The following is a 230,686-nucleotide window of genomic DNA, read 5'->3' as shown; positions in this document are numbered from 1 at the left end:
GGTGTCGGGGCTTTGCGGTTGCGGCGCGGGCAGCTTCTTCACGCCGTTGCGCAATTCCATCGCGCCCGTCAGATAGAAGTTTCGCCACGGCGCCGACTCGGCCTGATAACCAAGCTGCTCGTAAGCGTCCGCAAGCAACTGCTTCGCCGCGACGTTTTGCGGGTCGGCGAATACCACATGATTCACTACTTCCGCGACCCATCGGTAGTCGCCCTTGTCATACGACGCGTGTGCCTTTCTCAGCACAGCCGCTGCGCCGCCCATGTATTCGACGTAGCGTTTTCCGCTGTCGGTGGGTTGCAGTCTGTGCAGATTAGCCGGCACACCGTCGAAGAACCCAAGGCGCAGGTTGTACTGCGCGACAGCGTCGTGATAGACCGTGCCGTAATAGCTTCGGCAGTACCAGTGCTTTGCGAGACTGTCGGGCAAACGGATCGCTTCGCCAATTTCGAGCGCCGTCATTCCCATGTTTGCCATCCGCAAGGTCTGATCGTGCAGGTAGCGATACATGTCGCGCTGTGCGCTCAGGAAAGGGACAATGCGCTCATTTCCCCACGTCGGCCAATAGTGCGACGCGAATAGCACCTGTGCGTCGCCACCGAACATCTCGATCGAAGTCTGCAGATACTTGGACCACAGCAGGCCATCTCGCACCTTTGCGCCGCGCAGCGTGTACAGGTTGTGCAACGTGTGCGTCGCGTCTTCCGCTGCACAAAATGCCTTGTACTTCGGCAGGTAGAACATGAACTCGGACGGCGCCTCCGATTCAGGCGCCATCAGAATGGTGAGGTCCACACCGTCGAGCGTCATCTTTTGCCCGGTCTTTTCGGCAAAGATCGACGGAAACGCCAGCGTGATGGTGCCGACCGACGTCGTCTTGCCAAGCCCGCCATCGACAATTCCTGTCGGGCTGCGCGGCAACAGCGAACCGTACATATAGCTCGCTCTGCGTCCCATCGCATTGCCTGCAATCACGTTCTCGCCGACGGCCGCCTCTGTGAAGCCAACGGGCGCAACGATCTTCACCTTGCCGGATTGAAGATCCTGATCGCTGACGAGACCGCGCACGCCGCCATAGTGATCGACGTGACTGTGCGTATAGATGACATGCGTGATCGGCTTGTCGCCGAGATGAGGAATGACGAGTTCTTTCCAGACCGTCGACGCGACCTCGGTCGTAATGAACGGATCGACGACGATATATCCCTTGTCGCCCCGAATGATGCTCATCACGGAGAGATCATAGCCGCGCACCTGCCAGATGCCGTCCACTACCGTGAAAAGCCCGTGATTCATGTTGAGCTTGGCATTGCGCCAGAGACTCGGGTTCACGGTCGGCGGCGAGTTGTTTTCCGGACCGCCGCTCACGAATGCAAATTGCTGAAGATTCCACGCGAGTATATCCCCTTGCCCCTTGATGATGACGGGTTCCGCAAGCGTGGCGACCAGCCCGCGTCGCGCGTCTTCGAAATCCTGTGCATCGGCGAAACTGAGGAAATCCGCGTATTGCTGGTTCAAGGCCAATGTCGATCGCGACGCCGGTTTCGCTGCTGAACCGGTCGACCCTGGGTCGCCCGTTTGCGCGAGCGCATCGCCTACCGTACCCGACAGGCCTGTCGCCATCCCCGCCACGGCGACGTTCTTTAGAAATGCCCGGCGTCCTTCGCCCTTTGTTGCATCATCCGATTGACTCATGGATTTTCTCTCCGGTTCTTCGAACGTGTATCTCTTCGATTGCCTGCGCGGCAGGCATGCGGCGTTTCAAGAGCCTTTCTTTCCCGTCGTAGCGCTGACGGTCCATCGAATGCGGTGATGAAAACTTCAGGTGATTGCCGGTCGGACTACGCTTCACGATCACCATGCCTGCGCTCACGTGTGCTTCGACACCCGAGGCCGAGGACTCATCGTGTTATAGCAAGTTTTTAGATGAGTTGTCCTTCATGATCCCCGCTGTCACGGACTGAGAAACGATCACTACGTATGTTGCAAAAATCGAAATACACATGCGTTGCCTGGATTTAGACTGGTCGCGATCGCCCAACAAGTGAGCATCGTGCACAAACATGAGAATTGTGGTGCGGCGATATTCACGTTCGATGCTAGACTGATTTGAGTTAGTGTTTAAGAAGCCAGCGTGGTCGCGCGTCAATGCAGTGAACCAGAAGAGGGGCGCAGATATGGAGACGCAAACCTTGTCCGAGCGGCAAGCGGCGGGCCGTGATGCCCGCCAGCATGCGAAGCGCTCGCTACACGCAATGATCGGCAATACGGAACGGGATCCTGTCCATTTGCTGAAAGAAAACAGCGCCGGCCGTGTCGACGCGTTGGTCCCTTTGCGATATGGCCGCATGTCCGTGTCGCCATTCACGTTCTATCGCGGCAGTGCGATCCTCCAGGCGCACGATCTGTCCAGCACCGCCAATACAGGCATCACATTTCCAGTCTGCGGTGACGCGCATCTGATGAACTTCGGCGGCTTCGCGACGCCCGAACGTCAACTGGTTTTCGATCTCAACGACTTCGACGAGGTCGCGCACGGCCCATGGGAATGGGACGTCAAACGGCTCGCGGCAAGTTTCGCCGTTGCGGGCGAACATATGGGCATCCATCGCGGATCGATCGAAGACATTGTCTCGACCGCTATCCACGAGTATCGGGAACGGATGCATCACTACGCGGAATGCAGCGCCCTCGAACTCTGGCACGACATCGTCACGTTCGAGCGAATGATGGATACGGCTGCCACGGCCGAAGGGCGCCAGATGATCAGCCGGGCGATGGAAAAAGCGGCTGGCCGCACCCATGAAAGCGTACTGGGCAAGATGGCGGCGCTGCATGATGGGCGTTGGATCATTCAGGATGCGCCGCCTGCGCTCTTCCATCCCGGCGGTCCCAACTCACTGCTGGGCAAGGACCAGAAGTGGTCCGATACGGACGAGTGGAAGGGCAAGCTCGCAAACGCATTCGATGCGTATCTGCAGACGCTGTCATCGGAGCGCCGTCAGCTGATCGGACAGTTCGAACTGCACGACATCGCGTTCAAGGTCGTAGGTGTGGGCAGCGTCGGCACGTTCTGCCTCGTCATGCTGATGGTCGACAGCCACGGCAAACCGCTCTTCCTGCAGGTCAAGGAGGCGCGTCAATCGGTGATAGCGCGCTTCTTCAAGGGCAACGATCCGGAACATCAGGGCGAACGTGTCGTGACAGGGCAGCGCCTGCTTCAGGCTGCGAGCGATTCGTTTCTCGGCTGGACGACAGGCCCCGCTGGCCGCCAGTTCTATTTCCGGCAACTGCGCGACATGAAGGTCTCGGCGGAAGTGGAACGCATGAGCGGCACGATTCTGCAAGGTTATGCGCGCATCTGCGGCTGGGCGCTCGCGCGCGCGCACGCAAAAGCCAGTGGGAAGGCGGTCGAAATCGCCGCGTATCTCGGCAGTGGCGACCGCTTCGCCGATGCGCTCGTTCAGTACGCGTTCGCTTATGCGGAACAGAACCAGAAAGACTACGACGCGTTCATGCGCGCGTGTCGCACAGGCAAACTCGAAGCACGCAGCGATGAGGACATGGCGGCTGACTTCCGCGTTTGACGGGTACGCAAGCGCCTGTTCTGTGCGGGAAACGCCATGAGCAAACTCATTCGCCTTCTGGCAGCGATGGTGTGCGTCATCCTGTCGATGCCTGCGGCAGAGCCATCATTCGCGGCATCGACGAACATCACGCCTGCCGCGCCGCTGCGCGTCGCGATTGCGCCCGTTGCGCCTTTCGTGCTGCCGCAATCGACGGAGCCGCAAGGGTTCAGCATCGATCTCTGGAAAGAAGTTGCGCGCCGCATGCACGTCGAATTCGCGTGGACGAAGATCCCGACGCAAGCAGGTCTGGTACCCGCCGTGCAGCATGGCGACGCAGACGTTGCGATCGCGGCGATCACGATGACACCGGAACGGGAAAAGCTTGCGGACTTCTCGCTGCCGTATTTCGACTCCGGCCTGCGGATCATGGTGCGAGCACAGAACGACAACGCCTTGATGTCGGCACTCCGGTCTGTTCCCTGGCTGGCTATCGTCGAGCTTGTGGGCGTTGCCGTCGTGATCGTGTTTCTGCTCGCCAATCTTGTCTGGCTGATCGAACGCAAGGACGATCCTCAATTTCAGAAGCCCTATTTCCGCGCGATCGGCGAGGGGCTGTGGGTGACGATGCTCATCATCGCGACAGGCGAGCATGGCGAGCGGCATACGGGCAGCCTATGGAAGCGCCTGCTCGTACCGGCGATGTGGCTGATCGGCGTGGTGCTGATCGCTCAACTCACCGCCACCGTCACATCCTCGCAAACTGTCGCGCGCCTGCAGTCCGACATTCGCGGACCCGATGACCTGCCCGGCAAATCGATCGGCACGGTCCCCGGCACCACGGCTGCCGAGTACCTTTCTCAACGCGGCCTGCCCTTCGTCAACATCAACAATGCCGCCGAGGGATTCCGGATGCTCACGCAAGGCGACGTTCAGGCGATCGTCTACGACGCGCCGACCCTCGAGTATTGGGCCGCGCGCGGCGGCAATGGCGTGCTGGCAGTGGTCGGGCCGACTTTCCGGCCCGAGAAATATGGCATTGCCGTCGCGAACGGCAGTCCGCTGCGCAAGTCGATCAACGAAGCGCTGCTCGGGATGTTCGAAGACGGCACCTACGAAGAGATCTATGGCAAATGGTTCCTGCCCGCGCGATAGATGTTCGAGGCCGAAGTGCAAGCTCCGCTCGTAATCGCGGCATCGGTCTTGCCAGAAGAACCTGATCGGCAAGGCAGCGATCTGATCGCATACCCTGCGCGGTCAGGTATCAATGCGCCGCTTCGCGCACGCGCGCAGCCGTCGACGCGAGATCGCGCCACGCAGGCTGACCCGGCGCATAACGCGCGCGAATGTAGCCGGCCAGCTCGGCGAGTTGCTGATCGTCGAAACTGTCCTTGAAGCCCGGCATGTAGCCAAGCCCTTCTGTCGCGGGCTGGTCGATGCCGTGCATCAACACGCGCAACAGATTGTCCGGGCTTGCCTGGCTTACGCTAGTGTTCAGCCCCATCAGCGGACGCACGCCGAAATGGCCCACGCCGCCCGATTCGCCGTGACAGACCGCGCAGGCGGCCTCGAACATACGCTGTCCGTTCTGAAAGCCCGCTGCCGTCAGCGCATCCGCACTCGCGCCTGCCGCACGTTGCGCCGCCGCGTGCGCGGCGACGGCGTCATCGACGGGCGGCGATAGCGACGTGATGTAATGCGCTATCGCGCGCACATCCGATTCGGGCAGGCTCGCGAGACCGGCGACAACGGGCGCCATCGGTCCCGCAGCCACGCCGTGCTCAGCCGAGAAACCGGTGCGCAGATAGCTGAACAGCGCGTCTTCCGTCCAAGGCACCGGCGCCGCGCGCGATGCAACGAGCGCGGGCGCATCCCAGCCTTCGGCGCTCCCGCCACCCAGATACGCAAAGCCGCCCTTCTCCGCGCCCAGCGCATTGCGCGGCGTATGACAGGCGCCGCAATGCCCCGCGCCGTCCACCAGATACTTGCCGCGATTCCACTGCGCCGACTGCTGCGGATCGGGCCGATAGTCGCTCTCGTCATGGAACATCCAGTTCCAGCCCGCAACGAGCCGCCGCTGGTTCAGCGGAAACGGCAGCTTCGTGTCGGGCGCGGCCTGCTTCACGGGCGGCTGCGTCATCAGATACGCGTATAACGCCATCATGTCGGACTCGCTGATGCGCGCAAACGCGGTGTACGGGAATGCGGGGTACAGATGCCGCCCGTCGCGTGCAATGCCTTTGCGCATCGCGCGCGCGAACGCTTCATACGACCACGCACCGATGCCCGTCTCGCGATCGGGCGTAATGTTGGTCGACCAGACCGTGCCGAACGGCGTGTCGAGCGCGAGGCCACCCGCGTTGACATGCCCGTTTGGCGCCGTGTGGCAGACGGCACAATCGCCCGCAATCGCGACCAGACGACCGCGTTCGAGCATCGCCGCGCTCCACATCGATGCATCGGGCCCGGCGCCAACCGGCAGCGGCGCAATCGCCGACGGCCCGGGCAGCATCGAACACGCGAGCCCGATCAGGCCGCCCGCCATGCCACCGATGCCACCGCCCGCGAGCCAGCGCCGCCAGCGCGAAGGCCGCCGCACTGCGGCGGGTGCTTCGAGCGCGACAGCGGGGCCCGCTTCAGCGAGTGCGCGGCGAATCTGTTCCGGATCGAACGGCGGCGCGCGAAAGCGCATGCCTGTTGCGTCGTGCAGTGCGTTGGCGATTGCCGCGGCGACAGGCGCTGCTGCCTGCTCGATGCGCTGGTCGTCGGATGCAGAGCGCGTTGTCGAATTCGACGCACGCTCGCTTTCCGCATCGACGAGATCGTGCGATACCGGCGTGGTCGCGCCCGCATCAAAACCCGTCTCGTCATGCGATGCGCGCGCGATCCGGCGCACACCCGTTGCGCGCGCAATCGCTTCTTCGATCTGCCACGCGGGCATGCCTTGCAGTGTCGCCGCGTCCGGCGTGCCCGCGCCCTGGCCCGCAACCACGCGGCGCACGGCGATATCGCCCGTCGTGCGGTTCACGTCGAGATCGACGACCCAGGCCGACCAGCTCATCGGTTGCCGCTCGGCGCGGGTCTGTTTGCTATCTGGGGAATAGTCGGGCAACGCGCCGTCAAATCCTGCTTCGTCGCGCGCCTGGCCATCTAACGCAAAGCCGCGCCCGCGCAGCCACGGCGATGCCGGCTCGTGCGCGGCGTTGGGCGCTGCGCCCCATGCCGCGCGTTCGCTGACCATACGAATGATTTCGCGTGCACCGGCGTCGCGCGTGGCATCGAGATGATCGAGCCGAAGCGCGACGGGATCGCGTCGCGCGTCGTGCGCCACTTCGTCGACGAACGACTCGCGCGCGAACGCATGCGCCTGCGCGGGAATCGCCTGGGGCGGCGCATCGACCGCTACGCTCGCCTGTGCGTGGCGATACAGCAGCGGCGGTAACGATGCTTGCACATCGGGCCAACGCGCGCTGGCCTCCGAACCACCAATGCGCGCGCGATAGTGCCACTTCGCCATCGTGCCGTCGGCAGCGACGCTGGCTTCGATTGCCAGTTGAGCATCGGCGTCGATACCGTCGGCGGGCCACGCATACAGTGCGCGACGACGCGCATTCGCGTCATCGTCGCCATCCGGCAAGACCACCGCATCTGACACGCCGTCGCCCTTCAGCCGCAACGCTTGCGGATCGTCCTCGCTCATTGCGGTCTCATTCCCCATCTTGCTGCTGCAGATACAGCGCCGCGCGCTTCACCGCCCGCACGATCTCCAGATGCGTGCCGCAGCGGCACAGATTGAAACGCAGTGCATCGCGAATCGCATCGTCGTCCGGCGACGGATTGCGGGCCAGCAGCGCAGTCGTGCTCATGATCATGCCGTTCAGACAATAGCCGCACTGCGCCGCCTGTTCGTCGATGAACGCGCGCTGCACAGGGTGCAACGCGTCGAGCGTGCCGAGTCCTTCCAGCGTCGTCACTTCGCGCGAACGCGCCGCCGCAACGGGCACCACACATGAACGCGTAGGCTGACCATCGACGAGCACCGTGCACGCGCCGCACTGCCCGAGCCCGCAGCCATACTTCGGGCCGTTCAGCTCGCAGTCATTGCGCAGGATGTAAAGCAGCGGCGTATCGGGCGTAGCGCCTTCGATGGTGTGCGTCTCGCCGTTCACATTGAGCGTGAGCGGCTGCGCATGGGAAGCGGAATGCAACATGGACTGACTCGTGGAGGATGAGCTTGAGCGGCGCGTGCCACGCGCTGACACACGCGCGCGACACGCCGCACAACACCTTATAACCCGCCGAAATTCCGCCTGCTTTCTGCCTTACGCGGTAGCGGCCTCTTTCGCGCTCGCTGCCTGTGGCGAAACGAGCGGCACGTTGAACACGTCGTACGCGAACACCCATGCCGGATCTTCGTTCGTACGCAGCCACGTGTTGTTGTGCGATACCAGTTGCACCTTCGACGCACGCGCCGCGCGATTGGCTTCATACAACGCGAATGCACCCGCGTAATCGGTCGCGCCGGTTTCGTCGAGACAGCGCGCGAGCATTGCAGCATCTTCGATCGCCATTGCCGCGCCTTGCGCCATGTGCGGTTTCATAGGGTGACACGCGTCGCCAAGCAGCACCAGACGGCCACGGCTCCACAGCGGCAGCGGATCGCGTTCGAGCAGCGGCCACTTGGTGATGGACGGCGACACGTCGATCAGGTTCTGCACATCGGGATGGAAACCTTCGAACGCCTCGCGCATTTCTTCGCGGCTGCTGTCCAGCATCGATACGCCCGCGGGCCACTCGGCTTGCGGCACGCCTGTCACGTAGTAATACTCGTCGCGCTTTTCGGTGACGTAATAGACCATCATGTGACGGTCTTCCGACCACCACTTCACGCACATATCGTACGGACGGTGGCCGAGCAGCGACGCGGGGAACACCGCGCGATGCGCGACATAGCCCGTATAACGCGGCGGTTCCGCGCCGAGCAGATGCTCGCGGATCTTCGAGTTCACGCCGTCCGCGCCGATCACGAGATCGGCCACTTCGACGCTGCCGTCCGCGAACGTGAGCCGCACGTCGCTACCCGTATCTTCGACCGATTCCAGAAACTTGCCGAAAGCGATCGTGCCCGGCGTGACGGCTTGCGTCATCAGCGCATGAAAGTCGCCGCGATGCACCGTGAGGTAGCTCGCGCCGTACGTTTTCAATGCGTAGTCGCCGAGCGGAATCTGCGAAATCGCTTCAGCCGTCTTCCAGTCGCGGCTGTACCAGTAGTCCGGATGCGAACCCATTTCGTTGAGCGCGTCTTCGCAACCGATGCGCCGCATGATCTTCATCACGTTCGGGCCGAGGTGAATGCCCGCGCCGAGACGCGAGAACGCGGGCGCCTGCTCATAGAGACGCACATCATGGCCGGCGCGTTGCAACAGGGCGGCGGCTGCCACACCGCCAAGGCCGGCGCCGATGATGGCGATACGGGGTTTGCTCATGGGTTCTCCAGGTGGTGCGCCCGCGCCGCAATGTGCTCTGTTTGCGCCGGCGGGCCGGGTTGAGTCGGATGTCATCGGATTGGAATGTAGCGTACACATTAGAAAATAAATCGGCAAGCACAATGTTTTCCGTGCAATCCCTTACCCATTTCCATGCATTATTGCCTGTATATGGTGCGAGACCATCACGGGAATTGTTTTCCCCCGTTGTGAATTTAAAATGTACACGCTAGACTTTGCTCAAATTCCGACGGCGCCTGCGAAGGCGGGTCTCGTCGCCGCCCAACTGCAATGGAGTGAGCGTCATGAGCAAGACTTACCGGATCGGACAGATCGTGCCGAGCTCGAACACCACGATGGAAACGGAAATCCCGGCGATGCTGCGTCTGCGCGAAGCCATCCGCCCCGAACGCTTCACGTTTCATTCGAGCCGCATGCGCATGAAGAAGGTCGTGAAGGAAGAACTTGCCGCGATGGACGCAGAGTCGGATCGCTGCGCGATCGAACTGTCGGATGCGCGTGTCGATGTGCTCGGCTACGCGTGTCTCGTTGCGATCATGGCGATGGGCCGCGGCTATCACCGCGTGTCGCAGGCGCGCCTGTCGAAGCACACGGCGGAAAACGGCGCCGCGGCGCCGGTGCTGACCAGCGCGGGCGCGCTGGTCGACGCGCTCAAGGTGATCGGCGCGAAGCGCATCGTGGTGGTTGCGCCGTACATGAAGCCGCTGACCGAACTCGTAGTCGATTACATCCGTCACGAAGGTTACGAAGTGCTCGACTATCGCGCGCTTGAAATCCCGGACAACCTCGAAGTCGGCCGTCACGATCCGTCCCGCCTGCCTGAGATAGTCAAGACACTGAACTACCAGGACGCCGACGCCATCGTGCTGTCCGCGTGCGTGCAGATGCCGTCGCTGCCCGCCGTCGCGAAGGTCGAAGCGATGACGGGCAAGCCCGTGATTACCGCTGCGATCGCCACGACTTACGCGATGCTGCGCGAACTGGATCTCGAACCGATCGTCCCCGGCGCGGGCGCGCTGCTGTCGGGCGCTTACTAAGTCTTGACGAGCCGCCTTCACCGACATTCATCGGAGCACTTCATGTCCAGCACTTTTCTCTACGGCGCGAACGTCGCCGCCAATGGTATCCGGCAGCACTATCTGCGCTACGGCGGCACGAGCGGCGAGCGCGGCGCACGCGCGGCCGTGATTGTGATTCCCGGCATCACGAGTCCTGCCATTACGTGGGGCTTCGTCGGTGAAGTGTTCGGCGCGAACTTCGATACGTACGTGATCGATGTGCGCGGGCGCGGGCTGTCGGAAGCATCGGCGACGCTCGATTACAGCCTCGACGCGCAAGCCGACGACGTCGCTGCGCTGGCGGCGGCGCTCGGTCTCGAACGATTCGCGCTGGTCGGCCATTCGATGGGCGCGCGCATCGCCGCGCGTGCCGCATTGCGCGCACCGCGTGGACTCGAATCCGTGGTGCTGGTCGATCCGCCCGTTTCGGGTCCAGGACGCCGCGAGTATCCGGGCAAGCTGCCCTGGTATGTCGATTCGATGGCGCTCGCGCGCAAAGGCACCGACGCAGAAGGCATGCGCGCGTTCTGCCCGACATGGACCGATGAAGAATTGCGCCTGCGCGCCGAGTGGCTGCACACGTGCGACGAGCGCGCGATCCTCGCATCGTACGAAGGCTTTCACACGGACGATTTCCACGCCGACGCCGCGCAACTGACAGTGCCGTCGCTGCTCATCACCGCCGAGCGCGGCGATGTGGTGCGGGACGAAGACGTCGCCGAGTTGCAACACGCAACGCCGACAATGCAGCACGTGCGCGTGCCAGACGCGGGCCACATGATTCCGTGGGACAACGCGGCCGGATTCTACGAAGCGTTCGGCACCTTCCTCGGCGCGCCTCTCACGCAAAAGACTGCCGATACGGCAACGGTCTGACACATTCACCGGAGAACACACGATGTCCATCAGCGACTATCAACTGATCGAAGCGTGGAAGGAAGTGCTCACGCTGTCGCGTCTCGAAGCGGGTCAAACGGTCACGATCCTGACGAGCGCTTCTACGCATCCGCAAACGCTCGCTTGCGCGCTGATCGCGACGCAATCGATGGGCGCAATCGTCAACCGGCTCGATCTGCCGCCCGTCAACGGCGACAAGGCTTTTAGCCGCGATTCGCTCGCGTATCTCGGCACCACGCCGCTCACGGGCAACCGCGCCGCCATCGCAGCATTGAAGGAAAGCGATCTCGTGCTGGATCTGATGACGCTGCTGTTCTCACCCGAACAACACGACATCCTGAAGTCGGGCACGAAAATCCTGCTCGCGGTCGAACCGCCCGAAGTGCTCGCGCGCCTCGTGCCGACCGTCAAGGACCGCGAGCGCGTGCTCGCCGCGACCAGGAAAATCGGTGCCGCGCGCGAGATGCGCGTGTCGTCGCCAGCGGGCACGGTGCTGGTCTGTCCGATGGGCGAATTCGGGCCGATCGCCGAATATGGTTTCGTCGATGAACCGGGCCGCTGGGATCACTGGCCGAGCGGCTTTGCGCTCACGTTCCCGAACGACCGCACCGCGCACGGCACGATCGTGATCGATCGCGGCGACATTCTGTTGCCGCAAAAGATCTACGTGAACGAGCCGATCGTGCTGACGGTGGAAGGCGGCTATGCGACGAAGATCGAAGGCGGCGTCGATGCGGCCTTGCTGCGCGACTACATGGAAACGTTCGACGACCCGGAAGGCTACGCGATCTCGCATATCGGCTGGGGTTTGCAGCCGCGCGCGCGCTGGTCGACGCTCGGTCTCTACGACCGCGAAGCAACGATTGGCATGGATGCGCGCGCATTCGAAGGCAACTTTCTGTTTTCGCTCGGACCGAACAACGAAGGCGGCGGCAGCCGCACCACCACCTGCCATATCGACATTCCGCTGCGCGGCTGCACTGTGAAGCTCGACGATGAAGTCGTCGTGCGCGACGGCCGCGTCGTCGCATGAAAGCGTGAGCGTATGAGCGCAACCCCGACACCGGATATCCACCATGACTGACCTCTCGCAACACGCCGAAGCCGCCGTCTATCAGCAACAGGGTTTTGGCACACCGCTGCCCGTGCACGGCAACATCGGTCTTCTGATCGTCGATCTCGTGGTCGGCTTCGCGGACCCGAACACGTTTGGCGGCGGCAATATCAAGGCCGCTATCGCGCGCACGCAGGAAGCGCTGGCGCTGGCACGCCGCAATGGCTGGCCGGTCGCGCACAGCCGTATCGTCTACGCGGCCGACGGCAGCGACGACAACGTGTTCTCGCTCAAGGTGCCGGGCATGGCCACGCTGACGGAGGACCATCCGAACAGCGCGATCGTGCCTGAACTGACGCCCGTGCAAGGCGAACTCGTCGTGCGCAAGACGGTTCCGTCCGCATTCTTCGGCACGCAGCTTGCGCCGTGGCTCACGCAGCGCGCGGTGCAGACGCTGCTGGTCGCGGGCGCCGTGACGAGCGGCTGCGTGCGCGCGAGCGTGGTCGATGCGATGTCGTACGGCTTCCGGCCGCTGGTGCTGTCCGATTGCGTCGGCGATCGCGCCATCGAGCCGCACAACGCCAATCTCTTCGACATGCAGCAAAAATACGCGGCTGTGATGCCGCTCGCGCAGGCCATCGCCGAGATTGAAGCGGCACGCCGCTGAACCCGCGCGCGATTGACGCGGTGAATTTGGCCGCTTAACGTGGGCCCGGTCGGCGCGCCGCATCAAGCATCGAGCGCCGCCGACCGGGACGGATGCTCCGTCCTCACTGGAATCCCTGCCGTGAACCGCTCCGAACTGCTGGCACGCGAAGGCTGTCTGACCATCGCGCGCCAACCCGCACCGCCCGTCAAACCCGCGCCCGGCCAGCCCGGCAGTCTTTCGTCGTTCGTACCCGAAGCGGCGGAAGTATTCGTCGCGATACTCGATGACGGCCGCATTCTCGCGTTCAACGGTCACGTCGATCTGGGCACGGGCATTCGCACATCGCTCGCGCAGATCGTTGCGGAAGAACTCGACGTGCCCGCCGCGCGCGTCGCGATGCAACTCGGCCACACGGCTGTCACGCCGAATCAGGGGCCCACTATTGCGAGCGCGTCGATCCAGATTTCGGCGACACCGTTGCGATGCGCCGCCGCGCAGGCGCGTCACACCTTGCTGCAACTTGCGGCGGAACACTTCGACACCGACGTCGAAACCCTCGCCACCGATAACGCCGAAGTCTTTCTCGCCGCCGCGCCCGACGCGCGCCGCGTGAGTTTCGCCGACCTCGTTGCCGGCAAGCGCATCACGCTCGATCTGGATCTGAAGGCGCGCGTCAAAGATCCGTCGGCATACCGCGTGATCGGCAAGTCAGCGCCGCGCGTGGACATACCCGCCAAGGCGACGGGCAAGCTCACGTTCGTGCATGACATGCGCGTGCCGGGCATGTTGCATGGGCGTGTCGTGCGGCCGCCGTATGCGGGGCTCGATAGCGGCGCATTCGTCGGCGGGTTGCTCGATAGCGTCGATCGTGACTCGGTAGCTCACGTGCCGGGCTTGCGTGCTGTCGTCGTGCAGGGCGATTTCATCGGCGTGGTATGCGAGCGCGAAGAACAGGCGATACGCGCCGCGCGCGAACTGCGCGTGACGTGGAAGCCGCTGCCCGAACTGCCCTCTCTCGACGATCCCGCAGCCGCCATCGCCGCCGCGCCCGCCACTCGCCGCCCACTGCTCGAAGAGGGCGATGTCGAGGCCGCACGGCGTGCACCCGATACGCTGACCATTTCGCGCACCTATGTGTGGCCGTATCAGATGCATGGTTCGATTGGACCGTCCTGCGCGCTCGCCGATTATCGCGAGCCGGGCGCGGGCCGCATCACGATCTGGTCCGGCACACAGAACCCCGTGTCGCTGCGCTACGACCTCGCAACGCTGGTCGCGCGCGACGAGGCAGACATCGACATCGTGCGGATGGAGGCGGCAGGCTGCTACGGCCGCAATTGTGCCGACGACGTCTGCGGCGACGCGCTGCTGCTCTCACGCGCGGTCGGTCGGCCAGTGCGTGTGCAGCTTTCCCGCGCCGACGAACATGCGTGGGAACCGAAAGGCACCGGACAGGTAGTCAACGTGACCGGCACCGCCACGCGCGATGGCCGCATGACGGGCTACGATTTCGTCACGCGTTATCCGTCGAACGATGCGCCGTTGCTGGCGTCGCTGTTGACGCGCGTCGTCGCCAGCGAGCCGCGCATCTTCGAAATGGGCGACCGCACGGCTGTGTCGCCATATGTGAGTGCGAATCGCCGTTTCGTCTGCGAGGATCTGGCGCCGATCGTGCGCGCCGCGTGGCTGCGCGGCGTGTCGGCGCTGCCGAACTCGTTCGCGCATGATTCCTTCGCCGACGAAATGGCCGCGCTCACAGGCGTCGACCCACTCGAATTCCGGCTGCGACATCTCGACGATTCACGCGCCGCCGAACTGCTCGAAGCCGTTGCGAAACGCGCAGGATGGAAACCGCGTGTTCCGCGCAATGCGCCTGTGAAAGGCTCGGAACGCTTCGTGCGCGGAAGAGGCGTTGCGTATGCGCGCTATGTGCATAGCCGCTTTCCAGGTTTCGGCGCCGCGTGGGCCGCGTGGGTGACGGAACTCGTCGTGGACCGCGTGACGGGTGAAATCCGCGTGGAACGCGTCACCATCGGCCAGGATACGGGCACGATGATCAACCCCGACGGCGTGCGTCATCAGATACACGGCAACGTCGTGCAGGTGCTGAGCCGCTCGCTGAAGGAGCGCGTGCGGTTCGCGCACGGCAAGGTAGCAAGTCGCGAATGGGGCAGCTATCCGATATTGACCTTCCCGGAACTGCCCGCTGTCGATGTCGTGCTGATGCCGCGTCAGGGCGAGCCGCCGCTGGGTGCAGGCGAATCGGCTTCGGTGCCGGGACCGGCCGCGCTCGCGAACGCGATTTACGACGCGACGGGCGTGCGCTTCTGCGCGCCGCCTTTCACGCCCGATACGATCCGCGCAGGGCTGCGCGAAGCGGGCGTGCTGCTCGACGCGCAGCACGCGCCACAGATCTGACACGTTAGGACGGCATTCACTCGCCGTCCGATTCCATCATCTTGCGCAGCAGGAACAGCAGCGCCACACGTTCGCCCGGATTGAGCGTGCCGTAGGTGCGCTCGGTGACCTGCTTCGCGAACGGCACCGTACGGTCGATCAACGCGATCCCGGCGGGCGTCGTGCGTACCAGCAGCTTGCGGCCGTCGCTCGGGTCCGGCAGGACTTCGATCAGCGCGCGCGCCTTCAGACGCTCGACCACGCCCCGAATGGTGGCCTGATCGATTGCGGTTGCCTTGACGATGTCGTTGAGCGAACAGCCCTGCGTTTCCTTGACTGCGCAGAGCGTGACGAATTGCGCGGCTGTGAGATCGGAATCGGGAATGGCTTCCTGAAAGATCGACACGTGACGCTGATAGGCGCGGCGCAGCAAATGGCCCACCTGATCGTGAAAGTCGTAAGAGTCCTTGGGAGACGGCATGAACGTGCGCCTGCGATTGGTGGGATGGCTGAAAAGAATGCAGTGTACACCCTCAACCTTGGCATGCGATATGCGAGCAGTGACGCGCCTTGCGCCAGATCATCGACGTCTAAGTAAATCCCCTTCGATGCCAGGTCGCGTGTGAATGCGGCGCTTATGAGGCTTTCGTTGCTTGTGCGCTCCTGTCGGCGCGACTTCCGTCGGTTCGACAGCGGCTGCAACGGCCTGTCGGGCGCGCTACCGGATGCTACGCAGTTCCAGTGACGACACTGCATATTTGAGCGCATACGCACAAATCATGTGCGCAACCAGCACCATCTGACGGCATTTTCCGAACGGCTTACGTATTGCCCAGAACGCTGCAGTGTATGAACTATTCGAGCCTTTCCAGCATGTTGTCTGCAAACCTCAATCCATCCGGAGACCAGGGTAATTTCGAGCGTATACGCTTATATTTTGACATGCTATACAGATGTCTGTGAGCGCTCGGTGTGTGCACGCATCGAACGGCAAACTTCAATTCGACCCATCCCAACAGGGAGTCATCATGTCCACCGTGCAATCCGGCAGCGCCGCTCTCTCTCCCGCCGCCACTCAACACGGCGAGCTATACCGCAAGGTCACGTTTCGCCTGATCACCATCTTTTGTCTGTGCTATTTCGCGGCCTATCTTGACCGCATCAACATCGGGCTTGCGAAGCTGCAGATGCTCGATGCACTCAAGTTCAGCGATACGATCTATGGCCTCGGCGCCGGTCTGTTCTTTGCCGGCTACATCCTGTTCGAAGTGCCGAGCAATCTCATCCTGCAGCGCGTGGGCGCCAAATTGTGGATCGCGCGCATCATGATTACGTGGGGCATCCTGTCGGGCGCGACGATGTTCGTGACGACGCCGATGCAGTTCTACGTCGTGCGCTTTTTGCTCGGTGTTGCGGAAGCGGGCTTTTTGCCGGGCGTGCTGCTTTATCTGACGCAGTGGTACCCCGACGCGCGGCGTGCGCGCATCGTTGCGCTGTTCATGGTTGGCTTGCCGCTGTCGAGCATGATCGGCAGCCCGATTTCCGGCTGGATCATGCGCTTCTTCGACGGCGCGCATGGTCTTGGCGGATGGCAGTGGCTGTTCCTGATTGAAGCGTTGCCGTCGATCGTGCTTGGCTTTGCGATTCTGCGCTGGCTGCCGAACAACATCGAATCGGCGAAGTGGCTCGATGCGAATGAAAAGCGCGTGCTGCGTGGGAACCTGGATGCCGATCCTGCTGGTAACAAGAGCCATGCGCTTGGCGCGGCATTTGTCGATCCGAAGGTGTGGGCGCTGGGTCTGATCGATCTGTGCGTACTGCTTGGACTTTACGCAGTGAGTTTCTGGCTGCCGTCGATTTTGCGCGATACCGGAGTGAAAGACGCTTACACGATTGGCTGGTTGATGGCGGTGCCGAATGCGGTTGCTGTGATTGGCACATTGTGGTGCGGGGCGAGTTCGGACCGGATGCGGGAGCGGCGCTGGCATATTGTCGTGCCTTTTTCTGTGGCTGCTGTTGCGCTGGCTATTGCGGCGGGGGGCACGCATGGGACGTTGACTACTGTGCTTCTGTTCTCGCTTGTTAATGCTGGGGCTGCTGCTGCGATGCCTGTTGTGTGGTCGCTGCCTTCTACTTTTCTTAAGGGCTCTGCGGCTGCAGGTGGGATTGCGTTTGCATGCTCGATTGCGAATCTTGGTGGGTTTGGGAGTACCTATTTCATCGGATGGCTGCGCGATACGTTTCATTCGCAAAGCGCCGGGCTTTATGGGTTTGCTGTTTGTATGATCGTGGGGTGTGGGTTGGCGTTGGCTTATCGTAAGGAGTTGGTTAATCGGTGATGGGGTTTGCTGTCTGCGACGCTTTGTTTGGTTTGCTTGTGTTGTCGCTGGCATCCGCGTTTTGTTATTGGTTTGCCTGGGTTGCCCCTGTGCGGGGCGGCACCTACTTTTCTTTGCCGCGGCAAAGAAAAGTAGGCAAAAGAAAGCCGCTGAACACCGCTAATTCTTGTTCCTGCCTGAGGGCCCCCAACGGGTCCTCCGCTTCAAACGGCAACCTGCTTTTCACTGCCCGTTGCCAACGCTTCGAATTGGCTCATCACCCGCTTCACACTCCCGCGTCACCACATGCGCGATCAAATCGCTCCCGTTCTATAGCGGCAAACTGTGTGTAGGCTTTCGCGGCCTATGCGCTTCACTCCGGACTGAAAAACACGATCGGTGTCGTAAGAGCGCTGAGGTGTGAAGCACTGCGACCGACACACAGTTTGCCACCTGGGCGGCGCAAACCACTCGCTGCCGTTTGCCGCGCTACGGGTGATTGAAGCGGGTGAGGCATCGATTCGAAGCGTTGGCAACGGGCTGTGAATGGCAGAACGCCGTGTGAAGCGGAGGAACTGTTGGGGGCCCTCAGGCGGAGGTCAAGAACGGGCGGTGTTAGCCCGCTTTCTTTGCTTACTTTCTTTGCGGCGGCAAAGAAAGTAAGTGCCGCCCCGCACAGGGGCAACGCCTGCGCCGCGTAGGCGCATCGCGGATGCCAACGACAAGAACAAAAACATAGCGCTGCGCGCATCAAAAAAAATCAGACCACCCCACCCCATTCCTCAACAAGAAAATCAACAAAAACCCTGATCTTCGGCGACGACAACTTAGCCCTCTCGAACAACAAATGCACAGGCGTCGCAGGCGGCGAAAAACTCCCGAGCACAATTTGCAAACGTCCCGCCTCGACATGCGAGGCAACCTGCCAGCCGGGCGCGCGCACCACACCTGCACCTTCGATCGCCGCCGACACCAGCGCATCGAGGCTATTCATCCACAATCGCCCCGTCACACTGACCCTCATGCGCGTCGCGCCAGACTGAAACCGCCAGTCAACAGGCCCCGGCGCATCCGAAAACACAAGGCAATCGTGCTCGCGCAAATCGTCGGGCTTGCGCGGTGTACCGCATCGCGTGAGATAGGACGGCGCGGCACACACCACCATCTGAACGTCATCGAGCTTGCGCGCCACAAGGCTGGAATCCGGCAACCTGCCGACACGCACGGCGAGATGCAACCCCTCCTCCACCAGATTGACCACACGATCAACCAGCAGCAGATCGACGGCAACTTCGGGATGCATCGCGAGAAAGCGCGGCAATAGCGGCGCCACCACAAGACGGCCGAGCAGATTCGGTGCGGCAATTCGCAGTCGCCCGGACAGCTTCCCGCGTCCCGCCGACAGCGCGCTGCCAAGCTCATCCACTTCGCCAAGAATCGCCTTGGCGCGGTCGTAGAGAATGCGCCCTTCGTCCGTCATCGCGAGATTGCGCGTGGTGCGCCGCAGCAGTTGCGCGCCGAACTGCGCTTCGAGCGCCGATATGTGCCGGCTGACCGACGTCAACGACATCGGAATCGCACGCGCGGCAGCAGACAGGCTTCCCGTTTCTACGACCCGCACGTAGACACTCATCGCTTCAAAGCGGTCCATAACTTGATTCTTCCGGATTAGGCAAGGCTGCTTGCCGTTTTAAAGGAATACCGGCGATTTCCGGAATAGTCTACATTCGTTGTCAACGGGACGACACAAGCGACGGGAACCTGTGCAGATGAAACGCTCGATCTACTGGTTGATGGCAGGCGCCGCTGGCATCGTGGTCGCGAACAACTACTACAACCAGCCGTTGCTGGCCGACTTCGCGCTCGCGTTCCACACCGGCGAACGAGAGGCTGGAACGGTGTCCGTGGCCGCGCAGACGGGCTACGCGCTCGGCCTGCTGCTGTTCGTGCCGCTCGGCGACAAGCTCGAACGACGCGCGATGCTGCGCACGCTGTTGTGCGTCGCCAGCCTGGCGCTGGTTGCGATCGCGCTGTCGCCGACACTGAACTGGCTCGTGGCGGCAAGCTTCGCGACGGGCCTCGCCAGTGTCGCGCCGCAGTTGCTCACGCCATTCGCGGCGCAGCTCGCCGGGCCACAGCAGCGCGGCGAAGCCGTCGGCATCGTCATGTTCGGCCTGCTATGCGGGATCCTGGTGTCGCGTTCGATTTCCGGATCCATCGCGCAGCATTTCGGCTGGCGCACCGTTTATTGGGTCGCGGCCGCTGCGATGCTCGTGACGGCTGCCGTCCTGTCGCGCGTGCTGCCGCCCGCGCAGCCCACCTACACGGGCACCTACCGCCGCCTGATGGGCTCGCTATGGACACTCATCCGCGAAGAACCGTTGATACGCCAGACATCGGCCATCGCGTCGCTTCAGTTCGCCGCATTCTCCGCGTTCTGGGCCACGCTCTCGTTCCATCTGCGCGCAATGGATCCGCATTACGGCAGCGAAGTCGCGGGCCTGTTCGGACTGGTCGGCGTCGTGGGCGCGCTTGCATCGACGGGCGCAGGCAAGCTGATCGACAGGCGCAATCCGCGGGTCGTCGTGCTTGCGAGCGGCGCGATCTTCGTCCTCGCCTTTGCGATTCTCGCGACCGCTGGCCACACCGTCGCGGGGCTCGTCGCGGGTGTGATCGTGCTCGATCTCGGTTTGCAGAGCGGGCATGTCGCCAACATGGCGCGCAACATGAGCATCAAGAGCGACGCGATGAGCCGCATCAATACCCTCTACATGACGATCCGCTTCGCGGGTGGCGCGCTCGGTTCGTCGCTGGGAATCTGGGCGTGGAGCGTGTGGCAATGGCCCGGCGTGTGCGCGGTCGGGCTCGCGCTCGGCTGCATGTCGCTGATGGTTCAGGTGCGGCCGCAACCGGCAGGCGAAGCGCAGCGGCAATGAGCCTGCTGCTCTCATCTAGCGGCGCGGCGGAATCCACCGCCATGTGAGCGCGACGATCAGCAGAAACACGACATAGGCAACCGCAAACATCCAGGCCGGGAAGTCGTAATAGAGCCACCCGCTCACCCAACGCTGGATGAAACCTTGCTCGACCGTACCACCCGTGCGCAATTGGTCTTCCAGCACGGTGAGCGGACATGGAATATCTAGCGCCGCGAGCAATGCGACGACGGCCATGGCCGCCAGATGCAGCACACGAAACGCGCGATTGCGCACCCAACCGTGCTTCAACGCGGTGCCGGCCCAGATCGCAATCAGTCCGCCGACGATAAACAGCACGATCAGCGCATGCAACACGAGCACCGCGTTGGCCAGCCAGATCATCTCGTCTCCCGCGCGCTTTCGCTTCCACCGGATTCGCGTAAAGCTATCCGGCAGGATACCGCGCATCCGATATTGGGCTGCGCAAGCGAAGCACCGTTGCGCGCCGCATCAAATCGTCGATCAAAAATACAGCGCTTTTCCATCACGTCAACGATGGACGCGTTTGTGTCCGCGTACGCAAATCAATCATCGGGTGCATTGTGCTAGCCTGATTCGTCATCATCCGAAGTGATCCAGCGAGGCGCACGATGGAACTGCGGCATCTGAGAATGTTTTGTGCGGTGGCCGATTGCGGCAGTTTTACCGCAGCGGCTGAGAAGATCCACAACGTTCAGTCGAACGTGACCATGCGCATCAAGGAACTCGAAGCCGAGTTGAATCAGCAATTGTTCATCCGGCAAAAAAATGGCGTGGTGCTGACGTCCGCCGGACAGATCTTTCTGGGCTACGCGCAACGCATCCTTCAGTTGACGGACGAAAGCCGCAACGCACTACTGGACAGTGCCTCGCCGCGCGGCGTGCTGCGTCTCGGATCGATGGAAACGACAGCCGCCATTCGCTTGCCGAAAGTGCTGGCGAAGTACCACGAGCGGTATCCGCAAGTGCAGTTGTCTTTGATGACGGGCACGACGAATGAATTGATCAAGGCCGTCGAATGTCATCGGCTGGATGGCGCATTTGTGGGCGGCTTTCATCAGAGCGCGTCGCTGCATCAGGAAGAAGTCTTTCAAGAAGAACTGGTGCTGGTGAGCGGCGCTGAATTCGAGTCGCTTTCCGCCCTCGCCCGGCAGATGTCGGGCCAGACGGTGCTTGCGTTCAGAACCGGCTGTTTTTATCGATCGACACTTGAGCACTGGTTTTATCAGGCGGGCATTGTTCCGGGACAGGTGATGGAACTGGGCACACTGGATGGCATCATGTCCTGCGTCGCGGCGGGAATGGGTATTACGTTGCTGCCGCGCTCGGTGGTGGAGAGTCATGCCGTACGCCACGATGTGCATTGTCATGCGCTGCCCGCCGAGTACGCGAACGTCAAGACGGTTTTCATCCGTAACAAGGATGCGATCGTGACCGCAGCATTGACCGCGATGATCGATCTTGCGCACGAACAGTTTGCGATGGATGGAGGTGTTCTGAGGTCATCGGCCGGGAGAATGATGGATGCGACCGTGGGTGCGTTTATGCGGCGTGAGGAGCGCGTTGAAACTTGTCGAGTTGGGTAGCGTTTTGCGATTCACGCGTGCCCGCGAAATAGCAAAGATCATACGATACCAGGCCTGGATCTCATCGTGCGCATGGTGAATGCGGGGTTGCACGCAGAGGAACACTCCCGCCCAGTGCTCTACTGGCAGCGCATGCTGCATGGCGGTTGAACCGCCGACTGTCAGCGTCTATCGTGCTCTGTACGACATCGAGCGGTTCCCTTTCCCCTGCACCCTGCAAAGCCATGCTGATCATCGACGACCTGCGCGCAGTCCCGCTCTTCTCGACTCTGCCCGATACCCAGCTCGAGCATCTCGCCAACACCTCGGCGGATCTGCAATTGCGCGCGGGTGAATACGCCGTGCACGAAGGCGGCGAGCGAGCGCTCTACGTGGTCCTTGCCGGCAAGATGGAAGTCGTCAAGATGTTCGACGGCGTCGAGCGCACGCTCGGATGGCGTGTGCCCGGCACCATCTTCGGAGAGGTTCCGCTTGCACTGAGCTGCCCGTTTCCGGGCGCCTACCGGGCCTCGGAACCGTCGCGCGTGATGCGCGTGGATGCGCAGCAGTATTACGCACTGGCAGCTGCAGCGCCGGAGGTGGCGCTGCGGATGGGCGCGCTCGCGCGCGAGCGCATCGGCGGATTGCAAGGACTCTCCGCCGAGCCGCCCAAGCCGCGCGTGCTCGTCGCTGGCAGCCGATGGGATCCGGCGTGCAGGGAACTGAACCAGTTCCTAGTGCGCAACCAGATCAGCGGCGACTGGATCACGCTGGACGCGCCTGATTTTGCAACCCGCTGGAATGGCACCTGTCCGTCTGCGCAAGAGTGCCCCACATTGCGTCTCGCCGACGGAACGCTGCTCTGCAAGCCTTCGACGCGCGAACTGGCCGAGCGGCTCGGACTCCAGACGAAGCCGCGCTACGACGACTACGACACATTGATCATCGGAGGCGGACCGGCCGGGCTCGCCGCCGCCGTCTATGGCGCGTCTGAGGGGCTGCGCACGATCGTCGTCGAACGCGAGGCACCGGGAGGGCAGGCAGGCACCTCGTCACGGATCGAAAACTATCTAGGCTTTCCAAGCGGCGTATCAGGCGATGAACTCGCAAACCGCGCTCTGCAGCAGGCGAAACGCCTAGGTGCAGAAATGCTGGTGACGCGTTCGGTGGAGCGGATCGATGTCGAATCGCGGCACGTTCATCTCGACGGCGGCGAGGTCGTTCGAACGCGCACGATCATCCTCGCTACCGGCGTCGCATGGCGGCGTCTCAAGGTCGAGGGCTTCGAGCGTCTGATCGGGAAAGGCATTTACTACGGCGCAGCGCGCAGCGAAGCGAGCGCCACGCATGGACTCGACGTGTACCTGATAGGCGGCGGGAATTCGGCCGGGCAGGCCGCGCTCTATTTCGCCAGTCACGCGCGCCTCGTCACCTTGCTCATTCGCGCGGACTCGCTGGAGAAAAGCATGTCGCGATATCTGACCGAGCAGATCGCGATGAAGTCCAATATCGAAGTCAGGCCGAATTCGGAAGTCGTCGGCGCATACGGCGATAGCAATCTGACGTCAATCGACATTCTCGACAACACCACCGCGTCAGTCAGCCGGCACGAATGCGGCGGCCTGTTCGTTTTCATCGGCGCGGATGCGGAAACGGACTGGCTCCCGGCAGAAGTGGCACGCGACAACCGGGGCTACGTTCTCACGGGCGACGATGTCGTCAAAGCCGGGCGCTGGTCGCACGATCGCGATCCGTACCTGCTCGAATCGAGTGTGCCGGGCATCTTTGCGTGTGGCGATGTACGGCTCAGCCCTGTCAAACGCGTGGCGTCCGCCGTGGGCGAGGGCAGCATGGCGGTCGCGTTCGTCCATCGGTATCTGCAGAATACGCAGCGATAGTGTTGCGAGTCATTTCTAGCGGTGCCGGTTTGATGAACGACCGCTTGAGGACATCAGCGTGTGGCGCGTCGGCGCGATGCTGCGAGCCGATCGCAATCTCGCCGGTTGGCAGTTGAAAATCGGCCCTTCCGCGTACGCCCCGTGCCATCTTTTCCGCCGATTCATAAGTGTTTGTCCGCCCCGGAAATTCGAATCGCGCGCCAGAGCGCCTAGAGTGAAAGAGCGCGCCGAGCGGCGGCAGCCACACTCAATCGATCCGGAGGTCTTATATGAGCCAATCACCGGCGGAAGGTCTGCCAATTCCGGCAGCAGCCGGCGAGGACTATGCGTCGCTCGCAAGCGAGATCGTCGACATCTTCTATAAGATTTACGGTACTCATCCGGGCTTTCGCGTCAATCACGCGAAAGGCATCGTTGCAGAAGGAAGCTTTGTCGCGACTTCTGCAGCGGCAGCATTGAGCCGCGCCGCACTCTTCGACGGCAACACGATTCCGTTCACCGTGCGCTTCTCGAACGACGGCGGCTTTCCCGCCATCCCGGATGGCGCGCCCGGCAACATCAAAGGTATGGCCGTCAAGTTCCATATGCCGGGCGGCGCCGAAGTCGACATCGTCATGCTGGCGGTAAAGACCTTCCCGATGGCGACGGGAGAAGGGTTTCGTGATCTGCTGAAGGCCATCAGCGAGAGTCCAGAGGATGCGCCCAAGCCGACCAGGCTCGATGAATTCGCCGCCAGCCACCCGACGGTTCCCGCGTCCTTCAATACCGCGGGCACGCCGGACAGTTTTGCGCACGAAGAATATCGCGGACTCAACGCCTTTATCTTCATCGACGAAGCCGGGCGCAGACAGCCGGTGCGGTACATCATGAGGCCGGAAGAAGTCGTGTATCTCACTGTCGATGAGGCCGCCGGCAAGCCGCTCGATTATCTGATCGACGACCTGCCGCAGCGCATCGCGAAGCAGCCGGTCATGTTCCATCTCACCGCCCAGCTTGCCGAACCCGGCGACCAGACCATCGACCCAAGCCAGCCTTGGCCACACGATCGTCATGTGGTGGACCTCGGGATACTGACGCTCCACAATGTTCTTGCCGACAGCCGCGAGGTTCAGAAGGATTTGCTGTTCCTCCCGACCAACCTGATCGATGGCATTGAGCTGTCGGATGACAGGATGCCCGCCATCAGGTCGGCGGTGTATGGCGTAGCTTTTGGCAGGCGCAACGGGTGATCGTACGGAGGGACCGTCGTGCTGCAACGATCCCTTGCTTCGGCGAAAACAGCGATGCGTCCAGGCATCAGCATGCATCGCGCTCCATCTCGAGTTCCGCCCGCAAACTGTCGACGTCGCGGTAAATGGAAGCGACCGCAAGCACACGTCCATCGCGCTTGTAGCGCACCACGCAGTCGCGTCCCGCAATGCTGCCGTCAACCGAGAGTTCGTCCCAGCTTTCCGCGTGCCCCACGTAGTTGATCGGCACATCGTAGTGCTGGCTCCAGAAGAACGGCACAGCGTCGAACTTCTCCTGTCCGCCAATCAGGTTCATCGCCGCCGTTTGTCCCTGCCGTTGCGCGACGACCCAATGCTCTGCGCGAATCGACGCGCCACTGTGCGGATCGGGCCAGCGAGCGATATCGCCAGCTGCAAAGATGCCCGGCACACTCGTTTGCAGATAGGCGTCCACCGTCACGCCACGGTCGATTGCGAGACCCGCCCGCTCGGCGAGTGTCAGACGTGGCCGCACACCGGCGCCGACCACTACCAGATCGGCCTCCACTCTGCCGCCCGACTTGAACGTTACATGCTGTGCATCGATCGCGCTGACCGTGTTCTCCAGATGGAAGACGACGCCGTGCTCCTCGTGCAACTGCCGCACAAAATCGCCCATCTCGGGTCCCAGCACGCGCTCCATCGGACGCCGGTCGGGCGCCACGACGTGTACTTCGAGTCCACGCGTGCGCAATGACGCCGCCGCCTCCAGGCCGATGAAACTGGCACCGATAACGACAACGCGCCGTGCATGCTCCGCGCGCGCGATGATGGCGCGACTGTCGGCAAGCGAGCGAAGAGTATGCACATGGGGCAGGTCCATGCCGGGAATCGGCAAGCGAACCGGTTCTGCGCCCGTCGCAAGTAACAGGCGATCGTAGGGCAGCTTGCTGCCGTTCGCGAGTTCCACTTCCTTCGCGGCTGTGTCTAGCCGCACGACGCCGGCGTTCAGCCGCAGATCGATGCGTTCATCTGCATAGAAAGCGTCGTCGCGAAGCGGCAGCCACTCTTCAGGCGCCGTGCCCGCGAGATAGTCTTTGGAGAGATTTGGCCGGTCGACGGGCGGTGCTGCGTCTTCGCTGAGCATCGTCAGACTGCCCGCATAGCCGAGCCGCCTCAGGCGCTCCGCAGCGGCGAAACCCGCAGCGCCCCCACCGACGATGACGATCTTCTGCGGCGCGCCGCCTGGCACAGACACGGAACTGGCAGCCGGAGTCAGTTTCTGCAGAACGAAAACCTTGTCGCCGCGAACCGCGGTGGACCAGCACGCGACGGGGCTCAGAGCCGGCGCTCGCACCGCTTCCCCGGTGCGCAGGCTGAAACACGCGTGATGCCATGGGCAACGCACCGTGTCGCCGACAATCAGTCCTTCTGCGAGGGGACCGTGATAGTGAGTACAGGCGGCGTCGATCGCGAGGAACTCGTCACCGACGCGCGCGATCATGACGGCTGCGTCGCCCACATGCCCTGCCAGCATGCCCGCCTCGACGAATGACTCGACAGGCACGCCCTGGGCGAGATCGGGACCATTTTCATTCGATGTGTCACTGCTCATGGCAATCTCCACGAGTGATTGACCCAGGTCGAAAGTGCGAGCGTTCACCCAGGTTGAATTATCGATGTTAGATCGTTAATCCGGGCGTGACATCGGAAGTGCCTCTACCGACTGCTGGAAAGACATCGTGAACTGAATCGATGCGGGACGTCACGGGCGCTGATTGGTTGCAACGTACTTCGCTTGTGCGATTACCTTTCCGTGCATCTGAAGCGCGACGACTGCCGCACCCGATGTATTCCCCACATCGAGTTGCAGAAGGTCACTTGCTTCAGGGCATTCCATTGCATGTCGTGCTCCGTGGAAATACCAGAACTGATCCGTTTCTCGACGCATCATTGCTTAAGCGTGTCTCTACGTATTCGCTTAGGTCTACGCCCAGACCAACGCTTTCGAAAATTATTTCGGACACCTCATTCGATTAGATCACCTGCCTTTTTCCAACGAGATTCGACCCCACGCTCGCGCAACGATTATCTTGCCCGCCGCGCCGCCCGGGCATGCCAGCACATCTCACGAAAATAATAACGAAAGCAATCGTAATAATTATGTATGTAATAGATGTAATAGGTCGGTAAGGAATATTTCTCGATCACGCAATATGACGATGATTCAATCCCGTTGCTTCATCACACATTGAAGTGAGCTTGCAATTCCACCAAAAAAAACCCAGCAACTCCACGTATAACGGAGCGCTGAGCGGCAATCTGGAGCCCTCGAGAAATGTCTTACAAGACAATATTACCCAGCGCTATCGCTGTAGCAGCGCTGTTGACCATCGCCGCGTGCGGCAGCAATTCGCACAACGGCTCGACGACATCGACCGCGCCGACCACGCCTGCTGTTTCCGCGCAGGATGCCCTGGCGACCGCGACGCCCATCAAGCACCTCGTTGTGATCTTCGGCGAGAACGTCTCCTTCGACCACTACTTCGCGACTTACCCGAGCGCGACGAACGTGGCGGGCGAACCGGCGTTCAGCGCAGCAGCAGGCACGCAGACGGATATCGCCACGCTCGTGAGCGCCGGACAGACGGGCGCGGCTAATCCGAACGCGCAGGCAACGTCGCCGAACATCGTCGCCGCGACGGTCAACGGTCAAACGACCACGCCGCCGACCCTCGGCGCCGCGCTGACCACGACCACGGCGCAACCGTTCCGCCTCGACCGTTCGCAGGCGAATACGAAGAGCCAGAACCACAGCTACGCGCCCGAACAGCTCGCCGATGACAACCTGAAGATGGACGCGTTCCCGCTCTTCACGTCGGCCAGCTCGATCATCGCGGGCAGCACGGGCCAGTTCGGCTCGTCGGCGCAGGTGCTCGGCTACTTCGACGGCAACACGGTCACCGCGTACTGGAACCTCGCGCAGAACTTCGCGATGAGCGACAACGCGTGGACCGACACGTTCGGCCCGTCGACGCCGGGTGCCATCGAAGTGATCTCGGGCCAGAACCAGGGCGTGACGGTCACGCCGAACCCGAAGAACCCGACTGTCACGACGAGCAACAATGCGATTCCTGACGGCCAGGGCAGCTTCACGATGATCGGCGACCTTGACCCGACCACCGACACCTGCACGGCATCAGCGCAAACCGCGACGTCGGGCCCGACGGGCATGATGAACGGCAAGAACATCGGAGACCTGCTCAACGCCTCGAACGTCACTTGGGGCGGCTTCATGGGCGGCTTCAACCTGCAGACGGTCAACGCGAACGGTACGACGGGCTGCCTGCGCTCGACGTGGTCGGACGTGCTTGGCAGCGCGCCGGCTGACTATGTCCAGCATCATGCGTGGTTCCAGTACTACACGTCGACGGCGAACCCGACGCACCAGCGTCCGACTTCGACGGCGATGATCGGCTTCACCGAGCCGACGCTGGACAACACGGCTACGCCTGTTCACCACCAGTACGACACCGACGACTTCTTCGCGGCTGTGCAGGCGGGCAACTTCCCGTCGGTCAGCTTCCTGAAGGCACCGGCTATCGGCGATGGCCACCCGGGCAATTCGGATCCGCTCGACGAGCAGGCATTCGTCGTGAAGGTCACGAACTTCCTGCAGCAACAGCCTGACTGGAAGAACACGCTTGTCGTGATCGCCTACGACGACTCCGACGGCTGGTACGACCACGTTGTGCCGACGATCAAAAACTCGTCGTTCGACACGTCGCTCGTCACCCACGTCGGGACGGCGACCTTCACGGGCGCTGACCAGTTGTCGGGTCAGGGCCAGTGCACGGGCACGGGCGCGACGCAGCCGGTCGGTATCAACGGCGGTGCGGTCAATGGCCGTTGCGGTCCGGGTACGCGGACGCCGTTCCTCGTGGTTTCGCCGTGGGCCAAACAGAACTTTGTTGACCACACGCAAATCACGCAGGCGTCGGTTGTCAGGTTCATCGAAGACAACTGGCTCAGTGGCAAGCGTCTCGGCGCAGGTTCGTTCGACGCCGCGGCGGGCGATATCCGCAGCATGTTGAACCTGACTGGCACGGGCAACAACCCGACCGTCTTCCTCGACCCGACTGTCGGCACGAAGCTGGCTGCTGCGCCGGCAACGAACTAAGCCGATGCGCGTCCCGTCCGTTCCCTTCATCACCGGCTCACGCCGGCGCAAATGAAGGCGGGACGCCAGAAAACTTGAAGTGGGTCGAGCCAGCACGGTGACGTGCTGGCTCGACGTCTTTTCCGGATTTATTTTTGCCATCATCGCCATGAGCTCTCCAAACCCTGCATTGCCGCCCTCACTGCCTGCCGGCAATTCCTCGCCCCCAGCGAGCGCCAAACGACAGGCTCTGCGCATACTCGGCTGGACCGCGGCCGCCATTGCGGCCGGCTGCGCGGCCTTTGTCGCCTATGCGGCGATCTATCCGGAGCGGATGCCTCTTGCGATTGGCACCATCGTTGAAGACGTCACGGGCGCGAATCCGCAGCCTGTCGTCCTGCACGTACCGCCGAGCCAACCGCTGAGCGCGGTCGCCCTGCTCGGCAAACAGATTTTCAACGACCCGTCGCTCTCGGCGTCGGGCAAACAGTCGTGCGCGTCGTGTCACAGCCCTGAGCATGCGTATGGGCCAGCGAATGACCTGTCGGTACAGCTGGGTGGTCCGCATATGACGGACGCCGGCTACCGGCCGCCGCCGTCGCTTGCTTACCTTTACCGTCAGGCTCCGTTCTCGATCGGTCCCGATCAGAACGACATGGACGCCGCGCCCGTCACGCTCGATCAACTGGCCACGGCGGCAAGCGGCACGCAACGCGCGGTGAAAACGGCAGGCGTGGCGCCCGCGGCGCCCGCGATGGTGCCGCAGGGCGGTCTGTTCTGGGACGGCCGCGCAAGCACGCTGCAGGATCAGGCGGTCGGCCCGATGCTGAATCCTGTCGAGATGGCGAACAAGAACTCCGACGAGGTCGTGCACAAGCTGCTGAACGCGAAGTATCTCGACCAGTTCAAACAGCTATTTGGAGACCGGATCATCAAGCAGCCGGATCTGCTCTTCGAAGAGGCGATGTTCGCAGTGGGACGGTATCAGTTCGAAGACCCGTCGTTCCATCGCTTCACGAGCAAATACGATTACTGGCTCCAGGGCAAGGCGCGTCTGACACAGGCGGAGTTGCGCGGCTTGCGCCTCTTCAATGACCCGGACAAAGCCAACTGCGCCGGATGCCACCTGAGCAAGCCGACGGCCGATCATTTGCCGCCGCTTTTCACCGACACGCAATACGAGGCACTCGGTGTACCGCGCAACCGTGATCTGGCCATCAATAAGGATAAGAACTTCTATGACATGGGCGTATGCGGCCCCTTCCGTGACGATGCAGCGACGCTTACGCAATATTGCGGGATGTTCCTGACGCCGACGCTGCGTAATGTCGCCACGCGACACACGTTCTTCCACAACGGCGTTTATCACGATCTCCAGCATGTGATGGATTTCTACAATCTGCGCAATACGAGCCCTGAGAAGATCTATCCGCTCGATGCAGCGGGCAAGCCAGAAAAGTACGACGATCTTCCGGCGAAGTATCACGCGAATATCGACGTCGCCGATGCGCCTTTTGATCGCAAACTCGGGGATAAACCTGCGATGACTGATGGCGAAATCAAGGACATCATCGCGTTTATGAATACGCTGACTGATGGTTACAAGCCGTAGCGTCTGCTAGCTTGCTGTCGATGAAGTCGCGCGCATCTTTTCGGGTGCGCGCGACGCTGTTTTTTTGACGTCTCTTCCTCTCGTCCGCGTGTGGACTCGATCCCTAATTCCCTTGCGTTACATCTGAGCTAAAGTTCGATCCCGTTGCGCCGTTAGACAGGTACGAATATCGCCTCAACCTCGCGCCACTCAGATGATGAAGCAAAGCATGTTTTCAGTCACTCACCTGCGGGTCCACACAGACGAACTCCTCGCTGCAGTACATGGCAGCAATGACATCGTCGTTATCGCTGAGAACGGTGCTCCGAAAGCCGTCTTGCAAGATATACAGGCTTTTCATTCTCTTAATCGCGCTGTCAGTCTTCTTGAGAGGATTGCGGTGGAACATGCGGTTGCTCTTGAGGATAAGCGTGTTGAAATTAATAGTGTTCTTGGGGAGTTGGCTGGGCCGCTTAGGTTGGGGCGTGGGTGAGGTTGGATGTCGTAGCGCCTTGTGATGAGGTTGTCGCGCACTTGTGACGTAAGTCATATGTGGCTCTATTCTGCGTCCGTTCAAGGAGCGTTCAGCTTGTGAGCGTTGGGGCACGCGCTCATTGGTGACGCGGTAGGTACAGCTTTGAACAGCCATATCTGTCAACGGAGTTCAGCATTAAATGCATGCCTCCGTCTGCTATCGGGCGGCTTCTTTGAATGAGTACGATCGGCGAGTTTGAGACGTTCGACACGCGGCTGTAAATCGTCGACAATCAGTGCGCAAACGCATAGACGTAGCTGTGTGTTCGATTCCTCAATTTGGCTACTCATCCGAAGTTTCAGGTGACATGGTCGCTTCCCTTTCCCGTGAAGAACTAATTGCTTGGGCTGCCGAGTCCGTTGCGTTCTACGGGCTCGATTTGTCAAGACTCAGTACAGTCTTGCTCGCTCAAGCGTATTCGTTCGAGATTAATAGAACCTTTTCGACGTTCGATCTTACTCAACCGATCAAAGTGCTCGAAGGGCTTAGTTCTTCAAGCGCGACAGGTCGCGAAGATCAATTTCAACATGCACCGCTGACCGGTCTCTATAAAAAGCATTTCACCAGCCCGAGGTTTCTCCCAAGGAATCTGCTTAACTTTCTGCGCAGTAAGGAAGGAGGGCGTCACTTCAACGAGGCGTGGGATACGGCTGCTCAAGCCAGTGGCTCCCAATATATTGATGATGCATTCACCAAGTACCTTTCCCATCATATGGTTGTTGACTCAATCGAGATCAAGAACTCGTCGAATAGAATGACGGGGGAATCGGTAGTGTTCCACAAGCATGAAGGGAAGAACTACTATCTGACATTCGGTCTGCATAGCGAGACGAATGATGAAATCTACAAGAGAATCGTTCTTGCATGTGAATTCGACAGCCTCCCATTCAAGCTATGAAGGGCCCCGCTTCGTGATGGGTGATCGCGAAGGTCCGCTTTCACGTTTGTCAATGGACCGCTCCGGGTCGTAACCACCGATTCGCAGAAGCCCACAGCGGTCGATAACCTTTATCATCGTCGAACGACAGGAGTACGACGATAAGCCGCCATATAAGTAAAGATTCACGAGCGTCAGCTAAGGCCGAGCTGAACACGGCCGAGAATCACTCCCCCTAACGCTTAACAAACCTAAGCGTCATCCGATCCGACTCCCCAATAGCCGCAAACCGCGCCCTATCCACATCACCGCCCTCATAAGTCGGCGGCAGCGACCACACACCGTGCGGATAGTCCTTCGTATCTTTCGGATTCGCATTAATCTCACTGCGAGCAACCAGAACGAATCCAGCCGCCTGCGCATGCTCGATGACAAACGCTTCAGTCACATAACCCGAATCGATCATCTGCTGCTCAGTCGTCCCCGGCCGCGCGCGATGCTCCTCGACGCCAAGTTCACCGCCGTGCTTTAACGCGCCGTAGAACGCGCGCAGGTTGGCATCGAGTTGCCCGTCCTTGATCCAGTTATGGATATTCCGAAACGTGAACACTCGATCGAATCTCTCATTCGCATCGAATCCATTGAACTGGCCCGCATGCAATGTACCGACAACGACATTCCCATAAACCGACGGATTGTCCGCGAGCTTGCGCCGATAAGCGATATCGGTGGCACTGTCTTCTGCAGCAAGATCAGCCGATGTACTCAGATATTGCGCCTCATAGAGTTGCCCAGTATTGCGCAAATAAGGCGCAAGAATGTCCGAATACCATCCGCCTCCCGGAGCAATCTCCAGTACCGCCTGCGTCCGGCTAAGGCCAAAGAACTGCAGCGTCTGTTCCGGATGACGATAGACGTCCCGCGCACGCGCCCGGTCGCTGCGCTGCGGGCCACTGATAGCGGCATCGAGTGACGTCGCGCTGACACCTTGCGACCCGGACTCACGCGATGAACTTTGCGAATTCAACGACGAAGACGCGCAGCCTGTCAGCATCAGCGTCAAGAAGGTGGCAGCGATCGCGACTGCGCGCGTCCGGTCAAGGCGAGTAGCGTACATGGAATCGATTAAGGGTCAAGAATCCGGATACGATACGCGTTTCTCGAACCCTCTGCTCCACGCGCGTCGCATCGATCACTCAGTCACGCTGTCCTGCAGATGATCCGCGAGATAGTCGATCAACGCCCTCACCCTGGACGGCAGGAACCGGTTAGGCGGATACAGCAACCAGACCGGTCCCATATAGGAACGCGCCTCGAATTCCCATCCGTCGAGAACCTGAACAAGTCGGCCTTCCCCCAGCGCTCGCGTAGCGGAGAAGTCGGGCAAGATCGCAATACCCAGATCCTGCAACGCGGCATCAAGACGTGCACCCGCATGATTCGCAACGTAGCGCCCTCTCACTTCGATCGACTGCGTTTCGGTACCGCGCCGGAAATGCCAGCGGTTGTCGTCGACCGTTTCTCCCAGGTACAGGCATTCGTGCCGAGCAAGATCGCGCGGCTCGTCCGGTGTGCCACGGGCCGCGAGATAAGCGGGCGATGCGCATAACAACCATCTCACCGCGCCCAGTTTGCGTGCCGCAAGGTTCAACGGCGGCGAACGGGTCAATCGAATCACAAGATCGACGTCGTCGCGCAGCGGGTCGATTTCACGGTCCGTGAAGACCAGTTGAATGTCGACGTCGGGCCAGTTGCGCAAAAATTCCGGAATCAGCGGATGGATAACGGATCTGGCGAACGCACCTGGTGCACTGACCGTGACCTTGCCGCGCGGCTCGCCGACCACTTGTCCAGCGACATCGATTGCACCCGATGCCGCGCCGACAATGTCGCGGCAATAGCGGTACACCTGCGTGCCCGAATCCGTCAGCCGGATGCTGCGAGTCGACCGCTCCAGCAGGCGCGTGCCGAGGGATTCCTCAAGGCGTTTGATCTGCCTGCTCACCGTCGACGGCGTGCTGCCCAGCTGGCGCGCAGCAACGGAAAAATTGCCCGCATCGACCACGCGGGCAAACGTCGCCATATCGGGCAACAGCGCGAAAAGCTCCACTGGATTCATTGTCGTGCTCGCATCGGCCGGGACATTTATGCATCCGTGACATAGAAGATGTTCCCCGAGACACGATTATAGTTTCGGGCGCAATACTCGACAATCTGGACTATCGAAACGTAAATTGCAGGTCCGCCATGTCGAAACAGAAACGCTTGCTCCTGATCTCCGACCTGATGCTGCTCGCCGTCGCGATGGTGTGGGGCACCAGCTATGGAGTCGTCAAAGTCGCACTTGCCTTCTATCCTGTCCTGGGCCTCCTCGCACTGCGCTTTGGGTTGACGTTTCTCGTACTGTCGCCGGCATTGCGCTCACTCCGGCATGTCAAGGCATCCGCGTTGGCCGGGACCATCGGCTGCGGCATGCTGCTGCTCGGCATCTTTCTGGCCGAGACGTTTGGAATCTCGCTGACGAGCGCATCGAACGCGGCCTTTCTCATCAGCTTGTGCGTCGTGCTCACGCCGCTCGTCGAATGGGTACTTCTGAAAAGAAGGCCGGTGCCTGTCGAATGGATGGCCGTCGTGCTGTCGCTGGCGGGTGCCGCATTGGTGAGCGGCGGCGTGTCGATTCCCACTGCGGGCGACGCACTGATTCTTCTGGCGGCGCTGTTGCGCGCATTCATGGTGTGCGTGACCAAACGCGTGATGCGCGACGCTGCGCTCGCTCCGTTGTCGGTGACGGCCGTCCAGGCGGGCACCGTCGCAGCAGGCAGCGCGATTGCCGCAGCAGTGTTTGCCTCCCAGCAATTGCGTGCGGTGCCTGCGCTGGCTGGGCATGAGACCTTCTGGATGAGCGTCGGTTACCTGGTCATCGCGTGCACGCTGTTCGCGTTCTTCGCGCAAAACTTTGCGGTCAAGCACAGTAGCCCGACGCGCGTCGCGTTACTGATGGGAAGCGAACCGGCGTTCGGCGCGCTGTTTGCGTACGCGTGGCTTGGCGAACACCTTTCGGTCTGGGGCTGGCTCGGCGGGATTCTTATGGTACTGGCCTCCGTGATCGCGACGGTACCTTGGCCGCGCAGTGCCAACACAACGGTCGAGTTGCATTCCACCGTCTCGAACGATGCCTGACGAACAGCGCACGCCAGAGCGCCAAGCCACGCGACGGCGGAGGCGCGTACCGGTTCAGACGGTTCGCAGCATCCCGCCATCGACGAAATAGGTCGCCCCGACGCTGTAGCTCGCACGCTCCGAGCAAAGAAACACGATGAAATCCGCCAGTTCCGCCGGCGTTCCGAAACGCCGGATGGGCGCGAATTCGTCGGCCACCTGCTGCAGATGACCTTCCCAGTCGCCGCCCGTATCCTGCGTGAGTTCTTTCGCGGTCTTGACCCAGTCGGGTGTCAGCACGAGGCCGGGATTAATCGTGTTCACGCGGATGTTGTCCTTGATCACCTCGTTGGCGAGATTCTTGGAAAACATCATCAGCGCGGCTTTGGTCACGTTGTAGATCGGCTCGTAACCGAGCGGCTGCACCGCGCAGATCGACGCGTTGTGCAGGATCGCGCCGCCGCCTCGCTGCTTCATCGACGGCACGAGACCGCGTGCGAGCCGCACGGCCGCCATCACGTGAAGATCCCAGTATGCCTGCCACTTCTCGTCGGGCGCTTCCATGATCGTCTCGTTACTGCCCGTGCCCGCATTATTGAAGAGGATGTCGGCGCCGTTGAACTGCTGGTTCGCCGCGCCGACGAGCGCGTCGACGCCCTCTGTCGTCGAGACATCGCACGCCACGGGCACGACACGGACGCCGTGCCGTGCCGAAATCTCCGCCGAGGCCTGTTCGAGCCGTTCACGTTGCCGCGCGCCCAGCACGAGATTCACGCCTTCGGCAGCGAACGCTTCCGCGACCGCCAGTCCAATGCCGACGCTTGCGCCCGTCAGGACCGCCACTTTTCCACGCAGTTTCAGATCCATTGCCCGTCTCCGTTCCACGTTGTGCATTGGCCTGACTATACCGGCTGACGGGCGGGTTCAGATAACCCGGTTCACGAAGCGCTCTTCTCCGCGGCGATCACGCTGGCCTCCAGGCGCGTGAACTCCGCGCTGCTCACCGTGCCATCGCCATCGCGGTCCATCAGTTTCAACAGCGATTGCGACGTTGAATCGCCGGGCGTACTCACCGCTTCGCTCACCGCGTGCAACCATTCGGCGTTCGACACTTTGCCGTCGTGATCGTTATCAAGCGTGCTGAAAAACTGATCAGCATCGGTTTTGCTTTCACCGAATTCGGCCAGCACCGTCTCGAAGTCCGATTGCGAAATGTATCCGCTGGGGTTTCCGTCCCTCCCTTCTATCGTGACCTGAGCGAACGGCATGCGGCTTTTCATGGCCGCTTCAAGCTGCTTGAAATACTCGACATCGCTCTCGCCGGGCGAGCGCGTCAACTTCGTTCCCGCCAGATTGACCATCGCGACGGACACGCCGTTGGCATGTAGCCCGGCGAGCGCCTGTGCATCCGGGCTGAAGCTCACCTGTGACGACGACTCTGATCCGGATGTTCCCTGCGGCGTTGCCGGCGTATCAGCGGCCGCAAATGCCGCGAAACTCGCATCCGTTCCGGTCGAACGTGCTGGCGGCGTAGCGGACTGCGGCTGAGTGATGGCTCGCTGATAGCCGATACTGGAAACTGACATGTGCGACTCCATGGTGATCCGGATGCCCAGCATCCGGGATTGAAGAATGTCGATGCCATGACACTGGCTGGTTCATAGCCAGCCAGGCTGTCCTGGAGACCGGACTATTTCAAATCCACTGCAAGGCCATTCTTCAGAATAGAGACTGAAAACGCCCCCAATCCTCACTGGAGTCGCGGCGATATCCGCCAAAGGCTTGTGCACACAGGCCGTTTCTTATCTGGCTTTAAACGATGCTTTTATTGGCCGTCGGGCAACGATCGGTTTTGATACTCGCGCTAAACGGCCTACCGGTTCAGGCGGGGATCAGGCCGCGTGTAAAGAATCAGAAACGCGCCAAGCAAACACATGCGTACGAGCGCCGGAAGGAAAATAGCGAGTGCCGCGAACGCAAACAATGCGAGCATGATCCAGGCCCTGATCCATTGCATCCTTCGACGGGCGAGCGTGGCTGTATCACTGGAGGGGTTCTGCCGGAAGCTCTCATACATCAGAACCATGTATGTGATTTCGACAAGCAGGAAAACTATTGCGTATGCCGTCAACGGCACACTCGCCACTCTGCTCGACGCGAGCCACGCAGTCGTGAACGGAATAAACGAGATCCAGAATAGATTGGCGAAGTTCGACCAGGCCAGCAAACCGGTGAGAGAAGCCGCATGTTTGAACACGTGATGGTGGTTCAACCACACGACGGCAATGAACGCATAACTGACCACGTAGCTGACCAGATCCGGCCAGAGTTCGAGCAAGGCGCTGCCGTCGTTGCGGGTGGGGATTTTCAGCGCCAACACCATGATGGTGATGATGACGGCGAAAATCCCGTCAGTGAGTGCGCTGAAACGGTCTAGGTTCTGATCCGGATCGCTCATGGGGCGCCACGTCCTGGAACTGGGTCAGTCCAACGTCGACGAAGACCGCGATGCCAGTCGCGAACAACGGATCAGCATCCGGCCTGCCTTCCCATCGGGAGTTTCCGATTATGCGCCTGAACGCGTTCGATGCATGGACAAGGACATGCATCGAACGGGTGCCGAGCGGCTGTAACGTAAAGCCTCACCCCATGAACTGCTGCCGCAGATAACCCGCCGTCTGGCTCCCCTGCGCACGCGCAACGTCTGCCGGTACGCCACTCGCCACAATCGTTCCGCCAGCATCTCCGGCGCCCGGTCCGATATCGATGACCCAGTCGCTTTGCGCAGCCACCCGCATGTCGTGCTCGACCACGATCACCGTATTGCCGGCATCGACGAGTCCTTGCAGTTGCACCAGCAACCGGTCGACATCCGCGGGGTGCAGCCCCGTGGTCGGTTCATCGAGTATGTAGAGCGTGTCGCCACGCTGCGCGCGTTGCAGTTCGGTCGCGAGCTTGATGCGTTGCGCTTCCCCGCCCGATAGCTCGGTAGCCGGCTGGCCAAGCCGCAGATAACCGAGCCCGATATCGCGTAGTGCGGTGAGCGCACGCATCACACCCGGTTCGCCCGCGAAGAAACTGCACGCGGCGTCGACGGTGAGGCCCAGTACCTCCGCAATGTTCTTGCCCTGCCACGTGATCTCCAGTGTCGAATCGTTATAACGCGTGCCGTGGCAAGTCGTGCACGGCGCATACACACTTGGCAGAAACAGCAGTTCGACGCTGACGAACCCTTCGCCTTCACAGGTCGGGCAACGGCCTTGCGCGACGTTGAACGAGAAACGCCCTGCGCTGTAGCGTCGCTTGCGGGCAGCGGGCGTATCCGCGAACAGCTTGCGCACGTGGTCGAACAGCCCCGTGTAGGTGGCGAGATTCGAACGCGGCGTTCGTCCAATCGGCTTCTGGTCGACGCGCACGAGTCGCCTGATCGCTTCCATTCCCTCGGCAATATGGCCGCTCGTCGGCACTTGCGCGATCGCGAGCAGCGGGTCCTGTTCGTCATCGTCGGGACTGTCGACGACTTTCCCCAGCCGGCTCGCGACCAGTTCCGGCAACGCCTGACTGACGAGGCTCGACTTGCCCGAACCGGATACACCCGTGACCGTCGTCAGACAGACTAGCGGGAAGGCAACGTCCAGCCCGTGCAGGTTGTTGCGCGTGATGCTGGCGAGCCGCAGCCAGCGCGCGGCACTGCGCGGCGTGCGATCGACCCGCGCAGGCGGCGCGAACAGATGCTGGCGCGTCTGCGATGCCTCGATGGTCGCGAGGCCCTCTGGCGGCCCGCTATACACGATGTGACCGCCCGCCTCGCCCGCAGCGGGGCCCACATCGACCAGCCAGTCGGCGCGTCGCATCGTGTGCATATCGTGTTCGACGACAAACAGCGAATTGCCGGCTTCCTTCAGCTTTTGCAGCGCGCTGAACAGCGCTTCGCCATCGGCGGGATGCAAGCCGGCCGATGGCTCGTCGAGCACATACACTACGCCGAACAGTTGCGACGACAACTGCGTGGCCAGTCTCAGCCGCTGCAATTCACCCGAAGACAACGTCGGCGTACTGCGGTCGAGCGCGAGGTAACCCAGGCCAAGGTCGATCAGCGTCGTCAGCCGCTCCAGCAACTCGGCCGCAATGCGCTGCGCGGCGAGGCGCTTCTCGTCGGAAAGGTTCGGTGTACGGCGCACGTCTGGCGATGCCTTGTGCGCTGAACCGCCCGCGGCGACGCGTTTATCGACGGCATCGCGCATCGCGCTCTTGCTGAGCACGCCGCCTTTGCCCGCGCCCTTGCCTGGCGTCGCTCGATCCGGTTTTGCCCATTCCCCGCGTGCGATTGGCTCGAGCAGCGCAGCGAGTCCAGCAAGCGGCAACTGCGACAGTTCGGCAATATCGAGTCCGGCAAACTTCACCGAGAGCGCTTCTTTCTTGAGCCGTTTGCCGTGACACTCCGGGCAGTCGCTGCCGATCATGTACTGCGACACGCGCTTTTTCATCAGTGCGCTTTGGGTGTTCGCGAAGGTATGCAGCACGTAGCGACGCGCGCCCGTGAACGTCCCCTGATAGCTCGGCTCGTCCTTGCGCTTGAGCGCGGCGCGCGTCTCTTTTGGTGTGAGGCCCGCATAGACGGGCACGGTTGGCTGCTCGTCCGTGAAGAGAATCCAGTCGCGGTCTTTCTTCGGCAGATCGCGCCAGGGGGTGTCGACGTCGTAGCCGAGCGTCACCAGGATATCGCGCAGATTCTGCCCATGCCACGCCGGCGGCCACGCGGCAATCGCGCGCTCGCGAATGGTCAGCGAGTCGTCGGGCACCATCGATTTCTCGGTAACCTCGTACACGCGCCCCAAGCCGTGGCACGCGGGACAGGCGCCTTGTACCGTATTTGGCGAGAAGTCCTCGGCGAACAGCATCGGCTGTTTCGCTGGATACGTACCCGTGCGCGAGTACAACATGCGCACGAGGCTCGACAGCGTGGTCACACTGCCCACCGACGAACGCGCGCCCGGTGTGCCCCGCTGCTGTTGCAGGGCGACGGCGGGCGGCAGGCCTTCGATCGCATCGACTTCAGGCACGCCAACCTGCTCGATCAAACGCCTCGCGTACGGCGCAACCGATTCGAAGTAACGTCGTTGCGCCTCCGCGTATAGCGTGCCGAACGCGAGCGATGATTTACCCGAACCCGAGACCCCTGTGAACACGACGAGCGCATCGCGCGGAATCTGTACATCGATGTTTTTCAGGTTGTGTTCGCGTGCGCCGCGCACACGCACGAAGCCGGTGAAGATGCCTGAGGGCGTGGGCGTCGAACGGGAATCGTTGCGGATGTCATCCATGTTGATCTGTCGTAAGGGCTGCGCGTGATGAGGTAGTCAAACCATGCCTGAAACGCGTCGATCATGCCACGCAGTCGAACGCGGCCGCATTGCATGAACACGAGATACAAAAAAAGCCGCTGTCCGTCAGGGCAGCGGCTTTGGTTGCTTCCTTTGGTTGCTTCGAATGTCAGGTCAGCGGCTTTCCTTTCGTGAAGGATAGTGCGCTACGACCCCATAGAAGCCTAGGTTTTCGTCCTTAATTGCTGTTTGCGGCAGGCGACTTCACGGTAGGCGTTGCCAACGTATTGTTGGTTTTGGGCGCCGGTGTCGAGCTATTGTTCGGGCCCGGCTGTTGCATGCCCTGTGCGCTCATGCCGCTCTCCATACCCGTGTTGCCTGGTGTGCCGTAGCCGCCATTCGTATCGTTCATCTGGTTGGTTGCCGGACTGGACGTGCTGCCATGGCTCGACCCGCCGCCACCGGCGGTGCCGCCCGTCGACTGTGCATAAGCGCCGCCCGACAGTGCGAGTGCGGCGACGGCTGCAATAAGTGCGCTGGTTGCCTTGTTCATGATCTGTCTCCTAAAAAGGGCTGGAAATATCGACGCAGACGATTGCCATCTGCTCGAACATGAATTCAGCAAACGCTGTGCCGCGCGCTTGCATCCGCGCCTGCACCCGATCTGCACATCTGTTTTGCATTAACAGGAACGACGATCTCCAAGCGCGCAAATCGGCTAGCCAGCCGCTCTCTCTCCGAGTTCGATCAATGCGTCCAGCGTCCGCTCATAGGCGCCTGTGTCGCCCGTTGCCGCCTGCATGATGAGCGCGCCTTGCAATCGCGCGACCCAGTCTTCCGCGAACGTCGCCGCGCGCCGCGAGGGCATGCCGCTCTCTTCGGCAAGCGAAGCGATTGCGCTGATCCACAGTTCGAAAGCGGAACGCAAGCCGTCCATCGCATCCGCCCTCACCGACGACGATGCGATCCGGCCCAGCACGCACAGCCTGCGGCCTCCCGAATACATCTGATTCAGCAGCGCGACGATCTTGCGGATGCGCGCTTTCAGCGACAACGAAGACTTTGCCACCTCGGCGATTTCGCTGTCGATCACGGCCGTAGCACGTTCGAGCACGGCCTGCGCCATCTGCAGCTTGCCGTCCGGGAAATGATGGTAAAGGCTGGATTTGCCCAGACCCGTCGCGCGCGAAACATCGCTGAGCGAGGCACCATCAAATCCGTGCTCCTGAAACACGGCAAACAGGCGATCGACTATCTCGTCCTTCGAAGCTGTTGTGGCGGGCATCACATACTCCAATTTATTGCACCGATCGTTCGGTGCAATTCATAAGTACGCAGTATAGCAGCTCAACAAAAAACTTGACGGATCTCGATATGCGAACTACTGTACCGATCGTTCGGTACAGTTTGATCTTCGACGTACCGGCATCTCTACCCAACCTGGAGGTTGTCATGTCTGTTACGCCCACGTACCAAACCGTCTCTGTCGCTGATCGTCGGACGGGTTCTCCGCTCAACGTCTTCTATCGGGACGCCGGGCACAAGGACGCACCAGCCGTGCTGTTGCTGCACGGGTTCCCCACATCGAGCCATCAGTATCGTGGACTGATCGCCCGGCTCGCCGACAAATACCGCGTGGTGGCGCCCGACCTGCCAGGCTTCGGCTTTTCCGATGCACCGGAAGCAGGCGCCTTCGGATATACGTTCGACCATCTCGCCGAGGTGATCGAAGGCTTCACGGACGCGATCGGGTTGAATCGCTATGCACTGTACGTGTTCGACTATGGCGCGCCCGTCGGCTTCCGTCTGGCTGCTTCGCGTCCGGAACGCGTGAGCGCGCTGATTACGCAAAACGGCAATGCCTACGAGGAAGGTCTCAGCGATGGATGGAATCCGATCCGCGCTTACTGGCAAGCGGCAACGGAAGAGAATCGCAACAACCTGCGTGCGTTCCTGAAGTCCGAAACGACCGCGTTCCAGTACACGCATGGCGAGTCGGATGCATCGCTGATCGCGCCCGAGTCCTATACGCTCGATCAACATTTCCTCGATCGCGCGGGCAACGCCGATATCCAGCTCGATCTGTTCGGCGACTACAAGTCCAATGTCGCGGCATATCCCCGCTTCCACGAATACTTCCGTACGCATCGCCCGCCGACGCTCGCCGTTTGGGGAAAGAACGATCCGTTCTTCCTGCCCGCTGGGGCTGAAGCTTTCCGTCGCGACATTCCGGACGCCGAGGTTCACTTTGTCGACGCAGGACACTTCCCGCTGGAGACGCATCTCGACGAAGTGGCCGGCATCATCCGCGCGTTCCTCGCGAGAACGCTGGATTCGGCGCAAGGCAAGGCGCTGTTTGGCGAGTTGACGGCGGCATCGGCGCCGGAAGCTGCAAAGGAACTGCTGGACGGCATGCAAGGCGTATTCGGCTTCGTGCCGAACCTGGGTTACGCGATCGCGGCTGAACCGTCAGTGCTGGGCGCGTACATCACGATGCTGCAATCGCTGGGCGCGAGTTCGCTCGATCCCATCGCACAGCAGGTTGCGTTGGCCGCAGCAAGCCGCGCGAATTCGGCTGATTACGGTATCGCTGTGCATTCGACGCTTGCGGCAAAGCTCGGTGCATCCGCCAATATCGTCGAAGCGCTTCGTAACGGTGGCAAGATCGAAGATGAGAAGCTGGAAGCGGTGCGACGCTTTGCAGCTGCCATCGCGACCAAGCGCACGCAGGTATCGGACAGCGACGTCAATGCACTGAAGGCGGCGGGCTTCGATCATCGAGCGATGGTTGCCATTGCGCTTGCGGCGGCCGCGAAGACGCTCGTGAACACGGTGGCCCACCTGTCGCACGCTGAAATCGACGAAGGTTTCCGCGCGGTGTAACTGCGTAGCAAAAAACAGGCGTCGGCCGGTTATCTGTCCGCACCCGGGCGACGCCTGAACGCAGTCGGGTCCATTCCGTGCATCGCGTGGAAAGCCTGCGAGAAATTGCTTCGACTCGAAAATCCCACCATCCGCGCAACCTCGGCGACAGGCAGCGCTGTCGTCGCCAGCAATTCCGCCGCTTTGCGTAGCCGGACGAGCTTCAACATGCTCATCGGCGGCTGGCCAAACGCCTTCATGAACTGCGCCGCAAACGCGGACCGGCTCATTCCCGCGATATCGGCCAGGCGCTCCACCGACAACGGCGACCCCGGCCGTTCGAAAATCGCTTCGAGCGCCGCTGCGAGCCGCTTGTCGGCAAAGCCCGCGGCCCATGGAAGTTCGGTGCCGGCGTTGTCGATTTGACGTCGCATCACCATGATCAGACATTGCTTGAGCAACGCCTCCACGAGCGCGCGCGAACCGAGCCCCGGCCGCGCGCATTCCGCGAGCAGCAACACGAACTGGTTCTTCAAGCCCGACTCGCCGTCGAACTGCGCGATCAGCGGTCGATGCATTGTGTTGAATGGATCGCTGCCGTGGTTCGTATCGAGCTGCAATTCGCCGCACGCGGTCGCGACGCCGGCTGAGCCATCGCCCGCCTGCACCGTCGGTACCGTTTCCCGGGACGGCCAATCTGTGAGACGTCCGTGGCGTGTCTCGTTCGCGGGCAACGACGTGCTGCTCTCTATCCGGTAAGCGGTCCCGGGCGGCAACAGCACGAAGCTATGCGAGGTCAGTGCGATCCGCTCCCCGCCTTGCGTCACCAGCGCGCCGCTTCCTTCCATGCAGTAGTGAAGACTCGCCGTCGCGCAGGCGTCGAACCGGGCGCTCCAGCCATCGCGTATGTCGCACAGCGTGAAGTTCGCCACGCCGATGTCGAGTGCAGCGAGAAAACGCTCGAGTACGGGAAGCTCAAAGATAGTGCCAGTAGCCATGGACGAATTCGCACCTGGTCGAGACCATTTGGAACATGGACCTCTCTACTATGACCACGTAGGCCATTGATTACTGGAGAATCCCATGTTCGATATGAAGCATCTTACCCGACTCAAGAAACTGGACGAAAACGCACCGGAAGCGATGAAAAGCTTCTGGGCATTTGATAAGGCAGTTTTCGAGGAAGGCGCATTGAGCGCGCAACAGAAGCAGCTGATTGCCGTCGCAGTCGCGTTGACGACGCAGTGTCCGTATTGCATTGAACTGCATACCAAAGCAGCACGCGACGCTGGCGCCAGCGAAGCACAACTGTCCGAAGCGGCACTCGTGGCAGCGGCTATCCGCGCAGGCGGCGCGATCACGCACGCTTCGCATCTGTTCCGCGGTTAAGGCTGAGCGGGAGTCCGTTCTGAAACGGACTCCCGCACGTTCAAGTTCGGATCGTGGATATCAGTGCGACGACACGTATTCGGACCTGGCAAACGCGGGCGGCAAAGAGAAAGTCTCGCGCATGCGCTTCGCCTCCGCCGCAGGCGTCAAACCAAAGAGACGTTTGAACTCCCGATTGAACTGCGACGTGCTGCTGTAGCCCACTGTGTGACATGCTGCTTCAGCCGTGATGCCCTGTCGCAACATGAGCAGTCGAGCCTGATGCAGGCGTGTCGATTTCACGTACTGCATCGGCGATGTCTGCGTGATGGCCTTGAAGTGTGCATGGAACGTCGGCACGCTCATCCCTGCGTCACTGGCGAGTTGCGCAACGTCGAGCGGCTGCGCATAGGTAGCGTGGATACGACGCAGCGCCTTGCCTATCTTGCCGAACTGCCCCTGCATCGCTAACGCTGCACGCATTGCATTGCCTTGCGCACCCGTCAGCACGCGGAAATACAGCTCACGTACCAGCGCCGGGCCGAGAATCGTGGCCTCGAGCGGCCTGCTCATCGCTTCGAGAAACCTCAATACCGACATCTGCAATGTGGCGTCCATCGGGCTCGACATCATGCTTTGCGGCGCATGCTCATCCAGCGGCACGCGCTGCCGGTCGATCTGCAGCATCAGTTCCGCGGCCACCTTGAAATCCAGATGCATGTAGATGGCCAGCAACGGGCGCTGCGGTGTCGCGTCGGTCTCCATCGTAAAGGGCACTGGCACGGCCACGGCGAGATAGTGCTGCTCGTCGTACACGTAGATCTGATCGCCGAAATAACCTCGCTTGCTTCCCTGGCAGACGATCACGATGCCGGGATCGTAAAGCACTGGCGTGCGCGATAGCGCGCGGTTCGAACGCAGAATCCGCACGTCCGGCAGCGCGGTCAGGTTGTATCCCTCGTCGGGCGCAAGCGCCTTCAATAGCGAAATCGTCTTTTGCCGATCGCCGCCCACCGTGGAGCGGCCGCCGTCGTTACCTTTCGCCACGATTCACCTGTGTCATAGGAATAGGCAATAAGAGAAGAGTTTAGGGTCTGATTTGCATCGTTGACGAAGAATATTATGCAGTCGTCCATTCTCTCTTGCGAGGTTTTCATGTCAACGGTCAAGACATTGCTCATCACTGGCGTCAGCAGCGGGTTTGGCCGCGCGCTGGCCATCGAGGCGCTCGCCGCCAACCATCGCGTGATCGGCACCGTGCGCAGCGAACAGGCGAAAGCGGCATTCCAAGCATTGGCGCCGGGCGCGGCCGTGGGGTACGTGCTCGACGTGACGGACTTTGAAGCTATCGATCGTGTCGTTGCAGGGATCGAGTCAACGGCAGGTCCGATCGACGTACTTATCAACAACGCCGGTTACGGTCACGAAGGTGTGATGGAAGAGTCACCGCTCGCCGAGATGCGTCGGCAGTTCGAGGTCAACGTGTTCGGCGCAGTCGCGATGATGAAGGCCGTGCTGCCTAGTATGCGCAAACGTCGGCGCGGCCACATTCTCAACATCACGTCGATGGGTGGATTTATCACGATGCCTGGCATTACGTATTACTGTGGCAGCAAGTTCGCGCTGGAAGGCATCTCGGAGGCGCTCAGCAAAGAGGTCAGGCCGTTTGGGATCCATGTGACGGCTGTCGCGCCCGGGTCGTTTCGGACCGACTGGGCCGGCCGGTCGATGGTCCGTACGCCGCGCTCGATTCCCGACTACGATCCTCTGTTCGATCCGATCAGAACTGCGCGGGAAGAGAAAAGCGGCAAGCAGCTAGGGGATCCGGTGAAGGCTGCGCGGGCAATGCTGGATGTTGTTGGGAGCGACGCTCCGCCGGTGCATTTGCTGCTTGGCAGCGATGCGTTGGGGCTTGTGCGGGAGAAGTTGTTGGGGATGGGGGTGGAGATGGATGCATGGGAGGAGGTTACGCGGTCGACAGATGGATAACCTTTGGTTTTAGTTTTGGTTTTGGTTTTGGTTTTGGTTTTGGTTTTGGTTTTGGTTTTGGTTTTGGTTTTGGTTTTAGTTTTGGTTTTGGTTTTGGTTTTGGTTTTGGTTTTGGTTTTGGTTTTGCTGGCATCCGCGTTTTGTCTTGCCCGCTTCACGCGTTGCCCCTGTGCGGGGCGGCACTTACTTTCTTTGCCGCCGCAAAGAAAGTAAGCAAAGAAAGCGGGCTAACACCGCCCGTACTTGACCTCCGCCTGAGGGCCCCCAACAGTTCCTCCGCTTCACACGGCGTTCTGCCATTCAATGCCAGTTGCCAACGCCTCGAATAGGCGCCTCACCCGCTTCAATCACCCGTAGCACAGCGAACGGCAGCGATTGGTTACGGCCGCCCAGGTGGCAAACTGTGTGTAGGTCGTAGTGCTGCAAACGGCAGCGCTCTTACGACACCGATCGTGCTTTTCAGTCCGGAGTGAAGCGCATACGGCGCGACAGCCGACACACAGTTTGCCGCTATAGAACGTGGGAGATTTGGTCGCGCGTGTGGTGACGCGGGAGTGTGAAGCGGAGGAACCGTTGGGGGCCCTCAGGCAGGAACAAGAACGGGCGGTGTTCAGCGGCTTTCTTTTGCCTACTTTTCTTTGCCGCGGCAAAGAAAAGTAGGTGCCGCCCCGCACAGGGGCAACGCGTGAAGCGGGCAAGACAAATCGCGGATGCCAGCGCAACAGCAACAGCAACAGCAACAGCAACAGCAACACCAACACCAACACCAAACGCTTGCGCAGCAAAAAAAGCCCCCAAGCACAAACCTCAAAAAAAAAACGGCGCCGCAGGCATTCAACCCACAGCGCCATCGCGCGGACCGACAACGAGCAACCACGACGAGAACACCTCGCCGCAGTCACCCCGCTGGCTTACATCGCTACGGTATCAGCCACTTCCTTGAAGTCTTCGATCTGATCGAAGTTCATGTACTGATAGATCTTGTCGCCGTTGGCGTTGAGCACGCCCATGTCGGCCATGTACTCTTCCTTGGTCGGGATCTTGCCCAGACGCGAGCAGATCGCAGCCAGTTCCGCCGAACCAAGATACACGTTCGTGTTCTTGCCCAGACGGTTCGGGAAGTTACGCGTGGACGTCGACATCACCGTCGCGCCTTCGCGCACCTGTGCCTGGTTACCCATGCACAGCGAGCAGCCCGGCATTTCGGTACGCGCACCTGCCGTGCCAAACACGCCGTAGTGGCCTTCTTCCGTCAGCTGCTTCTGGTCCATCTTGGTCGGCGGCGCCACCCACAGCTTGACGGGGATGTCGCGCTTGCCTTCCAGCAGCTTCGACGCCGCACGGAAGTGACCGATGTTGGTCATGCACGAACCAATGAACACTTCATCGATCTTCGCACCTGCCACGTCTGACAGCGTCTTCACGTCGTCCGGATCGTTCGGGCAAGCAACGATCGGCTCGTGGATGTCGGCCAGATCGATTTCGATCACAGCCGCGTACTCGGCGTCCGCATCCGGTTGCAGCAGTTGCGGGTCGGCCAGCCATGCTTCCATCGCCTTGATACGGCGCTGCAGGCTGCGCGGATCCTGGTAGCCCTGGGCGATCATCCACTTCAGCAGCGTGATGTTGCTGTTGAGGTACTCGATGATCGGTTCCTTGTTCAGGTGGACCGAGCAACCAGCGGCCGAGCGCTCAGCGGACGCATCCGACAGTTCGAACGCCTGCTCGACCTTCAGATCGGGCAGACCTTCGATTTCGAGAATGCGGCCCGAGAAAATGTTCTTCTTGCCTTGCTTGGCAACCGTCAGCGTGCCTTGCTTGATCGCGTACAGCGGAATCGCGTTGACGAGGTCGCGCAGCGTGACGCCCGGCTGCATCTTGCCCTTGAAGCGGACCAGCACCGACTCCGGCATATCCAGCGGCATCGTGCCCGTAGCAGCTGCAAAGGCGACCAGGCCCGAACCGGCCGGGAAGCTGATGCCGATCGGGAAACGCGTGTGCGAATCGCCGCCCGTGCCGACGGTGTCGGGCAGCAGCATGCGGTTCAGCCACGAGTGGATCACGCCGTCGCCCGGGCGCAGCGCAATGCCGCCACGGTTGCTGATGAAGTTCGGCAGCGTCTGGTGCGTCTTCACGTCCACCGGCTTCGGATATGCCGCCGTGTGGCAGAACGACTGCATCACGAGGTCGGCCGAGAAGCCGAGGCACGCGAGGTCCTTCAGTTCGTCGCGCGTCATCGGGCCAGTCGTGTCCTGCGAGCCAACCGAGGTCATCTTCGGTTCGCAGTACGTGCCCGGACGGACGCCCTGGCCTTCCGGCAGGCCACACGCGCGGCCGACCATCTTCTGCGCCAGCGAGAAGCCCTTGCCGCTGTCGGCAGGTTGCTGCGGCAGGCGGAACAGCGTCGACGGCGCCAGACCCAGCGCTTCACGCGCCTTGGCCGTCAGACCGCGGCCGATGATCAGCGGAATGCGGCCGCCAGCGCGCACTTCGTCGAACAGCACGTCGGACTTCACCTGGAATTCGGCGATCACGGCGCCGTTCTTCAGTGCCTTGCCTTCGTACGGGCGCAGTTCGACCACGTCGCCCATTTCCATCTGCGACACGTCGAGTTCGATCGGCAGCGCGCCGGCGTCTTCCATCGTGTTGTAGAAGATCGGGGCGATCTTGCTGCCCAGGCACACACCGCCGAAACGCTTGTTCGGGATGAAGGGGATGTCTTCGCCCGTGAACCACAGCACCGAATTGGTCGCCGACTTACGCGACGAGCCCGTGCCGACCACGTCGCCCACGTAGGCGACCAGATGGCCCTTTTCCTTCAGCGACTCGATGAACTTGACGGGACCGCGCTTGCCGTCTTCTTCCGGCGTGATGCCGGGACGCGCGTTCTTCAGCATGGCCAGCGCGTGCAGCGGGATGTCCGGGCGCGTGGTCGCGTCCGGAGCCGGCGACAGGTCGTCGGTGTTGGTTTCGCCCGTCACCTTGAAGACGGTGATGGTCAGGCTTTGCGGCACTTCCGGACGGCTCGTGAACCATTCGGCGTCGGCCCAGCTTTGCAGCACGGCGCGCGCGTTCGCGTTGCCCTTGTCCGCCAGTTCCTTGACGTCGTGGAACTGGTCGAACATCAGCAGGGTTTTCTTCAGTGCGTCGGCAGCCACGGTGCCCACTTCGGCGTCGGACAGCAGTTCGATCAGCGGCGCGATGTTGTAGCCGCCCAGCATCGTGCCGAGCAGTTCCGTCGCACGGGCACGCGAGATCAGCGCGCAGGCGGTCTCGCCCTTGGCCACGGCCGCGAGGAAGCCAGCCTTCACGCGAGCGGCTTCGTCCACGCCGGCGGGCACGCGGTTGGTGATCAGATCGACGAGCGTCTGTTCTTCGCCGGCGGGCGGATTGGTCAGCAGTTCCACCAGCTCGGCGGTCTGCTGGGCCGTCAGCGGCAGGGGAGGAATGCCGAGCGCGGCGCGCGCGGCTACATGAGCACGGAAGTTTTCAAGCATGGGAGACCTGCTGGTATTGCGTTTCAGGGGAGGGCTTTTCAGGCACGCCGAAGCTGTTCCTGGCACTGCTTTGAGCCCGATTTTAATTGGAATGGCCGGCAACGTCAAATGTCTTATGTCTTATATAAGAGTTGATGGGTACGGATGGTCGCGCGCCGCCGTCCCTGCTGACAACCCCGAAACATGCCGACCACATCTCACGATCGTTGAAATCGGGAAAATCCGTGCGTTTCCGATCTTCCGGTTCCCTGCCTGTCCCTACCGTACAAGCTCACCCACCATCCCGCACGTGTCGATTCATGCTCATTACAAAGCTAACGATGGACAACCCGAGCTCGCAAGGTACGCACAGGTACGCTCGCCCGTTCTTCGTCACCATTGCTCGCGTGTGCGCAACGCTATCCGTCTGCGCATACACGATCACCTGCGTCGCCGCGCAAAACCAGCCCGCGCCCACGCCAATCGCCGTCGAGACGCCTGCACAACCTTCATCAGCGGTTCTGACGGCGGGAAAGCAACTGACCGAGCTGGGCGCACCCGGCGTACCCGCCTGCTTCAGTTGCCACGGTGCGGGTGGAAAGGGCAACGGTGCGCACTTCCCTGCCATCGCGGGTCAGCCGGCTGACTACACGATCGCCCGGATCCATGCGTTCCAGGCGCGCGCGAAGGAACATACCCCGAAGCCCGGCACGATGAAGGCCGTCGCCGCCGCGCTCGACGAACAGCAGATCAACGAGGTCGCCGCGTACCTGTCAGTGACGAAGCGGTGAGCGCTCTCTCAAGGCGCCACGTGAAGGACGCTGCATGCTTGCGCCGCGAGAAGTTCTCCAACAACGAACGCGCCGCTATGCCAGTCAACCGCGAAGTGTGCGCGGACTAAACCGGCCCTGCTGGCCTGCGCGGCGTGCCGCGTCGATCAGCGCTGCACTGGCGGGTGTATCCGAACGGGCAAAGGCAAAAAACCGCGCGACGGGCAGCGCAGGCAGCCCCTCCTTGCTCCCCAGCACGCGCAAGCCTTCGGCCCGCTGACTATCGGCGATGACCGTCACCGCAAAGCCCGAACGCGCTGCCGACAGGCAGCCCGCCATGCTGCTGCTCTCGAACACCACGCGCCACGCCCGGCCCGACTTGTTCAGCGCCCCAATTGACGACTCGCGATAGATGCATGGATCAGGAAACACGGCCAGCGGCACTGGCTGCTCGAGATCCAGCGCCTGATCTTCGGCGAAGGCCCAGACGAGCGGTTCTTCCCACAACAGTTCGCCGCCTCTTCCCACACGGCTGCATTGCTTGCCGAACACGAGATCCAGACGACCGCGCTCCTGCTGGCGCAACAGGTCGGCCGTGATGCCGACTTTCAGGTCGATCGTCGCCTCGGGATGCCACTGACGAAAGCGCTGCAATACCTGAGGCAACCACGTGCCAGCAAAATCTTCCGACGCGCCGACCCGCAGCAGCCCGCGCAGCGGCGCGCCGCGCAGTTTCGCGCGTACCTCGCGTTCCAGATCCAGGATGTTGCGGCCGTAGGCGTACAAGGTCTCGCCCGCCTGAGTCAACTCCAGCCGGCGGGTGGTGCGTGCAAGCAGACTGACGCCGGCGATCTGCTCCAGGCGCTTGATATGTCCGCTCACGGCGGAAGGCGTGAGCGCCAGACGCTCGGCGGCCGTGGCAAAGCTGCCGCTATCGACGACTTCGAGAAAGGTGCGCAGCAACACGGTATCGAGCGGCGCTCCGTCTGCAGTGGGTGAAATATCCATCAGATTATTCGACACGAAACATCATCAATGAACGACGATTATTCACCAATCGGCACGAGACGTCGAGCTATCGTGGCACATCCCAGTTTGCACGAGGACAACCATGAGCACCTACCGTTATGCCGCCACCGGGCGGCTCGACATCGCCTATCTCGAGTGGAACCCGCAGGGTCCGCGCACCGCCGTGCTGTTGCATGGCTGGCCCGATAGCCCGCAGTGCTGGAAGCGCGTGGCACCCGTTCTGGCGGCATCGGGTTATCGCGTGCTCGCGCCGGCGCTGCGAGGCTTCGCGCCAACCCGCTTCAGAGACACGGCCACGCCTCGCAGCGGGCAACTGGCCGCGTTGGGCCGCGATCTGCTGGATTTCATCGACGTGCTGAAGCTGGAGCAGCCCGTATTGGTCGGACATGACTGGGGCGCACGCGCGGCGGCCAATGCGTGCGGCCTGCAAGAAGGCGTGGCATCGCATCTGGCGATGCTATCCGTGGGCTACGGCACCAATGCGCCGGACCAGCCGCTATCGCGGCAGCAGGCGCGCAACTACTGGTATCACTGGTTCATGGCCACGCCGCGCGGCGAGCACGTGGTGCGCAACGAGCGCGAAGCCTTCGCCCGGCAGATGTGGGATACCTGGGCGCCCGACGGCTGGTATGTCCAGGCGGACTTCGACGAAGCGGCGCAGGCATTCGAAGGCGACGATTGGGCCGAGATCGTGCTCCATTCGTATCGCCACCGCTGGGGCTTTGTCGATGGCGACCCTGCTTATGCCGAAGACGAGGCTCGGCTGAACCCCGCGCCGAGGCTAGCGGTGCCAACGCTGGTGCTGCACGGCGGAGACGACACCTGCAACCATCCGGACAGCTCCAAAGGTCGCGAGGCATGCTTCGTCGGGCGCTATGAGCGGAAGGTGCTCGACGGTGTGGGCCACTTCCCGCAGCGAGAAACGCCGCAGGCGGTCGCCGACGCTATCCTGCAGTTCTGTCGATAACACCGGGCGGGGTCATAGGCGCACAACGAGTCCTTTATAACGCCTCGCACCGCAACGCCTCCACGATCCCGGCGGCCGCCCGCGCCGCCACTTCGCAACCCAGCACGATATGCGCGTCGGCCGTATCTTCGATGAAGTCATGGCTGACGCCGCCAATGCTCGGCACGAACAGCATGCAGGCAGGAATGTGATGCCCGATCACCTGCGCGTCGTGCGATGCGCCGCTCGGCATGTGGACCCACTCGCCCGGCGCGACGGCTTCGGCCGCTCGTGCAATGTGCTCCTGCAACGCCGGATCCATCACGACGGGTTCCTCTGGACCATCGCACGCTATCAGTTCAGCGCGCACGGCGTGCTGCGCATTCCATTCGTCCACTAACGTAATGAGCGCGCGTTCCATCGCATGAAGCCGGCCGGCGTTGCCGTCGCGGAACTGCAGGAACATATCCGCCTTGCCCGGCACTACGCTGAACGAGCCGGGATCGAGATCGATCCGGCCGACGGTCCACACGGTATCCGCATCCGCCAGCTGAGCGAACGCACTGTCGATACGCGCGATGAACGCAACCAGCGCGGCACCCGCGTCGCGCCGGATCGCCATCGGCGTCGTGCCCGCGTGATTGCGCTGCCCGGTGAAGCGCACCTGAAACTCGCGGATGCCGACAATCGTCGTCACGACACCAATCGACTTTCCCGACGATTCGAGCCGCCCGCCCTGCTCGATATGCGGTTCGAGATACGCGCGTTGTCGCGCACGGTCGAGCGTCACGCGCGGGACATTCGAGAGGCCAGCCTGCGTGAGCGCATCACCCAGCACCAGGCCTTCACGATTTCGCGCGTGCTGTAACGACGTATCGATTGCTTCGCGTGTGAAACTGCGACTGCCGAGGAAGCTCGAAAACGTGCCTTCTTCGTCGATCCACGATGCGACGTCGACCGCGAAGTCGTGAGTGGCGACGCATTCGTCGAGCGCACGCGCGATTTCCAGGCCGTAGATCACGCCGAGCGCGCCATCGAGCCATCCGCCTGTCGGTTGCGTATCGGTGTGCGAGCCGATCACGAGCGCGGGACCTGACTTGCGCGAGCGCCCGAACACCGTGCCCACGCCATCGACAGTCGCATCGAGACCGGCATCCGTCATGCGCGCCGCGAGCCAGCGACGCGCTTCGATATCGACAGGAGAAAGCGAGAGGCGCACGACGCCCGTTCCGTTGGCGCCGAAACGCCGCAGCGTCTTGAGATCGTCGAGCAGGCGAACGGGATTGACACGCGGAAAGTCGTGCACGCGAGTTCTCCAAACATGAGTCAACGGACAAGATGCAATTCTCGCATCAACCGATGACCTCGCGCTGGACAATACCCTCGCGTGACGTTGATTGTGTGCTGCTATGTGGTCGACAACTTCGCTATCGCACCTTTATTCGGTGCGGCCTTCGCGGAACCCGCCGCATCGCTTTCCTTTTGAAGCGGCGTAACGGGTGCATGCGTTGGGAACATCACGTCGACAAGCCGTTCGACGAAGTAGAAGAACTTCTCCGAAGCATAGCCCGCGACAAACGCAATGCCCAATGGCGAGATATTTCCGTTGCCCTGTACGAGACCACTGAACAGCCCAATTGCTATGCCAACGATAATCGCGCACGTGACGTGCGATCGATATGCAATCTTCGAAGACTGAGGATGGTATTGGCAGGTTTCGCATTCGGTCTTGATCTTGCGCAGAATCGCCGCGCACGCGCCCAGCCACGAATAGATAACAGGCAGCACGAAGCCCGTCATTGCACCGACGAGTGAAAGAATGACATCGCGCCCGTATAGCGCCATTGCGCGAATGTCCTGATACGCGGCGATCTTGATCAAGCCATCCTGTATGACGCTTTCCGGCTGTGCCGGTACGTTGCTCGCATTGCTGCCATTGGTGGCAGGCTTTTCGATTGCACTCAATTCGAGCATCGGAATCTTGATTTCAAGGCTGTCACGGATCCGTTTCCTGTCGCACATCCAGTCCGAAGTGCGAGAGCCCGAAGCTGCATCGGCAGTAGCCGCGACTTTCGATGCAGACGGACTGCAATCGGGGTCACGCTCCGTATAACGATTGGTGACGGGCAGATTCAGGAAGCGACCGATCTGGCGTATGCGATGCACGTCGTTGAACAGCTGTCGGTTGTTGGTTGCAAAACGCTGCAAACTTTCCTTGATCTGCAGTGCCTGCTGGGAGTTGCTTAGCGTCTGCAATTCGGCTGCCTCCTTTTCTTCTGCGTCCAGCAACCTGCCTTCGTCGCTCGCCTGCACCTTCAAAACCCGCAATTCCCGGTCATTCTTCTGTTTGACCTGAACGATATTCGCGCCGTAGCTCACCAGCTGGTTATGCAGCACCATCGCGCCTTCATCATTTTTCTGGACTGTCTGCAGCACGTTTTCGGTCAGCTGGTTCACCACGAAGAACAGGCACGACAGCAAGACGACAACCAGCGTCAGAAAGACGGTCATCCATGTGTATATCCGCACCGTCCGCTGCGAGCCCAGTCTGGCGGGCGCGCCGACGTTATTGGCGACCACGGGCGCAATCGCGTGAGCAATACGGTCAGCCGCGGGATAAAACGCGGATTCGACGGCTGGCTCCCACGCGCGGCTGGCTTGCGCAGTGCGTGCCGCCGACAAGGCCTGCACGTCGTCCGGCGCGATGTCTTTGCCTGAGAACGCAGCGTGGGACATCATGTCATCGGCGCGTCGAAGATCTTCGGCAACCTGGATACTCGGGTAATGAACGAGTTTGGCAATGCGCGTGACAGCCGCGTGCAGCGCGATTTCAAGCGACTCCGAACCGCTGCGATGCCAGAACGCGTGACGCGCACGCCGTACGACGGCCAGATCGTCGGCATTGACGTCGATGCCAGCGCGCATCGCGCACGAAACCATATGTTCCGCTTCGGCGATCCTCGCCGCCAGGTCGCGCCGCAACAGCCAGCATTCGCCGGATTGCGCGTTGCTGGTGTACCCGTTTGCTGTCTGGTCGCTCATTCGACGCCTCCATCGCGTTTGGCAGCTTTCGCCGGACGGAAAGCAGAGAAGTCGCCGTGCGCAAGATGGACGGCGACCGATACCCCTTAAAAGCAGCGCTGACGCGTGCGGGCCATGTACGCGAGAAGCGTCTTTGTATTTTTAAAGACGTTCTGCCGGGTCATATTTAGAACACATTTGTGTTCCATCCCACACGCCATACCCAATCTCTGGATTAACTGTTTGTGGAGTAACGCCGAAAGTCATTTCGCCAAAGGCCGATTTATGAGCGCAACGAAAGACTGTTGTGTCCGATGCGCTGTACGAAATCCGCTTGAATACGCCTACATTGGCATGTACTGAAGCCATGTGGCCGGTCGGCGTATGCGCCGCGGCCGTTGTTCGAACACCTGAGGATCAATGCGGTAAGCCGCAGCATCCTCGCCAGGAGCAGGTATGAGCGAAGCAGATCAAATTGCAGTACGCGAACTGAGTCATTTCATCGACGGTCGACGCGTCCGTGGCGCGAGCGGATCGTTTGCCGAAGTATTCGATCCGGCGCTCGGGCGCGTAACGGCGCGTGTGCCCGTTGCGAGCGCCGCCGAAGTCGATGCCGCGGTCGCTGCCGCCAAAGCGGCATTTCCGGCATGGAGCGAAACACCACCGATCAAGCGCGCACGTTTGATGTTCAAATTCAAGGAACTGCTAGAGGCACATAGCGACGAACTCGCCGAACTCATTACGCGCGACCACGGCAAACTGTTTTCAGATGCGAAAGGCGAAGTCATGCGCGGCATCGAAATCGTCGAATTCGCGTGCGGCATTCCGAACCTGTTGAAAACCGAATTCACCGATCAGATCAGCGGTGGGATCGACAACTGGAATCTGCGTCAGCCCATCGGCGTGGCGGCCGGTGTCACGCCGTTCAACTTCCCGATGGTGGTGCCGTGCTGGATGTTCGTGATGGCAGCCGCGACGGGCAATACGTTCATCCTGAAGCCCTCCGAGCGCACGCCCTCCGCATCGATCCGGCTTGCCGAACTGTTTATCGAAGCGGGCTTTCCCAAAGGGGTATTCAACGTCCTGCATGGCAGCAAGGCCGTCGTCGACGCGTTGATGCAGCACCCCGACGTCGCTGCGATGTCGGCTGTCGCATCGACGCCCGTCGCCGAATACATCTACAGCGAGAGCGCGAAGCGCGGCAAGCGCGTGCAGGCGCTGGGCAGCGCAAAGAATCATCTTGTCGTCATGCCCGACGCCAATCTGGATCAGGCCGTGGACGCGCTGATCAACTCCGCATATGGGTCCGCTGGCGAGCGCTGCATGGCGACCTCGGTGGCGGTGGCGGTCGGAAGCATTGGCGACGAGCTGATCGATTGTCTCGCGCCGCGCGTGCGCGCGCTCAGGATCGGCGGCGGCATGGAGCCCGATCTGGACATGGGTCCGCTCATCAGCGCCGCGCATCGCACCAAGGTCACGGGCTATATCGAGGCGGGCGTCGCTGCGGGTGCCAAACTCGTCGTGGACGGCCGTGGCCATACCGTGCCGGGTCGCGAAACGGGCTTCTTTCTGGGCGGCACGCTGTTCGACGATGTGAAGCCTGACATGCGCATCTATCGGGAAGAGATTTTCGGGCCTGTTCTCTCCGTGGTTCGCGTGCCCGATCTTGCTAGCGCAATCGCACTCGTGAATGCACACGAACTGGGAAATTGCGTATCGCTCTATACATCCGATGGCAACGCGGCGCGCACGTTCTCCCGGCAGATTCAGATCGGCATGGTGGGCATCAACGTGCCAAGCCCTGTGCCGCCGGCATGGCATTCGTTCGGTGGCTGGAAGCGATCGCTATTCGGCGATCATCATGCGTACGGCGAGGAAGCCGTGCGTTTCTATACGCGCTACAAGAGCGTGATGCAGCGGTGGCCCGACAACATCGACAAAGGCGCGGAGTTTGCAATGCCTGTGGCGAAGTAAGAGCGAAGTAAGAAGCACGTCCTCGAGCAACGCCCGTTGCTCGAGCATTATTTTCATTTTCCAGAAAGAGGCGAGTCAGTGACATCCGTCACTGCCCGCCTTCATTGCCTCCTCACTCCTCAATCGCTGCGTGCAGGTATTTCTCCTGACGTGCCAGATGCATCGACTTGTATCCCGGCGCCGTCGATGCCGTTGCCTCGGGTCCGACGTAGCGCAGCGCCGCACGACCGTTCACGATATCCAGCAACGGCTCCATCACAAACGTCCAGGAACCCTGATTCTTCGACTCTTCCTGACACCACACCACGCTCTTCAGATTCGGATAACGTTCCAGCTCCGCACCAATCTGCTTTGCAGGGAACGGATACAACTGCTCGACACGAATCAGCGCGATATTCTCCTTACCGGATTTGCGCCGACGCTCCAGCAGTTCGTAATAGACCTTGCCCGAGCACAGGATCACCCGATCGACTTTCTCTGCCGCTTCCTTCGTGGGCGATTCCGCGAGAATCTCGCTAAAGCGCCCGTTGGCGAGTTCCTCGAGGCTGCTGACCGCCTCCGGGTGACGCAGCAGCGACTTCGGCGTCATCACGATGAGAGGAACACGATCGTGCAGCACCGCCTGCAGGCGCAGCAAATGGAAAATCTGCGCGGGCGTAGTCGGCTGGCAGACGCGCATATTGTCCTGCGCGCAAAGTTGCAGGTAGCGCTCGAGCCGCGCGGACGCGTGTTCCGGCCCTTCGCCTTCCTGGCCATGCGGAAGCAGCATCGTCACACCGCTGCGCTGTCCCCACTTCGCGGCGCCTGCAGACAGGAAGTTGTCGATCACCACTTGGGCGCCATTCGCGAAGTCGCCGAACTGCGCTTCCCACAGCACGAGTGAGTTTTGGCGGACAACCGAGTACCCGTATTCGAAGCCTAAAACTGCCGCCTCCGACAGAACCGAATTGGTGACCGAGAACCTGCCCTGATCGTCCGACACATGCTCCAGCGGGACATAGGTGCCTTCGGCGCGGCTCGCACGGTTCTGATCGTGCAGCACCGCGTGACGATGGCTGAACGTCCCGCGTTCGCTGTCCTGCCCGCTCAGGCGCACGTCGATACCAGCGGAGAGAAGCGACGCGAAGGCCATATGCTCGGCCATGCCCCAGTCGAGCGGACGCTTGCCTTCGGCCATCTCGCGGCGCGCAGACATCACTCTCCCGACAAGCGGATGCAGCGAATACTGCTGCGGAATGGTTGTGATCTTCGTAGCAAGCTTTTGCACGAGATCGGGCAAGGGTGGCGCGTAATAGATGCGGCCGACGTTTCCATCCAGCAGTTGCGGCCAGTTCACTTCATCGTTCTTCTGATCGGCAGGCTTTTTCTCTTCGACGGATTGCGCGGCGTCGAGGCGCTCACGATAGTCGTGAACATATCTGTCCACGTCTTCCGAAGTCAGAATCTGCTCATCGACGAGCTTCCTTGCGTACAGGGTCCGCACGCCCGGATGACCGGCAATAGAGCGATACATCAACGGTTGCGTGATAGTGGGCGTGTCCTGTTCCTGATGGCCGTGGCGGCGAAAGCAGATCAGATCGATGACGACACTCTTCTTGAATGTCGCGCGAAATTCGATCGCGAGACGCGTGGCGGCGATCACCGCTTCCGGGTCGTCGCCGTTCACGTGCAGGACGGGAGCCTCGATCATCTTCGCGATGTCGGTGCAATAGAACGATGAGCGCGTGTCTCGCGGGTCGGAGGTCGTAAAGCCAACCTGGTTGTTCACGACCACATGGATCGTGCCGCCCGTTCCGTAGCCACGCGTGTTCGACAGGTTCATCGTCTCCATGACGATGCCCTGCCCTGAAATCGCCGCGTCGCCGTGAATCTCAACCGGCAGCACCGCACTCGCTCCGAGGCCCAATACTTCGGCACGCGCGCGCGCGATGCCCTGAACGACCGGGTTCACAACTTCAAGGTGCGACGGATTAAACGCGAGCGTCACTTCCGCAGGCCCTGTTGCGGTGGGCAACAAGCCCGTAAAGCCCTTGTGATACTTGACGTCGCCAGCGGGGAGAAGATTCGCCGTCTTTCCCTCGAACTCGTCGAATAGCGCAGCGGGCGGCTTGCCGACAATGTTGACGAGTACGTTCAATCGTCCACGGTGCGCCATGCCGAGAATCGAGCTCTTGACGCCTTTCGTGGCGCCATATGCCACCAGTTCGTCCAGCAGCACGATAAGCGACTCGCCGCCTTCCAGCGAGAAACGTTTCTGCCCGACATAGCGGGCGTGCAGGTATTTTTCGAGTCCTTCTGCAGCCGTTAGCCGTTCGAGAATGTGCAGCTTGTCACCTTTGTCCAGTCTCGCTTTCGAACGCGATGACTCGAGATGCATCGGCCACCAGTTGCGCTGCTCCGGATCGGCCAGATGCATGAACTCGGCACCCAGTGTTCCGCAATAGGTCTCTTTGAGCGCCCGCAACAGATCGTCGAGCGTTGAAACCTGATCCGAAAAGTACGCGCCCGACATGCTGAACTTCGCGTTCATGTCCGCGTGCGACAGATCGTAGTAGCTCGGATTCAATTCCGGCACCGCCACGGGCGCAGTCCAGCGCAGCGGATCGAGATGCGCGTTACGCGTCCCAACCATCCGATAGGCCGAAATCAATGCCTGTACGGCAACCTGTTTGCGCGCGAAAACCAGTACATCGCGCTCCGAGCGCCCTGCTGTCTGCGTCTGCTTCGCCAGTTCGACGAAGCGGGACACAACTGGCCCGTGTGCCACATCGCCCGTATCCGATCCATCGACGGCCGGCATGTCCTGCAACGCGTCGAAGTAACCGCGCCATTCCTCCGACACCGTCGCCGGGTCCGCAAGATAGGTTTCGTATTGCTCTTCCACGTAAGGAGCGTTGCCTCCAAACAGGAATGAGCTCTTCCGGTTTCGCATCATCATGATGACTCTGTCCTCAGCCGGGCTCGCGCCCGATATCTGCCTCAAATCCGGCCGAGACAGCACCTGTTGCTGCCTTGGCCGAGCCAACGCTTTCACAGGTACACGAAGACAAAATCCAGCTGCGGACAAAGGCCGCATTCAGCGCCACTCTTTCCGCGTCGACTTGTGCAATGCCTCGTGGCTCCTGCCACCAGGTCCCTGTGCCCGCCAGGACCAGCGATCTCCTGACCGCCGATAAGAACAGTGTAGGTATTGCGTGTTGTCGCTGATACACCAGCTACGACGGTTCCGGGACATTCACGGTTTGTTTCTGGCCATCGACACAAAAGCGCCGAAATCTCGTGTATCTAAAGACGCGGACGATCTTCGGCGCAACGCTGCGACCACAACAGGATCTACGAGTAACGCTCGATAAAAGGACGAGGTGAGATGTCTCAGAACCAGTTTGCAAGCAGCAAGCACGAACTGTTTTTCCGCTTCATTCCTCTTCTGCGGGAGATCAGGGACATGACCGCGGGCCAACAGGTCGAGCACTGGCTGAATACGAAGTACGGTATGGAGAGCACGCTATATCGACACCTGTCGCGGCTGATTACCGAAGGCGTGCAGGAAGGTTGGGCGGCGGATGCCGAGGTCGCCGGTCCGCGGTATCGTCGTTCGCGACTAAGCGGACCTTGCGAAGACACGCTCTTTTTCAGCGTCACAGCCGTGTTGATGGACAGTACCGGAAATGACCAGAACAACCCTGAAGGCAGCCTTCGCGGCGATTACCACTTACACCCGTACGGTGAATTCAATCTGGTGGTGCCGCTGAACGCAGGCGCAGCGCTCGCGGGTCCGAACGGCTGGTGTCATGGCGGATGGACGGCACCCGCGCCCGGCAGTCACCACTTTCCTGAAGTGAAAGGCGGCGCTGTCATCACGCTAGCTTTCCTGCCCGCCGGGCGGATCGCGTTCTGCGCCAGGCCGGCGTAGCCGTAACCTCGATCGGGCACGCGATTGCTACGCATGCCCGATTACGTCTGCACCCGGTCGCCGATCTTCGCAATATCGTCGCAAAGCCATTCAGCCACTTCGCGGATCGCACTCTCATTGCGCGAGAAAAATACCCACTGTCCGACTTTTTGCGCCTTGATCAATCCCGCGCGCTCGAGCTGTGACAGATGACCCGATACCGTCGACTGCGACAGACCGCTGCGCGCGTGCATCATGCCCACTGAAACGGCGCGCAGCGCGGCGTACTCGGCTTCCGTGAAGTACTCGTCCGGATTGGCCAGCCACTGCAGTACCTTGCGGCGAAACGGATGCGCCAATGCGCGGATCGCTGTGTCAAAATCTTTCGTCTGCTCGTTCATGCTCGTTCACTCGAAAAACGGGTTCTACTTCACGCGACGTCCAGCACGTCGATCCGGCGGCCCATGAATGCGCGCACTGTCTCGAGCACCCCGGCGACATCGAGTCCATTCAGTTCGAGCAACCTGGAGCGGTCGCCGTGACGGATGAATTCATCGGGAAGTCCAAGACGCAGGACGGGCACGGCCAGCCCCTCAGCCGCGATCTGTTCTGCACATGCAGCGCCCGCGCCGCCTGCCACCATGCCTTCCTCGATCGTCACGATGACATCGTGTGCGCGCGCGACCGTCAACAGCAGGTCCTCATCGAGAGGCTTGGCGAAACGCATGTCGACCACCGTTGCGTCGATTTCCTGCGCGACTGCCATGGCGACCGACAGCAGCGGTCCAAATGCAAGGAACGCCACCCGCTGATCGCCACGACCATTCGATGACCGGCGGATGATGCCCTTGCCGAACGGAATGGTCTCGTTCGTATGCGTGACTGCTTCGGATCCTGTCGTCGCGCGCGGATAGCGCACGGCGCACGGACCCGGATAGGCGAGCGCGGTGTTCAGCATCAGATAGCACTCCCGTTCGTCGGACGGCGTCATCACGACCATGTTCGGAATACAACGGAGTGCCGCGATATCGAACGCACCGAGGTGCGTTGCGCCGTCGCCGCCAGCAATACCGGCACGATCCACCGCGAACAGCACGGGGAGTTCCTGTAAAGCGACGTCGTGAATCAACTGGTCGTAGCCCCGCTGAAGAAAGGTCGAATAGATCGCGACCACCGGCCTCATGCCTTCCGTTGCGAGGCCCGCCGCAACGGTGACCGCGTGCTGTTCTGCGATCCCCGCGTCGACATAGCGATCGGGAAAGCGCTGCTCGAATTCGACGAGACACGAACCCTCGCGCATGGCGGGCGTGATGCCGACGATGCGATCATCCGCTGCGGCGGATTCGCAAAGCCACTGGCCAAATACCTGGCTGTAGGTGCGCTTGCCGCCTGCGGACGCCGTCAACCCTTTCACCAGATCGAACGGACCCGGCCCGTGATAAGCAACGGGATCTTGCACCGCGCGGTCGTAACCACGCCCCTTTTGCGTCACGACATGGATGACATGTGGCCGGCTGCGCGTCTTTGCATCGCGCAGCACGGCGAGCAATGTAGGGATGTCGTGACCATCGACAGGTCCAATGTAGTCGAGACCCAGCGCTTCGAATAACGACAGCCTGTTTCCTGCTGAGCCAGCACCGCCGTTCAACGACTGAAGATGATCGTTCAGGCCGCCGACAGCGGGTGAAATTGACATGCCGTTGTCGTTCAGGATGATCGTCAACGGCAAGGCTTCACATGCGCCTGCGTGATTCAGCGCTTCATACGCCATGCCCGCCGACAGCGCGCCATCGCCGATGATGGCCACCGCACGCGCGCCACGATTGCGCAGCGCCAATGCCATGCCGACGGCCGCGGATATCGACGTGCCCGCGTGTCCCCCACCGAATGCATCGTAAGGCGACTCTTCGCGCGAGGGGAATCCGGCCATGCCGCCCACTTTGCGCACGCTTGCCATGCCCGCTTTGCGGCCCGTCAGGATCTTGTGCGGATAGCTCTGATGCCCGACATCCCACACCAGACGATCGTCTGGCGTATCGAATACGTAGTGAAGCGCGACCGTCAATTCGACCACACCGAGACCCGATGCGAAGTGCCCGCCCGTCGCCGATACGCTTTCGATGACGAACGCGCGGATTTCATCCGCGACACGCTGGAGTTCGTTCTCTCCGAGACCTCGCAAGGTTGATGGTGAATCGATGCTGTCCAGTAAGCTCATTACGTTTGAATCCTGATGTTCGACGGCGCAGTCGGGTCTACCCAGTGCGCGCTCCCCCAAATAGTAAGGTGTCGGCATAGCGAAGTTTGGCCAATGTTCGCCGACTCCAGGACAAGCTTCTCGCGCGAGTACTCGCATTTGCGCGCGGCACGATATCGAACCAACCTGGCCTGGATTGGCGGCACAAATCTATATTCTTATTCCCGATTGATGCCCTAATCGTCGGCGTCGCATTCCATTCACCTCTTGTATGCAGCATCGCAATGATTATCTGAACGACGGGCATGTCGATGGCTTCGTCACTTACCTGGCGGGTGTTTTGTCTGGTCGGATCCGCATCGATTTCCCAGTGGCGTTTCCGAGGAACAGACTGCCCCAGCACTACGAAACGCAGTGCCGCGGAACGGTGGAAAAAGAAGCGTCCGGCTCGGTGTATGTGATCGAAGCGCCGACCCTCGAGGCGCTTTTCGGCTATTACTGGTGGGACTACCGCTTCTACGAAGGGAACCGCAAAGAGGTCGATCGGGTCCGCGCCTGCGTCCAGGCTGCAATCGTCGAAGAAGACAGCAGCAACGGGGTCGAACGGGCGTACGCTGCCTGCTTCGAAGTCATGGACTGGGGCTTCGGACGCGGCACCCGCGCGAATGAAAGCAATATGCGATGGGCGACGGAGTTGGGTTCATCGCTGATTCAGGTGCTGCGAAATGGCCGCGACGCACTCTCATCCGACGCGCCCGACGTCTCCGTCTTCAGCCGCAACCCGGACTCATCCACGCGCTGGCCCAGGATGAACTCAGGCTGGACCAAGTACTACTCTTTTGCATTACCCGCACATGTGATCTATGACAGCCGCGTCGGCGCCGCGCTGTGCTATCTGGTCCGACGATATCTCGAAAGCCTCGAAGCCCACTGCCGCGTCGCCTCCGTTCCGGAGAGCCTCGCGTTTCGCTGGGCACCCGGACAGGGAGACAGAAACACACGTGACCCGTCGTACGGGCCATACAGATTCGCACGACTCTCGGGCGGTCCGTCTGGCTCGCGGGAATGGGCTCGCGTGAATATCCACGCGAACTGGATTCTTTCCGCGGCGATCGCACAGGCCGCCGCAACGTGGTGTGCGGGGCCCGAGGGTTTCAGGCGCGTCGAAGGCGCGCTCTTCATGCTTGGCTACGATCTGAGCCGCGCAGCAAACGCAAAGGCCCGGAGCAACACCGAGCCTTTGAATCTGTCGTTTGAATGGTAGAAAGCGGGCCGTTCGCTAGAACATATCCACGACTTTTTGTTGCCCTGCGCCCGCGCCATTCGCTTCGTTGCCACTCCGCGAAGGAATGAACGGCCCGGTGATCATGTTCGCGTAGCTCTGGCCCGGCCCCACCATTGGATAGACTTCCGCGTTCTGGTCGATCATCACTTCGAGAAAGGCTGGCCCGTCGAAATCGATGAATGCCTTGAGTTTTTCGTCGAGTTCGCTGATCGCATCGACGCGACACGCAAACTCGAATCCATCGGCGCGCGCCGCCATCACGAAGTCCTTGCGATGAAGCGCCTTGTCGCTCACGCACAAGCGCCCTTCGTAATAGAGATGCTGCCATTGCCGGATCATTCCGTCGCCCACGTTGTTGAGCAGCAGTACCTTGACGGGCGTGCCATATGTGCTCGCGGTCTCGAGTTCACCGGCATTCATGCGAATGCTGCCGTCGCCGTCAATATCGATCACGAGCGCATCCGGCCGAGCGAATTGGGCGCCGATCGCTGCGGGCAAACCGAAACCCATTGTCCCCATGCTGCCCGATGTCAGCAGATTTCTCGGCTCGACAAAGTCGAAGAACTGCGCGGCCCACATCTGATGCTGACCGACACCGGTGCTGATAATGGCCCGGCCGCCCGTTATTTCACTGAGCCGTTCGATCACGTATTGAGGCTGAATCGACGTGCTATTCCTGTCGTAGTTCATGCCATAGTTGCGCTTCAGGTCGATCACGTGTTCAAGCCACTCAGTGTGTGGCGCTACATGCGTTGCGTCGGCCATCAACGAGAGCAGCGCGTCCTTCGCATCGCCTATGTGCGTCCAGTGCGCGCGCTTGACCTTGTTGATTTCCGCCTCGTCGATGTCGATGTGCGCGACGTATCGAGCACGCGGAGCGAATGCCTCAGGCTTGCCGCCCGCCACGCGATCGTCGAAACGTGCGCCGACCGCAATCAGGAAATCGCAATCTTCGACTGCGTAGTTCGCGCAGGCGGCGCCGTGCATGCCCAGCATGCCGAGCGATAACGCGTGCTTCGCCGGTATCGCACCGAGGCCCATCAGCGTGGTCACGACAGGGATACTGTAGCGTTCGGCGAACTGGCGCAGTTCGGCCGCCGCACCTGCCGTGATCACGCCACCGCCGACATACAACAGCGGCTTTTTACTTTCAGCGAGCATGTCAAAGAACCCGGCGCGCTTGTCTTCGCCGAGATCAGCGCCTTTCGCGACCATCCGAAGACGGTCGGAGTAGCCGCGAAAGTGCAGCGTTCCGCGCCCCTCGTATGTCCCTATCCAGTTCTGGATATCCTTCGGCACATCGACGACGACCGGCCCAGGCCGTCCCGTACGCGCGATTTCGAAAGCGGTTCGCAGTGTCTGCTCGAGTTTTGCCGGATCGGTGACAAGAAAGACCTGCTTCGCGCACGCGGACATGATGTTGAACACGGGCGCTTCCTGAAACGCATCCGTGCCGATCACGGCACGCGGAACCTGGCCGCAGATCAGGACGACGGGAACGGAATCACCGTTACAGTCCGCGATAGGCGTCACTGCATTGGTCGCGCCGGGTCCCGACGTCACCATGAACACGCCGACCTTGCCGCTTGCGCGCGCGTATCCCGCAGCCATGAAGCCAGCCGCCTGCTCGTTGGCAGGCACGACGAGCTTGATCTGGCGTTCAGGATTGTTCTCATGCAGTTCGTTGAAGCGGAAAACGGCATCGTAAGTCGGCAGAATTGCGCCGCCGCTGTATCCGAACAGCGTATCGACGCCCTGTTCGCTCAGCACGCGCAGGATGATGTCGGCACCCGACATCGGCTCGCCGGCTTGCTCTGGTTTGTGGAAAACTTGTGTAGCGACGTTTGGGTTTCGGGTCATGGTTGTCTCGAATGGAAACGGGCGCGAGTCGATTCAGCTGCCCAATTCAAAGGCCAATATCCCTTCCAACTCGAGAACAGCGTATGTTCAGCACCAGTATGCGGATGATCGGCGTGACGGGTTCTCCGTGCATCGCCGGTTAGTCCAGCACGTTTGTAATGTGCGACTGGAAGAATTGCGAAGGCTTCGGCTTCATTCTGACAATCATTGCGCGCGCGCGAGTGCCGAAGAGGATCATTGACAGGCCAAGCTGTGAGTGTCTTCGGCCATCGCCAATCCGCCACAGCATGAATAGTTAGAAATCTGACTTTGCAGTTTCTGTCATCGTCAGAATCCATATCTGAAAACCTGGCATTCCGGAAAAAATGCATTTGAAATTTTCTGATTGCGACACAGTGATCGCGCGTTCTTACGATAAGCTGAACGACTGCACGTTGCGAGTCGTTGAAGTGGATGTGGATCACAGACAAATCGCAGGGCGTGCGTACAGTTAATGAAGGTCACGAAATGAAAGTCGCCGTTGTCATATTCGATGGTGTGCAAGCGTTGGACGTTGCAGGTCCGCTGGATGTGTTCGCCGAAGCCAATACCCTTCTCCCCGCGCATCAGCGATATGAGGTCTCCTTCGTGGGCCTCGAGGCAGGCATGGTGACGGCCTCCAACGGCATGCAGCTCGCCGTTCCCTATGGCTACGCAGACTTCGACTCGCAGTGCGATCTGCTGTTGGTCGCAGGCGGCCCGCAGTTGCCCGACTTTCAACCGCCCGCCCAGTTCCTGGACTGGTTAAGGCGCGAAGCAAACGGCGCGACCCGCTATGGCTCGGTATGCAATGGCGCATTCCTGCTCGCGCGCGCGGGTCTGCTCGATAGCCGCGACGTGACGACTCACTGGGCCGATGCGGGCCGTCTCGCCGACGACTTTCCCCAGGCCTGCGTACAGCCCGACAGGATTTTCATCCGCGACGGCCGCCTCTTCACTTCCGCGGGCGTCACTGCCGGCATCGATCTGTGTCTGTCGCTCGTGGCGGAAGACTGGGGACACGAACTGGCCGTGCGTGTCGCAAAACGGCTCGTCGTCTATATCCAGCGTGAAGGCGGGCAGTCGCAGTACAGCCCTTACGTCGGCGTACGCAAGGATGAAGATCCCATTATCGGCAAGGTGCAGCGTTACGTGATGGACCACATCACCGACGTGCTGTCGATCGAGCAACTCGCGAGCGCGGTTTCCGTCAGCCGGCGCACGTTCTCGCGCCTGTTCGCCAAGTACGCGAAGGTGACGCCGTCGGCGTTCGTCGAACAGGTTCGCGTCGATACGGCCAGAAAGCTACTCGAAGAAACCGATGCGCCGCTGAAGACCGTCGCGTTCAAGTGTGGTTTTCACAGCGCAACGCATATGCGCACAACCTTCGCCCGGCGGCTCAATGTCACGCCAAAACAGTATCGGCAGCGCTTTCGCGGTGTGGTGAGCGAGCATGCTCTGGAACTCGATGCGATTGGCGAATGAACGGTGTCCGGCACGTCATGGAGTTCCCGGAGTTTGCGCCCTGCGTCACACTCTCGCGTAGCCTGCCCCTCGGGGGCATTCGCACTTACGGCTCAACAAGTTATTAAAAGGCCTCGCAATCTACATGGCTCACGCTGATTCCCCCGAAGGTCTGCCGGATATTCTCGAACCCGGCCTTGCGGTGATATTTTCCGGGATCAATCCGGGACTGCGCGCGGCATCGACGGGGCATCACTTTGCGGGGCGGGGAAACCGATTCTGGCGAACGCTCCATCTTGCCGGCTTTACGCCTGAGCTATTAAGCCCCGAAGAGGGTCGTACGCTGCTTCAGTACAAGTGCGGTTTGACAACGGCCGTCGCGCGCCCAACGGCGCGGGCAGACGAGTTGTCCCGTGCGGAGATCAAGGCAGCAGCGTCTGAATTCGAGCATAAGATCGCGCACTACGCGCCGCGCTACGTTGCGTTCCTCGGCAAGATGGCCGTTGCCGAATTGATCGGCAAGCGCGACGTCGACTGGGGAGCGCAGTCCGTTACCTTCGGCGGCGCACGCATCTGGGTGCTGCCGAATCCCAGCGGGCTCAACCGCGCGTTCAGCCTCGACGCACTTGTTTCCGCGTATCGCGAACTTCGTCTCGCGATACACGAGGCCTAGCGGTTCGCCACATCCGCGATACCAGTGCCTGCCTGCGCCGTCGTTGGACCGTCCACGAATTGCAGGTGGATGTTTCTACGCAGACTCTCCGTAACGAATTCAACGAACGAACGGACTTTCATACTGGTGCCCTTGCGCTCGACGTGCAGCAGATTCACCGGAATCGATTCCGGCTCATAGGCAGCCAGGATGCGTTGCAGGCTGCCGTTAAGCACTTCGGGCGCCGCCTGGTATGAAAGCAATTGCGTGATGCCCACGCGGTCGACGGCCGCCATCACGGCTGCGGGCGCCAGATCGACAATCATCCGCGGTCGAACGCGAACAGGCAGCCGCAAACCGTTCTCGTAAAAGATCCATTCGAGCGGATTCGATACGCCAGTAAAGGACACGCAATGGTGGACGGCCAGTTGCCTCGGGTGAAGTGGCGCGTCATGCGCATCGAGATAAGCCGGTGCCGCGTAGGTGCGACGGCTCACGGAGCCCAACGGCACAGCGAAGACGGAAGAATCGCCGAGGTGACCAATGCGGATCGCGATGTCCACGCCTTCATCGATCAGACGCGTCGTACGGTCGACATAGACCACATTGACGGCGACGTCGGGATAGCTGTTCACGTAAGCGTTGACGAGCGGCGCGATGAAGCGTTGGCCGAACAGCACAGGCGCGGAAACGGTCAGTGTGCCCGCCGGTTTGGCTTGCTCGGCGGCGATATCCGCTTCCGCGTCCGCGATGGTGTCCAGCACCCTGCGACATGCATCCAGATAGCACACACCCGCGTCTGTGGGGCGGATCGAGCGGGTAGTCCGGGCGATCAGTTGCGCGCCCACCCGTGTTTCCAGTGAATGCAGCGCTCGCGAGACAGTCGGCGCCGACATGCCGAGCTTCTCGGATGCGCCCGTAAAGCTGCCTCGATCAACGATGGCGACGAACACCTCCATCTCCCGAAATTTGTCCATCCTGATTCCCAAACTTCAATTCATCTGCAGAGAGACCGGTTCGCCCATGATGCGATTGTGGAACGATCAGTCTCCCAATCTGGCCTCGCAACAGCGCAGGCGCGTGAGCTTCGCAATTCTATGTGGGATTGCTGGCATCGAAACGCGGTGCGCCGGATCTGGCCGCAAACGCACGCTGTTTGGCCCGATATCGATCGATACACCGCGTGAACATGAGAGCCTGCGGATGGCGCAATTCAGGCACTAAATGGCCTGCAAGGTGACGTATTCGCGCTTCTGCAGCCAGGGCTCATCTCCGACAATGAAGTGTGCACGACGTCTAACATTGGGAGCGAAAGATGTTCCGGCTAAGACTCACGTCTCTTCTGCTGAAGATCGGTGTGTTTCTCGCGGTAGGTGGGCCGCTGGCGGTGTCGGCAGGATGGCTCTCGGGCCGTGAAGCGATCGTCCGCTACGCTGCGATTGTCGCCTTCGTCGTACTGGCAGGCTTCATTGTGCTGTTTCGATCCGCGCGTAACGATGACGCGTGCTGAGTGAGGCCGGTTGCCAATGCCGCCGGCCGCACGCAGATTCAGGCTTCGAGAATCGCTACGTTGTAGTCTTCGTCATTGAAGGCGACGAAGAACTCTTCAGGCATCAACCACGAATCGACGCTCACCGTATTCGCACCGACGTTGACATCGACTGTCGCCTCGCCGTCGACGCTTTTCATTGCCCGTTCTATCCGGGAAATATCATCCGAATGAATCGTTTCTTTTACAGAGAATTTCATTTTCGCTCACCAATCAATAACAGTTAATCTGATAGCAACCGTCGAATTGATTTCGACACGATTTGATTCTATCCGGCACTTTCTTTTCCGTCGATACATCCCGTACAACTATGTGTTTCAGATTCGGAATGCTGACTGAGCCGCGGCACGTGGTTTCATGCGGTTTCGTCATAAGTAAGAAGTTTGCGCATTCACAAACGGATTCCACCTGAAGCGCAAAATTGAACCAATGGAAAAGGACAATTTCCATTTATCTATCTGAATCGCACGCAATGCTTAACTGGCCTGATTTTCGAATGAAATGGCCTAAAACCTCACATGCGGTGACTTTAAGAACCCCTATCTGACTCCTAGAATGAGTGACGTCATCGCGCGGTGAAAGCCGCGGTGAATCCTGGTTAACTAACCGAGTAAATGTCCGCGGGACAAATACGAGGCCTTTGACCTGGAACACCTGAGGTCTCCGTCAGCGTTCATCGTCTGAAGGTTCATCCCAGATGCGATGCGTTGTTGAGGACCTTTTGGCGAGCGCACTTTTATGACGACTGTGAATCAATCGACGACTGAAACACCCGGGCCGGGTGTCGCGCCGTCTTCTTCCGCTGCATTGCCTGCACCGGAAGCGCAGCCACCCGTGCAGCAACCGCCTGCGCAGGCGTCGCTGTCGTCGCGCGTCGCCATCGGGCTGGTGGGGATGCTGTTCGCGTCGCTGCTGGCGATCGTCAACGAGCAGGTCACGGCCATCGCGATGAACGACATTCGCGGCGCGCTCTCCATCGGACATGACGACGGAAGCTGGCTCACGGTGCTGTTCGAAGCGGCCAACGTGGCCACGATGATCATTGCGCCATGGTTCGGCATCACCTTCACATTAAAGCGGTTCACCATCGCCGCCGTGATCGCTACGATGGTGTTCGGCTTCCTGTGTCCCTTTGCACCGAACGTGGTCACGTTCTACGTGTTGCGCGTGCTTCAGGGCGTCGCTGGCGGCTGTCTGCCGCCCATGCTGATCATCGTCGCGTTGCGCTATCTGCCGCCCAAAATCAAGCTATACGGGCTTGCCGGTTACGCGCTTACTGCAACCTTCGGGCCGTCCGTCGGTACGCCGCTCGCCGCGCTCTGGACGGAATACGTGAGCTGGAAAATGGCGTTCTGGCAGATCGTGCCGTTCGGGCTGATCAGCTGCGCGTTGATCCAGTACGGCCTGCCGGAAGATCCCGTCAAGCTCGAACGGTTCCGCTCTTTCAACTGGGTCGGTCTGATCACCGGCGTTCCCGCTGTCGCGATGCTCGTGATGGGCCTGCTGCAGGGCGACCGGCTCGACTGGCTGAACTCGACGTTCATCTGCGTGATGCTGTTCGGCGGGACGCTTCTTTTCGTGATGTTTCTGATCAACGAGTGGTACGCCGAGGTTCCGTTCTTCAAGCTTCAATTGCTGTATCGCCGGAATTTCTCGCATGGTCTTTCCACGCTTGTCGGCGCAGTGATGCTGCTGGTCGGCGTGTCGGCGATCCCCGCGCAGTTTCTCGCGAAGATTCACACATACAGACCGCTGCAAACGGCGCCGCTGTCGTTGCTGGTGGCAATCCCTCTGCTGATTACGCTTCCTCTGACGGCCGCTTTGCTGAATACACGCCGTGTCGATTCGCGCTGGATCATGGCGTTCGGACTTTCGCTGGTTGCCACGACGTGTTTCCTCGGCAGCTTCATGACGTCCGAGTGGATCCGCGAGAACTTTTACTGGTTGCAGTCGTTGCAGATCATCGCGCAGCCGATGGTGATCGTCGCGATCCTGATGGGCGTGACAACGGGCTTGCCGCCGACAGAAGGCCCTTTCGCTTCCGCCATGTTCAACTCGATCAAATCGTTTTCCACCGTGGCAGCGACCGCGTTGATCGACGGCCTGGGCACGACGCGTGAACATTTCCATTCGAGCATGCTGGTCGATCAGCTGGGCAACCACGCACTGATCACCAGTCAGAGCATCGACGCAGCGCACACTATTGGCGAGCTCGCTCATCGCATTCACGAACAGGCCGTGGTGCTCACGTCCGCCGACCTCTATCGCGTGATGGCCGTCATCGCCATCACCGTTCTTCTTCTCATTCCAGTGCTGCCAGTGCGTATCTATCCGCCGTGGAGCACGACGCCGCCTTCCACCCGCTAATCATCGATTCATATGTCATCCGTCACACGAATTTCCCCCAAACTGATTCGCGTCGCCGCGGTTGTGGTCGTGCTGGGCGTCGCTGCCTGGGGCTGCATCAAGCTCTTTAGCAATCCGGGCACCGAAACCACGAATGACGCCTACGTCACCGCCGATTTCACACTCGTTGCGCCGCGCATTGCCGGACAGATTTCAGAAGTACTCGTCGAAGACAACCAGCAGGTGAAGGCGGGCCAACTGATGGTGCGCATCGACGACCGCGACTTCCAGGCCGCGCTCGCCAGTGCGCAAGCCGACGTGACGGCAGCCAAAGCGTCCGTCGCGAACTTCGATGCCGAGATTGCGCGGCATCCCTCGCTGGTCGATCAGGCGCGCGCCACGCTGCGTTCCGACGACGCTTCCATTGCATTTGCACGCGCGAATGCGGCGCGCTATCAGAATCTGTCGGACGCTGGCGCGGGGACGACACAGGAACAGCAGCACGCCGCCAGCACGCTCGCCGAGCAACTCGCGCAGCAGGCGCACGACCGCGCAGCGCTGTCCGCGACCGAGCAGAATCTCGACGTGCTGCGCACACAGCGCGACAAGGCTGCGGGCGCGCTCGCGCGTGCCGAAGCGGCGCTGCAGCAGGCCAGGCTGAACCTCTCGTACACGGAGATTCACGCACCCGTCGACGGGAAGGTGGGCAGGCGTTCCGTGCGGGTCGGCGCCTTCGTCACGCCCGGCGTGTCGCTGCTCGCGATCGTGCCGCTGTCGGACGCGTATGTCGTCGCGAACTTCCAGGAAAACCAGATCACCAACATGCGGCCCGGCGAGCGCGTGCGCATCACCGTCGACAGCTTTCCGGGCGTGGTGATCCATGGCCACATCGACAGTCTGGCACCTGCCACGGGCGTGAGCTTCGCGCCGATCGCGCCGGACAACGCGACGGGCAACTTCACCAAGGTCGTGCAGCGCGTGCCCATCAAGATCACGATCGATCCGGGCCAGCAGGCGGCATCCGAACTGAGCGTGGGACTGTCGGTCGAGGCGGAGGTCGCCGTCAGCAAGCGTAGCGACGCGACGTTTGCCGGGGTGGACCAGAAATGAATGTGCGCGAGTTTTCCATCCGTACGCCCGCGCTGGCGGTAATGCTTTGCTTCGCGCTCAGCGGCTGTCTGGTCGGTCCCAATTTCGAGCGCCCGACGTCGGCAACGCCGGACGTGTTCAATCGCACGCAGTCCGCACAGGCGCCGAGCAAAGCCGCTGAGTCCGAATTCAATCCCGAGTGGTGGACGCTCTTCAACGATCCCACGCTGAACGCGCTCGAACAGCAGCTCGCCGATGCGAACCTCGACGTTGCCGCCGCCTCTGCCCGCCTGCGTCAAAGCCGTGCCGAGCAACGCGTTGCTGGTGCCGCCGAGTATCCGACCCTGACGGGCGCCGCTTCGTATAACCGCGAGCGCGGCAGCGAGAACGGCATCCTGTCGCTGCTCGGCGTCACCCCGACCAGTCAGCAACCGCTCTCCGCTTCGGGCAGCGCACCGCTCGGCGTAACGGCCATGCCGGGCTCGAAGGGTTCGCCCGCCTACGATCTCTACCAGTTCGGCTTTGACGCATCGTGGGAAGTGGACATCTGGGGCCGCGTTCGACGCAGCGTCGAGGCCGCGTCCGCGCTGAGCGATGCAACGTACGAAGAACGCAACTCCGTGCTGCTGTCCGCGCGAGCCGAACTCGCGCGCGACTATATCCAGTTGCGCGACACGCAGGCGTTGCTGCAGATCGCCCAGCAGAACCTCGAGATTGCCCGCGACGCAACGAAGCTCACAAAAACGCGCGTACGCGAAGGCGTCACGACCGATCTCGACGTGGCCAATGCGTCGGCACAGGAAGCGACGATCGAAAGCCTGATTCCGACGCTCGAATCGCGCAGCGCAACGACCATCAATGCGATCGGCGTATTGCTCGGCGAGGAGCCGGGCGCGCTGAAAAAGACGCTCGACGAGGCACACGATGTACCCGGGCTTCCGCAACAGGTACCGATCGGATTTCCGTCGGAACTGTTGCAGCGCAGGCCCGACATCAGAAAGGCCGAGGCACAACTCCATGCGGCGACGGCGGCGATCGGCATGGCGAAAGCCGACTTCTATCCACGCATTTCGCTCAACGGCAGCGCTGGATTTCAGAGCCTCCAGTTATCGAATCTCGCTGACTGGGCATCCGGACAGTTTGTGGTTGGACCTTCTATCACGCTGCCGATCTTCGAAGGCGGCCGCCTGAAGGGCACGCTCCAGTTACGCGAAGCGCAACAGCAGGAAGCGGCCATCGTCTACAAACATACCGTGCTGCAGGCGTGGCGCGAAGTGGACGATGCGCTGATCGTCTATGACGCCGAACAGCGGCGGCACGAACGTCTTGAAGAAGTCGTGAAGCTGAATCTGCGTGCGCTTTCGATTGCGCGTCAGCGCTACAAGGCAGGGGCCGTCGATTTTCTCGACGTGCTCAATGTGCAAAAGCAGTTGCTCGACGCGCAGAGCAATCTCGAGCAGAGCAAGGCCGACGCGGCCGCCAATCTCATCACCTTGTGCAAGGTACTCGGCGGGGGATGGGAGACGTCGTTCGGCAATGCACAGGCTCGGCGCTGACGGCGCGGCGCCACTTTCTTCTTCTATCCCTTTTCTTAAGCGCCGTGGACATGCTTCTGCGGCAAGTCGGCCCTGGAGAGCATTATGAAATTGTTTGTTCGCAACTTCCTCATCGTAGCGGCGCTTGCTGCCCCCCCTTTGTCGCAGGCTCAGGAAAGCAGCCAGCCCGCGCAAACGCAACAGAACGATGCAACGTCATCGAGCTACGGCGGCGCCACGGCCGGAAAACAACAAGCTGGAGCGCAGCAGAAATCGGGCGGTCTTTTTCATCGTCAAGGCAACAGCACGTCGAGCAATAATTGCTCGGGGCCCGTCAGCTATTGCAGCATCTTTTTCGGCAGCTGATTACAGGCGGTTGATTGCAGACAGATAAGCCGTCGGAAACCCGGAACACCCGAACCCTACAATAAGCTTGCGATCGACCGTGACTGGAAGTAAAGTGACCGCTCGACAAATCAGCACATGAGGTGACGGATGTTCAAATTCCTGGCGTTGTGTGTGGCCCTGGGCGTGTCCGGCGCGGCGTTCGCCAAAGCCGATTGCACCGCGCATCCGAAGAGCGAGTGGATGAAAGAATCGGACGCGCGCGCCAAGCTCGAAGCAGAGGGCTACAAGATCAAGAAGTTCAAGGTCGACGGCAACTGCTATGAGATCTATGGCCATAACAAGGAAGGCAAGAAGGTCGAGATCTACTACGACACCAAGACGCTCGATGTCGTGAAGTCCGAGATCGACTGACGCCGGCGCGCACGATGCCCGTCAAGACGTGGGACCTGTGCGTGCGCTTCACGCATTGGACCGTTGCCGGCATCGTCGCGTGGAATCTGTTCGGACCTACCGATCAGACACATCGGGTGCTTGGATATGTCGCTGCCGGGCTGGTTGCGTGGCGCATCGTATGGGGGTTCATCGGCACGCAATACGCGCGCTTCTCCGCGTGGTGGCCGACACGCTCGCATCTGAACGACTATGTGCGCTCGCTGGCTGCACGCCGGCCGCTGCATCACTGGTCGCACAATCCCCTCGGTGGCCTGATGGCGATCGCGCTCTGGCTGCTGATTCTCGCGCTGGCGGTGAGCGGCTGGCTGATGCGCCTCGATGCGTTCTGGGGCGAAGACTGGCCGCATGATCTTCACACGCTGTTATCAACAGCACTTGAAGTCTGCGTGTGCATCCATATCGTCGCGGCCGTCGTGATGAGCTTCTGGACGCGCGACAACCTGATCGTCGCAATGCTGACCGGCTTCAAACGCGATCCCGGCGACAAGCGCTGACGTCCGTCCTCACGACTTCACCGGTTTTGCCTCTTTACCGCCTATCCAAGGCGCAGTAGTGCCCCACGTATTCCACTTCGCGCGCAAAACCTGCGAGCGGCCTCACCCGCTCGCCGCAAGATCCGTATTCGTCGACGCGCTGCCTGAGCGCTAGTCGCGGACCGCCGCGCAATTTGTAATTTTTGAAATGTGCAGTTACCAACTGCATAAGTTATTTCATCGGCACCTGCATAAGATGGACTCCATGAACCCGTCCAACGGAAAACGGAGAGCATCATGAAACGCGCGGCACTCGTCTTGTTGTTAATCGGTAGCTTGTCGGTGGCACAACAGGCATCGGCACACGGGCGCGGTGGCTGGGGCCATGGCGGCGGAGATGGCGGCGCTATCGTCGGCGCGCTCATTGGAGGCGCTGTGCTCGGCGCGCTTGTGACTTCGGTTGCCAATGCCCAGCCTGCCTACGCGCAGCCGGTGTATCAGCAACCCGTTTATGCGCAACCTGTTTATGCGCAGCCTTATGCGCAACCGCCAGCAGGCGCCTGCTACGACAGCTATCAACGCGCCTATGTGCCCTGTCAGGGTGGCTACGGATATTGATCGTGGATCAAGCCGACGGGCGGGCGATCAATCGACAGACGTAACTCCGCCCCCCACCTCACCCGCAGGCGCATTGACCACACGTCTGACGTTGATTATGCGCCGCATCGCGCGCTGCAATGGCTTGTCGACATAGCGATAGACGAGGCAACCCACCACTGAGGCCACCGCGATTGCGAGGATCACTCCTCCTGTCGAACGTACATCGAAGCCGTGCACGACTTTGGGAAGGAGCTTGCGCATGCCTTCGACGACAAACGGATGGCTGAGGTAGGTCGCATAGCTCGCATCGCCGAGATACAGCAATGCGCGTATCAGCGCGCTGTCTACCACGAGGCTCTCGAGACTCAGCGTGCTGATCAGCAACACTGCCGTCGGCAGGCCGTTTCCCACGATCGGAGAAACGTTCGGCCAGACCAGTTCGATCCAGGTCATCAGCACGTACATCGCGACGGCCCCGATCGCCGCCAGCGCGACGGGGATGCGTACGCCGTGCCTCCACGCGTACCAGACGGCAAAGCCCAACGGAAATTCCAGCATGCGGTCGTACGCAAGGACTGCGATGATGGCCTGGTTCGAATGCACGAGATTCGCCATCAGGAACAAACCGGCGAGCAGCAGCGTGACCGCCACGAGTACGAACGCGCGATGTCGCCGGCACCACCACAGTGCAAGCGCCGAAGCCGCGTAGAACAACATTTCGTAGTTAAGCGTCCAGCCCACGAACAGCAACGGGAATATGTGGCCGCTCTCTTTCCTGTATGGAATAAAGAAGAGCGACTTCATCAACTCACCGACATCGGCGACCGTCGAATTGAAGAGATCGGGCCTGAGAAGCACGCCGAAGAACACCAGCAATGTCGCGAGCCAATAGAGCGGCACGATCCGGACAAGGCGGCTTACGACGAAGTCACGCACGCCGACCGTGTTGGCCTCGAGCGCGAGTGCGATCACAAAGCCACTCAGCACGAAGAAGATGTCCACGCGGAACTGACCAAACACCGTACCGCCCTGTATGAGGACGTGGTGCACAACGACAGTCGTCGCTGTCACAGCGCGAAGTATCCTTATTGAATTCAGCTTGCGCATCGCTCACCCATCGATGAGTACACCATACGTGGTCGTCCCTACGCGTCAGGAGACGCTCTGTATGGTCACGGCAGTCACAAAATCGCGGAGGGCATCATGTCTTTACGAAGTCGTGCATCGCTGCCTGCGTGAAACTCCGTCAAGCAAAACACTGCGCGCAAAAGCCACCCATGCGATCCATCTACACGGTCGCTTTCTTGCCTTGAACAGGAGTTTGTAATCGTAGACGGCGGTATTCCACCCGAAGCGTCGAATTCGGTCTTGCGATCGCGGTACGGCGAGCCTGAACATGGAGCGAATCGATTTCACAGCAACGTCCATGTCCAGAGGATGAAGCGGCAGATCAACCGCGAATAGTGGTACAAACGTTCCACTTTTTACCGATGATAGGTATCGCTCGCAGGTGTTACTGTTCGGCGCCGTACAGACGCTCGACAGGGAGCCGACGTTCGCCGCCCGATAGCTGTGCTCGCAACAGATGAAATTTTTGTAGGCTAATGCGACGAACAAGAGGGTCGGCGGCATCCTGCGCGCGGATAACGCCGACTTTCATACATGTTCGTGGAAAATGGAGGGAGAAAGACGCACGCCCGACTCGCTACATGCATCGATACGTGCCAAGGCACCTTGCAGTGAGTCAGCGACGAGGAAAGATTTCGAAAGCAAATTCACGCATCCATACCTGCGGCTCTCGCAACCAGACTGCACCAGATCGATAAATGTCAGGCACAAGTAAGCAGACGATATTCGTTCCGTCGATCCCGCAATTTACGAGCCGAAGTACTCGGGCTTCACGGCCAATCTCCATGTAACCGTCAGACTACGCATATCGCAACCTCGCCTGCCCGACCCACTCCTCTGCGTCGGTCCCCAGCCCTTTCACCAGCTCCTCAACCCGTGCCGCCGCCGACACCACCCGATCGATCTTCCCAACGCCCTGCCCCGCATACAGCGACAGCTTTTGCGCCATCTTCGGCTTGTCGATCACGCGCGCGCCGCCGCCGATAAAACGCAGCAGGTTCCACTTGTCGCGATTTGGAATCACGCGGTGCGGCGTACCGTATCTCCAGCCGAATGAATAGCCGGTGCGGTATTCGGTATCGTCGACGGTCGCATCGACAATCTTCTGCTTATAGAGCGGATGCGCATTCGATTCCTCACACGCAACGAAAGCCGTACCGCACAGCACGCCGCCCGCGCCCATGTTCATCACGGTGCGGACATCGTCGCGATTCGTAATACCGCCTGCCGCGAGCACCGGACGCCCGCCAGCGACAGCGATCAGCGAAGGCAACAGCGAGAGCAGCCCGATCGTCCCGCGATTCAGATGCCCGCCACTCTCGCTGCCTTGCGCGGTGATGATATCCGCGCCAGCTTCGATAGCCCGGCGCGCGAGTTCGACTGAACCGACCTGAACCATCACCACCATGCCCGCATCTTTTGCGCGCGAAATCATCTGCGGATAGTGCTCCGCATAGAACAGCGACAGCATGGTCGGTTTCTCTTGCAGCACCACCTGAAACTGCGCCTCGAACACATCCGGTCCGCCAAACGACGGCACCAGATTGACGCCGAATGGTTTGTCCGTGAGTTCCTTCGTTTCCCTGATCCACCGACGCAACGCAAGCGGCGGCAGGCGCAATCCGCCCACCGTTCCCATCCCGCCTGCATTGGCAACGGCCGCCACGAGCTTCGGACCCGAGATCGCCGCCATGCCAGCGAGAAAGATCGGATACTGCACGCCGCAAAGTTTCGTCACGGCGTTGCCAACAAACTCATCATTCGCTCTTTTCATGATTAAAGCTCCACGCGTTTTCCAAGCATGCGTTTCAAGGCATCGTTCTTCAGCACGAAATGGTTCTTGCAGGCGCCAAAGATATGCAGCGCCAAACCCAGCAGAAATGGCGTTGCGCCGATCTTGAAGAGGGCGTCGAAGACTTGCGCGGCCTGCGCGTTCGGCTGCATCGGCGAAGGAATGATCCAGCCGCCAGGCAGTTCCACGAGTTGCCCCGCAGCCGACTTCGCCAGCCATGCAGCAACGGGCAGCAGCACCATTGCGAGCGCGAGCGCAGTGGCAACCGAGCGGCTCACGATCACCTCGATGGGATTCGGCGTGCCGACGGGCAGCGGATGCCACGACGTCACACGCGCCCAGAAGCGATACACCGAAACCGGAAACAGGATCGTGCCGAGCAGATTCAGTACCCGCGTTAGCGCGACATCAGGTTCCGCAAAGCGCGCAATCTCGATGCCGATAATCGAGAGCACGAGTAACGCGACGATCCAGTGCAACACGATTGTCACGGGCGAAAAACCCAATCCGTTATCGCGCCATTGAAAGCGGCCGCGTGCTTGCTTGCCGTGAGATTCAGGATCGTGCATGGATGACACAGGCAGATTCGACATTTTCATTTCCTTGCAAATGCAGCAGTGCTTCAATGACTCGCAGCGTGCGAAGAACCGATACCCGTTTGCGCGCGAACGAATTGCTCGTCGAATTGCTCGCGTTCGCTCGCCGCGCGTGCGCCCTGATCGGTGACCGAACCAACCCATGTGAAGAAGAAAGCGATCGTCATCGAAATGATGGCGGGATAGTCGTACGGGAAAACCGGCGTTGCATGTCCGAGTACCTTTACCCACACAGCCGGCGACAGCACGACCAGACCGACCGCACTCACAAGCCCCGCGATGCCACCCATCAACGCGCCGCGCGTGGTCAGGCCTTTCCAGTAGATCGCGAGTGTGAGAATCGGAAAATTCACCGATGCAGCGACACTGAATGTCAACGCCACCAGAAACGCGACGTTCTGATCCTTGAACACGATGCCAAGCAGAATCGCGACGCAGGCAATTGCAATCGATGCAATTCTCGACACACGCTTTTCCTTCGCGTGATCCGCGCGATTGCGCTTGATCACCATTGCGTAGAGGTCGTGCGAGATCGCTGATGTGCCTGCCATCGTGAGTCCCGCGACGACGGCGAGGATCGTTGCAAATGCGACGGCGGACAGGAAACCCAGCACGAGATCGCCGCCCATCGCCTTCGCCAGATGCATGACAGGCATGTTGCCGCCGCCAATCAGCTTGCCGCCGAGTACGCCGCCTTCGTAGAACGCAGGGTTGCGACCCACGATCACAATGGCAGCTGTGCCGAGCACCATGACGATCAGGAAGAAGTAGCCGATAAATCCCGTCGCGACGAACACGGATTTGCGCGCCGCTTTCGCATCGGGCACGGTGAAGAAGCGCATCAGGATATGCGGCAGACCCGACGTGCCGAACACCAGTCCAACCGACAACGACAGCATCGCAAACGGATCGGCGACGAGCTTGCTGGGCAGCATGATGCCGGCACCGCTCTTGTGCGTCGCGATGGCCTGCGCGAACATACTGTCGATCGAAAAACCGAAATGGCTCAACGCGAGTACTGCAAGCAACGTCGCACCGAACAGCATCAGGACGGCCTTGATGATCTGCACCCAGGTTGTCGCGACCATACCGCCGAAGGTCACGTACACCGCCATCAATGCACCGACCACGACGACCGCGTAGTTGTATTGCAGGCCGAACAGCAACTGGATCAACTGGCCCGCACCTACCATCTGCACAACGAGATAGAAGCACACTACCGTCAGCGAGCCGAATGCCATCAGCGTGCGGATTCTCTGCTGATCGAGCCGGAACGACGCAATGTCTGCAATCGTCACCTGCCCCAGATTCCGGATGCGCTCGGCAAACAGAAACATCAGCAGCGGCCACGCAACGAAGAAACTCACTGCGTACAGCATGCCGTCATAGCCGTTGAAGAAGATCATGCTCGTCACGCCGAGCAACGCAGCCGCCGACATATAGTCGCCCGCCAATGCGAGTCCGTTCTGAAAACCGGAAATGCCGCCGCCCGCGTTATAGAAGTCCTTCATCGATTTCGTCTTCGACGCGGCCCAATACGTGATGCCCAGTGTCGCCACCACGAACGCGAGAAACATCGCAATCGCCGTTATGTTGAGCGGCTGTTTCTGGACCTTTTCCAGCGTCGCCGCTGCGGCCATTGCGTCGCACGCAACACACGCGGCAAGCGCGCCGCCAATCAGTGTGACGAGTCGTTTCATTGCGCATCTCCCGCCAGAATGCGACTGGTGAGTTCATCGAATTCGCCGTTTGCACGACGGATATAGATGCCCGTGAGAATCCATGTTCCGACAATCAGTGCGACGCCCAATGGCCAGCCAATAGTCATGACACTGCCCGGATACAGCTTCATCGCCAGTACTTTTGGCGCAAGGCCTGCAACCAGTACAAACGCGTAATAAGGCAGCAATGTGCCTAACGTGAGCAATACGACAAGCCTGCGTCGCCGCGCGACAAGCCGTGCGAATGCCGGTGACAACCGGACGTTGTGATGTGCAGTCGTTTGGTCCACGACGTCTCCTATGTTTCGTTTCGATGTGGGCGCGTATCGCGTCTGCCCGATGCGTTCTTCTGTTTTTCCAACGATAGGAGCGTCAATTTTTCAAGTAAAATGATGATTGGTGATGCGTACCATCATCGCGAGTGAAATTGAGTGTTTTCGCTTTCGGTTGCTGTCCGTCTCTATTGACGCCGTGTATCAAGTGTTGTTAGCGGCGCTGTATTTTTCTCCTCGACGCTTGTCCTTAATCTGGCGTCACTGGAGGAACATCATGGACATGCCAATCGCTTTTCCCGAACCTCAAACTGAACGCGCGCCGTTCCCATTGCAAGGCCACCGCGGTTACGACCGCCTCTTTCAGCGCGACGCACTCACCGTCGGCCTGATCCTGCCGCTCGAAACCCACGCGGCGTCGCCTCATCCCACCATGGCCACGCATCTGCAGATGGCGCAACGCGCCGAGCAGGCAGGCGTCGCCGCCTTATGGGCACGCGACATTCCGTTCTACGATCCGCAATACGGCGACTCCGGGCAGATCTTCGAGCCGCTGATCTACATCGGACATCTCGCCACCGCAACCGGGCGCATCACACTCGGCACAACAGGCATCGTGCTGCCGATGCGCGATCCGCTGATCCTCGCCAAGCAGGTGAATTCGCTCGACAGGCTGACGGACGGACGCATCGTGATAGGGATGTCGTCGGGCGACCGGCCTTCCGAGTACCCGGTGTTCGGCATCGACTTCGAGAGCCGTGGCGAACGTTTCCGCGACGCCTACGAGGTCTATCGCAGCGTGAGCGAGCAGAACTTTCCGCGCTTCGAATCGCAGCGCTTCGGGCGCGGTGACGGCTCGCTGACCATGCTGCCGAAGCCGCTGTTCGGCCGCGTGCCGACCATCGCGGTTGGCCGCTCGCAGCAGACGCCGGACTGGATCGCGAACAATATGGACGGCTATCTGGGCTTCGTGCCGGAGCCGTCACGCCTTCAATCGTTCGCCGATGAATGGAGGGAAACGAATCGTCAGACAAACCCCGAAAGCGCCGCCAAACCGCTGGCGTTCGGCGGGTTTCTCTATCTGCATCCACAGCGGGACTATCCGTTCAGGCGTATCGGAGGCGGCTTTGCGATCGGCAGCCGGGCGCTGCGCGATTTTCTCGAACAGGCCCGCGAGCAAGGCGTGTCGCATGTCGCGTTGAACCCTCGTGTGACGCCGCGCGACTATCGGCAGATACTGGATGAGTTGCATCAGGACGTATTGCCGCATTTCCCGCCGCACGAATAGCCCCGCTCGCTTCATTCGTATCGACGCCCGCGCATGGCAGCTTGTCATGCGCGGGCGCGTTGCATTTTGCGCGTGCCGCAGAAGTCTTGTTCAAAACGGGCACCACAGCATTTCATACACGGCACCAACGGCCTCGTCCCTCAACGCGAATCGCACATGTATTTAAACGCCCACGCAAGCATGCGCCGCATTTGTTCCTGTCGATCACAACTGTTTGTCCACTCCGGGTGTACGCAACCACGCCGATGAAGCCTAGATTTACGACCTAACGGCACTGTCAATTCCGACGCAAGCCGAACAAACGTTTCGAGGTCAATCATGAGCAATTCGCAAAAGGTCGCTATCGTTACTGGTGCATCGCAAGGCATCGGCGCTGAGATCGTCAAGGGTTTCCGTGAGCGCGGCTATCGCGTTGTCGCAGTCGCACGCTCGATCAAGCCGTCGGACGATCCGAACGTCATCGCGGTCGCAGGCGACGTGGGCGATCGCGAAGTAGCGAAGCGCGCCGTGTCGGAAGCCGTGACCCGCTTCGGCCGCGTCGACACGCTGATCAACAACGCCGGCATCTTCATCGCCAAGCCCTTCACGCAGTACACGGACGAAGACTACGCCGCCGTGCTGAATGTGAACGTGAATGGCTTCTTCCACATCACGCAACTCGCCATCGCCGAGATGGAAAAGAACAAGAGCGGCCACGTGCTGCAGATCACGACGAGCCTCGTCGATCACGCTATCGCCGGTGTGCCGTCGGTGCTCGCGTCGCTGACCAAGGGCGGCCTGAATGCCGCAACGAAGTCGCTGGCAATCGAATACGCGAAGACGGGTATCCGCGCGAACGCCGTGTCGCCCGGCATCATCAAGTCGCCGATGCACGCACCGGAAACGCACGAAGCGCTGGGCTCGCTGCACCCGGTCGGCCATATGGGTGAAATGAGCGACATCGTCAACGCCGTGCTGTACCTCGACTCCGCACCGTTCGTCACGGGCGAAATCCTGCACGTCGACGGCGGCCAGAGCGCAGGCCACTAAGCCTTCACCGGATACGCAACGAGGCGCCGCGCGATACGAGATCGGCGCCTGTCCCACACCACACTACGGAGATTCTGATGCCTATCGTGACCATTCAGGTGACGCGTGAAGGGAACAAGACCGGCACGAGCGCAGTGACGCCCGAAGAAAAGGCGGAACTCATCAAGGGAACCAGCGAATTGCTGTTGAAGGTTCTGAACAAGCCGCTGGAAGCGACCTTCGTCGTCATCCAGGAAGTGGAGAAGGAAAACTGGGGATGGGGCGGTTTGCCTGTCGATGAATATCGCCGGCAGAAAGCAGAGCAGAAGTAATCATGCTGTAACGACTGCGCGGAGCGTCTGGCCTTGCTCCGCGCCCGCATCTCTCAACGCACTTCACAGTTCGCGTCTAGCCTTGCCGCGCCGCAAATCGAGAATGCTGCTCACCGATTCCTCGCGGCGCCCCGGCAATATTTCAATCCGCGCACCCGCCTGAATATGCCCCGGCTGCAGGACGCTCAGATACACGCCCGCAAATCCGCTCTGATACATGTGCTTGACGGCCTTCTTATAGCCCATCGCGGCATTGAGCTTGAAACACGGACTGCGCGGCGCTTCCACCCTTAGCCTGACCTGATCGATGACGAGCGTATCGCCGATCCACAGGTCCGTCTCCAGCAGGCCCTGCGTCGTCAGATTCTCGCCGAGCGAGCCGAAGATCAATGGCATGCCGGCATCGGGTGCATCGGCTTCGATGCGCCGCTGACGCCACCACTCGTAGTGCTCCATCGGATACAGATAAACGGCCTTGTCGAGGCCGCCGTGGACGCTCAGATCCGCCTGCTCGTCGCCATCCAGACCGAGCCTTTTCACTTCGACGACGGCACCTTCGCTCGCGCCGCTCACCGGGCGCTTGCGGATCGCCGACTCGACGCTCAGACCTTCTGACGCCAGCCCGACGTCGAGCGGCTGGACCACGCCGATGTTGATCGAAAGCAGCCTTGCGCTGCTGCCCATTTGTGCGTGCGTTGTCGGTTCGTCCATCGGGTGGCCATTGCTTCGTCGATCAGTCAGATCTGTCTATGGTACGCGTCAACGCGCGAACTGCTGCAAGCGGCGGATCGTTTCGTCGAGTTCCGACTCGAGTTGCGCGACCAGTTCCGCTGCCGGCAGCGAGCGCGCCAGTGCCGCGGCCTGGCCCGCCCACTGCGCGCCGAAGCCGAATTCGCCTTGCGCCCTCGCAGCGGCGTGCAGTGCCTTTCCGGCGTCGTACGTGACGGGATAGTCGGGTGTGGTCGGGCGATCGGCAGCACGGCCCAGTTCAGTGAAGCGGTTCACCATGCTGCGCGCCTGACGGCCCGAGATCGCCGAGGTCATCGTGGTGTGCAGCGCGGACTCGCCGAGAATCGCGCGGCGATAACCTTCGTCGATCGATGTTTCGGGGCACGGCACGAACGCCGTGCCGAGTTGCGCGGCCTGCGCGCCGAGCGCGAGCGCCGCGGCAATGCCCGCGCCGTCCATGATGCCGCCCGCAGCGATCACGGGCAGATCGAACTTCTCCACGAAAAGGCGCGTCAGCGCGAACGTGCCGATGCCTTCATCGAAGGCTTGCGTGTCGAACATACCGCGATGCCCGCCCGCTTCGATACCCTGCGCGACGATCGCATCGACGCCCGCATCGACCACCTTCTGCGCTTCGTCCAGACTGGTCGCCGATGCCAGCAGCGTAATGCCCGCGTCTTTCAGCGCCTTGATGACCTGTTGCGACGGCAGCCCGAAATGGAAGCTCACAATAGCGGGCTTCTCTTCGAGAAACACATCGAGCATGGCCTTGTCTTCGACAAAGCTCGTGTAGATTTCGCCGAGTTTTTCAGGCGCGCTTGCGCCGTACTTCGCGAACTGCGGCGCAAGCCACGACAACCATTGCTGTTCGACCTGCGCATTGGCCGTCGCGGGCTCGTGGCAGAACACGTTGATGTTGAACGGCGCGCCCGTCAGCGCGCGCGTGTCGCGGATCGTCTTGCGCGCCGCGTCGGCCTTCATCGCGCCGACGCCGAGCGAGCCGAGCCCGCCGGCATTGGATACCGCCGCGGCGAGCGCCGGCGTGCTGACGCCCGCCATCGGCGCCTGAATGATCGGCTTGCTGATGCCCAGCAGGCTCAGGAGCGGCTTGCCTTCGGAACGAGTGCTCATGTCATGTCCTCTTCGAAACGGTTCGCGCATGCCGACAGGCCCGCAACCGGAAGCCGGGCGACGGTGAGAAGCCGCCTTGCTCCCGTTGCAAACGCTCTCGCCATGCTATCTGTAACTCCGATCATCTTTTTCAGCAGACGCTGAGTCAACCGTTACGCAGGCAATTCACTCTTGAGTGCCGGGAACAGATACGCCGCTTCAACCGGGCAGCGGCTCGTTCGCGAAGGCGTTCAGTTCGCGCACGAGGCTCGACGCCGCGAGACGCACCAGTTCGCCGCCCTTTTCCGGCGATGCCTGCGCCGGGTCCGAGCCCATGCGGCCGTCCGGGTAGCGCGCGCGGAAATCGAGCGATTCGCGGATCGGGCCGGACGGCGCGATCTTCGGCGAATAGTCGGCGGATTTGATCGAGTCGGGGAACGCCCATTGCGTGATCGCGATTTCAGATGGCGTGGCGTGGACGCCGTGCCCTTCGGGGAACTGCTTGCGCGCCAGTTCGCCGACGCCTTCCAGATCCCACCAGTTGCTCAGTTTCATCGCGAAGCCGGCGCGGCGTTTGGCGAAGCTTGCCTGGACATAGACCTCGGAGAATGCAGCTTCGATCGACGCGATGTTGCCGCCGTGGCCATTCAGGAACAGGATCTTCTCGAAGCCGTGCGCGGCCAGCGAGTGAATCCAGTCGCCGATTGCAGCGATGAACGTCGACGGACGCAGCGAGATGGTGCCGGGAAAACCGAGGTGATGCTGCGCCATGCCGATGTTGAAGGTGGGCGCGACGAGGATATCCGCCTTCTTTTCCGCTTCACGCGCGATGATCTCCGGGCATAGCCAGTCGGTGCCCAGCAGACCCGTCGGACCATGCTGCTCGTTCGAGCCGATCGGCACGACGATCGCGCGGCTTCGCTTCAGGTATTGCTCGATCTCGGCCCAGGTCGAAAGATGTAAAAGCATTGAAACTCCTGTTTTTCTGCCTCGCGCAGCACGCAGCGTGGCGCGTCGGTTGTGGGGAAATCAAGGGCTGCCACTTCGCCATCGGGCAGCGGCAGCCGATCCGCACAAGCGTACAGGCAAACGGACGTGCCGACCAACAGCAACCAGGTTCACGACTCGTTGTCCGCAAGGCAACGATTTTTCGCGTCCCAACTGTTGGTCAACGGGCATGAATCCGGCCCATCCATTCCACATGGGAAAAATACCGCGCTCACGTACAGCGGTGCGGCGTCAGCGATATATCGGTCGTACGCGATCCTATCGCACAGGATTGACATCCCGGATAGTCTGCGTATTATTCAGCTCACGCGCTTTAATCGCATGCGATATATATCGCACCCCACTTCCAGTCAGGAGACGAGATTGACGACCACGACCGCCCACGCCAAAGCCGACGTACAAACCGGCAAGCCGCCCGTCAGGCAGCTTCGCGTCGAATCCTATACGAACGGCATCATCGGCCCGAGCCAGACGATGCTCGGACCGCTCGCCGACGGCGGCAAGCTGATCGCCGGCACGCCGCCGGGCTGCTGGGGTCCGATGATCACGCCCGCGTTCCAGGGCGGCCATGAAGTCACGCAGCCGGTTGCCATCGAAGGCGCGGAAGTCGGCGACGCCGTCGCGCTGAAAATCGAGCGGATGCGCGTGACTTCGCACGCCACGTCGTCTGGCGTGATGCAGTTCGTCGAAGGGCGATACCACGGCGATCCGTTCGTCGCGAAGTTCTGCTCGTCGTGCGGCACCGAGCATCCGGCCAGCCACGTCGAAGGCATCGGCCCGGAAGCGATTCGCTGCGATCATTGCGGCGCCGAAGTCAGCGCGTTCCAGTTCAAGCATGGCTACATCATCGTGCTCGATCAGGAAAACGGCGTGAGCCTCACGGTCGATCAGGAAGTCGGCAACCGGCTCGCAGGGAAGGCGTCGGCGATGTCCGCGCTGCCCGAGCAGGCTGCGCAGCATTCGATTCTCTCGCTCGCGCGCGCCGACATGCCCGGCCTCGCCGCGCATATGCGGCCGTTCCTCGGCAACATCGGCACGACGCCCGCGCGCGATCTGCCCGACTCGCACAACTGCGCGGACTTCGGCCAGTATCTTGTCGGCGCGCCGCACCGCTTCAACATGACGACGGAAGAGTTGCATGCCGCGAAGACCGACGGACACATGGACACGAACTCGGTGCGCGAAGGCTGCATCCTGATCTGCCCGGTGAAGGTGCCGGGCGCTGGCGTCTATCTCGGCGACATGCACGCGCAGCAGGGCAATGGCGAAATCGCGGGGCATGCAACGGATGTATCGGGTGAAACCGAACTGAGCGTCGAGGTCATCAAGAACCTGGCGATCGAAGGGCCGATCCTGCTGCAAAACCTCGACGACCTGCCGCCGATGGCGCGTCCTATGAGCGCCGAACAGCGCAAGAAGGTGGCCGAACTCGGCGCGCGCTGGGGCCAGCATCACATTGAAGAGAATGGGCCGGTGACGTTCATCGGCAGCGGCATCAATCTCAACGAAGCGACCACGAACGGCCTGCGCCGCGCCGCCGATGTCACGGGTCTGAGCTACGAGGAAGTGCTCAATCGCGCGACGATCGCCGGTTCGATCGAGATCAGCCGCCTGCCCGGCACGGTGCGCGTGACCATTCTTTGCCCGCTCGATATTCTCGATCGCATCGGCATCGGGCACCTTGTCCGCGAGAAGTATCAGTTGGGTTGAGACCTGCTATCCTCTGCGGACACGCGGCGCGGCCTTGTGCGCCGCGCTTTCGCCAGACATGCCTTTACGGCGCGCTGAGCGAACGACATCCGCAGATCACGGGCACGCCATGCAGCGTCAATTCGAAGACCTCCTCCTCGGCAGTATCGAACTGTTCTGCCTCGCCGCCGAACTGGAAAGCTTCACGGTCGCCGCGACGGCTGCGGGCGTCACGCCCGCCGCTGTGAGCCGTTCGGTTGCGCGCCTGGAAGAACGGCTCGGCGTGCGGCTCTTCGTGCGGACCACGCGGCAGATCAGGCTGACGGATGCGGGGCGCCGTTACTTCGAGCAATGCCGTCAGGCGCTCGCTCAACTCGCCGATGCCGAACGCGAAGCGACCGGGCAACAAAGCACGCCGTCGGGCGTGCTGCGCATCAGCATGCCGACTCCATACAGTCACTATCGCGTGCTGCCGTTGCTCGCGGAGTTTCGCGCACGTTATCCCGAAGTCACCGTCGAAACGCATCTGAGCAACCGCAACATCGATTTCGCCGACGAAGGCTTCGACCTCGCGATTCGCGGCCGCGCGCCGGACGACTCGGGCCTGATCGCGCGCAAGCTCGAAGATGCCGAACTCGTGGTGGTTGGGTCGCCTGCTTATCTGAAGTCGGCGGGCAAGCTCGAAACGCCTGACGATCTGATCAACCACGAGTGCATCCAGTTCGCGCTGCCGAGCACGGGCCGCAACATTCCGTGGATATTCAGGCAGGACGACGAAGACATCGAAATGATGACGCGCGGCGGCAACAGCACATCCGGCGACGTGCTCGCGGGCGCCACGCTTGCGCGGCATGATGCGGGGCTTTTTCAGACGTACCGCTTCGTCGTGGAGCGAGACCTGAAGGACGGCACGCTGCGCGAAGTGCTCACGGCCTATGGCGGCCGTACGCGGCCCTTCGTGCTGCTGTATCCTCATGCGCGGCATCTGTCTTCACGCGTGCGCGCGTTCGTCGACTTTCTCGTCGAGAAGCTCAGGGTTTAACCGGCTCTCACTCCGCTCGAATCTCTTCTTTCACATTCATGCTGCCGAACGTCGATTCGATAGTCGCCCGTCTGCGGCTCAAGCAACTGCGTCTGCTGATCGCGCTCGATGAGCACGGCTCGCTGCATCGCGCCGCCGATCAGATGGCGTTGACGCAGCCCGGCGCGACCAAGGCGCTGCGCGAGATCGAAGCAACCTTCGGCGCAACGCTTTTCACGCGCTCGCAGCAAGGCATCCAGCCGAACGAACTCGGGCGCTGCGTGATCCGTTACGCGCGGCTGATTCATATGGACGTCGCGCATCTGCGTGAAGAGATGGAAGGCATCCTGCAAGGCTCGGGCGGGCGGCTTGCGGTCGGCGCGATTACGGGTGCAGTGTCGGGCGTGCTGGTGGACGCATTGACGCGTCTGCGCGAACGGCAACCGACCTTGACCGTGGAAGTGGTCGAAGACACCAGCGCGCGGCTGCTCACGCTGCTCGATCAGGGTCGGCTCGATCTCGCGGTCTGCCGCACGACCGTTGCGCAGCAGCCCGATCATTACGACTACGTCGAACTGAGCGACGAGCCGCTGGCGATCGTCGCGAGCCCGCTGCACCGGCTGGCCAAAGCACGCAAGGTAAAGCTTGCCGATCTCGCGCTAAGCCGCTGGATCGTGTATCCGAGCATCATGCCGCTGCGCGGCCTGTTCGAGCGCGAATTCAAGGAAGCGGGATTGTCCGTGCCGCCGCATCCCATCGAAACGGCCTCGACGATGACCACCGTGCTCATGTTGCAGCGCGACCCGACGCTCGTTTCGCTGATGCCGCGCGACATGGCCGCGTTGCTCGCGGAACACGGCCTGGCAAAGCCGCTCGCAATCGACGTGCGCTCGCGCACCGAACCATACGGCATAGTCACGCGGCGCGGCTCCGTGCTGTCGCCCGCGGCGCGGCTGATGATCGACGAGTTGACCTGAAGCGCGACGTCGGCATCGCCTTGCGTTGGCGCCGTTGCGTGACTAATATCGATTCATGGCGGTGGATTGGCGCATCATGCGCGAACGACACACCGCGACCCAAACCGGCAGCCGCCGCAGATGAAATCGTACGTCGCACTGCTCGCAGTCTGGATGGCCGCGTTCGGCGCAGCCGGAGTGTATTCGGCTCAAACGGACCGCCCGGTCATCATTGCGCTCGCCAATCCCTCTTCCGAACTCGACCCGACGCTCGACGATGCCGATCATCACGACCGGCACCGGACAGGCACGCCATCGCCCGCGATCATTCATGGTCCGTCGTATCTTTCCGCGCTGCGCGAGTACGACGTGCGAGCGCTGCCGCACCGGTTCTCTTACGGCTCACCGACAGGATTCAAGCTGAACAGCCACGGCGACTGAGCCGCGCGTTCCTTCAACGCACGACCGACGTATGGTTGTCGATCTGCTGCAGCGACACGCCGACTACGTGCTCGTGCCAGACGCCGCATTGCGCGACCACGGGGATCCACGACTGCCGGTTGCGCACGCGTGCAAACGCACGCATCGATACCGTCGATTCGACCGTCTGCGAACCATTGCTGCCGTCGAAGAGACCGCCGTCTTCGTTGACCCTGGCGTTCAGCACGCGACGATCCGGCGCGAGGAACATGTCATAGCGTGAGGTAGTGTGGATCCAGCGATCCAGTTCTGCGATGCAGTTGATGACGGCGGGGCGCACGTGAAGACGCGCGAGATAGGCGTAGTCATCGGGGACGTCGGCTTGCGACTGTGAGAAGGCGCTTGTGCAGAACCACGCGAGGGTGATGATGCCCAAAAGGGCTGTGATGCTTTTCATGACGGAGTGGTGCCTGGAAGTGCAGATTTATTGCAATGCGTTCAAGGCGGGGGAGTATAACTCCTTCGTCGTTTAGTTTTGGTTTGGTTTTGGTTTGGTTTTGGTGTTGGTGTTGGTTTGGTTTGGTTTGGTTTGCTTGGGCTTTTGATGGCATCCGCGATTTGTCTTGCCCGCTTCACGCGTCGCCCCTGTGCGGGGCAGCACTTACTTTCTTTGCCGCCGCAAAGAAAGTAAGCAAAGAAAGCGGGCTAACACCGCCCGTTCTTGACCTCCGCATGAGGGCCCCCAACAGGTCCTCCACTTCACACGGCGTTCTGCCATTCAATGCCCGTTGCCAACGCTTCGAATGCGCGCCTCACCCACTTCAGTCACCCGTAACATAGCTAGCGGCAGCGAATCGCTTGCGCCGCCTAGGTGGCAAACTGTGTGTAGGTCGCAGTGCTTCACACCTCAGCGCTCCTACGACACCGATCGTGTTTTTTAGTCCGGAGTGGTGCGCATACGTCGCGAAAGCCTACACACAGTTTGCCGCCATAGAACGTGGGCAAGTTGATCGCGCGTGTGGCGACGGGGGAGCATGAAGCGGGTGAGGCGCTCAATAGGAGCGTTGGCAACGGGCAGCGAAAGGCAGGTTGCCGTTTGAAGTGGAGGACCCGTTGGGGGCCCTCAGGCGGGAACAAGGATTGGCGGTGTTCAGCGGCTTTCTTTTGCCTACTTTTCTTTGCCGCGGCAAAGAAAAGTAGGTGCCGCCCCGCACAGGGGCAACGCATGAACAAGGCAAAACATCACGCGGATGCCAACAAAAACAAAAGCAAACCAAACCAACTGCGACAAACTGTCGCAAATCAAAACTCAACGAGCGCGAAATCTCCCTTCCCGACATCACACAGCGGGCACCGCCAATCCTCCGGCACATCGGCCCAGCGCGTGCCGGGCGCAATACCTTCTTCTGGCAAGCCGGCCGCTTCGTCATACACCCAGCCACAAATCACGCAAACCCACTGCTTGAAATCGTCGGCAGAGACTGGCGCCTGAACGGCATCATTCGACTCCACTGCCGGCCCGGCTTCGGCGCTACCCGCACCCTTGTCCAGCGACACAACCAGCGGCGCCGGCCGCTCATCCGCTGGCGCATCGAGATAGCGTTGCAACGCCTGATACAACTCGACGGCTTCGTTGTGGTTCAGGTCGATCCAGTAAGGATCGCCCGCGCCGTCGTTGAGTCGATCGGGCGAAAACTGGAATTCAACGGCAGTGGCTTTCTTGTACATGTGAAGTGACAGATGAACGAGCGCAGGCTGCTAGCGCCCACCGCGCAGGTAACGGGACCGCTCTGCGCTCAGAAAAAGTGACGCAGCAGTGCGCTGAACAGCGCGGCGGCAACGCCGATCAGACCGAGGGTTTCGAGGAGCGTCAGCGAACGGCGAGTGTTGGCACGATTGGGTGTCGACATGGGCTTGGAACAGAATGATTTGACGGTTGGACCGCGACGTTTCGTCCGGTCCGCAAAAAACACGAGCCCGGATTTTAAACGCTCATTCGTTCAGCAGCTTTCTTTTCGCTGTCAGCTTGCGCGGATCGAGGTGTTGCATCCGGGAAGATTGACTTGCAATTCGAATGCACATTATCGCCCGTGCGAAGCTCGTCATTAACGCCTCGTGGTTGATAGAGTCTTTCGGGTTGGAGATTGCCGGGAGCAAATTATTGGTGTGTGCGCCGCGCCGCTGAGCGTCGTTCGACGCCTGTTTGCGCGCGCAAGCGTGGCTCGCGCGCCGCGAAATCCGACGCGCCATCAGGAAGGAAACAACTGAAATACCGCAACTGCGCTACCGGGTCCCGGTCACCGGCGCGCAATCACCCCGGCTCTGGCAATTGCTTTGCCGCTTCGCTTCCTGCGCATCGCCGCCCGTGATGCGCACGCGATCTTCCGCGCGGTAATACTCGGCGTTCTGATCGACCTTGGCATACGAGGCCACGGGCGCAGCCAGCGCGGCAAAACCCGCGAGAGCAACAACAAACGCAAGGGTCTTCATTATTCACTCCTTGTTCGATCGTTGCGGCTGCAAGCGACTTGCATGCGACCGCAAGCGAGGCACGGTCGTTTGCAAACGTCGATGGCGACATGCAGCGGATTCGTCAGGCGTTTGCTTTCAATGCATGACCCGGCCTCATCAAAAAGCATAGTCGCTGCTTTGCGTGGGTGTTAGTTTTGGTGAGGCGTAGCGAACACTCACACCGTCTTCGCCTTGCTCATCGGCGTCAACACCTGCACCAGCCCGTCCGTATCCTTGACGATCAGCGCCATCACCAGATCGACGCCTGGCCCGAGCACCGCATGAGCGTCATCCACGCGTTCGTTGATCCGCTTGAGCAGCGGGTCGAGCGTGTCGCGTGCTTCCTGCAATTTCGGTTTGTTCAATGGCATCGAACCGACTGCATCGGCGAGCAGCGACAACGCGCGTGGCACGGCCGACCACGCCGGATCCAGATGCGGCGTTTCGCCATCCCTGCACGTGTGCGCCAGCGCCTGGCCGAACACGAGCACATCGCGATGCAGGCGGCTCAGAAACGGCGGCACCTTGTCGATCGCATCGGAGCTGTCGCGCAGGATCGGCACGAACACATGCTCGCGTCCGGCTTCCTGCAACGCTTCGGCGAGCGCCGCCTGCGCCGCGAGGCTGCTCTGTTCGAGCCGCGCCATCTGTGCATCGTCGCGCGAGAAGGCGAGCTTGTGCTCGATCATCTGCGCCAGCGCTACCAGACAATCGCGCGCGGTCCGATGCGCGATCTTCAACGCGCGGTTCGGCCACAGCACGGTCGCGACGAACGCAGCCGCCGCGCCGATCAGGATCTCCGCCACGCGATGCAACGGGCGCACGAACGCCGACCCGTCGTCGCCGGGCACGAGCACCACGATCACCAGCGTCACACACGCGAGCCGCAGGCCCGGGCGCGTGGCCGCGAGCGCCGCCAGCGGCAGCAGCGCGATCGAGAACACCACCAGCGGTTCGACACCGTGATCCATCACGACAAGCCCGATCCCACCCACAATCCCGCCGATACACGCGCCGATGATCTGGTCGCGCGCAGTCGTGAGAGCCTGCGTCAGACTCGGTTGCGTGACGACGATCATCGTCGTGATGAGCGCCCAGTAGCCTTCGGGCAACCCGGCCAGCCGCGCGGCGCCATAGCTGAGCAGGCAACCTGTCAGCGTGCGCCCGAAACGGCGCGCCTCGGGTGCGCGCATCAGGTTTGTAAGCCAGTCTTGCTGTTGAACGGTCATTCGCGTGTTTCCATCAAAACGCATGCATTACGGGTGAATCGGGCGGAATTTCGGCCCTTCGGGGAACATGCGCTGCTCTCGTGACTCCCTCTATCCGAAAGCCTTCGATAAGGAGCGTCATGCCGATGCAGCAAGTTCATGTCCGCCGCATTCTCTCGCGCATTCTCACGATCTCCCTCTGTGCCTCCGCGCTGCTCGTCGCGTATGTGCAACCCGCCAACGCGCAAACATCGGCTATCAGCGCCGCTTCGAGCAGCGCCAGCGCCACCACATCGCCCGTCGTGCCCGTGCCGCCCTCGGAACTCTACGGCGCGTTGTATCGCGATGTCGAACTTGCGCATCTGTACCCGGACAGCAAGACTTTCGCCGACATGGTGCCGAACGCGCCGCCGCAACAGATCGTCGCGGATTACGCCAGGCAGAAGAACGATCCGCAGTTCGCGCTGAAATCGTTCGTCGAGCAGCATTTCACGTTGCCCGCGCGCGAAACGAAAAACTACGTGTCCGACCCGAACCAGAGCGTCACGGCGCACATCGACACGCTCTGGTCGGTGCTTCGACGCGACCCTGACGCCACCGCGAGCCCGTGGTCGTCGCTGCTGCCGCTGCCTTATCCGTATATCGTGCCCGGCGACCGCTTCGACGAAATCTACTACTGGGACTCGTATTTCATCATGCTCGGCTTGCGGCAAAGCGGCCGCGAAGAATTGCTGAAGAACGAACTCGACAACTTCGCGACCCTGATCGACCGCTATGGCCATATTCCCAACGGCAACCGCACGTATTACCTGAGCCGCTCGCAGCCGCCGTTCTTCGCGCAGATGGTACGGCTCGCGGCCGAGCGCGAAGGCGATCAGGTGTATCTGCGCTATCTGCCGCAACTGCGCAAAGAATACGCGTACTGGATGGACGGCCACGACAAGATCGCGGCCGGCAGCGCGTATCGGCATCTCGTGCGCCTGCCCGACGGCACCTTGCTCAACCGCTACTGGGACGAACGCGCGACGCCGCGCGACGAATCGTACGGGGAAGACGTCGCCACCGCGCAGGCGACACCGCAGCGCAACGCGGAAGACCTGTGGCGCAACCTGCGCGCGGGCGGCGAAACCGGCTGGGACTTCAGTTCGCGCTGGTTCGCCGACGGCAAGACGCTCGCGACGATCGAAGTCACGTCGATCATTCCCGTCGATCTCAACAGCCTGCTCGTCGATCTCGAACGCACGCTGGCGAAGGCGTATCGCGTGCAGGGCGACGCGTCGCGTGCGGAGAATCTCGAGCAGCACGCCGCCGCGCGCGCGGACGCGATTCGCCGCGTGCTGTGGGATCCGCAGATGAACGCATTCGGTGATTACGATTTCATTGCGCATCGGCTCACACAGCGGCTCAGCGCGGCGACGGTGTATCCGCTGTATGCGGGCATCGCGACGAAGGCGCAGGCCGCCGCCGTCGCAGCGACGATCCGCGCACGCCTGCTGCGTCCCGGTGGACTCGCGACCACTACCGTGCGCACTGGCCAGCAATGGGACGAGCCGAACGGCTGGGCGCCGCTGCAATATCTCGCCATCACCGGCTTGCGGCGCTACGGTCACGCGGACCTCGCGCAGCAGATCGCGACGCGCTGGATCGCCACGAATGTCGCGTACTACCAGCACACGGGCAAACTGGTCGAGAAATACGACGTCGACGCCAGGGCGGGCACGACGGCAGCGGGCGGCGGCGAGTATCCGTTGCAGGACGGTTTCGGCTGGACCAACGGCGTGCTGCGCACGCTGATGGCGATGTATCCGGACGCGGCCGGTCCGTCGACGCGCCCAGTGGATGTACCGTCAGGCGCGGCGGGTGTATCCGAAGCCGCGTCCGCTGCTGCTGCCGCGCCGAAAACGACGCACAGGCTGCGCGCGACGCCGGCGCCCGCCTCGTCGCCCGCACCTTGACGCAATCCCGCCGGCGCTTTGCCAATCTGCACGGCGGCCCGCGCGCCGTCTAACTGCTTGTTACGAAACTCGCACACATGTTGCACCTTGGGCCGAAGTGCTTGCGTACACTGCGCTCACAGTCACCAGCGCGACCAGTCCGATTCGATCGCACGACGCTATTGAAATCGGGCGCGCTGGCACAACATCGCTTCGATCAAAACAAACGGATATCAGCATGACCGCTTTCGGGAAAGCCACCTTCACCGCAGCAGCACTCTTTCTGGCCGTCAGCGGGACGGCGCATGCGGCAGGTTGCATCAAGGGCGCCGTGGTCGGCGGCGTCGCGGGACACTACGCGGGGCATCACGCCGTGGTCGGCGCGGTGGGCGGCTGTATCGTCGGCCGGCATCTGGCGAAAAAGCACGCCGAAGAACAGGCCGCGCAACGCCAGGAACCGCACGCGCAGTATCAGTAACATGCGCAAGCCTCGCGATTTAAGTCTGTCTTAATTGTCTCGGCTCAATATTCGCTCGCAGGCTTGTCGTTGAACCCCTGTCGACGGAAGCAGACGCGGTAGCGCCCACTTCCGTTCCACGCAACACCGTTATCCCCTGTCGTGCCGCCAGAGCATCGGCGGCACCTTTTTCCTGCGTTTTACACGGCCAACGGCCTCGCGGGAAACGAAGAGAAGAGGTACATCACCATGTCGCACAAGTCGAAGGCCCGCAAGCAGCACCGTCCCACTCCCGCCATGTCGCCGCTGCTGCGCGCGCTGACGTTCAGCCGTGCCGCGCACGAGCCGATCACGCGGGCCATGCTGCTGCAGGGCTACGCGAGCCTCGATGCATTCCGCCGCGGCCAGGGCTCGCGCGAGCTGTTCACGACGCTCGGCCGGCAACTGCTGGTCGCCGAAGAACTCAGCCGCATCGGCCATCTGCCCGAGGCGATTGACGATATCGCCGAAGCGCAGATCGCGATGACCGACATCGACGCCGCTGAAAAAGCCGACGGAAAATGGACGGTCGAAGGCGACAACTACGCGTGGCTGACCATCGCGCTCGATACGTTCGACCGCCAGCTCGCGGTTGCATCGCTGGAAGATATTGCGAAGGCCGAAGCGCGGATGATCGAAGGCCTGATGCGCACCGAGCACGATCTCACGCACGCTGTCGCGGCCTGAGCCTGATCCGCAGCAGTCAAAGCTTCAGCAACTCGGCCTGCATCCAGTCGTGCACCTGATGGCTGAGTTCCTGAGGTGAGCGCTCGACAGGTGAGAGTGTCGGGCCGATCACGACGCGGATATGTCCCGCGCCCGTCGGCCAGCCTTTGGCGGGCCACACCTTGCCCGCGTTGTGCACCACCGGCACGATCAGCGAGCCCGTCGCACAAGCCAGCCGTACGCCGCCCGACGTGAGCTTGACGGGCGCGCCATGCGGCACCCGCGTGCCTTCCGGAAAGATCACGACCACATCGCCTTTCGCGAGGCGCTCGGCTGCTTCGCGCGTGACGGCGACGTGCGCCTGGCGCGGCGAGCCGCGATCCAGACTCACCATGTCCAGTCCCTTCAGCACCCAGCCGAAGAACGGAATGCGCAGCAAATCCTGCTTGAACACGAAGCTGATACGGCGCGGAAAGAGCGCGAGGAACGCGAGCGTTTCCCAGGTCGATTCGTGACGGCACAGGATGATCGACGGTTCCTGCGGCAAATGCTCGAGTCCGTCGATCGAGCAGCGGATGCCGAATACCGCGCGCATCACCGCGACGAGCGCGCGGCACCAGAGCGCCGCGAGCCTATAGCGCGCCGACCGGCTGACGAATGGATACAGCAGCAGCATGACCGTGGACCAGATCGTCCCGCTACCCAGCAGATAGATGATGAAAAGCCATTTGTTGAGTACAGCGCGCATGGTGTGGGGCATCGGCGGAAAGTGAGAAGGCGCAAGCCAAACCCAGATACTACCGGCGATGAAATAATCGCATCCGGCAAAACTGCAATGCAGCACGACCGGCGCCTGGCCAGCACCAAAAGAAAACGCCGGCCTGGGCCGGCGTTCATGCTGTAGTTTTGAAGGCCCAGGTCGCCTGACGGCGCCGGAAGGCTAGACCTTCGGCAAAGGTCTGCGCCGCGTGGCGCTTGTGCTTTGCCGACCGTTCAACCTTTCGCCTGTTTCGGATTATCGCGTTACGCGCAAACTTCCCCCGTGCGCAAGCACAGTATCACCGACAGACGCGCGCCCCTATGTGGCCCAGCGAACATTCAGACAAAAGACGTCTCGCCGCTGCCAGTTAAGACAGGCTCGGCTGCGGATCAGCCATGGAAAGGGCGCGCAGGTCCGCCGCCGGAACCGGCCGGCCGAGCAAAAAGCCTTGCAGCGCATTACAGCCCAGGCGCGTCAGAAACTCCTTTTGCGTCGCCGTCTCGACGCCTTCCGCGACGATCTCGATCCCCAGCGTATGCCCGAGCGCGACCACGGATGACACGATCGCCGCATCCTCCGCGTCATGCGCAAGCTCGCGCACAAAGCCGCGGTCGATCTTCAGTTCGCTCGCGGGCAGGCGCTTCAGGTACATCAGGCTCGAATAGCCGGTGCCGAAATCGTCGATCGAAATGCGCACGCCCATGTCGTGCAGGGCCTGCAGAATGCGCAGACTCGCGTCGACGTCGCGCATCGCTGCCGACTCGGTCACTTCGATCGTCAGATTGCGCGGATCGACGCGATGCCGCGCGAGGGTGTCGCGCACCAGCGCGGTCAGCTGCGGGTGGCCGAACTGCACGGGCGACAGGTTGACGGCAACGTTCCAGTCGCACGCGCCCGAATCGCGCCATTCGCGGATCTGGCGGCACGCTTCGTCGAGCACCCATTCGCCGATCGGCACGATCAGCCCCGTCTTCTCGGCAAGCGGAATGAATTCGTCGGGACCGATCAGGCCGCGCTTCGGGTGCGCCCAGCGCACCAGCGCCTCGACACCCGTGATCGGCCCATCGGGCGCGGCGAACTGCGGCTGATAGTGCAGCACCAGCTGCTTGCGCTCGATAGCCGCACGCAAGTCGTGCGTCAGCTGCAACTGGCCCTGCATGTTCTCGTTCATCGACGCGTCGAAGAAGCAATACGCGTTGCGGCCCAGCGACTTCGCGTGATACATCGCCGCGTCGGCGTGGGTCAGCGCATCGTGGCCGTCGGCGCCGTCGGCGGGACACATCGCAATGCCGATGCTGGTCGAAATGCGCAGATCGTGGCCGTTCACTTCGAACGGCGCGCTAATTGCCGCCAGCAAACGGCCCGCGACGACGCTCGCGCCCGCGTGGCCTTCGTCGGGCACGAGCAGCACGAACTCGTCGCCGCCCACGCGCGCGACGGTATCGCGCGCGCGCATGGCCGACGCGAGGCGCTCCGCCACCTGCACGAGCAACTGGTCGCCGACATGGTGGCCGTAAGCGTCGTTGACGACCTTGAAGCCGTCGAGGTCCATGAACATCAGCGCAAACTGGCCGCCGTCCGTGCGCACTTGCGCCAGCGCGCCTTCGAGCCGGCCTTCGAGCAGCACACGGTTCGGCAGCTTGGTCAGCGCGTCGTGCAACGCGAGATAGCCGAGTTCCTGATTGGCCTGTGCGAGGGATTGGGTCAGCGCTGCGTTTTCGGCTTCGAGCCGCAGTTCCTCCAGCACGGATATCGACAACGCGACGGCCGTCACGCTGAGCGTCACGATGATGATGGCGACCGCGACCCATGCGCTGTTCACGCCGTCCGTCGCCGCCGCGCATACGGTGCCGGGCGGAAAGGCCGCAGCCGACATCCCCGTGTAGTGCATGCCGACGATCGCGAGTCCCATCACGATCGCGGCGCCGGCGCGAAGCGGCCGCATGCGGCGCGAGTTGTGGCGCAGGCTGAACGCCGTTTTCAGCGCGACGCCCGAAGCGGCGATGGCAATGGCAATCGACAGCGCGAAGAGCGGCACGTCATAGACGATGCCCGGCTCCATGCGCATCGCGGCCATGCCCGTGTAGTGCATGCCCGCCACGCCGAGACCCATCAGGACCGCGCCACACGCGAGACGTCCCGCGGGCAGTTCGTCCTGACAGACGAGCCACAACGCGAATGCCGACGACGCAACCGCGATCGACAGCGAAAACAGCGTGACGATGGGATCGAAGCCGATGCGGATCGGCAGATTGAACGCGAGCATGCCGATGAAGTGCATCGACCAGATGCCGAGCCCCATGGCGAACGCGCCGCCCGTGAGCCACCAGCGCGCGGCGCGGCCCGTCGCTGTCGTGATGCGGCCGGCCATTTCAAGCGACGTGTACGCGGCCAGCACCGCGACAAGGAGCGAGAACAACACGAGAAGACTGTTGTAGCTGCCCTGTAGCATATGAGCCCCTCAGAATGTTCACCTCTGGCGCTTGCCGGACTTTGCTGAGTGAAGGCGTCCGTTATCTGCGGAAAGAGGCAGGTGAAGTACGCTTTATCGACAGCCGAAAGCAAATGTTAAGTGTGAAATGTCAATTTCCGAGGTTCTGCTCGGTTTTACGATTGCGCCCGGGGGTGCCCGACTGGATCGGCGTCGATATTCCGTGTAGGGCGCAGGCTTTCTTGCATTCAGGCGGCGCGCTAGTCGGCCATCACGAGTATGCGCACCTTGCTGTTCAGTGACGGCATAAGGAAATCCGATATACGGCCAGCGCGGACGTCGAACAGCAGTTGTTCGAGCTTGTCGAGCAGCGACGGACCTTGACTGAGTGCATAGGCGCCGGCGCTCGCGCCTTCCATCTCTTTCATGAGTGAGCGCCGCGCGCGCATGATGCGCTCGACGGCGCTGGCTCTCGATACGAAAAACTCTTCCACGAAGACCGAATCCTTTTCGTCGCGTTCTAAGTGTTCACTGCATTCGCGCCGCAGTGCAGCGGATGGTGACAGACGCGCGCATCGCGCGGACCGACGTGAAAGAAGCCGTTAGGAAGCGTAACGCGAACGCTTGAATCCATCGAAGGTGGATCGTCCTTCTGATTGCCGGCGCGCAATTCTCACGCTTCGGCAGCGGCGAAATCTGAATCCGGAACTTCCAGATTGTGGCGGGCAGGTAGTGGAATTACGCTTCGCTCAAACGTTTGCCAGCATCGGAATTCGCTCTCGTATCGGACAGGAGACATCATGCTTTCGGCTTTGGTTGAGACGGTTGGGGCGCTGGGGATTCTTGCTAGTGTTGTCGCGAAGGTCGCCGAGTTGAGGAAGGGGTATTTGCGGTGCAAGAAGGTGAAGGGTGGTGAGCGTCGCTCAGGGAGGTCGTAGGTTTGGATTGTTGGGGGGTGTTTGTCTGCGACGCTGGTTCGGTCTGCTTTTGTTTTCGCGGGCATCCGCGTGATGTTTTGCCTTGTTCATGCGTTGCCCCTGTGCGGGGTGGCATTCGCTTTTGGTTTGTCTCGCGACGCTGGGGTGGTTTGCTTTTGTTTTCGCTGGCATCCGCGTTTTGTCTTGCCTGCTTCAAGCGTCGCCCCTGTGCGGGGCGGCACCTACTTTTCTTTGCCGCGGCAAAGAAAAGTAGGCAAAAGAAAGCCGCTGAACACCGCTAATTCTTGTGCCTGCCTGAGGGCCCCCAACGGGTCCTCTCCTTCATACGGCAACCTCTCAGTCACCGCCCGTTGCCAGCGCTCTTATTGAGTGCCTCACCCGCCTCATGCTCCTGCGTCACTGCACGCGTTGTCGAATTGGACACGTTCTATAGCGGCAAACTGTGTGTCGGCTATCGCGGCCTATGCGCTTCACTCCGGACTGAAAAGCACGATCGGTGTCGTAAGAGCGCTGAGGAGTGGAGCACTACGACCGACACACAGTTTGCCACCTGGGCGGCGCAAACCACTCGCTGCCGTTTGCCGCGCTACGGGTGATTGAAGCGGGTGAGGCATCGATTCGAAGCGTTGGCAACGGGCAGTGAATGGCAGAACGCCGTGTGAAGCGGAGGAACTGTTGGGGGCCCTCAGGCGGAGGTCAAGAACGGGCGGTGTTAGCCCGCTTTCTTTGCTTACTTTCTTTGCGGCGGCAAAGAAAGTAAGTGCCGCCCCGCACAGGGGCAACGCGTGAACTACGAAAACATCACGCGGATGCCCGCGACAACAAAAGCAAACCAAACCCAGCGTCGCAAGACAAAAACCAAAACCCAAACCAAAACCAAAACCAAAACCCAAAAAAAATCCCCTCCGAAGAGGGGCCGACAACCTTCATCAAATTTTCCCCGCGATAAGACCTATAAAAAAAATCGCAGCAAGCCTGACCCTCAGGCCAACCTGATAGCGGCGGGATCAGCCGTCAAATACCCGACTGCCGCGCCGAATCGATCCTTGTAATTCGCCCGCACGAGCGGATCGAGCGTCGTCTGCACCTTCGCGTGCAAACTGGTCCAATCACCCGCATGCTGAAAATTGCTCATGATGTAAGTCCAGCCATTGATTTCGTCGACAGCATGCAGCCCCGTCGATTCAGCCCCCGCCGGGCACGACAAAATGCGCGACAAAGTCTTCGTGTCGACGTTGTACGCCCACAGAAAATTATTGACGTGCATGCCGCTGTCTTCACCGATAAACAGTGTGCGCAGTTTCTCCGAGAACTTCAGGTTGTCGGGATTCGCAATCTTCTCGGGGTTCGCAGTGTTGCCGAGGCTGTCGGCCGCCGCGAGATCTTCACCGACCAGCGCGGCAGGCGCGCTCATGTCAACAGGCACCCACTCACTGTTGATCGCCGCGCCGCCCAGGTCGCTCTGCCCGCCCTTCATGTTCAGCGCGTACACCGCGCCCGACGAAATGCCCTTGTCGAGCGCAATGTCGGTCGAATGCGCGTTGCCGCGCACCATCGACGCCGTGATCTGCGACATCGCTGAATACAGGATCTTGTCCTTCGCGTTGACCGTCGTCCCTTCGAGCTTCGTGAAACCCATGCTCGCGCCCTTCAGCGCGGCATAGCGGTGCGTCTCCAGAAACGCAGCCGCTTTCTCCATGCCCGGCTTGATGTAGACCCAGTTGAACTTGCCGCCGAAATGAATCTTCGTGTACTTCGGATCAGTCGGCGGCGTGGACTCGTTCGTGACGATATCCATGATGTCGGCGTTCGTCAGCGAGTTGGCAAGCGCTTCGATTTCGTCGCTGGTTGCGTGGCCGAGATTCAGCCATGTCAGCGTCGCAGCGCCCGCGCCCGCCGACGATGTTTGCGCCCACTTCGCCACATACAACGTCCCCGCCGACAGGTCCGCTTCCTTGTCGGCGACGAACATGAACAGGCCGCCATTGGTCGCGTCGTCGCCCATCAGCACGGTGCGCCTGTCGGGCATCACCTGGATCAGCTCGTGGGAAATACGGCCGAGGCAGTAGTGCTTCTTCGCCGTGCCCGTGCCGTCCGGGTTCACGGTGATTTCCGGCAGATGTCCGTAGTGGTACGGATTCGCCGCCGTCGTGCTGCCGTACAGATTCTGGCTGTAGGCCTGAAACTGCGTGTTGGTCGCGATCGTCGCGGCATCCGGCTCGTACTCTTCGCTCGACAGATGCGTATTCCACGGCGACAGGCTCGCGCCGCACGTGATCCACAGACCATGCGCGCCCGATGTGTCGACATTCGCGTAGCTGACCAGCGTGAGCTTGCCCGTCGCCGGGTCCTGATCGAGCGTGAGCACGGCAATCGGCGACGGCAGCTTGCCGTACATGTCGGCCACCGTCTGGTCGCGCGTCGTGTATTCGAACTGCACCACGGCGAACACGGGGTTGCCCTTCACGCCTTTCACCGTCGGCTTGTCGAGGCGTATCAGCGAAGTACCGTCCGGGCAGTCGGAGAAGAACTGGCGTTCCTTGCCCGCCACCGACCGGTCGACGATCGGCTGATTGTTGATGTCGAAATACCCGCCCGCGACGATCGCGCCGCCCGTCGTGTTCGGCACCGAATCGCCCGTGACGAAGAACGGCTGATACGCGAGCTTGTAAGCGCGGCTGCTGCCATCGGCGAACTGTGCGGTCATCGTCGAGGCGACCGTCGTCGTTGACATCGCGGCGGGATCGGCCAGCGACGGCGCAGCCATGCCGCCGAACGACGCCGCCGTGAACGCGGCCGCCACAGGTGTGCTTGCCGGCTGATTGCTGGTGCCGCCACACGCCGCGAGCAGCGACGCGGCCGCCGCGCTGCCGAGCGGCAGCATCGGCGCGCCAGCGATGATCTTGAGGGCCTTGCGGCGTGAATAGTCGAGTGGCTGCGCCATGTTCTGGTGATCCATTGTTGGGGAGGGGTGGGTTGGCTAGAAAATCAGCCCACGCCGTGGATCAGTTCGTCCATGGCGCGCCGTGATGACGCGCTAATTTAATGAATGATTATGAAATACTTTTCACAGTGTTTTGTAATATTTGATTTGGCTTCGAAAAAACCTCAGACACGCCCGGCGACGGGAATTAGCGCACCCGTGATGCACTGCGCTTCCTTCGACAGCAGAAACGCGATCACCGCGCCGATCTGCTCCGGCGTCACCCAGCGCGAAAAATCGGCGTCGTGCATGTCGGCGCGATTCTGCGGCGTATCGATGATGCTCGGCAAAATCGCGTTGACGGTTGTGCCCTTGTCCTTGAGTTCTTCGGCAAGCGCTTCCGTCAAACGCATCACGCCCGCTTTCGACGCCGCGTAAGCGCCCATTCCCATGCCCGCCTTCAGACCCGCCATTGCGCCGATATTGACGATGCGTCCGCCCACGCTCTTCGTCAAAGGGCGCAGCGCCGCTTTCGATGCATTGAGCGCCGTCTTCACGTTCACATCGAACATGCGCTCCCAGGTGTCGGCGCTGCCGTCGGCGACGGTCTCCCAGCTAAAGCCGCCCGCAATATTCACCAGCCCATTCAGGCCGCCGAGCTGACTCACGATCGAATCGACCGCACGTTGCGCGGCGTCGCGCTCCGCGAGATCGACACCGCCCACGACACACGCCTGAGCAAGCGACGCAGGCAGGTCCGCAGGCGCCCTGCCTCTGCCGATCAACGCGACCTTCGCGCCTCGCGCGGCCAGCACTTGCGCTGTCACGAGACCGAGATTGCCGAAGGCGCCCGTAATGGCGACGATGGTTCCATCCAGATTGTTCATGAAGTACGCGCTCCCAACGCTAGTCGATGCCTGTCGATAACGCACGCCCCGTCACGTTGTTATTCACGACGCTGGGCGCGCACTCGACGACAGTGTTGTCGGTAGGTTCGCTCGCGTCAATCGACGTAATCGCGATGTCGTCGTCGCCGTTAGCAGGACGCACGGCAAAGCTTGGCGGACGTGCGGCAAAGTGCGTACCGCACGCACGACAAAACTGGACGATCGGACAAAGAGCCGCGACGCAAAGGCAAGGGTGTTTGAGAGGCGTTGCCGCATAGTGGTTCTCGAGACGGCATCGAGCACCATGAAGCATCTGTTGCAGCAGGTACGTTCTAACGACGTCAGGCAGCAAGGTCTTGTGAAGTCAGGGTGTGCAGCCTTTTCTATTGCCGTAGCGGGACGCGACGCGTCGTTCGCGATCGGCCACGAAAACTCGCGACCACCCTTGCGTAACAGGAGGCCTCGTCATGCATCATCTGCCCGACACGCCACAGCGCTTCACCAGCGACGTTTCCCCTGCTCTATTGCTTGCGCAACTGCAAGACGATCCGCTCGTGCGTGAGAGCATCGCACTGTTGCCGCCTGTGTTGCTGATCGCGCTGCTGCATGTGCAGGCGCATGTCGGATGGGACGCATGCTTCGCAGTCGTGCGGCAGTTGAACAATGATCACGGCAGGCATATGCGCGAACTCAGCACTGCGCTGTCGCTGTTGAGATCGCTGCGCGGTACGCGGATACTCGATCCGCTCGTATGGCATGCCGTAGCGCGCCGCCTGTTGCACGCGATTGCGGACGAACTGCACGCCATGCATTCGATGCCTGCACAAGCGCCGCGACGACGCATCTCGACGGGTATTGCGCGTGACGGACTGAACCGGCGCAAGCATGCGCTGCAAACGCTGCGTCATGGCATGCAGACACTGGAACTCTGGCGTTACTGGCTCGCTGCGAGAACCTCGGCGCCGTTGACATGGCTATGACGTTTTCTCCACGCTGCGGGCGGCTGTCCGAACTCGCGCCTGAATGCGCGATGGAACGCCGATTCCGATTCGTAGCCCACCTCTTCGGCAATTGCTGCAATCGCCTTGCTGCTGTACGACAGTTCCTGCGAAGCAACGATCAGCCGCCAGCGTGCGAGGTATTGCATCGGCGGTTGCCCTAGAAGATCGCTGAAGCGGGCGGCAAACGCGGAGCGTGAGAGACCGACTTTTCGCGCGAGTTCGTCGACGGTCCAGTTGTAGGCGGGCTGCGCGTGCAGGATCGACAGCGCGCGGCCGACGAAGCGGTCCTTCACGCCCGCGAGCCAGTTCTTGCGGTCCGCGGGCAAGTCGTCGATGCAGCGCCGCACGGCCCACACGAACAGCAGTTCCGACAAACGCGAGAGCACGATGGCGCTGCCTGCGCGGCGTTGCGCCGCTTCCGCGGCGGCATAACGCAGCGACGCCTCGATCCATGCGGACTGCGGATCATTGCGTACATCGACCTTGAAAAGACGCGGCAGCGAACCGAGTACCGGGTTGCTCAGCGCGTCGTCACATGCGAGAAAGCCGCACAGGATGCGCGTCGGCGGCCCGCCGCCGCCGTACGTGAGGTTCAACACTTCGCCCGGCATGGTCGCCAGTTGCGTTTCGAGCAGCGGCCCGGCGGGAACGGGTTCGACATCGAGCGCGCTTGCCATGATGTGCGCCTCGCCTTGCGGCACGACGAGCAGTTCGCCCGCATGCACGCAGATGGCGGGATCGTGGGAATCGGGCAGGCGTGCCCAGCACGTGCCTTCCGTGACCAGATGATAGGAAACGACGCGGTCCGATCTCGGCAGATACGAGAGGCACAGCGCCTGATCGGCCTGGCCGATCAACGACCACGGCGCCGTCAATTCAGCGTGAAGATAAACCGCGCCGCCCAGGCGCACGACGCGCAGCACGTCGGAGACCGCATCCATGAAGCACCGTCCTTCATTTTCGGCAATTTGCTAAAAGACGGTACATGTACCGTGTTTTGCAAGTTCATCGAAAGGATACTCTCGCTGTGCGGAAGCGTCGCGCGCATTGCACAACGCACGCGTCGGCGTGCGCATGTGCGTGCATTCATCAGAAGTTGTGACGCAGGCCGATCATTGCTGCCGTCGTGCTGACGCCCGGCGCAACAGGCTGACCATAGACGATGGTCTGGTTCATCGTGCCCGTGTTGTTGACGTGGCCGACCTGTCCGTACACAGCCGTGCGTTTGGACAGACTGTATTCGGCGCCGACCGCAAATTCCGTCGAATGGTTGTCCGAGTGGTTCGCGTCTTTCAGGTAGTAGATGCCCGAGGTCACGCGCAGCGCCGGAGAAATGATGTAGCCAAGCCCGAACGAGTACATGTCGAAGTCGGCCTGATTGCTGTGCGCCGGATTTTTCCCCTTGCCGTACGACGCGGAAATAAGGAAGTCATGAAACGTGTACTTCGCGCCGAAGTAGAAAAACCGGTTGTTGTTCAGGCCCGTCAACGGCGCGCCGGGCGCGGGATTCGCATCGTGCCCGTTGTAGTACGCGGCAGCGAGATTGAGACCATAGTTCGAATACTTGAGCACCGCCGATTCGCGCGTGCCGCCCTGGAATTCGCCCGGCACGCCGCCCGGCGCATATTCGAGTGCGAGCGACACGCCCGCGAAGGTCGGCGTCTGATACACGAGCGCATTGCTGTCGTACAGCGCGCCGATCGGACCGTTGGTGCTCGTGCCCGCCCAGCCTGCCGCCTGATTGACGCCGAGCCACGCCGTCAGAATGCTGCCGAAGTATTGCGCGTTGCGCACATCGGTTTCGGCCATCGCGTAGATCATCGGTACGATCTGGCGGCCCGCGTTGAACGTGCCGATCGGTCCCGACACGCCCACGGTCGCAAACTGGTTGAACATCGCGGTGACGCCCGGCGTGTCGCTGAGTCCCGACTTCCCCGTGCCGCTATCGAACGAACCCTGCAACTTGAAGTTGACGCGATAACCGCCGCCGATATCTTCGCTGCCCTTCATGCCCCAGACGCTCGAATAGATGCCGCCGTCCTTGAAGCGATAGATCTTGCCGAGATTCTTCGCGTTCGGCGCGAACGACGCCGCCGCCGTGCTCTGATACAGCATCCCCGAGTCGACGACGCCATACAGCGTCACCGACGACGTCTGCGCATGCGCCACGCTCACGCAGCCAAGAAGCGCAGCCGCGCCAACCAGTTTCGAGTTCATCAAGTCTCCGTCTATTGTGGTGAGCCCGGCCGCTTCAAGGCGCGCCGGGATAATGCAGATGCATCATTCGAACTGCTGGCGCAGCAGCTTCTTGTCGATCTTTCCGACGCTCGTCTTCGGTATGCCGGCGACGAAAATCACCCGCTCGGCTTCGGGCACCGCATAGCGGCTGATCCTTTTCGCGTCGGCGAGACTGAGCAGATGCGCGCGCACGTCATCTGCGTCGAGCGTCGCATGTGGACGCAATACGATCAGCGCCTTCGGTCGTTCGCCCCAGCGTTCGTCCTTCACGCCGATCACGGCGCTTTCTTCCACGCCATGCAGCTCGTTGATGAGCGCTTCGATCTCGATCGACGACACCCACTCGCCGCCCGTCTTGATCACGTCCTTGATCCGGTCGACGATCTGCACGTAGCCATCCGGCGTCATCACCGCGACGTCCTGCGTATGCAGATAACCGCCTTCCCACAGCGCTTCGGAGGCTTCAGGTTTGTTGTGATAACCCGGCGTCAGATACGGCGAGCGCAACACGATCTCGCCCTGCGCGCGTCCGTCGCGCGGCACGTCGTTCATCTGCGCATCGACGACGCGCAGTTCGACCATCGGCACCGGCCGGCCCGTCATGCAACGTCTGCGCACCGCTTCGTCGATGCCAACCGATGCCGCGTCGGGCACACCTTGCGACAGCGCGGCAACGGGGCCCGTCTCGGACATGCCATAGCCTGCGAACACATCGATACCCTGTTCCAGCGCTGCGCGACACAGCGCCGGCGACAACGCCGAACCGCCGATGATCATCGTCCAGCCCGACAGGTCATGCGCTTCACGCGCGGCTGCATCGAGCAGCATTTGCAGAACGGTCGGCACGCAATGCGAGAACGTGACGCGCTCCGTGCGCTTGAGATGCAGCAACGTGTCGGGCAGATAGCGGCCGGGCAGCACGATCTTCAGGCCGAGCATCACGGCGATATACGGCATGCCCCACGCAAGCACATGGAACATCGGCGTGATCGGCATGTAGACATCGTCGCGATGCAGGCGCTGGCCGGAACATGGCGAGCACAGCGTCGTCGCCGTCGCGAGTGCGTGCAGCACGATCTGCCGGTGGCTGTAGCACACGCCCTTCGGGTCGCCCGTCGTGCCTGTCGTATAGAAAATCGCAGCACGCGTGTTCTCGTCGAAATCTTCGAAGGTGAAGTCTGCGGACATCGACGACACGAGTTGCTCGTAATCGCCCGCAACGGGAAACGATGTACACGGTTTCGCTTCGTCGTCGCTTGCAACGATCACTTCGCGCACATGCTTCAGTTCGCCGCGAATCGCTTCGAGCACAGGCAAAAAATCGCTATTGACGATCAGCACTTCCGCACCCGCGTCATTCAGCGTGTAGGCGATCTGCTGCGCGGAAATGCGCACGTTCACGGTGAAGATCGTCGCGCCCATCATCGGGATCGCGAAGTAGCTTTCCAGATAGCGATGCGTGTCCCAGTCCATCACCGCGACCGTCGATCCCGCGCGCACATCGAGCGATGCGAGCGCATTGGCAAGCTGGCCGACGCGCCGCCGGAAATCGGCAAACGTGTAGCGCAGCGCGCCGCGATACGTGATTTCCTGATCGGCGCGCACCGTCAGTGAATGGATGAGCAACTGCTTGACGAGCAGCGGATACGCGTACGCAGCGGCAGCGGTGGTCATCAAAGGATCGGGCGTTCCCGTTTCTCGCACGAATGGCTCCCGTTGGTGGAAGTCGGCGCCACCCGGTTGGGCGGCGTGATGAAAGCGAGAGTACGAAACGCAGCGCAAGCCCACCCCCCCAGGCCGGAGGGGGCGGGTTCTGGAGAATAGAACGGGTGTCTGGAAATTTGCCGTAGCGCGCCGGGCGACGCGCCCTGGCTGAGAACAACTATTGAGCGCCTTCCAGCAGGCCCAGAATGAGTGCGCGACGCACGGCATGCTTGCGCGAACTGGCGTCGAGCTTGCCGAAGAGGTTCTTTAGATGCCACTTCACGGTTTCTTCCCCGACCGACATCGCCAGCGCAATTTCCTTGTTCGACAGATTGCGCCCGAGCAGTTCGAGTATTTCGCGCTCCTTCGGCGTCAGCACGACGCTCGGCACCGCGCGCGGAGCGCCGGATGCTGCACGCGCCGGCATCGGCACGACGCGCGGCGCGGGCATCGGCTGAACGTCCTGGCCCGCATTCGCCTCTTCTTCGCTAACGCGCCGCATCCAGTCGGCGATCGCGGGATGCGCGTCGGCGAGCGTGCGCGTCAGGCTGAACGTCTTCGCCAGATTCATCGCTTCGAGCAGCAAGGGCCGGCCTTGCGCGCCCGTCTGCTCCATCGCGAACGCCTGCAGCACCATGATTTCGATCCGATACCGGCCCAGCTTCATCGCATTGGCCTGTTCGAGCGCGACGGCGAGCGCATCGAGCGATTGCGGCCAGCGCCGCGCGGCAAGGGCCGCATACGCTTGCGACAGCGCCTGCAGCATCGCGACATGCCGTTGCCACAACGGTCCGTGATGCGGCGCGTCCTGCGCGACGATTTCGTCGATACGCTGCACGAGCGCATCGCACGTTTGCGCGCGATAGCGCCCCGCGTGCATGCGCACCTGCTCCGCGAGACTCGCGACGCACAGACGCGGCATGCGGCGGCCAACGCCCATTGCATGCAACGCTTCCAGCAGATCGAGCGCACGATGCTCGACGCCCTGCACCGCCGCAATCTGCGCCGCCGTGCGATACGCGAGCATCACCATTTCGGGCGTCCCGCCGTGCTCCAGCACGTCGAGCCGGTTCGCAAGTAGCGACGCGGCCTGTTCGATGCGGTCGGTTTCATAGCACAGCGCCGCGCACATCGCGGCGAACATGCAGGTCAGCGGATGACGCCGGCCGAGATCTGCCTCCGCGCTCGCGAGCGCAGGCATTAGCACGGATTCCGCGAGACTCAATTGCCCTTCCAGCAGATAGCTGAAGCCCGTCGTGTGATCGCCCCAACGGATCACGTAGCCCACGCCCGGCGCGTTTTCGTGACGCGGCGCGCGTTGCTGCTGAACGCGCCGCGCCTGCGCCGGCTCGCCTTGCAGCAGCGCAAGCGCCGAGCGGCGGTTGGCATGAATCTGCGCGAGCCAGGATGCGGCGGACGGCACGGTGTCGAGCCACGGCTCGAACAGCGTCACGAAACGGTCGATTTCATCGGCGTAATAGGCGGCCGCGCTGAGGATCATCGCGCATTCATAGCGCAATTCAGGCGCCGCTTCGGGATCGGCAAGCACATGTTCGACCTGGCGCCCGGCTTCTTCATGCCGCTCGCCGAGCGCGAGCACCCACGCGGCGGCGAGGCGCAGACGCGGCCTGCGCTCCAGTTCCGCTTCGGGCAGCAATTCGAGCCAGTCGCGCACCGCCGAGAGACTGCCTGCCTTGACGGCGTCGTACAGGCATCGTTCGGCGAGATCGTAGGCGGCCTGATGCTGTCCCGCCGCATGCGCATGGCGCGCGGCCTCGTCGAGCATGCCGTGCGCGGCGAGCCACGCCGATGCGCGCGCGTGCAGCGCCGCGCGTTCGGCATCGGGCAACGACGCGAGCCGACTTCGGAGCACGTCGCGCACCAGCACGTGCAGACGACACCACGCGCTGTCTTCGCTCGCGATGAACACAGGCGTGTCGCGCACGAGGCGCGCCAGCCGTTCGGGCGCTCCGCTATCGCCCGTCAACGCTTCGCACAATTGCGGATGCAGCCGGTCGACGACGCTGATGCGCGTCAGGAAGGCATCGTCATCGGCAGACAGTTTCGCGATCAGCGCCACGACGAGATGATCGCGCAAGCCGCCGTGATCCGCCGATAACGCCTGCGCCGCGCGGCGCGGATCGTCGGCACGCGCCATCGCCGCGAGCGCGAGTTGCAAGCCCAGCGGCCATCCATCGGACAATTCGAACAGCCGCGCGCAGACATCGGCTTCGACACGCGCACCGAAACGCTCGCCGATCAGCGCAATCGCCTCATCGAGCCTGAAGCGCAGCAGTTCAGGGCCGATGAGTTCACCGGCGCCGTACGCGAGCAGGTCGCCTGCGGCTTCATCGAGACCACGCCGCGCCGCCACCGCCACGCGCAGGTTTTGCGGCGCGTTGTGCAGCAGATACGCCAGCGCGGCCAGCCCTGCTTCGGGCAGACGCTCGGCCTCATCGACGATCAGCACGACGTCGAGCGAAAGCTGCGCGACTTCCGCGAGCCACGCGGTAATGCCCTCCAGTTCGCGCGACGGCGACGTCGTACCGTTCAGCACGAACCGCCCGAACGTCGGCCGCGCGCAGCCCGCGCGCACCGCGTGCACGAGGCCGAGCAGAAGACGCTGCGCGTCGTCGCGCTCATCGACCGACAACCACGCGACCGCCGCGCCGCGCGCCAGATGCTCGCGCCGCCATTGCGCCAGCAGCGAAGTCTTGCCGTACCCCGCAGGCGCCTGAACCAGCGCGATCTGCAGATTGCGCAGCCGCGCTTCATCGGCGCCCAGCCGTGCACGCGCCAGCAGATGCTGCGGCGCACGCGGCGCAATCGTCTTCAGGATCAGTTCGGTGGCGGCGTCGTCGGCGCCGTTGCGGGTCGTTGCCATCGGGGCCATGTGGGTGGGAACAGGAAACAGCTTACGCGAGCGCGGTCCGTGCGGCAAAACCGGGACGGATCGATGCGACGCAACACGCGATGTGCCTCGCCCCCCCCTCTTGATGAGTGGGGCCGCGTCCCCCCACCCTCACTACGATAGCCTTCATCAGACGTTGCGAGCGAGGCCGCATCATGAATTTCACGTCGATGGCGGCAACCGTCAATCGGTATCAGGCAGGGTAGCGCACACCATGTATCGTCATTTTCTCGTGCCGGCAGGCGGCACCGATGCCGCCATCGAGGCAGTCGGCCACGCGCTCGAATTCGCCAGGTCGATCGGTGCGCGTGTCACCTTTTTCGGCGCGTGCGGCCTGCCCGGTCATGCGCACGGTGCGGCATGGTCGACCAGCCGCGCTGCGGAATGGCTCGCCAAGGCCGAAGCGGCTGCCCGCGCACATGGTGTGCCGTGCGGCTGTGTATCTATCGATGCCGCGCCGACAGCCGATCGCACGCTTCAGGCGCTTGTCTCGATGGCGCGCACGCAGGGTTGCGACCTGCTGTGCGTCCCGGCGGATGCGCACTGGCTCGTGCGCCGCCCGGACGCCAGCGACGCGCTGGCGTCATGCGGCATGCCCGTGCTGATGTGCATGGCACAACGGCACCGCACGGCAGACCGCGTGATCGGCAAGCTGCTCGACGGACATCGGGCGACCGGCGCAGAACTTCATGCGCTGATGAGCCACACACGCGCAGCATCGCGCGGCGCGTCACCCGATGCCGACACCATGCGTGCGGCCACCAACGCGTTGCGCAACGTCCTGGCATTGCGCGAGCGGCCCGGACGCGACGACTGCATGTTTTCGATGCTGCGCGAACGCACGTCCACGCTCGACGCTGAACTCGCCGAACTCGAACGCCAGTATCAGCAGGAGATTCGCCTGCTCGTTGCATTGATCGACAGCGCCAGCGCCGTCGCAGCGAGCCAACTTTCGGCGGCGCGCTTCGACGAGCAGCTCCAGGCTTGCGCCCAGTTCATCTGGGAATGCATGGGGCGCGAAGAAGGCGTCGTCCTGCCCGCCGCGCGCCGCTATCTCAGCGACGCCGACTGGCGCGACATCGACGCGGCACTCGGTATTGCCGTGACACCGACTAACCTTGAACACACGAGTCGCGAGCAAGACAGCTCGCGCGCATGACAGGAGACACGCATGCCAGACGCAGTCCGCTTCTATGAGACCGGCTCGCCGGAAGTCCTTCGCTGGGAAAAGGTCGTGCGCAGCGAGCCCGGTCCGGGCGAAGTGCGCGTACGTCACGCGGCCGTCGGTCTGAATTTCGCCGACATCTATTTCCGCACGGGGCTGTATCCGGCAAAGCTGCCTTCTGGCATCGGCATGGAAGGCGCGGGTGTGGTGGAAGCCGTCGGCGAGAACGTCGCGGGTTTCAGGCCGGGTGACCGCGTGACCTATACGGGCAGTCCGCTGGGCGCCTACGCGACGGAACGCGTGCTGCCCGCTGCGTGCCTGATTCGCCTGCCCGACGAGATTCCGTTCCAGACAGCGGCGGCGATGACAATGCGCGGCCTCACGTCCGCGTATCTGATGCGGCGCATCTACGCGTGGCAACCCGGCGATACGTTCCTGCTGCACGCGGCGGCGGGCGGCGTCGGTCTGATCGTGTGCCAGTGGGCGAAGCTGCTCGGGCTGAACGTGATCGGCACCGTGTCGACAGAAGAAAAGGCCGAGATTGCGCGGGCGCACGGTTGCGACCACATCATCTACTATCGACGTGAAGACGTCGCGAAACGCGTGCGCGAACTGACCAACGGCGTGGGCGTGCCTGTGGTGATCGACAGCGTCGGCAAGGACACGCTGACGGCATCGCTCGATTCGCTGAAGCGGCGCGGCTTGCTCGTGGGCGTCGGCACCTCGTCGGGTGCGTTTCCGCCCATCGACGCGATGCAGCTTGCTATCAAAGGCTCGCTTTTCTTTACGCGCCCGGCGCTCGCCGACTACATCGCCGATCCGGTGGAAAAGGCGGAACTCGCGGGCGAACTGTTCGGACATGTTGCATCGGGCCGCATCAGGATCGAGATCAACCAGCGCTACGAACTCAGCGACGCCGTGCAGGCGCACCGCGATCTCGAAGCGGGCAAGACCACCGGTTCGTCGATATTCGTCGTTCAGGGAGACTGACATGCGAGTCGAACAGCTGACCTGTTCCATTGGCGCCGAACTGACGGGCGTCAACCTCGCCGACGCCATTCACGACGACGGCCTGTTCGCGGAAATTCGCGCCTCGCTGCTGCAGCACCGCGTTCTGTTCCTGCGCGGACAGGAGATCACGCGCGCCGAGCATGTCGCGTTTGCGCGGCGTTTCGGCGAGCTGGAGGATCATCCTATCGCTGGCAGCGACCCCGAGCATCCCGGTCTCGTGCGCATCTACAAGACGCCCGACCAGCCGAACGACCGCTACGAGAACGCATGGCACACCGACGCGACCTGGCGCGATGCGCCGCCGTTCGGTTGCGTGCTGCGCTGCGTGGAGTGCCCGCCCGTCGGCGGCGACACGATGTGGGCGAACATGGTGTTCGCCTATGAGAACCTGCCCGAGCACATCAAGACGCAGATCGCCGATCTGCGCGCGCGTCACAGCATCGAAGCCAGCTTCGGCGCCGCGATGCCGATCGAAAAGCGTCTCGCGCTGAAGGCGCAATACCCGGACGCCGAGCATCCCGTGGTCCGTACGCATCCGGAAACGGGCGAGAAAGTGCTGTTCGTCAACGCGTTCACGACGCACTTCACCAACTTTCACACGCCGTCGCGCGTGCGCTTCGGACAGGACGCCAACCCCGGTGCGAGCCTGCTGCTCAGCTATCTGCTGAGCCAGGCGTATGTGCCTGAATACCAGGTGCGCTGGCGCTGGCAGAAGAACAGCATCGCGATCTGGGACAACCGCAGCACGCAGCACTACGCCGTCATGGACTACCCGCCGAGCCACCGGAAGATGGAACGCGCAGGCATCGTCGGCGACGTGCCTTTTTAGGCCGCGACGCGGTCTATCCGACGCAGTATCAAACGCAGCACAAACGCCCGCCATCGGCGGGCGGCTCAAACACGCCTATATCTGGAGGACGACAATGCAATTTCTCGACGACTCGCTGCACCCCGAGCATCAGGACAAGGTGGTCATCACCGTCGCGCCGTATGGCCCCGAATGGATGCCCGCGGATTTCCCCGAAGACATTCCCGTGACGATGGACGAGCAGATCCAGAAAGCCGTCGACTGCTACAACGCTGGCGCCACCGTGCTGCATCTGCATGTGCGCGAGCTGGACGGCAAGGGTTCGAAGCGGCTGTCGAAGTTCAATGAACTGATTGCCGGCGTGCGCGCCGCCGTGCCCGACATGATCATCCAGGTGGGCGGCTCGATCTCGTTCGCACCGGAGAACGACGGCCAGGCGGCCAAGTGGCTCTCCGACGACACGCGCCACATGCTCGCGGATCTCGACCCGAAGCCCGATCAGGTGACGGTCGCGATCAACACCACGCAGATGAACATCATGGAGCTGCTGTATCCGGAATACCTCAAGGGCACGTCGCTCGCGAATCCGGCGTTTCAGGCAGCGTATAGCGAAATGACGGTGCCCGCCGGTCCGGCATGGGTCGAAGAGCATCTGCGCCGTCTGCAGGCGTCGGGCATCCAGCCGCATTTCCAGCTGACGGGGATGCATGCGCTCGAAACGCTCGAACGCCTGGTGCGCAAGGGCGTCTACACGGGGCCGTTGAACCTGACGTGGATCGGCATCGGCGGCGGCTTTGACGGTCCGAATCCGTTCAACTTCTTCAACTTCATTCATCGCGCGCCCAACGGCTGCACGCTCACGGCCGAATCGCTGCTGAAGAACGTGCTGCCGTTCAATACGATGGCGCTGGCGATGGGTCTGCATGCGCGCTGCGGCATCGAAGATACGATCATCGATCAGCACGGCAATCGCATGACGTCGGTACAGCAGATCGAGCAGACGGTGCGTATCGCGCGCGAACTGGGCCGCGAGATTGCGTCGGGGAAAGAGGCGCGCGGCATCTACCGGATCGGCGTCCAGTACCGTGACGCGGACGAAACGCTGGCGGCGAACGGCATGGCGCCGAATCGCAAGCAGGGTCAGAAGAACCTTCCGCTGGCCGCGTGAAGTGTGAAGCCGTGTGCAGCCGCAGGCCGCGGCTGAGAAGACGCTGTAATCGGCGTCCAATGTAGTCGAACCATTCCGAGGGCAAGGCCGGCGTCGTGCCGACGCACGGCCCGTATCGAAAGACGGCCCCGCGCGCCGCTGGTGCGCGCGAGGCGCCGCGAAGCCCGCAAACGGAGGAGACAATCTTGCATATCCATCACGTCGATCTCGACACGCATGACGCCGCAGTTCCGCGCGCCCGTTCGCACGCGTATGCGTGGATCGTTTTTGCACTGACGTTCGGGCTGCTGCTGTCGGACTATATGTCGCGGCAGGTGCTCAACGCGGTTTTCCCGTTGCTGAAAACCGCGTGGGGACTCAGCGATACACAGCTCGGCTCGCTGAGCGGCATCGTCGCGCTGATGGTCGGCGTGCTGACCGTGCCGCTTTCCATGCTGGCCGACCGCTGGGGCCGCGTGAGAAGCATCGTCGCGATGGCGGCATTGTGGAGCGCTGCGACGCTCGGCTGTGCGATCGCGACCAACTACGGCGAAATGCTCGTGGCGCGCGCGCTGGTCGGTGTCGGCGAGGCGGCTTATGGCAGCGTGGGCATCGCGCTGATCCTCAGCATCTTTCCCGCGCATCTGCGCTCGACTCTGACTGGCGCGTTCATGGCGGGCGGCGCGTTCGGCTCCGTGTTCGGCATGGCGCTCGGCGGTGTGGTCGCCGTGCATCTGGGCTGGCGCTGGTCGTTCGGCGCAATGGCGTGCTTCGGCATCGTGCTGGTGTTCGTCTATATGAGCGTCGTCTCCGAAAAGCGAATTGCCGCGCAACGTCATGACGGCGCAGTTGCGTCGAGAGCGAACAAGGGCGCGCGCACGAGTTTCCGCGCCACGTTGCATGGACTTTTCTCGACGGTGTCGGTGGTGTGTGCATATGTCGGCAGCGCGTTGCAGCTCTTCATCATGGCAGCCGTGGTTGCATGGATGCCGAGCTTTCTGAACCGCTACTACGGCATGCCTGCGGACAAGGCGGCTGTATCGGCAGCGGCGTTTCTGCTGCTGGGCGGCGTCGGGATGATCGTGTGCGGCGTCGTGACCGACCGCGTCAGCAAGACGCGCCCCGAACGCAAGTGGCTCACGGCGATCGTCTACTGCGTGATGTCGCTCGTGCTGCTCGGCATCGGCTTCCATTTGCCGGCTGGGCCGCTTCAACTCGCGATGCTCGGTGCGGGAATCTTCGTCGTCGCGGGCACGTCGGGTCCGGCGGGCGCGATGGTAGCCAATCTGACGCCACCCGCAATTCACGCCCCGGCGTTCGCGACCTTGACGCTCGTGAACAACCTGCTGGGCATGGCGCCCGGACCGCTCGTGACCGGTTATCTTGCGGACCGCATCGGCTTGCCGGGCGCGCTGCAAATCGTGCCGCTCGCGGCGGCGCTCGCCACCGTCATGTTCATGATCGGCAAGCGCCATTACGAACGCGGTCTGCGACGGGTCGACACTCCGCCCGCAGCCGCTATTGCAACCGAGTAAGCCTTAACGAGCGATGCAAACAATGACTGATTCGACGATACCCACCGTGTTGATCGTGCCGGGACTGCGCGATCACGTAGAAGAACATTGGCAGACGCTGCTGCAACGCGCGCTGCCGAACGCGCGCACCGTTGCGCCGCTGGAACACGACAAGCTCAGCCGCGCCGCGCGCGTCGACGCGCTCGATGCAGCAATGAGGCAGATCGACGGTCCCGTCGTGCTGGTCGCGCATAGCGCGGGCGTGATGATTACCGTGCATTGGGCGCAGCAGCATCGGCGGCCGGTCATGGGCGCGTTGCTCGCCGCACCCGCCGATCTCGAAACGCCGCTGCCCGCAGGCTATCCGACGCAGGACGCGTTGCGCGACAACGGCTGGCTGCCGATACCGCGCGCTCGCCTGCCGTTTCCGAGCATCGTCGCTGCGAGCACGAACGATCCGCTCGGTCGCTTCGAGCGCGTCGCTGAGATGGCGCAAGCGTGGGGAAGCCGGCTCGTCGACGTCGGCGCGGTCGGCCATCTGAATCCCGCGTCGGGTTACGGCGAATGGCCGCGTGCTGCCGGGTTTGTTGCCGAGCTGAGCCGGCAACCGGCACACACAGCGGACTGCTAGATGGATTCAATGGAGATAGACGCGTCGCTCGAACGCAAGGTGTGCAACGCCGATGATCTTGCGCCGGGTCAGCGGAAAATCGTGTTCATCGATGGACGGGTCATCACGCTCTTCAACATAAGCGGTCAATTGCGTGCAATCGACGATGCCTGTCCGCACAACGGCGCGTCGCTGTTTGCAGGGCGTATCGAAGAAAACGTGCTGCGATGTCCCGCGCATGGTCTTGCGTTCGATCTGCTCACGGGTTGCTCGCCTGCCAGCCGCGACCTTTGTCTGAAGACGTTTCCGGTCCGTCAGGTTGAAAACGACATCGTCGTCGCGCTGCCGGACGGACACATTCAGGGACACATTCAGGGCTAAGCGTGACATAAGCTTCGCCCGGTACGATAGTGCGGACCGTTTCCATCAGGGCGCGAAGCCCGCCACGATCTCCGCATGAATACACTCGAAGCGTTCAATCAGGCGCTCTTCCTGATGATCGATGCGACGCCCGCGACGCCGCGCTGGCAAATCGGCATTGCGTCATTCATCGCCGATTACGTCATCTATCTCGTGCCACTGGTGCTCGCCGCACTCTGGCTTACAGGCAACCGCCACGCGCGCGCGACCGCGCTGCGCGCATGCTGCGTCACGCTGGTCGCGCTCGGATTCAACCAGTTGATCGGTCTTGTGTGGCTGCATCCGCGGCCATTCATGATCGGGCTCGGTCACACGTTCATCGAACACGCGCCGGATTCATCGTTCCCTAGCGATCACGGCACAGTGTTCGCGTGCATCACGCTTGCTTTGCTGATGCTGCGCATGCGCGGGTGGGGCATGCTGATGCTCATTACAGGCCTCGCCGTCGCATGGGCGCGCGTGTTCGTCGGCGTGCATTTTCCGTTCGATATGGTCGGTGCCGTTCTCGTGGCCTGTGTCGCGTATGTCGCTGCTGCACCGCTGTGGTCGCTCACAGGCGACGAACTGACGGACCTGCTGATCGCGCTGTATCGCAAGGTGCTGGCGTGGCCGATTGCGCGTGGATGGCTTGCGCAATGACAACGCTTCAACGCAAACCTGCCGCGAGCCGCTGACGCTCGCGCAGCACACCGTGTATCTGCCCGACGACAGCGGCGCCTTCCCCGACGGCAGCCGCCACGCGTTTGGTCGAACCCGAGCGCACGTCGCCGATCGCAAACACGCCGGGCACGCTCGTTTCGAGCGTGAGATCGACATCTTCGTAGCCGTCGTGCACGGACGATCCCGTTCGGATGAAGCCCTTGTCGTCCGTTTCGACGTTGCAGCCCTTCAGCCAGTCGGTGTTCGGGTCCGCGCCCGTGAAGAGGAACAGATGCTTCACGTCGAACGACACTGCGCCTTGCGGGGATTTGCAATGGACGGCCGTCAACCCGCTGTCGTCGCCTGCAAGTGAGACGACTTCTGTGCGTCGATGCAGCGTGATGTTCGGCAAGCGCGCGATACGGTCGATCAGATAGCGCGACATGCTCGATTCGAGCCCATCGCCGCGCACCAGCAGATGCACATGGTTCGCTTGCGACGCCAGATACACGACGCCCTGTCCTGCCGAATTGCCGCCGCCGACCAGCACGACATCGAGCGCACGGCATAGCTTCGCTTCGACAGGCGACGAGCCGAAGAACACACCGTGGCCCGTGAGCCTTTCGAGCCCTTCGATGGCGGGCTTCCGGTACGCCGCGCCCGATGCGATCACAACCGTATGCGATGCGATCCGCCTGCCGTCGTCGAGCTCGATTTCGATCGGCGTGCGGTCGCAGTGCAACGCGCGCACGCGCGTCGGAATGGAAATGTGCACGCCGAATTTTTGCGCCTGCACGAACGCGCGGCCCGTTAGCGCCTGACCGGAAATGCCAGTCGGAAAGCCGAGATAGTTTTCGATGCGCGCGCTCGCGCTTGCCTGTCCGCCCGGCCCGCGGCTGTCGAACACGGCCACCGACAGACCTTCCGACGCCGCATAAACAGCCGACGCCAGCCCCGCCGGCCCCGCGCCGACGATCACGACGTCATACACATGTAGCGGATCGAACTCCGGCAGCCAGCCCAGATGCGCGGCAACCAGATTCTCGTCGGGCGCGCGCAGCACGGTGCCGTCGGGGCAGATCACGATGGGAAAATCCGCCTTGCACGCGGAAATGCGCTCGAGCAGCGCAACGGTCTCGGGCTCGTTGTTCGCGTCGATGAGCGTGTACGGATACGCGTTGCGCCGAAGCAGGCCTTGCAGCGAGATCATGTTCGCGTCGGTCGTGTCGCCCACCAGCACCGGGCCGCTGCCGCTTTCGATCAGACCGACGCGCCGCAGAATCAGCGCGCGCATGAGCTTTTCGCCTAGCTCGGCTTCCGCAACGAGCAGATTGCGCAGACGTGCCGGCTGCACGACGAGTCCCGTCGTGTCTTCGAGCGCGTGACCGTCGCCCAGACACGGATGTCCATACAGTTGCGCGATTTCGCCCAGAAAATGCCCGGCATGCTGCTCGGTCACGCGATGCAGCTTGCCCACGGCATCGCGGCGCGCGACACGCACGAGCCCGCTCAGAATGACGATCAGGCCGGGGCTCGGCTTGCCCATCGTGAATACCGCTTCGCCCGCCTTCCATGTCGCCTCGAAAGCAAACGGCCGCATGCGTTCGATCTCCCGCGCCGACAGCGACGGGAACATCTGATGGATGCGGCTGGATAGCGGCGAAAAGGCTGCGTCCGACTCGATCGAGTCGATTTCTTCCGCGCTGTGGTGCGAGACGATATTCGCCGCGTCGCCGAGGCGGTATCGGCCGAACAGGGAGCGTGCGCTATCCGCAAGTCTTGCTTGCGGGTCGTCCGTTGCGTCGTTCGATGAACCGTCGTCGCTGCCCATGATCGCGCCTTTGTACAAGCACTCGGGAAAAGGCCCGTGCTTCGCGATCGATTGGCCGAAGGTTAGGAAGCCTCCAGCGGCGTGCGACGCGTGGCCATCGTCAGATTAGCCACGGTTTTGGCGGATGGCAAATGAGGTCGAAAGAAGAAACCGCGACAGGCGTCCCGTCATTTGACGGCGCGTGTCGCGGTCGTTTGATTCAGATAACTGCGCTGGCGGCCAGCCAGCGCCTGATGCATTAGTGATGTTCGAACACCGGCACCGAGTACGTGCTGGGCGAGAACGACGCGCGTTGGCCCGCTTGCGATGCGCCGTCTGCTACACCGCCGACGCCGCTGTTGTCGCCGTTAGCAGCCGCCACCTTGGCTTCCGCTGCCTGAATGTTGGCGGGGTATTGCGTGTCGTTGCTGTTCGACGGTACGTAACCCGCTTTTTCCAGCTGCACCAGCTCGGCGCGGACTTGAGCACGGGTCACGGGCTGGCTGGATTGAGCGAATGACATGGCGGGAACAGCGAGGACAGCAGCAATTGCGACAGCCTTGATGAGCGATTTCATGATCATTACCTCCAGGATTCGTTTTTCGGATGCTTCGAACTGTTTTGTTCGTTGCGTTGAAAACAGTTTAGGACTGGCGCCCTTTGGGATAAACATCCGATCAACCAACTCACAGTTTCAGGAAACGTTATAAATCGCTCGAAATTGGTGCGTGATGCGAGTTGAATCGTCCGCAAAACGTGCTGCAATAGAACGCAGAACGGACAGGAGACGAGATGAACCACCCGCCCCAAACCACTACGCCGCGCTTCTCATCCATCGATGCGCAAGCGCTGCCGTGGACACCTTCGGCGTGCGCCGCCGGTGTTCAGATCAAGAATCTCGGCAAGGCGAACGGACGCGCGATGCAACTCGTGCGCTTCGAAGCGGGGACGGTGTTTCCGATGCATCGGCATACGGGCCCCGAGTTCATCTATATGCTCGAAGGCGAGGCCATTCAGCACGGTCAGCGTCTGTTGCCTGGCTGGGCAGGCATAGCCGAAACAGGCACCGTCGAAGACGGATTCAGAAGCGATACCGGCTGCGTGTTTCTGTTGATCTACGATCTCGCGCAGCGTTTCTGCTAGATGTGCATCGCGTCGAAACACAAGCTACAGACGCTTACAAAGTCGCTGCAGTGACGCGTACACCGACGTGATTCGAGCGGCGTTATTGCAGGCACACACTCACGTGGAGCCTGCAATGAACACCAACGTCACGAACAGCATCGCGCAACGCAGCCGTATTCATCCCTTGATCGCAGGCGCGGCTGTGTCCGTGATACTTGCGAGTGCCACCGGCGTTGCGGCGATGACGGGCATCCTGCCTCTCTCGCATGCGGGCACCTCGACCAGCGAGCAGACCGCGCCTGTCGTGGCGCAGCCTGCAAGCGCGCCAGCCGTCGCGACACAGCAGACCGGCGCAGTCCAGCAAGCCACTGCTACGCCGCCAGCTACACAGTCCGTCGCGCAGCCTGCTACACAGCCAGCTACACAGCCTGTCGCGCAGCAAACGCAACCCGCAGCGCCGCGGCCCGTGCATCACACACCGAAGCCACGCGTCGCGCCTGCTCCGCACTACGCGAACGGCGAATACTCGCAAGCGCCCGTGCGTCAGGTCGCCGCCGATCCCTACGCGGGCGAAGTCGTTGCCATCAACCCCGTGCAAACGTCGGAGCCGACGACAGGTCTCGGCGCCGTCGGTGGCGCGGTTGCAGGCGGTCTGATCGGCAATCAGTTCGGCGGCGGACGCGGGCGCATTCTGACCACGGTCGTGGGCGCTGTCGGTGGCGGTCTGGCGGGCAACGGTATCGAGCACGCCGTGCGCAAGCAGACCAGCTACCAGGTGCAGGTTCGCATGCAGGACGGCAGCTATCGCAACTTCACTTACGCGACCCAACCGCAGGTGCAGGTCGGACAGCGCGTGCGTGTATCGGGCGATACGCTCACGGCTTCGTAACCGTGTCGTCGCCCGTGTGTAGCGCAGTTACCTGGCGTTACACACGCAACACGACGGATGCAACATGAGAACGACTGCATTCCTACAATGCGCGTCACTCGCCATCGGATGGCATTCACCAGCGCACGCGCTGAACGGAGCAATACGTTGAAACGCCTGACACTCATCTGCGCAGCCGGCCTCGTCGCCGCGAGCGCCTCCACCGCGGCGCTCGCTCATGTCGACGTCGGCGTGAGCCTCGGCATCCCAGCACCCGTCTATGTGGAGCCTGCGCCCGCTGTCGTGTACGCACCGCCACCACCTGCCGTCTATGCGCCCGCACCCGTCTATTACGGCGACGGATATGGTTATGGCTATCGCGACGATCGGGGCTGGCACGATCACGGCCGCCATCGCGGCTGGCATCATCGTCATCACGACGATGACGACGATTGATGCCAATGTGTGTCGTCACTGTCGAAATACCCTGCAAATGACGTAAAAACCAAATAAAGCATTGCCACGCAACCAGGCTCCATGGTAGAAGCACGTCGCAAAGTTTTGTCGACAGGAGCACGCGGTGAAGAGATCCGCTGAAAACAAGCTACAGGTGGTTGCAGTGCGGGTGGAACCGGCGATCGAGCGTCGGCTGAGGCTGTTGGCCGAAGTGACGGGGCGTAAGCAGTCGTTCTTTCTGCAGCAGATGATCGAAAACGGCATCGCCGCGATGGAAGAGTCGTGGCTGCCGCCCGCCGTACTCGAGCAGGTGCGCGACGGCACGCTGCCAGCGCGCGAGCCGGAGCGTATCAGCGAGCCTGACCTCTTCAGCGATCTGTTTGCCGATCAGGGCAACTAGTCCTGCCGGCATTCGCGCGTGTCGAATACATCGTTGATCGCTGCAACGAGCGCTTCCTTGAGACGCGGGTCCGACGCCAGATGACCGGCGTCGACGAAGCGGCCGTGCACGGCGGGAACCGCGCGCATCAAGCGATGCAGATTGTCCGGCGGACAAACAGGATCGCGCGACCCATGCACCGCATGTATCGCGACGCCCGATGCGGCGGCATGTTTCGCCAACGCCATCAAACGACGCTCGCCTAACCAGCAGCCGTGCGCGAGATAGTGGGCCTGGATGCGGTATTTCGCTGTCGTCGCGTTATCGCGCTTCGTTACCGTTTGCCTGCGCGTGGTACTCGAATGCGTCAGGATCGCGTTTTCATACGAACGCCACGCGGCAGCCACGGCATCGGCGCGGCCGCGTGTTCGCGATTGCATCGAGTGCATGCAAGCCGCTGACAGCGACGACGCCCGCTCGCAATTCGCCGCATGCATCAACCTGCGCCACGCGAGCGGCGCACGGACGCTCGACGTCACGAACAAACGTCGCACTTCACGCCCAGACGTCAGAAAGAGTCCGCGCAACACGACGCCGCTAACGGATGCGGGACACGTACCCGCATAAGCCAGCGCAAGCGCCGCGCCCCACGATCCACCGACAACACCCCAACGCGCGATCCCCAGTTGCACGCGTATCGCTTCGAGATCACGAATCAGACGATGCGTGTCATTGTGGCGAAGACTTCCGCGCGGCTTCGATGCGCCTGTGCCTCGCTGATCCACCATCACGACACGAAAGCGCGTGAGATCGAACAGTCGTAACGCGCCAGGCTGACTGCCGCTTCCCGGTCCGCCGTGCAGCACGACAACAGGCGCACCGCTGGAATCGCCATGCACGCTGCAGGCGACCGTATGGCCGTCGCGCGTAATCGTTCGATGCTTCGTGTCGGATGAACTCATGTCGGCGCTTTCTCGGGTCATGCGGTCATGCGCAAGTCATCCGGTTTCGCGGCGACGCACGCACGTTCGGAAGAATCAATCTTCGCACGCCCAACTCTAGCCGGCCCTTCCAGTTATCCCGCCCTTTCATCTGCCTGACAACGCCGAATGGCGCGCGTCTTGCTTTTTGATACCGCGATGCCTGCACGTCGACGGGCACGATACAGGAGGAGACGATGCGCGAAGACGCGAAGGCAATGGGATCGCTGACCGGTCGAGAGAGTGGCTGGCTCACGCCGTCGATCCAGAAAGCGCACGAGCGGTCGGAAACGTTCGGGCTGAACGCAACCATGCGTCCCGACTACGACGTGCTCACGCATGGCGAATTGCGCATGAAGCTGGAACAGAACCGCGTGCTGTGCGCGCACGCCACGCCGGTGATGGAAACGCTGCGCGAGCAGATCGCCAATACGCAGAGCATGATCGTGCTCACCGACGCGCAAGGGCTGATCCTTCATTCGATCGGCGACGACGATTTCCTGCAGCGCGCCGAGAAAGTCGCGCTCAAGGCCGGCGCGAACTGGGCCGAGGAACGGCAAGGCACGAATGCGATCGGCACGGCCATCGCCGAACGCAGCGCGACTGTCGTGCATGGCGATCAGCACTATCTCGCCGCCAACCGTTTCCTGACCTGTTCGAGCGTGCCGATTCTCGATCCGTATGGCGATCTGGTCGGCGTGCTCGACGTGACGGGCGATCATCGCAGTTATCACCAGCACACGATGGCGCTCGCGAAGATGTCCGTGCAGATGATCGAAAACCATCTGTTCACGAACACGTTCCGCAACACGCTGCAAATCGCCTTTCACGGCCGGCCCGAGTTTCTCGGCACGCTGATGGAAGGCATCATGGCCTTCACCTGCGACGGGCGCTTTCTGTCCGCCAATCGCAGCGCGCAGTTCCAGGTCGGGCTGCCGCTCGCGGCGATGCGCGCACATACGCTGTCGTCGCTGTTCGGGTTGACCACGCCACAACTGATCGAACGTCTGCGCGCAAGCCAGGGTCATCACATCACGCTCGATCTGAACAACGGCACGGTCGTCTGCGCAAACGTCGAGTTCCGCCGGCCGACGCTCGGCAGCGAAGCGCCCTGGCCCGTCGATACCGCCGCCGCTTACGAGCGCCCTGTCGCCGCACGCGTACAGCCCGTCAAGACTGTGTCACAGGGCAACGCGCCGTCACGCCTGGACTGTCTCGACACCGGCGATCCGCAGGTTTCCGCCGTCGTCGCGAAGGTGCGAAAAGTAATCGGCAAGGACATCCCGATCCTGATCACAGGCGAAACGGGCACCGGCAAGGAACTGCTCGCGCAGGCCATCCACAACGATTCGCCGCGCCGCGCGGGTCCGTTCGTCGCGGTCAATTGCGCATCGATCCCCGAAAATCTGATCGAGTCGGAACTGTTCGGCTACGAGGAAGGCGCCTTTACGGGTGCGCGGCGCAAGGGCTCGATCGGCAAGCTGCTGCAGGCCAACGGCGGCACGCTGTTTCTCGACGAAATCGGTGACATGCCGTATCCGTTGCAGGTGCGGTTGCTGCGCGTGCTGCAGGAACGCGTCGTCGATCCGCTCGGCTCCAGCAAATCGGTTCCCGTCGATATCGCGATCATCTGCGCGACGCACCGCAATCTGCGCGAAATGATCGTGCAGAACCGGTTCCGCGAAGACCTGTATTACCGGTTGAACGGCCTCGTCGTCAAACTGCCGCCTTTGCGCGAGCGCAGCGATCTCGCCGCCGTGATCGAGAAAATGATCCAGCTGATGCCGCCCGACGAAATCGCGGGCGCGCCGCTCAGCGTCTGCGACGAAGTGAAAGCGCTGTTCGAGCAGTGCGCATGGCCGGGCAATTTCCGGCAACTCGGCAATCTGCTGCGCACGGCCGCCGCGATGGTCGACGACGACGGGCAAATCCGGCGCGAGCATCTGCCCGAAGATTTCTTCGACGATCTGCGCACCCGCCCGGCGCCGTCTGCGCAGGCGGCAAGCGATCCGTTGCCGCTGCATGGCGCGCGGCTGCAAGACGTGCAGGCCTCGGCGATTGCAGCGGCCGTCGCGCGGCATAACGGCAATGTGTCGGCGGCGGCACGCGCGCTCGGCATTTCGCGCAACACGGTCTATCGGAAGATGCCGTCGCTGTGTGCCGCCGACCCGCGCGCCGACGAACCGAACGACGACTAGCACGACCGTCCGCTGTTGCACGTTGTTGAGTTTTGCAACACCTGTGCGCCGAATCTGGACAGCGTGTTCACTGCGAAGCTTTCGCAAATCGCGCCAACGCTCCTCCGGCACGGAGCTTGCGTCGAACGGCCCCGACCGCAGTTCGATTGCGGTTCTTCGTCAAACCCATCCAGGAGACAACCATGCAGTGGACTTCACCCGCGTACACGGATCTGCGTTTCGGTTTTGAAATCACGATGTATATCGCAACCCGCTGACGTCGCATCGCGTGTCGTTCACGAATGCCGTGCCGGCTTCGTGAACGACGCCTGACGTTACCGAAGGTCATCGAAGAAGAGACTCTATCGCCATGATTCCGACGCCTGCGAACGCCGGTGCGAGCGAGCGCCCGAGGTTACGCGAACTGTTCCGGCTGCAATGGGAGCCTGTCCAGGACGCATACGTGCTGCTGTATCCCGAAGGCATGGTCAAACTCAACCCGAGTGCCGGCGAAATACTGTCTCGCTGCGACGGCACGCACGAACTCGACGACATCATCGACGAACTGGAAACGCTCTTCAACTCGTCGGGTCTCGCGACAGACGTGTATCAGTTCATCGATCATGCACGCCAGCGCGGGTGGGTCGATTGACACACATGCGCAACGACGGATGAACCTGAGGATAGGCTCATGTCCGACTTCATGATGTTTCTGATCGTAGGTGGCGCGCTCGGCGGGATGGCGCTGCTGTGCGTCGTCATGTGGATACTGCTGCTTCACAAGTCGCACACCGAATGGCGGCTTGCCGACGACAATTATCGTTTCATGTCGTCGGATACGAACGAGACGCCCGCGAATAGTCCATCGCAATCGACGCCGTAGCAGGCGGAAACACACGCCACATGCCGTCGCGGTGTCGGAAGAAGTGAATCGCGATATCGCCTTCAGGACGATGCACGTGGACACGCACATGACAGCGGCGCCCGCTGCTGTCGCATCCAAATCTGGCAAAGCTCACTCTGGACGGCGGCATATGCGCCAGCCATCGCTCGACCATCGCCCGCAAACTGTTCATCACATGGCACTCGCTGTTTGACGCTCTGCGTTGTGCGAGAAACATGCCATTGAATGCGTGGCGCTCGACACAGTCGCGCTGTCACATACGGCAACAGGCGAACTGTCCACTGCTCCACGATGCAACAGGCCGCGCAACGCTTTGCGATGCGTGATCGCGCATCGTCTTCGCGCCTCGACATGCCACGCGCCGATTCACAAGGATAACCAGGCAATGGCATGCGACTTGCCTTTACGACCGCGCAGCCGACAAGCGCATCAACGACGTTCTGCTCAAAGGCATCGCAGCGATAACTCACCCCACAAACCATCTCAGATGGGACAGGAGACAACGATGAAGACAAGTCCGGCTTCGGCCACGCGGCTCGCGATGCTCGTCGCGGGCGTGGTGGCGGCAATCAGTCTGAAGCCCGCAACGGTAGCCGCCGCGGCCGACTATCCCGCCGTGACGTACGAGCGGCTCACGTCGGCGCAAAGCGATCCAGGCTGGCTCACGTATTACCGCACGTACAACGGCCAGGCGCATTCGCCGCTCAAGCAGATCGACACGTCGAACGTGAAGAACCTGAAGCAGACGTGGGCCTACAAGTTTCCCGCCGATCTCCAGCAAGGCTTCGAAGCGACGCCCATCATCAATGGCCGCTTCCTCTACGTGACGACGCCGAAAGACAACGTCTACGCATTCGACGCCGCTACCGGCAAGCAGTTGTGGAAATTCGAACCGAAGCTCGGCGCGGAAGCCTTCAAGAACGCCTGCTGCGATGTCGTGAACCGGGGCGTCGCGCTGTATGGGAAGAACGTCTATGTCGCGATGCTCAATGGCGAAGTGGCCGCCCTCGACGCGCAAACGGGTGCGCTCGTCTGGAAGAAGCAGATGTTCGAGCCGGGCACGGGCTACGCATTTTCGCTCGCGCCGCTGGCGCTCGACGGCTCGCTGGTAGTGGGCAGTTCGGGCGGCGAATACGGTGCGCGCGGGTTTATCGCGGCGCTCGATCCCGCGAACGGCAACGTGCAATGGAAGCGCTACACCGTGCCCGGCGCGAAAGAGCCCGGTGGCGACACGTGGCCCGACGGCACGCAGGAACATGGTGGCGCGCCCGCGTGGCTGACGGGCACGTATGACCCCGAGAGCAAGACGCTTTATTGGGGCGTCGGCAATCCGGGGCCGTGGCTCGCCGATCTTCGTCCCGGCGACAACCTCTATTCCGATTCGCTGCTCGCGCTCGATCCGAAAACGGGCAACCTCAAATGGCACTACCAGTACACGCGTCACGACACGTGGGACTACGACGGGGTCAACACGCCCGTGCTCGCCAACATCAAGTACGACGGCAAGGACTATGACGCGATCATCCACGCGGATCGCAACGGCTATTTCCACGCGATCGACCGCAGCAACGGCAAGCTGATCTATGCGCGCCCGTTCGTGAAGGCGACCTCGGTAACGGGCTACACGGCCGACGGCAAATCCATCCAGGACGAATCGAAGTATCCGAAAACCGGCACGACGATCGAAACCTGCCCGAGCTTCCTCGGCGGCAAGAACTGGTGGTCGGTTTCGTACGACGCGGACAAGCACATCGCGATCATCCCGACGCTGCATGCGTGCATGTCGCTGTCCGGCAAATCGGTGACGTACATGGAAGGCTTGCCGTATCTCGGCGAAGGCTTCGAGATCAAGCCGGAACCCGGCAGCAAGGGATATGGCGAGTTGCAGGCCATCGACGTGAACACCGGCAAGAAGCTCTGGAGCCACTGGAGCAAGCTGCCGTGGAACGGCGGCGTCGCGACCACGGCGAGCGGCCTCGCGTTCAGCGGCTCGCTCGACGGCCACCTGTACGCATTCGACGTCACGAGCGGCAAGGTACTGTGGGAAAGCCCGAAGCTCGCGAGCGGCATCATCGCGCAGCCCTCGGTGTTCGAGATCGACGGCAAGGAATACGTCGCGGTGCTGGCGGGCTACGGCGGCGCGAACCCCATCTGGGGCGGACCGATGGCAAAGGCCGCCGACAAGGTGCCGCGCGGCGGAACGCTGTATGTGTTCGCGCTCAACCACTCGTGATCTTTCCGGACGTCCAGACATGAACCACTCTCTCAACCGTATTCCGGCAGCGGGCGCGCTCGCTGCCTGTCTCGCGCTCACGCCGATTCATTCGATGGCCGCCGTAAAGATCTGCACGTTTCCCGGCAGTCCGTCTGCCGCACTGGATCAAGCCGTCGCACGCGAAGCTTTTGCGCAGGCAGGCATTGCCGCGACGCTCGTCAAACATGGCATCGGTGATGGCGACGACGACGGTGTGTCGCTCAGGGAACTCGACAAGACGCTTGCGCGCGAATGCGACGTGATCGCAGGTTTCCCGCGCTCCACAGTCGCCGACGACTCGACCAGCAAGCTGCAGTTTTCGCGCGGCTATCTGCACGCGGGCTACGTGAGCATCGAAGCGCCCGACGCCAATCCGCAAGGCGCGGCGAAAAACCGGGTTGCGGCAACGTACGCGAGCCCTGCACAGCTGATCGCCGTGCAGCAGCCGAGCGTCACGCTCGATCTGGAAAACACCTCAGCAGCGACCGTCGAAGCCGTCGCGAAAGGCCAGGCACAGCGCGCGATTGTCTGGTATCCGGCTGTGGTTGCGTATGGGCTTGCACATCCGCAGCGGCATTTCGCAGTGTCCGCCGCGCGCTCGCCGTATGCGAACTGGCAACTCGTGTTCGCATTCGGACCGCGCACGGCGTCGATGCGCGAACGGGTCGACGCAGCGCTCGACAAGCTGTCTGCTAACGGACGGCTCGCCGCATTGACGCACGACTGGGCGATGCCCGCGCATGCGCTCGATACCGCCGCCGGCGACGATGCCGCGCGGTATCGAGACGGTCCGTCGGCGTCACGCGCGTTGGCAACACGCGCATTGCTGGCGGCAGCGAATGCGGACAGCGCGGGCGGCTTCGTGAAGGTCGCCGCCGATGCGACATCCGCGCCCACGTTCGATCAGGCGCAAGCGACGCACGGCAAGATGCTCTATTCGTCAGCATGCGCAAAATGCCACGGCGCGCAGTTGCAGGGCGTGACGGCGCCCGCGCTGCAAGGTCCGGCGTTCGCGCCTGCATCGAATGCGCATCTGACGATTGGCGGCATATTCACCTACATGTCGACCAACATGCCCGCCGACAAGCCCGGCAAGATGAAGGATCAGGATTACGCGGACATCATGGCGTTCCTGCTTTATTCGAACGGCTATCACGCAACCGGGCCGAAAATGACAGCCGACAACGCGCGCACCTCGACGACGCCGCTCAACGCGGGCAAATGAAGTCTGTATGACAGAAGCTGTGGGCAGGCGTGGCTAAAAAAGCGCGCCGCGCCCACGCATTGATGCATCGAACGAAACAACCGCACCGATAGAATCGGAGAACGTGTGGCGCGATGCATGTAATTGTTCACAGCAGATCAGTCGCCTGCACGTCTCGCCTCCCCGGCACTCAACCGACTCGTCGTATCAAAGCCAACTCGCGCTCATCGCTTTACGCAACCGCTTCTTAACATCTCTTTCCTCGCACGACTTCACGCGTATTGTCTGCAGGCAGCGCTGACTATTTGCATCACAGTGCACAGGGATGTTCTAACATCATATTGAGTCGACGCCACATTCCCGCATAAGCACTTACCGGTTGCCATCAGTCACAGGCAGTCCATTGGTTCGGACACCTGTCATCCTGCCTGAAGGAGCGGCCATGTTCTCGTTCAACCCGCGACGTGCCTGGGCGCTTTGCGTCTGGCTGTTTGTCGCGCTTACGTTGCGAGCGGGCGTCGCGCTCGCTCAAGATCCGCAGCCCGCGCCAGCTCAGCCGTTCAAGCCCGAAGAAATCGAGGCGCTCGTGGCGCCCGTTGCGCTGTATCCGGATTCGGTGCTGTCGCAGGTCCTGATGGCGTCGACGTATCCGCTCGAAATCGTGCACGCGGCGCGCTGGGTCAAGGCCAACCCGAACGTCAAGGGCGACGCGGCCGTGAAGGCTGTCCAGGATCAGCCGTGGGATGTCAGCGTGAAATCGCTGGTGGCGTTTCCGCAGATCCTCGAGCCGATGAACGACAAGCTCGACTGGACACAAAAACTCGGCGACGCATTTCTGTCGCAGCAAAAGGACGTGTTCGCCGCAGTGCAGCGGCTGCGGGCTCGCGCGAAGGAATCGGGCAACCTCAAATCCAACGAACAGCAGAACGTGGTGGTCGAGCAGGCGCCCGCGGGCGGACAGACCATCGTGAAGATCGAGCCGGCCAATCCGCAGGTAATCTACGTTCCCGCCTACAACCCGACCGTCGTGTATGGCGCGTGGAGCTATCCGGCCTACCCGCCGACCTACTGGCCGCCGTACCCGGCCTACTATCCGGGCGCCGCGCTGGCGACGGGCTTCGCGTGGGGCATCGGGCTCGCCGCCGCCGGCGCGATCTTCAGCAACTGCAACTGGGGCGGCGGCGACGTCAACATCAACGTCAACAAGGCGGCGAATATCGATCGCAACTTCGATCGCACCAAGGTTGAAGGCGGGCGCTGGCAGCATGACGGCAGCCATCGACAGGGCGTCGCGTATCGCGACAACGCCACGCGCGAAAAGTACTCGCGCAACGTGCCGGGCGCCGAAGGACGCTCCGAATTCCGCGGCCGCGATTCGGCCGGAGGTGCGGGCGGGCGCGCCAATACGGCGGACCGCGCCAATCCGGGCGATCGCGCCTCGGTTGCGGACCGGACGAATACCGGCAATCGGGCGGGAGCGGCGGACCGGTCGAACGCTGGCAATCGCGCGGGAGCCGCTGACCGTTCGAGTGTCGGCGATCGCGGCGGCGCGCCGAACCGCGCGGGGACCAGCGACTTCACGCGCGCCAGCGAGCGCGTCGGTGGCGCGGGCGGCGGCGGTGTCAGTTCGGGGCGCGACAACGCGTTTCAGGGCGTTGGTGCGGGCAATGCAACGCAACGCAGCTTTGATCGGGGAAGCTCCAGCATGCAGGGCTCGGGCTTCAATCGCCCGAGCGGCGGCGGCATGCGCGGGGGCGGTGGCGGGCGCGGACGGCGCTAGGGGAGACAGGCATGAAATCATCGTCAGGATTTCGTTCAGGACAGACGATGGCGGGCGCATTGCGCGACGCCACCATCGCGTGCGCGCTGTGTCTTGCGAGCGTCGCTGCTGCGCATGCGCAGCAAAACTTCAAGTCGCCTGAAGCGGCGATGAATGCGCTGGGCGAGGCCGTCGCCGACAACGAGGAATCGACGCTGCAGTCTCTGTTCGGCCGCGATTTCCGCGACCTGATTCCGCCTGCGGGCGCCGAAGTGCGCAGCCGCTTTATCGACGAATGGGGCAAGTCGCACACGATCCAGGAGAAGGACGGCACCCACGCACATATCGCCGTGGGTGGCGACGGCTGGACCTTTCCGATTCCGCTCGTGAAGAGCGCGGCTGGATGGCACTTCGATATCCGCGCGGGCGCCGAGGAAATGCGAGTGCGCCGCATCGGACGCAACGAGCTGGCGGTGATCCAGACGATGCTCGCCATTTACGACGCCCAGCGCGAATACGCGCTCACCGATCACGACGGCGACGGGTTGCTGTCGTATGCGTCGAAGCTGTCGAGTTCGCCCGGAAAACAGGATGGCCTTTACTGGCCGACGCAGGCGGACGCACCGCCGAGTCCGCTCGGCCCCGCGTTCATCCAGGCCAGCGCGCGAAACACCGCTGACACCGGCTACCACGGCTATCACTACAAGCTGCTCACGTCGCAGGGTTCTCACGCGCCCGGCGGCGCCTACGACTATCTCGCTCACGGCAAGCTGTTCGGCGGCTTTGCCGTGATAGCGTGGCCCGCGCGGTACGGCGACACGGGCATCAAGAGCTTCATGGTGAGCCACGCCGGCCAGGTCTATGAACGCGATCTCGGTCCCGACGGCGCCGCGAAAGCGAAGGCGATGACATCGTTCGATCCCGGACCAGGTTGGGCGAAGGTGCAGCCCTGATGCGCGATGGCACGGAGAGGCAACATGAGACGCTGCGCCTCTGTTTTCGCGACGCTGATAATGGCATCGACGGCCGCGACACTGGTCAGCGCCGCGATACGCTACGAGCCGGATTCTGCGCCACCACCCGCCGCATCGGAGGCGATGGCGGGCGTGACGGAATCCCAACAGGCCGATCTCGAGCAGCTTCTGCAGAGGCACGGCATCGATCCCGGCTCGAACAAGGCGCGCATCATCCTCGCATGGGTGGAGAAGATTCAGCGCGACCCCGTCATCGCGTCTGACGCGCACAGAGCACAGCGCGTCGGACAGATTTTTCTCGACCCGAGGGCGCGCGAAGAATTCATGTCGAACGGCATCGCGCATCTCACGCCCGCGGACCGGCTTCAGTACGTGAAGCTGTTGACCCGTTTCCTCGACGAACTCGTCCCCGTCAACTGCTTCGGCCTCGACGACATGCGCGCGGTGATGAATCGCGTTTCGCTACGCGACATGTCCGATGCGGACGTCGACCAGTATTTCGGCCTGCTCTACAAGGTGCTCGTCAACGATACGTCGAGTGCGCCCGTCCCCACGCCGACGCCGCAGCAAACCGCCATGGCCGAGCGGCAGCTCACGCGGACATTGATCACCGAACTTCGTGGCGACGAGGCGAGCATCGAGCGCTTTGCTTACTACGCATCCAATCCGACGCTCGCCACGCCGTCGGACGTGTGCTGGACGACGCGAGTGACCTTGCACGCGATCATCGCCATGCCCGATCCCGATCGCGATGTCGTGCTGCTCAGGACAATGGCGCCGCGCAAGGCGCAAGACGTGTTGCCGGCAAGACGTCTTGGCTCGCCAGCGACTGCAATTCCGCCGACGCCGTCCTCTGGCACTGTTCGCGCGCCCTAGTGCGGCGGCGTCGACTTCTTCCGCCGGATTCCGCTGTTCAAACGTTGCCTCTCGTGCGAGGCGCGGCCAACTGGTATCTTTGGGTCAGCTACCAATTTTTGAGCCGTCGTATGAAACCATTGAAACCGACCCGGGCGCAGCGATGCGCGTAGGCAAGCCCGTCAAGGCGCTGCCGCAACCGCTGTGCGACTATTGCGGCGCGAAAGCCGTGCTCGCGCGCGCAGGCGACGAAAGCTATCCATATCGTGACGATCACGGACCCGTCTGGGTGTGCGCGCCGTGTCAGGCGTGGATCGGCATTCACGCGCGCAGCACGCGTAACGTACCACTCGGCCGGCTCGCCGACGCCGCGTTGCGCGACGCGAAAAGCCGTCTGCACGACGCGCTCGAACCGCTCGTCGCGGGCAAGGTGCGGCGCGACGGCGTCAACGCTTTCGAGGCACGCTCGAAGGCGATCCGCTGGGTCTCGACCGAACTGGGCTTCGACCCGCTGCCCAATTCGATTCACATGCTGTCGCCCGAGCAGTGCGAGCAGGCGCTTCGCTATGTCGAGGCGTTCATGGCGGCGCGACGCAACGGCTGAACCGCGCAGCGCGCATCAGTCGCGCGGCCAGACGCCCGAACTGCCGCGGCGGTGGCTGTCGACGAGATGTGTATCGACGATACCGGTCGCTTCCATCAGCGCATGCATCGTCGTCGGGCCGACGAATACGAAGCCGAGCTTGCGCAGCGCCTTGCTCAATGCGATGGATTCAACGGACGTGGTCGGAATCTCGGCGATGGTGCGAGGCGCGGGCGTCGTGTGCGGCTGGAACGACCAGATCAGCGCAACGAGGCCGCCGTCTGCGCGCAAGCGGACCGTTGCGGCCGCATTGGCAATGGTCGCAAGAATCTTCGCGCGATTGCGGACGATGCGCTCATCGCTCATCAGGCGTTCGATATCCTTCTCGCCAAACGCTGCGACGACGTCGGGATCGAAGTTCGCAAATGCCTCTCGAAACGCATCGCGCTTGCGCAAGATCGTCGCCCACGACAATCCCGACTGAAACGCCTCCAGGCTCAAACGCTCGAACAGGCCGCGCTCGTCGCGCACCGGCATGCCCCATTCGGTGTCGTAGTAATGCTTGAGTAGCGGATCGACGGCGGCCCACGGCGGACGCGCGAGACCATCGGCGCCGATTATCGCGTCAAGCGGTTGCGGCTTCTTCGGGCGCGCGGCTTTCTTTGCGGCGGCAGGCGTCTTTTTCGCGGCGGGCTTCGGGGTGGAAGTTGTTTTCTTCATCGTCTGGGCCCGCATAGGGCGTGGCTTCTGAGGCGCGGTTATTGTCGTCTTACGCGCAGGCCGTTCGCAAGCGCTGGCGAATGATTCAGCAAATGCATCAATGCATGCCCGCATCTGATCAATCACGGCGTGCGTGCATGCATGTAAAGCGCCTTGGCGCGCGCAGTGCAAGCATCGGGACATTTGCGTATGCTTGTGCGTATCCACAGTGCCCATATATACGAGTGCCCGTCACCGGCAGCGCTGGAAAACGGGCCGGCAGACTTGTGCGGCAAGCGTCATCGCCTGCCGCGCCTATCAAGGAGAGATTCACTTATGTCCGCGTACGAAAAAACACCGGAAGCATTGGCCCGACTGACACCCGAACAGCGTCACGTGACGCAGGAAAGCGGGACGGAACGCCCCTTCTACAACGAGTTCTGGGACAGCAAGGAAGCCGGCCTGTATGTCGACGTCGTCTCGGGCGAGCCGCTTTTCACGTCGCTGGACAAATTCGACAGCGGTTGCGGCTGGCCGAGCTTCACGAAGCCGCTCGAGGACGAACACGTCGTCGAACTGCGCGACATGACCCACGGCATGATCCGCACCGAAGTGCGCTCCAAACATGGCGACAGCCACCTCGGTCACGTGTTTCCGGATGGTCCGCGCGAGACAGGCGGCCTGCGGTACTGCATCAACTCGGCGTCGCTGCGCTTCATTCCCGTGTCCAAACTGGAAGCCGAAGGTTACGGGCAATACAGCAGTCTTTTCGAAGTCGCGAAGAAATAACGTGGATCGCTTCTGACGATATCGAACGCGCTAGCCCGCAACGGGCAGCGCTTCGATCACATCGCCGATTCCGATTTCGCCGCCTTTCACGACGCGCGCGGTAATACCGCCGAAACCGCGCACCGCGTTGTAGCCACCCTCGCCCAGCACTTCTTCCATCCGCGAACACGGGTGACATTCACCCGTCGTTTGCAGCACGGCGCCGCCGATGCGGAATTGGCGGTCTTTCAACGCCATCAGGTTGATGCCTTCCGTCACGATGTTGCGGCGCAAGTCGAGCGCGGCGACATCGTTGCGTCCCAGGTGACTGGCGATGCTGCGCAGGCTCTCCGCCTGGATCAGCGTCACCTGCCGCGCGCCCGAGCGGGTCGTGTAGTGATCGCCGGCAAGACCGTTGTCGGCGTCGATCTGCGCCGTCTCGACCGCCGACATCGCGACTTTTCGTCGCGGCCTCACGCCGATCCAGACAACCTTGCCGGGATGAATCGGACCGTTGATGAGCCGCGCGAGCGGCGACTTGGGGTTGAGCGGCATGGGCGTCCTGCTGGTGCGCGAGAAGTTGATGTGGGCCGGCTGATTGCAGCGTCGGACGGGTTTCGGCGGCGGCCGTCTTTATACTATCGCCCATCTGACAACAGGAACCGGAAATGAAACGAGCAGTAGTCGCGGCGACGCTCGCCGTCTGCCTCGCGCAACCGTCGATGCCGGCGTTCGCGCAGACGGTCGCCGACCAGTGCTTCGCGATCGGCGATATCGCGGGCCAGGTGGCGTCCTGGCGCCGTCACAAGAAGACCAGACAGCAGGCGTTGACGCAGGCGCAGACGTATTACAAGGATGCGTCGGATCGCCAGGCGGTCGAGGCCGTGATCGACCGGATCTACACGGGCGATCCGATGACGCCGGATCAGGCCGAGATGCTGTTCACGCGCGAATGCGCGCAGCAGAAAAAGGCAACGTCAACGCAATAGGAGCGTGTGTGTCCTGCTATCCGAAATGCAGGCGCACGAGCGCGAAAAGCTGCGAGCTCGCATAGAGCAGCAAGCCGATGCATCCGCCGACGAGCGTCCCGTTGATCCGGATGTATTGCAGGTCTTTGCCGATGTTCAACTCGATCTGCTGCGACATGTCGCGCGAATCCCAGTTCTTGACTGTGTCGCTGATGTGGCGCGTCAGGTAACCTGCAAAATCCGGCGCCATTGCGCGCGCCGCTTCTTCCATATGATCGTTCAGCGAGCGGCGCAGCGATTCGTCCTGCGCAAGTTCACGGCCGATCCATCGCCCCATCGCGGCCACTTTCGCGTGCAGCACGGAATCGTCGCGTTCGAGATCGCGCCGCAGCCAGTCGCGTAGCTGGGCCCACAAATCCTTCACGTATAGCGCGAGATTTTCGCTTTCCTTGACGTAGCGTTTGATCTCCTCGCCCTTCTCCAGGAACGCGGGATCGGACTTCAGCTTGACGATCAGACGCGCGGCCGCTTCGTCGAATTTGTGGCGCAGCTTGTGGTCGCGATCTTCGCTCACGCGCAGCAACATGTTGTTCACCGTATCCGCGACGACTTTCGCGGCGCTCTCGCCAAGCCATTCGGACGGCATGAGCTTTTCGAAGGTCGGATATTCGCGCTTGAACCAGTCGACGATCTGCTCGGCGATGAACGTGCGCACGCCCGGCTCGCGCAGCAAGGCCATCAGATGTTCGATGCCTTCGTCGAGCAGTTCCTGATGGCGGCCGTCGCGCGTCAAGGTGTCGAGGACGGCACCCGTTGCTTTCGACAGATCGATCTTGTCGAGCATCGCGTCCAGCGCGTCCTTGATGAAGGTCTGGATGCGCGCGTCGTCGAGCAGTTCGAGGATGCCGCCCGTCAGCTTGACCACATAACCGCCGAGTCGCTGCGTGTTCGCTTCGACGCACAACCAGTTCGTGATGCTTTGCGCGGGATCGTGCTTGCGGATCAGGCCGACAATCGACGTTTCGTCCAGAAACTTTTCTCGCACGAAAAGGGCGAGGTTATCGGCGATCTTGTCCTTGTTCTGCGGAATGATTGCAGTATGCGCGGCGATGCCGGGAATCGGCACGCGGCGGAACAGCGCGACGACGGCGAACCAGTCGGCAAGCGCGCCGACCATCGCGGCCTCCGCAATAGCCTTGATGCCGTCGACCCACATGCTTCGCTGCATGAAGGCCGTCGCGATGAAAACGCCCGTGGCGATCAGCAGCAGCAACGTCGCGCGGCGCTTGGATCGTTTGAGTTCGGCTTCCTTGTTCATCGGGTAGGTGTGTGTCGGTTCGATTTGCGTTCAGGATGCACGAGGTATTCCCGCGGGTCGTTTCGGACGATTCGCCCGCGCGGTTCCGGCTCACGCGAACAATACGGGGGCGATGTTCCGCGAGCAACCCGGCGACGTCTGTCGTCTTGACGCTCGATTGACCAGCGTGCTCTACTGGACTTCATCCTGAACTGGGTCGACGCCCATGCCAACCTGCCCGCACCGGCTAGGTGGGTCGCGAAAGCAGAACAACCAGACAGGCGATGCGTCGATCCTCCCTCGCTGGAGGATTTTTGTTTTCTGAATCACGGATTCCGCGCGCGACGATCGAGGCTTATCTGGAGACGCACTATCAGGTCCACGGTTCCATGCCTGTCGCGCTGAAGATTGGCGAGGCCAATACGACGCTCGCCGCGATTCACGAAATGAACGGCGTGCAGAGTAGCGCGTTCGTTACGGCATGCAATCCGTTCAGCGAGTTGCTCGATGACGCCACCAATAGTGACCGGCAGCGGATGCTGGCCGGTGAGCTTATGCAGAGTGGATGGAGATTCATCGACGGCACGGGTGAGCATCCCTCCAATGACTGGCCCGGCGAAGCGAGCTTTCTTGTGCTGGGTGTTTCACTCGAAGAGGCTACGGCGCTTGGCGTGGGGTTCGGACAGAACGCGGTTGTCTGGTCCGGAATCGACGCAGTGCCTCAGTTGGTGCTACTGCGGTAGCTTTTTGCTGGCCTTTTGGAGTTTCCGTGCTTCGTGGCCGTCAAATAGGCGCGCCAAACGTATCAACTACGACAAGCCACGTATCAAATGCTACAAGTTGGACGTTTTCGATTAGAAAATCACCGAAAGCCGTATTTGGCGCGAAATATCTCACACGAAGCGTATTGAGGCGTGAAACATTCGGGGCTTGATGGTGTAACTCATTGCATTATAAAGGTTTATTGGAGCGCGCGGTTTTCTTAAGGTTGTTTCACGGATTCGGTCGCAAGTGGTTGCCGGGAAATGCTTTTTGATCTCTCGGGCTGATTTGGGGCCGTTTTAACAGCTTTGGTGGCGTTGGTGGACGCTAGAGGTCTCGCAGGCTCTCCGATCGCGCGAGACGGCAGGTAAACGCGATTGCGGGCGTTTGGGTCGGGAGCGGTGTGTTGAGTGGTGTTGAGGTGCTGCGGCGGCTTTTATTCATTGATCAGCATTGCTTACTTATTTATGAGACAACGGACTGGCAGGCGCGGGTAGTACTTTGGCGACGCTGTTGCTCCGGCTTTTGCGATCGGTGGGTTTGAATGATGTTCCCGCTCGCCCTCTCCGGCTCAAAGAGGCCGGCGATATCACTATCGACACCAGATTCGCTGGGATGATCTGAGGCGGAGATTTATGTGCATCGAGCGCCGTCGTTGGCACCACCACGTTCCAATCTAGGGCTGCAGAAGACGGGCGACTGTGCTTGGTGACGACTGCTATTGTTGAGAGTCCCTGCTGAGATTGAATTCGACGCTTTGGCTGTTGGGCAATCAAGATCGCCAGTTTCCCGTCTGCAATGGCACGCTGGAACGGCAAGCGTGAGCCTGTTGGTCGCCGGAGCTTCGACGAATCCCTGTTCCGGACCAGGCTGCCCCGAGTGGCCGTTCGATGAGAGTTGTCACGCTTCCATGCTCCAACGCCTGCCGCCCGAAATTTCGACCCCTGCTTCAGCGATGTCGGAATCGTTGCGCACGTGCCTCGGAACTGGCGTTATCGGACTGACAACCTTCTTTGCGAGCCGTGTTGTGCAGGTCGCTTCGCACGCAACTACTGCCGAGACGTGGCGATCTCCCAATCGATAAAATGCGTCTTAGCCACCATCCGGGCGTCACCCCGCCGACGAAAGTAGTCGCTTGGGGTGCCGGCGCATTGCATCCGCCTTCTCCGTGGCGCATCAACCGTGTATCTAGTAAATCCCGTTGGCGGGCGATCGCTTGGTGTTGTGAAGCTGACGCCGCAGAGTCGCGCGCACCTTAGTGCTGACACTGGACGCCAGCGCATGTTCACGTTGGGGACGCACGCGCACTGATTCGGAAACAGGGAAACGAACACCCGCCGACGAGCGGTTTTCAGTGTTAATCGGCGGGAATTTTGAGTCGCCAGGGAGCCGACTCGAAACTGGCAATGACGGGTTCGCAGGTTTCAATGAGCACTTCCCGTCGGCGTCAATGTCACCAACACTGTCGCCGACGTTTGGCCTTGATGCCCTCGACGGAGCATGACCGCCGGCGCAAGGACGACGCAGTTCGACCACCGCGTTCGTACGGGTCAACATGTCCGCCCTTTCGATACACGATACGGTTAATACGCGTCGCGGCAACATTGCTGCACAGACGACGCTCGCTAGACGGGCGCGATTCCTAACTCACGAGTTCACGAGCCCCTCGTCGCTCATTGTGTTGCGAATCGCACTGGTTTCATGAGCTCCAGCCGTCAACTACATATGACGTGTCAGCGGTGTCTCCCTACGCTGCTTGCAAACGCGAGACCGTAGATCGACCGTACCGCACCTCGCCGCGCCGCGCCGGGCGGTGGTTGCTTGTCGTCGATGAGTTTGGCGGTGTTGCACCGAAATGACGTAGCACAAGAATCTCGACTACGCGGGGTGGCCAATCATTTGAACTGCACCCGCAGTGCGACAGCTACAGAGGAGACGGGGTCGAGTATCCCGCCGCTGACCACGCGCGGCGCCGCTCACGCTGCTACGCTATGACAAGCTATTTACCGTAAATACCCAGTGCCCGTTCTATGACGCCGCGCCATCAACTCGGAGCGAGTGGCCTATTTACCGTAAATAGGTAGGCCCGTACTCGGACGGCCGGTCATAAACGATCTGAAACGCCAATGTGGCTTTCCTCCGGAAAACGCCCTGCACTTACAAACTTGGCAGGCATATTTCGCCGATCACGGAGTACCACCCATCGTCACAGAGCCGAGGGTCTGCCGCAAGGAACACAAAACACCTTCACTACCGTCGCTAGTGTCTCTCGTGCCGACTCGGCTGCCGACTGTCCCGCGTCCAAAAAACAGGCGCCTATTTACGGTAAATACCCCGTCCGAGAATCGGACTAAACATTCATGCGCAGCGGATCTTGAAACGCGCCCCCAAACCATCGCACGGCTATATCGACACTCCGAAAGTGCGGCACGGCACGCGAACCCCGGACCGCACGCAATGCGGTCAACCGACACACCCCGGCAAAACCACAAAAAAAAACGGCGTCGTTTAGAACGACGCCGCAGCAAACAAACTATCAGCTAACAAACAATCAAACAGACCTCACCGAGATCCGACGAGAAGCCCGCTACCGTTAATCCCCCGTCGACTGCACGTCGTCAAGAAACCCAGTAACCAACTGCCGCAATTCTTCGATGCGATCCTGCGGCACCCCACTCGCGCGCAGACGAATCACCAGCAGATCACCCTTCCGCTCGATCCCAACCTCTTCTTCCTTCCGGGCAGGCGCCGCAGGACGTCCCGCCCCCAACAGAGCAGCCAGAACCTCCGGCGCAGTACGCGAGGCATCTTCCGCAAGTTCAGTCGCTCGCTGAACAATCTCGTCCTCGGCCTTCTTGAGCGCAACCGACAACTTCCGCGCAGCCTGGAACTGAATATCGTGCGGCGACGGAAACGCGCCGATGACTTCCGCCGGAAGCTCCGCCACCAGAAGCGCACTCGAAATATTCCCTTGCGACAAGCCACACGCCTTCGCCATCGCATTCTGCGAAGGCCACAGATTATCGTCGAGCGCGCGCTTGTACCAAACGCCCTGCTCCCACGGACTCAGATTTTTCCGCGCCCGGTTCTCCTGATCCATCTGGACGAACTGACCCTGCTCCGTGATTTCGCGATCGACGATCGCATTCACCGGAAGCTCGAGTTCCAGACACGCGCGGTGACGGCGATGCCCGAACACGATTTCGTAGCCATCGCCATCGCTCGCAGGCCGCACTTTGATCGGCTGCGTATTGCCGCCCGCCTCCGCGATCAGCAGCTTGAGCTCAGCAAAACTCTCGTCGCCGAAGTCCTGACGGTTTGCCCATTTCGACGCATGGATGGTCTTCGGATCGAGTGCGCGAATTGGTACAGCGCCGTCGTATTCCGCGAGTTGAGCTTCCAGCTGCGAAACCCGGTCCGAACTTTCGCGCATCGCGCTACGAAACGCGAGCATCTGGCCGGGCGCGGTGCGCGGCGACGCAGGACGCCCCGCCTCCTGCGCCGGCGCTGGAACCATCAGGTCGCCCGTTTTCTTTGCAAGCCGGTCTTTGATCGACATTTATCGCTCCCCCTTATTCTGATTTTGCCCAAAACGCCACGATGGATTGCTCGACGATTTCCGTCACGCGGTCGTATGCTTCGCGCGCGCGGCGGTAGGTCTTTGCGTTCCCGTCGTAGCGTGAGATGTCATACACGGTGCCGAATTCCGCGGAGCTTGCTGCCGTCACCGCCGTCTTCGGAATCTCGACGGGCAAAACCTTTTCGGCATACGTCGCGGAAATCCATTCCCGCACGACGCCCGCTGCCGCATCCGCCGGATCGACACGCGAAAGCAGCACATGGATGAACTCGAACGATTTGTCCGTATTCGTTTCCGCCGTGAGATTCGACGCGAGATCGCTGAACAGCGTCCAGAATTGCGCCGAGCTCGCGAAGTCGAGCGCGTTCGGCGGGGTAGGAACAATCAGGCCGTCTGCAGCCATGAATGCGTTCACGGTGCCGTAGCTCAATGCGGGTGGCGTGTCGATGATGATGACGTCGTAGTTGCTACGCGCCTGATCGAGGCTCGTGTTCAGCACGTTCCAGAACTCGAAGTCCGGCTCTTTCATCTGCCGGCTCGGCAAAATGAATTCGACGTTGAAGAGCGACGACGACGCGGGCACGAGGTCGATGCCGTCCCAGTAGGTTTCGCGGATCGCGTATTCGATGCTGGTTTGATCGCCCGTCGCCAGCGCGGTGATCGTCGAATCTTCGTCGACCTCGGTGTCCGGAAGAATGCCGAACAGGGTAGTCAACGAGCCTTGCGGATCGGTGTCGATCACCAGCACGCGATGCCCGCGCAAACTCAAGCCTTGTGCGAGCGTCATCGCCGTCGTCGTCTTGCTCACGCCACCCTTGAAGTTACCAATTGCGACCGTCATCGCCGGCGCGCTGTCCGGACGCAGCGCATTGCCGCGATAAGCGCGAACCCACTCGCGCGCTTCCGGCAAAGAGAATTCACGCCGCGAACCCGTCGCGTTGACGGTGCCCGGCGGCAGGTCGCCTTTGGAGGTGCGATAGGTAATCTGGCTCTTGTCGACTTCACACAGCGCAGCAAGCTGTGAAGCGTTGAAAACAGGGGGGATTTTGCGGGCGTTCGGGGCCAGCATGCGGCCGCGTACCTGTGAAACGATGTCAGTCGCGCGTGCGGCCTGATCGACGATATCTTGAATAGTAATGTTCATTAGCTGATCCGCAAGAGACGATGCAGTCAGCTTATATCAGATGGCTCCACATAAAGCCATAAATTCAACGGAAAACCGCGTTTTTTATAAATTCCGTTGCAACGCAAATTCCTGGTGATTCTCAGAAAGCCACGTGTCGAACTTTTCCACGTCGAATTCAGGACGAACACGATTTCTGAGCCACGAAGCGAAGTTCACGCGCCCAACCGAGCCCGAAAACAGGCCCGGGCTGTCGGGACGGAACTCGCGGGCGTACTTTGCGCCGTCGCCGTCGACGAACTGACGCGCGAATGAACGCTTCTCGTCCGGTGTCAGCGCCTTGACGGCTGCCGCGCACTGGAGACGATCGAAGTCGATCCGCAATTCCTGCAGACGCGCGTCCTGATTGCGCGAGCGGGCTGCTGCTGCCTGCTTCTGAGCCTTTTCGCGTTTGTCCTTTTCGTATTCAGGCTCAGAAACATCTGCCTTGTTCTCAATCAGCGTGCGGATAAAGCCTGCGGTCGAGCGCTTGATCTGACCTTTGCGGTCTTTCTCTTCCGCCAGTTGGACCACGAGGCGCGCCCGCTCTTCATCTTCGATAACGAAGCTGAGTGCCAGTTTGTCCCCAATGCCATGCGCGCGAAGTTTCCGATAAATCTCGCTGTCGCGGACATGTGCGAACTCGTCCTCCGTCTCAGGCGTAAGAAGCGACTGCTGTGCGCCTTGCCGGATCAGAAACTTTACGCCCGTCACGGATCGACCCAGGCGCTGGTACTCGACGTCGACGTTAATGTCTGAGACGTCGTTGATTTCCTTGACGGCCTTCTGAATCACCTTGCTGTTCAGCCGGCGAAAATCGTCGTAGTACTCCTGGGTTGCGCCCAGCAGTTTCCGCAGGACGGGCAGTTCGATCCAGCCGGTTGATCCAACCTTTTGAAAACGCAGACAATTTTCGTACAGCGTCAGTGCGTGCGATTTCGAGAATTTACGCTGGACGCCGAGGTTGACGGTGGCGTAAATGGACGGATCAAAGAGCTTTTCGGCCAGCGCCTCGTCGTAACGGTACGAGCAAACGCCCGCGCGGATTTCCGCAAACGACAGGATAGGCATCACGCTCCATCGCTCGCGGCCGTCGTCCATCACGTTGAACTCGACAGCCGTCGTGGCAAGCTGGCGGAGCGCTTCGCGCAGCTTTTCGGTGTTTTCGCTTTCAGTCCAGCCGAGCACGAGCATGAGCGTCCGCACCGGTAGACGGTGAGTTCTCGTGGTCAGGAGGTTGTCGTACGAATGCAGCAGCAGCACATTGGATAGCTTCCGCTCGAGCAGCGACAGTTCTCCGCTCGTATGGATGGCTGCCACGTGCTTTTTGACGCTTTCGGTACGAACCTCATTCGGCAAAGATCTGGGCATGCCGGCGATTGTGCGCTAAATGACCCCAGTATGCAATCACCGTCTGGGACATCTGATTCGCACGAAAAAGCGAAATGTCCCACTTCACCTTGCTCTTCGAGACTTATCAACAACGCGTCGAGCAGATTCACCACAGACGGGGACACTTCCACCGCATTTGGGGGCGCGAAACGCCCCACACGGGGACGTTTACCTGGAAATTACACCCCAGACAGGGACGATTCCCACCCCAAACGGAGACGTTTACCCCGGGAGAGCCTTATAGAATAAGGACTTCAGATGTGTAAACGCTGTAAACGTTGTTTACCAAACGGTATACAAACCTCAATACACCCCATACGGGGACAATCGCGACGTTGTGTTGTTGTTTTCTTCGAGAAATTTGACCTTTCGAAGCAACGCCAACGCAGCGCATCCTCCTGATTAAAATCTCGAAGCGTTAGAAGGATTCGCAGCTAACTCTCTGAACGGAAAACGCAAATTGGCGATGGCCGCGTACGCATTAACTTTCAACTGATGTATTTATCGTAAATAAGGGCCGTGTCCCGAGCGATCGCTGTGCTCTAAACGCCCCACTTGGGGACAAACACGCGTTCTATCGGCAGACGCTCACATCTGCCGCCCCAACTGGGGACATCGACTGTTTCAACGCTGAAATCCCCGCGAACTGGGGCTTTGAGAGGCTCAAGCGAAGCGCAAAGTCCACAAATGGCCGGTCGCGGGGCATTTCGGTCACCCTAGATGGGGACATTCAAGCTCAGGCAAATCCTTCGCCCGCCGTATCCTAAAAGCCGGCACCCCATGTGGGGACATCGAGCGCACCACAACGCTTATTTACGATAAATAGCGGCGCAGCGACCTGGCCAGACGGCAAATCAGCGGCCCTATACGCCGCATCGCCTTAATGCAGAAGGACTGCATCGCCGAATCACGCACAAACAGAAGGCTCGCAGACCCGCAGAAAGGGCGCTGACAAGCCCTCCAGCCCCCTGGCAAACATGGAATAACCACGGAATAACTCAGGATACCCAGGGAAATCAACCCGAACAGCACGCACAACGTAGGAGCAAACGCGCCGAGGCCTCTGCCAAAAGGCGCGCCCCGAACGTGGTCACACAAGCGTGCCGCTTCTAGAACTGGTAATTAATAGACACGTCGCAAACGCCATTCGTCTTCGTCTGCGTGATCGGACTGTTCGCCGCGCTACCCAAAAGCCGCTTGAGCGCGCCGTCCGCCGTTACGAACCAGTGCTTGTTGACGAACCAGATCATCGTGACGCCAAACCCGGCCGACTTCAGCCCCGCACTCGCGTCGTACTGCGAGTATCGCGACGCAGCCGCCTGCGACGCGTTCACGCCGAACCAGCTATTCATATACTTCGAGTCGGCAAACGTCACCGACGGCCCGGCAAACCAGAAGAAGCTCTCCGAGCTGCCCGGCAGTGGCATATACGCCCCGATATCCGCGACCCATCCATTGGAGCCACCGAAGCTGCGCGTCACCGCGCCGCGAAACACCAGCGGAAACTCTTTGGAGATCACATATTCTCCAGCCAGCTTCATTTCGGGCGCGGGATTGATATTGCCCATGCCATCGAGCCGGGTCGGATCGTCGTGCGCACGTCGGCCGAGGTCGTAGACAGCGGCGATGCTGACGCGCCAGTTCGGGCCTTGCAGCACATTGACGCCGAGGCCTTCACCCGTCGACAGAAACGCGAGGTCTTTATAGCGGATGTCGGTGCTCGGCCCGACCAGCGTGTGATAACGGTCGGAGCCGTCATAGCGCGGCTCGAACGTCGAGCCGATGCCGATCCGTGCTTCCCAGTCCGGGCGGTTCGGTTGAAAGAGCTTTTCGAGCGGGATACCTGCTGAGTACTGCCATTCGCCAAGAGGTGAGGGTGTTTGCGCCAGGGCGGCGGATGCGCCGCACATAAGATAAGCAAGGCTGGCGTAGACGGGTAGCTTTGTCATTGTCGACGAATGTCTGGGTTACGAAACGCGGACGCGGCTCGTTGCGGCCACACCGGACGTTTTCAGGTTGGGTCAATCCGGCGGGATAGCAGCAAACGACATACCCGGCATCTGCCACCTTCACTGCGCCAGCATGTGCGGACAGCCGCACATCAGCCCCACCTGATTCCGCCTATCCGCACAAGCAACCACCCAGCGTCATCTGCTGCTATTCGTTAAATTCAATAAAAACAGACACTTAGATTCGATCCATAGCGTGCCCAAAACTGGCACCCGTGTTGCGAAAGGGATGCGCCGCATCGAGCGGCATTCGATAAAACCCAAGGAGACGACATGGATCCCAGCTATACGGAAGCCGACGCGCGCGCCACTCAAACCCAACCATCCGCGACAAGAACTTCCGCACCCGCCTCCGGCGAACGCCTCCGACGCCTCAAGTCGATCTTCTCCGGCTCGGCAGGCAACCTGATCGAGTGGTACGACTGGTACGTTTATTCGGCCTTTGCGCTGTACTTCGCGCGCTCGTTCTTTCCCGCAGGAAATCAGACGGCCCAGCTGCTCAATACGGCCGCCGTGTTCGCGGTCGGCTTTCTTGCGCGGCCCATCGGCGGCTGGCTGATGGGCATTTATGCCGATCGCCACGGCCGACGTTCCGCGCTGCTGGTGTCGGTCGTACTGATGTGTTTCGGTTCGCTCATCATTGCCCTGTGCCCGGGTTACGACGTCATCGGCGTAGCCGCGCCCGCCTTGCTGGTCGTCGCGCGCCTGCTGCAGGGCCTGAGCGTGGGCGGGGAGTACGGCACGTCGGCGACCTACCTCAGCGAAGTCGCGACGTCGAAAGACCGGGGCTTCTACTCGAGCTTCCAGTATGTGACGCTGATCGCCGGCCAGCTGCTCGCGCTGGCGCTGCTCGTGGTCCTGCAGCAATTCCTGCTGACCACGCAGCAACTCGAAAGCTGGGGATGGCGCATTCCGTTCTTCATCGGCGCCGTCGCCGCGCTTGCCGCAATGCGCCTGCGCGCGTCGATGGAGGAAACGGGCGAATTCGAGAAGGCCAAAGACAAGAAGGACAGGCGCGGCACGCTCGCTGAACTGCGCAAGCATCCGCGCGCCGTGCTGACCGTCGTCGGACTGACGATGGGTGGCACGATCGCCTTCTACACCTACTCGATCTACATGCAGAAGTTCCTCGTGAACACAGTCGGCATGAGCAAGCACGACGCGACGCTGGTATCGGCGGCTTCGCTGTTCCTGTTTGCGATCCTTCAGCCGGTAATCGGATCGATCTCCGACCGCATTGGACGGCGGCCCGTACTGATCGCATTCGGTGTGCTCGGCACGCTGTTCACGGTGCCTATCATGACCGCCATCAGCCAGACGCACGACGCGTGGGTCGCGTTCTTCCTGATCATGGCTGCGCTCGTGATCGTGTCCGGCTATACGTCGATCAACGCAGTCGTAAAGGCGGAACTGTTCCCGGCGGAAATTCGTGCTTTGGGCGTCGGATTTCCTTATGCTTTGACCGTATCCGTTTTTGGCGGCACTGCTGAATACCTTGCGCTCTGGCTCAAGCAGGCAGGACACGAGCCGCTTTTCTACTGGTACGTCACGGGTGCGATCTTCTGCTCGTTGGTGGTGTATCTCTGCATGCGGGATACGGGCAAGCACTCGCTCATCAAGGACTGATTGTTTGCCTCGAAGCGCCGGGGCGTCAGTCTTTACGGGGACACGGCATCATGAAAGCGCATCGTCTGAGGCGGATCCGTCATGTGGCGACCGCGATAGCGGTCATCGCGTGCTGCGTTGCGGCGGCCGGAATTGCCTATGCGGTCGCGCTGCATTCCTACACGCGCGCTCACGCAAACGAAGTCACGCAGCGCGCGTCCCTCTACGCCCTGACGCTCGAATCGCAGCTGGCCCGCTACGAGTCGCTGCCGCGCATCGCTGCGCTCGACCCCGTAATAGCGCGTCTGCTCGCAAAACCCGACGACCGCGATCTGCAGCAGGCGGCGAATGCCTATCTGAAAGCGGTGCAGACCAATGCCGACCTGGCGGCCGCCTACGTGATGGACACAAAAGGGAAAACGCTGGCAGCGAGCAACTGGGATGAAACGGGCAGCTTCGTTGGCTTCGATTACGCGTTTCGTCCGTATTTCATCGACGCGATGAAAAGCGGAACGGGGCGCTTCTACGGCGTGGGCAACACGACGAAGAAGGCGGGCTATTTCCTGGCGGTGCCTGTTCGCAATGGCTCGGGCGCAGGCGCGCCCGTGGTCGGTGTCGTCGCAATCAAGGCTTCGCTGGAGCATTATGAGAATGCGTTGGGGAAGGGCGGCGATATCGTCTTGCTGGTCGATCAGGATAACGTCGTGTTCCTCTCTTCAGTGCCCGATTGGCGTTACCGTCCGCTGGCTCCGCTCCGCGACACGGCGCGGAGCGCGTTCCAGCAGACGCAACAATATGGCGATGCGACGCTCAACGCGCTCTCGATGTCTTCCGCGCAGCCTTCCGCAGGCGAACGGCCCGACAAGCTGTATGTCGCGCCACCGGGACAACGCGCCAGGTGGTACCACGTGCACTACCGGCCCGTCGGGCCGCTCGGATGGAAGGTTGCCATCCTGACCGATCACACCGAAGACGAACGCAGCGCGATGTTCGCGGCCATCAGCGCAGGTGCGGCGACCGCACTCGTCTTTGCGCTGATCGCCGCCGCGCGGCTGCGCAACAGCCGCGACAGGGAACGGCAACGTGCACGCGCGGCATTGCAGCTCGTGCAGCGCGAGCTCGAGCAACGTATTACCGAGCGCACGGCGGATTTGACGCGTGCGAACGCCGCGCTGGAGGAAAAGGTCGATGCCCTCGACGACGCGCGCCGCATCCTGCGCGACACACGCGATACCGCAATCCAGGCGGGCAAACTGGCCGCGCTCGGACAAATGGCGGCCGGCATCACGCACGAGTTGAATCAACCGCTGGCGGCCATCATGACGCTCTCGAGCAACGCGATCCGGATGACCGAACTCGACCGTCCGGAAGATCTGATGCGCAACCTGACGCTCATCAACGAACTGGCCGCGCGGATGGGCAAGATCATTTCGCATGTCAAAGCGTTTGCCCGACATGACGTCACGAGCAGGGAACCCGTATCGATCGCTGAGTCGCTGCAGCAGGCGCTTGCGCTGGTCGAACTGCATCGCAAGGCGGCGGGCGTCACCGTGCGCGTTACGTCGACACAAGATGCTGCCATCGTGCTCGCCAGCCCGATCCGGATCGAGCAGGTTCTGGTCAATCTGCTGACCAACGCAATCGATGCAAGCGCGGCCGCTGCGACGCGCCGCGAAGTGCTCGTCATGACGGAAGTCGTCGATACGCTGGTGCGCATCAGTATTGCCGATAGCGGTGCCGGCATTGCGCCACTCGCGATGCCGCGACTGTTCGAACCGTTCTACACGACCAAGCCGTCCGGAAAAGGATTGGGCTTGGGTCTTGCCATCTCACAGGCCATCGTCGATGAATTCGGTGGCCGTCTCGAAGCGAAAAACAGCAGCGACCCGGAGACAGGACTGGGCGGCGCCGTGTTCATCGTCGAGTTGCAACGCGTCACAGAAGAGGTCGTTACGAAACCATGAACTCGCCCGATAACTTTGCCGGCATGCTGGTCTATGTCGTTGAGGACGACCCCGTCGTGCGGCTCGGCTGCTCGCAGGCTTTGTCGCTGGAAGGCATTGCCGTGCGCGAATTCGACGATGCCGAAAGCGCGTTCGCCGCGCTCCGGCCGACACCGCCCGCCGTGATCGTGAGCGACGTCCGCTTGCCGGGAATAGACGGCCTCACGCTGCTGGATAGCATCAAGGCACGCCCAGACGGCGCCGACATTCCGGTCATCCTGACCACAGGGCATGGCGATGTCGCGATGGCCGTCGGCGCGATGCGGGCCGGCGCTTATGACTTTATCGAAAAGCCGTTTCACTCCGAGCGTCTAGTCGATACCGTGCGGCGGGCGATGGAACATCGCAAGCTCGTCGTCGAGAACCGGAGCCTGCGCGCACAACTAAGCGGCGAACGAACGTTGCTGGGCCGCTCTGCGCCGATGCAGCGCGTGCACGGATTGATCGACGCGATCGGACCCACGGGCGCTGATGTATTGATCGTCGGCGAAACGGGTACAGGGAAAGAAGTACTGGCGCGAGCGCTCCACGCAGCGAGCCGCCGCAGCGGGCCGTTCGTTGCGCTGAACTGCGCGGCCTTGCCTGAAGCCGTGTTCGAAAGCGAGATATTCGGTCACGAGCCGGGCGCTTTTACAGGCGCGCAGCAAAGAAGAATCGGCAAGTTCGAATACGCGAATGGCGGAACGCTCTTTCTCGACGAACTCGAAACGATGCCGCTCGCGTTGCAGGCCAAACTGCTGCGCGCGCTTCAGGAACGCTACATCGAAAGGCTTGGAAGCAACACGTCCGTGGCTGTCGATGTGCGCGTCATCGCGGCCGTCAAACAGGACTTGAAGCAGCTTTCCGATCAGGGCCATTTCCGCGCCGATCTGTACTATCGGCTCAACGTCGTTTCGATTGAACTGCCGGCGCTCCGACAACGCGCCGACGATATCCCCGAACTGTTTGCGCACTTCATGCGCGCGGCGTGCGCGCGATACGGCAAACCCGAGCCTGCGTGGACATCGGAGGACATGATGCGCTGGCAACTGCACGACTGGCCCGGCAACGTTCGCGAACTGAAGAACGTGGCGGAGCGCTTCTCGCTGGGCCTCGACGATGGCTTGCCACAGCCGCCGGCCGGCGCCGACTCGCTTGCATCGCGAATGGTGCGCGCGGAGCGCACGTATATCGAAGACGCGCTACGCAATGCAGGCGGCCAGGTGATCAAAGCTGCCGAACAACTCGGCTTACCGCGCAAAACACTCTACGACAAGATTACGCGCCACGGCATCGACCCGAACGCGTTCCGCCAGACTCCGCATTCGTGAAGGCGTTGCTGAATCCGGCGCGCGACAGATGTTCCGTTCAGGACGATGGTCGTCTAACAACGTCTAAAAAACGCCTGAAAATGCGTAACAACATTTGTTGTATGAAATTTAATCTTATGCGAAATCGTTGACGCGAACTTGCGCTCTGGTTTAGCTTTCTGCTGTCAGTGACTTTCCAGATCGTAAAGACGCCGAAGCGAACTTCAGATGAAAGCCGCAATTCAGGAAAACCAATGAACAAGTTCGTGGACATGGCGACCTTCGTGTCCGTTGTCGACGCATCGAGCTTTTCCGAAGCGGCACGCAGACTCGGTACGACCAAATCGATCGTTAGTACGCGCATCCGGCAACTGGAACGACGGCTAGGTTGCGCATTGCTGGAACGCGACCGGCCCTTGCGCGTGACATTAGCTGGCGGCGTGTTCTACGAAAGCGCATCGCGCGTGCTGCACGATGTGAGGCTCGCGGAAGAATCGGTGCAGGACGCGCAGTGCAGCTTGCGCGGGCCGTTGCGGATCAGTGTTCCGCTCGCATTGCTGGCGCGCTATCTCGGCCCGATCCTGTCCGCGTTTGCGGACCGGCACGCGGAACTGCAACTCGATATCGACACGCAAGACAGGGCCATCAGCATGCAGGACGGCCAGTATGACGTGATGATTCACACAGGCGAATTGCCGGACTCCAGTCTCGTCGCGCGGACCATCACGACGTATCACAGTCTGATTTGCGCGAGTCCCGCCTATCTTGATCGCTACGATATCCCAAGGCATCCGCGCGATCTGGCGAATCACTTCGGCGTCAATTACTACAACCGCGAACCGAACGGCATGTGGAGTCTTCTCGTCGACGGCAAGAGGCAATCGTTTCGCGTCAGGACGCGCCTGCGCGCCGACTCCGAACATATGCTGCTGGAAGGCGCGCGAGCCGGTCTGGGCCTTGCCATATTGCCGACCTTCATCGCGGGCGACTTTCTTCTTTCCGGCGATCTGATCGCCGTGCTCCAGGACTACGCACCGCAAGGCGGGCAACTTTCCGTGGTGTATCGAAAGGCCGTGCGAACGCCTCCAAAAATCAACGCGCTCATCGAATTTCTGAGCGCACATATCGGCGATCCCGCTAACTGGGATGCGCCGTTGATCAGCGCAGGCGTCGTAGCGAGCCAGGCCGTGTCATACAAGGCGGCGAGCGGATCGTTCAACGCATCCGCGCTCTGACACGTCTCGTCAAACATCCCGTCTCTGTCGTCGAGCAACTCCGCGGGCGCAAGCGCGCCTGTCAGTTAGCGCGTTCGGTCAAAGCGAACTTCAGGTTCGACGTCTCTTATCTTTCTCTTCGTATGCACACCACTTAATCTCTGGAGCGTGCAGGGTCGAAGCGCAATCCCGATTCGACCGCAATTTGCGGTGCTTTCGTGATGTGGATCATGGCAAGCCAATCTTTGACAGGTGAGCATCCTCTCAGTGGGAGAAATCCATGCATAACAATGAACGCCTGATTGCGCGCGGTACGCATCTTTTGCTGATCGTGCTGTTTGCAGCGTGCCTCGCGATACCTCTATCGGCAGCAGCACAAACCCTGCCATTTTCAACCGACCCGCAGGTTCTCGCGCGGCAAAGAGATGTCTACGACGTCGTCGATCGCTATCAGAACGCACTCAATACAAAGGATACCGATGCGATCGTGAGCCTGTTCGCAGAAGACAGCGTTGCCGAGTGGAACGACAAGGTCACGTATGCGACCCGCCAGCAAAAGATAGACGGGTATAACGCGCTATTCAAAAGCGTGAATTTTTCAACGAAGTTTGCCTACGACGCGATCGACGTCTACGGCGACATGGCCATCGTGCGTACGCATCATCATGTCGGCGCGTCGTACGTCGAAAGAGGCAGGAAGGTTGCCGATCACAATCGCGAACTGTTCGTGCTGAGGCAGACGGGGACCCAATGGAAAATCATTCTCTACATGTTCAATAGAGACCCCAAACAGGGCGAAGGCTGAAACCCGGCATAAAGACGAAACATCACAACGACAACAACGTGGGCTGTCAAGCTCCGTGCTCGCAGCGGAACGCCGAGCCCGGTTCCGGAGAACAGCCCCGAAGGAGGCAGTCATGCCGACAATGACGGCAGCCGTCATTCATACACCGGGCGGCCCGGAGGCGTTAAGGCTGGAAGAACGTGAGATTCCCGTGCCAAGGTTTGGCCAGGTGCTCATTCGCGTCAAGGCATTCGGGCTAAACCGTTCCGAACTGTTCACACGGCGTGGGCTTTCACCGGAAGTGAGTTTCCCGCGTGTGCCGGGTATCGAAGCAGTGGGGATAGTCGAAGATGCACCGGGCGGAGAATTCCATAACGGCGATGTCGTGGCGACCGCGATGGGCGGCATGGGACGTCAGTTCGATGGCGGCTATGCGGAGTACACCTGTGTGCCGGCAAGCCAGGTACAGAGGATCAATGCAACCCTGCCGTGGGTAAAACTCGGCGCGTTACCTGAGATGTTGCAAACCGCGTGGGGATCACTGTTCAGGGCACTCGATCTGGAACACGGCGATCGCCTGCTGATTCGCGGCGGGACGACTTCCGTCGGGCTCGCGGCCGCAGCGCTTGCAAAGCATACGGGCGCATTCGTGATCGCCACGACGCGCAACCGCTTCAAGACTTCGTTCCTGCTGGAGAGCGGCGTGAAAGAGGTCGTGGTCGATGGCGGCAGCATTGCCGGTGAAGTCAATGCGCTATTGGGCGGCGGTGTCGACAAGGTGCTCGATCTGGTCGGAGCCACAACATTGAAAGATTCGTTGCGTTGCGCGCGGCCCAACGGCGTGGTGTGTATGTCGGGCATCGTGGGCAACGCGTGGACCTTCGACCATTTCGATCCGCTCGAAGCCATTCCGAGCACGGTGAGGCTGACGGTTTACAACGGCGGATCAAAGGAATTCGTCACGACACCGTTTGCGCGGCTGATCCGTCTGATCGAGCGGGGACAGTTGCGGATCCATGTCGGCAAGGTGTTTCGTCTGGAGGAGATCGTTCAGGCGCATCACTGCATGGAGCGCAACGAAGCGAATGGCAAGATCGTCATATTGACCTGACGTGTCTGTGAGGCCCGCCGCGCGGGATCCTGCAATTGCATTACTTGCGCCCGACGATTTCACTCAATGAAATTGTCCGGGCCGCGTGAACAGTTAATTCATCCGCCGCCGCTTTATCCAGGCACGGGACATTTGTACAGTGCAGGCTCGGATCTCTGACTTCAACGGCAGAAGCGCAACGATGGACTATCTGCAGTCACTCAGAATGTTTGTAAAGGTCGCCGAGCTTGGCAGTTTCACGGGCGCGGCGGATCAGATGAAAGTATCCAGCGCCGTCGCAACGCGCAGCGTGGCATCGCTGGAAGAGCGCCTCGACGCGCGTCTCCTGCAACGCACGACACGCAGCGTCACGCTGACGGAAGCAGGGCGGCTGTTCCTGGATCGCGTGCGGGCGATTGTCGACGATATCGACGATGTCGAAGGCGGGCTGCTCGCCGCGACGGGTGCGCCGTCGGGCACCTTGCGCATTGCCGTGCAAGGCAGTCTCGGCGCAGGTTATCTAGCGAAGCTGTTGAAGGCTTACACGGCGCGCTATCCGCTCGTCGTGCCGCAGGTGATGTATGCGGACGGTCCCATCAATCTGGTCGAAGGGCGCTTCGATGCCGCGTTGACGAGCGACACCTATCCGCATCCCGGTTCCGTGGTGGCGCGCGTGTTCGCCCGACTGCCGATGATGCTCGTCGCTTCGCCGCGCTATGCGATGGCGGAGCGCGGCGATACGCAACTGACGGAAATCGACGGGCTCGTCATGCTCTCGCACGATGACGGCACGATGAGCGCCGAGCACGATCCCGTGCGTCGATGGCTCGATGCGCACGCATTGCAGGCGACGCATATCCGCGCAAACAACAGCGGCATGCTGCGGCGTATGGCAATCGAAGGAATGGGTGTTGCGCTGCTGCCCGCCGCGCTCGTCGAAGAAGATCTGAGCGACCGCGCGCTCGTGCAGGTGATGTCCGACGCGCCGTTGCCCCTGATGGGGTTATCGGTTGCGTATGCGAGCCGCCGTAATCTTGCACCCAACGTGCGCGCCCTGGTCGATTTTCTCGTCGAGCAGTCTAACTACGACCGTTTGCCTCTCACGCTCATGCGCGCAGACGCGGCGCTCGTGGCGGGCGACCAGACCGCCATCGTCTAGGCATGCGATGACGCGGGCTGCGCGCTTTGCCGCGGCTCGACTCGCGTTCCGCTTGTCCACACGCTGACGCCACGCGGATCGATTGCGAAGCGCGCGGCGCCGCGCTGCGGATCGGCATCGTCGCACGCGATATCGAAGCGCATGCCGCCAATATCCGCGACCGCATAAGGCTCGCCGTGCCTCAATTCGACGGAATCGATGGTGCCGGAATATGCGCCGTCCGCTGCGAGCGCAACAGACGATGGCGCGACACGCCACATCACGCGTTGGCCCGCGGCGATAGTTCGATTCGACGTTTCGATCGACAGTCCCGACGCAGTTTCGATCACACCCGCTGCGCGCATCGTTCCTTCGCCGACGTTATGCAGGCCGAGCAGCGCGGCGACCCGTAACGACGCAGGCTGCCGGAATACGTGCTCGACTGCGCCCGCCTGCAGCACGCGCCCGCGCTCGATGACGAGCACTTCATCCGCGAGCAGTGCGGCCTCGTCGGGGTCATGCGTGACGACCACGGTGACCGCCGAAATCTCCCGCTGCAGCGCGCGCAATGCCTGTTGCAGACGCCGGCGCCGTGGCGTATCCAGCGCGGAGAACGGCTCGTCGAACAACAGAAGCTGGCTGTGCCGCGAAAGTGCGCGCGCCAGCGCAACGCGCTGCCGCTGACCGAACGACAGTTGCCGTGGCAAGCGGTCCATCAGCGCAGACAGCCCGAGATGTTCGGCCCAGTAGCGTGCGCTTGCGGCGTCGGCATCGACGGGAAACGAAAGTTGGCGTGCCAGCGTCATGTGCGGAAACAGCCCGTAATCCTGCGGCACATAGCCGATGTGGCGCTGCTCGGGCGGCAACGTATCCAGTTGTGTTTCGCCGAAACGGACGAAGCCCGCTTCATTGCGCTCCAGCCCCGCAACCAGCTTCAACGCGAGCGACTTGCCGGAACCCGACGGACCGATGATCGCGAGCCGCCGTGTCGAAGGTGTCCATTCGATGTCGAGATCGAACGCGCCAAGATGACGCTTAAGCGCGAACGCGAGACGTGGATTCGGCAGGGCAGGGCGTGAGAGTTCCTGCGACGGTTGATCCGATGCATCGCCGTTGTCGATCACGTCCAGCAGGCCGGGCCGTCCATCGCGCCACGCAACCGAGAGCGCCGCGCACAACACGGCGATGACGAGCGTCGGCAGCAGCAACGGCATCATCGCGGGCAAGCCCTGCCCGCCGAACACCACATACGTATAAACAGGCAGCGAATACGGGTGATACGCGACCATCACTGTCGCGCCGAATTCGCCGAACGCGCGCAGCCACGCGAGCACCAGGCCGGCGCGAATCGACGGCCAGGCGATCGGCAGCATCACGCGGAAAAAGCGGCTTGCCGCGCGATGTCCGAGCGTGGCGGCGACGTCTTCGTAGACGGGATCGATCGCGGCGAACGCCGAGCGTGCCGCGACGATCAGAAACGGCGCGGCCACGAAGGTTTCGGCGAGCACGATGCCCGCAAACGAATCCGTGAGCGCGCCGTTGGTCAATTGACCGAGCCAGCTATACGGCCCAAGTAGAAACAACAGCAGAATGCCGCTCGTGAGCGGTGGCAGCGCCAGCGGCAACTGCACGATAAAGCCGAGCAGCGCCATGCCGCGCGACGTCGAACGCGACAGCCAGTAACCGAGCGGCACGCCACCGATTAGAATGACAATCGATGCGACGCTCGCGCTGCCCGCCGATACCGCAACAGCCGACCACGTGCCGCGCCAGTCGACGCCCGACCACGCGGCCTTGTCGATCTGCGGAATGCTCGCGATAAACGGCGCGCACAGATAGACGGCGAGCAGGCAGGCAAGCCATAGCAGCGGCCGCGCGGTCTGGCGTGTCATTGCGCGGCGTCGATCACGGCTTGCACGGACGACGGCACCGCCTGCGCGTTGCCCGTCACGGTCGGCTTCACGATATCGACGCCATGCTGCTTCAGCAACGCACGGCCCGACTCGCTCAACAGGAAGTTGACGAAGCGCGCAGCGCCCGCCTGATTCGGCGCGTCATTGAGAATGGTCAGCGTATAGCTGGCCTTCGCCTGAAGCTCGGGCGCGGGGCGAATTGCCGGAATCTTCAGATCGGAAGTTTCCGTCGAATAGAAGAAGCCAGCATCGAGTTGACCCGACTGCAACCGGCCAACCAGCGTCTCTTCGGGCAGCACCTGCGCCGGGTTCTCCGGATCGCCAAGCGTCTTCTCGACGAGGTCAGGCTGTTTGTAGAGCGCAGCGGCCTTCGTCATCATCTCGACCGTGAACGCGCCCTTCGGATCGAGCTTCGGATCGGTGCGGCCCACGCGGATGCCCGGTTCCTGCAGCACTTCATCCCAGCGCTTCTTCCTGAAGTCGGCGGCGAAGCGACTTTGCGGGTTGTAGCCGATCATCAGCGGCGATTCGGCGAAGTTCACGTACCACGAGACGTGATCGCCATTCGCCGCGCCCATCAGGCCCGGATTGACCTTCGGGCTCGCGCTGATGAACACGTCGCCGCGCCGCAGCTTGCCCTTGATCTGATTGGCGATCAGGTTCGAGCCCGCCGCATAGCCCTGAAAATGCAGGCCTGTTTCCTTTTCGAAAGCCGGGCCGACACTGCGCTCCATCAGATTCACCAGCGAGCCGGCGTATAGCACCTCGACCTTGCCTTCATCGGCGGACGCTGCGCCCGTGAAAAGAAGGCCCGTCAACACGATTCCCGACAACAACAGCTTGCGCATTACATTTTCCCCGTTGCGTTATGAACGGCCATATATTACGACGAGCGTGCCTGAGGTTGCAGTCGACACAACACGCGACACGGCGAATTCGCACGCTGCGAGCGCGCGAATTTTTGTCAGCCGTTGTCAGTCGCTGTCAGTCGATTGTCAGTTCGTTGCGTTCGCATCCGTCAACGCGGCGCGGTTCCAGTCGCCGCCGAGCGCTTTCAGCAGTTGCACGCTTGCGTCGACACGTCGCGCGTCGATCTGCTCGGCCGTGCGCTCATTGGATAGCGCAATGGTTTGCGCGGTGACGACATCGAGATAGTTGACGGCGCCTGCCTGATAGCGGTTGGTCGTCAGTTTCAGCGAAAGATCGGCGGCCGAGACCGCGCGTTGCTGGCTGTCCGCCTCGCTTGCGAGCGTATCGAGCGACGACAGCTGGTCTTCGACCTGCTGAAACGCAACCAGCACCGTCTGCCGGTAATCCGCGACCGTGCCGTCATACTGCGCGGTCGCGCCTTTCAGCGCCGCGGTGCGGCGTCCGCCGTCGAACAGCGTGCCCGCGAGTTGCGAACCAAGCGACCAGAACAGACTCGACGCAGTGAGCCACGGCGCAAAGAAACTGCTTTCGAGACCCGCCGATGCCGACAAGGTGAGATCCGGATAGAACGCCGCGCGCGCCTGGCCGATCTGCGCATTCGCGGCCGCCACGCGCCGCTCGGCGGCGGCAATGTCGGGACGGCGCTCCAGCAATTGCGAAGGAACGCCCGTCGGAATCTGCGGCAGCGCGATGGTCTCCACTTTCGACGGCAACGAAAACGACGAAGCCGGCTGGCCGATCAGCGTCGCGATCGCATGCTGAAGCTGTGCGCGCTGCACGTCGATATCGCTGTCCTGCGTGCGCGTGCTTTCGAGTTGCGTTTGAGCCTGCGCGACCGCCGACGCATCGATCGCGCCGTCCTTCAGTTGCTGCTGCACGATGCCCAGCGCGGCGGTGTACGCCTTGACGCTATCGTCGAGCAGCTTCTTTTGACGGTCGAGCGAGCGCAGATCGAAATAGTCGGTCGCGAGATCCGCAGAGACGGCGAGGCGCACCGATTGCAGATCGGCTTCGCTGGCTTGCGCATTGTCGCGGGCATTCACGGTCGCATCCTTCACGCGGCCGAACAGATCGGGTTCCCAACTCGCCGCAACGCCTGCCGAAAAGTCCGGCACGGTATGTCCTGCCAGGCCCTTATGAACGACGTTTTGCGACGTGCGAAAGCGCTGCGCCGCTGTCCCCGCCGTTACGGTGGGCGCGTAGCCGGCGCGCTGATAGTCGACCATCGCGCGCGCGGCTTGCAGCTGCGCAACGGCCATTTGCACGGTCTGGTTCGACACATCGACCTGGGCTTCGAGACGGTTTAGTTCCTCGTCGCCATAGAGTGTCCACCACGGGCCGCGCGGCTGCGCATCGGCGGGTGCGGCGATCGTCCAGCCTGCCGATGCTTGCGGCGCGCTCGCGAAATGATCGGGCACAGCCGTTTGCGGCTGCGAATAGTGCGGCAAGGTCGAACACGCCGTCAGCGCACCAGCAATGGCGACCACAAGCGACTTGCGAACCAGCGACATACGAAGATTGTTCATGATGAGCGTCGCCTTGTGCTTAACCCTGCTTGGCGGGCATCGCCGGTTTCGTCGATGTGACGCGCACCGTTTCGCCGCTGCTGATTGCATCGCCGGGATTGTTGATCACGCGGTCGGTGGCATCGAGGCCCGTCGCGACTTCGACGTAGGTGCCGAAATCGCGGCCGATGGTCACGGTCTTCAGTTGCACCTTGCTGTCCTTGTCGACCACCGCGACGGTCACGCCGTCGGGCCGGAACAGCAGCGCGCTGACGGGCACTTCGAGTGCGGGATGGGCAGTGACCAGCGCAAGATGAACCTGCGCATACGCGCCGGGCAGCAACGAGCCGTCGTGATTATCGACATCGACCTCGACGCGCAACGTGCGGCTCACCGGATCGATGGCGTCGGCGCTGCGCGCGACGGTCGCATCGAACTGACGCCCCGGATACTGCTGCGTCGTCAGATAGACCTTCGTGCCGGGCGCGATGCCCTGCGCGTCGTTCTGCGGCACTTCGACATAGACGCGCAGCCGGTCGGTCTGCTCGATATGGAAGAGTTCGCCGCCATTGGCCGCGATGCCGGGCGAGCCGCCCGCCGTCACCAGCGCGCCGACGTCGACCTTACGCGCGGTGATCACGCCGTTGAACGGCGCCGTCACCTTCTCGTATGACACCAGTTCGGTAAGCCGCGCCACGTTCGCTTGCGCGGCCTGCCATGCGGCGAGCTTCGCTGCGCTGTCGCTGGTTTTCGCGTTGGCGTCCTGTTGCGAAACGGACTGCGTTTGCAGCATGGTTTGCCAGCGCTGCGCAGTGCTGTCCGCAAAACTGTAGTTGGCTTTCGCGTTGGCTTCGTCGGCGCGCGCCTGGCGCAATTGCGCGTCGAGTTCGGGCGTCTGGATATCGGCGAGCGTCTGTCCCGCTGTGACCTTCGCGCCGATATCCGTGTACCAGTGCTGGATGTAGCCGCTCGTGCGCGCGTAGATCGATGCATCGGCAAACGGCATCACGTTGCCCGGCAACAGCAGTTCCTGCGATGCAGGCGCGCGCGTCGGCGTCAACGCGTCGACGCTCAGATAGCGCTGCGCCTCGACCTGCTGTGTGAGGGCAGTGCTCGCATGCAGCCGCGGCACGATGCCAATGGCAAGCAACGCGGCAGCGACGGCCGCGAGCGCGACGGGCAGCACGAAGCGTCGCTTGCGAGGCAAAGGTGCGCCGTTGGATAGCGCGAGATCGGTGCGGGTCGACGGTTCCTGACCCGACGGCACATTGGGCAGATTGGGCGTGGTCATGGCAAGTCCTTAATTAGCGTGTGTGATCACGTCGGCGTTAGCGGCGTCGGCGGTACGTTTGGCGCGGCGTTTCGCGAGCCACGCGTGCACCATGCCGAACACCACGGGCACGAACATCAGCGTCGACACCGTGCCGATCGCAAGACCGCCGATCACCGCGCGTCCGAGCGGCGCGTTCTGTTCGCCGCCGTCGCCGAGACCGAGCGCCATCGGCAGCATGCCGATCAGCATCGCGAGTGCTGTCATCAGCACCGGGCGGAAGCGGTTGAAGCCTGCATCGAGCGCGGCGGCGAGCGGCTCCATGCCTCCCGCGAGCGATTCGCGTGCCGTGTTGATGACGAGAATGCTGTTCGCGGTCGCAATGCCGATGCACAGAATCGTGCCCGTCAACGCGGGGACGCTGAGCGTCGTGTGCGTGGCGAACAGCATCCAAGCGATGCCCGCCAGCGAGCCCGGCAAGCCGCTGACAATGATCAGCGGATCGAGCCACGACTGGAAGTTGACGACCATCAGCAGATAGACGAGCGCAATCGCGAACACGAGACCGGTACCGAGGCCGAAGAACGATTCGTTCATCGACTGCACCTGGCCGCGCATCACGATCGACGAGCCGGGCGGCAACTGTGCGCGCGCCGCATCGACCAGTTTCGTCACGTCGGAGGCGACGCCGCCCAGATCGCGCCCTTGCGTCGACGCGAAAATGTCGAGCACGGGCTGCACGTTGTAGTGCGACACGACAGCCTGCTGCGTGCTGCGCGAGGTCGTGCCGAGCGTGCCCAGCTGATTCTGCGGATTGACGCTGACCTTGTCGGTCGTCAGCGGAATGTTGGTGAGCGTCTGCAGCGAGTGAATGTCGTACTGCGGCACTTCGGCCACCAGCGGATAGCTGACGCCGTTCTTCGGATCGAGCCAGAAATTCGGCGTGGTTTGCGAACTGCCGGACAGCGCGATCAGCATGTTCTGCGCGACATCTTTCTGCGTGAGGCCCGCCTGAATCGCCTTCGTGCGATCGACGTTGACGTCGATGGTCGGCTCGTCGCCCGGCTGCTGGATCCGTGCATCGACGAGACCGCGCACGCCGCGCATCTGCGCAAGCAGCTTGTTCGCGACGACGCGGTTCTGATCGAGCTTGTTGCCGACGATCTGCACGTCGATCGGCGCGGGCAGGCCGAAGTTCAGAATCTGGCTGACGATATCGGCGGGCAGGAAGGCGAACGTCACGCCGGGAAACGACTGCGCCAGCACGTTGCGCAATTGCGCGACGTATTGTTCCGTTGGCTTGTGTTTGGGTGCGAGCGTGATCATGATGTCGGCGTCTTCAGGGCCGATCGGATCCGACGAGTCGTATGTCAGGTTGATGCCGCTCACGGGCACGCCGATGTTGTCGAGCACGGCCGCCTGTTCCGACTTCGGAATCACGCTGCGAATCTTCGCTTCGACTTCATCGGTGATGCGCGCGGTTTGCTCGATGCGCGTGCCGGTCGGCGCGCGCAAATGCAGACGGATTTCGCCTGTGTCCACAGCGGGGAAGAAGTCGCGACCTGCAAACGGAATCAGCGCGAGCGACGCAAAACACAGCGCCAGATACACAGGAATGAAACGGCGGCGATTGGAAATCGCGCGTTGCAGCACATCGTGATAGCCGTGGCGCACCGCTTCGAAGCGCCGTTCGAAGCCTTGTTGAAAGCGCGCGAAAATCGCGAAACGCCCTGACGCGACTTGACCTTTTGCAGACGGTGCGCGCATCAGATACATCGCGAGCGTCGGAATCAGTGTGCGCGAGAAGAAGTACGACGCGCACATCGCGAACACGACGGCTTCCGCGAGCGGCACGAACAGATAGCGCGCCACGCCCGACAACAGGAACATCGGCACGAACACGATGCAGATCGACAGCGTCGACACGAAGGTCGGCACGGCGATTTCGCCGGAACCGTTGAGGATAGCGTCGTGCAGCGGTTCGCCTTTTTCCAGATGATGCGTGATGTTTTCAATTGCCACGGTCGCGTCGTCGACGAGAATGCCGACCGCGAGCGCGAGTCCGCCCAACGTCATGATGTTGATGGTCTGCCCAAGCGCCGCGAGCGCAATCAGCGACGTCAGCACGGCAAGCGGAATCGACACGGCGATGATCAGCGTCGCGCGCCAGCTGCCGAGAAACAGCAGGATCATCGCTGCCGTCAGGCACGCGGCGATCAGCGCTTCGCGTACCACGCCCGAAATCGCGGACTTCACGAACACGGACTGATCGGAAAGCGGCGTGATCTTCAACGCGCTCGGCAGGCCTGCGGCGATCTTCGGCAACATCGCCTTGACCTGCTGGATGATGGTGAGCGTCGATGCGCTGCCCGTCTTTTCGATTTGCAGCAGCGCCGCGCGTTTGCCGTCGCTGCGCACGATATTGGTCTGCGGCGCATAGCCGTCGATCACATGCGCGACGTCGCGCACATACACGACGCTGCCGTTGACTGTCTTGATAGGCAGATCGTTGAGCGCGGCGACCGATTGCGTACTGCCGTTCATCTCGACGTTGTATTCGCGCGAGCCGATTTTCGCAGTGCCGCCCGGCAGAATCAGGTTTTGCGCGTTGACGGCGTTGACCACGTCGATCGGCGCGAGGCCTTTGGCCTGCAACGCTTTCGGATCGAGCTGGACCATGATCTGGCGGATCTTGCCGCCGTATGGCAGCGGCACGGCCGCACCCTGAATCGTCGCAAGCTGCGTGCGGATGAAGCTGTTGCCGAGATCGTAGAGCGTCTGTTCGGGCAGCGTGTTGCTAGACAGCCCGAGTTGCAGCACGGGCACCGTCGACGCGTTGTACGTAATGATGTTCGGCGGCAGCGTGCCCGGCGGCAGCACGCGCAGGATCGACGCGGAGTTCGACGCAGCCTCGGCGATCGCACGATTGATATCCGCGCCCGGATGGAAAAACACCTTCACCACCGATACACCGTTGAGCGATTGCGACTCGATATGCTCAATATCGTCGACGTCCGTTGTCAGCGCGCGCTCGTAGTTCGACGTGATCCGGTGCGCCATGTCTTCGGCGGAAAAGCCGTTATACGACCAGACGATGCTGACAACAGGAATGTTGATGTTCGGAAAGATATCCGTCGGCGTGCGCAGGATCGCAAGCGGCCCGATGATGAAGAGCAGCACGGCCAGCACGATGAATGTGTAGGGCCGCCGCAGGGCCAGTTTGACGATCCACATGACGTTTCCTTGGACGATGATCTGTCGGCACACCCGAACGCAAATCACGCCCGGGGTGTTCATGGGGTCGCAGTGTGGCGGCGGGGCACTTACTCATTAGTGACTGTGACATTACAAATTCGACATCTGGCGCTGAGCATAAACGGCTATGTCGCAGGCCGATTTCGTAAATGACCGATTTGTCATCTGAAGGACAGGGTTTGGTCAGCGCCCAGTGCACACAATGGCGGTATCCCTTCGCGGCCCGTGACGGGCGAAAGGGCATTGGGGTCACACCCGCGAGAGTGTGGCGCTGGTCGAGGACTCACATTGCAGGTGAACCATCATGAAAGCACTGATTCAGGCTGTAGTCGTTTCGTGCGCGCTGGCTGCGCCGGCACTTTCCTTCGCTCAGGCCAACCAGGGCGAGGTCACACGCGCGCAGGTGCGTGACGATCTGCAACGCGTCGAAGCGGCGGGCTATCGGCCCATTTCCAAGGACGCCTTCTATCCCGACGATATCCAGGCCGCCGAAGCCAAGGTCTCGATGGAGCAGTCGGCCGTGGGCGGCACGTCCAACGGCACGATGCAGACGGGCGCACCGGCATCGAACGGCAATTGAGCTGGATGCGGCGGGCATAAGTTGTCCGCCGGATGAAACAAGGCTCGCGGCGTTGAGCAACGCCGCGAGCCATTGCGCACGCGTGAACTGGCGTCAGGCCAGGTTTCCGGTCGAAAACGGCAGCGTATAGACCCGCTTGCCCGTCGCCGCGAAAATTGCATTCGCGACGGCAGGACCAACAGGCGCGACGCCCGGCTCGCCGATGCCCGTCGGCGCTTGCGTCGATGGAACGATGTGCACTTCGACCTTCGGCATTGCATCGATACGCAGCACCTGGTAACCGTCGAAGTTGTTCTGCTCGACGCGGCCGTCTTTCAGCGTGATTGCGCCGTACAGCGCGGCGCCCAGGCCGAAACCGATCCCGCCTTCCAGCTGCGCCGCGATCACGTCCGGATTGATCGCCGTGCCGCAATCGACAGCGCAGACCACGCGATCCACCTTCACCTTGCCGTCCTTGTCGATGGATACTTCCGCGACCTGCGCGACGAAGGTCTTGAACGCTTCCGCGACGGCGATCCCGCGCCCTTTGCCGGGCGGCAGCGGCGCATTGCTCCAGCCCGCTTTTTGCGCCGCCAGATCGAGCACGCCGCGCATGCGCGGCTCGTGTTCGAGCAGGTCGCGGCGGAATGTGTACGGGTCTTTGCCCGCCGCATGCGCGGCTTCGTCGATGAAGGCTTCGACCGCGAAGGCCGTGTGCGAACTGCCGACCACGCGCCACCAGAGAACGGGCACGCCCGTTTTCATTGTCGACAGCTGGACGGAGATGTTCGGAATCGCATAAGCGATGTTCGCCGCGCCTTCCACCGACGTCCCGTCGATCCCGTTCTTGATGAGCCCCGCGAACGGCGTATCGGCGACGATCGACTGCCCGACGATCCGGTGCTGCCAGCCGACCAGCTTGCCATCGCGCGTGAGTCCCGCTTCGAGCTTGTGCAGATACATCGGCCGGTACAGGCCGCCGTGGATGTCGTCCTCGCGCGTCCATTGCAGCTTGACCGGCGTGCCGTTCGCACCGAGCGCCTTCGCAACCGAAACGGCTTCGACGATATAGTCCGAGCCCGGATTCGCGCGCCGGCCAAAACTGCCGCCTGCGTACAGCGTGTGGATGCTGACCTGCTGCGGCTGCAGGCCTGCGACATGCGCGGCGTTCGCCTGATCGACGGTCTGGAACTGGTCGCCCGCCCAGATTTCGCAGCTATTGGCGCTCAGTTTGACGACGGCGTCGAGCGGCTCCATCGGTGCGTGCGCGAGATACGGAAACTCGTAGCTCGCGGACAGCTTGCGCGCCGCGCCCTGGATCGCTTTGGCCGCATCGCCTTCCGTGCGTGCGGGCAGGCCGGGCTGATCGGCGGCCTTGCGATATTCGGCCATGATGTCTGCCGAGCTGCGTTTTTCCGCGTGCGAATCGTCCCAGTCCACCTTCAGCGCGTCGCGACCCTGCTTCGCGGCCCAGAAGCTCTTCCCGACGACGGCCACGCCGCGCGGCACCTGCACGACGTTCACGACGCCCGGCACCGCTTTCGCCGCTGTTGCGTCGAACGAACGCACCGTCGCGCCGAATAGCGGCGGGCGCTGGATCACGGCGACCAGCATGCCGGGGAATGTGACGTCGAGCGTGAATTGCGCAGTGCCGTCGGTTTTCGGCGGCACGTCGACACGCGGCGCCTGGCTGCCGATCAGCGCGAAACGCTGCGGGTCCTTGAGCACGACTGTGTCCGGCACGGGCAACGCGGCGGCCGCCGATGCAAGCGAACCATACGTCGCGTGCCTGCCGCTCGCATCGTGATAAACGACGCCGCGTTCGGTGCGCAATTCGGACACAGGCACTTTCCACTGCTGCGCGGCGGCCGTCACCAGCATCACGCGCGCTTTTGCGCCCGCTTCACGCAACTGCGTCCACGAATTGGCCATCGCCGAACTGCCGCCCGTGCCTTGTATCGTGCCGAACGCCAGATTCGCGTAGCGCTTCGCATCGGCGGGCGCGCTTTCGACACGAACGCGCGACCAGTCGGCATCGAGTTCCTCGGCGACGATGGTCGCGATGCCCGTATAAGCGCCCTGGCCCATTTCGACGTGCTTCGCGATCACGGTCACGCTGTCGTCGGCGCCGACGCGCAGGAACGCGTTCGGCGCGAACGTGCTGCCGGGCGTTGGCGCGGCGAGGGCGCGCCGCGTCGTGCCGGCCCATTCGAAGCCGACGGTCAGCGCGAGCGCTGCCGCGGTGCCCGCGCTCTTCAAAAAGGTGCGCCGCGACGGGCGCTGAACGTCAACGATATCGGTCGTCATCGTTCACCCCCGGATCGCGTCGGCCGCGTCGTGGATCGCCGCGCGAATGCGCGTGTAGGTCGCACAGCGGCAGATGTTGCCGCTCATCGCGGCGTCGATGTCGGCGTCGGTCGGCTTTGGATTCTGCGCGAGCAGCGCGGCGGCCGACATGATCTGCCCGGACTGACAGTAGCCGCACTGAGGCACTTGCAGCTTCACCCACGCGGCCTGCACGGCTTTCGCGGGCTTGCCCTGCAATCCTTCGATCGTCGTGATGTGGCGGCCTTCGACAGCCGATACCGGCGTGATGCAGGAGCGGATCGGCTGACCTTCGAGATGAACCGTGCATGCGCCGCATTGCGCCATCCCGCAGCCGAACTTCGTGCCGTGCAAGCCGGCAACTTCGCGGATGGCCCACAGCAGCGGCATGTTGGGGTCGGCGTCCAGCGTCGTGGATTTGCCGTTGAGAATCAGAGTGGTGGACATCGATGACTCCGAGTAGGTTCTGGTTGTCGCGGACGCTGCGAACGGCCGCCGTCGCCCACGCTCTCGCGGCTGCCGCTGACGGGCGATGACGAAACGGTGGGAACGTGTCGGAGTGTGGCTCAAAGCGGCCATTTCTGTTGTTCGGATTCTCTGGAAGTCTTGCCTAATCCTGTGGACGCAATCGGGCTGTTTTCATCGCCCTGGCCGGTCGCGTTGCGGCAGGCGGCGTATATTCATCGTTGGCGCAAACAGTTTCCGCACGATCGCCTTGATCAGGAGACCACGATGAACAATCGATGCTGGATACGCCCCGTTGCCGCGATCTGGCTTGCCGCATCCGCGTGCGTTGCGTTCGCCCAGCAAGGCGGCGCGGGGAACGCGACGGCGCCTGTCGTCTATGTGTCGGACTTTGAACTCGACGCCGCGAACATCACGCCCGATCAGAGCCGCTTGAGCCGCGCCCGACGCCTCGCCGGCGATCTGTCGCCGCTGCATCTGACCCAGCAGGATCCGCAGAAGAAGGCGCGGCAACTGGTGGCGCAGATGTCGGACACGCTCGTTGCCGACCTGAAGCGCGAGGGCATCGACGCGCGCCGTTTGCCTGGCGATGCACCGTCTCCCGCGCAAGGCTGGCTGGTGCGCGGCGTGTTCGTGAGCGTGGATGAGGGCAATCGCGTGCGACGCGCTGTGGTGGGCTTCGGCGCGGGACAAGGCCGGATCGAACTGGCCATTGCCATCGATCCCTTGCCCAACGACGCGCCCGCGCCGCTCTATCAAACGGTCGAAGGACAATCCGACCGGCATATGCCCGGCGCGATCGTGAAGCTGAACCCGTATGCGGCGGCGGCCCGCTATGTGATGGCGGGCAACGATCAGCAGGCCGATATCAAACAGGTCGCCAGTCAGGTTGCCGATGCCGTGGTTGCACGCATGAAGTCGCGCGCGCCGCAGACGCAAGCGCCGCCGCCGCAATGAGGGCGGCGCGTCAGCTGCTTTCCTGCCCGACCTCGATGCGCGGCCACACGAGCGCTTCGAACTGATCCGGCGGAACAGGCTGCGAATACAGGAAGCCTTGCGCAAAATCGCAACCGACGCCCGTCAGAAAATCGCGCTGCTCGATGGTTTCCACGCCTTCCGCAATGACCTTCAGCCCGAGCTTGTGCGCAAGCACGACCATCGCTTCGCACAGCGCCTGGTTATCCGCATCGAAACCGAGGTTTTGCACGAAAGACCGGTCGATCTTCAGAAAGTCGATCTCGAAGCGCTTCAGATAAGCCAGCGAAGAATAGCCGGTGCCGAAGTCATCGATCGAAATGCGGATGCCTGCATTGCGGAACGTCATCAGCCGTTCGTCGATCTTCAGGTCGGCATACAGCAACAGGCCTTCCGTAATCTCGACGGCAATGCTTTGCCCCGGCATGCCTTCGCGCTTCAGATGCTCGGACCATTGCGTGCACACCAGATTGTCCTGGCGAATCTGCACGGGCGACATGTTGACGCTGATCTGGAACGACGCATGGAAGCGCCCGCGCCACAGCTTCGCCTGCTGCACGGCCTGCTTGAACACCCAGTCGCCGATGGGGACGATCAAGCCCGTATCTTCGGCGAGCGGAATGAAGTCGAGCGGGCTGATCATGCCGCGCTCGGGATGCAGCCAGCGGATCAGCGCTTCGGCCTTGTAGATCTCGCCCGTCGACAGATCGACGATCGGCTGGTAGTAGAGCGCGAACTGGTCGCCCGGCAGCGCGGCGCGCAGATCGCTCGTCAGACGCAGGCGCTTTTCAGCCGCGACCTGCAGATCCGGCGTGAAGTAGCTCAAGCGGTTGCGTCCGGCGTTCTTCGCTGCGTACATCGCCTGATCGGCGTTCTTGAAGAGCACGTCGAGTTCGCGCGCGTCGTCCGGATACAGCGTCACGCCGACACTCGCCGAGATGAAGGCTTCGTCGGGGCCGAGCGTGAACGGCTCGCACAGCTTGTCGATGATCGCGCGCGCGATTCGCTCGATGCTGTCGGTATTGTCGATATTCGGCAGGATCACCGTGAACTCGTCGCCGCCAAGCCGCGCGACGGTATCCGTGTCGCGCACGCAAGACGTGATGCGCCGCGCGGCTTCGACCAGCAGCGTGTCGCCCGTGTCGTGGCCGAGCGAATCGTTGACTTCCTTGAAGCGGTCCAGATCGATCAGCATCAACGCCATCCGATGCCCGGAGCGCTGCGCGATCTTCGCTTCCTGCTCGAGACGGTTCTGGAACATCTGCCGGTTCGGCAGTTGCGTCAGCGTGTCGAAGTTCGCTTGCCGCCAGATCGCGGCTTCGAACGCCATCCGGTCGGACAGATCGCGGCCGACAGCCAGCACCGAATTCACCTTGCCCGAAGCGTCGATCTCGGGCGTCAGGCGAATATGCGAGCATTGCTCCTGGCCTTCCTTGCCTATCCAGCGCAGTTCGAAATGTCCGCTTCTGCCTGTCGAAATGACGTCGCCGATCTTGCGTTCGTAGATCAGCGCGTTCGCGCCCCCCGGCATTTCCGAAGGCCGCTTGCCGAGCGCTTCGCTAAGCGCGCAACCCGCCGACGCGCAAAACGCGGGGTTCGCATACGTGCGGCGCAGGTCGCGGTCGTAGCGTGTGATCGTGTCGGGCGAGTTCTCGATCAGCGTGCGCGACTCCAGTTCGCGGCTGACGAGTTCCGCCGTGCGCTCGACGACGGTCTGTTCGAGCGACGCGTTGATCTCGTTGATCTTCTGGATCTTCTGCCGGATCGCGCCGCGCATTCTTTCGAAGCGATGCGCGAGGCGGCCGAGTTCGTCCTGACCATCGGCATCGACGTGCGCTTCGGCAAGCGCGCGTTCTTCCGCGCCCGCGTCGCTGCCCGTGTCGTGCATCTTGCGCACGAGATCCTTGAGCGGCGACGAAATGCTGTGCGAAATGAAGTAGGCGAGGAAGATCGACAGCAGAAAGCCCGAAATGCCAACCAGCACGATCTGATTGCGCACGGACTGCGCTTCGGCCGTCAGCCTCTTTTCGGGAATCGTGCTGACGACGAACCACGTCGTGCCGGGAATCCGCGTGTAGGCCGCGAAGTATCCCGCGCGGTCCAGGCCTTCGAAGCTGACGAAGCCGTTCGGCTGGCCGAGCATTTCCGTGTTGTGCTGGATGCTGTCGATCAGGCCGGGTTCGGCCGCTGTGTCGACGCTCACGGGCGCGTCGTCGGCGCGCACGATCAGCTTGTTGTTGCTGGTATCGAGCACGTAGACCTGCGTGCCGGTGCCGACCGCGACGTCGTTGAATATCGACGAGAAATGTTCGGGGCGTATCACCAGCACGAGACTGCCGAGACGCTTGTTGTTGCTCTTGCCGATGACGGCGCGCACCATGCCGAGGTTCAACTGGCCGACGCCGTTGTCGTAGCTGCCCCAGTACGGATGCCCATTGCGGTCGGGCGCCTGCTTGACGAAGCCCATCACGCCGCGCGTCAGTTGCGCGAACGCCTGCGTGTCCATCACGCGGTTGCGGCTGTCGAGCAGATACTTTTCGTTGATGAAATCGACCGAGCCGTAGTGATCGAGCAGCAGACGCGTCATGTCCAGACGCGCCTCGCTCTGTTCCTTTTCGTTGCCGTTCGCCACCTTCATCAGCGCGGACTGCACCTGATCGGACAGCACGAGCAGGCTGCTTTCCGTTTCGACCTGATCCATGCGCAATGCGATGTTGCGCGCAACCTGCTTGACCACTTCCTTCGAGAATATCTCGGCCTTGTCCTTGATGGCCGCCGTCGACTCTGCATACGATATGTAGCCCGAAATGAGCACGGGCAGCAGCGACAGCAGGATGAACGCAGTTATCAGCCGGTACCGTATTTCGACACGGCGCAGCAGATCCTGCGACAGGTATTCAAAAACGCGTTGCAGTGAACCGAAGATCGAGCTCATTTGTAATGCATCTTTGCTTCGTTCTTGACGGACGCGTCCAGCAATTGGGCGGCCTGTCTGGGCGTGATCCTGTTCAACAGGACATCCTGCATCAGGCGATGCAGACGCTCGATCGAGTTTGACGGAAGCACCGAATAATATGGGCTTGCCGTGACGGGATAACGACTGACAGCCTCAGTGTACGCGGCGATCTTCGGGTCGCCCGCCATCGCGCCCGTGCTCTGCCGGAACGGCGAGATGTTCTGGCGTTTCGCCTGGAGAATCGCGAAACCCTTGCCGGCGATGAACTCGAGAAAGCGCATGGCGGCGGCCTTGTTCGGCGTTTCCAGCACGGCAAAGCCCGTTTCGCTGCCGATGATCGGCACGGGCCGCTTGCCCGGCGCATTCCACGGCGGCACGAACACGCCCGTCTCGAAGGCATTGCCGTGCAGCAGCAGACCGGCGGCCCAGCTGCCGTGAATCGCCATGGCGACCTTGCCTTCCTTGAACAGGCGGATGCCGCCGTCGTAGTCCGTCGCCATGTATCCGTCCTGCACGTAGCCGCGTTCCGGGATCAGCGACATTTTGGCAAAAATATCGGCGACGGCGGGTGTGTTCAGATTCAGCGTGCCGTCGTCGATTTTCTTCTTCCACGCGGGTTCGCGCGCCACCACGTTATTCGCGAATCCGAAGCTGAACGGCCCATTGCCCAGCATGTTCGGAAACCCGCCATTCCACATCACGGGCGTGAAACCCGCGCGCTTGAGCTGTTCGCATACGGCGAGGAACTCGCGAAAATTCGTCGGTAGCGCCGGGACCCCGGCTTTCGCGAACATATCCTCGTTGTAGTACATCAGCACCGTCGCCACGCCGCCGGAAATGCCGAACGCTTTCGATTGACGGCTCGTCCAGTCGCCCTTCAACGGGTCGATCATGTTGTTCCACGCCGTCGTCTTGCTGACGTCGGCGAGGATGCCCTGGTCGGCCAGTTCCGCCGAGTACGCATTCGGGTTCACGCTGACGAGGTCGGGCAGATTGCCCGAGGCGACGCGCGGCTTGATGTTCGCCTCGACCGAATTGCCGACCATGAACTGCACGTTCACGCCGATATCGGGATTCTCCTTGCTGAATGCCGCGGCGATCTGCAGCATTTCTTCCGGCCAGTCGGGCGCCCAGATCAGCGCGGTGATGATCGTCTTCGTCGGCGCGGTTGCGGCCGGCGCAGCGGAATCCTTCTGATGACAACCGTACAACGACAAAAAAATCACAGTCACCAGGCCGGATAGCAGGGAGGCAAGGGTAAGTCGGCGCACGTGAGAATCGCTTTCAGTGTCGGGTGGATCGGGCGGACCTTCAGCGACGGCGTGTGCGCCCGGCAGCATGCCGTCGCAGCCCGCCTCGCGACACAGGCTTTTCCGGCGCGACGAGCGCAGCCGCGCGACAGCAGGCGTCAGCGGCGCGGCGGATCGAAGAGCATGGCGGGTCGAACGGCGGGACAGGCGAGTCGGCGGAGCGCAAACGATTGCCGTGAAACAAGGGCCTGATTACATGACGTGACCGTGCGGTCGAAACAGGTAAGCAAACACTTGCGGCGAATGCAGCGCGCATATCAGGCCCTGACGGCAGCTAGGGAATTGGATGGGGCAGTGCCTCAACTGCATATCGGCACGCGTCGATCATTACTTGAGGCGGCCGCCAACGCTGCGCCTAGCCCCGTGCGTGACGCGACGACATTTCCTGCAGGTCGAGATCGTGTTCCATCGTGTGCAGCATGTCGTCGTGAATCTGGCCGCTGCGATGCATGCGCAACAGTTCCGCGCGTCCGGCCGCGATTGCGGCGAGCACGACGTCGTAGTGCGCCTTGCGCGCTTCCAGCGGGAAGCTTTCCGCGTGCTCGAACTCTTGCGTGATGCGGGCCCGGTAGCTGTACTGCTCGAGTAGCCGTGGATGCAGCACGCTGCCGTCGGGCGCATAAACAAGCGGCTTGATCGCTTCCAGCTGTGCCGCTTCGAGCCGCGTCCACGCCTGCGGCTCGCTGAGATACGTCGATGCGTGAGTGTCGCCGTCCGGCTTGACGAGACGGATCACCAGTCCGATCGTCGTGCCTTGCAGTAGCACCGTAAACAGGATGACGACGAACGCGGAGAACAGGATCAGATCGCGGCCCGGCATGCTTTCGGGCAGCGACAGCGCGATCGCCAGGGTCACGACGCCGCGCATGCCCGCCCAGCTCACGACGGAAGCGGAGCGCCAGTCGGCGCGCGGTGCGATGCGTCGCGAAATGCGGTGCAGAACCGCGTTGATCGCTTCGAGTCCGAAGGTCCACACGCAGCGTGACAGCACGACGGTGACCACCGTCGCCATCGCCGCTGGGCCGAGTTCTGCAAGCGCGTTGTCGATACCGCCGAGCCGTTGCATCACGCTGCGCAGCGACAGCCCGATCAGCACGAACACCAGCGCTTCAAATACAAACACGACCACTTGCCAGAACGCGGTCCCACGCGTGCGCACGGTGGCGGAAAACACTTCATGCTGATGCCAGCCGAGCAGCATCCCGCACGTCACCGTCGAAATGACGCTCGACACGCCAAGCATTTCGCCTGCGATATAGCTGATCCACGCCGAGATCACGGAAGTGGTGATGATCAGATAGTCGTCATCGAGCAGGCGCAGCAGACACACTACGATGTAGCCGACCACGCATCCGACCACTACGCCGCCGACTGCCAGCGCGGCAAAGCCAAGCACCGCATGCGACGCGCTGAACGCGCCCGTGAGCGCAGCGGCGACGGCGAAGCGGAACAGCACGAGGCCAGCAGCGTCGTTGAGCAGGCTTTCGCCTTCGAGCAGCACCATCAGGCGGCGCGGCAGCGCGAGCCGCTCCAGCACTGCTTTCGCTGCGACGGCATCCGGCGGAGACACGACAGCGCCGAGTGCGAAACAGGCGGCCCACGGCAGCGACGGCACCACAAAATGCACGACCACGCCGACGATCCACGTCGTGAACGCGACCGCGCCGATGGCGAACAGCAATATGGGCTTGAGATGCCGCTTGAAGTCGGTCCAGACGAAGAAGTACGCGCCATCCATCAGCAAGGGCGGCAGGAAAACGATCAGCACGAGATCGGGGTCGAGCACGATGGGCGGCAGACCCGGCGCGAACGCCATCGCAGCGCCGCCGACCAGCAAGGCCGCCGCGGGCGGCAGGCGCAGGCGTCGCGCCAGCAGTTCGAGCGCGATGATCGCAATCAGCGAAAGCAGCACCAGCTTGAATGCCGATACAGCCGACATGGCTTCTCCTGTTGAGCGTGTGTTGAACGCCGCGACGAGAACGCTAAAGGGTGAACATCCTGAAATCGAGCGGCGACATGTCGAATGCGCGGCGGAACGCGCGCGTGAAATCGGACGCGCTGTTGAAGCCGAGTCCATACGCGATTTCCACGACCGCCTTGTGCGGATAGCGGCGCAATTCGTCGGCGGCCACGCTCAACCGGCGGTTGCGGATATAGGCGGCCAGTCCGCCTTCGCTTTCGAACATCCGGTAAAGCGTCGGACGCGACAACTGCGACGCGACCAGCACACTGTCGGGCGAAAGATCGGGTTCGTGCAGATTGGCTTCGATATAACGCCGGATGGTGCCGAACACGGCGGCGCGCGCGGCCGCGCGTGCACCACCCGACAGGCGCGCATCCTTGCCGAACGCTGCCGCAATCAGCAGCGCGCAGGTTTTCAGCGCGTCGTAGAAGTCGGCGGGATTCGTCGACGGGCCGGTTTGCGATAGCGCCGCGAGATAACCCGGAATCAGGCGCGCGAGCGGCGAATCGTATTCGACCACGTTGCCGTGAATCGACTCAGGCTCGGGCACAACCGACGCAAGCAGCTCGCGCGGCAGGAAGAACGCCAGCAAGCGGCAGTCGGTGCGCGCCATGCGCATCGGCTGCCCCATGTCGAGCGCGAGAATGCCGGGTTTGATCTGCGTGGCGGCGCGTTTCGGATGCATGCCCGTCGTCGTTTCGATCTGGCCATCGACGAGCACGTGGAACACGAACTGGCGCACGCCATCCGTGGAGATTCTCGCCGCGGAGCGCGCCTGCGAGACGGCGTCGGTGCGGCAGTCCATCAAGGTCAGATCGGCGAAGCGGTGCGTGTCGATGCTGCCGCGAAAGCCCTTGTCACGCTGACCGTTCGAAACGGGCACATCGAGGATATGACCGATGCGATTTCTCCAGGCGAGCAGTTGCTGCTGCGGCGACTCGCTGGCGGTAGTGAAGTAGTCGTGCGCGTACTGGGGCCGCCTGGGGTCGTTGGCCGGATGCTCGATCTTCAAGGCTATGAATGAACCCGGAGGAAGTTGATTCCGATTGCACGAAAAGCTGGCTGGACGGTACTGCGCATATCGCGACGATCTTAACCAGATTTTAACCGCGGGTATGAGGCTATATTACGATCTTGTAATGAGACAAGAGTCTCACTAGAATGAATTGGCAAACGATGCGGACATCACCGCGCGAGGAGGCAATCATGACGCTGACGCCTGTGCAGATGGACAGGAAGATCGAAGAGCACTTCGGTTTCGAGCGGTCCGACGATGTCGAAGGCGTACTCGCCACGCTCACGCCGGAGGTCGAGCACGACGTGGTCGGCTGGCCAGCGGGCCCGGTGCGCGGCCGGTCTGACGTACGGCCGTTCTACGAAGCGCTGTTTGCGGATCTGTCTGAGAGCCGCGTCGAATGCTTGCGGCGCCTTTACGGGGACGGTTTCGTCGTCGATGAATCGCTATGGAGCGGGAAAGCGCCGGGGCGGCCGTTCGGGCTCGAAGGGCGTGGACGTCCGTTGCAATTCCGCATGTTGCACGTGCTCGAATTCGCGGAAAGCGGGCACATCAGCCGCGAGAACGTGTGGGTCGATCTTGCCGCCATCATCCAGCAGTTGCCGCAAGCCTGATATGTCCGACGCTACGACCAGCGGGCGCGAGAACCAGAAGCGGCGCACGCGCAAGGACTTGCTGCAGGCGGCGTCGCGTCTGATGCAGCAGGGCCGCAAGCCGAGTCTCGAAGAGATCGCGGAAGAAGCGATGGTGTCGCGCGCCACGGCCTATCGACACTTTCCGAGCATGGATGCGCTAATGCTGGAAGCGTCGCTCGATGTCGCGACGCCGGACGCGACGAAGCTCTTCGGCGCGCGTGCATCGGATGATCCCGTTGCGCGGCTTGCGCGCGTCGATACAGCGCTTCACGACATGATTCTCGCCAACGAGGCACCGCTGCGGATGATGCTCGCGCATTCGCTGGAGCGCGTGGCGAAGGGCGACATCGACGGCGATGTGCCGCTGCGTCAGAACCGGCGGACTGCGCTGATCGAAGCCGCGCTGGAACCTGTGCAGGATCAGTTCAGGCCTGGTGCGCTGGAAACGTTGACGCAGGCGCTCGCGCTCGTGATCGGCACGGAATCGATGGTCGTGTTCAAGGACGTGCTGCAACTCGACGACGCGCGGGCCCGCAAAGTGAAGCGTTGGGCGATCCGCGCGCTGGTCGATGCGGCGAGGCGGGCAGACGAGTGATCGCGCTGCCCTGTTTCAACCCCCTTAAACAAGCGTAATCGTCACGTCGATATTGCCGCGCGTCGCCTTCGAGTACGGGCAGGTCTGATGCGCGCGGTCGACTACCTGCTGCGCGACATCGCGCGGCAGACCGGGCAGGCTGACATTCAGACGTGCCTGGATGAAATACGCGTTATCAGTCGTGCCGAGATCGATCTCGGCATCGACGCTGGTCTCAGCCGGCAGCGAGACGCTCAACCCGCGCGCGGCAATGCCCATCGCGCCGATGAAACATGCCGACCAGCCCGCGCCGAGCAGTTGCTCGGGGTTCGTGCCCGCGCCCGTGCTGCCCGGCGTCGACAGCTTGATGTCGAGGCGGCCGTCCGAGCTGCGCGCGGCGCCTTCGCGGCCGCCCGTCGTGTGAACCTTGCCTGTGTACAGTACGTTGTCGATGCGTGTCATGGTGCGTGCTCCATTGGGTAGTTGAGGGGCAAACAATCGATGACACGTATTGAAGCGTGCGGATGTATCTCGTGTGTGTCGTGCAAAGGCGCGTGTGTATGCGTATGTATCGACGCACGCGCCGGATACATTGCCGTACAAAAGCGCGTGCGAATTTCGGACTGCGGGCCGTTCAGCGCATTGCCATAGCCGGTGCGCCACGTCCGGCCTTGCGCGCTTCGTCGAGCATGAACTCGATGAATTGCGACGTCGCGCGCGTATGGTGAAGGTTCGGCATATACAGCATGTACATGTTCGTGCCGAAGATGCTAAGCCGCCACGGATCGAGCGCCGTGACGACATCGCCGCGCCGGATATCGTCGTGCACGACATAGTCGGGCACCAGCCCGACGCCGAGGCCGGCGAGAATCGCGTCGCGCAGAAACAGGAAGTTCTCGGAGATCACGCCCGGTTCCAGCAGCACCTCATGCCGTTCGTCACGCAGATAGGCGGACAGCCGCAATTGCCGTCCGACGACCGTCGACGTAATGATGGGCGCCGTGCGTAGCGCTTCGAGTTCGACGGGCATGCCGTGCTGCGCGGCATACGCCGACGATGCGCACGCCACCCATCGCACCGGCCCCATGTCGCGGGCGACGAGATTTTGCGGCGGTTCCGACATCACGCGCACGGCGATATCCACTTCGTCGCGCAGCAGATCTTCGACGCGGTTCTCGAACATCACGTCGAGCACGATGCCGGGATACTCGCGCTTGAACGCGATCAGCCACGCCGACATCACCAGCTGCCCGTAACCGCTCGGCACCGATAGCCGCACGCGGCCCTGCAGGCTTTCGCCGAGCGTCGATACCGACTCTTGCGCGGCCAGCAGCGAGTTGCGGATCGCGCGGCCATGCTCGTAGAGTTTCAACCCGATTTCGGTCGGCTCGACACGGCGCGTCGTACGCCGCACCAGTTGCAAGCCGATCGACTTCTCGAACTGGTTGAGGTGATAGCTGACGTTGGCGCGTGTCATCTTGAGCCGCCGCGCAGCCTCGCTGAGATTGCCGGCATCGATGATTTCGACCAGCAGCGTTAGCGCATTGACGTCCACGGCAATTCCACTGTCAAAGATGACTTGACACTCTGTCAATTGGCGATGCGATTGTCAATTCTGCTTATCCCCAAGACAATCCAATGCGATTCCGCTTATTAGCTGCTGGAGGAGACAAACGCCCATGACGACCACCACCGCCACCGCGCTGCCCGTCAGCCACGAACTGCGCGGCAATATCCTGCTCGTCACCATCGACAATCCGCCCGTCAACGCGCTCGGCGTGGATGTCCGCCGTGGCCTCGTCGCGGCCATCGAGGCGGCCGAAGCGAACGCGTCGGCGCGCGCGGTGTTGATCGTCGGCGCGGGCCGCAATTTCATCGCGGGCGCCGACATCCGCGAATTCGGCAAGCCGCCGCAAATGCCGACGCTGCCCGACGTGTGCAACCGCATCGAGATGTGCAGCAAGCCGGTCGTCGCCGCGATTCATGGCGCGGCGCTCGGCGGCGGTCTGGAGGTCGCGCTGGCTTCGCATTACCGGCTCGCCGTCGCGGGCGCGAAACTCGGCTTGCCGGAAGTGCTGCTCGGCCTGCTGCCCGGCGCGGGCGGCACGCAGCGCGCGTCGCGCCTGGTCGGCGCCGAGGCCGCTTTGTCGCTGATGCTGACCGGCAAGCACATTGGCGAACAGGAAGCGTTGAAGATCGGCCTCGTCGATCGTATTGGCCAGAGCGACGATGTGCTCGCCGAAGGTCTCGCTTACACGCAACAACTGCTCGTCGAGCATGCGAGCGTGCGGCGTACGTGCGATGCACAAGCGCTCGCGGACAAAGCGGCCAGCGCGGCCGCGGTTGCCGCAGCACGCGCCGAAACCGCGAAGAAATCTCGCGGTCTGTTGTCGCCGCTGAAGATCGTCGATTGCGTCGAGGCTGCGCTGAACCTGCCGTTCGACGAAGGCATGCGCTTCGAGCGCCAGCAGTTCCTCGAATGTCTCGACAGCCCGCAGCGCGCCGCGCTCGTTCATGCATTCCATGCCGAACGCGAAGTGCAGAAATCACCCGAAACGCGCAGCGCGCAGCCACGGCCGGTCAACTCGGCGGGTGTAGTGGGCGGCGGCACGATGGGCGCGGGCATCGCCGTTGCGCTGCTCGACGCGGGCTTGCCCGTAACGATGGTCGAACGCGACGATGAATCGATCGCGCGCGGTCGCGCGAATGTCGAAAAGGTCTACGACGGGTTGATTTCGAAAGGGCGTTTGAGCGCGGACGCCAAAGCGAAGAAGCTCGAACGCTTCAGCGGCAGCACGTCATACGACGCGCTCGCCCATGTCGATATCGTGATCGAAGCCGTGTTCGAAGACATGGCCGTGAAGCAGGCAGTGTTCGCGCAACTCGACCGCGTGTGCAAGCCGGGCGCCGTGCTGGCGACCAACACGTCGTATCTGGACATCGACGCGCTCGCGGCAAGCATTTCGCGTCCGCAGGATGTGATCGGGCTGCACTTCTTCTCGCCCGCGCACATCATGAAGCTGCTGGAAGTCGTCGTGCCCGCGCACGTTAGCGCCGACGTCGTCGCAACGGCCTTCGATCTGGCGAAAAAGCTGCGCAAGGTGCCCGTGCGCGCGGGCGTGTGCGACGGCTTTATCGGTAACCGGATGCTCGCGGTGTATCGCGCGGCAGCGGACCATCTGATGGAAGACGGCGCATCGCCGTATCAGATCGACAAGGCCGTGCGCGAATTCGGCTTTCCGATGGGACCGTATCAGGTGATCGATCTGGCGGGCGGCGATATCGGCTGGGCGACGCGCAAGCGCCGCGCCGCCACGCGTAATCCGAACGCACGCTACGTGCAGATTCCCGACCGTCTGTGCGAGCGCGGCTGGTTCGGCCAGAAAACGGCGCGCGGCTTCTACCGTTACGACGAAGGCAAGCGCACGGGTGCGCCGGATCCGGACGTGGAAGCGATCATCGTCGCGGAGCGCGAGCGCGCGGGCGTCACGCCGCGCGCGTTGAACGACGAGCAGATCGTGCGCCGCTACCTGGCCGCGATGATCAACGAAGGCGCGAACGTGCTGCACGAGCGCATCGCGTTGCGGCCCCTGGATGTCGACGTAACGTTGATGAACGGGTTCGGTTTTCCGGCGTATCGCGGCGGTCCAATGCACTACGCCGATACGATCGGCCTTGCCACCTTGCTCGCGGATATCCGCGAGTTCGAGAAGCAGGATCCGCTGTTCTGGAAGCCGTCGCCGTTGCTGGTCGAACTCGTCGAGCGGGGCGCTACGTTTGCGAGCCTGAATCAGTCGGCATAACCCGGCGTCGGATTCGGGGCGCGTGTTAAAGATAGTCAAATCCACGCATTCGACGTTGATGCGCGCCGCGTAAAGTCCGAGAATGAAATTGCGGTGACCGTACCGCAAGTGGCAAGGTTAGAGCCGCAGCAATCGCGCTGCGGCTTCTTTTTTTGTGCGCTGAGGAAATAGACGGACGCGTGATGATCGCGTGGTTATTGCGCCGCGGTGAGCCTCGGCCCCGGCCTCGAAGGCTGCGCCGATTCCTGCTGACCCTTGCGCTGATCAGAAACCGCTTCAATGCCCTTCCTCGTCACATCTTCGAGAAAGAGTAGTCGCGAGCGAAAATATTCAGCCCGCAATTGCGCATCCAGAACCTGTTGTTCCGCGCGGAACAATTCCATGCGTAATTCATTCAGCGCGCGTTCTGCCTGTTTCTCGGGAGTCGGAGCGTGGCGTGCTGCCCAGTTTGCAATCCACATCAGCATGATGAACCCCTCGCGTTGTCAGCTGGCATTGCTCGAGCTGCATTATCTGCAGCGCCTGTTCACCTACGACGTTGCATGCCTGACGCATCGACAGTCGGTCCGGACCGCGCGTGTCAGAGTGCCAAGTAATGTTAGTGAAGTTTTCACTGCATGCAGCGCATTTTTCAGCTTAATGCGCCGCGCGAACATATGCGCTGGCGAATGATCGAGCGTTTTCATCACTTGACAATTGCTAAAAGATTTCACGCAACGAATCTCATATAGTACGGACACGGTTTTGAAACAAAACCGCTCAGAATTTATACGGCACGAATCAGGGAGAAACGGCGATTCGCATTCCATTGAGGAATGTCGAACGAGAGACTTACAAAGTCTTGCCTGCCAATTTACGAATCAAACGGGGTGAAGAAAGTCAGCAATGTGACAGCGAGGGGAGACCAATTCACGAGCTGCCGACAGGGCGCGCACAACGATCTAACAATCTTTAAATGATTTTATTGCGCCCTCTTTTTATACTGTCCCTCTCAATTGTGAAAAAACGTTGATGCCGGATGGCGATTCGCGGGCAAACGGGGTAAGTCGGTGCAGGGATCTGAATCGTCGTTGTTTATCGAGGGATCGGATGTTTTTCAGGCCAGGCACCACGCGGATTCCATTCAAGACAGGTAAGCGCACACGCACACGCAACGCCTCTGCACGGCGAATCGAGCTCGATCCAGCGAACGATCCGCATGCTCGCGCTGCAACCGAGGCCTATGCGGATTCGTGTGCGTCGGACATGCCGTGGCTAGCCGAGTGGTTGCGCGAGTCGGCGGCTGGCGGCAATGTGGGGCTGACGCATTGCGCGTCGACGGTTCGCCGCGTGTTCGGTCTCGCGCAGGAATGGGCGGCGCGCGAGCCTGACTATGCGCATGCCGCGTGGGAACATGTGAGGCTTCACCTCGAAGCGGCGCTGACTGCGCACCTGCGGTCGAAAGAAAACAGCGATGACGACGTAGTGGTCTTGACGGGCGCGCAGGCTTAGGCGCGACCGGCGGCACGGCGATCGCATCCACGTCCGTCACGGAGCGAACCGGCTCCGTTGGCCCGATGAATCATTTCGCGTGCGGGGATCTATGAGAATTGCAGTCCTGGACGATGACGTCGCGCAAGCCGACCTGGTCTGCCAGTCGCTGGCCATCGATGGACACGATTGCCATGCGTTCGCCGAAGGCCGCGCACTCGTCAAACACCTGCGCCGCCAGACGTTCGATCTGCTGGTGCTCGACTGGAACGTGCCCGACATGTCGGGCGAAGAAGTGCTGCACTGGGTGCGTCAGAGCCTGTCCGATCGCCTTCCCGTGCTGTTCATGACGAGCCGCAGCCGCGAGACGGACATCGCGTCGATGCTCAACAAAGGCGCGGACGACTACGTGGTCAAGCCCGTTGCGTCGAGCGTGCTGCTCGCACGCGTGCGCTCGCTGCTGCGTCGCGCGTATCAGCTCAACCAGGCGGCGACAAAAGAAAGCTTCGGCGAATTCGAGTTCGAGCTGACATCGAAGCAGGTCGTCGCGCGCGGCACGCCCGTGACGCTGACGCAAAAGGAGTTCGAGCTCGCGCTGTTGCTGTTCCGGCATCTGAGCCAGCCGCTGTCGCGCGCCCATATTCTCGAAGCGATCTGGCGACAGGACGTCGACATTCCGTCCCGCACGATGGACACCCATGTGTCGATGCTGCGCGCCAAGCTGGGCCTGCGCCCCGAAAATGGCTACCGTTTGACACCGATCTACGGCTACGGCTACCGGCTGGAGCGGATCGAAAAGGGGGATGCGTGACGGTGGCTGTACCGAGCACAACGCCGCGCGAAGTGTCGCGGCGCGTTTCTGGCATTCTGGCGCTTTTTGTGGCGGCGTTGGGCGTGCTGCCCGCGAGTTCGTATGCGCAGACATCAAGTCAGCCCGCATCGGCAACGACGGCGTTCTATGTGACCCGTCCCGGCGACACGCTATACGACGTGGCCGATCACTATCTGCGCGATCCGCGCGACTGGGTCGTGCTGCGCAAGCTGAATCACGTCGATGATCCGTTGCATCTTCAGCCTGGCGTGCAATTGCGCCTACCCGTTGCGTTGCTGAAGCAGGAGCCGCGCTCGGCGCGCGTCGTCGCCGTCAGCGGTCCCGCCGGGCACGCGTTCAGGAAGAATCAGTTTGTACCTGTCACGGTCGGCATGGTGCTCGTCGAAGGCGACCGCGTGCAGACAGGCCACAACGGCTTCGTCACGCTGGAACTCGATGACGGCTCGCATGTGTCCGTGCCGCAGGACAGCGCGATCGAGATTGGCGCGCTCCGGCAGACCGTGCTGACGGGCACGAAAGATCGCGTGATCGACTTGAAGCAGGGTGAGGTCGATAGCGAAGTCGATCACGCGACGAAGAAGGATGATCGCTTTCAGATCCGCTCACCGTCCGTAGTGGCGGGCGTGCGCGGCACGCGTTTTCGCGTGAGCTACGACGGCGACGAACAGTCGACGGCCGTCGCGGTGCTCGACGGTGCAGTCGGCGTCGACGCAGCGCGCATGCCGCCGCGTGCGCCGGGCGTGCCGTTGCAGGCATCGACGCAACTGATCGGCGCGCACTTCGGCAACGTCACGCGTTCGACAGGCGGCGTGGGCGGGCCGGTTGCGTTGCTGCCCGCGCCGGCACTGGCGGATCCGGGCAAGGTGCAGGACGACAAGGACATCGCCTTCGATCTCATCCCTGACGCAAATGCGCGCGCGTATCGCGTGCAGATCGCGCGCGACGCCGACCTGTTCGACCTGATCCGCGATCAGCGCGTGAAAGAGCCGCACGCAACGTTCGGCGATCTGCCGGACGGCAACTACTTCGTGCGCATTTCATCGATCGACGGTATTGGACTCGAAGGTTTGCCGCAAACCTACGCGTTCGAGCGCCGCCAGTTCTCGCTCGATGTGGCGGCGGGACCGCGCGCCGGCAGCCGCGACTTCGAATTCCGCTGGCTCGCGAGCCGCACGGGCGTCGACACGCGCTTCCGTTTCGTGCTGGCGACGACTGCCGATCTGCGCGAGCCGCTCGTCGATCGCACGGATCTCGAAGCGGGGCAGATCGTCGTGTCCGATCTGCCGCCGGGCGTCTACTACTGGACCGTGATCGCCGAACAGTTCGACAACGGCCGGCTCTACCAGAAGGGCAGTTCCATCCGCTCATTTACACTGGCCCGGTGATGACCACTGGCGGCCCGCGCATGAGCTTCGATCCGCGCATACGTCTCGGGCGGCCGGTTGGGCGCCGCTTTCTGTTCGAGTGGCTGTGTATTGGCTGCCTCGGGATCGTGGTGATCCTGGCTGGCTCGCTCGGCAGGCTGACGGCGAGCGTCGATCACCTTGTCTACGACAGCCTGCTGCGTTTGCGCTCGCAACCGGTGCTGCCGGATATCGCCGTCGTCGAAATCGACAATGCGAGCGTTGCGCGGCTCGGCCGCTGGCCGTGGCCGCGCGACGTGCATGCGAAGCTGCTCGAAGAGATCGCCAAGGCTCATCCCGCCGCCGTGGTCTATGACGTGCTGTTCACCGAGCCCGCGCAGGACGACGCGCAACTGGCGCGCGCGATCGCCGCGACGCCGACCTATCTGCCGATTCTCCTTTCGCCCGAAGACGCCAGCGGCGCGCGCGTCGCCGTGAAGCCGGTCGAGCCGCTGGCAAGCGCCGCCGCTGGACTCGGCCATATCAATCTTGAAGTGGACGCCGACGGCATCGTGCGCAGTGTCGCGCTGTTCGAAGGCGACGCGCACATGCGCTGGCCGCAGTTGATGGTGCCCGTTGCGCACGCGATCGAAAGCGGCGCGGTGAAGCTGGCGCATCCCGCCAGCGCAGTAGCGGACGTGCCGGACCGCATCGCCACTGCGGGCGATGGCGAAAGACGCGTGCTGATTCCGTTCAGCCCGCTTGCGCAGAGCTATCCGACGGTATCGTTCGCGAGCGTGCTGGCAGGCGAAGTGCCGCTCGCGATGGTGCGCGGCCGCATCGTGCTGATCGGCGTGACGGCATCGGGACTCTACGACCGATTCTCGACGCCCGTGTCGGGCAACCTCGGGCCGCTGCCGGGCGTCTACATCCATGCGAATGTGCTCGATACGCTGTTGACGGGACGCGCGATCGATCCCGTCAACGGACTGTGGGTCTTCGCGGTATCGCTCGTGCCGCTCGGCATCCTGCTTGCCGGATTACTGGTGCTGTCGCCGCTGCGTTCACTGCTGATGACGATCGTGCTCGGCATCGCGATGTTGGCCGCAAGCGCAGTGTTGTTGTACGGCGCGCGGCTATGGATGTCGCCTGTCCCCGCCATCGTCGGACTGGCGGCCGTCTATCCGATCTGGAACTGGCGGCGGCTCGAAATGACGATGTCCTATCTGCGCAAGGAATTGCAGCGTCTGGCCGACGAGCCTTACCTGTTGCCCGAAGCCCCGCAGCGCAGCCGCGAGTTTCGCGGCGACGTGCTCGCGCAGCAGATGGCGCTGATGGCGCAAGCCGCGCGGCGCGTGCAGGACATGAAGCGCTTCGTGTGGAACAGCCTCGATAGCGTGCCGGAGCCGATTCTCGTCAGCGACGTGCACGGCGTCGTGCTGATCGCGAATCACGCGGCGAAGGCGTACTTCGAGCGGCTCGGCGCGGCGGCGCCAGAAGGCGCGCCGTTGCGCCGCGTGCTCGGCGAACTTGCCTTCGTGAAGGCGATCGATTCGAGCGCGGAAGACGACGCACTCGGCCGCGCGCACTGGCCTGCGCTGCTCGATCCCGGCCGGATCGCATTCGCGGATCTGATGGAACGCGGCATCGAAGTGCGCGATCGCAATCAGCGCGATCACCTGCTGCGTTACGCGAAGTGCACCGACGCGCAAGGTGCGGTGATCGGCTGGATTGCCGGTCTTGTCGATGTGACGGCGGTGCATGCGGCCGAACGTCTGCGCGAAGATGCGTTGCGCCTGCTGTCGCACGACATGCGCTCGCCGCAGGCGTCGATTCTCGCGCTGGTCGAACTCGAACGCGCGCGCACGCCGGATTCCCGACGCGTGGGCGAATTGCTGAACCGCGTCGAACGCTACGCGCAGCGCGCCTTGCTGCTCGCCGACGATTTCGTGCAACTGGCGCGCGCCGAGTCGCAGGCTTATGTGTTCGAGCCGGTGAATCTCGTCGAACTCGTGATCGACGCAAGCGACGAAGTCTGGCCGCAGGCGCAGGCGAAGCGCATTCGCCTCGAAGCGGAATACGACGAACAGGGCGCCGGCCACTGGATCGACGCGGACCGTTCGCTGATGACACGCGCGCTCGTCAATATTCTGAACAACGCGGTGAAATACAGTCCGTCCGATACGCGTATTACCTGCGCGGTTACGCAGGAGAACGGCGTGCCGGGCGAATGGCCGGCGCGCGTGCACTGCACGATCCGCGACGAAGGCTACGGGATGTCGGCGGAAAATCAGGCGCACATGTTCGAGCGTTTTCAGCGCTTTCACGAAGCCGAACGGCCCGAAGCGACGGGGACGGGACTCGGCATGGCTTTCGTGAAGGCAGTCGTGATGCGGCACGGCGGCGATGTGCGGGTAGAAAGCGCGCTCGGCAAGGGAACGGCTTTCACGATCACGCTGCCCGTGCTCGATGAGTCGAACGCGTGAATGGCCCGAATGCACAGCGCGCACAATGCAAACAGAATTCGATCGAAGCGAGAAGAACGTGAAAAAGACGCTGTGTGTTGCCGCGGTGGCTGTCGCGAGCTTGGCGGGTCTTGCCGGATGCGCGAGCGTGACGACCGACGTTCAGGTGTCGGGGACGCCGCTCGTGCTACAGGGCGAGCGCACCTATGCGATCGTGCAGACGCCTTCGCAGGAAACGGGCGCCGCGCGCGAGCAGTACGTGGCGTTAATTCATAACGAGCTGGGCAATTACGGGCTCGTCGACCGGGCGGCCGAGCGCGCGAGCTACATGCTCTCGCTCGCTTACGATACGCGGCCCGCCGCCGTCGGCGTCACGGCGGGCGATTGCGCGAACCCGTCCTGCAATGGCGCCACGGCGCCGGGCTTCTCGCTGTTCGGCCGCGAGTATCAGCATTCGATGACGCTGCGGCTCTTCGATGCATCGACGGGCAAGGAAGTCTACAAGGTCACCGCGACGAGCCGCGACCGCAACGCGGACGCGCTGCATCCGATTCCGTTTCTCGTCAAAAGCGCATTCGCGCAGTTTCCGTTCAGCGAGTACGGGAGCTGGCGCGTGAAGCTGCGCAGCGGCGGCGCGGCGGACCGGCCCGAAGTGGTCACGGTCAAGCCGCTCGACAAATAGATCTCAGGGGTTCTCTTTGTTCCTGAACGCCGCCTCGCCCGCATCCGATACTTCGACCCATTTCTTGTCCGGCGGCGCGTCGTCGACATAGCTGTCGTGCCAGTTCCACCACTTGTAGGTCGGCGTCTGCGGATAGCCTTCGGGCGAGTCTTCCCAGACTTCCTGCCGGCCTAGCGGCGTGATGTCGAGATAGTTCCACGTACCGCCCATCTGTTCGTCGCCGCGATTGTTGATGAAGTAGGTGCGGAAAACGCGGTCGCCGTCGCGATAGAACACATTCGTGCCGTGCCATTCGCCGACGCTGAAATCGGCATCGAAGCTGTCGGTGATCGTGAACCATGGGATCTGCCAGCCCATCTGCGCCTTAAGCCGTTCTATATCGGCTTGATGCGCGCGCGACACGAATACGAGCGTGGTGTCGCGCGCGTTCAGATGGGCGAGATGCGCGACCTGATCGGCCACCATCGAGCAGCCCCGGCACGCATGCTCGGGCCAGCCGAATACGCCCGGCTCGTAGAACGCGCGATACACGATCAGTTGACGTCGTCCGTTGAACAGGTCGGTCAGACTGAGTTTGCCCGACGGTCCTTCGAACACATACGACTTGTCGACAGCCATCCACGGCATGCGGCGGCGCTCGGCGGCGAGCGCGTCGCGTGCGCGGGTGTGCGCTTTCTCTTTCACGAGCAGTTGCTGGCGTGCCGTTTCCCATTCCTGCTGCGATACGACGGGCGGCGTGCGCATCGCTGTGTGCCCGTCCTGGGTTGCTTTCTCGTCTGATGTACTCATGGCGCTTGCGACCTCCTGATTTGAACAAAATGCCGCGCCTCGTGGATGAGGCGCGGCTTCGTTTGCCGTTCATCGCGCGTTGCTTGCCGTAACACAGTCTGAACCTGGCAAGCGCACGCTGGGAGTAACAAGTTTGGCGATATTTGCTCCGAATCTTTCTTTGACCCGGCCGCCGCAACGGGCGTGCCCGGCCGAAGCCGGGCGACGCCCATCCACCCTGTTCAAGCGCTTTGCGAGCAGGCCTGGATGACGCGGCGCGCGCTCATGGCTCGCCAGTAGGTCAGGAAGCGTCCCGCGAACATGCCTGCCACGGCGCCCGATACGGCTGCGCTGATCAACATGTATGTGCCGACCGCCGCGAGACTGGTTGCCGTCGCCAGTTCGACACCGAGCCAGAACTTGGTCGCGAACACGATGACGATGAGCGCCAGCGGCAGCATGGAACCCGGCAACATCACGGTATTCGCCATCGGATCGACGATAAAGCGCGTACGGCTCGCGATGAACACACCACACGCGACGCCCGCCAGTGCGCAGACCACCCAGACGATCGCGTCGGCCCAGCCCGTCAGCGGGTCCGTGACCAGGTGCGCAATGCCCCAGACCGCGAAGACGACCGGCACGATAGCCAGCTTGGAAAGCGGCGCGGTGCCGCTGTTCATGGCCTTGATGCCGCGCGAAAGCAGAAACGCGAGCAGGATCCAGACCCAGATGGGCGTGCCGTGAATGATCGCTGCGAGCGACATGATGATCTCCTTCAGACGAATTCTTTAGACGGGTGGTTGACGACTGCACTTTCGGATGAGGTGCATCGTATCCGCGGCGAATTAGCGAAGAATGAGGCGGCATCTTTCCGCGGTGACCGGGCGAAAATCCGGGCGCAAAAGGGTGAAATCGGGCGACGCGATAAAAAATCTCTCGAATGCTCGCTGTATCGACTGGATTTTGCGGCAACGGCCTGTCTGCCAATTTTGGCTATCGGAGCCCGCGAATACGATGAATACAGCCTTGTGACGCGTCTCAAGGCCGGAACGGATGGCGAAAACGGCCATCTTCGAGCGCGAGCCCACTCATTCAGCAGACGACCATGCAAACACTTCGACTCCTATCGCTTCTGACGCTCACCGCGCTTGCCTTGCAGCCGCTCGTGGCGCATGCGGATCTCACCGTGAAGATCGGACAGGTTTCGCCCCTGACGGGCGAGCTGTCGCACATCGGCAAGGACGACGAAAACGGCGTGCGCCTCGCGATTGAAGATCTGAACAGGCGGAAGATGCTTATCGGCGGACAAAGCGTGACGTTCGTCCTCGATTCGCAGGACGATGCCGCCGATCCGAAAACGGCGGTCACCGTCGCGCAGAAGCTGATCGACGACGGCGTGGCGGGCGTCGTCGGACACGCTAATTCGGGCACGTCGATACCGGCGTCGAAAATCTATTCGGATGCAGGCGTGCCGATGATCACCGAATCCGCGACCAACCCGAAACTCACGCAGCAAGGCTTCACGAACGTGTTTCGCATGGTCGCCAACGACGTGAGACAGGGCACCGTGATCGGCACGTACATGGTTCACGATCTCGGCGCGCGGAAAGTCGCGATCGTCGACGATCGCACGGCCTACGGACAGGGTCTTGCCGACGAGGTGGAAAAAGCGGTCAAGGCAGCGGGCGGCAATGTCGTCGCGCGCGAATACGGCACCGACAAGACGACCAACTGGATGGCGATTCTCACGACCATCAAGAGCCATCAGCCGGAAGGCATCGTGTTCACAGGCGGCGACACGCAGGCCGCGGCGTTCGTGCAGCAGATGCAAAAGCTCGGCCTGAAGGTCAAGTTCATTGCCGGCGATGAAGCGTGCACGCCGCAGTTCATCAAGCTGGCGGGTTCGTCGATGAGCAGCGACGCGTATTGCACGCTCGCAGGCGTGCCGCCCCCGAAAATGCCGCAAGGGCCGGAGTTCTTCAAACGTTACGAGCAGCGTTTCGGCGTGCCTGTGCAGCTCTACGCGCCGTATGCTTACGACGCGGTGATCGCGATGGCGAACGCGATGCAGGCAGCGGGATCGACCGATCCGAAGGCCTATCTGCCGAAGCTGCGCGCAGCGAAACTCGATGGCGTCACGGGGCCGATCCAGTTCGACGAAAAAGGGGATATCCGCAACGGCGCAATTACCGTGCGCCAGTTCGATCAGGGGAATTGGACCGACCGGTCCGTAATTCGCTGATCAATCATTCGTCGACGATATCGACCGGTACGCCGAGGCCCACTTTCACGCGGCTCATGCTCACCAGCGTCTTGAAGCGCTTGACGTTGTTGTTCGAAAAGAAAAGCTGGCGCGTGAGTTCGGTGTACTGGTCCATGTTGCGCACCGTCATCACCAGCACGAAGTCCCATTCGCCGGCGACGTAGTAGCACTGCTGGATCTGCGGACATTGCGCGAAGGTGCGTTTCATCGCGTCTAACAGATCGATCTGCTCGCTCTCGACTTCGACATTCGCAACGATGGTCAATGGGTAATCCACTTTCTCGGGCGCGACGATGGCCGAGTATCGGTCGATCACGCCTTCATCCGCGAGACGCCGAAGCCTGCGGTTGACGGCGGCCGTCGACAGATTCACGCGTGCGCCGAGTTCGGTTTGCGGAATCTGTGCGTCGCGTTGCACTTCCATCAGAAGTTTGCGATCGAAGTTGTCGAGTTGGGTCGCCATGATTTTCGCGTCGAAGCCGTGATGGAAGAGATATTTTTGCACGAACCCGCTGAAACAAGAGACTTTATTGACGGTGTTGCGCAATATCATTTCATCAACGGACTAGGTAGGTCCGACTTCTGGAGTTACAACGGATGCTGATTGCCAATCCTCGTGCCGTGCACGCCGCTTACCCGGACGCGCTGCGGGCCGTCCTCAACGTCGAATCGGCGGATGAAAGCCGGGCGTGGCTGTCGGGCTGGAACCTCATCAGCCGTGAAGCCACGCCGTTGTGGGAATTGCCCGAGGCGGCTTCGCAAGCAGGCATCGCGCGTCTGTGCGTCAAGGACGAGTCGTTTCGCTCGCCGCTTGGCAGCTTCAAGGCGCTGGGCGCGCCGATCGCATTGATGCGTCTCATCAAGCGCCTATGGCATACGCACGACATCGAGCCGAACGCATTGATCGGCGGACGCTATGCGGACATGCTCGTCAATCTCACTGTGATCAGCGCGACGGACGGTAATCACGGCAAGGCGCTCGCGGCCGCTGCGCAGGCCATCGGTTGCCATTGTGTGATCGTGCTGCACGCGAACGTCAGCGCCGAGCGCGAACAGGCGATCGCTGCTTATGGCGCGCGCATCATTCGCATTGCGGGCAACTACGACGAATCCGTCGAACACGCGGCGCAACTCGCGAAGAACAACGGCTGGCACGTTGTGTCCGACACGTCGTACGAAGGATACGAAGCGATTCCGCGCGACGTGATGCAGGGATACGGCACGATTGCGGCTGAAGTCGTCGAGCAATCCGGCCGTGGCGACGCGTTCACACATGTCTTTTTGCAGGGTGGCGTGGGCGGTCTCGCGGCGGGCGTTGCGAGCTATCTGTGGGAGCACATGGGCGCGCAACGGCCGCGCTTTATCGTCGTCGAACCGCGTCAGGCGGATTGCCTTTATCAGAGCGCAATTGCCGGGCACGCGACGCGTGCGACAGGATCGGTCGATTCCGTGATGGCGGGTCTGGCGTGCGGAGAAGCATCGCCGCTCGCGTGGAAAATCCTGGAGCAATGTATCGACGACTTCATGCTGATCGACGACAACGATGCAGTCGATGCGATGCGCCGTCTCGCAAGCGCTAAAGGCGACGATGCGCCGCTCGTCGCGGGCGAATCGGGCGCAGCAGGATTTGCGGGCCTTTGCGTGCTGATGCGCGACAGCGAACTCGCGCGCGCTGTGGGCCTCGATCGTACGTCGCGCGTGCTCGTTATCAACACGGAAGGTGCAACGGCGCCGCACGCGTATGCGCAACTCGTCGGCGAATCAGCAGAGCACGTGGCCGCGCGCCAGCAGGCGTGGCTGCAAAGCTGCGTGCGCTGACTTCGCATCCGAACCCGATCGACAAGGACAACCGATATGGAAAGCACGCTGCAGGGCCAACTGAAGAGCTGGCGTCAGCATCTGCATCAGTATCCCGAGACTGGCTTCGAAGAGATCCATACGTCCGACTATGTGGCGAACATTCTGTCGACGTTAGGGCTCGACGTGCATCGCGGCATCGGCGGAACGGGGCTGGTCGCGAACCTGAAAGTCGGACACGGAACGCGCACGATCGGACTGCGTGCCGACATGGATGCGTTGAACATCACGGAGCAGGCGCCGGCGCGCGAGCATGCATCGCGCACGCCCGGCAAGATGCACGCATGCGGACACGATGGTCATATGTCGATGCTTCTCGGCGCGGCGCGACTGCTGGCTGAACGACGCGATTTCGACGGCACGGTGCGTTTCATTTTTCAACCCGCCGAAGAGCACGGACGTGGTGCGAAAGCGATGATGGCCGATGGATTATTCGAGCGCTTTCCCGTCGACGCGATTTTCGGTGCGCACAACATGCCAGGCATGCGCGCCGGCACGTTTGCGACGCGCGCGGGCGGCATCATGGCGAGCGAAGACAATTTCGTCATTCACATCAAGGGGCGCGGCACGCATGCGGCGCGTCCGCATATGGGCGTTGATCCGATCGTCATTGCATCGCAGATCGTGCTGGCGTTGCAGACCATCGTGTCGCGCAATCTCGATCCGGGCTTGCAGGCGGTGGTTTCCTGCACCGAGTTCATCACCGATGGTCTGCGCAACGTGATTCCATCGAACGTAATCATCAAAGGCGATACGCGCAGCTATTCGCGCGAAGTGCAGACGCTGCTCGAAACACGGATGCGTGAAGTGAGCGAAGGCATCTGTCATGCGCACGGTGCCGATTGCACATTCGAATACACGCACGAGTTCGCGCCGACGGTAAATTCTCCGCAATGCGTCGACGTGGCAGTGAACGCGGCGTGCAATATCGCAGGCACTGAAAACGTCGACGCCAACGTGCCGCCGATGATGATCTCCGAAGACTTCGGCGCATTCCTGCAAGCGGTGCCTGGCAACTTTATATTTATCGGTAACGGCGAGCAGGCGGGAAAGGGCGGCGTGCCGCTGCACAACGCAACCTACGATTTCAACGACGATATCCTTCTGACGGGCGCGCGTTATTTCGCGGAACTGGCGCGTCTCGCGCTGCCGGTCGATCAGATTTAGAAGCTGCCAGTAAGACACCGTAAGGACGCTGTTTGAATCGTTGAGCCGGAAAACACTCTCACCTTGTTTGGGGAGTGTTCGATGAAAAAAGCCGTATCTGTTCTGTTGCTGGCTGCTTCGTGTGTTGTTGCTCAAGGTTACGCGTTCGCGCAATACGGGCCGGGTGATGAGGGTGGGCCGGGGCATCGGCCGGATGCTGAAGAGCGTGGTGGTCCGGGCGGACCTGGCGGTCCCGGTGGTGAACGCGGTGGGCCGCAACATGCTGGCGGTCCGGTTCGACCGGAGGCGTCGCGTGGTCCTGTGCCGCATCGCGATTGGCATCGTGGGGATCGTTTGCCGTCTGATTATCGCGGGCCGAAGTATGTTGTCGATGACTGGCGTGGGTATGATCTTCAACCGCCGCCTTCAGGCTATCAATGGGTGCAGGTTAATGGGGATTTTGTGCTTGCAGCGATTGCGACTGGGGTGATTTCTAGTATTTTGCTTGCGCCGCATCGGTGAAAGATGGGGGGTTTGTGGTTGTCTGCGACGCTGGTGTGGTTTGCTTTTGTCGTCGTTGGCATCCGCGTTTTGTTATCGGTGCTTCAGGCGTTGCCCCTGTGCGGGGCGGCACTTACTTTCTTTGCCGCCGCAAAGAAAGTAAGCAAAGAAAGCGGGCTAACACCGCCCGCTCTTGACCTCCGCATGAGGGCCCCCAACGGGTCCTCCACTTCACACGGCAATCTGCCATGCAATGCCCGTTGCCAGCGCCTTGAATGAGCGCCTCACCCGCGTCAATCACCCGTAGCGCAGCAAGCGGCAGCGAATGGTTGCGGCCGCCCAGGTGGCAAACTGTGTGTAGGTCGTAGTGCTTCACCCGGCAGCGTTTCTACGACACCGATCGTGTTTTTCAGTCCGGAGTGGAGCGCATAAGCCGCGACAGCCTACACACAGTTTGCCGCTATAGAACGTGGGCGATGCGATCGCGCGTGTGGCGACGCGGGAGTGTGAAGCGGGTGATGAGCCAATTCGAAGCGTTGGCAGCGGGCGGTGAAAGGCAGGTTGCCGTGTGAAGGAGAGGACCCGTTGGGAGCCCTCAGGCAGGAACAAGGATTAGCGGTGTTCAGCGGCTTTCTTTTGCCTACTTTTCTTTGCCGCGGCAAAGAAAAGTAGGTGCCGCCCCGCACAGGGGCGACGCTTGAAGCACGAAGGCAAGTCGCGGATGCCAGCAAAAACAAAAACAAAAACAAAAACAAAAGCAAAAAACCACTAACTTCCAACCCCAAACGTCAACGTCACACAAAACCCACCGTCAGGTGCATTACCACATTCAAACTGCCCACCGTTATACCGCGTAAGCCTCCGCACAATAGCAAGCCCAAGCCCGCAATGCGCATCACCCCCACGCGCCGGATCAAGCCGAGTAAAAGGCTGCAACGCACGTTCAAGCTGATCGCGCGGAATCCCCACGCCATGATCACGCACGGTAAGCGTATAAACACCATTAGCAGCAGAAGTGGAAATCTCGACAGGCGGCTCGCCATAATTCATAGCGTTCTCAATCAGATTCGACAGAATCCGGTCAAGATCCACAAGCGGCAGATTGAAACCTTCACCCGCATTCAGATGCAGACGCACAAGCGCTTCGTCATCGAGACCATCGCCGTAGTGACGGCGGCAATGCGCATCGACATTCGCGTGCGGCGACGGATCGGCGGTATCGCGCGCATAGTCGAGAAACTGCGTGACGATGCGCGATAACGACTCTGCATCGCGCAAAAAGCCGCTGCGATTCGCGGCGTCGGGTAACAGGTCAGCGCGCACCTGCATGCGCGTAATCGGCGCACGCAGATCGTGTGCGACACCCGCGAGCATCACCGCCCGTTCCTGCTCGGCTTGCGCGAGTTCACGCATCATCTGGTTGAAATCGCCGATCAGCGAGCGCATTTCGGCCGGCCCGCTTTCGTGCACGGGCGGCACGCGCTTGCCGATCCTGAATTCGCGCGCCGCGTCTGCGAGCCGGTGCAACGGACGCTGGAACTGCCACGCGGCAAATAGCGCCGCGCAAACGGCAAGCACCAGCATCACCAGCGACGAACCGACAAAGCGCATGCCCGGCAGATTCGCATTGCGCATGAACAGCCAGTACGGCTCGTTGCCGTAACGTATCCACAGCGAGCCCGTGTGCGGATCGAACACGACGCGGCTGTCGGGTGGCATGCGCGGCAACAGGTCATGCTCGAATGGCGCATCCGAACCCACACACCCATTCGGACAACCCGAGCGGCCCACGTCGGCTTCGGCGATGTATTCCATGCCCAGCGTCTGCGCGACATGCCGCGCGGCCGCCTCGCCGTCGTGTTTTGCCTGCACGGCCAGCAGCACATCGCGGCGCGCATGCTCGGCGTCGATCTGACCGCGCTCGCGATCGACGAGAGTCAGCGAGATCAGATGCACGGCCACGATCAGGCCGACCGTCATCGTTGCGAGACGGCCGAAGAGCGTATTGAACGGGTTTTTCATTGCGATGCGCTGTCGTCGTCTTCGCCGCCATCGCCACCTTCACCACCTTCACCCGTTTCGCCGGGCACGAACATGTAGCCGATGCCGCGCATCGTCTGAATGCGGCGCGGCGCAGCGGGATCGTCTTCGAGCAGACGACGCAGTCGCCACACGGGCACGTCGATGCCGCGCTCCGTCACTTCCGAATCGGGTCCATGCAGCAGATCGACAATGCGCGTGCGCGACAGCGTTTCCATCGGATGCTGGGCAAACACTTCGAGCAGCGCATATTCGCTGCCCGTCAGCTTGACGGGTTCGTTGTCGCAAAACAGCGTGCGCGACGCGAAATCGAGCCGGAAGCGGCCGAACACGAGCGCCTCGCGATGCTCGGCGGGCGGCGCTTCAGGATGCAGCTTGTGGCGGCGCAGCACGGCATGAATGCGCGCAAGCAATTCCTGCGGCATGAACGGCTTGCCGAGATAATCGTCCGCGCCGAGTTCGAGGCCGATCACGCGGTCGACGCCGTCGGCCCGCGCCGTCAGCATGACGACGGGAATCGTGTCGCCGCTCGCGCGCAACTGCTTGAGCGCGGTGAGGCCGTCGACGCCGGGCATCATCAGATCGAGCACGATGATGGACGGCCGCTCGCGCTCGAGTCTGCGCGCGAGATGCGTGGCGTCATGCAGCACCGAAAATTCGATGCCGCGTTGCTGGAAGAAGTTGCGAAGCAGGTCGCGCAGGTCGGCGTCGTCGTCGACCAGCAGCACCTGGATGGGCGTGTCGGGCATGATGTGATGGGGCTGCGCCGGCGCTGTGCCGCATGGTGCGGGGCAGCGTCCTTGCCGCCGGGTATCGGGACTGCGTAAGACTATAGCGCAACGCCACGCGACCCCGGTTCTGGGGACTTAGCAAGTCTTACCAAATCTTAACCGTTTAGAACAAACGTGCGAAAGGCTGCGGGGTCACGCCCGGGCGGGTTCGAACGCGCGATCGGCGCCCACGCAGCGCAACGCCGAAGCCAGTGTCTGCTCGGCTTCCAGATCGGCGCGTGTATCCGCCGACATCAACAAACGCTTGTGCAGAAAGCCTGTCAATGCGGCGTGGATGAAACCAGCGGCCGCGCGCGTGTCGACATCCGGCGGCAATTGCCCGCGTAGCGACGCGGCTCGCAAAGCGGCATCGATTTGCGCTTCGGCCCGCAACGCCGCCATCGACACACGCTCATAGAACGCCGCCGTTTCCGCCGTCACTTCGCATTTCATCGTCGCAATGCTGTACAGACGCCGCGCGCGACGCAGATTCAGCGCATCGCGCAGACGCTGGCGCAATTGCGCGTGCAGATGCTGCAGCGGATCGGCATCGTGCTCGCATGACTGCACGACGAACGGATCGAGCGGCATGTCCGAGCATTCGTAGATCGCCTGAAACACGGCCTCCTTGTTGCGAAAGTGGCCGTAGACCGCGCCGCGCGTGACGCCCGCCTCCGACGCAATGTCTTCCAGCGACGCGCGCGCAAAGCCACGCACGAAGAACACCCGCTCGGCGGCGTCGATGATCTTCGCCCGCGTGTCGAGCGCCTGTTGCTTCGTCCTTCTCATACGTCTGTTTCCTGCAGGAATCACGCGGGCATCGTAGTCGGCGCGGAGACGCGTTGGATTAACAAGTCTTACGGCAGCCTGGGCGCTGTAACCCACGAAAGGCTGACAACGCCTATCGTCACGACCTTATCGTGTCGGTGCGCGTTGGACCAACGCTCGTTGCGCGCCGGCTCCGTTCAATTCAAACAAGTTTGTACGATGCCTGCGCTATTAAAGAACCGTAACTTTCGTATGCTCGCGGCCAGCGCCGCGATCTCCGCCGTCCTTCCGCTGTTTGCCGCGTGCAGCGACAAGCCCGCTGCGCCACCTCAACAGACGCCCGAAGTCGGCGTCGTCACCGTCAATCCCACGGGTGTGCCCGTGACCGTCGAACTGCCGGGCCGCGTCAGCGCGCATCTTGTCGCTGAGGTGCGGGCGCGCGTCGATGGCATTGTTCTGAAACGCGCGTTCACGGAAGGCAGCGAAGTGAAGGCCGGGCAGACGCTCTACAAGATCGATCCCGCGCCGTATATCGCGTCGCTGAATAGCGCAAAGGCGACGCTTGCGAAGGCGCAGGCATCGCTCGCCTCGACGCACGCGGAAGCCGAGCGCTACAAGGTGCTCGTCGCCGCGAACGCGATCAGCAAGCAGGACTACGACAACGCCGTGGCCTCGGAAGGCCAGGCCGCCGCCGATGTCGCGTCGGGCAAGGCCGCCGTCGACACCGCACAGATCAATCTCGGCTACACCGACGTGACGTCGCCGATCTCTGGACGCATCGGCAAGTCGTCGGTGACGGAAGGCGCTTACGTGCAGTCGAGCGCGGCGACGCTGCTCGCCACTGTGCAGCAACTGGATCCTGTCTACGTGGACCTCACGCAATCGAGCCTCGTTGGCCTGAAACTGCGCCGCGACGCGCAGGAAGGGCGCCTGAAGACGAGCGGCCCGAACGCCGCGAAGGTCACGCTGATTCTCGAAGATGGCCGTCCGTACGGCGGCACCGGCAAGCTCGAATTCTCCGACGTCACCGTCGATCAGACCACAGGCTCCGTCACCGTGCGCGCGCTGTTCGACAACGCGCAGCGCGTGTTGCTGCCCGGTATGTATGTACGCGCGAAGATCGAGGAAGGCGTCAACGAGCAGGCGTTCGTCGTGCCGCAACAGGGTGTCACGCACGATCAGAAGGGCGACCCGACGGCGTTCGTGGTCGGCGCGGACGGCAAGGTCGTCACGCGTCAACTGGTGACTTCGGGCACGTACGGCGCGAACTGGGTCGTCGAAAGCGGCCTGCAAACGGGCGATCGCGTGATCGTGCAGGGCGTCGACAAGGTGCGTCCGGGCATGACCGTGAAGACAGTTGCCGCGCAACTGCCGAACACCGACGCGAACACGCAGACAGCAGCAGCGCCCGCGTCCGATGCGCATAGCGCGCAGTAACGAGGGCGCGTCTAATGGCAAAGTTCTTTATCGACCGGCCCATCTTTGCGTGGGTCATCGCAATCATTCTGATGCTCGCGGGCATCGCTTCGATTTTCAATCTTCCCATCGCGCAGTATCCGACCATTGCGCCGCCCGCGGTGCAGATCAGCGCGACGTATCCGGGCGCATCGGCGAAAACGGTTGAAAACACCGTCACGCAGGTGATCGAGCAGCAGATGAGCGGTCTCGACCATCTGCTGTACATCTCGTCGTCGAGCGACGATTCCGGCAACGCAACCATCACGCTGACCTTCGCGGCAGGCACGAACCCCGACATCGCGCAGGTTCAGGTGCAGAACAAGCTGCAACTCGCGACGCCGCTGTTGCCCGAATCCGTGCAGCAGCAGGGCACGAAGGTCACGAAGTCGAGCAGCAGCTTCCTGCTGGTGATGGCGTTCGTGTCGACGGACGGCAGCATGGATCGCTACGATCTGGCGAACTATGTCGCATCGCACGTCGAAGATCCGGTGAGCCGCGTCGATGGCGTGGGCACCGTGCAGTTGTTCGGCTCGCAGTTCGCGATGCGCGTCTGGCTCGATGCGAACAAGCTGAACCAGTACAGCCTCACACCGGTCGATGTCGAAACCGCGTTGACCAATCAGAACGTGCAGGTCGCGGCGGGTTCGCTCGGCGGCACGCCCGCTGTACCGGGTCAGGTGTTGCAGGCGACCATCACGCAGGCAACCTTGCTGCAAACGCCGACCGAGTTCGGCAATGTCCTGCTGAAGGTCAATCAGGACGGTTCGCAGGTGCGCATCAAGGATGTGGCGCGTATCGATCTGGGCGGCGAGAACTACAACTTCGACACCAAGTACAACGGGCAGCCGACGGCAGGCTTTGGTATCCAGCTGGCGACGGGCGCGAACGCGCTGCAGACGGCGAAGCTGGTGCGCGCGAAGATCGACGCACTGTCGAAGAACTTCCCGCACGGTCTGGTCGTGAAGTATCCGTACGACACGACGCCGTTCGTGAAGATGTCGATTGAAGAAGTGGTGAAGACGCTGTTCGAGGGCATCGTGCTGGTGTTCCTCGTGATGTACCTGTTCCTGCAGAACCTGCGCGCGACGCTGATTCCGACCATCGCGGTGCCCGTGGTGCTGCTCGGCACGTTCGCGATCATGAGCGCGGCGGGTTTCTCGATCAACACGCTGTCGATGTTCGGGCTCGTGCTCGCGATCGGCCTGCTGGTGGACGATGCGATCGTGGTCGTCGAAAACGTCGAGCGCGTGATGGCCGAAGAGGGCTTGCCGCCAAGAGAGGCGACACGCAAGGCAATGGGCCAGATCACGGGCGCACTGGTTGGCGTGGCGCTGGTGCTGTCGGCGGTGTTCGTGCCGGTGGCGTTCTCGGGCGGCTCGGTCGGCGCGATCTATCGACAGTTCTCGCTGACTATCGTGGCCGCGATGGTGCTGTCCGTGCTGGTGGCGCTGGTGCTCACGCCCGCTTTGTGCGCGACGATCCTCAAGCCGATTCCGAAGGGTCATCACGGCACGAAGAAGGGCTTCTTCGGCTGGTTCAACCGCACGTTCGACAACGGCCGCGACAAGTATCACACGGGCGTGCAGCATGTGATCCGCCGCTCGGGCCGCTGGCTCGTGCTGTATCTGGTGGTGATCGTTGCTGTGGGCTTCCTGTTCATGCGTCTGCCGAAGTCGTTCCTGCCCGATGAAGATCAGGGCACGATGTTCGTGCTGGTCCAGACGCCGCCCGGCTCGACGCAGGAAACCACCGCGCGCACGCTGAAGAACGTCACCGACTATCTGCTCAACGACGAAAAAGATGTGGTCGACTCGGTCTTCACGGTAAATGGCTTCAGCTTTGCGGGACGCGGCCAGAACGCCGGTCTCGCATTCGTGCGGATGAAGGATTACTCGCAACGCCAGCACGCAAACCAGAAAGTGCAGGCGTTGGTGGGCCGCGTGTTCGGCCACTACGCGTCGTACAAGGATGCGACCGTGATCGCGGTGAATCCGCCGTCGATTCCCGAACTCGGCACCGCTTCCGGCTTCGACTTCGAACTGACCGACAACGCCGGTCTCGGTCACGAAGCGCTGATGGCGGCGCGCAACCAGTTGCTCGGCATGGCCGCGAAAGATCCGTCGCTGGCGCTGGTGCGCCCGAACGGGCTGTCGGATACGCCGCAGTTCAAGGTCGATATCGACCGCGAGAAGGCGCAGGCGCTCGGCGTCACCGTGTCCGATATCGACCAGACGTTCTCGATTGCGTGGGCATCGGCGTATGTGAACAACTTCCTCGATACCGATGGCCGGATCAAGAAGGTCTATCTGCAGGGCGAGCCGTCGTTCCGTATGAACCCCGAGGACATGAGCAAGTGGTACGTGCGCGGCAGTTCGGGATCGATGATGCCGCTGACGTCGGTGGCGTCGGGCCACTGGATCTACGGTTCGCCGAAGCTCGAACGCTACAACGGCATTTCCTCAGTGGAAATCCAGGGCGCTGCTTCCGCTGGCAAGAGTACCGGCCAGGCAATGTCCGCAATGGAAGCGATTGCCGCGAAACTGCCGCAAGGCATCGGCTACGAGTGGACCGGGCTGTCGTTCCAGGAGCGTCAGTCGGGCTCGCAGGCGCCGATTCTGTACGGCATCTCGATCCTCGTCGTGTTCCTGTGTCTGGCCGCACTGTACGAAAGCTGGTCGATTCCGTTCGCGGTGATTCTGGTCGTGCCGCTCGGCGTGATCGGCGCGTTGCTCGCCGTCACCCTGCGCGGGCTGGAGAACGACGTGTTCTTCCAGGTCGGCTTGCTGACTACGGTGGGTCTGTCGGCGAAGAACGCGATTCTGATCGTCGAGTTTGCGCGCGAATTGCAGATCAACGAAGGCATGACGGCTGTGCAGGCCGCGCTCGAAGCCGCGCGTCTGCGTCTGCGTCCGATCCTGATGACGTCGCTTGCGTTCGTGCTCGGCGTGCTGCCGCTCGCGATCAGCAACGGCGCGGGTTCGTCGAGCCAGCACGCAATCGGTACGGGCGTGATCGGCGGGATGCTGACGGCCACGTTCCTCGCCGTTTTCATGATTCCGATGTTCTACGTCGTGATCCGCGAGAAGTTCTCGCGCGACGGTTCGACGCCGCACGGCAGCGAACACGACGTCGAAGAAGAAACGGCCCAGTAAGGACACGCATATGAACAGAACACTACTAGCGACGCTCGCCGCCGCGCTCTTCGCGACCGGCTGCACGCTCGCGCCGACTTACGAGCGTCCGGCCGCGCCCGTCGCGTCGACCTTTCCGCAAGGCGGCGTCTATGACAATCAGCCCGTTGCCGCTAAGGCAACACGCTCGGCAAGCGATCACGCTGCGACCGACATCGGCTGGCGTGAATTCTTCGTCGATCCGCGTCTGCAAAAGCTGATCGAACTCGCGCTGCAGAATAATCGCGACCTGCGCGTCTCAGCGCTCAAAGTGGAAGAAGCGCGTGCGCAGTACCGCATTCAACGCGCCGACCTGATGCCGTCGGTTTCCGTCGATGGCACGGGCACGCGCAGCCGCACGCCGAAGGACCTGTCGTATGTTGGCCACGCGTCGGTGGGTTCCGATTATCAGGTAGCCGCAAGCGCCTCGTGGGAACTCGACTTCTTCGGCAAGGTGCGCAGCCTCACCGAACAGTCGTTGCAGACGTATTTCTCGACGGCGCAGGCGCGCAAGGCGGAAGAAATTCTGCTGGTCTCGCAGGTCGCCGATCAATACCTGACGCTCGTCGCCTACGACGAAATGCTGGAAAGCACGAAGAACACGTACGAGACGGCGCGCCGTTCGTACGAACTGACAAAGCTCCAGTACAACACAGGCACCGGCTCCGAACTCGATCTGCGCGAAGCGGCGGGCACGATGCAGCAGGCGCAGTCGAACTACGAAAGCCAGCAGCGTTCGCGCGCGCAGGCCGAAAACGCGCTGGTGCTGCTGGTCGGCGCGCCGTTGCCGGCAGACCTGCCGAAGGGCTTGCCGCTCGCGGGCCAGCAACTGCTCGCGGATATCCCGGCGGGCCTGCCGTCCGATCTGCTGACGCGCCGTCCCGACATCATGGAAGCGGAAGCGACCTTGATCGGCTCGAACGCGAACATCGGCGCGGCGCGCGCGGCGTTTTTCCCGAGCATCTCGCTCACGGGCGACTTCGGCACCGCGAGCGCGAGCCTCGGCAGCCTGTTCAAGCCGGGGCAACTGGCGTGGAGCTTCGGGCCGACCATCTCCGTGCCGATCTTCAAGGGCGGCGAGAATCGCGCGAATCTCGATCTGGCGACGCTCGAAAAGAACGTGGCCGTCGCTCAGTACGAGAAAGCAATCCAGACAGCGTTCCGCGAAGTCTCGGACGGGCTGGCGGCGCGCGGCACCTACGACAGGCAGATCAAGGCGCTGCAGGAGAACGTCGAGTCGCAGCAGCGTCGCTACGACCTGTCGGATCTGCGCTACCGCAACGGCGTGGACAGCTATCTGAACGTGCTGACGGCGCAGAGCGACCTGTATTCGGCGCAGCAGTCGCTGATTACGGCATCGCTGAACCGGCTGACCAATCTTGTCGATCTCTATCAGTATCTTGGCGGCGGATGGATCGAACATACGGGCGATACCCCGCGTGCCGCAGACGCACCCTACGCCCAGCAAGACGCCAAGCCTGCCCAGTCCGCATCGGCCACTGCGCCGCTGTAACACACGGAAACATCTGCTAAGCGCGCTAAACCTGGGCGCGTTTGCCCGCAGTTACATTCACCTTACCTCCTGGACAGCCGCTGCGTCTCATGTGAGACGCGGCATGCTGCCTTCCGGCGACGCCCTCGAGGCGTCGTTCTTTTTTCCGTTTCGCAAACCGTTGAGCGGCCCGAGTGCCGACAAAACATCGCGTGAAATTCAATCGTTCAATCCGTCGAGTGTTGATTGCCGCAGGCATCGTGGCTGCCGGTGTGATCGTCTGGCAGGCGTTCGCTGCGTTCCACAAGCCGCCGCATCCTGTTGCGCAGGCGACGCCTGTTACCGTCGGCAGCGCGACGCGCGCCGACGTGCCGCTGCAACTCGACGCGCTCGGCACCGTCACGCCGCGCGCGACCGTCACCGTGAAGACGCAGGTCAACGGCACGCTCGAAGCCGTGCTCGTGAAGGAAGGCCAGCGCGTCAAAGCAGGCCAGCCGATTGCGCGGATCGATTCGCGCGCGCTGCGTGCGCAGCTGCTCGAAGCGCAAGGCACGCTCGAACATGACCAGGCGCTGCTCGCCAATGCGCAGGCCGATTTGACGCGTTATCAAACGCTGATCGATGGCGGTTCGATCTCGCGCCAGACGCTCGATACGCAACGTTCGACGCTGCGCCAGTATCAAGGCACCGTCAAGGCCGATCAGGGCAGCGTCGCGAATCTGCAGGTGCAGGTGGGTTACTGCGAGATCGTTGCGCCGATGGACGGCACGATCGGCCTGCTGTCCACCGACGCCGGCAACTACGTGACGACGAGCGACACCACCGGCATCGCGACCATCACCAGCGATTCGCCGACCACCGTCGTCTACGCGCTGCCCGAAGACAAGATGGGCGACGTCGTCGACGCATTCCACGACAAGGGCGCATTGCCCGTCGAGATTTTCGCGCGCGACAAGCGCACCGTGCTCGACCACGCGACGCTCGCTGCCATTGATAACCAGGCCGACACGACGACAGGCACGGTGAAGTTGAAGGCAAGCGCGCCGAACCGCGACGGCCGGCTGTTCCCGAACCGCTTCGTCAACGTGCGAATGACGGTCGGCACGTTGCACGACGCGCTGACTGTGCCGACGGTCGCAATCCAGCACGGCGCATCCGGCGATTTCGTGCTGACGCTCAGCGCCGCCGACACAAAACAGGGCGCCGGCAAGGTCGCGCTGCGCCATGTGACGGCGGGCGTCGCGTACAACGACGCGACCGTGATCGAAAAGGGCGACCTGAAAGCGGGCGATGCAATCGTGCTCGACGGCGCGGACAAGCTCGACGACGGCAGCGCCGTGAAGATCGTGCGCAACTGACGCGCTATAGACGCAACCGATACCGATGGATATTTCCCGCCCGTTCATCCGCCGTCCTGTCGCGACCGGTCTGATGACGCTTGCCCTGCTGCTGATCGGTCTGATCGCGTACCGGCTGATGCCTGTGTCCGCGCTGCCCGAGATCGACTATCCGACCATCCAGGTCTACACACAGTATCCGGGCGCATCGCCCGATGTGATCAGCACGTCCGTCACCGCGCCGCTCGAAAAGCAGTTCGGCCAGATGGCGGGGCTCAAGCGCATGAACTCGACGAGTTCGCTTGGCGTGTCGCTGGTCACGCTGCAGTTCCAGACCTCGACCAATCTCGACGAAGCCGAGCAGGAAGTGCAGGCCGCGATCAACAGCGCGAACAGCACGCTGCCGACCAACCTGCCTTATCCGCCCGTCTACAGCAAGGTCAATCCCGCCGATACGGCCGTGCTGACGCTCGCCGTCACGTCCGATGCATTGCCGCTCACGCGCGTCGAAGACCTGACGGATACGCGCATTGCGCAGAAGCTCTCGCAGGTGTCGGGCGTCGGGCTGGTGACGTTGTCGGGCGGCGCGCGGCCTGCCGTGCGCGTGCAGACCGACACGCGTGCGCTGAACGCGATGGGCCTGTCGCTCGAAGACGTGCGCACGGCGGTCGGCGATGCAAACGTGAGCAGCGCGAAAGGTACGATCGACGGCCCGTTGCAGGCCTTCACGATCGACGCGAACGACCAGCTCACGTCCGCCGCCGATTACCAGGACCTCGTGCTGGCATATCGCAACGGCGCGCCCGTTCGTCTCGCCGATGTCGCGAAGATCTCGGAGGCTGCGGAAAATCCGCGCCAGGCCGCATGGAGCGGCGCGACGCCCGCGATCATCATCAATGTGCAGCGGCAGCCGGGCGCGAACGTGATCGAAGTCGTGGACCGGATCGAGGCGTTGTTGCCGCAACTGCGCGCATCGCTGCCCGCGACCGTGAAGATCAACGTGCTGAGCGACCGCACGCAGACGATACGCGCTTCCGTGCATGACGTGAAGATGGAACTGGCCGCGGCGATCGCGCTCGTCGTGATGGTCGTGTTCGTGTTCCTGCGGCGGCTCGAGTTCACGCTGATTCCTGCTGTCACGGTGCCTTTCGCGCTGGTCGGCACGGTGGCGGGCATTTACATGCTCGGCTTCTCGGTCAACAACCTCACGCTGATGGCGCTGACGGTGGCGACCGGCTTCGTGGTCGACGACGCGATCGTGATGCTCGAAAACGTGATGCGTCACATCGAAAACGGCGAAACGCCTTTGGACGCAGCATTAAAAGGCGCGAGACAGATCGGCTTCACGATTCTGTCGATCTCGGTCGCGCTGGTCGCGGTGCTGATTCCGCTTTTCTTCATGCCCGATGTGATCGGCCGGCTGTTCCGCGAATTCGCGTTGACGCTGGCGATTGCGATCGTGATTTCCGCATGGGTTTCGCTGACGCTCACGCCGATGATGGCCGCCCGCATGCTGCGTGCCGATCATGCCGCGAGCGACAGCGATGCCTCCGCGAAGGACTGGCTTGCGCGTTTGAATCGTGGGTATCTGCGTGCGCTTGATTGGGCATTCGAGCATCGTGTGACGGTGCTCGTGATGGTCGTCATCACGACGCTGCTGACTTGCGTGCTGTTCGTGCTGCTGCCCAAAGGCTTGTTCCCGGAGCAGGATACCGGGCTGATCGAAGGGATTTCGCTCGGTTCGCCGCGCGCGTCGTTCGAACGGATGGCGGCGTCGACGCGCACGCTGGCGGGCCGCGTCGCGAACGATAGCGCCGTGGCCAGCGTCTCGTCGTTCGTCGGTATCGACCAGAACAATCCGACTATCAACCAGGGCCGCATGCTCATCACGCTGAAGGATGGCGATGCGAGCCGCACAGTGATTCAGCGGCTCACGCGCGACGCCGCGCAGCGCGCGGACCTGAAGCTCTATCTGCATCCCGTGCAGGATCTGACGCTCGACGATCAGATCAACGCGAACAGTTACCGCATCGGCGTGCAGGCGACCGATCGCACGGAACTCAACGAATGGACGCAGCGTCTGCTCGACGCACTGCGCGCCGATCCGATGTTCACCGACGTGCAAAGCCAGGCGCAGCAGCAGGGCAACGTGCTGAAGTTCGACTTCGATCGCGCGACGGCGTCGCGGCTTGGCCTGACGGCGCAGGATATCGACAACACGCTGTACGACGCATTCGGTGACCGGCAGATTTCGACCATCTATACACACGTGAACCAGTATCACGTGACGATCGGCGCTGATGTGCGGCTGGTTGGCGAGTCGCCGATGGCGTTGCTGGATGGGCTGTATGTCGGGACAACGAGTGCTTCGTCTACGTCTTCTTCGTCTTCGACTTCGACTTCGGGCAGCACGTCCACTTCGCTTTCGCCGTTGTCGAGCATCGCGACAGCAACGGTTGGCGCTGCACCGCTGACGATCCAGCGCCAGGCGCAGTTTCCGTACGCCGACGTGTCGTTCAATCTCGCGGATGGCGTGACGCTCGGCACGGGCGTCGATCGCGTGGAAGCGATCGAGAAGAAACTCGATGCGCCCGCGAGCGTGCAGATGAACCTGGAAGGCGCCGCGCAGCTCTACAGCACGTCGATGTCGAACGAAGCGTTGCTGCTGATCGGCGCGCTGGTCGCGGTGTATATCCTGCTCGGCATCCTTTACGAAAGCCTCGTGCATCCGCTGACGATTCTCTCGACGCTGCCGTCCGCTGCATGCGGCGCGCTCGCTGCGCTGCTGCTGTGCGGCGGCGAACTCGACATCATTGGCTTGATCGGCATCGTGCTGCTGGTCGGCATCGTGATGAAGAACGCGATCATGATGGTCGACTTCGCGCTCGAACAGGAACGCGAGCTCGGTCTTGCCGCACGCGACGCGATGCGCCGCGCGTGTGAACTGCGCTTCCGGCCCATTTTGATGACGACCTGTGCGTCGCTGTTCGGCGCACTGCCGCTCGCGCTCGGCACGGGCATGGGGCATGAACTGCGGCAGCCGCTTGGCATTGCGATCATCGGCGGGCTGGTGGTGAGCCAGTTGCTTACGTTGTTCTCGACGCCCGTGATCTTCCTCGCGCTGCATCGTTTCGCGACGCGCGCTGCGATAACGCCGGCTGGCGATACGAACGCGAGCTAAAGCATGAATCTGTCCGCTCCGTTCATCCGTCGTCCGATCGGCACGATGCTGCTGGCAATTGGCCTTGCGCTGTTCGGCATCGTCGCGTTCCGGCTGCTGCCGGTCGCGGCGCTGCCTTCGGTGGATTTCCCCGTCGTGATGGTCAGCGCGACCTTGTCGGGTGCGAACCCCGACACCGTCGCCAAGACTGTGACGGCGCCGCTCGAACGTGCTTTCGGTTCCATTGCGGGCCTCACGCAGATGACGTCGCAAAGCTCGTCGGGCTCGTCGCAGATCGTGTTGCAGTTCGATCTGAACCGCGACATCGACGGCGCCGCGCGCGATGTGCAGGCGGCGATCAATGCCGCGCGCAGCAATCTGCCGACGACACTCACGCAAACGCCGACGTATCGCAAGATGAATCCTGCTGCGGCGCCGGTGATGATCGTCGGCTTGACGTCGGATACCGTGGGCGTCGGGCAGATGTACGACTATGCGTCGTCGGTGTTACAGCAAAAGCTGTTGCAGGTGCAAGGCGTCGGCGACGTGACCGTGGGCGGCGGCGCGCTGCCTGCTGTGCGCGTCGAATTGAATCCCGATCAGTTGAGTCGCTACGGTATCGCGCTCGACAGCGTGCGCACCGCGCTTGCGAACGCCAGCGTCGACTTGCCGAAGGGCGCCGTCAGCATGAACGGCCAGCACTATGTGATCGGCGCAAACGATCAGTTGATGGAACCCGCCGACTACAAGCCGCTCGTGATCCGCACGCACGACGGTTCCGTCGTACGCGTCACCGACGTCGCGCAAGTGGTGAAGTCGACGGAAGACCTGCGCAACTACGGGCTCGCGAACGGCAAGCCCGCCGTGCTGCTGATCGTGTCGAAGCAGCCGAACGCGAACGTGATCAAGACCGTCGACGCGATTCGCGCGACGCTGCCGCAACTCGCCGCGGGCATGCCCTCGACAGTGAAACTGAACGTCGTGCTGGACGGCACGCAGACGATCCGCTCGTCGGTGTTCGACGTCGAAATCTCGCTGCTGGCCGCTGTGCTGCTGGTGACAGCCGTGTCGTATGCGTTTTTCCGCGACTGGCGCAGTACGCTGATTCCAGCAATCACGGTGCCGCTCGCGCTGGCGGGCACGTTCACCGCGATGTACTTCCTCGGCTACAGCCTTAACAACCTGTCGCTGATGGCGCTGACCATCTCGACCGGCTTCGTGGTGGACGATGCGATCGTCGTCGTCGAAAACATCATGCGGCATCTGGATCAGGGCAAATCACCGTTGGCCGCCGCGCTAGATGGCACGCGTGAAGTCGGCTTTACCGTGCTGACGATCAGCGTATCGCTGGTGGTCGTGTTCCTGCCGCTCATCATGATGAGCGGACTCGTTGGGCGGCTGTTCCGCGAGTTCTCGGTGTCGCTTGCGATTGCGATCCTGATTTCGATGGTGATTTCGTTGACGCTCGCGCCGACGCTCGGACGCCTGCTGTTGCGTGCCGCGCCGCACAAGCAGGATGAAGGCGCAATCGGGCCGCGTGTCGAACGTGCGTATGGCCGCAGTCTGCGCTGGGCGCTGCGTCATCCGAAGATCATGCTTGCCGTCACCGTATTCCTGCTGTTCGCCAATGTCGGTGTGGTCGCCGTGATGCCGAAAGGCTTCTTCCCGATCGAGGACACGGGGCGGCTGATGGGCAACATCCAGGCGTCGCAGAGCATTTCGTTTCAGGCGATGAAACAGAAGTTCGACGAGATCAACAAGCGCATTTTGCAGAATCCGGATGTGCAATCGGTGTCGGGTTATGTCGGGGGACGCAATGCAGTGAGCAACAGCATGATGTTCATCACGCTCAAGCCGCTGTCGGAGCGCAAGCACAGTGCGGATCAGGTGATCGCCGATCTGGGCCGCCGCACGAACGATATTCCAGGCGTGCGTCTGTTGATGCAATCGGCGCAGGACCTGATGTTCGGTGCGCGGCAGAGTTCGGCGCAATTCCAGTACACGGTAACAGCGGAGAATCAGGACGAACTGGACAAGTGGGTGCCGCGTATCGAAGCGAAGCTGCGCTCGCTGCCGCAATTGCGCGACGTGAACACCGACGTGCAGAGCGCAAGCCTGTCGATGATGCTGCAAGTCAATCGCGATGCGGCGGCGCGTCTGGGCGTGCCGTTCGAAGCCATCGACGACGCATTGAACGATGCATTCAGCCAGCGGCAGATCGCGACGATCTACGGGCCTGCGAATCAGTATCACGTGGTGATGGAAGTCGCGCCGCAATACTGGCAAGACCCGAAGACGCTGGACACGCTATACGTTCCCGCAACGAACGCGACGACCAGTTCGACTGGTACAACGAGCACGACGACAGGCACGACAACTACCACGTCCAGCACGACGTCTTCGACAAGCACCGCGTCGAGTGCCACGCTCGTACCGCTGTCCGCGCTCGCCACGCGCACGCTGTCGCACGCGCCCGTCACGATTGCGCACGACAACCAGTTTCCCGCGGTCACGCTGTCGTACAACCTGCGTGAGGGCGTGACGATGAGCGACGCGAATGCGGCCATTCAACACGCCGTTACGTCGCTGAATCTGCCGAACACGATATTGCCGGGCTTCGCGGGACAAGGCGCGATGATGCAGCAATCGGGCGGCAGCGAACTGCTGCTGATCATCGGCGCGCTGATTGCCGTGTATATCGCGCTCGGCATCCTGTACGAAAACCTCGTTCATCCGCTGACGATTCTGTCGACGCTGCCTTCAGCGGGCCTCGGCGCGCTGATCGCGCTCTACGTCTGCGGTTATGAACTGACCATCATCGCGCTGATCGGCATCGTGCTGCTGATCGGCATCGTCAAGAAGAACGCGATCATGATGGTCGATTTCGCCGTCACTTACGAACGCGAACAGCATGCGAGCGCTGAAGAGTCGATCTATCAGGCGTGCCTCACGCGCTTCCGGCCGATCATGATGACCACGCTTGCCGCGTTGCTCGGCGCGGTGCCGCTGATCGTCAGCACGGGCTACGGACACGAGTTCCGTCATCCGCTCGGCGTCGCGATTCTCGGCGGCCTGATGGTCAGCCAGTTGCTGACGCTCTTCACGACGCCTGTGATCTATCTCTGGCTCGACCGCTTCAACGGCCGGCGCGCCAAACGTAACGGAACCTCATCATGATGGACAAAGCAACGCGCACGAAGCGGCGTGTGCAACGATCGATCGTGGCTGTCGCCATTGCAACGCTGTGCGCGGGCTGCGCGGTTGGCCCCGACTACAAGCGGCCCGATGTCGCCACGCCCGCTACGTTCAAGGAAATGAACAGCCCGGACGCGGACGGCGTGTGGCAACAGGCGAAGCCCGACCCGGCTGCGTCGCTCGATAGCCGCTGGTGGACGATGTTCAATGACCAGACGCTCAACGATCTCTGCGAACGCGCATTGAAGGCGAACCAGACGCTCGCGCAATACGAAGCGGCGTATCGCTCGGCGCGTGCGCAGGTGGTGTCGTCGCGTGCGAGCCTGTTCCCGACAGTGTCGTTCGCCGGATCGGGCACGCGGTCGCGCACCGGCACGGGCAACAGTACGACGACGATCAGTTCCGGCAGCACCTCGACCAGTTACACGTCGAAGAGCGTGTCGGCGCAACTCGAAGCGAGCTGGGAACCGGACCTGTGGGGCAGCGTGCGACGCTCCGTCGAAGCGAGCGAGGCAAGCGCGCAGGCATCGGACGCGCAACTGGCGGGCGAACGTCTGAGCGTGCTCGCGACGCTGGCCGTCGACTACTTCACCGTGCGGGCCGCCGACGCCGATCTGGCGATTCTCGACGAAGAACGCCGCATCGACGCGGAACTGCTCGCGCTGACGGAAGCGAAATACAAGCAGGGCGTGTCTTCATACGACGATGTACGCACGGCCCACAACACGTTGCAGACGATCGATGAAAGCATCGCAAGCGCGCAACTCACGCGTCGTCAGTACGAGCATGCGATTGCGGTGCTGATCGGCGAACCGCCCGCGGCATATTCGTTGCCGGTTCAGGCGAACTACCGGTTCGACCTGCCGACGCTGCCTGTTTCGTTGCCGTCCACGTTGTTGCAGCGGCGACCGGACGTCGTACAGGCCGAGCGCACCGTTGCGCAATACAACGCGAAGATCGGCGTGGCGAAGGCGGGCTATTTCCCGACCATCACATTGTCGGCCGATGGCGGCTGGAGCGGCACGTCGCTCGCGCATCTGATTTCGCTGCCCACACGCTTCTGGTCGTTAGGACTCGACGTTGCGCAGACAGTGTTCGACGCTGGTGCGACGGCCGCATCGGTGCGGGCAGCGCGCGCCAACTACGATCAGGAAGTGGCTGCATACCGGCAGACTGTGCTGAGCGCGTTCCAGGACGTCGAAGACTATCTGAGCGCCGTGCAGATCGCGACGCGCCAGGCGGCTTCATCGAACGATGTCGCGCAACGCAGCGGCGAACTGGCGGCCAGCCAGCAACGCAACTTCGCGGCAGGCACGTCGAGCCGCATCGACGTGCTCGATACGCAACTGACGCAAGTGCAGGATCGCAAGATCGCACTCGATTACAGCAGCACTGCGCTGCAGAACGCCGTCTTGCTCGTGAAAGCTTTGGGCGGCGGATGGGACGGCAATGTTAAAGAGGCGGACGCTTCTGATAAGTAATGTGCGGCTACTAAAGCGCATATGACGTGTACCGCTTTGCTCGTGACGATTTATTGGTTCGTCGCGCGCAAACGCGTTGCTAAAGTCGCGGCTCATCATCGATATCGACGATGAGCCGTGCACTCTGCACGCGGCTACACGCATAACATCAGAAGGTCCAACTATGAAAATCCGGTTTGCTGGCGCTGTCATCATGGGGTTGATGCTCGCCGTTTCCAGCGCGGCGCACGCCGACCGTCTCGACGACATCAAGAAAGCGGGCGTATTGCGCGTTGCGACGTTCGACAGCAATCCGCCGTTCGGTTTCGTCGATCCGAAGAACAATCAGATTGTTGGACTCGATGTCGACTATGCACGCGCCGTCGCAAACAAGCTCGGCGTGAAGCTCGAAATCCAGCCGACCAATCCCGCGAACCGCATTGCGTTCCTGAAGTCGGGCAAGGTCGATCTGGTGTTCGCGAACTTCACGATCACCGACGAGCGCAAGAAAGAAGTCGATTTCAGCACGCCGTATTTTGCGTCGGGCACGCAGTTCATCGCGAAGAAGGGCGTATTGAAGACGCCGCAGCAATTGAACAGCTTGCGCGTCGGCGCCGACAAGGGCACGACCAACGAGCAGCAGGTACGCGCCCAATTCCCGAATGCGACGATCGTCGCCTACGACGACACGCCGTTCGCGTTCGCCGCGCTGCGCGCGGGCAACGTGCAGGCGATCACCCAAGACGGTCCGAAGCTCGTCGCGCTGCTGGCAAATGTGCCGGACAAGGCGAACTACGAGATTTCGCCGTTCACGATTTCCAACGACTATGAAGGCGTGGGCGTGCCGAAGGGCGAGACGCGTCTGCTGAATGTGGTCGACGATACGTTGAAGGGGCTGGAATCGAACGGTTCGGCGAGCAAAATCTACGATCAGTGGTTCGGCCCGAATAGCCGTGCGCCGCTGCCGCGCCTGTTCAGGATCGGCGATCCGCAAAAGAGCTGATCGCGGCATGAACGGCTGGCTGGAACCGAAGTACGTCGCGTGGCTCGCGCACGGCTTCGCGCTGACTTTGCTGTTGTCGATCTGCGTGGTCGTGTCGGCCACGTTGTTCGGCTTTCTGCTCGCGCTGGCGCGCAATGCGCGCAACCTCGTGGTTGCGCGCATCGCAGCGCTGTACGTGCTTGTCTTTCGCAATTCGCCGCTGCTCGTGCAGTTGCTGTTCTGGTACTTCGGCGCGGCGACCTTGCTTCCACAGAGCTGGATGGAGTGGCTCAACGCGCCGCATGTGGTTTCGGTGTGGAGCGTCACGCTCGCATGGCCTTCGTTTGAATTCGTCGCGGGATGGATCGGCTTGACGTGCTATGCGACGACGTTCGTCGGTGAAGAGTTTCGTGCGGGCATTCGCGGCGTCAAGAGCGGGCAGTATCAGGCGGCGGCCGCGTTGGGACTCGCGCCGCTCGCGACCTTTCGTTACGTGATTCTTCCGCAGGCTATTCGCATCGCAACGCCGCCGCTCGCGGGTCAATGCATGAACATCGTGAAGAACTCGTCGCTGACGATGGCGATTGGTCTCGCCGAACTGTCGTACTCGTCGCGGCAAGTCGATACGGAAACGTTCAAGACGTTTCAGGCGTTCGGCGCGGCGACGGTTCTTTATATCGTGACCATTGCCGTGATTGAAGTGGCGTTGCTGCTCTGGAAGCGACGCAGCGTTGAGCGCTGGCAGCGAGGCACTGCATGAGCGCATTGGACTGGTTGCCTACGCTGCGTTATCTGCTGCTCGGCACGTTTCCGAATGGGCCGCTGGGTGGCGCGGCGCTGACGCTCGTCATGTCGATCGTGTCGGCGTTGCTGTCCGCTGCCGTTGGTCTCGCGGGCGGCATTGCGTTGTCGATGACGCGCGGTGCAGTGAATCTCGTGCTCACAGCCATCATCGGTTTTTTCCGTGCGATTCCCGTCCTGATGCTGATCTTCTGGACGTTCTTCCTGATGCCGATGCTGCTCCACATCGACGTGCCCGGACTTGCGACAGTCGTGTGTGCATTGGCGCTGATCGGCGGCGCGTATCTGTCGCACTCGGTGCAGGCGGGCATTGCCGCCGTGGGCGCAGGGCAGGAGCAGGCAGGGTTGTCACTTGGACTCACGCGCTGGCAGGCGTTGCGCTATGTGCTGTTGCCGCAGGCCGTGCGGATCATGACGCCGTCGTTCGTGAATCAATGGGTGTCGCTGATCAAGGATACGTCGCTCGCGTATATCGTCGGCGTGCCGGAGTTCACGTTTCTCGCCAACCAGGTCAATAACCGGCTGATGGTGTATCCCGCGCAGATCTTCCTGTTCGTCGGCCTCGTCTATCTGCTGCTGTGTTCCGCGCTGCAATTCTGTGCGACGCGTCTGCTCGATGGCGCGCAGCGTCGCGGCAAGCGCGACGCACGTTCGCGAATCAAACGGTTCTCTCATGTCCAATCCGCCGACTCCTGAATCGAAGACAAATTCCGTGTTGCCGCGTCGCCGGATGCTCGGCGGGCTGGCGCTCTCCGCGCTGGTCGCGCCTGGCGTGAAGGCGGCGACGCTGTTGCAGCCATTGAAGGTCGATCCGTGGTCGCAAACGCCCGGCGCACCGATTCTCGATCATCCGTATGGTCAGCCTTCGCCGCGTGAAGCGAACGTTGTGCGCCGCGCGTCGCGTGCCTGGCCGATGCCTGGCGCGGCCTCGTCGCTCACGCCGCTCGCGGACCTCCACGGCACGATCACGCCGAACGGACTCGTCTACGAGCGGCATCATGCAGGCGTGCCGGATATCGATCCCGACGCGCATCGGCTCGTCGTGCATGGTTTCGTGCGCGAGCCGAAGCTCTTCACGATGGATGATCTGCTGCGTCTGCCGTCGGAATCGCGTATTCATTTTCTTGAGTGCTCAGGCAACACGGGGAGTGAATGGAAGGGCCCGAGTGGCTTGCCCGTGCAGATCACGCACGGTCTGCTGTCATGCTGCGAATGGACGGGCGTGCGTCTTTCGACCTTGCTCGAGGCAACGGGCGGACTCGCCGCGGCGACAGACGGACGCGCGCCCAAATGGCTGCTCGCCGAAGGCGCCGATGCCTCCGCAATGACGCGCAGCCTGCCGCTCGACCGCATTCTCGACAGCGCGCTCGTCGTCTATGCGCAGAATGGCGAGCGTTTGCGTCCCGAGAACGGCTATCCGCTGCGGTTGATCGTGCCGGGTTTCGAAGGCAATACAAACGTGAAGTGGCTGCGGCGGTTGAAGATTGTCGATGCGCCGCTGGAGACGCGCGAGGAAACGTCGAAATACACTGGGCTGCTGCCCGACGGACGCGCACGGCAGTTCGTGTTCGAGATGGACGCGAAGTCGGTGATTACGCGGCCCTCGTCGGGACAAAAGCTGACGGTGCACGGCTTCTATCCGATTGTCGGACTCGCGTGGTCGGGGCGCGGCGCGATTCGCCGGGTCGAAGTATCGACGGATGGCGGAAAGAGCTGGCAGGACGCGGCAATCGATGAACCGGCACGCGATCGCGCGTTGACGCGGTTTCAATCGGGCTGGGTCTGGAACGGTGAGCCGGCGGCGATCCTGTCGCGCGCCACGGACTCGACGGGCTATGTGCAGCCCACGCGCGAGGCTCTGGTGCAGGCACGCGGGTTGAATTCGAACTACCACTACAACGGCATTCACCAGTGGCGCATCGGCGCGGATGGGAGTGTGAAGAATGCTTAGGGCCGTTTTTCAGGCGTCTTTGTTGTGTGCGTTGCTTGCCGCATGCTCGACCTCGTACGAAGCGCGCCAGCCTGCATTGAACGCTGAGTTGAGCAAATCTGCCGATGCAATCGGAACGCCAATCAGCGACGCCGACATCGCCGCATGGAATATCGACGTCGCGCCGGACGGCCACGGCTTGCCCGCTGGCAGCGGCGATGTCGCAATGGGCGGCAGGATTTTCGCGGCCAGATGCGCGACGTGCCATGGCGCGAAGGGAGAAGGGCTGATCGGCGATCAACTGATAGGCGGACGCGGCACGCTGACGTCGGCCAATCCGAAGCGTACGGTAGGCAGCTACTGGCCTTACGCGACGACGCTTTTCGACTACATCCGACGCGCGATGCCATACAACGCGCCGCAATCGCTCAGTGCCGATGAAGTCTACGCGGTGAGCGCGTGGATTCTGAACCAGAACGGCATCGTTCCCGACGATGCGCGTCTCGACGCGCATTCGCTTGCAGCAGTACACATGCCCAATCGCGATGGCTTTGTATCCGATCCGCGACCGGGCAAGCTCTAGTTAATCACGCCGTCTGCGCGACCGGCGTCTGCGCGGAAAAACGGTTTTCCGGACGCGGCAACCCGAGATGATCGCGCAGCGTGCGTCCCTCGTATTCAGTGCGAAACAGCCCGCGCCGCTGCAATTCCGGCACGACCAGTTCGGCGAATTCGCTCAGCCCGCCTGGCAACCACGGCGACATGATGTTGAATCCATCCGCGCCTTCCTCTTCGAACCACTGCTGCAACTGATCCGCGATGCTCTGCGGCGTGCCGATCACCTGTTGATGCCCGCGCGCTCCAGCAATGCGCAGATAGAGCTGGCGTATCGTCAGGTTGTCGCGGCGCGCGAGGTCGAGCAGAAGTTGTTGCCGGCTCTTGCCACCGTTGGTTTCCGGGAGATCCGGCACAGGCCCGTCGATATCGTACTTCGACAGATCGACACCGCCCGACATGTTCGACAGCAACTGCAAACCGACAGTCGGATGAATCAGTTCCTGCAACGCGTCGAACTTGTCGCGCGCTTCCTGTTGCGTTCTGCCGATCACAGGAAATATGCCCGGCATGATCTTCAGATGTTCAGGGCGGCGTCCGTAGCGCGCGAGCCGACCTTTCACGTCGCGATAGAAGAGCTTCGCTTCATCGAGCGTCTGATGGGCGACGAAGATCACTTCGGCCGTTTGCGCGGCGAGTTCCTTGCCTGCGTCGGATGCACCCGCCTGAATCACGACGGGCCGTCCCTGCGGTGAGCGCGCGACGTTCAACGGCCCGCGCACCTTGAAATGCTTGCCGCGATGTTCGAGCACGTGCAGCTTGTCGACATCGAAGTAGACGCCGCTCGCCTTGTCGCGCAGAAACGCGTCGTCTTCCCAGCTATCCCACAGGCCCGTCACGACGTCGTGGAATTCCTTTGCGCGCTCGTAGCGCAGCGCGTGGTCGGGATGCTTGTCGAAGCCGAAGTTGTGCGCTTCCGTCTCCGTGCTCGACGTGACGAGATTCCAGCCGGAGCGTCCGCCGCTCAGATGATCGAGCGACGCGAACTTGCGTGCGACGTTGTACGGCTCGTTGAATGTCGTGGAGACCGTGGCGATCAGCCCGATGTTCGACGTCACGACGGAGAGCGCGGATAGCAGCGTCAACGGTTCGAAGTGATCGGCGCGCGCCGTGCGCGACAGCGAAGGCAGATGTGTGTCGCGCACGCTGACGCTGTCGGCGAAAAAGATTGCGTCGAACTTTGCCCGTTCGGCGATCTGCGCCAGTTGCGCGTAGTGCGCGAAATCGAGACCGCCGCTCGCGTGCGTGTCGGGATGACGCCATGCGGCGATGTGATGTCCCGTTTCCATCAGGAACGCGCCGAGGCTGATCTGTCGTTTGTGTTGTCGTGCTTCGCTCACTGTGTTTTCCTTGATCGACGTCGAAAGAAAGCGGGCTTCACCATGCAAGGCGCCATTCGCCGATACGCGGCTCGCGTGCGGCGGCGCGCTGGCCGTCGTCCGGCGTATCGTGATGCGCGGAAGCAGGGCGCTCGGTGAAATCGGCGAGTATCTGGTCGCGCAGTTGCACGAAACGCGCGTCGCTGCGCTCGCGCGGACGCGGCAGATCGACGTGCGCGATACGCTTCACGCGGCCCGGACGCGGCGCCATTGTCACGACGCGATCGCCCAGATAGATCGCCTCGTCGACATCGTGCGTGACGAGAATCATCGTGATGCGCTCGTGTTGCCAGATGCGTTGCAGTTCGTTTTGCAGACGTCCGCGCGTGAGTGCGTCGAGCGCGCCGAACGGTTCGTCGAGCAGCAACACGCGCGGCCGGTTCACGAGCCCTCTCGCAATCGCGACGCGCTGCGCCATGCCGCCCGACAACTGATGCGGATACGCCTGTTCGAAACCTTCGAGTCCGACCAGCGCGACATGCTCGGCGACGGCTTCGCGCTTCTGCTTTTGCGACAGCGGTGCATTGCGCAGCGCAGCCAGGATGTTCTGTGAAGCCGTGAGCCACGGAAACAGCCGGTGATCCTGAAACACGATGCCGCGTTCGAGCGACGTGTCGCGCACGCGTTCGCCATCCACGCGGATTTCGCCGCGATAGTCCGCATCGAGTCCCGCGACCAGCCGCAGCAGCGTCGACTTGCCGCAACCGCTCGCGCCGAGCACGCTGATGAATTCGCCTTGCGCGATATCGAGTGAAATGTCGTCGAGCACGAGCAGCGTGCCGTTTGCTTCGTCACGTTGCGCATAGCGCTTGCTGACGTTGCGAATGCGGATGCCTTCGGTAACTGTCGTCGTCATGTGCAGGTTCCTGATTGTTGTTGCATGCGTCATGCAGCCGCGCGGCGCGCGAGCACACGTCGTTCGAGGCCGCGTGCGAGTGCGTTGAGTGCCCAGCCGGTTATGCCCACGACGATGATTCCGAACAGCACGAGATCCATCCGGAACTGCTCGCTGCCGTCGATCAGCGTATTGCCGATACCGCTGCCCGCGACGAGCAGATATTCGGCGCCGAGCGTCGCGAGCCACGAATAGATCAGCGCGAGATAGATGCCCGTGAAGATCGACGGCAGCGCGGCGGGCAGGATCACGAAGCGCGCCATTTGCAGCCGCGAATAGCGGTACGCGCGTGCCACTTCGACATAGCGAGCAGGCACCGAGTGGATGCCGTCGCAAGTGTGCGCGGCAACGGGCAGCAGCGCGGCCAGCGACAGGAACACCACTTTCGCCATGTCGCCGAGGCCGAACCACACGGAGATCAGCGGAATCCACGCGAAGAGGGAAATCTGCTTGAACGTATCGAAGGTCGGGCCGATCACGCGCGTGGCGATGCGCGAAAAGCCGAGCGCCGCGCCGAGCAGCAGGCCGCCTGCCGTGCCGATCACGAAACCGCTCGCTTCACGCGCGAGCGACGCCGACAGCGCGCGCCACAACGCGCCGCTTTCGATCTGCTGCCATGCGGTGCGCGCGACATCGGCGGGGCTGACCAGCAAGCCGCTCTTGACGAGATGCAACGCGGACACGAGCCACCACAAGGCGAACGCTGCCAGCGGTAATACGAGGCCGCGCCAGTTGAACGCGGAAAGACGTTTCCTGAGCGCAGACGCGTGCTCAGGCTTCGCGGGCACGTCGCAACCGCACGGCGGCGGACCTTTGATCTTGCGTGTGAACGACATGACGTGTGTCCTCGATCGACAGGTTTACTCGCGGAATGCAGACGGCTGTCCGCGCCGCAGACGGGCTTCGAGCGCATCGAGCGCGCGATTGATCGCAAAGCCGATTGCGCCGACGATCACCACGGACGCCATCACGAGATCGAGCTGAAAGAGTTGCCGGCCATACACGATCAGATAACCGAGCCCTTCCGACGAAGCCACCAGTTCGACCACAACGAGCGCGAGCCAGGCTTTGGTGAACGCGAGCCGCACGCCCGTCGCGAGCGTCGGCACGGCAGCGGGCAAGACGATGTACGCAACGCGCTGCCAGCGCTTGTAGCCAAACACGCGTGCGACTTCATCGAGCGCGGCGGGCGTGTTTCGCACGCCTTGCATCGTGCTCAACGTGACGGGCACGAGCGCGGCATGCGCGATCAGGATGTACTTGAGCGGCTCGCCAACGCCGACCAGCAGCAGCAGAAATGGCAGCCAGCCCAGCACGGGAATCTGCACCAGCGCGTTGAAGGCGGGCAGCACGTAGGCTTCGACGGTGCGCGACAAGCCCAGTGCCGCGCCGATGATGAAACCCGCGAGCGTGCCGACGCCGAAGCCCACCAGCACGCGTTGCAGGCTGACCAGCGTGTTGCGCAGGAGATCGCCGCTGACGGCCAGTTCGTATAGCGTGTCGAACACCTGTTGCGGCGGCGGAAGAATTTGCGGCGCGATCCAGTCGCGTGCGCAACCTATGCTCCATAGCGTGAAGAGCGCGGCAGGCAGCAGCCACGGTGCGAGATGCCACGCTATCGTGCGCACGCGCCGTTGTGTGCGCTCGCTCACCTTGCTTACTTCGCTCGCAGGCTCCGATCTGGCGCGCTTCGAAATGGTCCACTGGTCTATCGCCTTGCTCATCGCGGCCTCCGTCAGCTGAGCGGTTTGCCCTGCGCGTCATAGCGCGTCCAGTAATGCTCGAGCGACTGCGTGCGCAACGCGTTGTCGAGATAACGCGTTTCGAACCAGCCGTCGACTTCGACAGGTTTGCGGATCAGCTTGAGCTTGAGCGCGTCGCTCGCCACGGCCTTGTAACGCGCGACGATAAACGGATCGACGAGCGGCGAATTACGCGACTTCAGGCTGTCTTTTCCGAATTCTGCCTGCCATGATTCATAGCTGACGCCGCTTTTCGCCCACTGCTTGAAGAGGGCATCGCGGTTCGCTTCATCGGAGGACCATTGCGCGCCTTTCACGAACACATTGACGACGCGCTGCACGATGTCGGGATGCGCGTGGTCGAAATCGTCGAGCACGAGCAGATGCGATTGCCGCGTGAATTGCGGGCCGTCCGACTGCGATTCGTAGATGATTTTCGCGAGACCCTGATCGCGCAGCTTGTAGAGGTGATAGTCGTTGACCGACGCGTCGATGCCTTTCGACGACAACGCGGCCAGCGAACTCGCCGAGTCGAGATTGATCACGCGCAGATCGCGTTCGTCGAGCTGGTTCGCTGCGAGCACGTTGTCCGCGACGAGTTGCAGATTGGTGCCGCGGAAGATCGACACGCGCCGTCCCTTCAGATCCTTCACGGACTGCACGTTCGAATCGGGCGGCACGGCGATTTTCACGCCGGTGCGTACGCCGGATTCGAGCAGAATGCGCGTCTTCAGTCCGTTTGCGCGTCCGAGCACAGCGGGGAGATCGCCCTGGAAGGCGAAGTCGAGCGATTTGTCCGCGATCGCTTCGTTGACGGCCGGTCCCGCGCCTTTGAAGAAGAGCCATTCGACCTTGATGCCATCGGCGGCGAATTCCTTTTCGAGCAGTTGCTGCTGTTGGACGGTTGCGGCTGGCGAGCCGCCGAATGTAGGCGGATCGCCCACGCCTTGTTGCGCGACGCCGATACGGATCACGGCGGGTTTATCGGCGTACGCCTGCGGTACGGTGAAAGCGAGCGCCGTGGCGAGCAGAACGGACTTTACGAGCGTGAAGGTGCGTCGGATTCGGTTGTCCATTGGATGAGCGTGTGCAGTCGGATGAAAGAATGAACGGCAGCGCAGCCGCATGCGGCGATGCGGCCTCGTGAGCGGTGTGCTTAGTGCGCGAGCGGTTTGCGCGCGGTCGTGAAGATCATGCGGCGCGTCAGCTGCAACCCGCGCGGGCCGCGATGCGCTTCGAGCGCAACAGCGAGACGCTCGCGCAGCGTTGCGATCTGCGATTCAGGCAGCGATGACAGGAAGTTGCCGAACGAACTCGCGCGACTGAACGACAGCACATCGTCGACGTTATCGAATGCGTCGTCGAATTCGCGGATCTCGTTGAGCGTGATGTCGAAGCCGATAGACGCGAGCAGCGTTGCCGCGCTTTCGCGCGTGAGCTTGTTCGGCGCGCCGATCTCCGCGTGTTGCGAGGCGGCATCGTTTTCGGTCAGCGCGTGCAGGACGCGATGCAGGTCGTGCGGCACGTCGGCGGGCATGGTCGTGAAGCCGATACGGCCGCCGGGTTTCAGCACGCGCCACGCTTCGCGCAATGCCTGTTGTTGATCGGGTATCCAGTGAATCACGCTGTTCAGATACACGACGTCGACATGCGCGTCGGCGATATCCGTGAGTTCTTCCGCGCGGCCCACGCGTGCCGCAAACCGGCCATGCGCGCGTTGCAATGCGCGTTCGACGCGCAGCGGCAGCGGATCGAGTCCGAGCACTTCACCCTGTGCGCCGACACGTTGCGCGGCCGATTCCGTCAGCCGTCCGGTGCCGCAGCCGATGTCGAGCACGCGCTCGCCTTCGCGCAGATGGAGCGCGTCGAGCAGTTGCAGACCGTGATTGAACTGGCGAATGCCGAGACGATCGTATTCGTCGGCGAGCGCGGCGGAATCGAGTTGCAGGCTGGGTGCTTTCGACATGGGAATGAGCGCGTTTGTCGTCGTTGAGCGCTCATTCTTGTCGACGCTGCAGGTCAGTACAAGAAAGCAATCGAGCTATTGATATGCGTTGCGATGCTTTCCTGGCGCGATTTGGTGCATGCTGTCCGCTAATGCAAACAGGCATCTGCAACAGTGAATGTTGCCGATGCCTGTTCCGTCAAATTGCCGCTGTCGTGCGCGATGTTTCAATCCATCAGAGCTTCGCGTTCCAGTTCGCGCAGTGGAATGTGGCGCACGTCGCGCCCCTTGACGACGAACACGACGAATTCGGCGATATTCTTCGCGTGGTCGCCGATCCGTTCCAGCGCCTTCGCGATGAACAGATATTCGAGCGCGACGGAGATGGTGCGAGGCGTTTCGTTCATATGTATGGCGAGCCGCTGGACGAACGCGCGGAATACTTCATCGATGGCCTTGTCGTCGCGCACGATTTGCGCGGCCGCGACTGCATCCATGCGCGCGAACGCATCGAGCACCCGGTGCAGGATCGACGAAGCCATTTCGCCGCATTTCTTCAGTTCGGTCAGCGAGACCGGTTGCGTGCCGCCATATTCGTCGATGCGCCGCATGCGCTTGGAGATCTTGCGCGCTTCGTCGCCCATGCGTTCGAGGTTCGTTACGCACTTGGACATTGCCATCAGCAGCCGCAGATCGCGCGCGGCTGGCTGGCGACGTGCGATCACACGATGAATTTCCTCATCGATTTCGACTTCGAGCGCATTCAGTTCGCGCTCGCTCGCGCGGATATCTTCGACTAGCGCCGGGTCGTATGCGTCGAGCAGTGACAGACAGCGGGTAATTTGCCGTTCGACGACACCGCCCATTTCGAGCAGGTTGGTCGACAGCATGTTGAGCGCAGCGTCGAATTGACTGGAGAGATGCTTGTCGGACATGATCCGCCCCCTTGTCCACTTGGCGGGGATGACCCCGGACGTGGAAAACCGTATATATCGTTTTATGTTAATGGTGCAAAAAAATGCATGCAAGCGGGGATGTACCAGGGGGGCGCGGGGTGTTGCCGGCCGGCAACTTATGGTTTTGGTGTTGGTTTTGGTTTGGTTTTGGGTTTGGTTTTGGTGTGTCTTGCGACGCTGGTTTGGTTTGCTTTTGTTGTCGCTGGCATCCGCGTGATGTTTTGCCTTGTTCACGCGTCGCCCCTGTGCGGGGCGGCACCTACTTTTCTTTGCCGCGGCAAAGAAAAGTAGGCAAAAGAAAGCCGCTAAACACCGCTAATCCTTGTTCCCGCCTGAGGGCCCCCAACAGTTCTTCCGCTTCAAACGGCAACCTGCTTTTCACTGCCCGTTGCCGGCGCCTTGAACAGGCGCATCACCCGCTTCACACTCCCGCGTCGCCGCGTGCGCGATCAAATCTCCCACGTTCTATAGCGGCAAACTGTGTGTCGGCTATCGCGGCTTATGCGCTTCACTCCGGACTGAAAAACACGATCGGTGTCGTAAGAGCGCTGAGGTGTGGAGTACTACGACCTACACACAGTTTGCCACCTGGGCGGCCGTAACCATTCGCTGCCGCTGGAGGCGCTGCGGGTGATTGAAGCGGGTGAGGCGCCGATTCAAAGCGCTGCCAACGGGCATTGAAGAGCAGGTTGCCGTGTGAAGGAGAGGACCCGTTGGGGGCCCTCAGGCGGAGGTCAAGAACGGGCGGTGTTAGCCCGCTTTCTTTGCTTACTTTCTTTGCGGCGGCAAAGAAAGTAAGTGCCGCCCCGCACA

General features: G+C 61.9%; 195 protein-coding genes (1 of these 195 cut by a window edge). 106 read left to right on the top strand and 89 right to left on the bottom strand.

Translation table 11 applies throughout. The annotated features are described in order from the left end of the window. Positions 1-1,695, bottom strand: partial view of an alkyl sulfatase dimerization domain-containing protein gene (locus G3O01_RS15495; protein WP_205806009.1) — the 5' portion only. 357 nt of this gene lie to the left of the window's left edge; 1,695 of the gene's 2,052 nt are visible here — the first part of the coding sequence; it begins with the start codon at positions 1,693-1,695; its stop codon lies beyond the left edge, outside the window. Beyond that, a complete protein-coding gene (locus G3O01_RS15490; protein ID WP_205806008.1) occupies positions 1,679-1,873 on the bottom strand; it encodes a hypothetical protein in 195 nt (64 codons plus the stop codon). The genes G3O01_RS15495 and G3O01_RS15490 overlap by 17 nt, the downstream gene beginning before the upstream one ends. Before the next feature lie 304 nt (positions 1,874-2,177). On the opposite strand from G3O01_RS15490, the gene G3O01_RS15485 reads away from it, so the two are divergent. Continuing rightward, on the top strand, positions 2,178-3,587 hold the full coding sequence (locus G3O01_RS15485) for a DUF2252 domain-containing protein (protein ID WP_205806007.1): 1,410 nt from the start codon (positions 2,178-2,180) through the stop codon (positions 3,585-3,587). Positions 3,588-3,623: 36 nt separating this feature from the next. Next, positions 3,624-4,721, top strand: a complete 1,098-nt coding sequence (locus G3O01_RS15480; protein WP_205806006.1) for a transporter substrate-binding domain-containing protein — start codon at positions 3,624-3,626, stop codon at positions 4,719-4,721. A gap of 109 nt (positions 4,722-4,830) precedes the next feature. Here G3O01_RS15480 and G3O01_RS15475 read toward each other — a convergent pair whose 3' ends face one another. The 3 genes from G3O01_RS15475 to G3O01_RS15465 all read right to left on the bottom strand — a co-directional run bounded on the left by G3O01_RS15475 (position 4,831) and on the right by G3O01_RS15465 (position 9,052). Then, a complete protein-coding gene (locus tag G3O01_RS15475) occupies positions 4,831-7,266 on the bottom strand; it encodes a cytochrome c (protein WP_205806005.1) in 2,436 nt (811 codons plus the stop codon). A gap of 7 nt (positions 7,267-7,273) precedes the next feature. Beyond that, positions 7,274-7,777, bottom strand: coding sequence for a (2Fe-2S)-binding protein (locus G3O01_RS15470; protein WP_205806004.1), 504 nt, complete (start codon positions 7,775-7,777; stop codon positions 7,274-7,276). A gap of 111 nt (positions 7,778-7,888) precedes the next feature. After that, positions 7,889-9,052: an FAD-dependent monooxygenase gene (locus tag G3O01_RS15465; RefSeq protein ID WP_205806003.1), complete on the bottom strand. Its 1,164-nt coding sequence runs from the start codon at positions 9,050-9,052 to the stop codon at positions 7,889-7,891. A 305-nt stretch (positions 9,053-9,357) separates the two neighbouring features. Between G3O01_RS15465 and G3O01_RS15460 the strand changes: the two genes are divergently transcribed. From G3O01_RS15460 to G3O01_RS15440, 5 genes are all read left to right on the top strand, one after another. Continuing rightward, positions 9,358-10,110 (top strand): Asp/Glu racemase, encoded by a 753-nt coding sequence (locus G3O01_RS15460; protein ID WP_205806002.1) that lies wholly within the window; start codon positions 9,358-9,360, stop codon positions 10,108-10,110. 42 nt (positions 10,111-10,152) lie between these two features. Further along, complete coding sequence (locus G3O01_RS15455; RefSeq protein ID WP_205806001.1) at positions 10,153-11,007, top strand: alpha/beta hydrolase; 855 nt, start codon at positions 10,153-10,155, stop codon at positions 11,005-11,007. Positions 11,008-11,029: 22 nt separating this feature from the next. Next, entirely contained in the window at positions 11,030-12,061 is a 1,032-nt protein-coding gene (locus tag G3O01_RS15450) for a 2,5-dihydroxypyridine 5,6-dioxygenase (RefSeq protein ID WP_205806000.1), read from the top strand. Between the two features lie 43 nt (positions 12,062-12,104). Continuing rightward, positions 12,105-12,749 (top strand): isochorismatase family protein, encoded by a 645-nt coding sequence (locus tag G3O01_RS15445; RefSeq protein WP_205805999.1) that lies wholly within the window; start codon positions 12,105-12,107, stop codon positions 12,747-12,749. A gap of 120 nt (positions 12,750-12,869) precedes the next feature. Continuing rightward, positions 12,870-15,149: a molybdopterin cofactor-binding domain-containing protein gene (locus G3O01_RS15440; protein WP_205805998.1), complete on the top strand. Its 2,280-nt coding sequence runs from the start codon at positions 12,870-12,872 to the stop codon at positions 15,147-15,149. Positions 15,150-15,165: 16 nt separating this feature from the next. Here G3O01_RS15440 and G3O01_RS15435 read toward each other — a convergent pair whose 3' ends face one another. Next, a complete protein-coding gene (locus tag G3O01_RS15435; RefSeq protein ID WP_205805997.1) occupies positions 15,166-15,609 on the bottom strand; it encodes a MarR family winged helix-turn-helix transcriptional regulator in 444 nt (147 codons plus the stop codon). A 547-nt stretch (positions 15,610-16,156) separates the two neighbouring features. Between G3O01_RS15435 and G3O01_RS15430 the strand changes: the two genes are divergently transcribed. Further along, positions 16,157-17,467 (top strand): MFS transporter, encoded by a 1,311-nt coding sequence (locus G3O01_RS15430; RefSeq protein WP_205805996.1) that lies wholly within the window; start codon positions 16,157-16,159, stop codon positions 17,465-17,467. Between the two features lie 739 nt (positions 17,468-18,206). Here G3O01_RS15430 and G3O01_RS15425 read toward each other — a convergent pair. Further along, on the bottom strand, positions 18,207-19,097 hold the full coding sequence (locus tag G3O01_RS15425; protein WP_205805995.1) for a LysR family transcriptional regulator: 891 nt from the start codon (positions 19,095-19,097) through the stop codon (positions 18,207-18,209). Between the two features lie 118 nt (positions 19,098-19,215). Here G3O01_RS15425 and G3O01_RS15420 point away from each other — a divergent pair, with 118 nt between their 5' ends. Beyond that, on the top strand, positions 19,216-20,382 hold the full coding sequence (locus G3O01_RS15420; protein ID WP_205805994.1) for an MFS transporter: 1,167 nt from the start codon (positions 19,216-19,218) through the stop codon (positions 20,380-20,382). A 15-nt stretch (positions 20,383-20,397) separates the two neighbouring features. Here G3O01_RS15420 and G3O01_RS15415 read toward each other — a convergent pair whose 3' ends face one another. Then, positions 20,398-20,766: a DUF2784 domain-containing protein gene (locus G3O01_RS15415; RefSeq protein ID WP_205805993.1), complete on the bottom strand. Its 369-nt coding sequence runs from the start codon at positions 20,764-20,766 to the stop codon at positions 20,398-20,400. A gap of 248 nt (positions 20,767-21,014) precedes the next feature. On the opposite strand from G3O01_RS15415, the gene G3O01_RS15410 reads away from it, so the two are divergent. From G3O01_RS15410 to G3O01_RS15400, 3 genes are all read left to right on the top strand, one after another. Beyond that, a complete protein-coding gene (locus tag G3O01_RS15410; protein WP_241023973.1) occupies positions 21,015-21,989 on the top strand; it encodes a LysR family transcriptional regulator in 975 nt (324 codons plus the stop codon). A gap of 224 nt (positions 21,990-22,213) precedes the next feature. Further along, positions 22,214-23,866: a cyclic nucleotide-binding domain-containing thioredoxin-disulfide reductase gene (locus G3O01_RS15405; RefSeq protein WP_205805992.1), complete on the top strand. Its 1,653-nt coding sequence runs from the start codon at positions 22,214-22,216 to the stop codon at positions 23,864-23,866. Between the two features lie 269 nt (positions 23,867-24,135). Next, the gene (locus tag G3O01_RS15400) at positions 24,136-25,095 is read left to right on the top strand and encodes a catalase family peroxidase (RefSeq protein ID WP_205805991.1); all 960 of its coding nucleotides are present in this window, start codon (positions 24,136-24,138) and stop codon (positions 25,093-25,095) included. 67 nt (positions 25,096-25,162) lie between these two features. Here G3O01_RS15400 and G3O01_RS15395 read toward each other — a convergent pair whose 3' ends face one another. Further along, entirely contained in the window at positions 25,163-26,689 is a 1,527-nt protein-coding gene (locus G3O01_RS15395; protein WP_205805990.1) for an FAD-dependent oxidoreductase, read from the bottom strand. 723 nt (positions 26,690-27,412) lie between these two features. On the opposite strand from G3O01_RS15395, the gene G3O01_RS15390 reads away from it, so the two are divergent. The 4 genes from G3O01_RS15390 to G3O01_RS15375 all read left to right on the top strand — a co-directional run bounded on the left by G3O01_RS15390 (position 27,413) and on the right by G3O01_RS15375 (position 32,257). Beyond that, complete coding sequence (locus G3O01_RS15390; RefSeq protein WP_205805989.1) at positions 27,413-29,254, top strand: alkaline phosphatase family protein; 1,842 nt, start codon at positions 27,413-27,415, stop codon at positions 29,252-29,254. A gap of 148 nt (positions 29,255-29,402) precedes the next feature. Beyond that, complete coding sequence (locus G3O01_RS15385) at positions 29,403-30,845, top strand: cytochrome c peroxidase (RefSeq protein WP_205805988.1); 1,443 nt, start codon at positions 29,403-29,405, stop codon at positions 30,843-30,845. A 193-nt stretch (positions 30,846-31,038) separates the two neighbouring features. After that, positions 31,039-31,317 carry a type II toxin-antitoxin system Phd/YefM family antitoxin gene (locus tag G3O01_RS15380; RefSeq protein WP_205805987.1) on the top strand — a complete coding sequence of 93 codons (279 nt, stop codon included), beginning with the start codon at positions 31,039-31,041 and terminating at the stop codon, positions 31,315-31,317. A gap of 349 nt (positions 31,318-31,666) precedes the next feature. Beyond that, the gene (locus G3O01_RS15375) at positions 31,667-32,257 is read left to right on the top strand and encodes a hypothetical protein (RefSeq protein WP_205805986.1); all 591 of its coding nucleotides are present in this window, start codon (positions 31,667-31,669) and stop codon (positions 32,255-32,257) included. A 214-nt stretch (positions 32,258-32,471) separates the two neighbouring features. Here G3O01_RS15375 and G3O01_RS15370 read toward each other — a convergent pair whose 3' ends face one another. Continuing rightward, complete coding sequence (locus G3O01_RS15370) at positions 32,472-33,353, bottom strand: class I SAM-dependent methyltransferase (protein WP_205805985.1); 882 nt, start codon at positions 33,351-33,353, stop codon at positions 32,472-32,474. Positions 33,354-33,428: 75 nt separating this feature from the next. After that, complete coding sequence (locus tag G3O01_RS15365; protein ID WP_205805984.1) at positions 33,429-34,355, bottom strand: LysR family transcriptional regulator; 927 nt, start codon at positions 34,353-34,355, stop codon at positions 33,429-33,431. A gap of 128 nt (positions 34,356-34,483) precedes the next feature. On the opposite strand from G3O01_RS15365, the gene G3O01_RS15360 reads away from it, so the two are divergent. Next, positions 34,484-35,416, top strand: coding sequence for a DMT family transporter (locus G3O01_RS15360; RefSeq protein ID WP_205805983.1), 933 nt, complete (start codon positions 34,484-34,486; stop codon positions 35,414-35,416). A 54-nt stretch (positions 35,417-35,470) separates the two neighbouring features. Here the strand turns inward: G3O01_RS15360 and G3O01_RS15355 are convergent, their stop codons facing one another. The 6 genes from G3O01_RS15355 to G3O01_RS15330 all read right to left on the bottom strand — a co-directional run bounded on the left by G3O01_RS15355 (position 35,471) and on the right by G3O01_RS15330 (position 42,004). After that, positions 35,471-36,262, bottom strand: coding sequence for an SDR family oxidoreductase (locus G3O01_RS15355; protein ID WP_205805982.1), 792 nt, complete (start codon positions 36,260-36,262; stop codon positions 35,471-35,473). Positions 36,263-36,333: 71 nt separating this feature from the next. Next, on the bottom strand, positions 36,334-37,014 hold the full coding sequence (locus G3O01_RS15350; protein WP_241023972.1) for an EF-hand domain-containing protein: 681 nt from the start codon (positions 37,012-37,014) through the stop codon (positions 36,334-36,336). 254 nt (positions 37,015-37,268) lie between these two features. Beyond that, a complete protein-coding gene (locus tag G3O01_RS15345; protein WP_205805981.1) occupies positions 37,269-37,853 on the bottom strand; it encodes a TMEM175 family protein in 585 nt (194 codons plus the stop codon). A gap of 184 nt (positions 37,854-38,037) precedes the next feature. Beyond that, on the bottom strand, positions 38,038-40,719 hold the full coding sequence (locus G3O01_RS15340) for an excinuclease ABC subunit UvrA (protein ID WP_205805980.1): 2,682 nt from the start codon (positions 40,717-40,719) through the stop codon (positions 38,038-38,040). A gap of 238 nt (positions 40,720-40,957) precedes the next feature. Further along, positions 40,958-41,272 carry a hypothetical protein gene (locus tag G3O01_RS15335; protein WP_205805979.1) on the bottom strand — a complete coding sequence of 105 codons (315 nt, stop codon included), beginning with the start codon at positions 41,270-41,272 and terminating at the stop codon, positions 40,958-40,960. A gap of 165 nt (positions 41,273-41,437) precedes the next feature. Continuing rightward, on the bottom strand, positions 41,438-42,004 hold the full coding sequence (locus G3O01_RS15330; protein WP_205805978.1) for a TetR/AcrR family transcriptional regulator: 567 nt from the start codon (positions 42,002-42,004) through the stop codon (positions 41,438-41,440). A 167-nt stretch (positions 42,005-42,171) separates the two neighbouring features. Between G3O01_RS15330 and G3O01_RS15325 the strand changes: the two genes are divergently transcribed. Then, a complete protein-coding gene (locus tag G3O01_RS15325) occupies positions 42,172-43,602 on the top strand; it encodes an alpha/beta fold hydrolase (RefSeq protein ID WP_205805977.1) in 1,431 nt (476 codons plus the stop codon). A gap of 29 nt (positions 43,603-43,631) precedes the next feature. Here the strand turns inward: G3O01_RS15325 and G3O01_RS15320 are convergent, their stop codons facing one another. Continuing rightward, a complete protein-coding gene (locus tag G3O01_RS15320; RefSeq protein ID WP_205805975.1) occupies positions 43,632-44,579 on the bottom strand; it encodes an AraC family transcriptional regulator in 948 nt (315 codons plus the stop codon). An 85-nt stretch (positions 44,580-44,664) separates the two neighbouring features. Between G3O01_RS15320 and G3O01_RS15315 the strand changes: the two genes are divergently transcribed. Continuing rightward, positions 44,665-44,970 carry a carboxymuconolactone decarboxylase family protein gene (locus tag G3O01_RS15315; protein WP_205805974.1) on the top strand — a complete coding sequence of 102 codons (306 nt, stop codon included), beginning with the start codon at positions 44,665-44,667 and terminating at the stop codon, positions 44,968-44,970. 60 nt (positions 44,971-45,030) lie between these two features. Here G3O01_RS15315 and G3O01_RS15310 read toward each other — a convergent pair whose 3' ends face one another. Further along, complete coding sequence (locus tag G3O01_RS15310; RefSeq protein ID WP_346779191.1) at positions 45,031-45,996, bottom strand: AraC family transcriptional regulator; 966 nt, start codon at positions 45,994-45,996, stop codon at positions 45,031-45,033. Between the two features lie 108 nt (positions 45,997-46,104). Here G3O01_RS15310 and G3O01_RS15305 point away from each other — a divergent pair, with 108 nt between their 5' ends. Both G3O01_RS15305 and G3O01_RS15300 read left to right on the top strand, forming a co-directional pair. Continuing rightward, positions 46,105-46,938 (top strand): oxidoreductase, encoded by an 834-nt coding sequence (locus G3O01_RS15305; protein WP_205805972.1) that lies wholly within the window; start codon positions 46,105-46,107, stop codon positions 46,936-46,938. Continuing rightward, positions 46,905-47,267: a hypothetical protein gene (locus tag G3O01_RS15300; RefSeq protein ID WP_205805970.1), complete on the top strand. Its 363-nt coding sequence runs from the start codon at positions 46,905-46,907 to the stop codon at positions 47,265-47,267. The genes G3O01_RS15305 and G3O01_RS15300 overlap by 34 nt, the downstream gene beginning before the upstream one ends. A gap of 582 nt (positions 47,268-47,849) precedes the next feature. On the opposite strand, the gene acnB is transcribed toward G3O01_RS15300, so the two are convergent. Next, positions 47,850-50,435, bottom strand: coding sequence for a bifunctional aconitate hydratase 2/2-methylisocitrate dehydratase (acnB, locus tag G3O01_RS15295; RefSeq protein WP_205805969.1), 2,586 nt, complete (start codon positions 50,433-50,435; stop codon positions 47,850-47,852). Positions 50,436-50,734: 299 nt separating this feature from the next. Here acnB and G3O01_RS15290 point away from each other — a divergent pair, with 299 nt between their 5' ends. Further along, positions 50,735-51,205 (top strand): c-type cytochrome, encoded by a 471-nt coding sequence (locus G3O01_RS15290; protein ID WP_241023971.1) that lies wholly within the window; start codon positions 50,735-50,737, stop codon positions 51,203-51,205. Positions 51,206-51,289: 84 nt separating this feature from the next. Here the strand turns inward: G3O01_RS15290 and G3O01_RS15285 are convergent, their stop codons facing one another. Beyond that, positions 51,290-52,192: a LysR substrate-binding domain-containing protein gene (locus G3O01_RS15285; protein ID WP_205805967.1), complete on the bottom strand. Its 903-nt coding sequence runs from the start codon at positions 52,190-52,192 to the stop codon at positions 51,290-51,292. Between the two features lie 103 nt (positions 52,193-52,295). Between G3O01_RS15285 and G3O01_RS15280 the strand changes: the two genes are divergently transcribed. Continuing rightward, the gene (locus G3O01_RS15280; protein WP_205805966.1) at positions 52,296-53,180 is read left to right on the top strand and encodes an alpha/beta hydrolase; all 885 of its coding nucleotides are present in this window, start codon (positions 52,296-52,298) and stop codon (positions 53,178-53,180) included. Between the two features lie 34 nt (positions 53,181-53,214). Here G3O01_RS15280 and G3O01_RS15275 read toward each other — a convergent pair whose 3' ends face one another. Together G3O01_RS15275 and G3O01_RS15270 are read right to left on the bottom strand one after the other, a co-directional pair. Beyond that, positions 53,215-54,465 carry a Zn-dependent hydrolase gene (locus tag G3O01_RS15275; RefSeq protein WP_205805965.1) on the bottom strand — a complete coding sequence of 417 codons (1,251 nt, stop codon included), beginning with the start codon at positions 54,463-54,465 and terminating at the stop codon, positions 53,215-53,217. A 101-nt stretch (positions 54,466-54,566) separates the two neighbouring features. Next, entirely contained in the window at positions 54,567-56,201 is a 1,635-nt protein-coding gene (locus G3O01_RS15270; protein ID WP_205805964.1) for a hypothetical protein, read from the bottom strand. A 435-nt stretch (positions 56,202-56,636) separates the two neighbouring features. Between G3O01_RS15270 and G3O01_RS15265 the strand changes: the two genes are divergently transcribed. Next, a complete protein-coding gene (locus tag G3O01_RS15265; RefSeq protein ID WP_205805963.1) occupies positions 56,637-58,154 on the top strand; it encodes a CoA-acylating methylmalonate-semialdehyde dehydrogenase in 1,518 nt (505 codons plus the stop codon). A 112-nt stretch (positions 58,155-58,266) separates the two neighbouring features. On the opposite strand, the gene G3O01_RS15260 is transcribed toward G3O01_RS15265, so the two are convergent. Next, positions 58,267-61,092, bottom strand: coding sequence for a 2-oxoglutarate dehydrogenase E1 component (locus G3O01_RS15260; protein WP_205805962.1), 2,826 nt, complete (start codon positions 61,090-61,092; stop codon positions 58,267-58,269). Positions 61,093-61,521: 429 nt separating this feature from the next. On the opposite strand from G3O01_RS15260, the gene G3O01_RS15255 reads away from it, so the two are divergent. After that, positions 61,522-62,067: a DUF4863 family protein gene (locus tag G3O01_RS15255; protein ID WP_205805960.1), complete on the top strand. Its 546-nt coding sequence runs from the start codon at positions 61,522-61,524 to the stop codon at positions 62,065-62,067. Between the two features lie 41 nt (positions 62,068-62,108). Here the strand turns inward: G3O01_RS15255 and G3O01_RS15250 are convergent, their stop codons facing one another. Then, positions 62,109-62,447, bottom strand: a complete 339-nt coding sequence (locus G3O01_RS15250) for a helix-turn-helix transcriptional regulator (protein ID WP_205805958.1) — start codon at positions 62,445-62,447, stop codon at positions 62,109-62,111. 29 nt (positions 62,448-62,476) lie between these two features. Then, a complete protein-coding gene (gene dxs / locus G3O01_RS15245) occupies positions 62,477-64,264 on the bottom strand; it encodes a 1-deoxy-D-xylulose-5-phosphate synthase (protein ID WP_205805956.1) in 1,788 nt (595 codons plus the stop codon). A gap of 406 nt (positions 64,265-64,670) precedes the next feature. Between dxs and G3O01_RS15240 the strand changes: the two genes are divergently transcribed. Continuing rightward, positions 64,671-65,507, top strand: coding sequence for a hypothetical protein (locus tag G3O01_RS15240; RefSeq protein WP_346779190.1), 837 nt, complete (start codon positions 64,671-64,673; stop codon positions 65,505-65,507). A gap of 15 nt (positions 65,508-65,522) precedes the next feature. Here G3O01_RS15240 and ilvB read toward each other — a convergent pair whose 3' ends face one another. Next, positions 65,523-67,388 (bottom strand): biosynthetic-type acetolactate synthase large subunit, encoded by a 1,866-nt coding sequence (ilvB, locus tag G3O01_RS15235; RefSeq protein ID WP_205805954.1) that lies wholly within the window; start codon positions 67,386-67,388, stop codon positions 65,523-65,525. Positions 67,389-67,895: 507 nt separating this feature from the next. On the opposite strand from ilvB, the gene G3O01_RS15230 reads away from it, so the two are divergent. After that, positions 67,896-68,891, top strand: coding sequence for a GlxA family transcriptional regulator (locus G3O01_RS15230; RefSeq protein ID WP_205805953.1), 996 nt, complete (start codon positions 67,896-67,898; stop codon positions 68,889-68,891). A 124-nt stretch (positions 68,892-69,015) separates the two neighbouring features. Next, positions 69,016-69,543 (top strand): G/U mismatch-specific DNA glycosylase, encoded by a 528-nt coding sequence (gene mug, locus G3O01_RS15225; RefSeq protein WP_205805952.1) that lies wholly within the window; start codon positions 69,016-69,018, stop codon positions 69,541-69,543. Here the strand turns inward: mug and G3O01_RS15220 are convergent. Then, on the bottom strand, positions 69,540-70,499 hold the full coding sequence (locus G3O01_RS15220; protein WP_205805951.1) for a LysR family transcriptional regulator: 960 nt from the start codon (positions 70,497-70,499) through the stop codon (positions 69,540-69,542). The two genes, mug and G3O01_RS15220, sit on opposite strands and share 4 nt — an antisense overlap. Positions 70,500-70,837: 338 nt before the next feature. On the opposite strand from G3O01_RS15220, the gene G3O01_RS15215 reads away from it, so the two are divergent. Then, on the top strand, positions 70,838-71,032 hold the full coding sequence (locus G3O01_RS15215) for a hypothetical protein (RefSeq protein WP_205805950.1): 195 nt from the start codon (positions 70,838-70,840) through the stop codon (positions 71,030-71,032). 38 nt (positions 71,033-71,070) lie between these two features. On the opposite strand, the gene G3O01_RS15210 is transcribed toward G3O01_RS15215, so the two are convergent. Beyond that, the gene (locus tag G3O01_RS15210) at positions 71,071-71,211 is read right to left on the bottom strand and encodes a hypothetical protein (RefSeq protein ID WP_346779189.1); all 141 of its coding nucleotides are present in this window, start codon (positions 71,209-71,211) and stop codon (positions 71,071-71,073) included. A 598-nt stretch (positions 71,212-71,809) separates the two neighbouring features. Here G3O01_RS15210 and G3O01_RS15205 point away from each other — a divergent pair. The 7 genes from G3O01_RS15205 (at position 71,810) to G3O01_RS15175 (ending at position 77,933) form a co-directional block, all read left to right on the top strand. Then, on the top strand, positions 71,810-73,438 hold the full coding sequence (locus G3O01_RS15205; RefSeq protein WP_205805947.1) for an MFS transporter: 1,629 nt from the start codon (positions 71,810-71,812) through the stop codon (positions 73,436-73,438). 12 nt (positions 73,439-73,450) lie between these two features. Further along, positions 73,451-74,527 carry an HlyD family secretion protein gene (locus tag G3O01_RS15200; RefSeq protein WP_205805945.1) on the top strand — a complete coding sequence of 359 codons (1,077 nt, stop codon included), beginning with the start codon at positions 73,451-73,453 and terminating at the stop codon, positions 74,525-74,527. Beyond that, on the top strand, positions 74,524-76,062 hold the full coding sequence (locus tag G3O01_RS15195) for an efflux transporter outer membrane subunit (RefSeq protein WP_205805943.1): 1,539 nt from the start codon (positions 74,524-74,526) through the stop codon (positions 76,060-76,062). The genes G3O01_RS15200 and G3O01_RS15195 overlap by 4 nt, the downstream gene beginning before the upstream one ends. A gap of 84 nt (positions 76,063-76,146) precedes the next feature. Beyond that, positions 76,147-76,407, top strand: a complete 261-nt coding sequence (locus G3O01_RS15190) for a hypothetical protein (RefSeq protein ID WP_205805941.1) — start codon at positions 76,147-76,149, stop codon at positions 76,405-76,407. Positions 76,408-76,536: 129 nt separating this feature from the next. Then, positions 76,537-76,800, top strand: a complete 264-nt coding sequence (locus tag G3O01_RS15185) for a PepSY domain-containing protein (RefSeq protein ID WP_205805939.1) — start codon at positions 76,537-76,539, stop codon at positions 76,798-76,800. A gap of 14 nt (positions 76,801-76,814) precedes the next feature. Then, on the top strand, positions 76,815-77,336 hold the full coding sequence (locus tag G3O01_RS15180) for a cytochrome b/b6 domain-containing protein (protein ID WP_205805938.1): 522 nt from the start codon (positions 76,815-76,817) through the stop codon (positions 77,334-77,336). Between the two features lie 276 nt (positions 77,337-77,612). Then, on the top strand, positions 77,613-77,933 hold the full coding sequence (locus G3O01_RS15175; protein WP_205805936.1) for a hypothetical protein: 321 nt from the start codon (positions 77,613-77,615) through the stop codon (positions 77,931-77,933). A gap of 27 nt (positions 77,934-77,960) precedes the next feature. Here G3O01_RS15175 and G3O01_RS15170 read toward each other — a convergent pair whose 3' ends face one another. From G3O01_RS15170 to G3O01_RS15145, 6 genes are all read right to left on the bottom strand, one after another. Then, positions 77,961-79,022, bottom strand: a complete 1,062-nt coding sequence (locus G3O01_RS15170) for an acyltransferase (RefSeq protein ID WP_205805934.1) — start codon at positions 79,020-79,022, stop codon at positions 77,961-77,963. A 406-nt stretch (positions 79,023-79,428) separates the two neighbouring features. Next, a complete protein-coding gene (locus G3O01_RS15165) occupies positions 79,429-79,575 on the bottom strand; it encodes a hypothetical protein (RefSeq protein ID WP_205805932.1) in 147 nt (48 codons plus the stop codon). A 267-nt stretch (positions 79,576-79,842) separates the two neighbouring features. Then, positions 79,843-80,817 (bottom strand): nitronate monooxygenase, encoded by a 975-nt coding sequence (locus G3O01_RS15160; protein WP_205805930.1) that lies wholly within the window; start codon positions 80,815-80,817, stop codon positions 79,843-79,845. Between the two features lie 2 nt (positions 80,818-80,819). Further along, on the bottom strand, positions 80,820-81,428 hold the full coding sequence (locus tag G3O01_RS15155; protein ID WP_205805928.1) for a cytochrome b/b6 domain-containing protein: 609 nt from the start codon (positions 81,426-81,428) through the stop codon (positions 80,820-80,822). Between the two features lie 29 nt (positions 81,429-81,457). Then, entirely contained in the window at positions 81,458-83,131 is a 1,674-nt protein-coding gene (actP, locus tag G3O01_RS15150) for a cation/acetate symporter ActP (RefSeq protein WP_205805926.1), read from the bottom strand. After that, a complete protein-coding gene (locus G3O01_RS15145; RefSeq protein WP_205805924.1) occupies positions 83,128-83,442 on the bottom strand; it encodes a DUF485 domain-containing protein in 315 nt (104 codons plus the stop codon). Before G3O01_RS15145 ends, actP begins: the two co-directional genes overlap by 4 nt. A gap of 259 nt (positions 83,443-83,701) precedes the next feature. Here G3O01_RS15145 and G3O01_RS15140 point away from each other — a divergent pair, with 259 nt between their 5' ends. The 3 genes from G3O01_RS15140 (at position 83,702) to G3O01_RS15130 (ending at position 86,052) form a co-directional block, all read left to right on the top strand. After that, a complete protein-coding gene (locus tag G3O01_RS15140; RefSeq protein ID WP_205805922.1) occupies positions 83,702-84,712 on the top strand; it encodes a TIGR03571 family LLM class oxidoreductase in 1,011 nt (336 codons plus the stop codon). Positions 84,713-85,030: 318 nt separating this feature from the next. Beyond that, positions 85,031-85,741, top strand: a complete 711-nt coding sequence (locus G3O01_RS15135; RefSeq protein ID WP_205805920.1) for an SDR family NAD(P)-dependent oxidoreductase — start codon at positions 85,031-85,033, stop codon at positions 85,739-85,741. 77 nt (positions 85,742-85,818) lie between these two features. Further along, positions 85,819-86,052 (top strand): 4-oxalocrotonate tautomerase family protein, encoded by a 234-nt coding sequence (locus tag G3O01_RS15130; protein ID WP_205805919.1) that lies wholly within the window; start codon positions 85,819-85,821, stop codon positions 86,050-86,052. 63 nt (positions 86,053-86,115) lie between these two features. Here the strand turns inward: G3O01_RS15130 and G3O01_RS15125 are convergent, their stop codons facing one another. From G3O01_RS15125 to G3O01_RS15115, 3 genes are all read right to left on the bottom strand, one after another. Then, positions 86,116-86,763: an MOSC domain-containing protein gene (locus G3O01_RS15125; protein ID WP_205805917.1), complete on the bottom strand. Its 648-nt coding sequence runs from the start codon at positions 86,761-86,763 to the stop codon at positions 86,116-86,118. A 48-nt stretch (positions 86,764-86,811) separates the two neighbouring features. Then, positions 86,812-87,912: a nitronate monooxygenase gene (locus tag G3O01_RS15120; protein ID WP_205805915.1), complete on the bottom strand. Its 1,101-nt coding sequence runs from the start codon at positions 87,910-87,912 to the stop codon at positions 86,812-86,814. A 198-nt stretch (positions 87,913-88,110) separates the two neighbouring features. Continuing rightward, entirely contained in the window at positions 88,111-88,860 is a 750-nt protein-coding gene (locus G3O01_RS15115; RefSeq protein WP_205805913.1) for a creatininase family protein, read from the bottom strand. Between the two features lie 402 nt (positions 88,861-89,262). Here G3O01_RS15115 and G3O01_RS15110 point away from each other — a divergent pair, with 402 nt between their 5' ends. From G3O01_RS15110 to G3O01_RS15095, 4 genes are all read left to right on the top strand, one after another. Further along, positions 89,263-90,609, top strand: coding sequence for an acetamidase/formamidase family protein (locus G3O01_RS15110; protein ID WP_205805912.1), 1,347 nt, complete (start codon positions 89,263-89,265; stop codon positions 90,607-90,609). Between the two features lie 109 nt (positions 90,610-90,718). Continuing rightward, positions 90,719-91,630, top strand: a complete 912-nt coding sequence (locus G3O01_RS15105; RefSeq protein WP_205805911.1) for a LysR family transcriptional regulator — start codon at positions 90,719-90,721, stop codon at positions 91,628-91,630. A gap of 38 nt (positions 91,631-91,668) precedes the next feature. Next, on the top strand, positions 91,669-92,586 hold the full coding sequence (locus G3O01_RS15100) for a LysR family transcriptional regulator (protein ID WP_205805910.1): 918 nt from the start codon (positions 91,669-91,671) through the stop codon (positions 92,584-92,586). Between the two features lie 120 nt (positions 92,587-92,706). Continuing rightward, positions 92,707-93,006 (top strand): hypothetical protein, encoded by a 300-nt coding sequence (locus G3O01_RS15095; RefSeq protein WP_205805909.1) that lies wholly within the window; start codon positions 92,707-92,709, stop codon positions 93,004-93,006. Between the two features lie 13 nt (positions 93,007-93,019). On the opposite strand, the gene G3O01_RS15090 is transcribed toward G3O01_RS15095, so the two are convergent. The 4 genes from G3O01_RS15090 to G3O01_RS15075 form a co-directional block, all read right to left on the bottom strand. Further along, positions 93,020-93,442, bottom strand: coding sequence for a hypothetical protein (locus G3O01_RS15090; protein WP_205805908.1), 423 nt, complete (start codon positions 93,440-93,442; stop codon positions 93,020-93,022). A gap of 845 nt (positions 93,443-94,287) precedes the next feature. Beyond that, the gene (locus G3O01_RS45315) at positions 94,288-94,713 is read right to left on the bottom strand and encodes a rubredoxin (RefSeq protein ID WP_241023970.1); all 426 of its coding nucleotides are present in this window, start codon (positions 94,711-94,713) and stop codon (positions 94,288-94,290) included. 555 nt (positions 94,714-95,268) lie between these two features. After that, positions 95,269-95,475, bottom strand: coding sequence for a hypothetical protein (locus G3O01_RS15080; protein WP_205805907.1), 207 nt, complete (start codon positions 95,473-95,475; stop codon positions 95,269-95,271). Between the two features lie 197 nt (positions 95,476-95,672). After that, complete coding sequence (locus tag G3O01_RS15075; protein ID WP_205805906.1) at positions 95,673-96,725, bottom strand: FUSC family protein; 1,053 nt, start codon at positions 96,723-96,725, stop codon at positions 95,673-95,675. 119 nt (positions 96,726-96,844) lie between these two features. On the opposite strand from G3O01_RS15075, the gene treF reads away from it, so the two are divergent. From treF to G3O01_RS15060, 3 genes are all read left to right on the top strand, one after another. After that, positions 96,845-98,659 (top strand): alpha,alpha-trehalase TreF, encoded by a 1,815-nt coding sequence (treF, locus tag G3O01_RS15070; protein WP_277403033.1) that lies wholly within the window; start codon positions 96,845-96,847, stop codon positions 98,657-98,659. 217 nt (positions 98,660-98,876) lie between these two features. After that, positions 98,877-99,116 (top strand): hypothetical protein, encoded by a 240-nt coding sequence (locus tag G3O01_RS15065; RefSeq protein WP_205805904.1) that lies wholly within the window; start codon positions 98,877-98,879, stop codon positions 99,114-99,116. A 228-nt stretch (positions 99,117-99,344) separates the two neighbouring features. Further along, complete coding sequence (locus G3O01_RS15060) at positions 99,345-99,821, top strand: hypothetical protein (protein ID WP_205805903.1); 477 nt, start codon at positions 99,345-99,347, stop codon at positions 99,819-99,821. A 16-nt stretch (positions 99,822-99,837) separates the two neighbouring features. Here G3O01_RS15060 and G3O01_RS15055 read toward each other — a convergent pair whose 3' ends face one another. The 6 genes from G3O01_RS15055 to G3O01_RS15030 all read right to left on the bottom strand — a co-directional run bounded on the left by G3O01_RS15055 (position 99,838) and on the right by G3O01_RS15030 (position 107,902). After that, the gene (locus G3O01_RS15055) at positions 99,838-100,548 is read right to left on the bottom strand and encodes a lysophospholipid acyltransferase family protein (RefSeq protein ID WP_205805902.1); all 711 of its coding nucleotides are present in this window, start codon (positions 100,546-100,548) and stop codon (positions 99,838-99,840) included. Between the two features lie 379 nt (positions 100,549-100,927). Further along, a complete protein-coding gene (locus G3O01_RS15050) occupies positions 100,928-103,012 on the bottom strand; it encodes a bifunctional diguanylate cyclase/phosphodiesterase (RefSeq protein WP_205805901.1) in 2,085 nt (694 codons plus the stop codon). 239 nt (positions 103,013-103,251) lie between these two features. Beyond that, complete coding sequence (locus tag G3O01_RS15045) at positions 103,252-103,485, bottom strand: hypothetical protein (RefSeq protein WP_205805900.1); 234 nt, start codon at positions 103,483-103,485, stop codon at positions 103,252-103,254. Between the two features lie 1,426 nt (positions 103,486-104,911). Beyond that, positions 104,912-106,873, bottom strand: coding sequence for an alkaline phosphatase PhoX (locus G3O01_RS15040; RefSeq protein WP_205805899.1), 1,962 nt, complete (start codon positions 106,871-106,873; stop codon positions 104,912-104,914). Positions 106,874-107,037: 164 nt separating this feature from the next. Then, the gene (locus G3O01_RS15035; RefSeq protein ID WP_205805898.1) at positions 107,038-107,739 is read right to left on the bottom strand and encodes an SDR family NAD(P)-dependent oxidoreductase; all 702 of its coding nucleotides are present in this window, start codon (positions 107,737-107,739) and stop codon (positions 107,038-107,040) included. Positions 107,740-107,758: 19 nt separating this feature from the next. Beyond that, on the bottom strand, positions 107,759-107,902 hold the full coding sequence (locus G3O01_RS15030) for a hypothetical protein (RefSeq protein WP_205805896.1): 144 nt from the start codon (positions 107,900-107,902) through the stop codon (positions 107,759-107,761). 304 nt (positions 107,903-108,206) lie between these two features. On the opposite strand from G3O01_RS15030, the gene G3O01_RS15025 reads away from it, so the two are divergent. Continuing rightward, positions 108,207-108,719, top strand: coding sequence for a hypothetical protein (locus tag G3O01_RS15025; RefSeq protein WP_205805894.1), 513 nt, complete (start codon positions 108,207-108,209; stop codon positions 108,717-108,719). Here the strand turns inward: G3O01_RS15025 and G3O01_RS15020 are convergent. The 4 genes from G3O01_RS15020 to G3O01_RS15005 all read right to left on the bottom strand — a co-directional run bounded on the left by G3O01_RS15020 (position 108,674) and on the right by G3O01_RS15005 (position 115,566). Further along, positions 108,674-109,681, bottom strand: a complete 1,008-nt coding sequence (locus G3O01_RS15020) for an AraC family transcriptional regulator (RefSeq protein ID WP_205805892.1) — start codon at positions 109,679-109,681, stop codon at positions 108,674-108,676. The two genes, G3O01_RS15025 and G3O01_RS15020, sit on opposite strands and share 46 nt — an antisense overlap. A gap of 148 nt (positions 109,682-109,829) precedes the next feature. Further along, on the bottom strand, positions 109,830-110,957 hold the full coding sequence (locus G3O01_RS15015) for a porin (protein WP_205805890.1): 1,128 nt from the start codon (positions 110,955-110,957) through the stop codon (positions 109,830-109,832). 63 nt (positions 110,958-111,020) lie between these two features. Further along, entirely contained in the window at positions 111,021-112,652 is a 1,632-nt protein-coding gene (locus G3O01_RS15010) for a fatty acid--CoA ligase (RefSeq protein WP_205805888.1), read from the bottom strand. A 208-nt stretch (positions 112,653-112,860) separates the two neighbouring features. After that, positions 112,861-115,566, bottom strand: coding sequence for a LuxR C-terminal-related transcriptional regulator (locus G3O01_RS15005; RefSeq protein ID WP_205805887.1), 2,706 nt, complete (start codon positions 115,564-115,566; stop codon positions 112,861-112,863). A 241-nt stretch (positions 115,567-115,807) separates the two neighbouring features. On the opposite strand from G3O01_RS15005, the gene G3O01_RS15000 reads away from it, so the two are divergent. The 8 genes from G3O01_RS15000 (at position 115,808) to G3O01_RS14965 (ending at position 122,907) form a co-directional block, all read left to right on the top strand. Further along, a complete protein-coding gene (locus tag G3O01_RS15000) occupies positions 115,808-116,752 on the top strand; it encodes a hemerythrin domain-containing protein (RefSeq protein WP_205805885.1) in 945 nt (314 codons plus the stop codon). Between the two features lie 12 nt (positions 116,753-116,764). Continuing rightward, positions 116,765-117,748 (top strand): quinone oxidoreductase, encoded by a 984-nt coding sequence (locus G3O01_RS14995; RefSeq protein ID WP_205805874.1) that lies wholly within the window; start codon positions 116,765-116,767, stop codon positions 117,746-117,748. Between the two features lies 1 nt (position 117,749). Next, positions 117,750-118,598, top strand: coding sequence for a TauD/TfdA family dioxygenase (locus G3O01_RS14990; protein ID WP_205805873.1), 849 nt, complete (start codon positions 117,750-117,752; stop codon positions 118,596-118,598). Positions 118,599-118,692: 94 nt separating this feature from the next. Beyond that, entirely contained in the window at positions 118,693-119,745 is a 1,053-nt protein-coding gene (locus tag G3O01_RS14985; protein ID WP_205805871.1) for a 3-keto-5-aminohexanoate cleavage protein, read from the top strand. A 191-nt stretch (positions 119,746-119,936) separates the two neighbouring features. Next, positions 119,937-121,259 (top strand): MFS transporter, encoded by a 1,323-nt coding sequence (locus G3O01_RS14980; RefSeq protein ID WP_346779195.1) that lies wholly within the window; start codon positions 119,937-119,939, stop codon positions 121,257-121,259. 22 nt (positions 121,260-121,281) lie between these two features. Further along, entirely contained in the window at positions 121,282-121,869 is a 588-nt protein-coding gene (locus G3O01_RS14975) for an alpha/beta hydrolase (RefSeq protein WP_205806117.1), read from the top strand. Beyond that, on the top strand, positions 121,870-122,229 hold the full coding sequence (locus G3O01_RS14970; protein ID WP_205805869.1) for a Rieske 2Fe-2S domain-containing protein: 360 nt from the start codon (positions 121,870-121,872) through the stop codon (positions 122,227-122,229). 75 nt (positions 122,230-122,304) lie between these two features. Further along, positions 122,305-122,907 (top strand): phosphatase PAP2 family protein, encoded by a 603-nt coding sequence (locus G3O01_RS14965; protein WP_205805867.1) that lies wholly within the window; start codon positions 122,305-122,307, stop codon positions 122,905-122,907. A gap of 7 nt (positions 122,908-122,914) precedes the next feature. Here G3O01_RS14965 and G3O01_RS14960 read toward each other — a convergent pair whose 3' ends face one another. Together G3O01_RS14960 and G3O01_RS14955 are read right to left on the bottom strand one after the other, a co-directional pair. Beyond that, complete coding sequence (locus tag G3O01_RS14960; RefSeq protein ID WP_205805865.1) at positions 122,915-124,738, bottom strand: FAD-dependent oxidoreductase; 1,824 nt, start codon at positions 124,736-124,738, stop codon at positions 122,915-122,917. 238 nt (positions 124,739-124,976) lie between these two features. Next, positions 124,977-125,294 carry a DUF4148 domain-containing protein gene (locus G3O01_RS14955; protein WP_205806116.1) on the bottom strand — a complete coding sequence of 106 codons (318 nt, stop codon included), beginning with the start codon at positions 125,292-125,294 and terminating at the stop codon, positions 124,977-124,979. A 215-nt stretch (positions 125,295-125,509) separates the two neighbouring features. Between G3O01_RS14955 and G3O01_RS14950 the strand changes: the two genes are divergently transcribed. From G3O01_RS14950 to G3O01_RS14935, 4 genes are all read left to right on the top strand, one after another. Continuing rightward, entirely contained in the window at positions 125,510-125,860 is a 351-nt protein-coding gene (locus G3O01_RS14950; RefSeq protein ID WP_205805863.1) for a cupin domain-containing protein, read from the top strand. Positions 125,861-125,975: 115 nt separating this feature from the next. Beyond that, a complete protein-coding gene (locus G3O01_RS14945) occupies positions 125,976-126,731 on the top strand; it encodes a glycine zipper 2TM domain-containing protein (RefSeq protein WP_205805861.1) in 756 nt (251 codons plus the stop codon). Between the two features lie 147 nt (positions 126,732-126,878). Continuing rightward, positions 126,879-127,166, top strand: a complete 288-nt coding sequence (locus tag G3O01_RS14940; RefSeq protein ID WP_205805860.1) for a hypothetical protein — start codon at positions 126,879-126,881, stop codon at positions 127,164-127,166. Between the two features lie 124 nt (positions 127,167-127,290). Continuing rightward, the gene (locus G3O01_RS14935; RefSeq protein ID WP_205805859.1) at positions 127,291-127,566 is read left to right on the top strand and encodes a hypothetical protein; all 276 of its coding nucleotides are present in this window, start codon (positions 127,291-127,293) and stop codon (positions 127,564-127,566) included. Here G3O01_RS14935 and G3O01_RS14930 read toward each other — a convergent pair. Further along, the gene (locus tag G3O01_RS14930) at positions 127,563-128,507 is read right to left on the bottom strand and encodes an alpha/beta fold hydrolase (protein WP_205805858.1); all 945 of its coding nucleotides are present in this window, start codon (positions 128,505-128,507) and stop codon (positions 127,563-127,565) included. The genes G3O01_RS14935 and G3O01_RS14930 overlap by 4 nt on opposite strands. 215 nt (positions 128,508-128,722) lie before the next feature. Here G3O01_RS14930 and G3O01_RS14925 point away from each other — a divergent pair, with 215 nt between their 5' ends. The 10 genes from G3O01_RS14925 to G3O01_RS14880 all read left to right on the top strand — a co-directional run bounded on the left by G3O01_RS14925 (position 128,723) and on the right by G3O01_RS14880 (position 139,256). Next, positions 128,723-130,723, top strand: coding sequence for a sigma-54-dependent Fis family transcriptional regulator (locus tag G3O01_RS14925; protein WP_205805857.1), 2,001 nt, complete (start codon positions 128,723-128,725; stop codon positions 130,721-130,723). Positions 130,724-130,905: 182 nt separating this feature from the next. After that, on the top strand, positions 130,906-130,980 hold the full coding sequence (gene pqqA / locus G3O01_RS14920) for a pyrroloquinoline quinone precursor peptide PqqA (protein ID WP_205806115.1): 75 nt from the start codon (positions 130,906-130,908) through the stop codon (positions 130,978-130,980). Between the two features lie 92 nt (positions 130,981-131,072). Continuing rightward, positions 131,073-131,354: a pyrroloquinoline quinone biosynthesis peptide chaperone PqqD gene (gene pqqD, locus G3O01_RS14915; protein ID WP_205805856.1), complete on the top strand. Its 282-nt coding sequence runs from the start codon at positions 131,073-131,075 to the stop codon at positions 131,352-131,354. Positions 131,355-131,393: 39 nt separating this feature from the next. Then, positions 131,394-131,585 carry a flagellar motor protein MotA gene (locus tag G3O01_RS14910; RefSeq protein ID WP_205805855.1) on the top strand — a complete coding sequence of 64 codons (192 nt, stop codon included), beginning with the start codon at positions 131,394-131,396 and terminating at the stop codon, positions 131,583-131,585. A gap of 526 nt (positions 131,586-132,111) precedes the next feature. Continuing rightward, positions 132,112-133,839 (top strand): methanol/ethanol family PQQ-dependent dehydrogenase, encoded by a 1,728-nt coding sequence (locus tag G3O01_RS14905; RefSeq protein ID WP_205805854.1) that lies wholly within the window; start codon positions 132,112-132,114, stop codon positions 133,837-133,839. Positions 133,840-133,858: 19 nt separating this feature from the next. Next, a complete protein-coding gene (locus tag G3O01_RS14900) occupies positions 133,859-135,085 on the top strand; it encodes a c-type cytochrome (RefSeq protein ID WP_205805852.1) in 1,227 nt (408 codons plus the stop codon). Between the two features lie 421 nt (positions 135,086-135,506). Then, positions 135,507-136,844: a DUF3300 domain-containing protein gene (locus tag G3O01_RS14895; RefSeq protein ID WP_205805850.1), complete on the top strand. Its 1,338-nt coding sequence runs from the start codon at positions 135,507-135,509 to the stop codon at positions 136,842-136,844. Positions 136,845-136,855: 11 nt separating this feature from the next. Continuing rightward, positions 136,856-137,776, top strand: a complete 921-nt coding sequence (locus G3O01_RS14890) for a DUF2950 domain-containing protein (RefSeq protein WP_205805848.1) — start codon at positions 136,856-136,858, stop codon at positions 137,774-137,776. Between the two features lie 24 nt (positions 137,777-137,800). Continuing rightward, complete coding sequence (locus tag G3O01_RS14885) at positions 137,801-138,673, top strand: hypothetical protein (RefSeq protein ID WP_205805847.1); 873 nt, start codon at positions 137,801-137,803, stop codon at positions 138,671-138,673. Positions 138,674-138,815: 142 nt separating this feature from the next. Then, positions 138,816-139,256, top strand: a complete 441-nt coding sequence (locus tag G3O01_RS14880; protein ID WP_205805845.1) for a zinc-finger-containing protein — start codon at positions 138,816-138,818, stop codon at positions 139,254-139,256. 15 nt (positions 139,257-139,271) lie between these two features. On the opposite strand, the gene G3O01_RS14875 is transcribed toward G3O01_RS14880, so the two are convergent. Continuing rightward, the gene (locus G3O01_RS14875; protein WP_205805844.1) at positions 139,272-139,955 is read right to left on the bottom strand and encodes a DNA-3-methyladenine glycosylase I; all 684 of its coding nucleotides are present in this window, start codon (positions 139,953-139,955) and stop codon (positions 139,272-139,274) included. Between the two features lie 315 nt (positions 139,956-140,270). Between G3O01_RS14875 and msrB the strand changes: the two genes are divergently transcribed. Beyond that, positions 140,271-140,723 carry a peptide-methionine (R)-S-oxide reductase MsrB gene (msrB, locus tag G3O01_RS14870; protein WP_205805843.1) on the top strand — a complete coding sequence of 151 codons (453 nt, stop codon included), beginning with the start codon at positions 140,271-140,273 and terminating at the stop codon, positions 140,721-140,723. A 30-nt stretch (positions 140,724-140,753) separates the two neighbouring features. On the opposite strand, the gene G3O01_RS14865 is transcribed toward msrB, so the two are convergent. Then, positions 140,754-141,257 (bottom strand): MOSC domain-containing protein, encoded by a 504-nt coding sequence (locus tag G3O01_RS14865; RefSeq protein WP_205805842.1) that lies wholly within the window; start codon positions 141,255-141,257, stop codon positions 140,754-140,756. A gap of 113 nt (positions 141,258-141,370) precedes the next feature. Between G3O01_RS14865 and G3O01_RS14860 the strand changes: the two genes are divergently transcribed. Further along, on the top strand, positions 141,371-141,691 hold the full coding sequence (locus G3O01_RS14860; RefSeq protein WP_205805841.1) for a hypothetical protein: 321 nt from the start codon (positions 141,371-141,373) through the stop codon (positions 141,689-141,691). A 16-nt stretch (positions 141,692-141,707) separates the two neighbouring features. On the opposite strand, the gene G3O01_RS14855 is transcribed toward G3O01_RS14860, so the two are convergent. After that, positions 141,708-142,988 (bottom strand): DUF445 family protein, encoded by a 1,281-nt coding sequence (locus G3O01_RS14855; RefSeq protein ID WP_205805840.1) that lies wholly within the window; start codon positions 142,986-142,988, stop codon positions 141,708-141,710. A 293-nt stretch (positions 142,989-143,281) separates the two neighbouring features. Between G3O01_RS14855 and G3O01_RS14850 the strand changes: the two genes are divergently transcribed. Continuing rightward, entirely contained in the window at positions 143,282-143,710 is a 429-nt protein-coding gene (locus tag G3O01_RS14850; RefSeq protein ID WP_205805839.1) for a DUF3293 domain-containing protein, read from the top strand. Between the two features lie 2,612 nt (positions 143,711-146,322). Here the strand turns inward: G3O01_RS14850 and G3O01_RS14845 are convergent. The 4 genes from G3O01_RS14845 to G3O01_RS14830 form a co-directional block, all read right to left on the bottom strand. Next, positions 146,323-147,288, bottom strand: a complete 966-nt coding sequence (locus tag G3O01_RS14845) for a ParB/RepB/Spo0J family partition protein (protein WP_205805838.1) — start codon at positions 147,286-147,288, stop codon at positions 146,323-146,325. A 13-nt stretch (positions 147,289-147,301) separates the two neighbouring features. After that, positions 147,302-148,453 (bottom strand): AAA family ATPase, encoded by a 1,152-nt coding sequence (locus G3O01_RS14840; protein ID WP_205805836.1) that lies wholly within the window; start codon positions 148,451-148,453, stop codon positions 147,302-147,304. Positions 148,454-148,537: 84 nt separating this feature from the next. Beyond that, positions 148,538-149,791 carry a replication initiation protein gene (locus G3O01_RS14835; RefSeq protein WP_346779188.1) on the bottom strand — a complete coding sequence of 418 codons (1,254 nt, stop codon included), beginning with the start codon at positions 149,789-149,791 and terminating at the stop codon, positions 148,538-148,540. A gap of 1,181 nt (positions 149,792-150,972) precedes the next feature. Further along, positions 150,973-151,812: a MipA/OmpV family protein gene (locus G3O01_RS14830; protein WP_205805833.1), complete on the bottom strand. Its 840-nt coding sequence runs from the start codon at positions 151,810-151,812 to the stop codon at positions 150,973-150,975. 333 nt (positions 151,813-152,145) lie between these two features. Here G3O01_RS14830 and G3O01_RS14825 point away from each other — a divergent pair, with 333 nt between their 5' ends. The 7 genes from G3O01_RS14825 to G3O01_RS14795 all read left to right on the top strand — a co-directional run bounded on the left by G3O01_RS14825 (position 152,146) and on the right by G3O01_RS14795 (position 161,016). Further along, the gene (locus G3O01_RS14825; RefSeq protein ID WP_205805831.1) at positions 152,146-153,498 is read left to right on the top strand and encodes an MFS transporter; all 1,353 of its coding nucleotides are present in this window, start codon (positions 152,146-152,148) and stop codon (positions 153,496-153,498) included. A gap of 50 nt (positions 153,499-153,548) precedes the next feature. Next, complete coding sequence (locus G3O01_RS14820; RefSeq protein WP_205805829.1) at positions 153,549-155,441, top strand: ATP-binding protein; 1,893 nt, start codon at positions 153,549-153,551, stop codon at positions 155,439-155,441. After that, the gene (locus G3O01_RS14815) at positions 155,438-156,790 is read left to right on the top strand and encodes a sigma-54 dependent transcriptional regulator (protein WP_205805827.1); all 1,353 of its coding nucleotides are present in this window, start codon (positions 155,438-155,440) and stop codon (positions 156,788-156,790) included. The genes G3O01_RS14820 and G3O01_RS14815 overlap by 4 nt, the downstream gene beginning before the upstream one ends. A 233-nt stretch (positions 156,791-157,023) precedes the next feature. Further along, on the top strand, positions 157,024-158,004 hold the full coding sequence (locus G3O01_RS14810; RefSeq protein WP_205805826.1) for a LysR family transcriptional regulator: 981 nt from the start codon (positions 157,024-157,026) through the stop codon (positions 158,002-158,004). Positions 158,005-158,263: 259 nt separating this feature from the next. Further along, the gene (locus G3O01_RS14805; RefSeq protein WP_205805825.1) at positions 158,264-158,788 is read left to right on the top strand and encodes a nuclear transport factor 2 family protein; all 525 of its coding nucleotides are present in this window, start codon (positions 158,264-158,266) and stop codon (positions 158,786-158,788) included. Between the two features lie 112 nt (positions 158,789-158,900). Further along, positions 158,901-159,878, top strand: a complete 978-nt coding sequence (locus G3O01_RS14800; protein WP_205805824.1) for a zinc-binding alcohol dehydrogenase family protein — start codon at positions 158,901-158,903, stop codon at positions 159,876-159,878. Between the two features lie 181 nt (positions 159,879-160,059). Further along, positions 160,060-161,016: a LysR family transcriptional regulator gene (locus tag G3O01_RS14795; RefSeq protein WP_205805823.1), complete on the top strand. Its 957-nt coding sequence runs from the start codon at positions 160,060-160,062 to the stop codon at positions 161,014-161,016. On the opposite strand, the gene G3O01_RS14790 is transcribed toward G3O01_RS14795, so the two are convergent. From G3O01_RS14790 to G3O01_RS14770, 5 genes are all read right to left on the bottom strand, one after another. Then, positions 161,013-162,887 (bottom strand): ATP-binding cassette domain-containing protein, encoded by a 1,875-nt coding sequence (locus G3O01_RS14790; protein ID WP_205805822.1) that lies wholly within the window; start codon positions 162,885-162,887, stop codon positions 161,013-161,015. The genes G3O01_RS14795 and G3O01_RS14790 overlap by 4 nt on opposite strands. After that, positions 162,884-163,756: an extracellular solute-binding protein gene (locus G3O01_RS14785; protein WP_205805821.1), complete on the bottom strand. Its 873-nt coding sequence runs from the start codon at positions 163,754-163,756 to the stop codon at positions 162,884-162,886. Before G3O01_RS14785 ends, G3O01_RS14790 begins: the two co-directional genes overlap by 4 nt. Positions 163,757-163,903: 147 nt before the next feature. Further along, positions 163,904-165,364, bottom strand: coding sequence for an efflux transporter outer membrane subunit (locus G3O01_RS14780; RefSeq protein ID WP_205805817.1), 1,461 nt, complete (start codon positions 165,362-165,364; stop codon positions 163,904-163,906). 19 nt (positions 165,365-165,383) lie between these two features. After that, on the bottom strand, positions 165,384-166,634 hold the full coding sequence (locus tag G3O01_RS14775; protein WP_205805816.1) for an efflux RND transporter periplasmic adaptor subunit: 1,251 nt from the start codon (positions 166,632-166,634) through the stop codon (positions 165,384-165,386). 9 nt (positions 166,635-166,643) lie between these two features. Then, a complete protein-coding gene (locus G3O01_RS14770) occupies positions 166,644-169,847 on the bottom strand; it encodes an efflux RND transporter permease subunit (RefSeq protein WP_205805815.1) in 3,204 nt (1,067 codons plus the stop codon). A 325-nt stretch (positions 169,848-170,172) separates the two neighbouring features. Between G3O01_RS14770 and G3O01_RS14765 the strand changes: the two genes are divergently transcribed. Continuing rightward, positions 170,173-170,448, top strand: coding sequence for a DUF4148 domain-containing protein (locus tag G3O01_RS14765; RefSeq protein ID WP_205805814.1), 276 nt, complete (start codon positions 170,173-170,175; stop codon positions 170,446-170,448). 93 nt (positions 170,449-170,541) lie between these two features. On the opposite strand, the gene G3O01_RS14760 is transcribed toward G3O01_RS14765, so the two are convergent. Together G3O01_RS14760 and G3O01_RS14755 are read right to left on the bottom strand one after the other, a co-directional pair. Continuing rightward, complete coding sequence (locus tag G3O01_RS14760) at positions 170,542-172,734, bottom strand: xanthine dehydrogenase family protein molybdopterin-binding subunit (protein ID WP_205805813.1); 2,193 nt, start codon at positions 172,732-172,734, stop codon at positions 170,542-170,544. A 3-nt stretch (positions 172,735-172,737) separates the two neighbouring features. Then, on the bottom strand, positions 172,738-173,199 hold the full coding sequence (locus tag G3O01_RS14755; RefSeq protein WP_205805811.1) for a (2Fe-2S)-binding protein: 462 nt from the start codon (positions 173,197-173,199) through the stop codon (positions 172,738-172,740). Between the two features lie 285 nt (positions 173,200-173,484). Here G3O01_RS14755 and G3O01_RS14750 point away from each other — a divergent pair, with 285 nt between their 5' ends. Beyond that, positions 173,485-174,174, top strand: a complete 690-nt coding sequence (locus tag G3O01_RS14750) for a DUF4410 domain-containing protein (protein ID WP_205805809.1) — start codon at positions 173,485-173,487, stop codon at positions 174,172-174,174. Between the two features lie 10 nt (positions 174,175-174,184). Here G3O01_RS14750 and G3O01_RS14745 read toward each other — a convergent pair whose 3' ends face one another. The 4 genes from G3O01_RS14745 to G3O01_RS14730 form a co-directional block, all read right to left on the bottom strand. Next, positions 174,185-177,127 carry an EAL domain-containing protein gene (locus tag G3O01_RS14745; protein WP_205805807.1) on the bottom strand — a complete coding sequence of 981 codons (2,943 nt, stop codon included), beginning with the start codon at positions 177,125-177,127 and terminating at the stop codon, positions 174,185-174,187. Further along, entirely contained in the window at positions 177,124-178,419 is a 1,296-nt protein-coding gene (locus G3O01_RS14740; protein WP_346779187.1) for an extracellular solute-binding protein, read from the bottom strand. Before G3O01_RS14740 ends, G3O01_RS14745 begins: the two co-directional genes overlap by 4 nt. Positions 178,420-178,813: 394 nt before the next feature. Further along, the gene (locus tag G3O01_RS14735) at positions 178,814-180,397 is read right to left on the bottom strand and encodes a Na+/H+ antiporter (protein ID WP_205805805.1); all 1,584 of its coding nucleotides are present in this window, start codon (positions 180,395-180,397) and stop codon (positions 178,814-178,816) included. Positions 180,398-180,440: 43 nt separating this feature from the next. Beyond that, a complete protein-coding gene (locus G3O01_RS14730; RefSeq protein ID WP_205805803.1) occupies positions 180,441-181,433 on the bottom strand; it encodes a helix-turn-helix domain-containing protein in 993 nt (330 codons plus the stop codon). A 194-nt stretch (positions 181,434-181,627) separates the two neighbouring features. Between G3O01_RS14730 and G3O01_RS14725 the strand changes: the two genes are divergently transcribed. Together G3O01_RS14725 and G3O01_RS14720 are read left to right on the top strand one after the other, a co-directional pair. Further along, entirely contained in the window at positions 181,628-182,050 is a 423-nt protein-coding gene (locus G3O01_RS14725; RefSeq protein ID WP_205805801.1) for an ester cyclase, read from the top strand. 1 nt (position 182,051) lies between these two features. Further along, complete coding sequence (locus G3O01_RS14720) at positions 182,052-182,666, top strand: TetR/AcrR family transcriptional regulator (RefSeq protein WP_205805799.1); 615 nt, start codon at positions 182,052-182,054, stop codon at positions 182,664-182,666. 24 nt (positions 182,667-182,690) lie between these two features. Here the strand turns inward: G3O01_RS14720 and G3O01_RS14715 are convergent, their stop codons facing one another. Continuing rightward, positions 182,691-183,107, bottom strand: a complete 417-nt coding sequence (locus G3O01_RS14715) for an organic hydroperoxide resistance protein (RefSeq protein WP_205805797.1) — start codon at positions 183,105-183,107, stop codon at positions 182,691-182,693. Between the two features lie 172 nt (positions 183,108-183,279). Continuing rightward, positions 183,280-184,200 carry a LysR family transcriptional regulator gene (locus G3O01_RS14710; RefSeq protein WP_205805795.1) on the bottom strand — a complete coding sequence of 307 codons (921 nt, stop codon included), beginning with the start codon at positions 184,198-184,200 and terminating at the stop codon, positions 183,280-183,282. 124 nt (positions 184,201-184,324) lie between these two features. Between G3O01_RS14710 and G3O01_RS14705 the strand changes: the two genes are divergently transcribed. Then, complete coding sequence (locus tag G3O01_RS14705) at positions 184,325-186,448, top strand: 3-hydroxyacyl-CoA dehydrogenase NAD-binding domain-containing protein (protein ID WP_205805793.1); 2,124 nt, start codon at positions 184,325-184,327, stop codon at positions 186,446-186,448. A gap of 194 nt (positions 186,449-186,642) precedes the next feature. On the opposite strand, the gene G3O01_RS14700 is transcribed toward G3O01_RS14705, so the two are convergent. After that, a complete protein-coding gene (locus tag G3O01_RS14700; RefSeq protein ID WP_205805792.1) occupies positions 186,643-186,915 on the bottom strand; it encodes a hypothetical protein in 273 nt (90 codons plus the stop codon). 622 nt (positions 186,916-187,537) lie between these two features. Between G3O01_RS14700 and G3O01_RS14695 the strand changes: the two genes are divergently transcribed. The 5 genes from G3O01_RS14695 to G3O01_RS14675 all read left to right on the top strand — a co-directional run bounded on the left by G3O01_RS14695 (position 187,538) and on the right by G3O01_RS14675 (position 193,240). Beyond that, complete coding sequence (locus G3O01_RS14695) at positions 187,538-187,939, top strand: hypothetical protein (protein ID WP_205805791.1); 402 nt, start codon at positions 187,538-187,540, stop codon at positions 187,937-187,939. A gap of 91 nt (positions 187,940-188,030) precedes the next feature. Further along, positions 188,031-188,729 carry a response regulator transcription factor gene (locus tag G3O01_RS14690; protein WP_205805790.1) on the top strand — a complete coding sequence of 233 codons (699 nt, stop codon included), beginning with the start codon at positions 188,031-188,033 and terminating at the stop codon, positions 188,727-188,729. Continuing rightward, positions 188,726-190,135 (top strand): FecR domain-containing protein, encoded by a 1,410-nt coding sequence (locus G3O01_RS14685; RefSeq protein ID WP_205805789.1) that lies wholly within the window; start codon positions 188,726-188,728, stop codon positions 190,133-190,135. The genes G3O01_RS14690 and G3O01_RS14685 overlap by 4 nt, the downstream gene beginning before the upstream one ends. Beyond that, positions 190,135-192,579 (top strand): CHASE2 domain-containing protein, encoded by a 2,445-nt coding sequence (locus G3O01_RS14680; protein ID WP_205805788.1) that lies wholly within the window; start codon positions 190,135-190,137, stop codon positions 192,577-192,579. Before G3O01_RS14685 ends, G3O01_RS14680 begins: the two co-directional genes overlap by 1 nt. A gap of 58 nt (positions 192,580-192,637) precedes the next feature. Next, positions 192,638-193,240 carry a DUF4136 domain-containing protein gene (locus tag G3O01_RS14675; protein ID WP_346779186.1) on the top strand — a complete coding sequence of 201 codons (603 nt, stop codon included), beginning with the start codon at positions 192,638-192,640 and terminating at the stop codon, positions 193,238-193,240. Between the two features lie 3 nt (positions 193,241-193,243). Here G3O01_RS14675 and G3O01_RS14670 read toward each other — a convergent pair whose 3' ends face one another. Both G3O01_RS14670 and G3O01_RS14665 read right to left on the bottom strand, forming a co-directional pair. Continuing rightward, positions 193,244-194,029 (bottom strand): DUF899 domain-containing protein, encoded by a 786-nt coding sequence (locus G3O01_RS14670; RefSeq protein ID WP_205805786.1) that lies wholly within the window; start codon positions 194,027-194,029, stop codon positions 193,244-193,246. A 221-nt stretch (positions 194,030-194,250) separates the two neighbouring features. Further along, positions 194,251-194,775: a DUF6622 family protein gene (locus G3O01_RS14665; protein WP_205805785.1), complete on the bottom strand. Its 525-nt coding sequence runs from the start codon at positions 194,773-194,775 to the stop codon at positions 194,251-194,253. 36 nt (positions 194,776-194,811) lie between these two features. Between G3O01_RS14665 and G3O01_RS14660 the strand changes: the two genes are divergently transcribed. Further along, the gene (locus G3O01_RS14660; RefSeq protein ID WP_205805783.1) at positions 194,812-195,147 is read left to right on the top strand and encodes a hypothetical protein; all 336 of its coding nucleotides are present in this window, start codon (positions 194,812-194,814) and stop codon (positions 195,145-195,147) included. Continuing rightward, the gene (locus tag G3O01_RS14655) at positions 195,117-196,253 is read left to right on the top strand and encodes a branched-chain amino acid ABC transporter substrate-binding protein (RefSeq protein ID WP_205805781.1); all 1,137 of its coding nucleotides are present in this window, start codon (positions 195,117-195,119) and stop codon (positions 196,251-196,253) included. Before G3O01_RS14660 ends, G3O01_RS14655 begins: the two co-directional genes overlap by 31 nt. A 4-nt stretch (positions 196,254-196,257) precedes the next feature. Here the strand turns inward: G3O01_RS14655 and G3O01_RS14650 are convergent, their stop codons facing one another. Beyond that, positions 196,258-196,737, bottom strand: a complete 480-nt coding sequence (locus G3O01_RS14650; protein ID WP_205805779.1) for an Lrp/AsnC family transcriptional regulator — start codon at positions 196,735-196,737, stop codon at positions 196,258-196,260. A 134-nt stretch (positions 196,738-196,871) separates the two neighbouring features. Between G3O01_RS14650 and G3O01_RS14645 the strand changes: the two genes are divergently transcribed. The 3 genes from G3O01_RS14645 to G3O01_RS14635 all read left to right on the top strand — a co-directional run bounded on the left by G3O01_RS14645 (position 196,872) and on the right by G3O01_RS14635 (position 199,799). Further along, positions 196,872-198,092, top strand: a complete 1,221-nt coding sequence (locus tag G3O01_RS14645; protein ID WP_205805777.1) for a diaminopropionate ammonia-lyase — start codon at positions 196,872-196,874, stop codon at positions 198,090-198,092. A gap of 36 nt (positions 198,093-198,128) precedes the next feature. Continuing rightward, positions 198,129-199,298: a M20 aminoacylase family protein gene (locus G3O01_RS14640; RefSeq protein ID WP_205805776.1), complete on the top strand. Its 1,170-nt coding sequence runs from the start codon at positions 198,129-198,131 to the stop codon at positions 199,296-199,298. A gap of 81 nt (positions 199,299-199,379) precedes the next feature. Then, entirely contained in the window at positions 199,380-199,799 is a 420-nt protein-coding gene (locus tag G3O01_RS14635; protein WP_205805775.1) for an RcnB family protein, read from the top strand. 747 nt (positions 199,800-200,546) lie between these two features. Here the strand turns inward: G3O01_RS14635 and G3O01_RS14630 are convergent. The 3 genes from G3O01_RS14630 to G3O01_RS14620 all read right to left on the bottom strand — a co-directional run bounded on the left by G3O01_RS14630 (position 200,547) and on the right by G3O01_RS14620 (position 203,377). Continuing rightward, positions 200,547-201,800, bottom strand: a complete 1,254-nt coding sequence (locus G3O01_RS14630; RefSeq protein WP_205805774.1) for an ATP-binding protein — start codon at positions 201,798-201,800, stop codon at positions 200,547-200,549. Further along, positions 201,797-202,567 (bottom strand): response regulator, encoded by a 771-nt coding sequence (locus G3O01_RS14625; protein ID WP_205805773.1) that lies wholly within the window; start codon positions 202,565-202,567, stop codon positions 201,797-201,799. Before G3O01_RS14625 ends, G3O01_RS14630 begins: the two co-directional genes overlap by 4 nt. A gap of 174 nt (positions 202,568-202,741) precedes the next feature. Beyond that, the gene (locus tag G3O01_RS14620; protein ID WP_205805772.1) at positions 202,742-203,377 is read right to left on the bottom strand and encodes a TetR family transcriptional regulator; all 636 of its coding nucleotides are present in this window, start codon (positions 203,375-203,377) and stop codon (positions 202,742-202,744) included. A gap of 231 nt (positions 203,378-203,608) precedes the next feature. Between G3O01_RS14620 and G3O01_RS14615 the strand changes: the two genes are divergently transcribed. From G3O01_RS14615 to G3O01_RS14560, 12 genes are all read left to right on the top strand, one after another. After that, a complete protein-coding gene (locus G3O01_RS14615) occupies positions 203,609-204,793 on the top strand; it encodes an efflux RND transporter periplasmic adaptor subunit (protein ID WP_277403036.1) in 1,185 nt (394 codons plus the stop codon). A gap of 14 nt (positions 204,794-204,807) precedes the next feature. Continuing rightward, positions 204,808-207,966, top strand: coding sequence for an efflux RND transporter permease subunit (locus G3O01_RS14610; RefSeq protein WP_205805769.1), 3,159 nt, complete (start codon positions 204,808-204,810; stop codon positions 207,964-207,966). A 10-nt stretch (positions 207,967-207,976) separates the two neighbouring features. Further along, complete coding sequence (locus G3O01_RS14605; protein WP_205805767.1) at positions 207,977-209,497, top strand: efflux transporter outer membrane subunit; 1,521 nt, start codon at positions 207,977-207,979, stop codon at positions 209,495-209,497. A 191-nt stretch (positions 209,498-209,688) separates the two neighbouring features. Continuing rightward, on the top strand, positions 209,689-210,834 hold the full coding sequence (locus G3O01_RS14600) for an efflux RND transporter periplasmic adaptor subunit (protein WP_205805766.1): 1,146 nt from the start codon (positions 209,689-209,691) through the stop codon (positions 210,832-210,834). A 25-nt stretch (positions 210,835-210,859) separates the two neighbouring features. Next, positions 210,860-213,994, top strand: coding sequence for an efflux RND transporter permease subunit (locus tag G3O01_RS14595; protein ID WP_205805765.1), 3,135 nt, complete (start codon positions 210,860-210,862; stop codon positions 213,992-213,994). A 3-nt stretch (positions 213,995-213,997) separates the two neighbouring features. After that, positions 213,998-217,150: an efflux RND transporter permease subunit gene (locus tag G3O01_RS14590; RefSeq protein ID WP_205805763.1), complete on the top strand. Its 3,153-nt coding sequence runs from the start codon at positions 213,998-214,000 to the stop codon at positions 217,148-217,150. Then, on the top strand, positions 217,147-218,649 hold the full coding sequence (locus G3O01_RS14585) for an efflux transporter outer membrane subunit (protein ID WP_205805762.1): 1,503 nt from the start codon (positions 217,147-217,149) through the stop codon (positions 218,647-218,649). Before G3O01_RS14590 ends, G3O01_RS14585 begins: the two co-directional genes overlap by 4 nt. A 163-nt stretch (positions 218,650-218,812) precedes the next feature. Continuing rightward, the gene (locus G3O01_RS14580; protein ID WP_205805761.1) at positions 218,813-219,631 is read left to right on the top strand and encodes an ABC transporter substrate-binding protein; all 819 of its coding nucleotides are present in this window, start codon (positions 218,813-218,815) and stop codon (positions 219,629-219,631) included. Between the two features lie 7 nt (positions 219,632-219,638). Beyond that, the gene (locus tag G3O01_RS14575; protein WP_205805760.1) at positions 219,639-220,370 is read left to right on the top strand and encodes an amino acid ABC transporter permease; all 732 of its coding nucleotides are present in this window, start codon (positions 219,639-219,641) and stop codon (positions 220,368-220,370) included. Continuing rightward, positions 220,367-221,107 carry an amino acid ABC transporter permease gene (locus tag G3O01_RS14570; RefSeq protein WP_205805759.1) on the top strand — a complete coding sequence of 247 codons (741 nt, stop codon included), beginning with the start codon at positions 220,367-220,369 and terminating at the stop codon, positions 221,105-221,107. Before G3O01_RS14575 ends, G3O01_RS14570 begins: the two co-directional genes overlap by 4 nt. After that, positions 221,085-222,362 (top strand): sulfite dehydrogenase, encoded by a 1,278-nt coding sequence (gene soxC / locus G3O01_RS14565; protein WP_205805757.1) that lies wholly within the window; start codon positions 221,085-221,087, stop codon positions 222,360-222,362. The genes G3O01_RS14570 and soxC overlap by 23 nt, the downstream gene beginning before the upstream one ends. Then, on the top strand, positions 222,355-222,924 hold the full coding sequence (locus G3O01_RS14560; RefSeq protein ID WP_205805756.1) for a cytochrome c: 570 nt from the start codon (positions 222,355-222,357) through the stop codon (positions 222,922-222,924). Before soxC ends, G3O01_RS14560 begins: the two co-directional genes overlap by 8 nt. A gap of 4 nt (positions 222,925-222,928) precedes the next feature. On the opposite strand, the gene G3O01_RS14555 is transcribed toward G3O01_RS14560, so the two are convergent. From G3O01_RS14555 to phoU, 7 genes are all read right to left on the bottom strand, one after another. Then, positions 222,929-224,296: an LLM class flavin-dependent oxidoreductase gene (locus G3O01_RS14555; protein WP_205805754.1), complete on the bottom strand. Its 1,368-nt coding sequence runs from the start codon at positions 224,294-224,296 to the stop codon at positions 222,929-222,931. 37 nt (positions 224,297-224,333) lie between these two features. Then, the gene (locus tag G3O01_RS14550) at positions 224,334-225,191 is read right to left on the bottom strand and encodes an ABC transporter ATP-binding protein (protein WP_205805752.1); all 858 of its coding nucleotides are present in this window, start codon (positions 225,189-225,191) and stop codon (positions 224,334-224,336) included. 29 nt (positions 225,192-225,220) lie between these two features. Next, entirely contained in the window at positions 225,221-226,066 is an 846-nt protein-coding gene (locus tag G3O01_RS14545; protein ID WP_241023968.1) for an ABC transporter permease, read from the bottom strand. Positions 226,067-226,090: 24 nt separating this feature from the next. Then, positions 226,091-226,954 carry an ABC transporter permease gene (locus tag G3O01_RS14540; RefSeq protein ID WP_241023967.1) on the bottom strand — a complete coding sequence of 288 codons (864 nt, stop codon included), beginning with the start codon at positions 226,952-226,954 and terminating at the stop codon, positions 226,091-226,093. Between the two features lie 11 nt (positions 226,955-226,965). Next, positions 226,966-228,048: an ABC transporter substrate-binding protein gene (locus G3O01_RS14535; RefSeq protein ID WP_205805750.1), complete on the bottom strand. Its 1,083-nt coding sequence runs from the start codon at positions 228,046-228,048 to the stop codon at positions 226,966-226,968. An 80-nt stretch (positions 228,049-228,128) separates the two neighbouring features. Further along, positions 228,129-228,938 carry a methyltransferase domain-containing protein gene (locus G3O01_RS14530; RefSeq protein WP_205805748.1) on the bottom strand — a complete coding sequence of 270 codons (810 nt, stop codon included), beginning with the start codon at positions 228,936-228,938 and terminating at the stop codon, positions 228,129-228,131. Positions 228,939-229,144: 206 nt separating this feature from the next. Further along, positions 229,145-229,852 (bottom strand): phosphate signaling complex protein PhoU, encoded by a 708-nt coding sequence (gene phoU / locus G3O01_RS14525; protein WP_205806111.1) that lies wholly within the window; start codon positions 229,850-229,852, stop codon positions 229,145-229,147. Between the last annotated feature and the right edge of the window lie 834 nt (positions 229,853-230,686).

Source organism: Burkholderia sp. Ac-20365 (assembly GCF_017104715.1).
In the GTDB taxonomy this organism is placed as follows: Bacteria; Pseudomonadota; Gammaproteobacteria; order Burkholderiales; family Burkholderiaceae; genus Paraburkholderia.
The sequence above is the reverse complement of the archived record's forward strand: the minus strand, read 5'-3'. Positions and strand labels throughout refer to the sequence as shown.

Bases quoted from the DNA above. Each gene is read 5' to 3' on its own strand.
- G3O01_RS15485 (WP_205806007.1), top strand. From the start codon at position 2,178: ATGGAGACGCAAACCTTGTCCGAGCGGCAAGCGGCGGGCCGTGATGCC.
- G3O01_RS15480 (WP_205806006.1), top strand. From the start codon at position 3,624: ATGAGCAAACTCATTCGCCTTCTGGCAGCGATGGTGTGCGTCATCCTG.
- G3O01_RS15475 (WP_205806005.1), bottom strand. From the start codon at position 7,266: ATGAGCGAGGACGATCCGCAAGCGTTGCGGCTGAAGGGCGACGGCGTG.
- G3O01_RS15470 (WP_205806004.1), bottom strand. From the start codon at position 7,777: ATGTTGCATTCCGCTTCCCATGCGCAGCCGCTCACGCTCAATGTGAAC.
- G3O01_RS15465 (WP_205806003.1), bottom strand. From the start codon at position 9,052: ATGAGCAAACCCCGTATCGCCATCATCGGCGCCGGCCTTGGCGGTGTG.
- G3O01_RS15460 (WP_205806002.1), top strand. From the start codon at position 9,358: ATGAGCAAGACTTACCGGATCGGACAGATCGTGCCGAGCTCGAACACC.
- G3O01_RS15455 (WP_205806001.1), top strand. From the start codon at position 10,153: ATGTCCAGCACTTTTCTCTACGGCGCGAACGTCGCCGCCAATGGTATC.
- G3O01_RS15450 (WP_205806000.1), top strand. From the start codon at position 11,030: ATGTCCATCAGCGACTATCAACTGATCGAAGCGTGGAAGGAAGTGCTC.
- G3O01_RS15445 (WP_205805999.1), top strand. From the start codon at position 12,105: ATGACTGACCTCTCGCAACACGCCGAAGCCGCCGTCTATCAGCAACAG.
- G3O01_RS15435 (WP_205805997.1), bottom strand. From the start codon at position 15,609: ATGCCGTCTCCCAAGGACTCTTACGACTTTCACGATCAGGTGGGCCAT.
- G3O01_RS15430 (WP_205805996.1), top strand. From the start codon at position 16,157: ATGTCCACCGTGCAATCCGGCAGCGCCGCTCTCTCTCCCGCCGCCACT.
- G3O01_RS15425 (WP_205805995.1), bottom strand. From the start codon at position 19,097: ATGGACCGCTTTGAAGCGATGAGTGTCTACGTGCGGGTCGTAGAAACG.
- G3O01_RS15420 (WP_205805994.1), top strand. From the start codon at position 19,216: ATGAAACGCTCGATCTACTGGTTGATGGCAGGCGCCGCTGGCATCGTG.
- G3O01_RS15415 (WP_205805993.1), bottom strand. From the start codon at position 20,766: ATGATCTGGCTGGCCAACGCGGTGCTCGTGTTGCATGCGCTGATCGTG.
- G3O01_RS15410 (WP_241023973.1), top strand. From the start codon at position 21,015: ATGGAACTGCGGCATCTGAGAATGTTTTGTGCGGTGGCCGATTGCGGC.
- G3O01_RS15405 (WP_205805992.1), top strand. From the start codon at position 22,214: ATGCTGATCATCGACGACCTGCGCGCAGTCCCGCTCTTCTCGACTCTG.
- G3O01_RS15400 (WP_205805991.1), top strand. From the start codon at position 24,136: ATGAGCCAATCACCGGCGGAAGGTCTGCCAATTCCGGCAGCAGCCGGC.
- G3O01_RS15395 (WP_205805990.1), bottom strand. From the start codon at position 26,689: ATGAGCAGTGACACATCGAATGAAAATGGTCCCGATCTCGCCCAGGGC.
- G3O01_RS15390 (WP_205805989.1), top strand. From the start codon at position 27,413: ATGTCTTACAAGACAATATTACCCAGCGCTATCGCTGTAGCAGCGCTG.
- G3O01_RS15385 (WP_205805988.1), top strand. From the start codon at position 29,403: ATGAGCTCTCCAAACCCTGCATTGCCGCCCTCACTGCCTGCCGGCAAT.
- G3O01_RS15380 (WP_205805987.1), top strand. From the start codon at position 31,039: ATGATGAAGCAAAGCATGTTTTCAGTCACTCACCTGCGGGTCCACACA.
- G3O01_RS15375 (WP_205805986.1), top strand. From the start codon at position 31,667: ATGGTCGCTTCCCTTTCCCGTGAAGAACTAATTGCTTGGGCTGCCGAG.
- G3O01_RS15370 (WP_205805985.1), bottom strand. From the start codon at position 33,353: ATGTACGCTACTCGCCTTGACCGGACGCGCGCAGTCGCGATCGCTGCC.
- G3O01_RS15365 (WP_205805984.1), bottom strand. From the start codon at position 34,355: ATGAATCCAGTGGAGCTTTTCGCGCTGTTGCCCGATATGGCGACGTTT.
- G3O01_RS15360 (WP_205805983.1), top strand. From the start codon at position 34,484: ATGTCGAAACAGAAACGCTTGCTCCTGATCTCCGACCTGATGCTGCTC.
- G3O01_RS15355 (WP_205805982.1), bottom strand. From the start codon at position 36,262: ATGGATCTGAAACTGCGTGGAAAAGTGGCGGTCCTGACGGGCGCAAGC.
- G3O01_RS15350 (WP_241023972.1), bottom strand. From the start codon at position 37,014: ATGCTGGGCATCCGGATCACCATGGAGTCGCACATGTCAGTTTCCAGT.
- G3O01_RS15345 (WP_205805981.1), bottom strand. From the start codon at position 37,853: ATGAGCGATCCGGATCAGAACCTAGACCGTTTCAGCGCACTCACTGAC.
- G3O01_RS15340 (WP_205805980.1), bottom strand. From the start codon at position 40,719: ATGGATGACATCCGCAACGATTCCCGTTCGACGCCCACGCCCTCAGGC.
- G3O01_RS15335 (WP_205805979.1), bottom strand. From the start codon at position 41,272: ATGAACAAGGCAACCAGCGCACTTATTGCAGCCGTCGCCGCACTCGCA.
- G3O01_RS15330 (WP_205805978.1), bottom strand. From the start codon at position 42,004: ATGCCCGCCACAACAGCTTCGAAGGACGAGATAGTCGATCGCCTGTTT.
- G3O01_RS15325 (WP_205805977.1), top strand. From the start codon at position 42,172: ATGTCTGTTACGCCCACGTACCAAACCGTCTCTGTCGCTGATCGTCGG.
- G3O01_RS15320 (WP_205805975.1), bottom strand. From the start codon at position 44,579: ATGGCTACTGGCACTATCTTTGAGCTTCCCGTACTCGAGCGTTTTCTC.
- G3O01_RS15315 (WP_205805974.1), top strand. From the start codon at position 44,665: ATGTTCGATATGAAGCATCTTACCCGACTCAAGAAACTGGACGAAAAC.
- G3O01_RS15305 (WP_205805972.1), top strand. From the start codon at position 46,105: ATGTCAACGGTCAAGACATTGCTCATCACTGGCGTCAGCAGCGGGTTT.
- G3O01_RS15300 (WP_205805970.1), top strand. From the start codon at position 46,905: ATGGGAGGAGGTTACGCGGTCGACAGATGGATAACCTTTGGTTTTAGT.
- acnB (WP_205805969.1), bottom strand. From the start codon at position 50,435: ATGCTTGAAAACTTCCGTGCTCATGTAGCCGCGCGCGCCGCGCTCGGC.
- G3O01_RS15290 (WP_241023971.1), top strand. From the start codon at position 50,735: ATGCTCATTACAAAGCTAACGATGGACAACCCGAGCTCGCAAGGTACG.
- G3O01_RS15285 (WP_205805967.1), bottom strand. From the start codon at position 52,192: ATGGATATTTCACCCACTGCAGACGGAGCGCCGCTCGATACCGTGTTG.
- G3O01_RS15280 (WP_205805966.1), top strand. From the start codon at position 52,296: ATGAGCACCTACCGTTATGCCGCCACCGGGCGGCTCGACATCGCCTAT.
- G3O01_RS15270 (WP_205805964.1), bottom strand. From the start codon at position 56,201: ATGAGCGACCAGACAGCAAACGGGTACACCAGCAACGCGCAATCCGGC.
- G3O01_RS15265 (WP_205805963.1), top strand. From the start codon at position 56,637: ATGAGCGAAGCAGATCAAATTGCAGTACGCGAACTGAGTCATTTCATC.
- G3O01_RS15260 (WP_205805962.1), bottom strand. From the start codon at position 61,092: ATGATGATGCGAAACCGGAAGAGCTCATTCCTGTTTGGAGGCAACGCT.
- G3O01_RS15255 (WP_205805960.1), top strand. From the start codon at position 61,522: ATGTCTCAGAACCAGTTTGCAAGCAGCAAGCACGAACTGTTTTTCCGC.
- G3O01_RS15250 (WP_205805958.1), bottom strand. From the start codon at position 62,447: ATGAACGAGCAGACGAAAGATTTTGACACAGCGATCCGCGCATTGGCG.
- dxs (WP_205805956.1), bottom strand. From the start codon at position 64,264: ATGAGCTTACTGGACAGCATCGATTCACCATCAACCTTGCGAGGTCTC.
- ilvB (WP_205805954.1), bottom strand. From the start codon at position 67,388: ATGACCCGAAACCCAAACGTCGCTACACAAGTTTTCCACAAACCAGAG.
- G3O01_RS15230 (WP_205805953.1), top strand. From the start codon at position 67,896: ATGAAAGTCGCCGTTGTCATATTCGATGGTGTGCAAGCGTTGGACGTT.
- mug (WP_205805952.1), top strand. From the start codon at position 69,016: ATGGCTCACGCTGATTCCCCCGAAGGTCTGCCGGATATTCTCGAACCC.
- G3O01_RS15220 (WP_205805951.1), bottom strand. From the start codon at position 70,499: ATGGACAAATTTCGGGAGATGGAGGTGTTCGTCGCCATCGTTGATCGA.
- G3O01_RS15215 (WP_205805950.1), top strand. From the start codon at position 70,838: ATGTTCCGGCTAAGACTCACGTCTCTTCTGCTGAAGATCGGTGTGTTT.
- G3O01_RS15210 (WP_346779189.1), bottom strand. From the start codon at position 71,211: ATGAAAAGCGTCGACGGCGAGGCGACAGTCGATGTCAACGTCGGTGCG.
- G3O01_RS15205 (WP_205805947.1), top strand. From the start codon at position 71,810: ATGACGACTGTGAATCAATCGACGACTGAAACACCCGGGCCGGGTGTC.
- G3O01_RS15200 (WP_205805945.1), top strand. From the start codon at position 73,451: ATGTCATCCGTCACACGAATTTCCCCCAAACTGATTCGCGTCGCCGCG.
- G3O01_RS15195 (WP_205805943.1), top strand. From the start codon at position 74,524: ATGAATGTGCGCGAGTTTTCCATCCGTACGCCCGCGCTGGCGGTAATG.
- G3O01_RS15190 (WP_205805941.1), top strand. From the start codon at position 76,147: ATGAAATTGTTTGTTCGCAACTTCCTCATCGTAGCGGCGCTTGCTGCC.
- G3O01_RS15185 (WP_205805939.1), top strand. From the start codon at position 76,537: ATGTTCAAATTCCTGGCGTTGTGTGTGGCCCTGGGCGTGTCCGGCGCG.
- G3O01_RS15180 (WP_205805938.1), top strand. From the start codon at position 76,815: ATGCCCGTCAAGACGTGGGACCTGTGCGTGCGCTTCACGCATTGGACC.
- G3O01_RS15175 (WP_205805936.1), top strand. From the start codon at position 77,613: ATGAAACGCGCGGCACTCGTCTTGTTGTTAATCGGTAGCTTGTCGGTG.
- G3O01_RS15170 (WP_205805934.1), bottom strand. From the start codon at position 79,022: ATGCGCAAGCTGAATTCAATAAGGATACTTCGCGCTGTGACAGCGACG.
- G3O01_RS15165 (WP_205805932.1), bottom strand. From the start codon at position 79,575: ATGAAAGTCGGCGTTATCCGCGCGCAGGATGCCGCCGACCCTCTTGTT.
- G3O01_RS15160 (WP_205805930.1), bottom strand. From the start codon at position 80,817: ATGAAAAGAGCGAATGATGAGTTTGTTGGCAACGCCGTGACGAAACTT.
- G3O01_RS15155 (WP_205805928.1), bottom strand. From the start codon at position 81,428: ATGTCGAATCTGCCTGTGTCATCCATGCACGATCCTGAATCTCACGGC.
- actP (WP_205805926.1), bottom strand. From the start codon at position 83,131: ATGAAACGACTCGTCACACTGATTGGCGGCGCGCTTGCCGCGTGTGTT.
- G3O01_RS15140 (WP_205805922.1), top strand. From the start codon at position 83,702: ATGGACATGCCAATCGCTTTTCCCGAACCTCAAACTGAACGCGCGCCG.
- G3O01_RS15135 (WP_205805920.1), top strand. From the start codon at position 85,031: ATGAGCAATTCGCAAAAGGTCGCTATCGTTACTGGTGCATCGCAAGGC.
- G3O01_RS15130 (WP_205805919.1), top strand. From the start codon at position 85,819: ATGCCTATCGTGACCATTCAGGTGACGCGTGAAGGGAACAAGACCGGC.
- G3O01_RS15125 (WP_205805917.1), bottom strand. From the start codon at position 86,763: ATGGACGAACCGACAACGCACGCACAAATGGGCAGCAGCGCAAGGCTG.
- G3O01_RS15120 (WP_205805915.1), bottom strand. From the start codon at position 87,912: ATGAGCACTCGTTCCGAAGGCAAGCCGCTCCTGAGCCTGCTGGGCATC.
- G3O01_RS15115 (WP_205805913.1), bottom strand. From the start codon at position 88,860: ATGCTTTTACATCTTTCGACCTGGGCCGAGATCGAGCAATACCTGAAG.
- G3O01_RS15105 (WP_205805911.1), top strand. From the start codon at position 90,719: ATGCAGCGTCAATTCGAAGACCTCCTCCTCGGCAGTATCGAACTGTTC.
- G3O01_RS15100 (WP_205805910.1), top strand. From the start codon at position 91,669: ATGCTGCCGAACGTCGATTCGATAGTCGCCCGTCTGCGGCTCAAGCAA.
- G3O01_RS15095 (WP_205805909.1), top strand. From the start codon at position 92,707: ATGAAATCGTACGTCGCACTGCTCGCAGTCTGGATGGCCGCGTTCGGC.
- G3O01_RS15090 (WP_205805908.1), bottom strand. From the start codon at position 93,442: ATGAAAAGCATCACAGCCCTTTTGGGCATCATCACCCTCGCGTGGTTC.
- G3O01_RS45315 (WP_241023970.1), bottom strand. From the start codon at position 94,713: ATGTACAAGAAAGCCACTGCCGTTGAATTCCAGTTTTCGCCCGATCGA.
- G3O01_RS15080 (WP_205805907.1), bottom strand. From the start codon at position 95,475: ATGAAGACCCTTGCGTTTGTTGTTGCTCTCGCGGGTTTTGCCGCGCTG.
- G3O01_RS15075 (WP_205805906.1), bottom strand. From the start codon at position 96,725: ATGACCGTTCAACAGCAAGACTGGCTTACAAACCTGATGCGCGCACCC.
- treF (WP_277403033.1), top strand. From the start codon at position 96,845: ATGCCGATGCAGCAAGTTCATGTCCGCCGCATTCTCTCGCGCATTCTC.
- G3O01_RS15065 (WP_205805904.1), top strand. From the start codon at position 98,877: ATGACCGCTTTCGGGAAAGCCACCTTCACCGCAGCAGCACTCTTTCTG.
- G3O01_RS15060 (WP_205805903.1), top strand. From the start codon at position 99,345: ATGTCGCACAAGTCGAAGGCCCGCAAGCAGCACCGTCCCACTCCCGCC.
- G3O01_RS15055 (WP_205805902.1), bottom strand. From the start codon at position 100,548: ATGCGCGCTGTACTCAACAAATGGCTTTTCATCATCTATCTGCTGGGT.
- G3O01_RS15050 (WP_205805901.1), bottom strand. From the start codon at position 103,012: ATGCTACAGGGCAGCTACAACAGTCTTCTCGTGTTGTTCTCGCTCCTT.
- G3O01_RS15040 (WP_205805899.1), bottom strand. From the start codon at position 106,873: ATGGCGCAGCCACTCGACTATTCACGCCGCAAGGCCCTCAAGATCATC.
- G3O01_RS15035 (WP_205805898.1), bottom strand. From the start codon at position 107,739: ATGAACAATCTGGATGGAACCATCGTCGCCATTACGGGCGCCTTCGGC.
- G3O01_RS15025 (WP_205805894.1), top strand. From the start codon at position 108,207: ATGCATCATCTGCCCGACACGCCACAGCGCTTCACCAGCGACGTTTCC.
- G3O01_RS15020 (WP_205805892.1), bottom strand. From the start codon at position 109,681: ATGGATGCGGTCTCCGACGTGCTGCGCGTCGTGCGCCTGGGCGGCGCG.
- G3O01_RS15015 (WP_205805890.1), bottom strand. From the start codon at position 110,957: ATGAACTCGAAACTGGTTGGCGCGGCTGCGCTTCTTGGCTGCGTGAGC.
- G3O01_RS15010 (WP_205805888.1), bottom strand. From the start codon at position 112,652: ATGACCACCGCTGCCGCTGCGTACGCGTATCCGCTGCTCGTCAAGCAG.
- G3O01_RS15005 (WP_205805887.1), bottom strand. From the start codon at position 115,566: ATGGCAACGACCCGCAACGGCGCCGACGACGCCGCCACCGAACTGATC.
- G3O01_RS15000 (WP_205805885.1), top strand. From the start codon at position 115,808: ATGTATCGTCATTTTCTCGTGCCGGCAGGCGGCACCGATGCCGCCATC.
- G3O01_RS14995 (WP_205805874.1), top strand. From the start codon at position 116,765: ATGCCAGACGCAGTCCGCTTCTATGAGACCGGCTCGCCGGAAGTCCTT.
- G3O01_RS14990 (WP_205805873.1), top strand. From the start codon at position 117,750: ATGCGAGTCGAACAGCTGACCTGTTCCATTGGCGCCGAACTGACGGGC.
- G3O01_RS14985 (WP_205805871.1), top strand. From the start codon at position 118,693: ATGCAATTTCTCGACGACTCGCTGCACCCCGAGCATCAGGACAAGGTG.
- G3O01_RS14975 (WP_205806117.1), top strand. From the start codon at position 121,282: ATGACTGATTCGACGATACCCACCGTGTTGATCGTGCCGGGACTGCGC.
- G3O01_RS14970 (WP_205805869.1), top strand. From the start codon at position 121,870: ATGGATTCAATGGAGATAGACGCGTCGCTCGAACGCAAGGTGTGCAAC.
- G3O01_RS14965 (WP_205805867.1), top strand. From the start codon at position 122,305: ATGAATACACTCGAAGCGTTCAATCAGGCGCTCTTCCTGATGATCGAT.
- G3O01_RS14960 (WP_205805865.1), bottom strand. From the start codon at position 124,738: ATGGGCAGCGACGACGGTTCATCGAACGACGCAACGGACGACCCGCAA.
- G3O01_RS14955 (WP_205806116.1), bottom strand. From the start codon at position 125,294: ATGAAATCGCTCATCAAGGCTGTCGCAATTGCTGCTGTCCTCGCTGTT.
- G3O01_RS14950 (WP_205805863.1), top strand. From the start codon at position 125,510: ATGAACCACCCGCCCCAAACCACTACGCCGCGCTTCTCATCCATCGAT.
- G3O01_RS14945 (WP_205805861.1), top strand. From the start codon at position 125,976: ATGAACACCAACGTCACGAACAGCATCGCGCAACGCAGCCGTATTCAT.
- G3O01_RS14930 (WP_205805858.1), bottom strand. From the start codon at position 128,507: ATGAGTTCATCCGACACGAAGCATCGAACGATTACGCGCGACGGCCAT.
- G3O01_RS14925 (WP_205805857.1), top strand. From the start codon at position 128,723: ATGCGCGAAGACGCGAAGGCAATGGGATCGCTGACCGGTCGAGAGAGT.
- pqqD (WP_205805856.1), top strand. From the start codon at position 131,073: ATGATTCCGACGCCTGCGAACGCCGGTGCGAGCGAGCGCCCGAGGTTA.
- G3O01_RS14910 (WP_205805855.1), top strand. From the start codon at position 131,394: ATGTCCGACTTCATGATGTTTCTGATCGTAGGTGGCGCGCTCGGCGGG.
- G3O01_RS14905 (WP_205805854.1), top strand. From the start codon at position 132,112: ATGAAGACAAGTCCGGCTTCGGCCACGCGGCTCGCGATGCTCGTCGCG.
- G3O01_RS14900 (WP_205805852.1), top strand. From the start codon at position 133,859: ATGAACCACTCTCTCAACCGTATTCCGGCAGCGGGCGCGCTCGCTGCC.
- G3O01_RS14895 (WP_205805850.1), top strand. From the start codon at position 135,507: ATGTTCTCGTTCAACCCGCGACGTGCCTGGGCGCTTTGCGTCTGGCTG.
- G3O01_RS14890 (WP_205805848.1), top strand. From the start codon at position 136,856: ATGAAATCATCGTCAGGATTTCGTTCAGGACAGACGATGGCGGGCGCA.
- G3O01_RS14885 (WP_205805847.1), top strand. From the start codon at position 137,801: ATGAGACGCTGCGCCTCTGTTTTCGCGACGCTGATAATGGCATCGACG.
- G3O01_RS14880 (WP_205805845.1), top strand. From the start codon at position 138,816: ATGCGCGTAGGCAAGCCCGTCAAGGCGCTGCCGCAACCGCTGTGCGAC.
- G3O01_RS14875 (WP_205805844.1), bottom strand. From the start codon at position 139,955: ATGAAGAAAACAACTTCCACCCCGAAGCCCGCCGCGAAAAAGACGCCT.
- msrB (WP_205805843.1), top strand. From the start codon at position 140,271: ATGTCCGCGTACGAAAAAACACCGGAAGCATTGGCCCGACTGACACCC.
- G3O01_RS14865 (WP_205805842.1), bottom strand. From the start codon at position 141,257: ATGCCGCTCAACCCCAAGTCGCCGCTCGCGCGGCTCATCAACGGTCCG.
- G3O01_RS14860 (WP_205805841.1), top strand. From the start codon at position 141,371: ATGAAACGAGCAGTAGTCGCGGCGACGCTCGCCGTCTGCCTCGCGCAA.
- G3O01_RS14855 (WP_205805840.1), bottom strand. From the start codon at position 142,988: ATGAACAAGGAAGCCGAACTCAAACGATCCAAGCGCCGCGCGACGTTG.
- G3O01_RS14845 (WP_205805838.1), bottom strand. From the start codon at position 147,288: ATGTCGATCAAAGACCGGCTTGCAAAGAAAACGGGCGACCTGATGGTT.
- G3O01_RS14840 (WP_205805836.1), bottom strand. From the start codon at position 148,453: ATGAACATTACTATTCAAGATATCGTCGATCAGGCCGCACGCGCGACT.
- G3O01_RS14830 (WP_205805833.1), bottom strand. From the start codon at position 151,812: ATGACAAAGCTACCCGTCTACGCCAGCCTTGCTTATCTTATGTGCGGC.
- G3O01_RS14825 (WP_205805831.1), top strand. From the start codon at position 152,146: ATGGATCCCAGCTATACGGAAGCCGACGCGCGCGCCACTCAAACCCAA.
- G3O01_RS14820 (WP_205805829.1), top strand. From the start codon at position 153,549: ATGAAAGCGCATCGTCTGAGGCGGATCCGTCATGTGGCGACCGCGATA.
- G3O01_RS14815 (WP_205805827.1), top strand. From the start codon at position 155,438: ATGAACTCGCCCGATAACTTTGCCGGCATGCTGGTCTATGTCGTTGAG.
- G3O01_RS14810 (WP_205805826.1), top strand. From the start codon at position 157,024: ATGAACAAGTTCGTGGACATGGCGACCTTCGTGTCCGTTGTCGACGCA.
- G3O01_RS14805 (WP_205805825.1), top strand. From the start codon at position 158,264: ATGCATAACAATGAACGCCTGATTGCGCGCGGTACGCATCTTTTGCTG.
- G3O01_RS14800 (WP_205805824.1), top strand. From the start codon at position 158,901: ATGCCGACAATGACGGCAGCCGTCATTCATACACCGGGCGGCCCGGAG.
- G3O01_RS14795 (WP_205805823.1), top strand. From the start codon at position 160,060: ATGGACTATCTGCAGTCACTCAGAATGTTTGTAAAGGTCGCCGAGCTT.
- G3O01_RS14790 (WP_205805822.1), bottom strand. From the start codon at position 162,887: ATGACACGCCAGACCGCGCGGCCGCTGCTATGGCTTGCCTGCCTGCTC.
- G3O01_RS14785 (WP_205805821.1), bottom strand. From the start codon at position 163,756: ATGCGCAAGCTGTTGTTGTCGGGAATCGTGTTGACGGGCCTTCTTTTC.
- G3O01_RS14780 (WP_205805817.1), bottom strand. From the start codon at position 165,364: ATGAACAATCTTCGTATGTCGCTGGTTCGCAAGTCGCTTGTGGTCGCC.
- G3O01_RS14775 (WP_205805816.1), bottom strand. From the start codon at position 166,634: ATGACCACGCCCAATCTGCCCAATGTGCCGTCGGGTCAGGAACCGTCG.
- G3O01_RS14770 (WP_205805815.1), bottom strand. From the start codon at position 169,847: ATGTGGATCGTCAAACTGGCCCTGCGGCGGCCCTACACATTCATCGTG.
- G3O01_RS14765 (WP_205805814.1), top strand. From the start codon at position 170,173: ATGAAAGCACTGATTCAGGCTGTAGTCGTTTCGTGCGCGCTGGCTGCG.
- G3O01_RS14760 (WP_205805813.1), bottom strand. From the start codon at position 172,734: ATGACGACCGATATCGTTGACGTTCAGCGCCCGTCGCGGCGCACCTTT.
- G3O01_RS14755 (WP_205805811.1), bottom strand. From the start codon at position 173,199: ATGTCCACCACTCTGATTCTCAACGGCAAATCCACGACGCTGGACGCC.
- G3O01_RS14750 (WP_205805809.1), top strand. From the start codon at position 173,485: ATGAACAATCGATGCTGGATACGCCCCGTTGCCGCGATCTGGCTTGCC.
- G3O01_RS14745 (WP_205805807.1), bottom strand. From the start codon at position 177,127: ATGAGCTCGATCTTCGGTTCACTGCAACGCGTTTTTGAATACCTGTCG.
- G3O01_RS14735 (WP_205805805.1), bottom strand. From the start codon at position 180,397: ATGTCGGCTGTATCGGCATTCAAGCTGGTGCTGCTTTCGCTGATTGCG.
- G3O01_RS14725 (WP_205805801.1), top strand. From the start codon at position 181,628: ATGACGCTGACGCCTGTGCAGATGGACAGGAAGATCGAAGAGCACTTC.
- G3O01_RS14720 (WP_205805799.1), top strand. From the start codon at position 182,052: ATGTCCGACGCTACGACCAGCGGGCGCGAGAACCAGAAGCGGCGCACG.
- G3O01_RS14715 (WP_205805797.1), bottom strand. From the start codon at position 183,107: ATGACACGCATCGACAACGTACTGTACACAGGCAAGGTTCACACGACG.
- G3O01_RS14705 (WP_205805793.1), top strand. From the start codon at position 184,325: ATGACGACCACCACCGCCACCGCGCTGCCCGTCAGCCACGAACTGCGC.
- G3O01_RS14700 (WP_205805792.1), bottom strand. From the start codon at position 186,915: ATGCTGATGTGGATTGCAAACTGGGCAGCACGCCACGCTCCGACTCCC.
- G3O01_RS14695 (WP_205805791.1), top strand. From the start codon at position 187,538: ATGTTTTTCAGGCCAGGCACCACGCGGATTCCATTCAAGACAGGTAAG.
- G3O01_RS14690 (WP_205805790.1), top strand. From the start codon at position 188,031: ATGAGAATTGCAGTCCTGGACGATGACGTCGCGCAAGCCGACCTGGTC.
- G3O01_RS14680 (WP_205805788.1), top strand. From the start codon at position 190,135: ATGACCACTGGCGGCCCGCGCATGAGCTTCGATCCGCGCATACGTCTC.
- G3O01_RS14670 (WP_205805786.1), bottom strand. From the start codon at position 194,029: ATGAGTACATCAGACGAGAAAGCAACCCAGGACGGGCACACAGCGATG.
- G3O01_RS14665 (WP_205805785.1), bottom strand. From the start codon at position 194,775: ATGTCGCTCGCAGCGATCATTCACGGCACGCCCATCTGGGTCTGGATC.
- G3O01_RS14655 (WP_205805781.1), top strand. From the start codon at position 195,117: ATGCAAACACTTCGACTCCTATCGCTTCTGACGCTCACCGCGCTTGCC.
- G3O01_RS14650 (WP_205805779.1), bottom strand. From the start codon at position 196,737: ATGGCGACCCAACTCGACAACTTCGATCGCAAACTTCTGATGGAAGTG.
- G3O01_RS14645 (WP_205805777.1), top strand. From the start codon at position 196,872: ATGCTGATTGCCAATCCTCGTGCCGTGCACGCCGCTTACCCGGACGCG.
- G3O01_RS14640 (WP_205805776.1), top strand. From the start codon at position 198,129: ATGGAAAGCACGCTGCAGGGCCAACTGAAGAGCTGGCGTCAGCATCTG.
- G3O01_RS14635 (WP_205805775.1), top strand. From the start codon at position 199,380: ATGAAAAAAGCCGTATCTGTTCTGTTGCTGGCTGCTTCGTGTGTTGTT.
- G3O01_RS14630 (WP_205805774.1), bottom strand. From the start codon at position 201,800: ATGAAAAACCCGTTCAATACGCTCTTCGGCCGTCTCGCAACGATGACG.
- G3O01_RS14625 (WP_205805773.1), bottom strand. From the start codon at position 202,567: ATGCCCGACACGCCCATCCAGGTGCTGCTGGTCGACGACGACGCCGAC.
- G3O01_RS14620 (WP_205805772.1), bottom strand. From the start codon at position 203,377: ATGAGAAGGACGAAGCAACAGGCGCTCGACACGCGGGCGAAGATCATC.
- G3O01_RS14615 (WP_277403036.1), top strand. From the start codon at position 203,609: ATGCTCGCGGCCAGCGCCGCGATCTCCGCCGTCCTTCCGCTGTTTGCC.
- G3O01_RS14610 (WP_205805769.1), top strand. From the start codon at position 204,808: ATGGCAAAGTTCTTTATCGACCGGCCCATCTTTGCGTGGGTCATCGCA.
- G3O01_RS14605 (WP_205805767.1), top strand. From the start codon at position 207,977: ATGAACAGAACACTACTAGCGACGCTCGCCGCCGCGCTCTTCGCGACC.
- G3O01_RS14595 (WP_205805765.1), top strand. From the start codon at position 210,860: ATGGATATTTCCCGCCCGTTCATCCGCCGTCCTGTCGCGACCGGTCTG.
- G3O01_RS14590 (WP_205805763.1), top strand. From the start codon at position 213,998: ATGAATCTGTCCGCTCCGTTCATCCGTCGTCCGATCGGCACGATGCTG.
- G3O01_RS14585 (WP_205805762.1), top strand. From the start codon at position 217,147: ATGATGGACAAAGCAACGCGCACGAAGCGGCGTGTGCAACGATCGATC.
- G3O01_RS14580 (WP_205805761.1), top strand. From the start codon at position 218,813: ATGAAAATCCGGTTTGCTGGCGCTGTCATCATGGGGTTGATGCTCGCC.
- G3O01_RS14575 (WP_205805760.1), top strand. From the start codon at position 219,639: ATGAACGGCTGGCTGGAACCGAAGTACGTCGCGTGGCTCGCGCACGGC.
- G3O01_RS14570 (WP_205805759.1), top strand. From the start codon at position 220,367: ATGAGCGCATTGGACTGGTTGCCTACGCTGCGTTATCTGCTGCTCGGC.
- soxC (WP_205805757.1), top strand. From the start codon at position 221,085: ATGTCCAATCCGCCGACTCCTGAATCGAAGACAAATTCCGTGTTGCCG.
- G3O01_RS14560 (WP_205805756.1), top strand. From the start codon at position 222,355: ATGCTTAGGGCCGTTTTTCAGGCGTCTTTGTTGTGTGCGTTGCTTGCC.
- G3O01_RS14550 (WP_205805752.1), bottom strand. From the start codon at position 225,191: ATGACGACGACAGTTACCGAAGGCATCCGCATTCGCAACGTCAGCAAG.
- G3O01_RS14545 (WP_241023968.1), bottom strand. From the start codon at position 226,066: ATGTCGTTCACACGCAAGATCAAAGGTCCGCCGCCGTGCGGTTGCGAC.
- G3O01_RS14540 (WP_241023967.1), bottom strand. From the start codon at position 226,954: ATGAGCAAGGCGATAGACCAGTGGACCATTTCGAAGCGCGCCAGATCG.
- G3O01_RS14535 (WP_205805750.1), bottom strand. From the start codon at position 228,048: ATGGACAACCGAATCCGACGCACCTTCACGCTCGTAAAGTCCGTTCTG.
- G3O01_RS14530 (WP_205805748.1), bottom strand. From the start codon at position 228,938: ATGTCGAAAGCACCCAGCCTGCAACTCGATTCCGCCGCGCTCGCCGAC.
- phoU (WP_205806111.1), bottom strand. From the start codon at position 229,852: ATGTCCGACAAGCATCTCTCCAGTCAATTCGACGCTGCGCTCAACATG.